At 62.6% G+C, this 230686-nt stretch carries 210 protein-coding genes, 1 tRNA gene and 9 pseudogenes (2 of these 220 running past the window's edge); 100 read left to right on the top strand and 120 right to left on the bottom strand.

The window, feature by feature from the left end; genetic code table 11:
* On the bottom strand, window positions 1-278 hold the start of the coding sequence (locus CL52_RS03070) for a VspR family transcription factor (protein WP_003127304.1). Its footprint begins 301 nt before the window's first position; only the first 278 of its 579 coding nucleotides appear in the window; its start codon is at window positions 276-278; the stop codon falls past the left edge of the window.
* A gap of 104 nt (window positions 279-382) precedes the next feature.
* On the opposite strand from CL52_RS03070, the gene CL52_RS03065 reads away from it, so the two are divergent.
* Window positions 383-604, top strand: a complete 222-nt coding sequence (locus CL52_RS03065; protein ID WP_010562496.1) for a helix-turn-helix domain-containing protein — start codon at window positions 383-385, stop codon at window positions 602-604.
* A 132-nt stretch (window positions 605-736) separates the two neighbouring features.
* Here the strand turns inward: CL52_RS03065 and CL52_RS20515 are convergent, their stop codons facing one another.
* The 5 genes from CL52_RS20515 to hrpB (CL52_RS03045) are packed head-to-tail and all read right to left on the bottom strand — an operon-like array spanning window position 737 to window position 8791.
* Window positions 737-1165: a hypothetical protein gene (locus tag CL52_RS20515; protein ID WP_010562495.1), complete on the bottom strand. Its 429-nt coding sequence runs from the start codon at window positions 1163-1165 to the stop codon at window positions 737-739.
* A gap of 2 nt (window positions 1166-1167) precedes the next feature.
* Window positions 1168-3216: a hypothetical protein gene (locus CL52_RS03060; protein WP_043218438.1), complete on the bottom strand. Its 2049-nt coding sequence runs from the start codon at window positions 3214-3216 to the stop codon at window positions 1168-1170.
* The gene (locus CL52_RS03055) at window positions 3213-5141 is read right to left on the bottom strand and encodes a hypothetical protein (protein ID WP_003132543.1); all 1929 of its coding nucleotides are present in this window, start codon (window positions 5139-5141) and stop codon (window positions 3213-3215) included. The genes CL52_RS03060 and CL52_RS03055 overlap by 4 nt, the downstream gene beginning before the upstream one ends.
* Window positions 5138-6604 (bottom strand): site-specific integrase, encoded by a 1467-nt coding sequence (locus CL52_RS03050; protein WP_003132541.1) that lies wholly within the window; start codon window positions 6602-6604, stop codon window positions 5138-5140. The genes CL52_RS03055 and CL52_RS03050 overlap by 4 nt, the downstream gene beginning before the upstream one ends.
* Before the next feature lie 54 nt (window positions 6605-6658).
* Window positions 6659-8791 (bottom strand): ATP-dependent helicase HrpB, encoded by a 2133-nt coding sequence (gene hrpB, locus CL52_RS03045; protein ID WP_043218436.1) that lies wholly within the window; start codon window positions 8789-8791, stop codon window positions 6659-6661.
* Between the two features lie 84 nt (window positions 8792-8875).
* On the opposite strand from hrpB (CL52_RS03045), the gene CL52_RS21020 reads away from it, so the two are divergent.
* From CL52_RS21020 to CL52_RS20395, 5 genes are all read left to right on the top strand, one after another.
* Window positions 8876-11158, top strand: coding sequence for a hypothetical protein (locus tag CL52_RS21020; RefSeq protein WP_015275584.1), 2283 nt, complete (start codon window positions 8876-8878; stop codon window positions 11156-11158).
* Window positions 11148-12752: an integrase gene (locus CL52_RS21015; RefSeq protein ID WP_139229580.1), complete on the top strand. Its 1605-nt coding sequence runs from the start codon at window positions 11148-11150 to the stop codon at window positions 12750-12752. Before CL52_RS21020 ends, CL52_RS21015 begins: the two co-directional genes overlap by 11 nt.
* A 124-nt stretch (window positions 12753-12876) precedes the next feature.
* Window positions 12877-13245: a hypothetical protein gene (locus CL52_RS20510; RefSeq protein WP_138412367.1), complete on the top strand. Its 369-nt coding sequence runs from the start codon at window positions 12877-12879 to the stop codon at window positions 13243-13245.
* Window positions 13246-13854, top strand: a complete 609-nt coding sequence (locus CL52_RS21010) for a hypothetical protein (protein ID WP_015275582.1) — start codon at window positions 13246-13248, stop codon at window positions 13852-13854.
* On the top strand, window positions 13851-15320 hold the full coding sequence (locus CL52_RS20395; protein WP_063613243.1) for a tyrosine-type recombinase/integrase: 1470 nt from the start codon (window positions 13851-13853) through the stop codon (window positions 15318-15320). The genes CL52_RS21010 and CL52_RS20395 overlap by 4 nt, the downstream gene beginning before the upstream one ends.
* Window positions 15321-15398: 78 nt before the next feature.
* Here CL52_RS20395 and CL52_RS03025 read toward each other — a convergent pair.
* The 6 genes and pseudogenes from CL52_RS03025 to CL52_RS21005 form a co-directional block, all read right to left on the bottom strand.
* A pseudogene (locus CL52_RS03025) lies at window positions 15399-15602 on the bottom strand (PDC sensor domain-containing protein); the annotation flags it as partial.
* A gap of 224 nt (window positions 15603-15826) precedes the next feature.
* Window positions 15827-18352: an ATP-dependent helicase HrpB gene (gene hrpB, locus CL52_RS03020; protein WP_043218435.1), complete on the bottom strand. Its 2526-nt coding sequence runs from the start codon at window positions 18350-18352 to the stop codon at window positions 15827-15829.
* A gap of 212 nt (window positions 18353-18564) precedes the next feature.
* On the bottom strand, window positions 18565-18843 hold the full coding sequence (locus CL52_RS03015) for a BPSL0761 family protein (RefSeq protein WP_015275580.1): 279 nt from the start codon (window positions 18841-18843) through the stop codon (window positions 18565-18567).
* A gap of 73 nt (window positions 18844-18916) precedes the next feature.
* Window positions 18917-20101: a UvrD-helicase domain-containing protein gene (locus CL52_RS03010; protein WP_003292679.1), complete on the bottom strand. Its 1185-nt coding sequence runs from the start codon at window positions 20099-20101 to the stop codon at window positions 18917-18919.
* Window positions 20094-21752 (bottom strand): ATP-dependent nuclease, encoded by a 1659-nt coding sequence (locus tag CL52_RS03005; RefSeq protein ID WP_015275579.1) that lies wholly within the window; start codon window positions 21750-21752, stop codon window positions 20094-20096. Before CL52_RS03005 ends, CL52_RS03010 begins: the two co-directional genes overlap by 8 nt.
* Before the next feature lie 478 nt (window positions 21753-22230).
* Complete coding sequence (locus tag CL52_RS21005) at window positions 22231-22479, bottom strand: hypothetical protein (protein WP_101153433.1); 249 nt, start codon at window positions 22477-22479, stop codon at window positions 22231-22233.
* Between the two features lie 236 nt (window positions 22480-22715).
* On the opposite strand from CL52_RS21005, the gene tnpC reads away from it, so the two are divergent.
* Window positions 22716-23078, top strand: coding sequence for a Tn3 family transposase post-transcriptional regulator TnpC (gene tnpC / locus CL52_RS02995; protein ID WP_003292676.1), 363 nt, complete (start codon window positions 22716-22718; stop codon window positions 23076-23078).
* Between the two features lie 25 nt (window positions 23079-23103).
* Here the strand turns inward: tnpC and CL52_RS02990 are convergent, their stop codons facing one another.
* The gene (locus CL52_RS02990; protein WP_003292675.1) at window positions 23104-24063 is read right to left on the bottom strand and encodes an arsenic resistance protein; all 960 of its coding nucleotides are present in this window, start codon (window positions 24061-24063) and stop codon (window positions 23104-23106) included.
* 209 nt (window positions 24064-24272) lie between these two features.
* Between CL52_RS02990 and CL52_RS02985 the strand changes: the two genes are divergently transcribed.
* The 3 genes from CL52_RS02985 to CL52_RS02975 are packed head-to-tail and all read left to right on the top strand — an operon-like array spanning window position 24273 to window position 25850.
* Window positions 24273-24707: a disulfide bond formation protein B gene (locus CL52_RS02985; RefSeq protein ID WP_003292674.1), complete on the top strand. Its 435-nt coding sequence runs from the start codon at window positions 24273-24275 to the stop codon at window positions 24705-24707.
* On the top strand, window positions 24704-25384 hold the full coding sequence (locus CL52_RS02980; protein WP_008569955.1) for a DsbA family protein: 681 nt from the start codon (window positions 24704-24706) through the stop codon (window positions 25382-25384). Before CL52_RS02985 ends, CL52_RS02980 begins: the two co-directional genes overlap by 4 nt.
* 4 nt (window positions 25385-25388) lie before the next feature.
* Window positions 25389-25850 (top strand): methyltransferase family protein, encoded by a 462-nt coding sequence (locus CL52_RS02975; RefSeq protein WP_003292672.1) that lies wholly within the window; start codon window positions 25389-25391, stop codon window positions 25848-25850.
* A gap of 214 nt (window positions 25851-26064) precedes the next feature.
* On the opposite strand, the gene CL52_RS02970 is transcribed toward CL52_RS02975, so the two are convergent.
* Window positions 26065-26985: a cation diffusion facilitator family transporter gene (locus tag CL52_RS02970; protein WP_003292671.1), complete on the bottom strand. Its 921-nt coding sequence runs from the start codon at window positions 26983-26985 to the stop codon at window positions 26065-26067.
* 395 nt (window positions 26986-27380) lie between these two features.
* On the opposite strand from CL52_RS02970, the gene CL52_RS20505 reads away from it, so the two are divergent.
* The gene (locus tag CL52_RS20505; protein ID WP_021210274.1) at window positions 27381-27710 is read left to right on the top strand and encodes a hypothetical protein; all 330 of its coding nucleotides are present in this window, start codon (window positions 27381-27383) and stop codon (window positions 27708-27710) included.
* A gap of 168 nt (window positions 27711-27878) precedes the next feature.
* Here CL52_RS20505 and CL52_RS21000 read toward each other — a convergent pair.
* The 4 genes and pseudogenes from CL52_RS21000 to CL52_RS02955 all read right to left on the bottom strand — a co-directional run.
* Window positions 27879-28084: pseudogene (locus CL52_RS21000) on the bottom strand (IS3 family transposase); the annotation flags it as partial.
* A gap of 265 nt (window positions 28085-28349) precedes the next feature.
* Window positions 28350-31520, bottom strand: coding sequence for an efflux RND transporter permease subunit (locus CL52_RS02965; protein ID WP_003292670.1), 3171 nt, complete (start codon window positions 31518-31520; stop codon window positions 28350-28352).
* Between the two features lie 16 nt (window positions 31521-31536).
* Entirely contained in the window at window positions 31537-32883 is a 1347-nt protein-coding gene (locus tag CL52_RS02960) for an efflux RND transporter periplasmic adaptor subunit (protein WP_031323264.1), read from the bottom strand.
* Between the two features lie 9 nt (window positions 32884-32892).
* Window positions 32893-34200 (bottom strand): TolC family protein, encoded by a 1308-nt coding sequence (locus CL52_RS02955; protein WP_031323266.1) that lies wholly within the window; start codon window positions 34198-34200, stop codon window positions 32893-32895.
* Window positions 34201-35039: 839 nt separating this feature from the next.
* On the opposite strand from CL52_RS02955, the gene CL52_RS02950 reads away from it, so the two are divergent.
* From CL52_RS02950 to CL52_RS02940, 3 genes are all read left to right on the top strand, one after another.
* Complete coding sequence (locus tag CL52_RS02950; protein ID WP_023444719.1) at window positions 35040-36359, top strand: OprD family porin; 1320 nt, start codon at window positions 35040-35042, stop codon at window positions 36357-36359.
* Between the two features lie 320 nt (window positions 36360-36679).
* On the top strand, window positions 36680-37354 hold the full coding sequence (locus CL52_RS02945; RefSeq protein ID WP_003292664.1) for a heavy metal response regulator transcription factor: 675 nt from the start codon (window positions 36680-36682) through the stop codon (window positions 37352-37354).
* The gene (locus CL52_RS02940) at window positions 37351-38724 is read left to right on the top strand and encodes a heavy metal sensor histidine kinase (RefSeq protein ID WP_003292663.1); all 1374 of its coding nucleotides are present in this window, start codon (window positions 37351-37353) and stop codon (window positions 38722-38724) included. Before CL52_RS02945 ends, CL52_RS02940 begins: the two co-directional genes overlap by 4 nt.
* A gap of 122 nt (window positions 38725-38846) precedes the next feature.
* Here the strand turns inward: CL52_RS02940 and cadR are convergent, their stop codons facing one another.
* Window positions 38847-39251: a Cd(II)/Pb(II)-responsive transcriptional regulator gene (cadR, locus tag CL52_RS20500; RefSeq protein WP_003292662.1), complete on the bottom strand. Its 405-nt coding sequence runs from the start codon at window positions 39249-39251 to the stop codon at window positions 38847-38849.
* A gap of 92 nt (window positions 39252-39343) precedes the next feature.
* Between cadR and CL52_RS20495 the strand changes: the two are divergent.
* Window positions 39344-39634, top strand: a pseudogene (locus tag CL52_RS20495) (heavy-metal-associated domain-containing protein); the annotation flags it as partial.
* A 61-nt stretch (window positions 39635-39695) separates the two neighbouring features.
* A protein-coding gene (locus tag CL52_RS02930; protein WP_139048014.1) for an IS3 family transposase occupies window positions 39696-40849 on the top strand; the annotation gives its coding sequence in 2 pieces (ribosomal slippage) (window positions 39696-39942 and window positions 39942-40849; 1155 coding nt in all).
* A 620-nt stretch (window positions 40850-41469) separates the two neighbouring features.
* Here CL52_RS02930 and CL52_RS02925 read toward each other — a convergent pair.
* From CL52_RS02925 to CL52_RS20480, 6 genes are all read right to left on the bottom strand, one after another.
* Window positions 41470-41799: a four-helix bundle copper-binding protein gene (locus tag CL52_RS02925; protein ID WP_015275568.1), complete on the bottom strand. Its 330-nt coding sequence runs from the start codon at window positions 41797-41799 to the stop codon at window positions 41470-41472.
* A 478-nt stretch (window positions 41800-42277) separates the two neighbouring features.
* Entirely contained in the window at window positions 42278-43087 is an 810-nt protein-coding gene (locus CL52_RS20485) for a c-type cytochrome (protein ID WP_003292639.1), read from the bottom strand.
* Between the two features lie 9 nt (window positions 43088-43096).
* Window positions 43097-44095, bottom strand: coding sequence for a copper resistance protein B (locus CL52_RS02915; RefSeq protein ID WP_015275567.1), 999 nt, complete (start codon window positions 44093-44095; stop codon window positions 43097-43099).
* Window positions 44085-44387 (bottom strand): hypothetical protein, encoded by a 303-nt coding sequence (locus CL52_RS02910; RefSeq protein WP_003292637.1) that lies wholly within the window; start codon window positions 44385-44387, stop codon window positions 44085-44087. Before CL52_RS02910 ends, CL52_RS02915 begins: the two co-directional genes overlap by 11 nt.
* A gap of 12 nt (window positions 44388-44399) precedes the next feature.
* Window positions 44400-46241, bottom strand: a complete 1842-nt coding sequence (locus CL52_RS02905) for a copper resistance system multicopper oxidase (protein ID WP_003292636.1) — start codon at window positions 46239-46241, stop codon at window positions 44400-44402.
* Between the two features lie 317 nt (window positions 46242-46558).
* A complete protein-coding gene (locus tag CL52_RS20480) occupies window positions 46559-46768 on the bottom strand; it encodes a co-regulatory protein PtrA N-terminal domain-containing protein (protein WP_015275566.1) in 210 nt (69 codons plus the stop codon).
* Window positions 46769-47192: 424 nt separating this feature from the next.
* Here CL52_RS20480 and CL52_RS02900 point away from each other — a divergent pair, with 424 nt between their 5' ends.
* Window positions 47193-47873, top strand: coding sequence for a heavy metal response regulator transcription factor (locus tag CL52_RS02900; protein WP_003292635.1), 681 nt, complete (start codon window positions 47193-47195; stop codon window positions 47871-47873).
* A gap of 90 nt (window positions 47874-47963) precedes the next feature.
* Here the strand turns inward: CL52_RS02900 and CL52_RS02895 are convergent.
* Window positions 47964-48302, bottom strand: a pseudogene (locus CL52_RS02895) (three-Cys-motif partner protein TcmP); the annotation flags it as partial.
* Window positions 48303-48521: 219 nt separating this feature from the next.
* Window positions 48522-48968, bottom strand: a complete 447-nt coding sequence (locus tag CL52_RS02890) for a hypothetical protein (RefSeq protein WP_003292632.1) — start codon at window positions 48966-48968, stop codon at window positions 48522-48524.
* 104 nt (window positions 48969-49072) lie between these two features.
* On the opposite strand from CL52_RS02890, the gene CL52_RS02885 reads away from it, so the two are divergent.
* Together CL52_RS02885 and CL52_RS02880 are read left to right on the top strand one after the other, a co-directional pair.
* Window positions 49073-49363, top strand: coding sequence for a helix-turn-helix domain-containing protein (locus CL52_RS02885; protein ID WP_003292631.1), 291 nt, complete (start codon window positions 49073-49075; stop codon window positions 49361-49363).
* A 166-nt stretch (window positions 49364-49529) separates the two neighbouring features.
* Window positions 49530-50129 carry a DUF6088 family protein gene (locus tag CL52_RS02880; RefSeq protein WP_015275564.1) on the top strand — a complete coding sequence of 200 codons (600 nt, stop codon included), beginning with the start codon at window positions 49530-49532 and terminating at the stop codon, window positions 50127-50129.
* A gap of 27 nt (window positions 50130-50156) precedes the next feature.
* Here the strand turns inward: CL52_RS02880 and CL52_RS02875 are convergent, their stop codons facing one another.
* Complete coding sequence (locus CL52_RS02875) at window positions 50157-50621, bottom strand: DEAD/DEAH box helicase (RefSeq protein WP_041110902.1); 465 nt, start codon at window positions 50619-50621, stop codon at window positions 50157-50159.
* A 154-nt stretch (window positions 50622-50775) separates the two neighbouring features.
* Here CL52_RS02875 and pmcY point away from each other — a divergent pair, with 154 nt between their 5' ends.
* On the top strand, window positions 50776-51204 hold the full coding sequence (gene pmcY / locus CL52_RS02870) for a periplasmic Zn2+ metallochaperone PmcY (protein ID WP_041110900.1): 429 nt from the start codon (window positions 50776-50778) through the stop codon (window positions 51202-51204).
* Window positions 51205-51211: 7 nt separating this feature from the next.
* The gene (locus CL52_RS02865) at window positions 51212-52099 is read left to right on the top strand and encodes a cation diffusion facilitator family transporter (protein WP_043218426.1); all 888 of its coding nucleotides are present in this window, start codon (window positions 51212-51214) and stop codon (window positions 52097-52099) included.
* Between the two features lie 13 nt (window positions 52100-52112).
* Here CL52_RS02865 and speD read toward each other — a convergent pair whose 3' ends face one another.
* Both speD and CL52_RS02855 read right to left on the bottom strand, forming a co-directional pair.
* Window positions 52113-52910, bottom strand: a complete 798-nt coding sequence (speD, locus tag CL52_RS02860) for an adenosylmethionine decarboxylase (RefSeq protein ID WP_043218420.1) — start codon at window positions 52908-52910, stop codon at window positions 52113-52115.
* Window positions 52911-53106: 196 nt separating this feature from the next.
* Entirely contained in the window at window positions 53107-53529 is a 423-nt protein-coding gene (locus tag CL52_RS02855; protein WP_043218419.1) for an OsmC family protein, read from the bottom strand.
* 223 nt (window positions 53530-53752) lie between these two features.
* On the opposite strand from CL52_RS02855, the gene crp reads away from it, so the two are divergent.
* Window positions 53753-54397, top strand: a complete 645-nt coding sequence (gene crp, locus CL52_RS02850; protein ID WP_041110893.1) for a cAMP-activated global transcriptional regulator CRP — start codon at window positions 53753-53755, stop codon at window positions 54395-54397.
* 74 nt (window positions 54398-54471) lie between these two features.
* On the opposite strand, the gene trpC is transcribed toward crp, so the two are convergent.
* The 6 genes from trpC to rpe all read right to left on the bottom strand — a co-directional run bounded on the left by trpC (window position 54472) and on the right by rpe (window position 60001).
* Window positions 54472-55305, bottom strand: coding sequence for an indole-3-glycerol phosphate synthase TrpC (trpC, locus tag CL52_RS02845; RefSeq protein ID WP_041110891.1), 834 nt, complete (start codon window positions 55303-55305; stop codon window positions 54472-54474).
* Entirely contained in the window at window positions 55302-56348 is a 1047-nt protein-coding gene (gene trpD, locus CL52_RS02840; protein ID WP_043218416.1) for an anthranilate phosphoribosyltransferase, read from the bottom strand. Before trpD ends, trpC begins: the two co-directional genes overlap by 4 nt.
* A complete protein-coding gene (locus CL52_RS02835; RefSeq protein WP_043218415.1) occupies window positions 56348-56941 on the bottom strand; it encodes an aminodeoxychorismate/anthranilate synthase component II in 594 nt (197 codons plus the stop codon). The genes trpD and CL52_RS02835 overlap by 1 nt, the downstream gene beginning before the upstream one ends.
* Window positions 56942-56952: 11 nt before the next feature.
* Complete coding sequence (gene trpE / locus CL52_RS02830) at window positions 56953-58446, bottom strand: anthranilate synthase component I (protein ID WP_041110880.1); 1494 nt, start codon at window positions 58444-58446, stop codon at window positions 56953-56955.
* A 182-nt stretch (window positions 58447-58628) separates the two neighbouring features.
* Window positions 58629-59330: a phosphoglycolate phosphatase gene (locus tag CL52_RS02825; protein ID WP_043218411.1), complete on the bottom strand. Its 702-nt coding sequence runs from the start codon at window positions 59328-59330 to the stop codon at window positions 58629-58631.
* On the bottom strand, window positions 59327-60001 hold the full coding sequence (rpe, locus tag CL52_RS02820) for a ribulose-phosphate 3-epimerase (protein ID WP_041110876.1): 675 nt from the start codon (window positions 59999-60001) through the stop codon (window positions 59327-59329). The genes CL52_RS02825 and rpe overlap by 4 nt, the downstream gene beginning before the upstream one ends.
* Before the next feature lie 118 nt (window positions 60002-60119).
* On the opposite strand from rpe, the gene CL52_RS02815 reads away from it, so the two are divergent.
* Entirely contained in the window at window positions 60120-61100 is a 981-nt protein-coding gene (locus CL52_RS02815; protein WP_043218407.1) for a DUF3530 family protein, read from the top strand.
* A 6-nt stretch (window positions 61101-61106) separates the two neighbouring features.
* Here the strand turns inward: CL52_RS02815 and CL52_RS02810 are convergent, their stop codons facing one another.
* The 3 genes from CL52_RS02810 to CL52_RS02800 are packed head-to-tail and all read right to left on the bottom strand — an operon-like array spanning window position 61107 to window position 63558.
* Window positions 61107-61877 carry a TerB family tellurite resistance protein gene (locus CL52_RS02810; RefSeq protein ID WP_043218405.1) on the bottom strand — a complete coding sequence of 257 codons (771 nt, stop codon included), beginning with the start codon at window positions 61875-61877 and terminating at the stop codon, window positions 61107-61109.
* The gene (gene murU / locus CL52_RS02805; protein ID WP_043218401.1) at window positions 61874-62542 is read right to left on the bottom strand and encodes an N-acetylmuramate alpha-1-phosphate uridylyltransferase MurU; all 669 of its coding nucleotides are present in this window, start codon (window positions 62540-62542) and stop codon (window positions 61874-61876) included. Before murU ends, CL52_RS02810 begins: the two co-directional genes overlap by 4 nt.
* Window positions 62539-63558, bottom strand: a complete 1020-nt coding sequence (locus tag CL52_RS02800) for an aminoglycoside phosphotransferase family protein (protein ID WP_043218398.1) — start codon at window positions 63556-63558, stop codon at window positions 62539-62541. The genes murU and CL52_RS02800 overlap by 4 nt, the downstream gene beginning before the upstream one ends.
* A 126-nt stretch (window positions 63559-63684) precedes the next feature.
* Here CL52_RS02800 and CL52_RS02795 point away from each other — a divergent pair, with 126 nt between their 5' ends.
* The 11 genes from CL52_RS02795 (at window position 63685) to CL52_RS02745 (ending at window position 77681) form a co-directional block, all read left to right on the top strand.
* Window positions 63685-66462, top strand: coding sequence for an LPS-assembly protein LptD (locus CL52_RS02795; RefSeq protein WP_043218396.1), 2778 nt, complete (start codon window positions 63685-63687; stop codon window positions 66460-66462).
* Window positions 66443-67750 carry a peptidylprolyl isomerase gene (locus CL52_RS02790; RefSeq protein ID WP_043222898.1) on the top strand — a complete coding sequence of 436 codons (1308 nt, stop codon included), beginning with the start codon at window positions 66443-66445 and terminating at the stop codon, window positions 67748-67750. Before CL52_RS02795 ends, CL52_RS02790 begins: the two co-directional genes overlap by 20 nt.
* An 80-nt stretch (window positions 67751-67830) precedes the next feature.
* Window positions 67831-68820, top strand: a complete 990-nt coding sequence (gene pdxA, locus CL52_RS02785) for a 4-hydroxythreonine-4-phosphate dehydrogenase PdxA (RefSeq protein ID WP_043218393.1) — start codon at window positions 67831-67833, stop codon at window positions 68818-68820.
* Window positions 68821-68934: 114 nt separating this feature from the next.
* The gene (rsmA, locus tag CL52_RS02780; protein ID WP_043218389.1) at window positions 68935-69729 is read left to right on the top strand and encodes a 16S rRNA (adenine(1518)-N(6)/adenine(1519)-N(6))-dimethyltransferase RsmA; all 795 of its coding nucleotides are present in this window, start codon (window positions 68935-68937) and stop codon (window positions 69727-69729) included.
* A 25-nt stretch (window positions 69730-69754) separates the two neighbouring features.
* Window positions 69755-70138 (top strand): Co2+/Mg2+ efflux facilitator ApaG/CorD, encoded by a 384-nt coding sequence (apaG, locus tag CL52_RS02775; protein ID WP_043218386.1) that lies wholly within the window; start codon window positions 69755-69757, stop codon window positions 70136-70138.
* Window positions 70135-70962, top strand: a complete 828-nt coding sequence (locus CL52_RS02770) for a symmetrical bis(5'-nucleosyl)-tetraphosphatase (protein WP_043218384.1) — start codon at window positions 70135-70137, stop codon at window positions 70960-70962. Before apaG ends, CL52_RS02770 begins: the two co-directional genes overlap by 4 nt.
* On the top strand, window positions 70959-71288 hold the full coding sequence (gene glpE / locus CL52_RS02765; protein WP_043218382.1) for a thiosulfate sulfurtransferase GlpE: 330 nt from the start codon (window positions 70959-70961) through the stop codon (window positions 71286-71288). The genes CL52_RS02770 and glpE overlap by 4 nt, the downstream gene beginning before the upstream one ends.
* A 271-nt stretch (window positions 71289-71559) precedes the next feature.
* Window positions 71560-73482 (top strand): PrkA family serine protein kinase, encoded by a 1923-nt coding sequence (locus tag CL52_RS02760; RefSeq protein WP_043218379.1) that lies wholly within the window; start codon window positions 71560-71562, stop codon window positions 73480-73482.
* Window positions 73483-73590: 108 nt separating this feature from the next.
* Entirely contained in the window at window positions 73591-74877 is a 1287-nt protein-coding gene (locus tag CL52_RS02755) for a YeaH/YhbH family protein (RefSeq protein WP_043218378.1), read from the top strand.
* Window positions 74874-76418 carry a SpoVR family protein gene (locus CL52_RS02750; RefSeq protein ID WP_043218376.1) on the top strand — a complete coding sequence of 515 codons (1545 nt, stop codon included), beginning with the start codon at window positions 74874-74876 and terminating at the stop codon, window positions 76416-76418. The genes CL52_RS02755 and CL52_RS02750 overlap by 4 nt, the downstream gene beginning before the upstream one ends.
* Before the next feature lie 111 nt (window positions 76419-76529).
* A complete protein-coding gene (locus CL52_RS02745) occupies window positions 76530-77681 on the top strand; it encodes a multifunctional CCA addition/repair protein (RefSeq protein ID WP_043218374.1) in 1152 nt (383 codons plus the stop codon).
* A 7-nt stretch (window positions 77682-77688) separates the two neighbouring features.
* Here CL52_RS02745 and folK read toward each other — a convergent pair whose 3' ends face one another.
* Both folK and folB read right to left on the bottom strand, forming a co-directional pair.
* Window positions 77689-78243, bottom strand: a complete 555-nt coding sequence (gene folK, locus CL52_RS02740) for a 2-amino-4-hydroxy-6-hydroxymethyldihydropteridine diphosphokinase (RefSeq protein ID WP_043218373.1) — start codon at window positions 78241-78243, stop codon at window positions 77689-77691.
* On the bottom strand, window positions 78234-78587 hold the full coding sequence (gene folB, locus CL52_RS02735) for a dihydroneopterin aldolase (protein WP_043218371.1): 354 nt from the start codon (window positions 78585-78587) through the stop codon (window positions 78234-78236). The genes folK and folB overlap by 10 nt, the downstream gene beginning before the upstream one ends.
* Before the next feature lie 74 nt (window positions 78588-78661).
* On the opposite strand from folB, the gene plsY reads away from it, so the two are divergent.
* Window positions 78662-79231, top strand: a complete 570-nt coding sequence (gene plsY, locus CL52_RS02730) for a glycerol-3-phosphate 1-O-acyltransferase PlsY (protein WP_043222896.1) — start codon at window positions 78662-78664, stop codon at window positions 79229-79231.
* A gap of 9 nt (window positions 79232-79240) precedes the next feature.
* Here plsY and tsaD read toward each other — a convergent pair whose 3' ends face one another.
* Entirely contained in the window at window positions 79241-80266 is a 1026-nt protein-coding gene (tsaD, locus tag CL52_RS02725; RefSeq protein ID WP_043218369.1) for a tRNA (adenosine(37)-N6)-threonylcarbamoyltransferase complex transferase subunit TsaD, read from the bottom strand.
* Between the two features lie 199 nt (window positions 80267-80465).
* Between tsaD and rpsU the strand changes: the two genes are divergently transcribed.
* The 4 genes from rpsU to CL52_RS02705 all read left to right on the top strand — a co-directional run bounded on the left by rpsU (window position 80466) and on the right by CL52_RS02705 (window position 84923).
* Window positions 80466-80681, top strand: coding sequence for a 30S ribosomal protein S21 (rpsU, locus tag CL52_RS02720; RefSeq protein WP_003290642.1), 216 nt, complete (start codon window positions 80466-80468; stop codon window positions 80679-80681).
* A gap of 139 nt (window positions 80682-80820) precedes the next feature.
* Entirely contained in the window at window positions 80821-82752 is a 1932-nt protein-coding gene (dnaG, locus tag CL52_RS02715) for a DNA primase (RefSeq protein WP_043218367.1), read from the top strand.
* Between the two features lie 67 nt (window positions 82753-82819).
* Window positions 82820-84679 (top strand): RNA polymerase sigma factor RpoD, encoded by a 1860-nt coding sequence (rpoD, locus tag CL52_RS02710; protein WP_043218366.1) that lies wholly within the window; start codon window positions 82820-82822, stop codon window positions 84677-84679.
* 167 nt (window positions 84680-84846) lie between these two features.
* Window positions 84847-84923, top strand: a tRNA-Ile gene (locus CL52_RS02705).
* Between the two features lie 167 nt (window positions 84924-85090).
* Here CL52_RS02705 and CL52_RS02700 read toward each other — a convergent pair.
* From CL52_RS02700 to CL52_RS02680, 5 genes are all read right to left on the bottom strand, one after another.
* The gene (locus CL52_RS02700) at window positions 85091-86032 is read right to left on the bottom strand and encodes a hypothetical protein (RefSeq protein WP_043218365.1); all 942 of its coding nucleotides are present in this window, start codon (window positions 86030-86032) and stop codon (window positions 85091-85093) included.
* Window positions 86033-86045: 13 nt separating this feature from the next.
* Window positions 86046-86291: a hypothetical protein gene (locus CL52_RS02695; protein ID WP_043218363.1), complete on the bottom strand. Its 246-nt coding sequence runs from the start codon at window positions 86289-86291 to the stop codon at window positions 86046-86048.
* 139 nt (window positions 86292-86430) lie between these two features.
* A complete protein-coding gene (locus CL52_RS02690) occupies window positions 86431-86715 on the bottom strand; it encodes a hypothetical protein (protein WP_043218360.1) in 285 nt (94 codons plus the stop codon).
* Between the two features lie 13 nt (window positions 86716-86728).
* Window positions 86729-88960, bottom strand: coding sequence for a DUF3987 domain-containing protein (locus CL52_RS02685; RefSeq protein ID WP_052264511.1), 2232 nt, complete (start codon window positions 88958-88960; stop codon window positions 86729-86731).
* A gap of 18 nt (window positions 88961-88978) precedes the next feature.
* The gene (locus CL52_RS02680) at window positions 88979-89176 is read right to left on the bottom strand and encodes a helix-turn-helix transcriptional regulator (protein ID WP_043218357.1); all 198 of its coding nucleotides are present in this window, start codon (window positions 89174-89176) and stop codon (window positions 88979-88981) included.
* A 1275-nt stretch (window positions 89177-90451) separates the two neighbouring features.
* Here CL52_RS02680 and CL52_RS20320 point away from each other — a divergent pair.
* The 5 genes from CL52_RS20320 (at window position 90452) to CL52_RS02655 (ending at window position 93154) form a co-directional block, all read left to right on the top strand.
* Window positions 90452-91072 carry a hypothetical protein gene (locus tag CL52_RS20320; RefSeq protein ID WP_052264510.1) on the top strand — a complete coding sequence of 207 codons (621 nt, stop codon included), beginning with the start codon at window positions 90452-90454 and terminating at the stop codon, window positions 91070-91072.
* 3 nt (window positions 91073-91075) lie between these two features.
* The gene (locus tag CL52_RS02670) at window positions 91076-91771 is read left to right on the top strand and encodes a hypothetical protein (protein WP_043218354.1); all 696 of its coding nucleotides are present in this window, start codon (window positions 91076-91078) and stop codon (window positions 91769-91771) included.
* 112 nt (window positions 91772-91883) lie between these two features.
* Window positions 91884-92297, top strand: coding sequence for a hypothetical protein (locus CL52_RS02665; protein WP_043218352.1), 414 nt, complete (start codon window positions 91884-91886; stop codon window positions 92295-92297).
* Between the two features lie 4 nt (window positions 92298-92301).
* Window positions 92302-92772, top strand: a complete 471-nt coding sequence (locus tag CL52_RS02660) for a hypothetical protein (RefSeq protein ID WP_043218350.1) — start codon at window positions 92302-92304, stop codon at window positions 92770-92772.
* A gap of 91 nt (window positions 92773-92863) precedes the next feature.
* Window positions 92864-93154, top strand: coding sequence for a hypothetical protein (locus tag CL52_RS02655; RefSeq protein WP_043218347.1), 291 nt, complete (start codon window positions 92864-92866; stop codon window positions 93152-93154).
* Window positions 93155-93372: 218 nt separating this feature from the next.
* On the opposite strand, the gene CL52_RS02650 is transcribed toward CL52_RS02655, so the two are convergent.
* Together CL52_RS02650 and CL52_RS02645 are read right to left on the bottom strand one after the other, a co-directional pair.
* Window positions 93373-93753 carry a hypothetical protein gene (locus tag CL52_RS02650; protein WP_043218343.1) on the bottom strand — a complete coding sequence of 127 codons (381 nt, stop codon included), beginning with the start codon at window positions 93751-93753 and terminating at the stop codon, window positions 93373-93375.
* Between the two features lie 57 nt (window positions 93754-93810).
* Window positions 93811-95127, bottom strand: a complete 1317-nt coding sequence (locus CL52_RS02645; protein ID WP_082041968.1) for a tyrosine-type recombinase/integrase — start codon at window positions 95125-95127, stop codon at window positions 93811-93813.
* 243 nt (window positions 95128-95370) lie between these two features.
* On the opposite strand from CL52_RS02645, the gene CL52_RS02640 reads away from it, so the two are divergent.
* The 4 genes from CL52_RS02640 (at window position 95371) to CL52_RS02625 (ending at window position 98061) form a co-directional block, all read left to right on the top strand.
* Window positions 95371-96648 carry a bifunctional O-acetylhomoserine aminocarboxypropyltransferase/cysteine synthase gene (locus tag CL52_RS02640; protein WP_043218338.1) on the top strand — a complete coding sequence of 426 codons (1278 nt, stop codon included), beginning with the start codon at window positions 95371-95373 and terminating at the stop codon, window positions 96646-96648.
* A 76-nt stretch (window positions 96649-96724) separates the two neighbouring features.
* Complete coding sequence (gene trxC / locus CL52_RS02635; protein WP_043218336.1) at window positions 96725-97162, top strand: thioredoxin TrxC; 438 nt, start codon at window positions 96725-96727, stop codon at window positions 97160-97162.
* Window positions 97163-97256: 94 nt separating this feature from the next.
* Window positions 97257-97676, top strand: a complete 420-nt coding sequence (locus tag CL52_RS02630; RefSeq protein ID WP_234458620.1) for a hypothetical protein — start codon at window positions 97257-97259, stop codon at window positions 97674-97676.
* 91 nt (window positions 97677-97767) lie between these two features.
* Entirely contained in the window at window positions 97768-98061 is a 294-nt protein-coding gene (locus CL52_RS02625; RefSeq protein WP_043218328.1) for a hypothetical protein, read from the top strand.
* 10 nt (window positions 98062-98071) lie between these two features.
* On the opposite strand, the gene CL52_RS02620 is transcribed toward CL52_RS02625, so the two are convergent.
* The 13 genes from CL52_RS02620 to CL52_RS02560 all read right to left on the bottom strand — a co-directional run bounded on the left by CL52_RS02620 (window position 98072) and on the right by CL52_RS02560 (window position 116104).
* A complete protein-coding gene (locus CL52_RS02620; RefSeq protein WP_043218325.1) occupies window positions 98072-99922 on the bottom strand; it encodes an Lnb N-terminal periplasmic domain-containing protein in 1851 nt (616 codons plus the stop codon).
* Between the two features lie 64 nt (window positions 99923-99986).
* On the bottom strand, window positions 99987-100475 hold the full coding sequence (locus CL52_RS02615; protein ID WP_043218322.1) for a DUF3015 domain-containing protein: 489 nt from the start codon (window positions 100473-100475) through the stop codon (window positions 99987-99989).
* Between the two features lie 187 nt (window positions 100476-100662).
* Window positions 100663-101730: a uroporphyrinogen decarboxylase gene (hemE, locus tag CL52_RS02610; protein WP_043218318.1), complete on the bottom strand. Its 1068-nt coding sequence runs from the start codon at window positions 101728-101730 to the stop codon at window positions 100663-100665.
* 115 nt (window positions 101731-101845) lie between these two features.
* Window positions 101846-103264, bottom strand: coding sequence for an FAD-dependent oxidoreductase (locus tag CL52_RS02605; RefSeq protein ID WP_043218316.1), 1419 nt, complete (start codon window positions 103262-103264; stop codon window positions 101846-101848).
* Window positions 103265-103353: 89 nt separating this feature from the next.
* Window positions 103354-107799 carry a glutamate synthase large subunit gene (gene gltB / locus CL52_RS02600; RefSeq protein WP_043218314.1) on the bottom strand — a complete coding sequence of 1482 codons (4446 nt, stop codon included), beginning with the start codon at window positions 107797-107799 and terminating at the stop codon, window positions 103354-103356.
* Window positions 107800-107973: 174 nt separating this feature from the next.
* Window positions 107974-109506 carry an AAA family ATPase gene (locus CL52_RS02595; RefSeq protein ID WP_043222889.1) on the bottom strand — a complete coding sequence of 511 codons (1533 nt, stop codon included), beginning with the start codon at window positions 109504-109506 and terminating at the stop codon, window positions 107974-107976.
* A gap of 2 nt (window positions 109507-109508) precedes the next feature.
* On the bottom strand, window positions 109509-110612 hold the full coding sequence (gene aroB, locus CL52_RS02590) for a 3-dehydroquinate synthase (RefSeq protein WP_043218310.1): 1104 nt from the start codon (window positions 110610-110612) through the stop codon (window positions 109509-109511).
* A 24-nt stretch (window positions 110613-110636) separates the two neighbouring features.
* Window positions 110637-111182 carry a shikimate kinase AroK gene (gene aroK / locus CL52_RS02585; RefSeq protein ID WP_061339736.1) on the bottom strand — a complete coding sequence of 182 codons (546 nt, stop codon included), beginning with the start codon at window positions 111180-111182 and terminating at the stop codon, window positions 110637-110639.
* 4 nt (window positions 111183-111186) lie between these two features.
* The gene (locus tag CL52_RS02580) at window positions 111187-113268 is read right to left on the bottom strand and encodes a type IV pilus secretin PilQ (protein WP_043218307.1); all 2082 of its coding nucleotides are present in this window, start codon (window positions 113266-113268) and stop codon (window positions 111187-111189) included.
* A 55-nt stretch (window positions 113269-113323) separates the two neighbouring features.
* The gene (pilP, locus tag CL52_RS02575; protein WP_043218306.1) at window positions 113324-113851 is read right to left on the bottom strand and encodes a type 4a pilus biogenesis lipoprotein PilP; all 528 of its coding nucleotides are present in this window, start codon (window positions 113849-113851) and stop codon (window positions 113324-113326) included.
* Entirely contained in the window at window positions 113848-114471 is a 624-nt protein-coding gene (pilO, locus tag CL52_RS02570; RefSeq protein WP_043218303.1) for a type 4a pilus biogenesis protein PilO, read from the bottom strand. The genes pilP and pilO overlap by 4 nt, the downstream gene beginning before the upstream one ends.
* The gene (locus CL52_RS02565; RefSeq protein WP_043218300.1) at window positions 114468-115040 is read right to left on the bottom strand and encodes a PilN domain-containing protein; all 573 of its coding nucleotides are present in this window, start codon (window positions 115038-115040) and stop codon (window positions 114468-114470) included. The genes pilO and CL52_RS02565 overlap by 4 nt, the downstream gene beginning before the upstream one ends.
* Entirely contained in the window at window positions 115040-116104 is a 1065-nt protein-coding gene (locus tag CL52_RS02560) for a pilus assembly protein PilM (RefSeq protein ID WP_043218298.1), read from the bottom strand. Before CL52_RS02560 ends, CL52_RS02565 begins: the two co-directional genes overlap by 1 nt.
* A gap of 181 nt (window positions 116105-116285) precedes the next feature.
* Here CL52_RS02560 and CL52_RS02555 point away from each other — a divergent pair, with 181 nt between their 5' ends.
* Window positions 116286-118697 carry a penicillin-binding protein 1A gene (locus tag CL52_RS02555; protein WP_043218296.1) on the top strand — a complete coding sequence of 804 codons (2412 nt, stop codon included), beginning with the start codon at window positions 116286-116288 and terminating at the stop codon, window positions 118695-118697.
* Window positions 118698-118838: 141 nt separating this feature from the next.
* Here CL52_RS02555 and CL52_RS02550 read toward each other — a convergent pair whose 3' ends face one another.
* A complete protein-coding gene (locus CL52_RS02550; RefSeq protein ID WP_043218294.1) occupies window positions 118839-120104 on the bottom strand; it encodes a malic enzyme-like NAD(P)-binding protein in 1266 nt (421 codons plus the stop codon).
* A 159-nt stretch (window positions 120105-120263) separates the two neighbouring features.
* Entirely contained in the window at window positions 120264-120686 is a 423-nt protein-coding gene (locus tag CL52_RS20990) for a hypothetical protein (protein WP_043218292.1), read from the bottom strand.
* Here CL52_RS20990 and CL52_RS02540 point away from each other — a divergent pair.
* A pseudogene (locus CL52_RS02540) lies at window positions 120645-121022 on the top strand (transglycosylase domain-containing protein); the annotation flags it as partial. The gene CL52_RS20990 and the pseudogene CL52_RS02540 overlap by 42 nt on opposite strands.
* A gap of 91 nt (window positions 121023-121113) precedes the next feature.
* On the opposite strand, the pseudogene CL52_RS20470 reads toward CL52_RS02540, so the two are convergent.
* The 3 genes and pseudogenes from CL52_RS20470 to rpmE form a co-directional block, all read right to left on the bottom strand.
* Window positions 121114-121386 (bottom strand): annotated as a pseudogene (locus CL52_RS20470) (malate dehydrogenase); the annotation flags it as partial.
* A 159-nt stretch (window positions 121387-121545) separates the two neighbouring features.
* Window positions 121546-122337, bottom strand: a complete 792-nt coding sequence (locus CL52_RS02535) for a thermonuclease family protein (RefSeq protein WP_043218289.1) — start codon at window positions 122335-122337, stop codon at window positions 121546-121548.
* A 17-nt stretch (window positions 122338-122354) separates the two neighbouring features.
* A complete protein-coding gene (rpmE, locus tag CL52_RS02530) occupies window positions 122355-122567 on the bottom strand; it encodes a 50S ribosomal protein L31 (RefSeq protein WP_043218287.1) in 213 nt (70 codons plus the stop codon).
* Window positions 122568-122734: 167 nt separating this feature from the next.
* Between rpmE and CL52_RS02525 the strand changes: the two genes are divergently transcribed.
* The 3 genes from CL52_RS02525 to CL52_RS02515 all read left to right on the top strand — a co-directional run bounded on the left by CL52_RS02525 (window position 122735) and on the right by CL52_RS02515 (window position 127455).
* A complete protein-coding gene (locus CL52_RS02525) occupies window positions 122735-124957 on the top strand; it encodes a primosomal protein N' (RefSeq protein WP_043218286.1) in 2223 nt (740 codons plus the stop codon).
* Window positions 124958-125055: 98 nt separating this feature from the next.
* Window positions 125056-126795: an arginine--tRNA ligase gene (gene argS / locus CL52_RS02520; RefSeq protein ID WP_043218285.1), complete on the top strand. Its 1740-nt coding sequence runs from the start codon at window positions 125056-125058 to the stop codon at window positions 126793-126795.
* Window positions 126796-127455 carry an SPOR domain-containing protein gene (locus CL52_RS02515; RefSeq protein ID WP_043218284.1) on the top strand — a complete coding sequence of 220 codons (660 nt, stop codon included), beginning with the start codon at window positions 126796-126798 and terminating at the stop codon, window positions 127453-127455. It abuts the gene before it with no gap.
* 50 nt (window positions 127456-127505) lie between these two features.
* Here CL52_RS02515 and CL52_RS02510 read toward each other — a convergent pair whose 3' ends face one another.
* The 4 genes from CL52_RS02510 to trxA form a co-directional block, all read right to left on the bottom strand.
* Window positions 127506-128477, bottom strand: coding sequence for a CDP-6-deoxy-delta-3,4-glucoseen reductase (locus tag CL52_RS02510; RefSeq protein ID WP_043218281.1), 972 nt, complete (start codon window positions 128475-128477; stop codon window positions 127506-127508).
* Between the two features lie 64 nt (window positions 128478-128541).
* Window positions 128542-130008: a 4-hydroxy-3-polyprenylbenzoate decarboxylase gene (gene ubiD / locus CL52_RS02505; protein WP_043218280.1), complete on the bottom strand. Its 1467-nt coding sequence runs from the start codon at window positions 130006-130008 to the stop codon at window positions 128542-128544.
* A 121-nt stretch (window positions 130009-130129) separates the two neighbouring features.
* A complete protein-coding gene (gene rho / locus CL52_RS02500) occupies window positions 130130-131389 on the bottom strand; it encodes a transcription termination factor Rho (RefSeq protein WP_043218278.1) in 1260 nt (419 codons plus the stop codon).
* A gap of 229 nt (window positions 131390-131618) precedes the next feature.
* The gene (gene trxA, locus CL52_RS02495; RefSeq protein WP_043218273.1) at window positions 131619-131945 is read right to left on the bottom strand and encodes a thioredoxin TrxA; all 327 of its coding nucleotides are present in this window, start codon (window positions 131943-131945) and stop codon (window positions 131619-131621) included.
* A gap of 188 nt (window positions 131946-132133) precedes the next feature.
* Between trxA and ppx the strand changes: the two genes are divergently transcribed.
* Window positions 132134-133636 (top strand): exopolyphosphatase, encoded by a 1503-nt coding sequence (gene ppx / locus CL52_RS02490; RefSeq protein WP_043218272.1) that lies wholly within the window; start codon window positions 132134-132136, stop codon window positions 133634-133636.
* Between the two features lie 67 nt (window positions 133637-133703).
* On the opposite strand, the gene ppk1 is transcribed toward ppx, so the two are convergent.
* Both ppk1 and hemB read right to left on the bottom strand, forming a co-directional pair.
* Window positions 133704-135911 carry a polyphosphate kinase 1 gene (ppk1, locus tag CL52_RS02485; protein ID WP_043218268.1) on the bottom strand — a complete coding sequence of 736 codons (2208 nt, stop codon included), beginning with the start codon at window positions 135909-135911 and terminating at the stop codon, window positions 133704-133706.
* 13 nt (window positions 135912-135924) lie between these two features.
* On the bottom strand, window positions 135925-136938 hold the full coding sequence (gene hemB, locus CL52_RS02480; RefSeq protein WP_043218266.1) for a porphobilinogen synthase: 1014 nt from the start codon (window positions 136936-136938) through the stop codon (window positions 135925-135927).
* A 293-nt stretch (window positions 136939-137231) separates the two neighbouring features.
* Here hemB and elbB point away from each other — a divergent pair, with 293 nt between their 5' ends.
* The 3 genes and pseudogenes from elbB to CL52_RS02465 all read left to right on the top strand — a co-directional run bounded on the left by elbB (window position 137232) and on the right by CL52_RS02465 (window position 140736).
* The gene (elbB, locus tag CL52_RS02475) at window positions 137232-137897 is read left to right on the top strand and encodes an isoprenoid biosynthesis glyoxalase ElbB (RefSeq protein WP_043218265.1); all 666 of its coding nucleotides are present in this window, start codon (window positions 137232-137234) and stop codon (window positions 137895-137897) included.
* A gap of 138 nt (window positions 137898-138035) precedes the next feature.
* Window positions 138036-138503 (top strand): thioesterase family protein, encoded by a 468-nt coding sequence (locus tag CL52_RS02470; RefSeq protein WP_043218262.1) that lies wholly within the window; start codon window positions 138036-138038, stop codon window positions 138501-138503.
* Window positions 138504-138607: 104 nt separating this feature from the next.
* Window positions 138608-140736 (top strand): annotated as a pseudogene (locus tag CL52_RS02465) (putative bifunctional diguanylate cyclase/phosphodiesterase).
* On the opposite strand, the gene CL52_RS02460 reads toward CL52_RS02465, so the two are convergent.
* The 5 genes from CL52_RS02460 to CL52_RS02440 are packed head-to-tail and all read right to left on the bottom strand — an operon-like array spanning window position 140711 to window position 145095.
* Window positions 140711-141166 carry a YaiI/YqxD family protein gene (locus CL52_RS02460; RefSeq protein WP_043222886.1) on the bottom strand — a complete coding sequence of 152 codons (456 nt, stop codon included), beginning with the start codon at window positions 141164-141166 and terminating at the stop codon, window positions 140711-140713. The pseudogene CL52_RS02465 and the gene CL52_RS02460 sit on opposite strands and share 26 nt — an antisense overlap.
* A gap of 14 nt (window positions 141167-141180) precedes the next feature.
* Window positions 141181-141813: a LysE family transporter gene (locus tag CL52_RS02455; protein WP_043218260.1), complete on the bottom strand. Its 633-nt coding sequence runs from the start codon at window positions 141811-141813 to the stop codon at window positions 141181-141183.
* A 31-nt stretch (window positions 141814-141844) separates the two neighbouring features.
* Window positions 141845-142603: a TerC family protein gene (locus CL52_RS02450; RefSeq protein ID WP_043218259.1), complete on the bottom strand. Its 759-nt coding sequence runs from the start codon at window positions 142601-142603 to the stop codon at window positions 141845-141847.
* A 3-nt stretch (window positions 142604-142606) separates the two neighbouring features.
* Entirely contained in the window at window positions 142607-143191 is a 585-nt protein-coding gene (locus tag CL52_RS02445) for a mechanosensitive ion channel family protein (RefSeq protein ID WP_043218257.1), read from the bottom strand.
* Window positions 143188-145095, bottom strand: a complete 1908-nt coding sequence (locus tag CL52_RS02440) for an ATP-binding cassette domain-containing protein (protein ID WP_043218256.1) — start codon at window positions 145093-145095, stop codon at window positions 143188-143190. Before CL52_RS02440 ends, CL52_RS02445 begins: the two co-directional genes overlap by 4 nt.
* A gap of 47 nt (window positions 145096-145142) precedes the next feature.
* Here CL52_RS02440 and CL52_RS02435 point away from each other — a divergent pair, with 47 nt between their 5' ends.
* Entirely contained in the window at window positions 145143-145637 is a 495-nt protein-coding gene (locus CL52_RS02435) for a TIGR02444 family protein (protein ID WP_043218255.1), read from the top strand.
* Here the strand turns inward: CL52_RS02435 and CL52_RS02430 are convergent.
* The 9 genes from CL52_RS02430 to CL52_RS02390 form a co-directional block, all read right to left on the bottom strand.
* A complete protein-coding gene (locus tag CL52_RS02430; protein ID WP_052264509.1) occupies window positions 145613-146425 on the bottom strand; it encodes an AlgP family protein in 813 nt (270 codons plus the stop codon). The genes CL52_RS02435 and CL52_RS02430 overlap by 25 nt on opposite strands.
* A 102-nt stretch (window positions 146426-146527) precedes the next feature.
* On the bottom strand, window positions 146528-146995 hold the full coding sequence (locus tag CL52_RS02425; protein ID WP_043218254.1) for an Rsd/AlgQ family anti-sigma factor: 468 nt from the start codon (window positions 146993-146995) through the stop codon (window positions 146528-146530).
* Between the two features lie 241 nt (window positions 146996-147236).
* Window positions 147237-147728 carry a disulfide bond formation protein B gene (locus tag CL52_RS02420; protein WP_043218253.1) on the bottom strand — a complete coding sequence of 164 codons (492 nt, stop codon included), beginning with the start codon at window positions 147726-147728 and terminating at the stop codon, window positions 147237-147239.
* 122 nt (window positions 147729-147850) lie between these two features.
* Complete coding sequence (locus tag CL52_RS02415) at window positions 147851-149071, bottom strand: heme biosynthesis HemY N-terminal domain-containing protein (protein ID WP_043218251.1); 1221 nt, start codon at window positions 149069-149071, stop codon at window positions 147851-147853.
* Window positions 149068-150261 carry a uroporphyrinogen-III C-methyltransferase gene (locus CL52_RS02410; RefSeq protein ID WP_043218249.1) on the bottom strand — a complete coding sequence of 398 codons (1194 nt, stop codon included), beginning with the start codon at window positions 150259-150261 and terminating at the stop codon, window positions 149068-149070. The genes CL52_RS02415 and CL52_RS02410 overlap by 4 nt, the downstream gene beginning before the upstream one ends.
* Window positions 150262-150276: 15 nt before the next feature.
* Window positions 150277-151047, bottom strand: coding sequence for a uroporphyrinogen-III synthase (locus CL52_RS02405; protein WP_043218246.1), 771 nt, complete (start codon window positions 151045-151047; stop codon window positions 150277-150279).
* Window positions 151044-151982, bottom strand: coding sequence for a hydroxymethylbilane synthase (gene hemC / locus CL52_RS02400; RefSeq protein WP_043218242.1), 939 nt, complete (start codon window positions 151980-151982; stop codon window positions 151044-151046). Before hemC ends, CL52_RS02405 begins: the two co-directional genes overlap by 4 nt.
* A gap of 110 nt (window positions 151983-152092) precedes the next feature.
* Window positions 152093-152839 carry a LytR/AlgR family response regulator transcription factor gene (locus CL52_RS02395; RefSeq protein ID WP_043218239.1) on the bottom strand — a complete coding sequence of 249 codons (747 nt, stop codon included), beginning with the start codon at window positions 152837-152839 and terminating at the stop codon, window positions 152093-152095.
* A complete protein-coding gene (locus CL52_RS02390) occupies window positions 152836-153894 on the bottom strand; it encodes a sensor histidine kinase (protein WP_043218237.1) in 1059 nt (352 codons plus the stop codon). The genes CL52_RS02395 and CL52_RS02390 overlap by 4 nt, the downstream gene beginning before the upstream one ends.
* A 196-nt stretch (window positions 153895-154090) precedes the next feature.
* On the opposite strand from CL52_RS02390, the gene argH reads away from it, so the two are divergent.
* The 10 genes and pseudogenes from argH to CL52_RS02345 all read left to right on the top strand — a co-directional run bounded on the left by argH (window position 154091) and on the right by CL52_RS02345 (window position 165390).
* Window positions 154091-155491: an argininosuccinate lyase gene (argH, locus tag CL52_RS02385; protein ID WP_043218234.1), complete on the top strand. Its 1401-nt coding sequence runs from the start codon at window positions 154091-154093 to the stop codon at window positions 155489-155491.
* Between the two features lie 68 nt (window positions 155492-155559).
* Window positions 155560-156693 carry an NnrS family protein gene (locus CL52_RS02380; RefSeq protein ID WP_043218230.1) on the top strand — a complete coding sequence of 378 codons (1134 nt, stop codon included), beginning with the start codon at window positions 155560-155562 and terminating at the stop codon, window positions 156691-156693.
* Window positions 156694-156899: 206 nt separating this feature from the next.
* Window positions 156900-158144 (top strand): annotated as a pseudogene (locus tag CL52_RS21410) (outer membrane beta-barrel protein); the annotation flags it as partial.
* Window positions 158145-158374: 230 nt separating this feature from the next.
* Window positions 158375-159490 carry an outer membrane protein gene (locus CL52_RS20465; protein WP_074519801.1) on the top strand — a complete coding sequence of 372 codons (1116 nt, stop codon included), beginning with the start codon at window positions 158375-158377 and terminating at the stop codon, window positions 159488-159490.
* Window positions 159491-159600: 110 nt separating this feature from the next.
* Window positions 159601-160806, top strand: coding sequence for a hypothetical protein (locus CL52_RS20315; RefSeq protein WP_052264508.1), 1206 nt, complete (start codon window positions 159601-159603; stop codon window positions 160804-160806).
* A 51-nt stretch (window positions 160807-160857) separates the two neighbouring features.
* A complete protein-coding gene (locus CL52_RS02365) occupies window positions 160858-161217 on the top strand; it encodes a hypothetical protein (protein WP_043218227.1) in 360 nt (119 codons plus the stop codon).
* A 25-nt stretch (window positions 161218-161242) separates the two neighbouring features.
* A complete protein-coding gene (locus CL52_RS02360; RefSeq protein WP_043218225.1) occupies window positions 161243-161608 on the top strand; it encodes a hypothetical protein in 366 nt (121 codons plus the stop codon).
* Window positions 161609-161711: 103 nt separating this feature from the next.
* Window positions 161712-162140 carry a hypothetical protein gene (locus CL52_RS21295; protein ID WP_174606264.1) on the top strand — a complete coding sequence of 143 codons (429 nt, stop codon included), beginning with the start codon at window positions 161712-161714 and terminating at the stop codon, window positions 162138-162140.
* A 77-nt stretch (window positions 162141-162217) separates the two neighbouring features.
* Entirely contained in the window at window positions 162218-162463 is a 246-nt protein-coding gene (locus CL52_RS02350; RefSeq protein ID WP_043218224.1) for a TIGR02647 family protein, read from the top strand.
* Window positions 162464-162553: 90 nt separating this feature from the next.
* Window positions 162554-165390: pseudogene (locus CL52_RS02345) on the top strand (class I adenylate cyclase).
* Window positions 165391-165484: 94 nt separating this feature from the next.
* Here CL52_RS02345 and rnk read toward each other — a convergent pair.
* A complete protein-coding gene (gene rnk / locus CL52_RS02340) occupies window positions 165485-165889 on the bottom strand; it encodes a nucleoside diphosphate kinase regulator (RefSeq protein WP_043218222.1) in 405 nt (134 codons plus the stop codon).
* Between the two features lie 134 nt (window positions 165890-166023).
* Complete coding sequence (gene cyaY, locus CL52_RS02335; protein WP_043218220.1) at window positions 166024-166356, bottom strand: iron donor protein CyaY; 333 nt, start codon at window positions 166354-166356, stop codon at window positions 166024-166026.
* 168 nt (window positions 166357-166524) lie between these two features.
* On the opposite strand from cyaY, the gene lptM reads away from it, so the two are divergent.
* The 6 genes from lptM to CL52_RS02305 all read left to right on the top strand — a co-directional run bounded on the left by lptM (window position 166525) and on the right by CL52_RS02305 (window position 171136).
* Window positions 166525-166665 (top strand): LPS translocon maturation chaperone LptM, encoded by a 141-nt coding sequence (gene lptM / locus CL52_RS02330; RefSeq protein WP_043218217.1) that lies wholly within the window; start codon window positions 166525-166527, stop codon window positions 166663-166665.
* A 12-nt stretch (window positions 166666-166677) separates the two neighbouring features.
* Complete coding sequence (lysA, locus tag CL52_RS02325; protein ID WP_043218213.1) at window positions 166678-167925, top strand: diaminopimelate decarboxylase; 1248 nt, start codon at window positions 166678-166680, stop codon at window positions 167923-167925.
* Window positions 167926-167935: 10 nt separating this feature from the next.
* Window positions 167936-168766, top strand: a complete 831-nt coding sequence (gene dapF / locus CL52_RS02320; protein ID WP_043218211.1) for a diaminopimelate epimerase — start codon at window positions 167936-167938, stop codon at window positions 168764-168766.
* A complete protein-coding gene (locus CL52_RS02315; protein WP_043218209.1) occupies window positions 168763-169461 on the top strand; it encodes a DUF484 family protein in 699 nt (232 codons plus the stop codon). Before dapF ends, CL52_RS02315 begins: the two co-directional genes overlap by 4 nt.
* Window positions 169462-169535: 74 nt before the next feature.
* Window positions 169536-170435, top strand: coding sequence for a tyrosine recombinase XerC (gene xerC, locus CL52_RS02310; RefSeq protein ID WP_043222876.1), 900 nt, complete (start codon window positions 169536-169538; stop codon window positions 170433-170435).
* On the top strand, window positions 170432-171136 hold the full coding sequence (locus CL52_RS02305) for an HAD family hydrolase (RefSeq protein ID WP_043218207.1): 705 nt from the start codon (window positions 170432-170434) through the stop codon (window positions 171134-171136). Before xerC ends, CL52_RS02305 begins: the two co-directional genes overlap by 4 nt.
* A gap of 49 nt (window positions 171137-171185) precedes the next feature.
* On the opposite strand, the gene sutA is transcribed toward CL52_RS02305, so the two are convergent.
* From sutA to glnK, 5 genes are all read right to left on the bottom strand, one after another.
* Window positions 171186-171515 (bottom strand): dormancy-specific transcriptional regulator SutA, encoded by a 330-nt coding sequence (gene sutA / locus CL52_RS02300; RefSeq protein WP_043218205.1) that lies wholly within the window; start codon window positions 171513-171515, stop codon window positions 171186-171188.
* A 75-nt stretch (window positions 171516-171590) separates the two neighbouring features.
* A complete protein-coding gene (locus CL52_RS02295; protein WP_043218204.1) occupies window positions 171591-172016 on the bottom strand; it encodes a secondary thiamine-phosphate synthase enzyme YjbQ in 426 nt (141 codons plus the stop codon).
* A 144-nt stretch (window positions 172017-172160) separates the two neighbouring features.
* Entirely contained in the window at window positions 172161-173411 is a 1251-nt protein-coding gene (locus tag CL52_RS02290; RefSeq protein WP_043218203.1) for an ammonium transporter, read from the bottom strand.
* A gap of 111 nt (window positions 173412-173522) precedes the next feature.
* Window positions 173523-174839 carry an ammonium transporter gene (locus tag CL52_RS02285; RefSeq protein ID WP_043218201.1) on the bottom strand — a complete coding sequence of 439 codons (1317 nt, stop codon included), beginning with the start codon at window positions 174837-174839 and terminating at the stop codon, window positions 173523-173525.
* 37 nt (window positions 174840-174876) lie between these two features.
* Window positions 174877-175215, bottom strand: a complete 339-nt coding sequence (glnK, locus tag CL52_RS02280; RefSeq protein WP_003096476.1) for a P-II family nitrogen regulator — start codon at window positions 175213-175215, stop codon at window positions 174877-174879.
* Window positions 175216-175605: 390 nt separating this feature from the next.
* Here glnK and CL52_RS02275 point away from each other — a divergent pair, with 390 nt between their 5' ends.
* The 3 genes from CL52_RS02275 to CL52_RS02265 all read left to right on the top strand — a co-directional run bounded on the left by CL52_RS02275 (window position 175606) and on the right by CL52_RS02265 (window position 179481).
* Window positions 175606-175869, top strand: coding sequence for an accessory factor UbiK family protein (locus CL52_RS02275; RefSeq protein ID WP_043218200.1), 264 nt, complete (start codon window positions 175606-175608; stop codon window positions 175867-175869).
* A gap of 31 nt (window positions 175870-175900) precedes the next feature.
* Window positions 175901-177397 carry a YifB family Mg chelatase-like AAA ATPase gene (locus tag CL52_RS02270; protein ID WP_043218198.1) on the top strand — a complete coding sequence of 499 codons (1497 nt, stop codon included), beginning with the start codon at window positions 175901-175903 and terminating at the stop codon, window positions 177395-177397.
* A 116-nt stretch (window positions 177398-177513) separates the two neighbouring features.
* Window positions 177514-179481 carry a BCCT family transporter gene (locus CL52_RS02265; protein WP_043218197.1) on the top strand — a complete coding sequence of 656 codons (1968 nt, stop codon included), beginning with the start codon at window positions 177514-177516 and terminating at the stop codon, window positions 179479-179481.
* Window positions 179482-179512: 31 nt separating this feature from the next.
* On the opposite strand, the gene CL52_RS02260 is transcribed toward CL52_RS02265, so the two are convergent.
* A complete protein-coding gene (locus CL52_RS02260; protein ID WP_043218195.1) occupies window positions 179513-181150 on the bottom strand; it encodes a putative bifunctional diguanylate cyclase/phosphodiesterase in 1638 nt (545 codons plus the stop codon).
* Between the two features lie 289 nt (window positions 181151-181439).
* Here CL52_RS02260 and rep point away from each other — a divergent pair, with 289 nt between their 5' ends.
* Window positions 181440-183449, top strand: coding sequence for a DNA helicase Rep (gene rep / locus CL52_RS02255; RefSeq protein ID WP_043218193.1), 2010 nt, complete (start codon window positions 181440-181442; stop codon window positions 183447-183449).
* An 88-nt stretch (window positions 183450-183537) separates the two neighbouring features.
* Window positions 183538-184155 (top strand): PAQR family membrane homeostasis protein TrhA, encoded by a 618-nt coding sequence (trhA, locus tag CL52_RS02250; protein ID WP_043218191.1) that lies wholly within the window; start codon window positions 183538-183540, stop codon window positions 184153-184155.
* Here trhA and CL52_RS02245 read toward each other — a convergent pair.
* The 5 genes from CL52_RS02245 to gap all read right to left on the bottom strand — a co-directional run bounded on the left by CL52_RS02245 (window position 184143) and on the right by gap (window position 189432).
* On the bottom strand, window positions 184143-184937 hold the full coding sequence (locus CL52_RS02245) for an IclR family transcriptional regulator (RefSeq protein ID WP_043218190.1): 795 nt from the start codon (window positions 184935-184937) through the stop codon (window positions 184143-184145). The genes trhA and CL52_RS02245 overlap by 13 nt on opposite strands.
* Before the next feature lie 91 nt (window positions 184938-185028).
* Entirely contained in the window at window positions 185029-186531 is a 1503-nt protein-coding gene (locus CL52_RS02240; RefSeq protein ID WP_043218187.1) for a CoA-acylating methylmalonate-semialdehyde dehydrogenase, read from the bottom strand.
* A 4-nt stretch (window positions 186532-186535) separates the two neighbouring features.
* Window positions 186536-187702 carry an iron-containing alcohol dehydrogenase gene (locus tag CL52_RS02235; RefSeq protein WP_043218184.1) on the bottom strand — a complete coding sequence of 389 codons (1167 nt, stop codon included), beginning with the start codon at window positions 187700-187702 and terminating at the stop codon, window positions 186536-186538.
* A 153-nt stretch (window positions 187703-187855) separates the two neighbouring features.
* Complete coding sequence (locus CL52_RS02230) at window positions 187856-188422, bottom strand: cyclodeaminase/cyclohydrolase family protein (RefSeq protein ID WP_043218181.1); 567 nt, start codon at window positions 188420-188422, stop codon at window positions 187856-187858.
* On the bottom strand, window positions 188419-189432 hold the full coding sequence (gene gap, locus CL52_RS02225) for a type I glyceraldehyde-3-phosphate dehydrogenase (protein ID WP_043218179.1): 1014 nt from the start codon (window positions 189430-189432) through the stop codon (window positions 188419-188421). Before gap ends, CL52_RS02230 begins: the two co-directional genes overlap by 4 nt.
* A 181-nt stretch (window positions 189433-189613) precedes the next feature.
* Between gap and CL52_RS02220 the strand changes: the two genes are divergently transcribed.
* Together CL52_RS02220 and CL52_RS02215 are read left to right on the top strand one after the other, a co-directional pair.
* Window positions 189614-190207, top strand: coding sequence for a 3-keto-disaccharide hydrolase (locus tag CL52_RS02220; protein ID WP_235366393.1), 594 nt, complete (start codon window positions 189614-189616; stop codon window positions 190205-190207).
* 188 nt (window positions 190208-190395) lie between these two features.
* A complete protein-coding gene (locus tag CL52_RS02215) occupies window positions 190396-190968 on the top strand; it encodes a xanthine phosphoribosyltransferase (protein ID WP_043218177.1) in 573 nt (190 codons plus the stop codon).
* A 3-nt stretch (window positions 190969-190971) separates the two neighbouring features.
* Here CL52_RS02215 and CL52_RS02210 read toward each other — a convergent pair whose 3' ends face one another.
* The 5 genes from CL52_RS02210 to dadA form a co-directional block, all read right to left on the bottom strand.
* A complete protein-coding gene (locus CL52_RS02210; RefSeq protein WP_043218173.1) occupies window positions 190972-191490 on the bottom strand; it encodes a cupin domain-containing protein in 519 nt (172 codons plus the stop codon).
* A 147-nt stretch (window positions 191491-191637) separates the two neighbouring features.
* Window positions 191638-192063, bottom strand: coding sequence for a c-type cytochrome (locus CL52_RS02205; protein ID WP_043218171.1), 426 nt, complete (start codon window positions 192061-192063; stop codon window positions 191638-191640).
* A 143-nt stretch (window positions 192064-192206) separates the two neighbouring features.
* Complete coding sequence (locus CL52_RS02200; protein WP_043218169.1) at window positions 192207-192755, bottom strand: cupin domain-containing protein; 549 nt, start codon at window positions 192753-192755, stop codon at window positions 192207-192209.
* Window positions 192756-192871: 116 nt separating this feature from the next.
* Window positions 192872-193246, bottom strand: coding sequence for a RidA family protein (locus tag CL52_RS02195; RefSeq protein WP_043218168.1), 375 nt, complete (start codon window positions 193244-193246; stop codon window positions 192872-192874).
* The gene (gene dadA, locus CL52_RS02190) at window positions 193221-194519 is read right to left on the bottom strand and encodes a D-amino acid dehydrogenase (protein ID WP_043218167.1); all 1299 of its coding nucleotides are present in this window, start codon (window positions 194517-194519) and stop codon (window positions 193221-193223) included. The genes CL52_RS02195 and dadA overlap by 26 nt, the downstream gene beginning before the upstream one ends.
* Window positions 194520-194670: 151 nt before the next feature.
* Here dadA and CL52_RS02185 point away from each other — a divergent pair, with 151 nt between their 5' ends.
* The 4 genes from CL52_RS02185 (at window position 194671) to CL52_RS02170 (ending at window position 199056) form a co-directional block, all read left to right on the top strand.
* On the top strand, window positions 194671-195159 hold the full coding sequence (locus CL52_RS02185) for an Lrp/AsnC ligand binding domain-containing protein (protein WP_043218166.1): 489 nt from the start codon (window positions 194671-194673) through the stop codon (window positions 195157-195159).
* A 99-nt stretch (window positions 195160-195258) separates the two neighbouring features.
* On the top strand, window positions 195259-196581 hold the full coding sequence (locus CL52_RS02180) for an NAD(P)/FAD-dependent oxidoreductase (protein WP_043218165.1): 1323 nt from the start codon (window positions 195259-195261) through the stop codon (window positions 196579-196581).
* Window positions 196582-196637: 56 nt separating this feature from the next.
* Window positions 196638-198185 carry a phospholipase D family protein gene (locus CL52_RS02175; protein ID WP_043218163.1) on the top strand — a complete coding sequence of 516 codons (1548 nt, stop codon included), beginning with the start codon at window positions 196638-196640 and terminating at the stop codon, window positions 198183-198185.
* A gap of 127 nt (window positions 198186-198312) precedes the next feature.
* Window positions 198313-199056 carry a hypothetical protein gene (locus CL52_RS02170; protein WP_043218161.1) on the top strand — a complete coding sequence of 248 codons (744 nt, stop codon included), beginning with the start codon at window positions 198313-198315 and terminating at the stop codon, window positions 199054-199056.
* Window positions 199057-199068: 12 nt separating this feature from the next.
* On the opposite strand, the gene CL52_RS02165 is transcribed toward CL52_RS02170, so the two are convergent.
* The 3 genes from CL52_RS02165 to CL52_RS02155 form a co-directional block, all read right to left on the bottom strand.
* Complete coding sequence (locus CL52_RS02165; RefSeq protein WP_043218160.1) at window positions 199069-199593, bottom strand: Mpo1 family 2-hydroxy fatty acid dioxygenase; 525 nt, start codon at window positions 199591-199593, stop codon at window positions 199069-199071.
* Between the two features lie 103 nt (window positions 199594-199696).
* Window positions 199697-201262 (bottom strand): methyl-accepting chemotaxis protein, encoded by a 1566-nt coding sequence (locus CL52_RS02160; protein WP_043218158.1) that lies wholly within the window; start codon window positions 201260-201262, stop codon window positions 199697-199699.
* A 160-nt stretch (window positions 201263-201422) separates the two neighbouring features.
* On the bottom strand, window positions 201423-202937 hold the full coding sequence (locus tag CL52_RS02155; protein WP_043218156.1) for a 3-hydroxyacyl-CoA dehydrogenase: 1515 nt from the start codon (window positions 202935-202937) through the stop codon (window positions 201423-201425).
* Between the two features lie 247 nt (window positions 202938-203184).
* On the opposite strand from CL52_RS02155, the gene CL52_RS02150 reads away from it, so the two are divergent.
* Window positions 203185-204525, top strand: a complete 1341-nt coding sequence (locus CL52_RS02150) for a hypothetical protein (RefSeq protein WP_043218154.1) — start codon at window positions 203185-203187, stop codon at window positions 204523-204525.
* Window positions 204526-204551: 26 nt separating this feature from the next.
* On the opposite strand, the gene radC is transcribed toward CL52_RS02150, so the two are convergent.
* Window positions 204552-205226 (bottom strand): RadC family protein, encoded by a 675-nt coding sequence (gene radC / locus CL52_RS02145; protein ID WP_043218152.1) that lies wholly within the window; start codon window positions 205224-205226, stop codon window positions 204552-204554.
* A 135-nt stretch (window positions 205227-205361) separates the two neighbouring features.
* Here radC and coaBC point away from each other — a divergent pair, with 135 nt between their 5' ends.
* The 4 genes from coaBC to argB are packed head-to-tail and all read left to right on the top strand — an operon-like array spanning window position 205362 to window position 210571.
* Window positions 205362-206570, top strand: a complete 1209-nt coding sequence (gene coaBC, locus CL52_RS02140) for a bifunctional phosphopantothenoylcysteine decarboxylase/phosphopantothenate--cysteine ligase CoaBC (RefSeq protein ID WP_043218151.1) — start codon at window positions 205362-205364, stop codon at window positions 206568-206570.
* Window position 206571: 1 nt separating this feature from the next.
* The gene (dut, locus tag CL52_RS02135; RefSeq protein WP_043218148.1) at window positions 206572-207027 is read left to right on the top strand and encodes a dUTP diphosphatase; all 456 of its coding nucleotides are present in this window, start codon (window positions 206572-206574) and stop codon (window positions 207025-207027) included.
* A gap of 49 nt (window positions 207028-207076) precedes the next feature.
* Complete coding sequence (locus CL52_RS21720) at window positions 207077-209653, top strand: phosphomannomutase/phosphoglucomutase (RefSeq protein WP_043218145.1); 2577 nt, start codon at window positions 207077-207079, stop codon at window positions 209651-209653.
* A 15-nt stretch (window positions 209654-209668) separates the two neighbouring features.
* Window positions 209669-210571 carry an acetylglutamate kinase gene (argB, locus tag CL52_RS02125; RefSeq protein ID WP_043218143.1) on the top strand — a complete coding sequence of 301 codons (903 nt, stop codon included), beginning with the start codon at window positions 209669-209671 and terminating at the stop codon, window positions 210569-210571.
* A gap of 60 nt (window positions 210572-210631) precedes the next feature.
* On the opposite strand, the gene CL52_RS02120 is transcribed toward argB, so the two are convergent.
* From CL52_RS02120 to pyrE, 3 genes are all read right to left on the bottom strand, one after another.
* Window positions 210632-212107 carry a DUF3360 family protein gene (locus CL52_RS02120; protein ID WP_074519800.1) on the bottom strand — a complete coding sequence of 492 codons (1476 nt, stop codon included), beginning with the start codon at window positions 212105-212107 and terminating at the stop codon, window positions 210632-210634.
* 139 nt (window positions 212108-212246) lie between these two features.
* Complete coding sequence (locus CL52_RS02115) at window positions 212247-212789, bottom strand: DUF4124 domain-containing protein (protein WP_143008615.1); 543 nt, start codon at window positions 212787-212789, stop codon at window positions 212247-212249.
* 69 nt (window positions 212790-212858) lie between these two features.
* Window positions 212859-213500 carry an orotate phosphoribosyltransferase gene (gene pyrE / locus CL52_RS02110; RefSeq protein ID WP_043218138.1) on the bottom strand — a complete coding sequence of 214 codons (642 nt, stop codon included), beginning with the start codon at window positions 213498-213500 and terminating at the stop codon, window positions 212859-212861.
* Between the two features lie 84 nt (window positions 213501-213584).
* Here pyrE and crc point away from each other — a divergent pair, with 84 nt between their 5' ends.
* Complete coding sequence (crc, locus tag CL52_RS02105) at window positions 213585-214364, top strand: catabolite repression control protein Crc (RefSeq protein WP_043218137.1); 780 nt, start codon at window positions 213585-213587, stop codon at window positions 214362-214364.
* A 48-nt stretch (window positions 214365-214412) separates the two neighbouring features.
* Here the strand turns inward: crc and CL52_RS02100 are convergent, their stop codons facing one another.
* A complete protein-coding gene (locus tag CL52_RS02100; protein ID WP_043218136.1) occupies window positions 214413-214781 on the bottom strand; it encodes a DUF4870 domain-containing protein in 369 nt (122 codons plus the stop codon).
* A gap of 10 nt (window positions 214782-214791) precedes the next feature.
* On the bottom strand, window positions 214792-215514 hold the full coding sequence (gene rph / locus CL52_RS02095) for a ribonuclease PH (RefSeq protein ID WP_043218135.1): 723 nt from the start codon (window positions 215512-215514) through the stop codon (window positions 214792-214794).
* 148 nt (window positions 215515-215662) lie between these two features.
* On the opposite strand from rph, the gene CL52_RS02090 reads away from it, so the two are divergent.
* The 8 genes from CL52_RS02090 to ridA all read left to right on the top strand — a co-directional run bounded on the left by CL52_RS02090 (window position 215663) and on the right by ridA (window position 223710).
* Window positions 215663-216526: a YicC/YloC family endoribonuclease gene (locus tag CL52_RS02090; RefSeq protein WP_043218133.1), complete on the top strand. Its 864-nt coding sequence runs from the start codon at window positions 215663-215665 to the stop codon at window positions 216524-216526.
* A gap of 48 nt (window positions 216527-216574) precedes the next feature.
* Complete coding sequence (gmk, locus tag CL52_RS02085) at window positions 216575-217195, top strand: guanylate kinase (RefSeq protein ID WP_043218132.1); 621 nt, start codon at window positions 216575-216577, stop codon at window positions 217193-217195.
* 119 nt (window positions 217196-217314) lie between these two features.
* Complete coding sequence (gene rpoZ / locus CL52_RS02080) at window positions 217315-217578, top strand: DNA-directed RNA polymerase subunit omega (RefSeq protein WP_043218131.1); 264 nt, start codon at window positions 217315-217317, stop codon at window positions 217576-217578.
* 59 nt (window positions 217579-217637) lie between these two features.
* On the top strand, window positions 217638-219746 hold the full coding sequence (gene spoT, locus CL52_RS02075; RefSeq protein ID WP_043218129.1) for a bifunctional GTP diphosphokinase/guanosine-3',5'-bis pyrophosphate 3'-pyrophosphohydrolase: 2109 nt from the start codon (window positions 217638-217640) through the stop codon (window positions 219744-219746).
* Between the two features lie 253 nt (window positions 219747-219999).
* Window positions 220000-221919: a PAAR domain-containing protein gene (locus tag CL52_RS02070; protein ID WP_043218128.1), complete on the top strand. Its 1920-nt coding sequence runs from the start codon at window positions 220000-220002 to the stop codon at window positions 221917-221919.
* Window positions 221916-222554, top strand: coding sequence for a DUF2931 family protein (locus CL52_RS02065; protein ID WP_043218127.1), 639 nt, complete (start codon window positions 221916-221918; stop codon window positions 222552-222554). The genes CL52_RS02070 and CL52_RS02065 overlap by 4 nt, the downstream gene beginning before the upstream one ends.
* Window positions 222555-222568: 14 nt before the next feature.
* Window positions 222569-223204 carry a DUF2931 family protein gene (locus tag CL52_RS02060; RefSeq protein ID WP_043218124.1) on the top strand — a complete coding sequence of 212 codons (636 nt, stop codon included), beginning with the start codon at window positions 222569-222571 and terminating at the stop codon, window positions 223202-223204.
* A gap of 125 nt (window positions 223205-223329) precedes the next feature.
* Window positions 223330-223710, top strand: a complete 381-nt coding sequence (ridA, locus tag CL52_RS02055; protein WP_043218123.1) for a RidA family protein — start codon at window positions 223330-223332, stop codon at window positions 223708-223710.
* A 58-nt stretch (window positions 223711-223768) separates the two neighbouring features.
* On the opposite strand, the gene CL52_RS02050 is transcribed toward ridA, so the two are convergent.
* Window positions 223769-224326: an OmpA family protein gene (locus tag CL52_RS02050; RefSeq protein ID WP_043218122.1), complete on the bottom strand. Its 558-nt coding sequence runs from the start codon at window positions 224324-224326 to the stop codon at window positions 223769-223771.
* Window positions 224323-224781 (bottom strand): FecR domain-containing protein, encoded by a 459-nt coding sequence (locus CL52_RS02045; RefSeq protein ID WP_063613242.1) that lies wholly within the window; start codon window positions 224779-224781, stop codon window positions 224323-224325. Before CL52_RS02045 ends, CL52_RS02050 begins: the two co-directional genes overlap by 4 nt.
* A 396-nt stretch (window positions 224782-225177) precedes the next feature.
* On the opposite strand from CL52_RS02045, the gene CL52_RS02040 reads away from it, so the two are divergent.
* Window positions 225178-227145, top strand: coding sequence for an AAA family ATPase (locus CL52_RS02040; RefSeq protein WP_043218121.1), 1968 nt, complete (start codon window positions 225178-225180; stop codon window positions 227143-227145).
* A 574-nt stretch (window positions 227146-227719) separates the two neighbouring features.
* Here the strand turns inward: CL52_RS02040 and CL52_RS02035 are convergent.
* The 4 genes from CL52_RS02035 to vimR all read right to left on the bottom strand — a co-directional run.
* The gene (locus CL52_RS02035; protein WP_043218120.1) at window positions 227720-228337 is read right to left on the bottom strand and encodes a TPM domain-containing protein; all 618 of its coding nucleotides are present in this window, start codon (window positions 228335-228337) and stop codon (window positions 227720-227722) included.
* Between the two features lie 9 nt (window positions 228338-228346).
* The gene (locus tag CL52_RS02030; RefSeq protein ID WP_043218119.1) at window positions 228347-229123 is read right to left on the bottom strand and encodes a TPM domain-containing protein; all 777 of its coding nucleotides are present in this window, start codon (window positions 229121-229123) and stop codon (window positions 228347-228349) included.
* The gene (locus CL52_RS02025; protein WP_043222867.1) at window positions 229120-229728 is read right to left on the bottom strand and encodes a LemA family protein; all 609 of its coding nucleotides are present in this window, start codon (window positions 229726-229728) and stop codon (window positions 229120-229122) included. Before CL52_RS02025 ends, CL52_RS02030 begins: the two co-directional genes overlap by 4 nt.
* A gap of 99 nt (window positions 229729-229827) precedes the next feature.
* Window positions 229828-230686: the 3' portion of a transcription regulator VimR gene (vimR, locus tag CL52_RS02020; protein ID WP_043218117.1), read on the bottom strand. It continues 65 nt past the right edge of the window; the window shows 859 of its 924 coding nt (coding positions 66-924); its start codon lies beyond the right edge, outside the window — the gene reads right to left on this strand; its stop codon occupies window positions 229828-229830.

Raw genomic sequence — 230686 nt, 5'->3', positions numbered from 1 at the left:
TTGTCGATCAGTTCCAGTTGTAGGTGTGCCGGAATCGGCTGCAGGTGGTAGACCTGTCCTCGGACACGACGGTCCTCGTCCAGTGCAACCCAGCCCGCGCGCACTAGTCGACGGATCTGCTCATACACATAGCGTCGCACATCGGCGATACGGAAATGTGTGCCATTCAGGCGAGCAGCATAGGCATCGCGCAGTTCACGGGTCGTAAAGGTTGTACGCCCTGGCTCCTGAAGCAGCTCATACAGACGCCTGTCGAAGATAAACGAGGCCGATTTCATTGAGGCACCAGAAGAGTTAGCGCGAAAGAAATGCGGATTATAATCCGTGACCTGTGCGTCCGCAAACGCACGATAGTGCCGCCTCAAGTTGAATTGAGACGGTCATGGATAAGTTGGCGAAAGCGTTAGGGGAACGCATCCGAGTGCAGAGGAAGGCCTGCCGGATTTCCCAGGATGCACTGGCGCTGGCGTGCAATATCGACCGCAGCTACGTAGGGCGGATCGAACGTGGCGAGGTCAACATCACCGTCGAGAAGCTGTATCGCATCGCAAGCGTGCTTGCATGCGATCCATGCGGCCTACTGCCTCAGGCGTCAGAGCTTTAGCCCACCTGATCGACGCTGGCGCTCAAGAAGGCTTGAAATTGCATTAATGCTGTCGGCCCTAACCTCATTATCCAGACTACTAGCTAGAACATTCCCCGACGCTTGTGATGCTGTCGAGGAGGCGTAAATCTATCAATGATGTAGCCGAACCCGGCGTGACTTGTTCTGACGCTCAGCTAGTTCCAGTTCTCTCACGCGCGCCCATAGCTGGAGGTTCTGTGTAAGCGCTCGATCACGCTGCGAACTGACCATCGCCAGCTCTTTTTCTAAAAACAAAACTTTATCTGCTAAACGTTTAATGCTTTTACCACTTGATGAGCCGCAGCCCTTGTCAGCCTCAGCACGACAAGCCTCGATCTTTGCGAGTAATGGCAAATGTGTTTTGCGAGACTTTTTCAGATAACCACGGTCAAATCCAGCCTCATGACTGACGATGCTCGCGGTAAGTTTGGATAGGTCTAGCCCTACATGCTCGGGCATAAAAGGCTTCCCATCGAGAAGGCGCTGCAAAGCTTCCTGACAGGCACCAACCCCCTTGCTTATTCCTTCACCAGACTTCATGACTAAAGCTCCACAGTGTCGATCAGGCGAGTCTTGAAAACCATTAGGCGCTCAATATCGCCCTTCACAATTTGATATTCGCCTGAGTCTTCTGCGTAGTTTGACAACTCGTTTTTCGCATCCTCAATGGCCGCACTTAACCTGGAGGGCTTGATAATCGCACCCTCGCAGGACAAACATTCAGTATAGTCACCGAGCATGAAGGAATCGCAGCGGCCCACCTTGGTGCAACCACCGAGTAGCGTTGGCCGATAGCTAATTGCACCGTTCTTCACCCGAAGCTCTGTATCGGCACGAATATCTTCAATCTTTATCTCGCCAGCTTCAACACGTTCTTTCTGCCTCTGCATGTATGAACCGGTGCCACCAAACAGCGGTTCTTCTTTGAACAGCAGATCTGCAATCAACTGATTGGCCACCGACATCGGCATGGCCATCTGGAACTCGAAAGCAAAGTGGTTATATGGTAGCACGAAGTCTTTTTTCTTCTCGTCATAGTAGCCAAAAATGGTGCGCAAGTTATCAAAGCCATTCGCATAATAGCGCGCCATCTGAATGGTCATATGCTTGAACTGCGCTCGCAGAGTCGGTAGCGAGAGAAAGCCGCTACTGCTTCCATAGAAGGCCAACGAACGTCGGAATTGATGGCTAGTCAGCGGCCAGGGCTGGCCTACTGCAAAATCTGGCTCATTGTAAAAGTCACGAGAAGGGTCGCTCTGAGCCAACTCTTGTAAATCCTCTGATTGAATCGATAAGGATTTCAAAGCACTGCCCATCGTTGCTCTCAATGTAAAGTCTGTTACACCAACTTCTGCACAATTCTTCGTTTTACACAGGACGGACGGATTGATGAATAGCGGACAACGATCATCCAGTTCAATCCTATAGAGCCGGGCTAAACCACGACAAATCGCCTGGCCAACCTCGACCGCCTTGACGACTTCGCCTGCCGCGAACCATGCGCTTTCTTTCTTGTAACCGCTAAACTTCGTGGTAGTCGATAATATGTGTACTGATTGCGGTTGATCGCGCATAAAACCTTGATCATCAACCACTGAACATCTCACGACTTGATCAGATAAGCAGTTATAAGACATACGCATCACCTCTTGATCACGCATGCCGGTATATAGGTGTATCACCATTCTCACCACATACTGCATCTTGAGAAGGACTCGCTGCAGCTTTCTCTTTTCGGAACAGGCAAACTCACCGACAAAAACCGCAGCCAGACCATATTCCTCTATTGCTTGCTGAATACCGGGGCGATAGCGCGACTTACCACCAACCCCCAAAGATTTTTGACGGTGCGGAGTAAGACCGAAATACTCATCAGCAAAGCACGATATAAATGAATCAATATTCCCAACACCCAAGTAAAGATGATCGAGCAGGTCGCCACAAATATTTATTAAATTCAAATAAAGGCGTGTCGGAATTACCGGATGCTGTTTAGAATCAGGTCTTCTCAAATCAAAAACTCTTGGATTCAGCACAACATACCCTAGGCGTTCCTCGCCCACACTAATCAATCCGTGCAATATCCCACTAAGAACCGTCTTGTCAAAATTACTTTCACTAACAAAAGCCGCTAGATAAACAGGCACGGTAAAAAGCTGCTGCAAGGACAGCACACCAACCATTGACTTCTTTTTCTGCGCATAGCAGAACTTCATAGCGATGCGCAGCACAACCCAATATGAAATAATCGTAGATGCACTCAGCTTACCAATCCGCCCACCGCCAGCGAAATAAATAAGACAATACAGAAGATATTTGGCTTCTTCGATCAGCGCTTGCTGATCATGACCATAATCACCGAACACCATATCGAAGCGTATTCGGCCAATTTTTTTTGCACTCAGCCTGTACGGGTTAAAGTCCCATACAGACTCGCCGTACACTGCCGTTGCATTGCCATACTCAGTGCGACAGATAACAAAATCCGACGCGGGCTTCCCATACAGCTGAGCCGCACTATCTGGCTGGCTGGTGACTGGAAACTGGCCGCTAGAAAAAAGACTACCTATCGACTGAACAGCAGCACTCAAAATACGATCCCCATTTTTTCATAGCGACCCAACCGGACTTCCCAAAACTTAGTTAACTCGCCGTATTCAAACACCTTAGCTTTAACCTTTTCGACTGTCTGTTTCACCGAGCTAGAGCGCTCACTAAGAGCATCGACTATAAACTCGATCCGGATAGATAACTCTTTGAAAAGTGCCTCAGTATGCGCTGCATCGGGGGCCGATTTACGCACGGCATTGACCACGTATTGCAAACTCAGAATTTTATGCAGATCCTCCTCATCGCCGTGACATAAATAGTTTTCGCAGTACAAACAACCATATTGGGTGCGGCAGTTCGGCTCTATAATCAATCCCACATCAGTGGCAGACGTCGGCTTATTGAAATCCTCGCAGTGACCCGCCGCTATTGCGACACTACTTGCTACAGCCTTGCGGCTTCGCTCACGCACAACATGAGCAGCGTGGCGTATTGCATCCCAAAACAGGCTGAACTCGGATTGCTGCTGTTCAGGTGTTGCCTCTGCATAGGTAGAAAGATTCACCGCTTCGGTGTGATTGAGGGATGCCGCTACCGTGGACGGCGACAAACGTGCAGAGTGCATTTCAGTGCTTTTGTGCTTGCGTATTTTACGAGTTGAAAGTCTTGGTACAGTCGGATCAAGAAAGACCCCGCTAATAAACTCATAAAATTTTTCTAAGGAGCTTGTCACGTTAAGATCACCAAAGCTTTTGCAAGTTCTAAGCTGACCAGACGTAGGCATTGCAAAGAATAGTCGCTCATGTCTCGCACCATCCAAAATCCACGCACGCAGCTTTAAATACTCTTTCAGCAGCGACAAACCCGAGCCCCGCCCAATGTTGTAAAGCGTTGACTTTCCGCCAGCCCGAAATTTCACAGCCGACAACTCTTTCTTGAGAGGGGACTTTTCAACTTTGAGTGCGTCTTCGTAACTAAACTGCTCAAATTCAGCCGGAGTGGCACCTGTAATCATAAAAAAAAGGATAGCATAGGCTTTCGCCGCAAGACTCGCTAGATTAAGACGATGCCAGTTGCGCCCATCTTCATTAGCCGCATCCAAAGATGCCTGGGAGCTTCTTAGTTCGCGCGCGACATTATAATTTCTCGGCTTTTTTCGGCCAAGCCTCTCGAAGGCCGCGAAGTATTCTTCGGCCGTAGCAATTCGCCGCTCAGCTGAGTTATATGAAGGAGCAGCATCCTTAAATGGGCTGCTCGCGCCTCGGTTGGACGGAAATATAACAACTTCATAATCTCTAACTCCAACCACGAGCGGGTAAGGTTTTTTATTCAAGATAAAATCACTGCACTGCTGGGCAATGGCAAAGCAAACATCTCTATACAACTCGACATGAGCAGCGCCTGCTGTTGCAGAACCTCTATCTGGAACAATCCTTACTGCACCAGCAAGAATATGGACACTATTATCTGGATAAAGTAATTTGATCAGGCTGGATGCTCTAGTTTGGTAGCTTGACGCGGTCCGGGGCTTCAGCTTTTTATCGGATATTTTTTGATTTAGATGCGCTGTATAATCTCGATATGCCTTTTGAGCATCCACGCTACTGGAAAATATTTCTCGGTAACCCTCAGCGTTCAACCAATCAATAAAATATTCGGTATGGAAGAAATTTGCCAAGACTGACTTATCACGCAGACCGACAAAAGACTCCAAAACTCTCACAATCAGCTCACGACGACTTTCAACGAACGACTCAATCACCAATGGCGTCCCGCGATCATCATGAACACTTTTATTCTTACCACGAATGAGATATGCAAAACTACCAATATCTAACGGCTTCTTTTTAACCTTAACGGTCAGCTGCAATCGCAAACGCTCAGGTTCGGAAAACTCCTGAACCAACTCATTTAGCGTAATAATTTTTGTATTTTCGCGATGCTCTAACAGCTGCCGACTACTCATTCTTGGACCGTCAATTTCATGACTTCGTAGTTACCGTTAAACAATTTCTTCTCCCACACCTCTTGGGCGATGACTTTTTCGTGAGTCATATTGAATAACTTTAGATAGTTTTCAGTTGTTTCCCTAGACTCGTGATGCATACGTTTTTGAATAAAATCAATATCCTCCCCTAATTTCAAAACGCCTTCTTGAACCAACGGTTGCAGGCGCTGGTAGAGTTGATAGGCAAAAGTCGCTCGCAGCCAGTGATATGTAAAATCTTTTGGAAATTGGCTAGAAGCTGTACTCTGCAATTTTCGCTTTATTGTTTCCGTCACCTGCCCTGTCTGTGGCGACCTAACAATTGCGTAACGCGGATCATTTGAAGCCATGTAATAACAATTGCCTTGATCGGAGAGAAACAAATACATATCGTCCTCTTCTATCAACAGACCGGGATGACTGACTTCTAATTGAGCACGAAATTTTTCCCGCCGTCTCCTCATCATCGGACTACGTGCAAGCGTGACCAATTCTTCAGCAAGTTGCTTTGGAACATACAGAACTTGAGTTTTGTCAAATTTCGTATCAATGCCTGTGCGCGGGCCGGCATGCAATTTATAGGCACATTCCGGCACTAGTTTGTCTTCTGTAAATCCTTTCAAATGCTTCAAGCGTATGGTCAAAACACTTTGCTTACGAGCTCCAGTCATCAGAGACGTGAGAAGAATCAACCGCTCAATCGTTGACCATTTCTTTTCATTAATGGCCTCCAAAAGCGCGCCTAACTCAAGATTGGAGAGAGGTCGAAGATCCTCGCCATCTTCACGCACGAATCCCAAAGGAACGGAGCTACTAGGCGGCGTACGCCGCGTTTGGCTGCGCTTTTCAGCATCGATGATTTTCGCGCCTTTTGGGCTCTGCACGATAAGCCGCACTTGCTTGATCGTATCAACACGCTTTAGATCGAGGTAATGCCAATGCTCGGAAACGTACTTATAAAAGTGATAGACCGCAGCGGTATATTGATTGATGACCTGATTACTGCGACGGCCTTCTTTAATCAGGTGATAGAAGTACTTGTAAGTCGGGCGAAGCGAAGGACGGGCACCGGAAAAGTCGAGCCAATCCAGATTGTTATCCTCACAGAATAGGAGGTAATCCAACAGTTTACTGGCACGACGCCTAACATCATCAGTGCGTCGACTTGCAGGAGCCCTATCACGCATGAGACTCAGCAAGTAGTCGTTCGCTTCGTGCCAAGGGTTGCCATTAGCACTAAACAAAAATGGGAAATTGAACAGGGCACGGTCATTCCCTGAACCGACTTCATCGCATTTATAAAGCAGATTGGATTCAGCCCCCTCAAGCGCTGACTCAATAGAGCCGCGAGGCGCTTCACTGACATGCAGGATAGCGAAGGCATCCTGCAAATTCGGGATGAGAATCAGACGACCTTCGTGACGCGGATTGGTGTAGGACATTCGCCCCCCTGATGAATCAGTCAATCCTATATGTTATGCGTCAGTTTACAATCGCTACCTGTCAATCTTTTTGTTGTTAAGCGATTCAACCCAAGGGTCTAACTTATGGAATAGTTTGGGATAGCGGCCTTTGAGGTCCTTCTTCACCTCGGCATAGGTATTGGCCCAGAAGCTCGCCAGGTCTTGTGTCACCTGCACCGGCCGACGGGCCGGCGATAGCAGATGCAGCTTGACCGGCTGGCTGCCGCCGGCGATGCGCGGGGTTTCGGCAAGCCCGAACAGCTCCTGCAGGCGCACCGCCAGCACCGGCGGGGTTTCGCTGTAGTCCAGGCGAATACGCGAGCCGGACGGTACTTCGATGGCTACCGGTGCCAGCTCGTCGAGTTGGCGCGGCAACGGCCAGGGCAGCAGGGTAGCCAGCATTGGCGCCAGGTCGAGCTGGGCGAAGTGGGAGAGCCGCGAAACCTTGCCCAAATAGGGCAACAACCACTCTTCCAGGCGCTGCAGCAGGGCGGCATCGCTCAGCTCGGGCCAGGCGCTTTCGCCCTGGCGCTCCACCTCCAACCGTCGCAGCAGGGCGATGCGCGCCTGCCACTGGCGCAGCTCGGGCGTCCAGGGCAGCAAGGCCAGGCCACGGCGCCGGACCAGCGCCAGCAGCGCCTGGCCGCGCGCCTGTTCGTCAAGGCTCGGCAGCGGCTCGCGTGCCAGCACCAGTTCACCGACCCGGCGCTGGCGCTCGGCACGTAGGACGCCCTCGCGCTCGTCCCAGTCGAGTTCATCATGCAGGCGCACCTGCTCGCCGAGCACGCCATCGAACAATCCCGCATCGAGCGCCACGGCGCGATAGATGCGTTCTTCGCGCTGGCCCTGCTGACTGCCCAGCTCGGCGATCACCAGCCAGGGCTGCTTCATCAGCCCGTCAGGCTCGACGAACTGCGCCGCTCGACCGTTGGCCAGCCGATAGCTTCCGCCGCCCTCTTGGCGCTGGCGGGCGACGCGATCCGGATAGGCGAAGGCAAGCAGTGCCGCAAGCGCCTGCGCCTCGCTCAACGGCGCCGCTGGCAGGTCGGTATCGGCCGGCAGCAGGCTACGGAACTGCCGGGCGAGCTGGCGCACGCGCTGGACGTCCGCGCCGCGCCCGGCCTCCAGTGCTTGCATGCGCAACGCCAGATCGGCACCGGCGCCTCGCAGGATGTCGCGCTCGACCAGCAGGGCGGCGAGCGACGCGGCCACCCCAGGCCAGCCGAGGGCATGCCCGCGCAGCAGCATATGCGCCAGGCGCGGATGCGCCGGCAGCGTCGCCATGCGCTGGCCGTGCGCCGTGATCTGCCAACCACCGCGCGCGTTGCGCTGCAACGCGCCGAGATCGGCCAGGAGTGTCTGCGCCTGGGCATAGGCGGCTGGCGGCGGCATGTCGAGCCAGCTCAGCTCGGCCGGTTCCGCTCCCCAGCGCGCCAGCTGCAAGGCCAGCGACGCGAGATCGGCCTGCAGCATCTCCGCCTCGCCAAAAGCCGCCAGCTGCGCATGCTGGTCTTCCGACCAGAGCCGATAGCAGCTACCCGGCTCCAGGCGCCCGGCCCGACCGGCTCGCTGGGTTGCCGAGGCACGCGAGATACGCCGGGTTTCCAGGCGCGTCATGCCGCTGGCCGGATCGAAGCGCGGTACCCGCGCAAGCCCCGCATCGACCACCACGCGCACACCTTCGATGGTCAGGCTGGTCTCGGCGATGTTGGTCGCCAGCACGACCTTGCGCCGGCCGGGCGGGGGCGGCTCGATGGCGGCACGCTGATCGTTGAGCTGCAATTCGCCATGCAACGGGCAGAGCAGGATGTCCTGCCGCTCGGCCAGCCGCTCGCGCAGGGCCTCGTGAACGCGCCGGATCTCTCCCTGCCCAGGGAGGAACACCAGCAGGCTGCCGGCCTCCTCGTCGAGCGCCTGCAGCACCGTCTGCACCACCCTGGGCTCGACGCGTTCGCCTGCTCGCCAAGGCGCGCCCCAGCGCACCGCCACCGGGTGCATGCGCCCTTCGCTGCGCACCAGCGGCGCGTCAGCGAGCAGCGCCGAGAGCCGCTCGCCCTCCAGCGTGGCGGACATCAGCAGCACCTTCAGCGGCTCGTCGCGCAGCAAGACGCGGGCATTGAGCGTCAGGGCCAACGCCAGGTCGGCATCGAGGCTGCGCTCACGCATTTTGCCATTCGCATGGATTTATCATTAGATACCTAAACCCAGCAAATACGGGATCTTCCACCCCAAAGCAAGGACAAGAATTCGTTGACAATCATCAGCAGCACCCTGTTCTTACCCAACTATCCATTCCGAAAAATTTCGGAGCCCCTAGCCAAGGCCTTTCAAACCCACGCGTCGTCGGAGTTGATTAACGTTCCGCTGAAGCTGCTCGAGTGCTACCTCCAACTCATCGAGGCAGAACTCTCCTACGTCCATCTGTCGAGTCGAAGCTGCGAGCCGATCATCATCGGTTTTGTCGGTGCATTGCGATCAAGAACTTTGGCCGATAGCAAAGAGCCTGTTCGGATTCGCTGGGCTCGACGTTTCGTAGAAACACTTACAAGTCTGCGCGACGAAATTCCAGGCATGCCCAATTTCGACTATTTGATGGCCGACCTCGAAGAAGGGAAAGAACTCTGGGATTCCCAGCAGAAAAAATTGAACCCATTGGCCTTGCGCTATTGGAACGGATGGCAAGTCGACTCCCTAAAAGGAGTACCAAGTTTTCTCGCGCTGGGAGAACTATGGCACTCCCATGGCCCTGAGTTTACAGAAGAGTACTACCGGACATGGAAGACTTTTTCGGCCAAGCAAGCAAGATGCAACACCACATTGTGCAACAAGCTGGCCAGCTATTTATCGAAGAACTCTTTGGAGTGGCCAACTACAACCTTCCAAAACCCAGAAAATATAAAATCATTCTTTTTGCACTTCATGAAGGAGCACTTCTTAACCGCATATAGAGAAAATCTAAATATACCAACCCAGATAAAAACGTGGAACAGGTTCATATCGAACTGCGAAGAGGCCTTTATACAATCAGGAGTTTGGGCAACCCCTTTTGGGGATGGACTACCACGGCCCATCCGCCCCAAACAACACAGAGCGCAAACAAGAGTGTCCGTGTCTGATGAGGGGGTGGAAATCCATGAAAAACTTATCACTAGAGTCCCTCTCGAAATAACTGATAACGAGGCAATAGAAATATTATTCAAAAGTATCCACAAAGACATCGAAACCGTAAAATCCTGGGCAACAGAACAAGCCAATGAACTTTACTCGAGAGTCCAACTTCGTATACTCGCAACCACACGGATAAACTCCTCGGAAATCAAACCTCGAAAAGGCTGGCAGCGTCGGAGTTACGATCACGAATCAATTTGCGCGATTTTTCAAAGCAACGGCTTTCCATCCTCGCGCATGGACTTCGAACACCAATACGGATACACCATATTATCTGCTGATGTCGCAAATATACTTGGACTTCCGGCTGCTGGCACTCTTTATCCCTACCAATGCTTACTGGTAGCAGAGCACAATGAGATCACAGAATCTTTCCTTAAGAATTTTCGTTTGTATGACGACAAAGGTAGAAGATCCGGCTTTGTGAAAACCGACACCGGGTATCAGTTGGTCGGCTTCAAGGATAGAAGAGGTGGAAAGCTAAGCGAGCAGAAAATACAACTAAACGCGAACTCAACAAAGCGAATCTTCGAAGTAATAAAGATCACAGCACCGTTAAGAAAATATCTCAAGGGAATTGGCGACAGCCGATGGAAGGAGTTATTCCTGACCTGCGGGAAGGGTTTCGGTCACCCGCGGAGCGCTGTAATTCCGACTTGGAACAAAGCGCTATTCGATAAACACACACGGATTTTTGAACGACTTGCACAACAATTTTCAAATCATACTTCCTTGAGGGGTACTGAACTAAAAAATTTCTTATCTCGAGTCACCCTTTCTAGTCTTCGAGCCTCATGTGGGGTAGAGGTATATTTAAAAACCCAAAGCGTCGAAGCCATGTCCAAAGCGCTCGGCCACGCAAACCACGACTGCCTGCAACTTTCTCACTACCTGCCCGAGTCAATACTAGCCTTCTTCCAAGCCCGCTGGATAAGAATTTTTCAGCGCGGCTTAATCTGTGACGCGATGAAAGATAGCAGCTTCCTCATAGAGGCCGCAGACTTCGAGACAATGGAAGAGTTAAATCTATTTCTTAAGAACCATGCACTAAAAGACATCCCTGACCACCTGGTCAACCCGGAGAACACTCAAACAACTGAACCCTATTCAGCGAATCAGTACTCAGAGGTCTACATCTCAGTGGATCCAGGGATAATGACCGCCCTCGTATCATTAGAGAAAGCAGTGGCTACAGCGGAACGACCCGAAGAAGTGACAGGAGTAGCACGATACTGGGCAGATCTAACGAAGGCCGTTGTTGCCGAGATCAGAAGGGATAATGACGCACTACTGAAAGACCACCTTTATGTCGCCGAGCAGAGGTGTAACCCCCGCAGAATGGAGAAGTTGATATATGAATGTTGAATTACCAGCAGAGCTAGACTTCCTAAAAGCGTTCTACACCGACCCTAGGACAGAATACAAAAAATCAAGTTGGTTGCTGAGTGATTTCGACTTGCACATATGGAAATATGATTTCAATTTTGCGACCCCCAACACGATCAACTGGGACATTACATTAGACGACGAAACTTCTCTGCTTGCCCAAAAAAACAAGCCATTACTAGACGGGCTAAAGTATTTTTTAACAACATCTACACGTTCTGTTCGAGGATCGGCGATCGAATTAGGTTCACTAGCCGCACAGATGACGATGTTTAACAGGGCCATTCACGTTGCCGATTACATTCTTCTGAATGCAAAAGAATATCAGCTATCCAGATTCGGATTGGCTGGAATCAACAGCCATCACATGAAGAGAATGCTAGACGTCTTCTCAAGCGTCAACGGTTCGGAAGAGTCGGTTTACGAGTGGACCAAGACTATCAGCAAATTTTGTTTAAGCTTAATAAACACTTCCAGTTCTATCGAACTCGATAGCATTCTAGATCAATATCCACGAATGCGCATTGTGACTGACGAACAACTAGATGAGCATCACCTGGAAATACCTTTTGATTTAATACCTTATGCAAGAGCTGCCTTGCATTTGCATGGATATTATAAAAAAAGATCAACTGCTGGAGTCCGCACCCCTAACACCTTGCAGCTAGCGAAATCGCTTTATGCCAACACACTGAAAGGCGGGCATCTAAAACTAAAAACATTAAGCTCATTAGAATTCTATACTGATAATGAGAGAGAAATAATATCGAGAGAGTATCCCGGTTCATCGGTCAGGACAGGTGACCATGAAGCAATGACATCCGGTCCATTTCGCGCCTACAGATTTTTAACATACAACCTTGGAATTCTTCATGAAATTGGGCTTCCAGCTCCCGAAGTATCAGAGCTGAAGCAGATACTTGATTATGAACCATCACTCTCTGAAGCTGCTCGGTTTCGGACGCTGCCGTACCCAATAGTGAGAGACGCCTTCAGAAAATCAATCGAGTACCATTTCAAGTATGGAGAACTTCTAATAGAAGGTTTCTGCCGCATGGCAGAGCATTGCAACCTCAATGGAATTGCCCCTACGCAACTTACCAATGGAGAGTTACAAGACATTATGCCCCCTGAGCTTATCGACATGGGAATTAGGAAGCTTGGGCTTGTATGTCAAACGGTGTCTATTAGGCACGGCGCACTGAGAAAGCAGTCAAATTACTTCATAGAACTCAGAAATAATGTGGGACTGATTGAGTGCTTACGCATCTATATTGGATGTGTCCAGATGGTAGTTGGAACAATCATGGCTCGCCGAATAGGAGAAATGCTCGATTTGCACTCGACTGACTGCCTAGATAAAAGCGAAAGATGGTTGATCTTCTTAAATAGAAAAAGCACATCCAACCTGTTCGGCATAAGACAACGCCAAGCACGCCCAATCGAACCCATTGCCGTAAAAATGATTAAAAACTTAATTTCCATGCAGCAGAGACTTTTAAAAAGCGGATTCATAACTGAAATGACTAGCCTCTTTGCCCCCCCCCGGACTCCTCGGAAATGCCGGGCTTAGTCAGCAAACAATGTATGCCTACAATAGAAACCTAGACTTGTTGTGCGATTATTTCGAACTACCACTAAATTCAAAAGGAGAAAGGTACTATATCCGACAACATCAACTTCGACGCTTTTTCTCCATGGTATTCTTCCACTCGAGCAGTTTTGGAGGACTGGAGACACTGCAGTGGATGCTCGGGCACACCGACATGCAGCATGTTTGGAATTACATTACTGAGTCCACTGATGGTGCAGTTTTGCGTAGCGCTAAGGCTCAGTTCATAGCAGAAAGCTTGCATAATGGCGATATCACTGCTTACGAAGATCTAGCCGAAATACTAAAAATTCGTTACAACACAGATAATTTTGCTCTAGTAGACACTGCTGAACTTGAAGACGCAATCACCGACATGATAAAGACAGGGAAAGTCCAGATTGAGCCAGAGTTTTTCACAGACGAAACCGGCCAACATATGCGCGTGGTAGTAAAAATTCAGAGCACAGACTAAATGAAAAAAATCTCCGACCTAGAGCCACATGCTAGCGCCACATTAATAACCAGTGAACTTTTAAAGCTAATCTACCGTAATCCTGACTATTTTTCCAAAAACGAGAACATTCTAAAGGCTCTCAGAAGCCAAGGAGCGCTAGCCAAGCTCGAATTCAATTTCGAGGACTCAGGGGCTATAAAGTCAAAATCCCCAATGAGCATCAACACTTTAAAATCTCACGCCAACTTACAGTTCAAGGGAGGATTTAAGGAACTTGATACCCTCCGCCTAGCGGCATTGAGGGCCATTGAGAAGGTCAATGGCAGCAAAGAGGCCACTTCAACAAAACGCACTAAGTCCGGACTTTCGCGACTAGTAACTGAACTAGAGGAGAGACTTGATAAGCAGCGCTGCGCCAACATGGTCCTCCTCCAGGGATTAAGCCTGGCAATTAACGAGTTAAGAAATATACGTAGCAATCTAGATCCCGCTCTACTTGAAAAGCGGGCAAGCGATGCCGTTCAGGCACTTACTGCTCTACTGAGCCTCCCTCCAGAACAGCCACCCCCCCCCTCCCCTTCTTCCGGAGACGGGCGAGTTACGCGACTGGAGGAGTATCGCAAGTGACAAACCACCTTCGCCAACAACTATTTAAACCACTTAAAGAGCTAACACTCTTTAGCTACCATGCGCATGGAAGTACTATAACAAAAGATGGTTCTGGCCTGCCGTTTTGCTGTTGGCCTGATGGCACGCCCAATAACGTCGCAAATCTCTACATGCTCGCACTACGTGACCGCCCTGGCCGAGGTGGAAAAGGCCTATCAAGGCACGGCGGTAAAGGCGGAAGCATTGGGGAGTATGCATCCAAAATAAGCCCACTAGTTCGCTACTGCTTCAGATACCGAACTGACTTTATAGGACTGTCTGACCAACAGTTCTCAGACTTCATTGACGAATTAAGAAAGGAGCGATCTGTCAACGATCCCACTGTAAATAGGCGCACCGAAACTACACTCCTAGCAATTGGTAGGATCTGTCTAGATTTTTTGCAATTCGTAGGACGTCTTTATGGCGACGATGCATTTGTATCAGAGAATGGAACCATCCGCGCCGTAATGAAAACATTTACTATCACAACGCGCTCAGGAAGAACGATAAAGCGGAGTTATCTGCATCACCACTCTCTTCATGTATCTGGAACGCGCTACCACACGCGCGATCCGATCCCGAGCGAACATATAAAGCTTTTGCGAGATTCAGCAAACAAAATCCACCCATCGAGACACCTTCAACTTCGACGGAATCTGGTGATTTCCTTGCTTGAGCATACGGGCGCTCGACGCAGCGAGATAATTGAAATTACCGTTTCGGACATACGTAATGCCATGAACATGTCGTTCCCATTGCTACGTCTGCGAACCTTGAAACGTGGAACCTATTCCGAGCGTTTTATCCCGATTTCAAGAGTGGTACTAAGCGAAGCTAAGAAATATATTCAGTTTGCCCGCAGAATATCTCTTCGCAACTTCAAGGACACGGATCACGACAGACTCTTTGTTCAAGAAAAGACTGGTAAGCCGCTCGGTGCCTGCAGTATTACGAATGAAATGATTCAACTTAGAAGTCACGCCGGCATCGAAGAAAAAGTCTGTGCACACATGTTCCGCCATGCTTTCATCACCAATCTTTTCGTACTCCTAATCAAAAGACACAAGTTCAAGCAAAAGGACGACTTCAGAAGCGCCCTGCTTAATAGCAAAAAGTTTCTTTACGACGTCATGCTGTGGACTGGCCACAAAGATCCCCTCTCGGTAGAACGGTATATTCATCTTGCATTCGCCAAACTTGATGGATACGAAGACATCGTTTCATCTGCCCATATAATCAGGACTAACCGTATATATGACCAGGCCGAGGAGCTACTTCTGAACGCATTAAAAAATGGTATGCCAGTTGACGAGTACGTGCGTGAACTGGAGAAGCTAAAGCAACTTCGGCAAGAAGATCTCAAGAAAGAGACAAAGGAAGAGGAAGAGGAAGAGAATACGGAGTCAGTCAAAAGCTGGGAGCATTGGCATAACCACCTTTGAATGTTGCGATACAACTCGCTTCACTGCCGAAGCGTCCATAAAGCGCGTGTCTAATGACGACGACGTTTACCGGTCGTTCACTGGGGCGAAAGAGACAATCCGCTCCTGCCCGTGCAAGGTGGCATCCTGAATGCCCGACTCAATCCGTAGGGCTCTGTCCGGATAGATGTCCTTGAGGTTCGTCATCACCTGACCCTTGTCAAGGCTGAAGATCACTTGGCCGTTGTGATCAACCAGGAATGCATGGTCGATGCCGCCAAAGTCCACGACATCTATGATCCTCCACTAGGGTGTCAAGGGTGAACCGTCGCTTAAGTTCCGGAGCACACATTTACAAAGGGCCGAAATCTGCAAAAAACGGGCACGTCGACTCTACGAATGGCAATACGGTAAAACTCGCACGGCCCTAGTACGCCGGTTGACTGGCACACTCAACAGAGAGCCAACCTGCGTTGCTCTCGAGGCAACACTGGGTTCCGGTTCACACGCCCGCATTGAGCAACAGCCTACGATTTTCGCGGCTTAGCTCTAGCTGTAGCCTGGGCCACAAGCGGGTCCTCAGGCCAGTAATGCTTAGGGTACCTACCTCGTAAATCTTTCTTCACTTCCGCGTAGGTATTGCGCCAGAAACTCGCCAGGTCCTGGGTGACCTGCACCGGGCGCTGGGCCGGGGACAGCAGGTGCAGCTTGACGCCCTGACGGCCACCGGCGATGCGCGGAGTGTCGGCGAGGCCGAACAGCTCTTGGAGGCGCACCGCGAGAACCGGCATCTCGTCGCTGTAGTCGAGGCGGATGCGCGAGCCGGAGGGCACTTCCAGCGTACGCGGCGCCAGCTCGTCGAGGCGTTGCGGCAGCGGCCAGGGCAGCAGGCCATGGAGGATGCCGGCGAGGTCGAGGTTGGCGAAATGGCTGAGGCGGCTGACCTTGCCCAGCCAGGGCTGCAGCCACTCCTCCAGGCTGGCCAGAAGCGCCGCGTCGGAGAGGTCTGGCCATTCGCTGCTGCCCGTGTCGGCCAGGTCCAGTCGGCGCAGCAGCGCCACCCGCGCCTGCCACTGGCGCAGCTCCGCACTCCACGGCAGCAGCTCCAGCCCCTTGCGTCGCACCAGACCGAGCAGCGCACGCGAGCGGGCCTCGTCATCCAGTTCGGCAAGGGCTTCGCGGGCCAGCACCAACTCACCCACTTTCACCTGACGTTCGGCGCGCAGCACACCTTCGCGCTCTTCCCAGTCGAGCAGGTCCTGGCACCTTACCTGTTCGGCCAGAGGGCCGTCGAACAGTGCGGGATCAAGGTCGGCCGCGAGATAGATGCGCTCTTCACGCTGGCCCTGGCGGCTACCGAGATCGGCGATCACCAACCAGGGCTCCTTCATCAGCGCATCCGGCTCGCCAAAGGTGGCTGCACGGCCATTGGCCAGCCGATAATCGGCCCCTCCGGCACGACGTTGCTGGGCAATGCGGTCCGGGTAGGCGAACGCCAGCAGGCAGCCGAGCCAGCGCGGGTGATCCGGATCGGCCACCGGCTCGCTGGCCGGGCCACGCAGGTAGGAACGGAACTGCCGCGCCAGCTGGCGAGCACGCTGCACGCCGCCACGAGCGCCACGCGCTGCCTTGTCGTTACCGGCCAGCAAGGCGAGGCGGCTGTGCAGGTCGGCACCGCCACCACGCAGGATGTCGCGCTCGCCCAGTAGGGCGGCGAGGTCACAGGCCAGGCCGCCGAGTCCCAGGGCGTGGCCACGTAACAGCAGGTGGGCAATGCGCGGATGGGCGGGCAGTTCGGCCATGGCCTGGCCATGGCGGGTCAAGTTGCCATCGTCGGCCAGTGCGCCGAGGCGTTGCAGCAGGTCACGGCCCTGGGCGTAGGCAGCCGTGGGCGGCGGATCGAGCCAGGCCAGTTCATTGGGATCACCAATCCCCCAGCGCGCCAGTTGCAACGCCAGTCCGGCAAGGTCGGCCTGGAGGATTTCCGCGCTCCCGTGGGCGGCCAGTTGCTCATGCTGGGCCTCAGACCAGAGCCGGTAGCAGGCACCCGGCTGCAGACGGCCGGCACGGCCGGCACGCTGGGTCGCGGAGGAGCGGGAAATACGCTGGGTGTCCAGGCGAGTCATGCCACTGGCCGGGTCGAAGCGCGGTACACGCTCCAGGCCCGCGTCCACCACCACGCGCACGCCATCGATGGTCAGGCTGGTCTCGGCGATGTTGGTGGCCAGCACCACCTTGCGCTTGCCCGCCGGTGCCGGCTCGATGGCCGCGCGCTGGGCAGCGAGGTCCAGTTCACCGTGGAGCGGGCAGAGCAGGATCTCTGACCGGCCAGCGAGGCGCTCGGCCAACTGCTCGGCGACGCGGCGAATCTCCGCCTGGCCGGGGAGGAACACCAGCAGGCTGCCAGGTTCATCGGCCAGGGCCTGGAGCATGGGCTGTACCACCCGGGGTTCGAGCGCCTCGCCGATCTGACTCGGCCGCCCCCAACGCTGCTCCACCGGATACATGCGACCTTCGCTGCGTACCACAGGCGCCTCGTCCAGCAGGCGCGACAGGCGCTCGCCTTCCAGCGTGGCGGACATCAGCAGCACCTTCAGCGGCGGTTCGTCGCGCAACAACTCACGGCCGTTGAGACACAAGGCCAACGCCAGATCGGCATCGAGACTACGCAGATGATACTCATCAAATATGAGCAGCCCAACGCCATCTAGGGCAGGATCGTCTTGAAGCCGACGAGTAAGAATGCCTTCAGTCACTACTTCAATTCGAGTCTGTGGTCCGACCTTACTCTCCAAGCGAATTCGATAGCCGACTGTTTGCCCAACGCTTTCTCCCAGCTCGCTCGCCAGTCGCTCAGCTGCGGCTCTGGCAGCTAGTCGACGTGGTTCGAGCATGACAATAGTCTGGTCGGCCAGCCAAGGCTCTTCCAGCAGCGCTATTGGTACTCGCGTTGTTTTGCCTGCCCCCGGCGCTGCCTCAAGTACAACTTCATTACGTGCAGACAAGGCATCTCTTAAAGCGGGCAAAACAGATTCAATCGGCAACAAACTCATGATGGCTCCTAGCTGAGCCACCAATTATAGATACGAGGGAAGCTGTTACGGCACGGCGGTATGTCAATCACGCCCAGTGCACGGCTCCCTTCGGGCCGCTCAGAGATAAACGGGGCCTATTTAAACGGCATGATGGACATCAAGGCCACAGCCAGCATCTGCCCCTTGAACACCTGACGAGGGGGATCCTCTTGCCAGTGTTGCGCCCCGGCTCAGCTGGCTCCGTGATCCGAAAACATCGGATCATTTAACAGCCAGCTGACTAACACCGGATGTAGAGGTCCATGCTTGTCGGCCAATAGGGAAAGCTCTTGCTTGGATCGCTCTTCCACTCGACCAGCCAACCAGACGGCTTCTGCTGTCGGGTAATGCCGAAGTAGATTATTTGCTTGGTACCGTACGTTTTCAGGAAGGCTCGTGTCCCTAGCCAGCTCCTGTAGGAAGTCCCGTGTTTGAACAACGCTACGGGTGCGCTCATGGGCCATCGTCATGGTATTGCTCCTGAAATGTCCGCGGGGAGAGGCGGCTTCTCGTCACTCAACATGAGTCGTCAGCCTCTCCGCCTCACTTTTCGATCACTGCATTGAGCGCGCCAGAGCCATCCCATATGGGGTAAGGGAGCCCTTTCACCTTCTTATCCTCGACGAGGAAGGCCAGGCTATAGCGCGCGCGGGTAATCGCGACGTATAGCTTGTTTCGCGACTCCTCCGTCTTATCCTTGTCGAACACTTTGGCATTTCCGCCAATGAACTTCAGATGTTTATCTGACGGGATCACAAGCACTCGATCAAAGCCTAAGCCTTTGCAGGAACCGAACGTATAACAGATAAGGTTACCCGGTAGGTATCCAGTGCCGGTGGTGGACGACCAGCGCAGTACTTGAGGCTGAAACGCTGCCAAGTAATCGCTCACCTGAGATTGTTTCACTATGAAGGTGCCATGGTGATGCGATATTTCGTCTGGCACTTTCTCGACACCTGTTACCGTCTTGTCATACAGCCCCAGGTGGATCGTGTCGGAGAGGTCGCAGATTTCTTGTATGCACCTGCGATTCTTCGGCATCGAATGCTTTTCGAACTTCATTTTCCCGACGAAGTAATCGACCTTCTGTTGAGGCGTCTGCGGAGCCTTATGGCCGAACGTCGTTGTGTAGATTGTCTGTCGAAAGTCGCCCACACAACAGATCGAGTCGACCATGACCTTGTTGAGTGATTTGATCACGTCGTAGTCCCAACCGACCAAATCCTGCACTTCATCAAAATAGACCCTTTGATAAATCTCCTTCAACCGCTTGGCAGGGGCATTTTTGGATAGTTTCGCAATGAGGGTCGCAAGCTTTGCCAAAAACCCGGAGTACGCCTTTGTTTTGCAGGGCGTCAGGTAATGCAGTGGATTGATCGTGCCATCTTCCGATTTTTCAGCTCTGCCTTCAATGTAGTAGGTTGTACCCGATATTAAGTGAGGGTTGTTCTCAGTGAACGAGATAGTCGTGATCCGATCTGGAAATACCTCGCTCTGATAGGGACGCACCATATCTTCCAGGTAAAAAGAGAACAGCCCCTTGACGACGAAGTGCTCACTGCTAGCACCGTACAACTCAACAAAACGAGAGCGCAACTCTGCCTGATTATTGGTTGTATAGGTGACTACAAGCACACGTCCACCAGCCTTGATGGTCTCAATGGCTTCAGTAATGATCTTGTGCGTTTTCCCTGATCCGGCGCCTGCGACCCAGAGTTCGTTAGGCAAAATCGAGCACCTCGTCTAGAAAGGCTGGGTACTTGAAGTCCAGTGCGCCATCGAACAGTTTGACCGCAGAGTCGACCTTGCGAGCGCCTTTACCGTTGCCCTTTACGCTCTTGAACCAACGGATCAAATTTTCCCTTCGATCCTCCAGAGAGACCTCTGCGTTGTAGATATTGAAGGTTTCCGTCGACAAGACTTCCTTTGCGAAAGCGTCAAGGGTTTTAATGTCAACTGCGTTGGCATAAATCATCGCTGGCTCAAGCGAAAATTCGGCGTCGTTCATCGACGAGTACAGCTTGATGTTAGGAAACGCAGCGTATTCCAGACGTCCTTGTACAACGTTACCGTTATAGTCGCCGTCATTATCCCTGAGCACATGGATCTTGGTGCCGATCTCTTTACCGACTTCGATGAACGTCTTGAAACCTACACCGCGTACCACGATGATATCTATCCCGTCCTGCTCAGGCAGTCGGTTGTGTTTTCGTTGGTAGATTTTCTTGAGCACCAGTTCGTCCGACGGCCCCTCGACCAGGATGACCTTGCCCGACAGTGCCACCCGCAAGGTGTCGTAGCCAGGAAGACGCTTGAGGGTCTTCACCACTTTAGCGTCTAGCGTGTGCAGCCTTTTGTACCCTGACTGCACAAGGCAAATTTTGTCGATACTCAGCTTGTTCAACACATACGAGCTGTGGGTGGTCAGGAACAGCTGCTTGTCTCCTCGCTGGGTTTCGATGTAGTGCACAAGCTTGTTCAGATTGGTGTGAGATAGATGATTTTCGGGCTCTTCCATCATCACCAGATCGATGTCGTGGGATTTGTTCTGAATGGCCAGTTTAATCTGCACATTGCTCTGTTCACCCTTGCCGATGAGGTGAAAAGGCACATCATCGACCTCAAGCTGTAGGCCGGTCTGGATGGAGCCCGCAGGTAACGTACTTGCTGCAATGGTGAGCTTGCTATCGGTGATAAGGTGACCCGCATCAAGGCTGGCATTGACCGTCCTGACCTCCCCGGAGTTGTTAAACACCTGCAGGTTTTCACGATAATTGAGGGTCAGCTTGACGAGCTCTTCCTTCGCCAATGCGGTGTTGAGAATGCTCGAAATGTACTGGTTCTTCCCCATGGTTGGGTGGATACGTGTGGGGTCGATGTACAGCGCCTTAAACTTCTTAGCGATCGGTTTTATCGGATTCCAACCGAAATCGAGCCATTCCACCTTATAGAATTCGATCGGAATGCTGGTGATGTTCGGCTTGGTCAGCAGGTGGCTCTCGTATACGGCCTCCAGCGACGGGTCGAAACAGGCTTGTACCAAGACGCCCTGGGCGTCAGCCTTGAGGCTGTTGTTCGAGCCTCGGTACTCAGGCACACCGTCAATGTAGGCTTCGATGATAAGGCTGGGCAGGTGCTTGGAGCTCAAGTCAGAGGCGAGAAACCGCGTGACGGCATCCTGATTGAAAAGATCAGGGGAGAACTCGCCGTTGAAGGGCCGTCCACGATGATTGTAATTGAGCACAATTTCTAACGCTTCCAAGATTGTGCTTTTACCAGCATTGTTGTCGCCGACGAAAATATTGACGTCGTCGTTGAATTCTAGAAGTTCGTCGCGAAATTTTTTGAAGTTGATCAGCTTGATGGCTTTAACGTGCACTCTAAATCCCTCTAGGCATCGCTTGATAATGGCGTATTACCATGGCAAATGAACCGTACCTTGGGTGGTGTGTGCTGTCCATATGGCTATCAGCTGAAGACGAACGTCTAGAGCAGTTTTGAATCACCTCGAGTGCCGTGGTCACATCTAATGCCTGCTTTTGGCCCAGAGTGTGTAAAAACGCTTCGTCAAAATTGAAGTGCGCGCGTCTACGTGAAATCTGAAATTTTTCGGCACCTCAGCAGATGTGGATTTCGCCCAGATGCGCGATTTCCAGTCCGGTTTTGAGTACCTGTCGCGCTCGAAAACGTTTTTACACAGCCTCGGCCGATTGCAGCCGGTGACGACAGGCACCTGTCGGCCAAAAGCTGCCTGTCGTTGAGTGCAATTTTTGACTCATGGCTGCCAGCAACGGCAGCAGTTAAAATGCTCAGAGACGATCACTCAACGAGCAATAGACCTAGTTTGTTCGACCGAGCTAGATTAGTAAAAGCTCTTTCACTTTTTGCTTGATTTCAGCAGGGCTTTCTTCAAATCCGTATTTACCGGCATTATCTTTAGAAGAGTTATATCCCAAGAAATAACCATTGTATTGAAAGTAGTTAGTGTCAATTTTTCGCCTGCTTGGCTTGCCTTTTTCCAGCATATCCAGAAGCGTTTTTAAGTGTGAGCGTGTTAGCCAGAATTTTAGAAGTAATCCGCTCCCTAGCACTTCAGTGCCGATCATTGGAGCTGCTTGAAAGCCCAAGGCCTAGCTCAGGGCTAGTCGTCTACACCAGTTCCGCTATGTATGCTGAAGGGGGCCCAACCACTCTACCTGACCAGCAACCTCAAGCGCTTCGGCGAATTCAACCTCAAGCTAAACCGGCCACCGGAGCCCTGGATCAAGGACTCGGTGTTCCAACAAGCTGCCGGCTCGCTGCGGGTGATCAGACCTAGCCAGCTAGATACCGAGAAAACGCCATGATCAACATTCCTCCCGCATCCTTCCGCCTTACACCGTACGGCGAAGTGGACGCCGTGGCGTTGGAAAACCTGCGCGACAGCTTCGACACCTCTCAACTGCTCCGGCTGGTTGATCGCTTGGACGTCTGCTTGGTGGAACTGGGTGGAATCACCTCCATTCGCGACGAGCTACTGAGATTGCATGCGATGGCTCTGACGATAGTTGAGGGCATCGCTCTTACGGTGCCTGCCGAGAGTGCTTGTATCTGGACAGAAGCCCAATCTCTACAGATGGATCTTGAGGCACTGGTTTCTTGGGCGCGCTCCGCTCAGCTCATCATTGCGCCGCTGATCAATCTTGCTCCACAGCACGAGGCATGAGCGCTCTCGCCGATTTCGACGAGGCTCAACTGTTTCTGACCATGGCTGGAATCGCCCGTAAGTAGATCAATTCACCAATCAGTTCTACGAGTGTCTGAGTAATCACAGCCGCCGCGGCCAGCGCGCGAATGGACTCCGGGAGCGCTAGGGCCAGGGGAAGCACTACAAGCGAGTTGCGAGTGCCTGAGCTAAAGGCCACTGCCCGTGCGGCAGAAGCCTCCAAGCCAAATAGCCGGGAGCTGAGTACGCCGAGGGCCGGAGCGAGTAGTAGAAACGCTCCGTATACCGGAAGCAACGGCGCCAGGATGTCGAGTTGGTACACGACAGCCGCGATCTGCGAACCCACCACCACGATTAGAACCAGGGCCATTGCAGGCACTGGCAGCCAGGCCCAACCTGCGCTCCATGCGCGAAGCAGCAGAGATCGGCGTCCGCCAAATTCGGTGAGCACAGCCGCTACCAAGGGTAGGACGATCAGTAACAGGAAGGCTTCTGCGAAGGGCCACAGCTCGATCACTGTGCCGGCTTCGGGGCCAAGGATTAGCCGCAAGTAGAGGGGCAGCAGCAGAAGCTGGAGCAACAGCAGCAATGGCGTCGCCGCGAGCACCAGACGAGAGTCCCCTTTGCCCAGGTGGGTGAAGACCACCACGTAATCGATACAAGGCGTCAGCAGGACAAGCAGCGCGCCGACCAACAAGGCCTTGTTCGATGAGAGCGGCCACGTCACCAGCCACACCATCAATGGCACCAATAGGAAGTTGGCCAGCAACAAGGCACCGACGAAGCGGCGGTTGGCAAAAGCTTCTCGCAGCTCCAAAAAAGGAATCTGCAGAAACATGGCATACATCAGCACGGCAATCGCCGGTGTGATGGCCATGGCCGTCAGTCCGGTGAATTGCGCAGAGCTCAGGCCTGCAATGGCAGCGGCCACCACCGCCGCGAAATAAAATGCTATCTGGTGTTCTTCCAGCCAGTCCCGCGACATCTGATATCTTCCCTTGTTGCGCAAGGGCGACATTCTCCCACTGGCATCGGATTTAACCCAGCGTTGAGGCTGGTTGCTTTTCGCTTTGCCGTTGGGCGAAGTCCGCAACGGTCCTAACAAGTCCTGCCGATAAGAGGATGCATGATGTTTCGAAATAACTGGATGGCGGGTCTGAGGCAAGTGCTCGCCATCGCCAGGAGTTAACCGCAATGAATCCTCAACCTTCAGGCATGCCCTGGAACCTGCTGCTGCTAACCTGGCTGGTCGCACTGGTATCGACCCTGTCCGCGCTGTTCATTGGTGAGGTGATGGGCCAGGCACCCTGCGTGTTGTGCTGGTTCCAGCGTGCCTTCATGTTTCCGCTGGCGGTGATCCTGGCCATCGCCTGCTACCGCTCGGATTTCACCGTCTGGCACTATGCCCTGCCGCTGACCGCTATCGGTGCGGCACTGGCATTTGTTCACACGCTGCTCTATGCAGGGCTGATTCCACAGCCGATCCAGCCCTGCACGGCCACTGGTCCATCCTGCTCAGGCGCCGGAATGACCCTCTTCGGCGTGGTGCCCCTGCCGGCACTCGCCTTGTTCGCTTTTATCCTTATCGCCATCCTGCTCATAATCATCCGTCGGAGAACCACCCCATGAATCGCCGTTCCGTGGTCCTGATCGTCAGTGTCGTGATCCTGGCCGTCTTTGCTGCCGCCGCATTCTTCTATTCCCCCTCGCAATCGCCTCAACAGGCCCAGGCTCCCGGTTCGACAGCCCAAGAGACCGCGACACAACCCAAACAGAACGGCGGCCAGTTGGTTCGCTTCCACTCACCAGTGTTCGGCCCGGCGCAAGCGCCAGTGACCATCGTCGAATTCTTTGACCCTTCCTGCGAGGCATGCCGCGCCTTCCACCCCTATGTGAAGCAGATCCTCGCCGAGAACCCGGAAGACGTGCGTTTGGTGCTGCGCTATGTACTGTTCCATCAAGGCTCCGAAGAGGTGGCGCGAATGCTGGAGGCGGCGCGTAAGCAAAATCTCCATGAACAAGTGTTGGGGGCTGTGCTGGAAGCCCAACCCGGTTGGCACGACGACCCCAAGGTAACGCAGGCATGGGCTGCTGCAGAGCGCGTCGGTTTGAACTTGGAACAGGCCCGCCAGGACATGCATACGCCTGGCGTCAACGCCGTGCTGGAAACGGACATGCAGGACGTTAAAGCCGTTGGGGTTCGTGGCACGCCGACTTTTTTTGTCAATGGTCGTGCGCTCAGCGAGTTTGGCCCGGAGCCGCTGCGCCAGTTGGTGAACAGCGAAGTGGCCAAGGCACGAGAATGACACTATGAGCGCGCTGGAAAACCGCGTGCCACCGCTGCTCGTGGCCGGCCTGATCGCTGTGCTGATGGGTTTGTCGGGAACCAAATTGCCGGGTTTCGAACTGGCATGGACCGCGCGCCTGACCTTCGCTTTGCCAATACTGCTCCTGGGGCTCGGCGTGTGCCTCGCCGGCGTCCTGTCGTTTCGCCGCGCGCGTACTACGGTTAATCCATTGCAGCCGCAGCAGGCTTCTGCATTAGTGGAGGCTGGCATCTACCGGTACAGCCGCAACCCCATGTACTTAGGCTTTGCCATTATCCTGGCGGCTTGGGCGCTGGTCTTGGCCTCGCCTCTAACCCTGCTTGGCGTAGTTGCTTTCGTGCTGTACATGAACCGTTTCCAGATCCCAGCCGAAGAGTGGGCGCTGGAAACATTGTTCGGCGAATCATTTGCCCGCTACCGTGCACGAGTCCGCCGCTGGCTCTGAGCGTCCGCGGCGGTAGCGACTGGCGGGGCTTGCTCGTCGCGGCAGCCTGCCGAAGGTGCCACGACCTAGCCTGATCTCCTCGTGACGAGCTGCTTTGGCCACATGCCGCTAGCATGTCTCTGGTCGAAGACATAGCGCCAACGAGTGATGTCGCAAGTTCACTCCGTTGATATCGAGATAACTGTCTAGCAACAGCGTTGAGCGCAAAGCAGGCTTATGCTTCGCTGCGATGACTGTCGGCCTGCCTGGTGTCGATACAAACACTGCCGTCTAGCTCCATTTCAAGTGTCGAGTGGCTGACTTTGAATTGCTCATGAAGTACTCGTTTTAAATCAGTCTTTACTCGTTCAATATCGGGCAGGCTAGCCTTCTTGATGACAACATGTGCTTCCAGTGCGATTGTATGCTCAGCGATTTCCCATACGTGTACGTGGTGAACACTCACAACGTCGTTTACATGTTCCATGATATTGATTATGTCGGCGATGGAAACTCCTTCTGGCGCGCCCTCCATCAACAAGTGAATGGTTTTAGGTAGCATGCTAAAGCCCTGCCATAGCACGTAACCAGCAATCATCAGCGTCAGGACAGTATCTGTCCAATACCAGCCATACAGGAGGATCAATGTTCCGGCAATAATAACGCCGACGGAGGCCAACGCATCCGACACGTTGTGCAAGAATGCCGCCTTTATATTCATGCTATTCTTAGACATTGTGTAGGTGAGCAAGGCCGTAGCGATATCTACAATCAAGGCTATTCCCGCCACCACGACCACTGTCCATCCTTCAATGGGCTGTGGGGAAAAAAACCGACCTATAGCTTCGTAGATGAGGTAGAGACCAACGATAATCAGCGTGACCAAGTTAATCAAAGCCGCTATGGTTTCACTGCGTCGGTAGCCAAAGGTTTTAAAAGCATCTGGCGGTTTGCGGCCGATCTTACGTGCGATGAGCGCAATAACCAGTGATGCAGCATCGCTCAAGTTGTGTAGTGCATCCGCTATGAGCGATAAGCTCCCAGAAAGTATCCCGCCAACAACTTGTGCCAGAGTTAGTGCAGTATTAACGCCAATAGCTGCGATTAAACGCTTATCACCCATGGCTTCGGTGTTATGGTTATGTTCGTGAGCCATATTTTTACCGCTCCTTAAAAACTAGCGTAAGAAAAATAGGGGAGCCAAACGACCGCCCATAAGAGATAATAAAAATACTAGCGCCTATACCATCTGGCCCTCCAAGCCACACTGACAGAAAATGCGACCACCCTCGAGCGAGTTCGTGCGTTATCGTCTTTAACTCGCCGACAACAGGTCGATCTCTCTCAAACGATAAACGACGTTGCTCGCTAATGATATGGATTATGCGGTGCCATGATCTGAAGATGACAAAAATGTAATCTTCCAATCAATTTTGTCGTAGGCTCAAGCCCCTTGCAGATTGGTGCGCCTTGTTGCTGCAATGACGAAGCAAGGCGCTCATGTCACTCCACAATGGAAGCATTACATTTCAATAATGTAATGCTTGGCTCATGCTGCTGTTAGCTTCAGTCAGGCAAAATTCATTCGAACCTGTAGAGCTCACCGAGAAAGCTCAGCAAGCCACCTTTGAATTTAGCGAGGACTGCCCTATGAATCTGTTGAAAGCTATTGTTGTTGGTTTGGTAATTTTCGGCTCCGCATCGTCTTATGCAGGAGATGGATACGACCGTTCAATGAAATTTAATGAAAAATTCCGAGCAGATCAAAAGCGAATTCACGGAACCGAATCCGCCGAAAAAAAAGCAAACGAGTTGAAGGTTAATGATATTCGCCAAGATCAGAACAACACGGAAATTAAGAAAGAAACCAAAGCTGACTAACCGCTTAATATCTGAACGATATCCGCCGCCGGCAGCTTCCAAGCACCGTTGGAAGCAGTTGTACTCTAAGCGCCCTTCGGGGCGCTTTTTTGTGTCCATCACTTGCCCGCAACATCGCTACCAGCGAATCGCCCCGGCCTTTATAGGCCGTTTCGTTAAGTCAGGCCGCTATCGCCTGATCTGTCTGTTATTAGCGTTCGCAAGAGCATATCCGATTGAGCTGAACAGACGCTGGTGGCGTACAACGCATCCACGTCAGGGTCGCCATCTCAACGGCCTCGCGGTTCGTCCATGATTGAAGGTGTCAGCTCGGCCTTGTAAAGCCCGCTGATCGTTCCAGCCAGGGCGTTTTCGTAGCTATCGCCCGTGCTGCCGCCCGGGGCAGGTCAGCCGCTGCTTGCATAATCTTTCGTCAGCTCACCGTGGGTGAAAGCCATCAGCCGAGGAGGCGTATGTAGCGCGGAGTCATACGCACTAAGCGCTGAGCACCCTTTCTATTCACCGTTTAGATGCATTAGACCTACGCTATAAAGGCTTTGCTGCCCGCTGCGCCGCCGCTGAATCTTAGCACTCCGAAACCAACACGCCCCGTTCTCGCGAGCTAGCAAGAACGGGGCGTTGTGTGCCGCCATCCAATCTCTAGCTTGTTCTGTCAGCGGCCAACGCGATTTCTTGCTCCTCCAATTCGTCTTCGCGCCGATGAGCCAGCTGGTAGAGCAACGGCAGTACCAATAGCGTTAGCACCGTTGAGGAGAGAATCCCCCCGATCACCACCGTCGCAAGGGGGCGCTGTACCTCTGCACCGGTACCCACATTCAAGGCCATCGGAACGAACCCGAGTGAAGCCACCAAGGCTGTCATCAATACCGGCCGTAGCCGGGTCAGAGCGCCCTCGCGGATCGCGGTGCCCAGAGGTAAACCTTGCTCCCGTAGGCTACGGATGAAGGAGATCATTACCAGGCCATTTAGAACGGCGACGCCCGACAGAGCAATAAAGCCAACTCCTGCTGAAATGGACAATGGGATATCTCTCAGCCACAGCGCAACAATGCCTCCGGTGAGCGCAAATGGAATCCCTGTAAACACCAACAAGCCGTCTTTGACATTGTTGAACATCATGAAAAGCAGAATGAACACCAGGAGCAGCGCCACAGGGACGACAATCTGCAGCCGCTTCGTTGCAGATTCAAGCTGCTCAAAGGTACCGCCCCAGTCGATCCAATAACCTGACGGGATATCTACCTGGGCCTGGATTTTCTGTTCTGCCTCAGATACGAATGATCCAATGTCCCGACCACGGACGTTTGCACTAACGACAATTCGCCGTTTCCCTTCCTCTCTACTGATCTGATTCGGACCGGGGGCCAAATCCAGAGTGGCCACCTCGCCGAGGGGGATATAACTTATGGCGCTGTTTAATTCCCTTGGAAGGGCAATTGGGAGCCTCTCAATTGCGGCGAGATCGCTTCGTATCTCGTCCGGTAAACGAACTACGATATCGAAACGCCGGTCTCCTTGAAACAAGGTGCCTACCTCTCGGCCCCCGATGGCTACTGCAACCGCTTGCTGTACAGTATCTAAACTCAGGCCGTATCGTGCGATTTGATCGCGATCGATATCAATCGTGAGCATAGGAAGGCCAGTCGTTTGCTCGACCGTAACCTCGGAGGCGCCTGGTACTTGTCCTAGCACCTCGGACACTTCCGCCGCCGTGCTGTTAAGAACCTCCATGTCATCACCATAGATTTTCACGGCTACAGCGGCACGAACACCGGAAATCAACTCGTTGAAACGCAGCTGAATAGGCTGGGAAAACTCGTAGTTATTGCCCGGTAACTCAGCGGCGGATGCTTGGACCTCGCTTAAGAGTTCGTCGCGCGACTTGCCTGGATCCGGCCACTGCTCTTGTGGCTTCAGCATGACGTACCCGTCAGAGATGTTTGGAGGCATGGCATCGGATGCCACCTCCGCAGTGCCTGTGCGCGCAAAAATCCGCTCGATCTCCGGAAACTCATCCATGAGCTTTCGCTCCAGCTGCTGCTGCATCTCGACAGACTGACTAAGGCTGGTAGCCGGTACACGAAGGGCTTGGATAGCGAAGTCCCCCTCGTTGAGGCTAGGCACGAATTCACTGCCCATACGTGCCCCTACGAGGCCGGAAAGTACAACTGCAACAACGGCAAAGGTGAGCACTACTGGCTTGTTGGACATCACCGCATCGAATGCAGGTGCGTAGGCCCGTTTAGCATTGCGGATTAGAAAGTTTTCCTTCTCTGTAACACGCTTGCCGATAAAGAGCGCAACGGCTGCCGGGACGAACGTCACCGAGAGAATCATCGCCCCGAATAGCGCTGTCACTACGGTAAACGCCATGGGCGTGAACATCTTACCTTCTACCCCTGTAAGGGCGAATATCGGCAGATATACGATCATAATGATCAGCTGCCCATAGAGTAGAGGCCGACGCACTTCCTTTGCCGCAGCGAACACTTCATGAAGCCGTTCGGACAGCGTTAATGCCCGCCCGTGATGGGACTGAGCGTGAGCAAGTCGACGCACGCAGTTCTCAACAATCACCACGGCACCATCGATAATGATGCCGAAATCCAATGCGCCTAAGCTCATCAGGTTGGCGCTGACCTCGTTGGCTACCATGCCGGTGAACGTAAAGAGCATCGCCAGCGGTATAACAAGTGCGGTTAGGATCGCCGCACGGATATTGCCCAAGAAGAGAAAAAGTATAACCACAACAAGAATGGCACCCTCAGTGAGGTTCTTCTTAACGGTGGATATAGCTTTGTCTACGAGTACAGTTCGATCGTAGACAGTAATCGCCTTTACGCCCTCTGGAAGCGAAAGGTTTATCTCTTTCATCTTGTCATCGACAGCCCTAGAAACTACCCGGCTATTTTCACCGATAAGCATGAAAGCCGTACCTAGAACCACTTCGCGGCCATTCTCGGTGGCTGCGCCAGTACGGAGCTCCTTTCCAACCTCTACCGTCGCAACGTCGCGGATACGTACTGGGGTACCGTCAACGTTGCTAATAAGGGTATTGCGGATGTCCTCTACTGATTGCATTTGTCCTGGAGCACGAACAAGATACTGCTCGCCGCGTTTTTCAATATATCCGGCACCTAGATTGTTATTGTTTTGCTCAACCGCCTCGATCAAATCTTGTAGTGTTAGTCCAAACGACCGCAAAGTGTCTGGGTTGGGGGCGATCTGATATTCCTTTGCATATCCTCCGATCGTATTGATCTCAGTTACGCCTGGTACATTGCGGACTTGCGGTTTGATGATCCAATCTTGAATCTCACGCAAGTCAGCAGAGGTATAAGGCGTACCGTCCGATTTGGTGGCACCGTCCTCAGCTTCAACCGTCCAAAAATAGATTTCGCCAAGCCCAGTGGAAATAGGGCCAAGTGTTGGAGTGACGCCTTCCGGAAGCTGATCTTTGGCCCCTCCCAAGCGCTCATTCACAAGTTGGCGGGCAAAATAGATGTCAGTGCCTTCCTCAAAAATAACTGTGATCTGAGAAAGTCCATATCGAGACAAGGAACGGGTCTGCTCGAGCTTGGGCAACCCGGCCATTACCGTCTCGAGCGGGTAGGTAATGCGCTGCTCCACTTCCAGCGGGGAATAACCTGGGGCCGCAGTGTTGATTTGCACCTGTACGTTGGTGATATCAGGGACAGCATCGATAGGCAGCTTTTGGTAGCTGTAAGCTCCTAACGCTGCCATGCCAAGCACGGCTAGCAAAACCAGCCAGCGATGCTCTATAGAAAAGCGAATGATACGTTCGAACACAGTCTATAACTCCGTATCAGTGAGCATGCGAGGCGCTGGCTTTGCCAAGCTCGGACTTAATGATGAAACTGTTGGCCAAGGCATAGCGCACTCCGGCCTGAAGACCTTCCTTGATTTCAACCGCTTCACTATCGCCGCGACCAGTCACGATTGGCTGAGCAGCAAAGCCATGGTCGGTCCGTACAAACACCACCGGATTATCTTCCAACGTGTGGATCGCATCGGGCTTGACTGCAACCGGCACGGACACTCCGCCAGAGCCTACCCGCACTTTGACGAACAGGCCGGGACGCCAAACACCTTCCGGGTTCGGAAGCGTGACCCGGGCGGTAGCGGCGCGGCTTTGCTGACCAACAAGTGAGCCGACATAAGAAACGGTGCCATTGGCACTGGACTCGAATGCTGTGGCTTCGATAACCGCGTTGCTGCCGACTCGTACCGCGCTGAGTGCATTGGCAGGAACGCTGATATCTGCCCAAACGGTAGAGAGATCGGAAATGATGAATATCTGGTCGTCGGTATTGACTGACTCACCGAGCGTGATGTCCTTCTCAACGATCATCCCATCGAACGGCGCCCTGAGTTCGTAGCGGCTCAATGCGTCTGGCTTGCCAGCATCACTACCAAGCGCTTGTAGCTGTGCTTTTGCATTCGCAACCGTCAGCTCTGCTTCCCGTAGAGCCTGTTGTGCCTGTAAATAATCCTGTTCTGCAGAAATACGCTCTTCCCACAGCTCCTTTTCGCGTCGATAGGTTTTCTGAGCCAATGCAAGACGTTTTTGTGCCGCGTAGAACTCGCTTCTACGTTCCGACAGGTCGGTACTCGCGATCACAGCAAGCACTTGCCCCTGTTTCACCTGTTCGCCCAAATCGACTTTGACCGCTTCAACGACACCTGAGAGACGAGGCACAACTTGCGCTGTACGATCCTGGTTAAACGTAATTTCACCTGGCAGCTCGATTGCGCTTTGTATCTTTGCGGGCTCAGCAGTTGCCAGTGAAATGCCGGCGGCTAGGATTTGTGTCTCTGAGAGTTCTACCTCTGCTGTTTCAGTGTGCTCCGCTCCCTCGGGCTCATCTTCATGCTCATCTTTCTCTGCCGCACCGACCTCGTGATCGCTATCGGCGCCTCCTTCATCATGTCCATGATCTCCTTCGGCTTCAGCATCCTCATCCGAATGCCCTTCATCCTCCTGCTCCGATGCGTCACCATGCTCGCTATGTGCGTCGCCCGCTTCGGGCACAGCTGGACTACTGCGAAGAAGCAATCCGCCAAGCACAAGTGCCACGCTTAATATGACGACGATCCAAAAAATCTGCTTCTTGTGACCAGCCAAGGAAGATGTATTCGATTTACTTTTCATATGGATTCCTTATGGCTGAGTGGCCGAGGTGATAACGGCCGACCCATCGCCGACGATTCGGGCGATTTCCGCCGCCGCCTGGTTAGCTTGCGAGAGCGCAGACAGATACTGAGAGCGGGCTTGGAAAAGCGTGCGTTGAGCATCCAGTACGTCAAGGAAGGTGAACTTTCCTAGTTCGAACCCCTTGCTGGCAGCTTCATAAGCGCTTTGGGCACTGGGGAGCATGTCGTTGCGCAACAGTTCGAACTGCTGGCGAGCAGTGCGCAGCCGCATGTGCGCTTGGGAAAGTTCGCTTTTCAGGCGTATATGGACGGCGTTAAGCTCGTCCTGCGCCTGGTAGGCCCGTTCCTGTGCTGCTCCGATGTTGCCTTGGTTTCGATCAAACAACGGCAGGGGCATCGAGATACTCACCAGTCCCAGCGTGCCGTTATATTCATCTGAGCGTTGGGCACCTACGCTAACCGTCACGTTAGAAAAGCGATTCGTCCTTTCCAGCTCCAACGCAGCCCGACGTCTTTCAGCCTCCCGACGCGCGCGGGTTAGTTGGGCGGAATCGTTCAAACGGCTATAAAGCTCAGCTAGCTCGGGAAGAGGAGGCACTGCCTCTACCGGCTCTTTTACTCGCTCAAAGCGTGGCTGTGGATTTCCCCAGTTGGCCGCCAGCCGAGTGCGCGCAGCTTCGAGTTCAGCTGTGGCCTGGGCAAGCTCTACTTGCACTCCAGTAGCCGCAACCCGCGCCCGGGTTTCCTCTACGGGAGAGACCATGCCGGCCCTCACACGTCGATTGGCAACGTTCACAGCTTGCTTCGCAAGCTTTGAAGCAGCCTGAGCGAGGTCCAGCCGTTCTTGAGCAGTAAGCACATCGTAGTATGCACCCATCACTGCCCCCCTCAGTCGAGCTTGGGCGTCCTGTAGGTCGGCGGCCGCTACGTCCATGGCGCGTTGCGCTGCCTCAATACGAGCCGAACGTTTACCACCCAGCTCTATTTCTTGGCTCAGTTCAAGCGTGGTCTCCGGGGCATCGCCCCGGATTCCCTCCTGGCTAGCGGACAATATTGGATTCGGACGTGCTCCTGCTTGGCTAATCAATGCGCGAGAAGCAGCCAGCTCACGTCTTGCAGCAGCCAGTTCAGGGCTTGCAGAGCTAGCGAGTTCCAAGGCGCGTACAAAGCTTATGGAGTCGACAGACTCAACGGGGAAGGTATTTGACACACTGACAGGTAAGGTCTGTGTGAAGGTCGGCAACTCTAAGGGTTGCGCAAAGGCGAGATTGCACGACAACGTCGTCAACCCCAGCGAGAAAAGAGCTTTTCGCACCGAAATCTCCTAAAAAAAGGGAAGGTTCGGTGAGACGTCAGATACAGATAAATGGCGCTTACTGGTTACTTTGGCGTCCCACCGGTTTTGCACCGATGCGCCAATTAGGTTTCTCAGGACGCCCCGCTTCAGCCGATGCGTAGCTAGCAGAAGGAAACGGTTTCAAGCTCATTGATAATACCGAACCAGGACAGATCCCTTTCGTTATAAGCGGCTTGATATGGTCGCCATGAAAGACACAGTCTCCATCCAGACTGATTTTTTTTGCGGCTTTTGACGATCCTTCCTCGTCAGTACCCAGAGACTCGTGCGGATGTTCGTGATGTCCAAGATGATTTGCTGCCGAACCATCCTCATGACTGCAGCTCGTGCTAACAACTGCCCATGATGATTGCAATGGGAACAAGGCTAGCAACATCAGCAAAACTATTTTTCTCATCCAAGGCAAAACGATGACTTCCTGGTTTAGATGTCGAATCCAATCATAAGAACTACCCCCGCCAAGACGCGAAACACATGCGCCTCTACTGCGATAGTGATTCGCCCTGAATTTAGTAGACAAATACACGAAAGCGTTTTTATCAGCCTTGCCAAGCCGGCGAGATAGCTGATGGCTATGGGGTGGTGACTTTAAATAAGTGTGGATAACGACCTGGTGACCGCAACATTACAAATCTGTAATCGAAGGAGTGCGCGATTGGGCTTCCTCAGATTACAAAATAGTCATTTGCCGCTAATCCTGCCGTCATCTCTAGGGGAAGAACATGGCCAAGCGCTAAAAACAAAAAGGCGAAAGGCGTCATTCGAGCACTGACCTGCCGTACATAAGGAGCATCATCATGAGCAAAAAGGCCGTTTTTTCGCTGACAGCCCTTTCACTGGCATTGGGCAGCGCCCCGGTCTTTGCCCAATCGGAAACAGCCGAGGGCTTCATCGAAGGCAGCACGCTATCGCTGATAAATCGCAACTTCTATTTCAATCGGGATTTTCGCGACGGTGAGAGTGCCGCCGGCAATGGCTACTCCGAGGAATGGGCCCACGGATTGATGGCCTTCTTCGAGTCCGGATATACCCAAGGCTCGGTAGAGATTGGCTTCGACGCTTTCGCCATGCTCGGCCTCAAGCTCGACTCCGGTTCGGGGCGCTCCGGTGTGGGCGGCAGCATCGACCTGCTTCCCCACGACAGCGCTGGCGATCCTGAGGATGACTTCACACGGGTGGGGGGCGCGGTGAAAGCACGCTTGCTGGACACCGAGATCAAGGCCGGCGATGTATTTCCCACTACACCTGTCGTGCACTTCGGCGACTCTCGGCTGCTGCCGGAGTCTTTCAAGGGTGTCACCGTTGTGAACAACTCGCTGGACGACCTCACCCTTCAGGGAGGCCGCTTGCACGCGATGAGCCAGCCCAACACCAGTAACATGAACGAAGACTTCGTCACCTTCTACGGCGGGGGCGTAGACGCGCCTTGGCTCGGCTACGCAGGCGGTGACTACAGCGTGAATGAAAATATCAGTCTTAGCCTGTACACCAGCCGCCTCAAAGATGCCTGGAACCAGCATTACTTCGGTGCGTCGGCCACCTATCCGCTCTCCGATATCGTCGCGCTGCTGGCCAGCTTCAACTATTACAAGGCAACCGACGAAGGCCGTGAGTTGCTGGGCGAGTTCAACAACAACATCTGGAGCTCCAGCCTGGGTGTCGCCTTCGGCGCGCACACCGTCACGGCGTCGTATCAGCGAAACAACGGTAACAACGACTTTGACTACTTGCGCCAGGCGGACTCGATCTACCTGAACAACTCCATTCAGTACAGTGATTTCAACTCACCTAAAGAGCAGTCCTGGATGCTGCGCTACGACCTGAACATGGCGGAGTACGGCATACCCGGGCTTACTTTCATGACCCGCTACGCCCGCGGTTGGGGCGCCGATTACAGCAACGCGAACGAGGTGTACATGCGCCAAGACGATAACGGTGCGCCGCTGACGGGACAGAACCGCTGGGAACGCGACGTCGAAGCCCGCTACGTTGTACAGACTGGCTCTCTCAAGGATTTGTCTCTGCGGGTGCGCCAGGCTACCACGCGGGCGACTGCTTTCGAGTCCGACCTCGATGAGGTCCGATTCATCGCCGAGTACCCTCTCTCGATCTTGTGAAACACCATGAGCAACACCACATCTTCTTTAGTTTTGCTCCCTTGGTTTGAAGATGTGTTTCAGGCGCCCATCAGGGCGCCTTTTTTCGTTTGGTGCACCCGCTCGCGCTGCGGGTCAACCAAATGACCGGTAGATTACAAATTCGCAAGATAGCCCTCACAGGGCTTTTACCGCGTTAAAGTGCTTCCCGCTTCCCTGGGCAGATCTTTTCGCCTCTGCCTTTCACGCTAGAGCCAAGCCGCTTTCGTCTTGACCTAGTTACTACATGGATTTTTTTGGTTCCGCTTACCGCGCACCTCCTTGCCGAGTTACCTCAAAACATGCGCATCCTGGTTGTCGAAGACGAGATCAACGCTGCGGAATACTTGCAGCAGGGTCTTATCGAATGTGGTTACTTGGTCGATTGCGTAAGTGATGGCCTCGATGGGTTTCACCTGGCACTGCAGAACGACTATGACATCGTGCTGCTAGATGTGAATCTGCCAACCATGGATGGGTGGGAGGTTCTCGAACTCATCAGGCGGCGTAAGCAGACACGCGTCATCATGCTGACTGCCAATGGCCGCTTAGAGCAAAAAGTCCGCGGCTTGGAATCGGGCGCCGACGACTATCTGGTCAAGCCGTTCCAGTTCCCCGAGCTGCTTGCCCGTATCCGGACACTGTTGCGGCGAGGCGAGGCAGTCACACTTCCGAGCAACCTGCGTGTAGCCGACCTCGAACTGGACCCGGCCCGGCATAGGGCTTACCGGAGCGGTCAGCGTATCGACCTCACCAGCAAAGAATTTGCGTTATTGCATCTGCTCATGCGCCGGACTGGCGAAGTCCTCACGCGTACGGAAATAACTGCCATGGTGTGGGACATCAATTTCGACTGCGATACCAATGTGGTGGATGTTGCGATTCGTCGCCTGCGGATGAAAGTGGACGAACCCTTCGGCGATCGCCTGATACACACCATCCGGGGTGTGGGCTACGTGCTGGAGGCGCGGCCTTGAAGCCACTCAGCCTCGCATCGCGTCTCGCGCTTCAAATCACACTGACCGGCGCCGCTTTGGTCGCGCTGCTGATTGCACTGAGCTACTGGGTACTGGTGCGCCAACTGGAACTGCGCGCCCAGGAGGAAGTGACGGCCAAGCTCTCTCAGATCGATCATGGACTCCTCGAAGACACCAAAGCCCGTATGGGCCGCTCCTGGCAACACGCATTGAGCGATACCGTACTCGGCCATGACAACCTTTCGATTACGGTCATCGGCGATACAGCGAAATCACCCATTTTCAGTATCGGCCGATTCGCCAATGCGCCGCAGCAGCTGGATCTCGTGAGCAGGGACGGCGACTATCTTGGCTGGACAACGAAAGATGGCGTGCAGATGCTAACCGGGCGCAAGCAAATCCAAGTCCCGGGACTGGCTCCAATGACGCTTTTACTTTCGCAAGATCGCAGTGCCGATCAACGGCTGGTGGCTGCATTCCTGCGCTCGGCCTTAGTGACCGTGCCGATGCTACTGATATTGATCGGATTGGCTGGATGGCTAATCGCCCAAAATGGCTTGCGGCCGCTTCGCAAGTTCCGGGCCTTGGCGACTAAGGTATCTACACAGGATCTATCACCTCGAATCCGCACCGATCGGCTTCCGCAAGAGCTCCAGGCATTGGCGCACAGCCTCAACGTAATGCTTCATCGACTCGATGACGGCGTTCAGCAACTGTCACAATTCTCGGACGATGTGGCTCATGAGTTAAAAACTCCGCTGAACAACCTGATAGGCAAGGCGCAGGTGACTTTGGTGCGTGAGCGAAGCAAGGAGCATTATCGGGAGGTGATCGAGTCGTCGGTTGAAGAACTCGAACGCATGGATCGAATCGTGTCAGACATGCTGTTTCTCGCCCAGGCCAGCCACGCCAGCCCAGCACTGAAGCTCGAACAATTATCTTTAGGAAGCGAGGCGAGGCGCGTATGTGAATACTTCGAAGTCCTTGCCGAAGAAGCGGGAGTCGCTACGACAGTAACGGGCGATGCCATGATTTTGGGAAATCGACTTATGGTCCAGCGGGCCATTTCCAACCTGCTATCCAACGCGCTGCGGCATTCAAATACTGGCAGTACGGTCGAACTTAAGATCCTTGAGGAGGACGTAGACATCGTCTCGCTGGCTGTCACCAATCATGGCGCGACTATCGAATCGGATCATCTCCCACATCTGTTCGACCGCTTTTACCGCGTTAACGGCATACAACCTCGCGGGGCAGGATTGGGGCTAGCGATTGTCCGCTCAGTGATGAACCTCCACAAAGGCCACGTGGCCGTCGCCAGCAAAGACGGTCGGACCACGTTTGAACTCACGTTTCCTCGGCAGGCCTGACTCAAAGTGATACCGCACGGAGACAGCCATCACTACGAAGGGGCAAAAACCACAGGGACAAACAACCATTTCGAGGGCATGCGCGTTGGCCGGGTAACCAGGCCCGCAAGCCCCAACGCCGTTCATTTAATGCATGCGTCCTCGCTAATTCCGGCGAGAATGCCGCAAGCCTCAACTTCCCGCCCATCGTTGCAATTAGCCCGCAGTGAAACGAGTTGTCGTTCGAGTGATTGCAGAGCGGTTATCTGGGATCTGACTTGAGAAATGTGATCATCGAGTAAGGCATTGACGGCCGTACAAGGCTGGCGAGGGTCATCCTGGTAGCTTTGGAGTGCGTGAATCTCTGGAAGTGACAGATTCAAGATTCGGCAGCGCCGGATGAAAGCTAGCCGCTCGCCATGCTTCTCGGTGTAGACACGATAGCCGTTCGCCTGGCGATCAGGCGGTGGCAACAAGCCCTGCTGCTCATAGAAGCGGATCGTCTGTGTATCAATCCCTATTAGCCTTGCTAACTGACCAATGCGCATCGTGTGAATCCTCATCGGCTCTGCGTTATTGACCTTATAGTAGCTATAAGGCTTTTAATGATCCCATCTTCGATTTCAAGTGGAGCCGTATCATGAGCAAGTCCGATGGTCCCTGCGGCTGCGATGCGACACCAGCCGCTGATGCCGATATGCAAAACCCTTCCGATACGACGGGGCAATGGGTCAGTGTTTACGCCGTGCCCAAGATGGATTGTCCATCAGAAGAGCGAATGATCCGCTTGGCGCTGAATGGTTTGGACGGAGTTCGGAAGCTGACTTTTGATCTGTCGGACCGTCGGTTAGATGTCATGCATGACAGTGCCGTTGAGCCCATAACCAAAAAGCTGGCGACGTTAGGGCTAGGCGCCACTCTTCAGAAAACGGGTTCTACCCCGTTAGTACGGACACTTTCGAGTAAGCTCATGTCGAGCTGAAGGAGTGTTCATGAAGCGCAAGAAATACAGCCCCGAATTCAAGCGGGAAGCCATCGAGCTGGTTCGTCGTTCAGGGGCGAGCTGCCGGCAGGTAGCCCTGGAGATTGGCGTTGCCCCCAACCTGCTCACACGCTGGGTGCGGGAGGCGCAACCAGGCACTGAGAAAGCCTTCCCTGGAACGGGAAGCCCGCGGGATGAGGAGCTTGCCCGCCTCAAGCGCGAGTTGGCCCGGGTCACCAAGGAACGTGATTTTTTAAGAGACGCGGCAGCGTACTTTGCCAAGGAGTCATCGAGCGGTACACGGTGATCCAGCGCTGCCGCAACGAGTACCCGGTACGACTGATGTGCCGTTGCCTGAAGGTTTCTGCCAGTGGCTACTACGCCTGGCAGGATCGCGATCCAAGCTCACGTGCTCAAGAGAATGCGCGCCTGGTGAGGCGCATTCGGGAGATTCACGAAGACAGCCGTGGTGTGATCGGAGCGCCACGCATGCACGAGGATCTGCGCGACGAGGGCGAAACCGTCAGCCTGAATCGCGTTGCTCGCCTGATGGCGGCTGAGCGGATTCAAGGCTGGCCACGCCGGAAACGACGTGGCTTTGGAAGAGCCGCCAGCGGTCGTCCAGCAGGCGTGAAAAACCTGCTGGAGCGCGACTTCAGCGCGCCGGAACCGGAGCGCAAGTGGGTCACGGACATCACGGAGATAGCCACGCTGGAAGGCAAACTCTTCCTATGCGTGGTGCTCGACTTGTACAGCAAGCTGGTGATCGGTTGGTCGATGCATCACCGACAGGATCGGCAGATGGTGATTCGAGCAGTGGAGATGGCGGTCTGGCAGCGCCAGGGTCACTGGTCAGTGATCCTGCATTCGGATCGCGGCAGCCAATTCACCAGTGCTGACTACCAGCGCTTTCTGAATCGCAACACGCTGGTCTGCAGCATGAGTGCCGTCGGTCATTGCGGCGACAACGCTGCTTGTGAGGGTTTCTTCGGTCAGCTGAAAAGGGAGCGCGTTTCCCATCAGTCGTATCGAACACGTGACGAAGCTCGGGCGGATTTATTCGACTACATCGAGCGGTTTCATAACCCACGAATGCGTCGTAGAGTCGCCCGGCAAGATTTGAAGTTTTCAGCCTTTTCAAAACCGTCCGTGGAAATGGGGTAGAACCCGAGCACGTCGGTCCGGCGGGCCGCTAGCACCACGTCGCCTTGCAGAGCGGCAAGCTTGAGCGCCACGCCGCGGCCGAAGCCACTGGAGGCACCAGTGATGACAAAGGTTTTGCGAGCAACGCTTGGCTGGTCGCTTGGTTTCAGGCGCGGGGAAACGGCGCAGCCACTGAGTTGCAGAACGGCGAGCAGTACTAGCAGCAAAGCCAATCGCTGCGATGGGAATATTCGCAAAACCATTTTCGTTTTCTCCCAGCAAAATAAGGTCGCATGGCCCGCTTGGTTGTTGTTGGACCGCCTTTTTGCCAGGAGCTTTCATGCTAATTCACTCAATTAGTTTTCAGCGCTCAATCGGGAGACAGTGGCAAGAGAATAGACCGTTACGGTGGCGATCATCGGTGGCTAAGTAAGAGTTGCTAGCGCGTAACTATCGTATTTCGCTTTGGAATGAAATGCTGCTGGACAGGGATTGATTCGCTCTTGGCAGTTGCGGGTATCGTACGCACTTTTTCGATATGTCATGGAGGCGCGAACATTAAGCGCACCATGGCTTTTCTTATTCTTCGAGGGGCTCTGACACTCCCAATTTAGTAGTGCCAGAGCAGTGAGTTACGGATGTTATCCTGCCATACGCTCACATTCCTCAGCGCAGTTCATGCACGCCTTCGCACACTCTTGGCAATGATCCATTTCATGCTTCGCGCATTCCTCTCCGCATGCACGGCAGATCTTGGCGCAAAGGGCGCAGAACTTCTTAGCATATTCACTTTCGCGGCTCATCAGTGTGGCAGCCAACCTGCAAATGTCCGCGCAGTCGCGGTCAAGCTCGATGCAGCGAGCCATCATTTTTACATCATCCTCGCGTAGGCAAGCAGAGGCGCACATTTCGCACACTAGGGCACAGTTCGAACAAGCTTGGATACAGGATGCGAACATTGAGTTTGTCATTTACGTTCTCCAGGGTTCGATAGTTGTATTTCGTCGTTTGGTTACTGGCCGATATGGCTCATCAGCCTGTTAGCAGACACTGAATTACGACACGCTCCTACCGAGCCCGTTTCGAAAAACCTCATTACAATGTTGTAAGGTAAGTCCAACCGCACCGGGGATCTGCGGGCGCAGTTGGTGGCGATGTGGCCGTCAGATTGCCTGTACGGCTTCGCTAGTCTGTTCGAGATGATTGAGTTGAAAATGAGGGAGCTCCCTGTCGCCACGACTGGGAGCATTCGTTGGGGAACGGCCGGAGCGCAAGCCGCTTAACTAGGTAAGTTACTGGCCTTGCGGCCTAACTTTTAGGAAGGAAGCAATTGCAAAGCCCTCCGGTACCGTTGCGTCGACTAGGATGGCCTAGGGCCGATCCTCTGCTTGCTGAACCGCCTTTCTTAGAGCCTCGATCAGAACCGCATAGGCACACATATACCGGATGTTAGTGCTCGTGTTGCTTCCCGTCTGCGTGCACATGGTTTTTTGAAGGGGATTTGCCTTCCGCATCGGCACTGTCACTGCCATTGCTGTGCTCAACCGCCTGGGGCTCCTCGGACGCATGATGGTCATCGCTTTCGTTATTACCATGATGACCGGAGCCTGATTGGCCGGATGCTCCACCTGTGCTGCTGGAGCCATGGTGATCCGAGCCGCCACTGTCGCCCTGATGGTGGTCGCCCGAGGCCATCTCGCCGTGTTGCTCACTATGCCCAGCTGGGGTCTCCCCACCACCATGCTGGTGACCACCGCTAGACGCAACGAGTGCTCGATACGCTCCTTCATCTAACTCAGGAAGCTTCTGCAGAAAAGCCACCATTCCCCAGATGTACGGGTCAGCCATGCTTTTACCCCACGCGGGCATCCCAGTGGCCTTAATGCCATGCTTGATGACCCAAAATGTTTTTGCTGGGTCATCGTATGGCCCCGCTTCAGCCAGGCTGGGTGGAGCGGGATAAAGGCCATTGCTTAGCTCGGTCTCAGCCATGCCTGGCGCCAAATGACAACCCACACACATCGAGTCGTAGTTCCCCGCCCCGGCGCGGATTTGGTCTTCATCGTCGAGAGATGGCACGACTATGTCTTCGGAGCGAACCTCAATCGAGCGATTGCGAGCAGTTTCCAGGAATGCGTGCACGACTCCCGTATGAGGATCATCCGCGGCAACGTTTATTAGTCCCGAGAAAACAACACCGGCCACCACCAACAGGCCTAGTGCGCAGAAGGCAGCGAAGCTAATAATTATTCTTTTCATCTAGGGTCCTTAAAACCAAAGCCTGATGCCAGCAACGAACCGCGCCTCATCTACGTCTTCGCCTTCATCTCTCGCCATATCGGCGGTATTACCGTATGCCCGGCTCCACGTGACGCCGATGTACGGTGCGAACTCACGAACGATTTCGTATCGGAGGCGGAGCCCCACCTCTGTGTTTGCGAGACCAGCGCCTACTCCGCGCGCAGGATCGTCCTTGCCATAGAAATTGAGCTCGGCAGTCGGTTGGAGGATCAGCCGGTTAGTGAGGAGAATGTCGTACTCGCCTTCAAAACGTGCTGCTGTCTGCCCACCTTCACCGACGAAGGCGGTGGCTTCCGCCTCAAAGTTATACAGAGCCATCCCCTGGACGCCTAAAGCCGCCCACGTCTGCGGCGACTCGGGCTTAAAGTCCTGGCGAACACCTGCTACCACATCCCACCAGGGGCTGATGGCACGCCCGTAGAGCGCCTGAATTTCCGCATCTTCAGTAACGCCATTCGTTCGCTCACCTTCCGAGCGAAACCAGAACCGATTGATATCGCCACCAACCCAGGCAGTAGCTTCCCAACTGAGGGTGCTACCTTCATTTGCGTTCTGGTACTCAAGTTGATCTAGCAGAAGGAACCAGGCCAGATACTTGTCATGGACTGTATGACCTTGAAGACCAGGGAAAGCCGCTTCTCTATCCGCATCGGTCAATACTGGAATGAACGAGGGATGAACCATGCCGGGCATTTCGAGCGTATCGTCATGCTTCATTTGGCCATGGTTCATCGTGCTATGGTCCATCGCACCATGACCCATCGCAGAATGGTCCGTTTGCCCACCGGAGCCATGATTCTTAGCTGCGGGCTTCGCTGAAGATGCAGGGGCTTGAGCTGCCTCAGCAGGAGGGGTTTGATGCATCGAATGATCCATCATCTCGGCAGCGTTGGCTGTCCCTCCAGCCGCTGCGCTCAACGAAACTCCGAGCGCAATCAGAGCAAAGCGAGAAGGTCTAGTGGTCATGGTGCGAATCCACCTCAGTATCAGTGGCCTTGGGGTCATGATCCATCTTGCCGTGCTCCATTTCTCCATGGTCCATCGAGCCATGATCCATGTCGTCGTGGTTCATTTTTGAGTTAGAGGTGCCTTGTGTCTGAGATGCCGGCTTGTTGCCTGGATTCTGCGATGAAGCCGATGATTGCTTGTGCTGATCATGCTTTTGCTCTGCAAACGCAGCTGACATATTCATTACGCCCAGCAGACTGAACATTAACGCGCTGCCGATAAGAGTTTTACGCTTCGTAAAATTTCCCATATAAAGTTCCTCTTACTCGTCCACTCGGACTTCACGAAACATGCCCATTTCCATGTGAAGCAGTAGGTGACAGTGATAAGCCCAACGCCCGAGCGCATCGGCTGTCACGCGGTAGCTGCGCTTCGAACCTGGAGGCATGTCGATCGTGTGCTTGCGAACCATGAACTTTCCATTCTCATCTTCAAGATCGCTCCACATACCATGCAGATGAATCGGATGGGTCATCATGGTGTCGTTGACCAAAGTGATGCGTACCCGCTCGCCATATTTGAGCCGCAGGGGCTCCGAATCAGAGAACTCTATACCGTCAAATGACCAGGAGAACTTCTCCATGTGGCCGGTGAGATGGAGTTCGATCGTCCGACTGGGCTCACGGCCGTCCGGATCGGGGAAAGTGCTTCTCAAGTCGCTATAGGTCAGGACTCGGCGGCCGTTGTCTCGTAAGCCAATACCGGGATCGTTCAGCCTATGAGTTGGGCTCATGGTCTGCATGTCCACCAGTGGGTTATTGGACTCTGAGGGCGGGTGCGATTGCATACCTGCGCTCATCCCAGCCATTCCAGAGTGGTCCATCCCGGACATCCCACCCATTTTGCTGTGATCCATGCCGGCCATTGCGCCCATGTCGCCCATCCCTTGCATGTCACCGTGGTTCATGCCGGACATGTTGCTATGGTCCATCGCGCCCATGTCGCCGCCATGGTCCATGCCCGCCATACCGCCCATGCTGCCGTGATCCATCCCCATGTCGTCCATGGTGATTAGTGGTCGAGGATCGGTTTCTGGAACAGGAGCGCTCAGCCCTTCGGCAACCGCTAGCGTGCCACGGGCGTATCCTGTGCGATCCATCGATTGGGCGAAGATCGTGTAAGCCTCCTCGGTCGCAGGCTCGACAATCACATCGTAGGTTTCTGCCACGGCAATGCGGAATTCGTCGACGCTAACTGGGTTGACGTATTGGCCATCGGCTGCGACTACAGTCATCTTCAGCCCTGGAATGCGGACATCGAAATAGCTCATGGCCGAGCCGTTGATGAACCGCAGACGAAGCTTCTCGCCGGGCTTAAAGATGCCGGTCCAGTTCCCGTCGGGTGCTTGGCCGTTCATTAGATAGGTATAGGTGTAGCCGCTTACGTCGGCGAGGTCGGTGGGACTCATTTTCATCTGAGCCCACATTTTCCGATTCGCAATCGTAGCGGCCCAGCCGTCTTCGCTCACATCGTTAATGAAGTCTCCGACAGTGCGCTTGTGGAAGTTGTAATAATCGGACTGCTTCTTGAGCTTAGAAAGGATTCGAGCGGGATCCTCATCGGACCAATCAGTCAACATCACCACATAGTCGCGGTCATAGCTGAACGGTTCGGGATCCTTCGCATCGATGACCAAGGGACCATAGACACCAAGCTGCTCTTGTAGGCCTGAATGACTGTGGTACCAATAGGTACCGTTCTGTTTAACCTGAAACTTGTAGACATACATGCCATCGGGAGCGATGCCGTGGAAGCTCAATCCAGGCACGCCATCCATGTTGGCCGGCAGGATCATGCCGTGCCAGTGAATCGATGTATCTTCGCTCAACTTATTTCTGACTCGCAGCGTGACGGTATCCCCTTCACGCCAACGTAGAAGCGGCCCTGGGATGGTCCCATTGATAGTCATCGCTGTCCGGGCCGCGCCGGTGATATTGACCGGCGTCTCCCCAATCAGCAGATCGAACTCCGTGCCACTTAGTACGCTGGGCTGGCCTGGGCTAGTCACTGCCCAGACCGGAGCTCGCCACAAGCCAAGACCGCCAAGGATGCCTGCGGCAGTCAAGCCTTTAACAAAGGTTCGCCTAGAGGTTTTACGTTGCATGTGTAGGTTCCAATCAAACTAAGGAGCCAAGCCGAAACCAGCCGTAAGGTTGGTGTTGCCAGCGTTAATTGATCTTAGAAACTCGCGCACGGTCTGTCTTATCAAGCGACTCGCCTTTAATCGTAAATATGGCATGCCTAAGAAAGACGCGGGATTACATTTTTGTAAGCTTAAAGCGCTTCAGAAATCGCCCAAAAAATCGCCTGTGAGCATGTCAATCTCCAGGTGGAAGCTGCGCAATGGCTTTTGATTTCCGTGCAAGGATCCGGTTGCAACGATACTCAAGGTGCATGGTCACAGTTGCGTAAGGTTTCGCTTCAGCAATTAGCGTGGGCGTGCTTCGCTGAAGTTGCTTTTGAGGCTACCTCCTGGGCTTGGTCCTTCTGGTCAGCCTGATAACTAGCGATCGCTATTTGGCGAGCCTGCTCCATACGAGCAAAGGTACGATCACCACCACCTTCTGCCATTGCATAGGAAGAGCTTGCTGCGATGGCGAGCAGTACAGAAACGGATCTGAAGAATTTCATTACTTGTTACCTCGTTCGAAGACATGGGAGACCCAGCGCAGCTCCATAAATAGGGGCTTTGGCTTGGTCCTGTGTCTAAGCTAACCGAGCGTTCCTGTCAGAAGCCTGATTTAGACATTACGGTTTCGTCAGTAATGCATAAAAGCAGTGAGCCCAAGCGAAAGCGCAGGTAGCGTGCATGGTGCCTTTTCGTTCAGGCAAATAGGTCTTGTTTCCAGCGGGCAAAAAAAGGGCGCCATCTAGGCGCCGATAGGCCAAAGGAGCATGGAAAAGGCCAAAAAGCAGAGTGTGGGAGCAACTGCTGATGTAGACGTTAACGCTACAAGCTGTCAGACAGATGATGCGAGCATTACGTTTCTGTAAGGTACTGGCTGCACGCCCTGACAATCGGCACACTGCTCCAAATGCCGGAGGGAATACTTTCATGAAGCTTCTTGTTGCTGAAGACGAGCCGAAAACAGGCACCTACCTACAGCAGGGGCTTTCAGAGGCAGGCTTCACAGTCGATAGAGTTGAAAACGGGACCGATGCTGCTCAGCACGCGCTTCATACCACATACGACTTGCTCATCTTAGACGTGATGATGCCTGGCCTGGATGGGTGGCAGGTTTTACAGAAAGTCCGCGCTGCTGGTAATGAGGTTCCCGTGCTCTTTCTCACCGCCCGAGACGGGGTTCAGGATCGAGTAAAGGGATTGGAGTTGGGCGCTGATGATTATCTCATCAAGCCGTTCGCCTTCTCCGAATTGCTAGCCAGGATCCGTACGTTGCTTCGCCGCGGCAATAATGTCCCCAACCAAACAATACTCAAACTCCTCGACCTTGAGGTCGATCTGCTCAGGCGTCGAGTTACGCGATCGGGGAAACGAATAGACCTAACTGCAAAGGAATTCGCACTTCTTGAGCTATTACTTCGGCGTCGCGGGGAAGTGCTCTCAAAGTCCCTTATCGCCTCCCAAGTATGGGACATGAATTTCGACAGCGATACCAATGTGATTGAGGTGGCGGTACGACGGCTGAGAGCAAAAATCGATGATGAGTTCGAACCTAAGCTCATACAAACCGCGCGTGGGATGGGCTATTTGATCGACGCGCCAGACCCCTAGAGCGAAATGCTCGGCATTTCACGCGATGGGCCAAGCTACCGGTACCGATGCGGTTAAGGCGAGCCACCGAGCAAGGAGCGGTGCCGAACCTCAGTTCTCCGAGCTGGATTTCTTCAGCTGTGGCACGAAGAAGATGGGTCTCTGCGGGGGAGCTATCAGAATATCACTGGATTTGATGCTAGTGCCCTTGCGACGCCTGGTCTTGCCATCCTTACCGACCGCCAGCAAATCACCGGTCGCAACAGCGATATCGAGCGCCTGCTTTACGCGAAACTCGTCAGCCATGGTGTAGTTGGTCAATCCGCTCATCAGGCCCAAAAAAGGTTGCCGTTCTACCTCGTAGACCTGGTTGGGCAAGAGCTCTGAAAGTTCTCCTCGGACGCGGTCATCGGTGGCATCGTCGAAGTGATGCTCATCCAACAGCAAATCGTGTTTGCATGATGGCGAGCGTTATGAGGTGCATCTCTGTGAGGCCTGCTTTTTCCGAGCGCTGAGTGGTCTCCGCCGCGAGCGTATGGTCAACACCATGTTCGACGAGAATCCCGATAGGACTGGCGATGAGTTCGGCCTTGTGCAGCGGAGCGAATTCTGGAAAGACAACTGAGCTCGGTTCAGATGGGACTATGGATACGGGTAGGAAGTGGGGCGTTAGCCTCGCAGATGTAATGCAGCAGAGAAGATCACGTGTTTACTAATTCGACTGCCGAGAGACTGACACGCTGAGGTTGAGTACGTGCGATCTCCCTCCACTCGGTACTGGTGCCCAAGCTCGCTACCTTGTGCATCACGAATTGAAAGGATCTCCAGTAACGGCTCCATCAACCAGCGACCCACCTCGTTCATATGCCCGGGACTCACAAGATACGCCTGCTCCAGCCAGGCGTGCTCGGTCTGCGCAGCTATGACCTGTTCCAGCAATGGAACCGACGGAACCATTAGCATGCTTCGAAAGGCCGCGTTTCCATCGTCCTCAACGATCTGCAGGTAGAACCAGGGCCAGGTCATCTCTAGCTCGACATATGACCAGAACTGCACGCCATCTGGCGCTGTTGAGAGCCCAGGAAGCAGTTCCGCATTCCGACTGGTTTTGAACACGCGCCAATCTCCTAATGATAATTGTACTTGATTGATGAACAATATATTTTGTAGTCATATATTGTTCAATCGCGCTTCATCGTTCCATTTTGCGGAGCAGCAAAATGGAAGTCCGGGATTCGTTCGGGAAAGCGTTGAGGCTCGTGCGGCAGCGTAGGGGGCTGGCACAGGAAGATTTCTCGCTCGTTAGCAGTCGTACCTTCGTCAGCATGCTGGAGCGCGGGGCAACGAGCCCGACTCTCGAAAAGCTCGATAGCCTCTGCACGGTGCTCGACACTCACCCTGTCACCCTCTTGGCCCTGACCTACTTGCTTGGATCCGAAGCTCCTGAAAGTTTTGAGCAGCTCCTGGAGAAGGTTGGTGAGGAGTTGAGAGCTCTAGTCGAACCTGACTGATTACTCAGCGAGGCTGTGTGAGGGGCCGGTTCCGTGGCCGCACAGTGAGTGTTGATCTTGCTGTCCCTCTGTCCCCAGTGGCTGGCCTGGAGGTCCTGTTTTTGGCAGGGCTTATAGTTTTTGTGGGCGTCAGAAAATATGTGGATTCTGACTTTTTGGGGCTCATATGTCCGTCGCGCAAGCTATTTTAAATCGAGTCAAGCACATGCCAAAGGGGAGGCCATTTGCCGGCGCGGTGTTCGCGCAGGTCGGTTCCCGTGCGTCGATTAATAAAGCGCTTTCTAGGCTGGTGCAATCAGGCACGCTGGAGCGAGTCGCTCGCGGTGTCTACATGCGCCCCAAAATGAGCAAGTACACCGGCAGGGTGGTGCGCCCGAGTCCGCTGGCTGTCGTGGAGGTCATCACGAAGGCGAACGGCGAGACGATCCAGATACACGGCGCGGAGGCTGTTCGGAGGTTGGGCCTCAGCACACAGATGCAGGTGTTGCCGACCTTTTACACCAGCGGATCTACTCGCGAGATCAAGGTTGGCAATGCGGTGGTTCGCCTCCGCCACGTATCCAAGGACCGCTTGCAGCACGCCGGCACGACGGTAGGTGTGGCGCTTACTGCTCTCTACTACATCGGGAAAGAAGGGCTGTCCGCTAATGTGGTTTCCAAGATTGTTAGTGCGCTGAGCGGCGAAGAGCTGATGAAGCTCCGGGCCTGCAAGATGCCGGAGTGGATGCGGTCGGCATTGCGCTTTGCTGCCAAGGAGATTGAGTAGTGCGCAATAGCACCTACCCGACTCCACCTACTGGCAGCTACCAAAGCCTGAGGCGAGACGTGGCTGGCTTTTCTGACAAGACAATGCGACTTCCTGCGCATTTAGCAAAACATGGAATTCGTCGAATATCACCAGGCCGACGCCCTCGAGCGCCGGATCGTCCTGCAGACGGCGGGCGAGGATCCCCTCGGTCACCACCTCGATGCGCGTCTGCGGTCCGACACGACTGTCCAGGCGGATGCGATAGCCCACCGTCTGCCCGACTCTCTCGCCCAGCTCATCGGCCATCCGCTCGGCAGCGGCGCGAGCGGCCAGACGCCTGGGTTCGAGCACGATGATGCGCTGCCCCGCCAGCCAGGATTCGTCGAGCAATGCGAGCGGTACGCGGGTGGTCTTGCCGGCGCCGGGCGGCGCTTCGAGAACCGCCTCGTCACGCGCATGCAACGCGCGGCGCAGGGCCGGCAGGGCTTCGTCGATGGGCAGTGAGATCATGGGCTACTCCGCTTCAGGCCGCGATTATAGGCAGCCCGGCGGCGGCAGTGGGCGTCGAGCGCGGCAACGAACAGGTCGCCACGGATCGCGGTCTGATGTCGAGAAAACATCATCGCTCCCTTGTATAGTTGCGCCACTATTTCCGGAGGTACGCATGGTTACCCGATCGCTTCCCCGCTCCCGTCTGCTTGGCGGCCTGCTCACCCTCACGCTGGTCACCCAGCTGTCGGCCTGCGGCACGCTGTTCTACCCGGACCGCCGTGGCCAGATCGAAGGCCGTATCGACCCGGCCATCGCCGTGCTCGACGCGGTCGGCCTGCTGTTCTACGTGATTCCCGGGCTGATCGCCTTTGGCATCGACTTCGCCACGGGCGCCATCTACCTGCCGGGCGACGAGTACTCGGTGGCTCCGCAAAAGCTGCAGGAAGCCATCGGCGCCGACGGCCAGATCGACCAGGCTCGCCTGAAGGCCATCATCGAGGCCGAAACCGGCCGCAGCCTGCCGCTGGACGACCCGCGCCTGATTCGCCACCAGGGCAGCCTGGACCAGCTCGCGGCGTTCGGCCTGCGGCCGGCGGCGTGAGCGGCCGATGAGCGTCAGCGCAGAGCACGCCCGCCTGCTGCGTCGCGCGTCCGGCGCAGCGCTGGCCGTCGCGCTGTTCCTGGCCCTTAGCAAGGCGGTCGCCTGGTGGCTGAGCGGCTCGGTCAGCCTGCTCGCCGGGCTCACCGACTCGCTGCTCGATGGCGCCGCCTCGCTGATCAACCTGCTCGCCGTGCATTACTCGCTGCGCCCGGCTGACGACGATCATCGCTATGGCCACGGCAAGGCCGAAGCGCTGGCGGGCCTCGGCCAGGCCGCGTTCATCGGCGTCAGCGCCCTGCTCGTGGGGGCGCAAGGGGTCGATCGGCTGCTGCATCCGCAGCCGCTGGGCGCGCCCCTGGTGGGCATCGTGGTGATCATCGTCTCCCTGCTGCTGACCGCGGCGCTGCTGGCCTACCAACGACACGTGGTCAGGCTCACCGGCTCGACCGCGATTCGCGCCGACTCGCTGCACTATCGCTCCGACCTGCTGCTCAACCTCAGCATCCTGCTGGCGCTGGTGTTGGCCAGCTACGGCTGGGCGCGGCTGGATGCAGTCTTCGGCATCGCCATCGCCTTCTACATTCTCTGGAGCGCGGCGAGCATCCTGCGCGAGGCGGCAGCGGTGCTGATGGATACCGAGCTCTCGCCGGAAATCGGCGAAGACATGCAGCGCCTGGCCCGCACCGTGCCCGGCGTGCTCGGCTGCCACGACCTGCGCACGCGGATATCGGGCACACGCTGGTTCGTCCAGTTGCACCTGGAGCTGCCCGGCGAACTGTCGCTGTCGCGCGCGCATGCGCTGTGTGACGAGGTGGAGGCGGCGATCAAGGCGCACTACCCACGCGCCGAGGTGCTGGTACACGCCGACCCGCAGGAAGTGGTGAAGAAAGCCTGAGCGAAGGGCCGCGTCAGCTCGACATGTTGCGTGCGTAGAAGATCTCCAGCATCTCGTGGCGCAGTCGCGCTTCGACCTGCTGGCGCTGCGGCGGCGAGAGGTTGCGCGTGGCATCGCCGAACAGGTAGTTCTCCGGCGCGAAGTCCTTGAGCAGCATCTTGGTGTGGAACAGGTTCTCCTGATACACGTTGACGTCAGTCATCTGGTACGCCGCGCGAGTGTCGTCGGAGAGGTAGTTCTGGATCGAATTGATCTCGTGGTCGATGAAGTGCTTCCTGCCTTCGACATCGCGGGTGAACCCGCGTATCCGGTAGTCGACGGTGACGATGTCCGAATCGAACTGATGAATCAGGTAGTTCAGCGCCTTGAGCGGTGAGATCACCCCACAGGTCGAGACGTCGATGTCGACCCTGAAGGTGGCGATACCGTCGTCCGGATGGATTTCCGGGTAGGTATGCACGGTGATGTGGCTCTTGTCGAGGTGCGCAACGACGGTATCCGGCAGCGGCCCGGGCGACTCCTCGATCTGGCTGTCGGTCGGCGTCACCGGCTGCTCGGAGATCAGCATGGTCACGCTGGCGCCTTGTGGGTCGTAGTCCTGGCGGGCGATGTTGAGGATGTTCGCGCCGATGATGTCGACGACATCGCCGAGAATCTGCGTCAGGCGTTCGGCATCGTACTCTTCGTTGATGTACTGGACGTACGCCTGCTGGTCTTCCGGCGTCTGCGCATAGCAGATGTCGTAGATGTTGAAGCTCAAGGTCTTGGTCAGGTTGTTGAACCCGTGGAGCTTGAGTTTGCTTGTCGCCATTGAAGATCTCTCGCGTGCGGCCCTGCCCAGGTGCTGAGCATACCGGCAGACGAAACCCCGCCGCCCGGACGCCGGGCCTCTCTACGCGCGGAGGTTAGGCAATTGCGTGATCGACGTGATCGCCCGGGGCAACCGAGCGCACGCCATGCTGGGCGGCCGATGCGCTCACCAGCGGCTGTCGCCGACCGCCAAGCGCTTACTGCAGCTCGACGATCTCGTAGGAGTGGGTGATCTCGACGCCGGCGCGGCCCAGCATGATCGAGGCCGAGCAGTACTTCTCCGCCGACAGTTCCACGGCACGCTTGACCTGCGGCTCCTTCAGGGCGTGCCCCTTGACCACGAAGCGTAGGTGGATCTTGGTGAAGACCTTGGGGTCCTCGCTGGCACGCTCGGCCTCGACGAAGGCTTCGCAACTATCGACCGCCTGTCGGGACTTTTTCAGGATGCTCACCACATCGAAGTTGCTGCACCCGCCGAGGCCAAGCAACAGCATTTCCATGGGTCGTACCCCGAGATTACGCCCTCCGGCTTCGGGCGGCCCATCCATCACCACGACGTGCCCACTGCCCGATTCACCTAAAAACATGGCGCCATCGACCCATTGAATGCGCGCTTTCATCAACTGGCTCCACAATTTGAAAGGAGCAATAGCTTAACATGTGGACTTCTGCCGCTGCGGACAGCGGACCCGACCAAAGGTGCGTTGACCCACCGCAAAAATGTATCGCAGGTTATGTCTGACCGCTTACCCTCCGGGTTGGCTGGCCAAAAGAGCTGCGGACATGATGAATTCAAACAATAAGAACCAACATTTATCCAAGCATTATCCCGGGACTCAGAGCATGGTAGCTATCACACTCACACCCAAGGTAAAGAACATCGACAAGTTGCTGGCGCACTGCCACCGACGCCGTTACACGGCCAAGAGCACAATCATCTACCAAGGGGATCGTTGCGAGTCGCTGTTCTATATCGTCAAGGGTTCGGTCACCATCCTCATCGAAGACGATGACGGCCGCGAAATGATCATCGCCTATCTCAACGCCGGCGACTTCTTCGGCGAGATGGGCCTGTTCGAAAAGGAGGGCAGCGAGAAGGAACGCAGTGCCTGGGTTCGCGCCAAGACCGAATGCGAGGTGGCGGAACTCAGCTACACGAAGTTCCGCGAACTGACCCAGCAGGACCCGGAAATTCTCTATGCGCTGGGCAGCCAGATGGCCGATCGCCTGCGCGCCACCACGCGCAAGGTCGGCGACCTGGCGTTTCTCGACGTCACCGGCCGCGTCGCGCGCACCCTGCTCGACCTGTGCAAGCAACCTGACGCCATGACCCACCCCGACGGCATGCAGATCAAGATCACCCGCCAGGAGATCGGCCGTATCGTCGGTTGTTCGCGGGAGATGGTAGGCCGGGTACTCAAGAGCCTCGAGGCTCAGGGGCTGGTCTACGTGAAGGGCAAGACGATGGTGGTGTTCGGTACGCGCTGAGCGCGCCCGAGCAGGAAAAGGCCGGAGCCGCGGCGACGCGACTCCGGCCTTTTCGTTTCAGACGAAGGCCGACCCTACTGTGGATCGGCGGCTACCGTGCGCTGACGGCGCTCGGGAAAGAACAGGCGCTGCAACTCGGCGCCCGGCTGTTCCGCGCGCATGAAGGCCTCGCCGACGAGGAAGGCGTAGACCTGGTTGATTTCCATCAGCTCGACGTCGGCCCGATTGAGAATGCCGCTCTCGGTGACCACGATGCGGTCCTGCGGAATGCGCGGCAACAGGTCGAGCGTCGTTTCCAGGCTCACCTCGAAGGTGTGCAGGTTGCGGTTGTTGATCCCCAACAGCGGCGTCTCCAGCTTCAGCGCCCGCTCAAGCTCGCTGGCATCGTGCACTTCCACCAGCACGTCCATGCCCAGCGAACGCGCTTCGGCGGACAACTCGGCCAGCTGGCCGTCATCGAGCACCGCGGCAATCAGCAGAATGCAATCGGCACCCAGGGCCCGGGCCTCGACCACCTGGTAGGGGTCGATCATGAAATCCTTGCGAATCACCGGCAGGCTGCAGGCCGAACGCGCCTGCTGCAGGTAGGCATCGGCGCCCTGGAAGAAATCGATGTCGGTGAGCACCGACAGGCAGGCCGCGCCACCGGCTTCGTAGCTACGGGCGATCTGCACCGGATCGAAGTTCTCACGCAGCACGCCCTTGCTCGGCGAGGCCTTCTTCACCTCGGCGATCACTGCCGCCTCCTTGGCGCGCACGCGGCGGATCAGCGCGTCGGCGAAGCCGCGCACCGGATCGGCAGCCGCGGCCTGCCGCGCCAACTCGTCGAGCGCCACTCGGGCGCGGCGCTCGGCCACTTCCTCGGCCTTGCGGGCAACGATCTTCTCCAGCACGGTTGGCACGCTCATCGGGCATTCTCCTGCTTGAACACGGCGGTAAAGGACACCAGCTCCTCGAGCTTGTCGCGCGCCAGGCCGGTACTGAGCGCATCGTGGGCCAGTTCCACGCCCTGCTTGAACGAAGACGCCTGGTCCGCGGCATAGAGCGCAGCGCCAGCGTTGAGCACGATCATGTCGGCAGCCTTCTGACCGTTCTCGGTTTGCCGGCGCCCGAGCGCATCCTTGATCAGTGCCAGCGAACCCTGTGCGTCTTCGACGTTAAGCCCGATCAGGCTCTGGCTACGAATGCCGAAGTCCTCCGGCTGCACGCTGTACTCGCGGATCGCGCCATCCTTCAGCTCGGCCACATGGGTCGGCGCGGCGAGGCTGACCTCGTCCAGGCCATCCTGCGCATGCACCACCAGCACGTGCTTGCTGCCCAGGCGCTGCAGCACCTCGGCCATCGGTCGGCACAACGCCTTGCTGAACACGCCGAGCACCTGATGCTTCACACCCGCCGGGTTGGACATCGGCCCGAGGATATTGAACAGCGTACGCAGCCCCAGTTCGCGCCGCGGGCCCGCGGCGAAACGCATGGCGCCGTGATGTGCCGGGGCAAACATGAAGCCCACGCCCACCGCGTCGACGCTGCGCGCCACCTGCTCAGGGGCGAGGTCGAGGTAGACCCCCGCCGCCTCCAGCAGGTCGGCACTGCCGCTCTTGCCGGACACTGCACGGTTGCCGTGCTTCGCTACCTTGCCTCCTGCTGCGGCGACGACGAACGCCGCCGCGGTGGAGACATTGAAGATGTTCATGCCGTCGCCGCCGGTGCCGCAGGTATCGACCAGCCGCTCGCTGTCAAAGGCGACCGGCGCGGCCAGCTCACGCATGACCTGCACCGCGCCGACGATTTCATCGATGGTCTCGCTCTTCATGCGCATGCCCATGAGGAAGGCACCGACCTGCGCATCGGTACATTGCCCGGTCATGATCTGGCGCATCACGTCCTTCATTTCGTCGGTGGTCAGGTCCAGCTGAGCGACGATCCGGTTGAGCGCTTCCTTGATCTCCATCAGCGCGCGCCTCCGGTCTGCTTGAGGAAGTTGGCGAACAGTTCGTGGCCCTGTTCGGTGAGGATGGATTCGGGATGGAACTGCACGCCCTCGACGCTCAGCGTCTTGTGCCGCAGGCCCATGATCTCGTCGACCGAGCCGTCCTCCAGCTGCGTCCAGGCGGTGATCTCCAAGCAATCGGGCAGCGTCTCGCGCTTGACCACCAGCGAGTGGTAGCGGGTGACGGTCAGCGGATTGTTGAGGCCGGCGAACACGCCCTGGTTGCGGTGGAACACCGGGCTGGTCTTGCCGTGCATGGCCTGGCGTGCGCGGACCACTTCGCCGCCGAAGGCCTGGCCGATGCTCTGATGGCCAAGGCAGACCCCGAGAATCGGCAGCTTGCCGGCGAAATGGCGGATCACTTCGAGCGATACGCCGGCCTCGTTCGGCGTGCAGGGGCCGGGAGAGACGACGATGCGTTCGGGGGCGAGTGCCTCGATCGCCGCGACGTCGAGTTCGTCGTTGCGTACCACGTGCACGTCGGCACCCAGCTCGCCGAGGTACTGCACCACGTTGTAGGTAAAGGAGTCGTAGTTGTCGATCATCAGCAGCATGGCTCGGCTCCTCAGCGCTCGGACTGTTCGGGGGCGGTCTGTTCGGCCAGGGCGACGGCACGGAACATCGCGCGGCGCTTGTTCAGGGTTTCTTCCCACTCGAGTGCCGGCTGCGAGTCGGCGACGATGCCGGCGCCGGCCTGCACGTGCAGCTCGCCGTCCTTGATCACCGCGGTACGGATGGCGATGGCGGTGTCCATGTTGCCGTTCCACGCGAGGTAGCCGACCGCACCGCCGTAGACGCCGCGCTTGACCGGCTCCAGTTCATCGATGATCTCCATGGCACGGATCTTCGGCGCACCGGACAAGGTGCCCGCCGGCAGGATGGCGCGCAGCGCATCCATTGCCGAGAGCCCCTGCTTGAGCTGCCCGGTGACGTTGGAAACGATGTGCATCACGTTGGAATAGCGCTCGATGACCATCTTCTCGGTGAGCTTCACCGAGCCGGTCTCGGCGACCCGGCCGACGTCGTTGCGGCCCAGGTCGATCAGCATCAGGTGCTCGGCCAGCTCCTTGGTATCGGACAACAGGTCGGCCTCGAGGGCACGGTCGGCCTCGTCGGTGGCGCCGCGCGGACGGGTCCCGGCGATCGGCCGCACGGTAACCAGGCCGTCCTCGACGCGCACCAGCACCTCCGGGGAGGAGCCGACCACGTGGAAGTCGCCGAAATTGAAGAAGTACATGTAGGGCGTCGGGTTGAAACAGCGCAGCGCCCGATAGAGGTCGATCGGCGCGGCGGCGAAGGGGATCGACATGCGCTGGGAGATCACCACCTGCATGCAGTCGCCGGCGAGGATGTAGTCCTTGATGCGCGAAACTGCCGCCTCGAAGTCCTCGCGCGAGAAACTCGAGCGGAACACCGGCTCGCCCCTGGCCCCGGTCTCGAAGTCCAGCCCCAGGCGCGGCACGACCGGCTGGCGCAGGCGCTCACGCAGGGCACGCAACTGGGCCAGGCCCTGCTCGTAGGCATCCGCCGCGGCCGGGTCGACCAGCACGATGCAATGCAGCTTGCCAGCCAGGTTGTCGAACACCACCACGGCGTCGGAGACCATCAGCAGGATGTCCGGCGTGCCCAGCGGGTCGGGTGCCTCGCAGCGGCCCAGGCGCTGCTCGACGTAGCGCACGCTGTCGTAGCCGAAGTAGCCGACCAGCCCGCCGTTGAAGCGCGGCAGGCCCTCGACCGGCGCCACGCGATAGCGCTGCTGGAATGCCTCGACAAAGGCCAGCGGATCCTCGACCTCGGCGCGTTCCTGCTCGACGCCGTCGGTGGTCACGCTGATCCGCTGTCCATGGACACGCAGCACGGTGCGACAGGGCAAGCCGATGATCGAGTAACGGCCCCACTTCTCGCCGCCCTGCACCGACTCGAGCAGGTAGGAATTGGGTGCATCGGCCAGCTTGAGATAGAGCGACAGCGGGGTGTCGAAATCGGCCAGGGTTTCGAAGGACAGCGGAATGCGATTGTGGCCTTCGGCGGCCAGACGCAGAAATTCGTCGCGGGTCATGTCAGCCTCGTGGTCTGAGGGGGCTTGGAACGGTTCGCAAACAGGGGCCGGCCAGATGCCGGCACAGGGAGCTCAGGCGCGCCAGCGCCAGCGCGCCAGGGCCTTGATGACCTTCATCCACTGTTTGCGAGTCACCACCACGATCTGATCTCTTCGGCGGGCAGGAGGAAAACCTCGCCACACTAGCGCAGCCCCTCAGGCGAAGCAACCAGCTGGCGCAGGTCGTCGAGCACCAGCTCCGGCTCCTCCTCGTCGATCGGTCGACCGTGGTTGTAGCCATAGCTGACCGCGACGCAGGGCACGCCGGCCGCGCGAGCAGCCAGCACGTCGTTACGCGAGTCGCCGACAAACAGCGCTTCGGCCGCGGTTACGCCGGCCTGCTGCATGACCCAGTGCAACGCGGCAGGATCGGGCTTCTGCTGAGGCAGGGTATCGCCACCGACCAGCCAGCGGAAATAGCCGCCCAGCCCCTTTTCCTCCAGTAACGGCGCGACGAACTGCGACGGCTTGTTGGTGATCACCGCCAGTGCGACACCGCGCTCGCGCAGCCAGTCCAGGCAATCGACGACACCGGGGTACACGCTGGTCAGTTCATGCGCACCGGCATAGGCCTGCATGAACAGCGCCAGCGCCGCGTCGGTCTCGTCCTCGCCGACGCCGGCGTGCTCGTAGTGTCCGGCCAGGGCGCGGCGAACCAGCACCCGTGAGCCGTTGCCGACCCAGTCACGCACCCGCTCGATGCCGGCAGGTTGCCGGCCGAGCAGCATCAGCATCCTGTCGACCGCCGCCGCCAGGTCAGGTACCGAATCCATCAGCGTGCCGTCCAGGTCGAACATCGCCAGGCGCGGCAGCTCGCCGTCGAACAGGCGCTGCAGCCGGTTCATCGGCGGACCTGCGCCAGCTCGCCGCGCATGGTGTCGATCACGGCCTTGTAGTCCGGCTGGTTGAAGATCGCCGAGCCGGCGACAAAGGTGTCGGCGCCGGCCTCGGCAATCTCGCGAATGTTCTTCACGTTCACCCCGCCGTCGATTTCCAGGCGAATCTCGCGGCCGCTGGCGTCGATCAGCGCGCGTGCTTCGCGCAGCTTGTCGAGCGTACCGGGAATGAACTTCTGGCCGCCGAATCCGGGGTTGACGCTCATCAACAGGATCATGTCGACCTTGTCCATGACGTACTTCAGGCAGTCCAGCGGCGTGGCCGGGTTGAACACCAGCCCGGCCTTGGCGCCGCCGTCGCGGATCAGCTGCAGCGAGCGATCGATGTGCTCGGACGCTTCCGGGTGAAAGGTGATGTAGCTGGCGCCGGCCTCGAGGAAGTCGCCGATGATGCGATCGACCGGCTTGACCATCAGGTGCACATCGATCGGCGCGGTGATGCCGTACTTGCGCAAGGCGCTGCAGACCATCGGGCCGATGGTCAGGTTGGGCACGTAATGGTTGTCCATGACATCGAAGTGAACGATGTCGGCACCCGCAGCGAGCACACTGTCCACCTCCTGTCCGAGGCGGGCGAAATCGGCAGAGAGAATCGACGGAGCGATGGCGAAAGGCTGCATGGCGCACCTCTTGAGCAGCGAAAAGGCGGCAGTTTACCCGAGCCCGGTCCCGGCGTGGCCACCGCTGGCCATGCGCGAGCAGCGCCGCTACCCTGAGGGTCGCGCCTGGAGAGACGGAATGCTGCCGAGCCTGCTACTAGCCACCCTGTTGCTGCTGCCAACGATCGCGAGAAGCGAGGAGCCGCCCCCGGCGCCTCCCGAAGCGCCGCCTGCGGAGCCGGTGCGGGTCGCTGCCGGTGAACGAAGCGAACAGCTCGGCCGGGCCCTTGCCCAGCGCTTTCCGCGTCAGGCCCTCGAACTGCAGGCGGGCGAAGAAACCTTTGTCGGCCTGCAGCTGCCCTCGAACCTGGGGCAGAGCCGTGGCGTCATCGTGCTGCTACCCGGTGATGGCGAAAGCGCCGACTGGCCCAGAGTCATCGGGCCGCTGCGCCGTCAGTTGCCGGATGCCGGCTGGCAGACGCTCAGCCTGACGCTGCCGGATGCGGCACCGGCGCCGCCCGCCGCCGAGCCGGCCGCGCCCGCGCCCGACGCAGGCACCGCGCCCGAGGCGGATGCCGCGCCTGCAGACGGCGCCCCCAGCGAGGCCGGCTATCTGCCGGAGAAGACCGCACCGCCGCTCGACGACGCACAACCGCCGCAAGCACCGGCCGCCGAGCCCAAAGCCGAGCCGGTGAATCAGGCACAGCGAATCGAGGCCCGCCTTGAGGCCGCCCTGACACAAGCGCGCAGCAGTGGCGCGGCGACGGTCGTGCTCGTCGGGCACGGCACCGGCGCCTACTGGGCCGCCCGCTATCTGCAAAACAGCGGTGCGAAAGACGTCGGCGGCCTGGTGCTCATCGAGCCCAGGCGTCCGGCAGAACAGGACAAGCCGCTCGCCGATCTGCTGAGCGAACTGGCGCTGCCCACTGCGGACTTCATCTACGGCCAAACCGGGACCCGCTCGCCGCAAGCGCGCGAGCGCCTCGACGCCAGCCAGCGGGCGCGCCATCCGAACTATCGCCAGATCATCCTGCAGCGGCTACCCGCCGACGCGGCGGCCGAGCAGGAGCAACTCTACCGGCGCGTCCGCGCCTGGCTGGACAAGCAGACAACGCCTTGACCGCGCTCAGCGGAAGCCCCGCCGCTCGCGCACCAGGGCGTAGGCGCTGTGCAGCTCACGGGTACGTTCGGTAGCCTCGCGCACGGCAGCCGGTCTGGCCCCGGCACCGGCCAGCTTGTCCGGGTGGTGGCGACTGAGCAGGCGACGGTAGGCGCGCTTGATGGCCTCCGGCTCGGTATCGGCGCGCACGCCCAGCAGATCCAGCGCTTTCTGATAGGCGCCGCCACGGCTTGCCGGAGCTGCGCCGCGCGGTCGTGGTGCGGTGTCCAGCGCGGCCACATCGGCCGCCGTCCAGCCCATCCACTTGCCCCAGAGCAGAATCAGCTCGTGCTCGCGCGGCCCGATCTCGGCGTCGGCCCGCGCCATGCGCCAGCAGGCCTCGAGCAGGGCCCGTGCCTGCTCACGCCGCCCGCGCAGCCGGCGCAGCGGCGTACGCAGGCCGAGATCGTCTCGCTTGCCGCGCGAAAAGGCTTCGATCGCGGCGCGCTGAGCGGTACCGTCGAGGCCGAGCCGCTGCATCTCGGCACGCGCAATCCGGATATGCGCCTCGGTGACCCGGCCGGCGCTCTTGGCCAGCCGGCCCAACAGGACGAACTGCAGCTCGTTGCCTCGCAGCGGTGGCTGCCCACGCAACAGCGCGAGCAGACTCGCCCAGCCCTCCAGCCCCAGGCGCCGGTCCAGCACCTGCCCCAACACGCCGCCAAGCAGCGCGCCAGGGATGCTCGCCAGCAGCCAACCCGCCAGGGTGCCGGCCAGGGTCAGCGGCCAGTACCTCAAGGCTGTTTCTCCAGCAGCCGCTCGACCTGCGCCAGCCGCTCGTGCGTGCCGACATCGATCCAGTCACCAGCAAAGTGCTCGCCGGTCACCTGCCCCTGGGCCATTGCTCCGCGCAGCAGCGGCGCCAGCTTGAACGCGCCGGGCTGCAGACCGCTGAACAGGGCCGGATGCAGCAGCGCCATGCCGCTGTAGGTCAGCGCGACGCCCGCACCCGCCTCGTGCACCTGGCCGTCACGGAGCACGAAATCCCCCTGCGGGTTGTGTGCCGGGTTGTCGACCAGCACCAGGTGCGCCAGCGCCTCGAGCGGCCGCCGCAGGCGCGCGAAATCGTAGCGGGTCCAGATGTCGCCATTGACCACCAGGAACGGCTCCTCCCCGAGCAATGGCAGCGCACGCAGGATGCCACCGCCGGTTTCCAGTGGCTCCCCCTCCGGCGAGTAGCGAATGCAGGCGCCAAAGCGGGCGCCGTCCCCCAGGTACGCCTCGAGCTGCTCGCCGAGCCAGGCATGGTTGACCACCAGCTCGTCGAAGCCGGCGGCGACCAGCGCCCTGACGTGGTACTCGATCAACGGCATCCCCCCGGCACGAGCCAGCGGTTTGGGTGTATGCAGGGTCAACGGGCGCAGGCGCTCACCCTTGCCGGCGGCCAGGATCATCGCCTTCATGGGCGCGCCTGCCCGGGCAGGCTGTCGAGCAGCCGTTCAAGCTCGGCCAGCTCAGGCCGTCGCGCCAGCACCTCGCGCAGATAGGCGAAGAAACGCGGTACGTCGGCGAGATAGCGCGGTTTGCCGTCGCGGTGACAGATGCGCGCGAAGATGCCGATCACCTTCAGGTGGCGCTGCACCCCCATGAGGTCGCTGTCACGCTGGAAGTCGCCGAAGGCTTCGGGCAGCGGCACGCCGGCTTCCCGCGCCTGCTGCCAGTAGCGCTGCAGCCAGGCGTCGACGCGCGCCTGCGGCCAGCTCAGGAAGGCATCCTTGAACAGCGAGGTGATGTCGTAGCTGACCGGCCCCAGCACGGCATCCTGGAAATCCAGCACACCCGGATTGGGCTCGCTCAGCATCAGGTTGCGCGGCATGTAGTCGCGGTGCACCAGCACTCGCGGCTGCGCCAACGCCGAGTCGATCAGCAGGTTGCAGATCCGCGACCAGCAGGCCTGCTGCGCGGCATCGAAGCGATGACCGAGATGCCGGCTCACGTACCATTCGGGGAACAGCTCCAGCTCGCGCCGCAGCAGCGTCTCATCGTAACTGGGCAGCGGCTGCGCGACCGGGCGGCGCTGAAATGCGATCAGCGTGTCGATGGCATCGGCGAACAGTCGGTCGGCATTGGCCTCGTCGATCACGTCAAGATAGGTATGCCGCCCGAGATCATCGAGCAGCAGGAAGCCGTTCTCCAGATCGCTCGCCAGCACCGCCGGCACGTGGACGCCTGCGTCCGCGAGCAGCCCGGCGACCTTCACGAAGGGCCGGCAGTCTTCCTGCGGTGGCGGTGCATCCATCACGATCAGGCTGTGCACGCCGTCCGCCCAACGGAAATAGCGACGAAAACTGGCGTCGCTGCTGGCCGCGCTCAGCTCGCCGACCGGGACCTCGCCCCAGTCACGCTCTCGGAAAATGGCAGGTAGCTGATGCGCCAGCCAGGCTTGCAAAGCTGACAGGCGTTGGTCTTCGTGAGGCATTGGGCGTCTCCGCGGCGCTAGCCGATGGGCAGGTCATGCTTTATTATCCAGCATCTTTTTCAGCCCATCGAGAGGCCTGCAGTAAGCCGGCCGATGGCTCGCCGCAAGCACGGACCAAAGAACAAGATGGCAGTCAGATATCCCGCGTTTCGTAGAAAGTTCCCCCTCCTTGTCACTGGTAGCCTGCTTGCTCTGCAACCCGTTGCCGCTCCCTTCGCCAGCGCTGCCGAGCAGTTCGACTGCCAGCCTGGCCCAGGTGGTGGCTGGAATTGCGCGACTACCACGCCCAGCCACGCCTTGCCGCCGCGCCCGGTCGAATCCGCCGGCGTCGCCAGCTCCGCGAGCCGCACGCCGGAGGGCGACCGCCCCGACACCAGCGCCAAGCTGGTGATCGAGAGCAAAGGACGCGCATTGGCCTCACGCAGCCAGGACTACAGCCATCTGGACTGGGTGCCGCGCGAAAAGCTCACCGCCGCGCAACTGGCCGAAACCGGCCCCTACTGCACCGGTACCTACGTCGAGCCCAACCGCCCGGGCAAGTTCGACGACACGCCGATGAGCGAGGCGCCGACCTACGTTTCGGCCAAGGCCACGCGCTACGAACAGGAACAGGAAATCGCCACCCTGGCCGGTGACGTGGTGCTGCGCCAGGGCAGCATGCAGGCCGAGGCCGACGAGGCCCGCCTGCACCAGCTGGAAAACCGCGGCGAGCTGGTCGGCAACGTCCGTCTGCGTGACCGCAATGCGCTGATGGTGGGGGATCGCGCGGAAATCTTCCTCGACAACGGCGAAGCCAAGGTCGAGAACGCTGAGTATGTGGTGCACTCGGGCAAGGTGCGCGGCAGCGCGCTCTATGCCAAGCGCGAGGAAACCGCGATCATCCGGCTCAAGGACGGTACCTACACCCGCTGCGAGCCGGGCGAGAACACCTGGCATCTGCAAGGCAACAACGTGACGCTGAACCCGGCGACCGGTTTCGGCTCGGCGACCAACGTGACGCTGCGGGTGAAGGACGTACCGGTGTTCTACACACCGTACATCTACTTCCCGATCGATGATCGTCGCCAGTCCGGCTTTCTCGCCCCGAGCATCGGCTCGTCGAGCGACACCGGGTTCTCGCTGCAGACGCCTTACTACTTCAACCTGGCACCGAACTTCGACGCCACGCTGTATCCGCACCTGATGACCGACCGCGGCCTGCTGATGGAAGGTGAGTTCCGCTACCTGAGCCGCAGCAGCGAGGGGCAGTTCGGCGCGGCCTATCTGGACGACAGCAACGACGATCGCAAGCTGCAGTCCGAATATGAAGACCAGCGCTGGATGTACAGCTGGCAGCACCGCACCGGCCTGGACTCGCGCTGGCTCGCCGAGGTCGACTACACCGACATCAGCGACCCGTACTACTTTCAGGACCTGGACACCAACCTGAATATTTCCACCAAGGAGCACTTGGACCAGCGTGGCACGCTCACCTACCGCGGCGATAACTACACCGCGCGACTGAATGCCCATGCCTACGAGCGCGCCACGGTGGCCGACATCACGCCGTACGAGCGCCTGCCGCAGGTCACCCTCGATGGCCGTCTGCCCTTCCAGCCCGGTGGGCTGAACTTCGCCTACAAGACCGAGTTCGTCAGCTTCCAGCGCAGCCTGCGCGATGGATTCTTCTTCAACGAAGACGGCAACCCGGAGCGCTGGTATGACGACCGGCTGACAGGGCTGACCCGCGCCGAAGGCGAGCGCCTGCACCTGGAGCCGGGCGTCAGCCTGCCGCTGCAGTGGACCTGGGGCTTCGTCAAGCCGTCGCTCAAGTACGCCTACACCCAGTACAGCCTGGATCTCGACTCGAAAGGGCGAGACCCTGCATTCGGGGGAATTACCAATTTCGAGGATTCGCCCGATCGCAGCGTTCCGATCTTCAGCGTCGACAGCGGCCTGTATTTCGACCGCGATACCCAGTGGTTCGGCAAGGATTACCGGCAGACGCTCGAGCCGCGCCTGTTCTACCTCTATGTACCGAAAGAGGACCAGGACGACATCCCGGTGTTCGACACTGGCGAAAGCAGCTTCAGCTATTCCTCGCTGTGGCGCGAGAACCGCTTCAGTGGTCGCGACCGGATCGGGGACGCCAACCAGCTCTCGCTGGGCGTGACCAGCCGCTGGATCGAGCCCAATGGCTTCGAACGCCAGCGCTTGAGCATCGGCCAGATCTACTACTTCCGCGATCGTGAAGTGCAACTGCCCGGCATGTCCGTCGAAGAGCGTCCGGACGCGCAGAGCTCGGTATCGCCCTACGCGCTCGAATACCAGTACCGCTACAACCGCGACTGGAGCTTCACCTCGACCTTCAACTGGGATCCGGACCAGGGCCGTACCCGCTCCGGCAGTGCAATGTGGCACTACCAGCCGGAAGCCAACCCGAACAAGATCGTCAACCTCGGTTATCGCTACCGCAACGACACCATCCGTTTCGACCAGGCCACCGGCGAATGGAGGTACGGGGGCGACTACGGCAACGAGCTGCTTGCAGACGGCACTCCAAATCCGGACTTCATCAAGGACTACTACAAGATCAACCAGCATGACTTCTCGTTCATCTGGCCGATCGTCCCGCAGTGGAGCGTCATCGGACGCTGGCAGCACGACTACAGCCGCAGCCGCACGCTGGAGGCCTTCGGCGGCTTCGAGTACGACAGTTGCTGCTGGAAGCTGCGCCTGATCAACCGCTACTGGGTGGATTACGACGAGACCAGCCTCAACCCCGATCGCAACGACGAGCCGGACAGCGGCATCTTCCTGCAGATCGTCCTCAAGGGACTCGGCGGCGTCGTTGGCAGCGCGACCGAGACCTTCCTCGAACAAGGCATTCAAGGCTACCGTGAACGTGAAGACCAAGCTCTCTGATTTCCTGCGCCCGCTGCTGCTGGGCACCCTGCTACTGGGCAGCGCCACGCTGACCACGACTGCGCTGGCCCAGGTACAACCGCTGGATCGCGTGGTCGCGATCGTCGACAACGACGTGATCATGCAGAGCCAGCTTGATCAGCGCATCCAAGAGGTCCGTCAGACCATCGAGAAGCGCGGCGCGGAAGTGCCGCCCAACGAGGTGCTGCAGCAACAGGTTCTGGAACGCCTGATCAGCGAAAACCTGCAATTGCAGATCGGCGAACGCTCCGGCGTTCGCATCTCCGATGAAGAGCTGAACCAGGCGATGGCCACCATTGCCCAGCGCAACAACATGACCCCCGAGCAGTTCCGCGAGGCCTTGGCACGCGACGGCCTGAGCCCGGAGACCGCGCGCGAGCAGATCCGGCGCGAGATGATCATCAGCCGCGTACGTCAGCGCCGGGTCGCCGAGCGCATCCAGGTTTCCGAGCAGGAAGTGCAGAACTTCCTCGCCTCCGACCTCGGCAAGCTGCAGCTGTCGGAGGAGTACCACCTGGCCAACATCCTCATCCCGGTACCCGAGGCGGCCGATTCGGCCACCATCCAGGCCGCCGAGCGCATGGCACGCGACACTCACGAGCAACTACAGAAAGGCGCGGACTTCGCACGCCTGGCGGTGGCCCGCTCCGCCAGCGAGAACGCCCTCGAAGGTGGAGACATGGGCTGGCGCAAGGCCGCTCAGCTACCGCCGCCGTTCGACAGCCTGGTCCGCGAGCTGGCCGTTGGTGAGTTCACCGAGCCGGTACGCACGCCGCCCGGTTTCATCATCGTCAAGGTGCTGGAAAAGCGCGGCGGCGAAACGCAGGTACGCGACGAGGTGCACGTTCGCCATATTCTCATCAAGCCCAGCGCGATTCGCAGCGAAGACGAGGCTCGCCTGCTGGTCAAGCGCCTGCGTGAGCGCATCCTGGCGGGCGAAGACTTCGCCGAGCTGGCGCGCAATTTTTCGGAAGACCCGGGTTCGGCACTCAACGGTGGCGACCTGAACTGGATCGACCCGAATTCACTAGTTCCGGAGTTCCGTCAGGTGATGGCCAACACCGCCAGCGGCGAACTCTCGCAGCCGTTCCAGTCGCCCTATGGCTGGCACATTCTCGAGGTGCTCGGCCGTCGCGCCACGGACACCAGCGAGGAGTTCCGCGAGCAGCAGGCTCGCAATCTGCTGCGCAACCGCCGCTACGATGAAGAACTGCAGGCCTGGCTACGACAGATCCGCGATGAGGCCTACGTCGAAATCAAGCTCTGATCCGACAGGCCTGAAACAGACGGGGTGATGGCACCAGGTGCCTCACCCCGTTTTTGCTTGCCGAACGCACCGAGGTATCCATGACGCGCTCCCGCCCCTTCGTTCTCACCCCCGGCGAACCAGCCGGTATCGGCCCGGACCTCTGCCTGCTGCTGGCCCGCGACGCGCAGGCCAGAACGCTCGTTGCCATCGCCAGCGTGGAACTGCTGCAAGCGCGGAGCGCAGCACTCGGTCTGTCGATCGAATTGATAGAGGTGCATCCCGGCGCCTGGCCGGAGCATCCGGCGCCAGCCGGTAGCCTCTACGTCTGGGACACGCCATTGCGGGCGCCGGCGCAGGCCGGCCAGCTCGACCCCGCCAACGGTCCCTACGTACTGGAGACGCTGACTCGCGCTGCCCGCGGCTGCCTCGCGGGCGACTTCGCCGGCATGATCACCGCCCCCGTGCACAAAGGCGTGATCAACGAAGCCGGTGTCGCCTTCTCCGGGCATACGGAATTTCTCGCGGAGCTGACCCGGACGCCGCAGGTCGTCATGATGCTGGCCACCCACGGATTGCGCGTGGCGCTGGTCACCACCCATCTGCCACTGCGCGAGGTGGCCGACGCGATTACAGCCGAACGTCTGGAGCGTGTGACGCGAATCCTGCACGCCGATCTGGTCGACAAGTTCGGCATCGCACGGCCACGCATCCTCGTTTGCGGGCTCAACCCGCACGCCGGAGAAGGCGGCCACCTGGGCCGCGAAGAGATCGAGATCATCGAGCCGACGCTGGCGCGGCTGCGTGACGAAGGGCTCGACCTGGTCGGCCCGCTGCCGGCCGACACGCTGTTCACCCCCAAGCACCTGGAACACTGCGACGCGGTGCTGGCCATGTTCCACGACCAGGGCCTGCCAGTGCTCAAGTACAAGGGTTTCGGCGCCGCGGTGAACGTCACCCTGGGCCTGCCGATCGTACGCACCTCCGTCGACCACGGCACCGCGCTGGACCTGGCCGGCAGCGGGCGCATCGACACCGGCAGCCTCAAGGTCGCGCTCGAAACCGCCTACCAGATGGCGGCAGGCAGCTGACGGCGCGGTCGGTGCGTGTCGCGCACGGGCGCAACTGTTAAGCTTCGCGCCTTTGCATCGTTCGCTTTACGCTCTTGCTTGTCGCTTGCAGCTTGAAGCCTGGAGCTGCCTTCTATGTCCGAGTACCAACACCGCGCGCGCAAGCGCTTCGGCCAGAATTTCCTGCATGACGCCGGCGTCATTCACCGCATCCTGCGCGCCATCCATCCGCGAGCGGGCGAGCGGCTGGTCGAGATCGGCCCCGGCCAGGGTGCCCTCACCGAGGGGTTGCTCGACAGCGGCGCCCATCTGGATGTGGTCGAGCTCGATCTCGACCTGATCCCGATTCTCCAGAGCCGCTTCGCCGAGCGAAGCAATTTCGCCCTGCACCAGGGCGATGCGCTGAAATTCGACTTCGCCCAGCTCAGCCGCGAGCCAGCCAGCCTGCGTATCGTCGGCAACCTGCCCTACAACATTTCCACGCCGTTGATCTTCCACCTGCTCGAGCACGCCGGCCTGATCCGCGACATGCACTTCATGCTGCAAAAGGAAGTGGTGGAGCGCCTGGCTGCCGAACCCGGTGGCGGCGACTGGGGCCGGCTCTCGATCATGGTGCAGTACCACTGCCGGGTCGAACACCTGTTCAACGTCGGCCCGGGCGCTTTCAGCCCGGCGCCAAAGGTGGACTCGGCGATCGTTCGCCTGGTGCCGCATGCCGAACTGCCGCACCCGGCCAAGGACCCACGCCTGCTCGAACGCGTCGTGCGCGAGGCGTTCAACCAGCGCCGCAAGACCCTGCGCAACACGCTCAAGGGCCTGCTCGATGCCGAAGCCATCGAGGCAGCCGGCGTCGACGGCAGCCTGCGCCCCGAGCAGCTGGACCTGGCCGCGTTTGTCCGCCTGTCCGACCAACTCGCCCTGCGCCAGTAACGGCGCCTCATCGACGAGTCTTTTTATGTCCGACGATCAGCGCTACCGGATCGACGTCAGCGTCGTTCCGCATTACCTCAAGGAACACTCCGAGCCGGAACAAAACCGCTATGCCTTTGCCTACAGGGTAACCATAGAGAACAAGGGCCAGGTGGCGGCACAGCTGCTTTCCCGGCACTGGCTCATCACCGACGGCGACGGCCAGGTGCAGGAAGTGCGCGGGGCCGGCGTCGTCGGTGAACAGCCGACGATCGCCCCCGGCGAACGGCATGTCTATACCAGCGGCACCCTGCTGACCACACGTGTCGGCATCATGCAGGGCAGCTACCAGATGCTCGCCGAGGACGGACACCACTTCGACGCGATCATCGCGCCGTTCCGCCTTGCCGTACCCGGAGCACTGCATTGACCACCTATGCCGTCGGCGACCTGCAGGGTTGCCTCGAACCCCTCAAGTGCCTGCTCGAGCAGGTCGACTTCAGCCCCTCGCGAGATTGCCTGTGGCTGGCCGGTGACTTGGTCAACCGTGGCCCGCAATCACTCGAGGCGCTGCGCTACGTGCGGGACCTCGACGGCTCGGCCGTCTGTGTGCTCGGCAACCATGACCTGCATCTGCTGGCGGTCGCCCACAACATCGAACGCATGCGCAAGTCCGATACGCTGCAGGCCATTCTCGACGCGCCGGACCGCAATGACCTGATCGACTGGCTGCGCCGGCAAAAGCTGCTGCACTACGATGAGCACCGGCATACCGCGCTGGTGCACGCCGGCATACCGCCGCAGTGGACGCTGGAAAAAGCACTCAGGCGCGCGGCCGAAGTCGAGGCAGCCTTGCAGGACGACGCCCTGCTGATGCCATTCCTCGACGGGATGTACGGCAATGAGCCGGCCAAGTGGAGCAAGGATCTGCACGGTGTGCCACGCCTGCGCTTGATCACCAACTACTTCACGCGCATGCGCTTCTGCAAGGCCGACGGCACGCTGGAACTTGAAGCCAAGGAGGGGCTGAACAAGGCGCCCTCCGGCTATGCGCCCTGGTTCAGCCATCCGCAGCGCAAGACCCGCAATGTGAAGATCGTCTTCGGCCACTGGGCCGCGCTCGAGGGTCGCTGTGACGAGCCGGACGTCTTCGCCCTGGACACCGGCTGCGTCTGGGGGAACGCCATGACCCTGATGAACCTCGACAGCGGCGAGCTGTTGCGCTGCGCCTGCGATCACGGGAGACCGAACTGATGGAATTCAAGCGCATTGCCCCCGAGCAAGCCCAGCAGATGCGTCGCGAAGGCGCGGTGGTGGTGGACATCCGCGACCCGCACAGCTTCGCCAGCGGCCACATCGCCGGCTCGACCCGGCTGGACAACTACTCGCTGCCGGACTTCATCGCCGCCGCCGACCTCGACCATCCACTGATCGTGACCTGCTACCACGGCCATTCGAGCCAGGGCGCCGCGGCCTATCTGGTGGGCCAGGGTTTTTCCGACGTCTATAGTCTCGATGGAGGCTTCGAACTGTGGCGCGTCACCTACCCGCAGGAAGTGGAGCGCGACGAGCAGTCGTAAGTTTTTGTGTCCCCGTGCAGGCCCCGCGCCGCGCGGGCTGCACCCTGTTTGCCGGCTTCCGCTCCCGGTAAAAAGTCGCCCCGCCCCTTTACGCCGCCGAATCCGAACTATCCTTTAGCTCAGGCCATCCAAACGATGAAAGCCGGGTAAAACGGCTTCGGATTATGGTTTCGACCATTGGGTGTTCGGGGGAACTCCGCTGGCCGCCGTTGCGGCCGGGCTCCGGGATGCCTGATGACAACGCCTACCTGTGCAGCGACGAGGTGAAGTCATGAGCATTTTCAGCCACTTCCAACAACGATTCGAAGCGACCCGGCAGGAGGAATATTCCCTGCAGGAATACCTCGATCTGTGCAAACAGGACCCGAGTACCTACGCCACCGCGGCCGAGCGCATGCTGATGGCGATCGGCGAGCCGGAGCTGGTCGACACCTCGACCGACCCGCGGCTATCGCGAATTTTTTCCAACAAGGTGATCCGCCGTTATCCCGCGTTCGAAGACTTCCACGGCATGGAGGACTGCATCGACCAGATCGTCTCCTACTTCCGCCACGCGGCGCAGGGCCTGGAGGAGAAGAAGCAGATCCTCTATCTCCTCGGCCCGGTAGGCGGTGGCAAGTCGTCGCTGGCCGAAAAGCTCAAGCAGCTGATCGAGCGGGTGCCCTTCTATGCGATCAAGGGCTCGCCGGTATTCGAGTCGCCGCTGGGCCTGTTCAATCCCGCCGAAGACGCCCAGATCCTCGAGGAGGATTACGGCATCCCGCGGCGCTACCTCAGCTCCATCATGTCGCCCTGGGCAACCAAGCGACTGCAGGAATTCGGTGGCGATATCAGCCAGTTCCGCGTGGTCAAGCTCTACCCGTCGATCCTCAATCAGATTGCCGTGGCCAAGACCGAGCCGGGCGACGACAACAACCAGGACATCTCGGCGCTGGTCGGCAAGGTGGATATCCGCAAGCTGGAGGAATTCCCGCAGAACGATGCCGACGCCTACGCCTATTCGGGCGCGCTGTGCCGGGCGAACCAGGGCCTGATGGAATTCGTCGAGATGTTCAAGGCGCCGATCAAGGTGCTGCACCCGCTGCTGACCGCGACCCAGGAAGGCAACTACAACTCCACCGAGGGCCTGGGTGCGATTCCCTACAGCGGCATCATCCTGGCGCACTCCAACGAATCGGAGTGGCACAGCTTCCGCAACAACAAGAACAACGAAGCCTTCATCGACCGTATCTACATCGTCAAGGTGCCCTACTGCCTGCGGGTGTCAGACGAGGTGAAGATCTACGACAAGCTGCTGACCAACAGCTCGCTGTCGCAGGCTCACTGCGCCCCGGACACCCTGAAGATGCTCGCGCAGTTCAGTGTGCTCTCGCGTCTGAAGGAGCCGGAGAACTCCAACATCTACTCGAAGATGCGGGTCTACGACGGCGAGAACCTAAAGGACACCGACCCCAAGGCGAAGTCGATCCAGGAATACCGCGACGCTGCTGGCGTGGACGAAGGCATGAACGGCCTCTCCACCCGCTTCGCCTTCAAGATCCTGTCGAAGGTCTTCAACTTCGACCCGCACGAGGTCGCCGCCAACCCGGTACACCTGCTCTACGTGCTCGAGCAGCAGATCGAGCAGGAGCAGTTCCCGGCCGAGGTGCGCGAGCGCTACCTGCGCTTCATCAAGGAATACCTGGCGCCGCGCTACGTCGAGTTCATCGGCAAGGAGATCCAGACCGCCTACCTCGAGTCCTACAGCGAATACGGGCAGAACATCTTCGATCGCTATGTGCTGTACGCCGACTTCTGGATCCAGGACCAGGAATACCGCGACCCGGAAACCGGCGAGATCCTCAACCGCGCCGCCCTCAACGAAGAGCTGGAGAAGATCGAGAAGCCTGCCGGCATCAGCAATCCCAAGGACTTCCGCAACGAGATCGTCAACTTCGTACTGCGCGCGCGGGCCAACAACAACGGCAAGAACCCGAGCTGGCTGTCCTACGAGAAGCTGCGCGTGGTGATCGAGAAGAAGATGTTCTCCAACACCGAGGATCTGCTGCCGGTCATCAGCTTCAATGCCAAGGCCAGCAAGGAAGACCAGAAGAAGCACAACGACTTCGTGTCGCGCATGGTCGAGCGCGGTTACACCGAGAAGCAGGTCCGCCTGCTATCCGAATGGTATTTGCGGGTGCGCAAGTCGCAGTAACGCAGCCTCACGCCAAAAGCTGTAGGCTGCAGACGAGAGCTTGGAGGGTCGGTTGCCGAGGCAGGCGGCTGATCCCTCAAGGCCTGCAGCGTCCCTCGGAGGGCTCGTATGAGCTACGTGATCGATCGGCGCCTCAACGGCAAGAACAAGAGCATGGTCAACCGTCAGCGCTTCCTGCAGCGCTACCGGGGCCACATCAAGAAGGCGGTGGAAGAGGCCGTCAGCCGGCGTTCCATCACCGACATGGAGCATGGCGAACAAATCAGCATTCCCGGTCGCGACATCGACGAACCGGTGCTGCACCACGGCCGCGGTGGGCGGCAGACGATCGTCCATCCGGGCAACAAGGAGTTCGTCGCCGGCGAACGCATCCCACGCCCGCAGGGCGGTGGTGGCGGCCAGGGTGCCGGGCAGGCGAGCAACAGCGGCGAAGGGATGGATGACTTCGTCTTCCAGATCACCCAGGAAGAATTTCTCGACTTCATGTTCGAGGACCTCGAGCTGCCCAACCTGGTCAAGCGTCACCTGACCGGCACCGACACCTTCAAGACGGTGCGCGCCGGCATCAGCAACGAGGGCAACCCCTCCCGGATCAACATCGTGCGCACCTTGCGCTCGGCGCATGCGCGGCGCATTGCGCTGTCGGGCTCCAGCCGCGCCAAGCTACGCCAGGCGCGCGCCGAACTCGAGCGCCTCAAGCTCGAAGAGCCGGACAACCTCGGCGACATCAAGGCCTGTGAGGAAGAAATCCTGCGGCTACGTGCGCGCATCGAACGGGTGCCATTCCTCGACACCTTCGACCTCAAGTACAACCTGCTGGTCAAGCATCCCAACCCCAGCTCCAAGGCGGTGATGTTCTGCCTGATGGACGTGTCGGGCTCGATGACCCAGGCGACGAAAGACGTCGCCAAGCGCTTCTTCATCCTCCTCTACCTGTTCCTCAAGCGGAACTACGACAAGATCGATGTGGTGTTCATCCGCCACCACACCAGCGCCAAGGAAGTGGATGAAGAGGAGTTCTTCTACTCGCGCGAGACCGGCGGGACCATCGTCTCCAGCGCGCTGAAAATGATGCAGGAAATCATGGCCGAGCGTTATCCGGCTGCGGAGTGGAACATCTACGGCGCGCAGGCTTCGGACGGCGACAACTGGAACGACGACTCGCCGCTGTGCCGGGACATCCTGATCAACCAGATCATGCCCTTCGTGCAGTATTTCACCTATGTCGAGATCACCCCGCGCGAGCATCAGGCGCTCTGGTACGAATACAACCAGGTGTGCGAAGCCTTCCCCGAGGCTTTCGCCCAGCAGCAACTGGTCAGTGCCGCGGACATCTACCCGGTGTTCCGCGAGCTGTTCCAACGGCGCGGCGGCGCCGGAAGAGGTGCAGCATGAAGAGACAACCCATCTCCACCGGCTCGGAATGGACCTTCGACCTGATCAGAACCTACGACCGTGAGATCGGCCGCCTCGCCGAGCGCTACGCCCTGGACACCTACCCGAACCAGATCGAGGTCATCACGGCCGAGCAGATGATGGATGCCTATGCCTCGGTCGGCATGCCCATCGGCTACCACCACTGGTCGTACGGCAAGCACTTTCTCTCCACCGAGAAAGGCTATCGTCGCGGACAGATGGGCCTGGCCTATGAAATCGTGATCAATTCCGATCCCTGCATCGCTTACCTGATGGAGGAAAACACCATCTGCATGCAGGCGCTGGTGATCGCCCACGCCTGCTATGGCCACAACAGTTTCTTCAAGGGCAACTACCTGTTCCGCACCTGGACCGACGCCAGCTCGATCATCGACTACCTGGTGTTCGCCAAGCAGTACATCACCCAGTGCGAAGAGCGTCATGGCATCAATGCCGTCGAGGATCTGCTCGATTCCTGCCATGCGCTGATGAACTACGGCGTCGACCGCTACAAGCGCCCCTACCCGATTTCAGCCGAAGAAGAGCGCCGCCGCCAGGCCGAACGCGAAGAGCATCTGCAACGGCAGATCAACGACCTGTGGCGCACCATTCCACGCCTCGGCGACAAGGACGAGGAACAGGAAGCCGGCCAGCGCTTCCCGGCCGAACCGCAGGAGAACATCCTTTATTTCATCGAGAAACACGCGCCGCTGCTCGAACCCTGGCAACGCGAGATCGTGCGCATCGTGCGCAAGATCGCCCAGTACTTCTATCCGCAGCGCCAGACCCAGGTGATGAACGAAGGCTGGGCCACGTTCTGGCACTACACGCTGATGAACGACCTGTACGACGAAGGCCTGGTGACCGACGGCTTCATGATGGAGTTCCTGCAGTCACACACCAGCGTCATCTACCAGCCCGGCTTCGACAGCCCCTATTACAGCGGCATCAACCCCTACACCCTGGGCTTCGCGATGTATCAGGACATCCGCCGCATCTGCGAGAACCCCACCGAGGAGGACCGCCGCTGGTTCCCCGACATCGCCGGCAGCGACTGGCTGACCACCGTCAAGTTCGCCATGCAGAACTTCAAGGACGAGAGCTTCATCCTGCAGTTCCTCTCGCCAAAGGTGATCCGCGATCTGAAGCTGTTCAGCGTGCTCGACGATGACCGCAAGGACGAACTGCTGATTCCGGCGATTCACGACGAAAGCGGCTATCACACGATTCGCGAGCTGCTCGCGGCACAGTACAACCTTGGCAACCGCGAGCCGAACGTGCAGGTCTGGAACGTCAATAGAAGAGGTGATCGCTCGCTGACGCTGCGTCACCAGCAACACGACCGCAAGCCGCTCGGCGATTCGACCAGCGACGTGCTCAAGCATCTGCATCGGCTTTGGGGCTTCGACGTTCACCTGCAATCGATGCAGGGCGAGCAGGTGGTCAACACCCAACACATGCCCCCGCGCAACAGCGAGGCGGAAGCCGAGCCACGCTTTCCCGGAATGAACTTCGCCTGAGCCGTGTCGCTCGGCACGGCGCGCCCTTCCGGGGGCGCCGCGCTCCGGTCGGGTACGCCGCCTGCCGTATGGCGGCGCTATGCCTTATCCTCCGTGCCAACGGAGGTGTTCATGCAGATTTACAAAGTCGGTGGTGCGGTACGCGACCGCCTGCTCGGAAGGCCCGTCAGCGAGATCGACTGGGTGGTCGTCGGCGCGACGGCCGAACAAATGGAAGCCTTGGGGTTTCGCCCGGTCGGCGCAGATTTCCCGGTGTTCCTGCACCCGCAAACCGGCGACGAATACGCGCTGGCCCGCACCGAGCGCAAGAGCGGCCGCGGTTACGGGGGCTTCACCTTCTTCACCAGCCCGGATGTCACGCTGGAACAGGACCTGCTGCGCCGCGACCTGACAATCAATGCCATGGCCGAGGACGAACACGGCCAGCTCCATGACCCCTATGGCGGGCAACGGGACCTGGCCGATCGCTTGCTGCGCCATGTCTCGCCGGCCTTCGCCGAAGATCCGCTACGGGTCCTGCGTGTTGCACGTTTCGCCGCGCGCTACGCCGACCTCGGCTTTCATATCGCCAGCGAAACGCTGGAACTGATGCGCCAGCTGTCCCGCTCCGGCGAATTGCAGGCGCTGACGCCCGAGCGCAGCTGGAAGGAAATCTCCCGCGCCCTGATGGAGCCGCGACCGGACGTGTTCGTACAGGTGTTGCGCGACTGCGGCGCACTGGCCGAGCTCTATCCGGAACTGGACGCGCACCTGGCCCCTACGCCAGACGCCCTGCTGGCCGCGCTGCGCGAATGCGCCCGGCGCCAGCAGCCGCTGCCGGTGCGCTGGGCGGTGCTGCTTTCGCCACTGAGCATCGAGGACGGTCAGGGCGTCGAGCCGGTCCGGGCGATCAGCCAGCGCAGCAAGGTGCCCCGGGATTGCCAAGAGCTCGCCGAGCTGGTCGCCGGCTACCGCCACGCCGCTGCACGGGCGCTTGAGCTGTCGGCAAACCAGCTGCTCGACCTGCTGCAGCACTTCGACATCTACCGCCGCCCGGAGCGCTTCGAGCGCTTCCTCATCGCCAGCGAAATAGCCGGCGCCGCTGCACCCAGCAGCGGCGCACCTTTCCGCACGCAAGCCGAGTATCTGAGGGGAGCGGCCGACGCGGCACGCCAGGTGACGGCAGCCCCTCTGGTCGAGCAAGGCTACCGGGGAGCCGAACTGGGCGAAGCGCTCAAACACGAACGCCTGGCCGCTGTCGCACGATACGCCGCGTGCCGCTAGCGCTGTCTCAGCCGACGGCGGGGGGCTCGGGAAACGGTGAAGGTTGCAGCAGATACTCGGGGGTCAGCGCCATACCGTTCCAGCCGAAGGGCACCGGCCAGAGGCGCTGATCGATGGAGGCGCGGCGCCAGAGCTCGGCAAAGCTCAGCCCCGCTTCGGGGTGGATTCGCTCGGGCACCAGCAACGACAGCGGCCAGAGCACGAAGGCGTTGCGCAGCACTTCCGGCCTCGGCAGTCTCAGCCCATCGAACTCACCGACCAGATCGGCATAGAGCAACACGTCGATATCCAGCGGCAAACCCTTGCGATCCGGCGCATAGCGACCATTGTCCGCCTCGATGAACTTCAGTCTTCGATCCAGTTCGATCAGCGGCAGGTCCGTGCACCCGGCCACCACCAGATTGTAGAAATTGTCACCGCGGTAGCCTACCGCAAGGCTTTCGAAGACCGGCGAGCAATGCATGTCGCTCAGCAGTGCCGCCAGCGCGTCGAGTCCGGCATGCAGATGCCTTTCGCGCTCGCTGTTGCTGCCGAGGCCGAGCAGAACGGGAGTCAACGGCATCCGCGTTCGATCTCCACGCCCAACGCGCGTGCGCGCGCATTGGCTCCCGGCTTGGTCACGCGCAGGCGCAGCCAGGGAATGCCGAACTCGGTCATCAGCTGCGCCGCCAGTCGCTCGGCGAAGGTTTCCACCAATTCGAAACGCACGGCACCGGCGAAACGATCGATGGCCTGGCCGACCTTGGCATAGTCCAGCGCCTTGTCCAGCTCGTCCTTCTCCGCAGCGGGACGAATGTCCCAGCCCAGGGTCAGATCCAGACGCAGGCTCTGGCGGATGCCGCGCTCCCAGTCATAGGCACCGATCACGGTGTCCACTTCCAGGCCTTCGATAAACACTGTATCCAAACCGTCTCTCCCGCGGCACGACAAGCCGAGGCCGCACCGTTAGACTCAGGAGCTCCCTGCCCCGGATGATTTCCATGTTCTGGCTGCTGACACTGTTCGCTTACCTGCTCGGTTCGCTGTCATTCGCCATTGTGCTCAGCCAGCTATCGGGCATGCCAGACCCGCGGGCCGGTGGATCGGGTAACCCGGGCGCCACCAACATGCTGCGCCTGGCGGGACGCCGCCTGGCCATCGGCACCCTGCTCGGCGACCTGCTCAAAGGCTTGCTGCCCGTCACGCTCGCCGCCTGGCTTGGCTATGACGTTCAGCAGCAGGCCTGGATCGGTCTGGCAGCCGTGCTTGGCCATCTCTATCCAATTTACTTTCGTTTCCAGGGCGGCAAGGGCGTTGCCACTGCGGCCGGTGTACTGCTCGGCCTCTACGCCCCAGCCGCGGCGCTCGCGGCGGCCGCCTGGCTCACCGTGTTTCGCCTGACGCGCACCAGCTCCCTCGCCGCGCTGATTGCCTTGCCGCTTTGCCTGCCTCTGCTGGCCTGGCGACAACCTGGATCGCTGTTGCCGATGAGCGTGCTCGCACTGCTGATCGTCTGGCGACATCGCAGCAACCTGCAGGCTCTGCTGGCGGGACGGGAACGGCATTTCTGATGGCGCCGCTCAAATAGCCGGCAGCGCCTCCATCGGCCAGCGTGCCTGCACGCCGATCTGCGGCCCGTCGTGCTGCCCGGCCAGCAAGCGCTGGCAGCCTGCGTAGGCAATCATGGCGCCATTGTCCGTGCAGAACCGTGGCCGCGCATAAAAGACCTGCCCTTTCATCTCGGCCAGCATGGCTTGCAGCGCCTCGCGCAGCGCGCGGTTGGCACTGACCCCGCCGGCGATCACCAGCGACTTCAGGCCGGTCTGCTTCAACGCACGGCGGCACTTGATCGTGAGCGTTTCGACCACCGCCTGCTGGAATGCAAGGGCGATGTCGCAGCGCGTCTGCTCGCTGTCGTCACCGGCCGCCCGACGCTGTTGGAATGTATTGAGGGTAAAGGTCTTCAAGCCGCTGAAGCTGAAATCGAGCCCTGGCCGATCGGTCATCGGCCGCGGAAACACGAAACGCCCCGGCACGCCGTGCTCGGCCAGCCGGGCGATTTCCGGCCCGCCGGGATACGGCAGGCCCATCAGCTTGGCGGTCTTGTCGAAGGCCTCGCCGGCGGCATCATCCACCGACTCACCGAGCAGCTCGTAGCGACCGATGCCATCGACGCGCACCAGCTGGGTATGCCCGCCGGAAACCAGCAATGCGACGAACGGAAACGCCGGCGGCTGCTCCTCGAGCATCGGTGCCAGCAGATGCCCTTCCATATGATGCACACCAACCGCCGGTATGCCCCAGGCGAACGCCAACGCCTGCGCGCAGGAGGCCCCGACCAGCAGCGCGCCGACCAGTCCTGGGCCGGCGGTATAGGCGATCGCATCGATCTGCGCAGCATCACGCTCGGCATCGGCAAGCACCTGGCGAATCAGCGGCAGCATGCGCTTGACGTGATCGCGCGAGGCGAGCTCGGGCACCACGCCGCCATAGACGCGATGCAGGTCGATCTGGCTGAATAGCGCGTCGGCCAACAGGCCCTGCTCGCTGTCGTAGAGCGCGACGCCAGTCTCGTCGCAGGAAGTTTCCAGCCCCAGCACCAGCATGGGTTCGAACCGTCCGAGGGAAGCGAATGAAGCCGTGCATATTAATCGCCGGGGTCGGCCACCGGCCAGCGCTTTTCGATCAGGGGCTTTGCATTCCTCCAGCCGAGGCGTTAACATCCGCAACCCTTAAAACCAGCGTGCTTGCGAGTCATTTGCCGAAGCGCGTTGCCACCGGTAATCAAGTGAAGGTAAGTCCTGGATGCCCGCTGTCAAAGTTAAAGAGAATGAACCCTTCGACGTAGCACTGCGTCGCTTCAAGCGCTCCTGCGAAAAGGCCGGCGTTCTGGCCGAAGTCCGTTCCCGCGAGTTCTACGAGAAGCCGACTGCCGAGCGCAAGCGCAAGGCTGCTGCCGCAGTCAAGCGTCACGCCAAGAAAGTGCAGCGCGAGCAGCGCCGTAGCGTCCGCCTGTACTGATCCGGTACCGCTGACGTCGCCTAAAGCCCGGCCCTGGCCGGGCTTTGCGTTTGCATGCAGACTCCGCTTCGCCAATCGGCGAAAGGCCGGAGTTTTTTCGTTTCCGGCCCCATGCACTGCGAACTAACCTGATACCCCTATGGCCGGACTGATCCCGCAATCCTTCATCGATGACCTGCTCAACCGCTCCGATATCGTCGAAGTGGTGGGCTCGCGCATCCAGCTGAAGAAGGCCGGCAAAAACTACACCGCACGCTGCCCCTTCCATAACGAGAAGACCCCCTCCTTCAGCGTCAGCCCGGACAAGCAGTTCTATTACTGCTTCGGCTGTGGCGCCGGCGGCAATGCCCTCGGCTTCATCATGGACCACGATCATCTGGACTTCCCCCAGGCGGTCGAGGAGCTCGCCCGGCGCGCCGGACTCGAAGTTCCACGCGAGGACAGTGGACGCGGGCACAAACCGCGGCAGCCGGTCGACTCCCCCCTCTATCCGCTGCTCGCCGCCGCTGCCGACTTCTACCGCCAGGCGCTGAAGAGCCATCCGGCCCGCAAGGCCGCGGTCGACTACCTTAAGGGGCGCGGACTTTCCGGCATCATCGCCCGCGACTTCGGCCTGGGCTTCGCGCCGCCCGGCTGGGACAACCTACTGAAACACCTGGGCGGCGATGCGCTGCAGCAAAAGGCACTGATCGACGCCGGACTGCTGATCGAAAACGCCGAGTCCGGCAAGCGCTATGACCGTTTCCGTGACCGCGTGATGTTCCCGATCCGAGACAGCCGTGGCCGGGTGATCGCCTTCGGCGGCCGCGTGCTAGGCGATGACAAACCCAAGTACCTGAATTCGCCGGAAACCCCGATCTTTCACAAAGGCCAGGAACTCTATGGCCTGTACGAAGCCCGCCAGGCCAACCGCGATCTCGACGAAATCATCGTCGTCGAAGGCTATATGGACGTCATCGCCCTGGCCCAGCAAGGCTTGCGCAATGCCGTCGCGACGCTGGGTACGGCCACCAGCGAGGAGCACCTCAAGCGCCTGTTCCGACTGGTGCCGAGCGTACTGTTCTGCTTCGATGGCGATAGCGCCGGACGCAAGGCGGCGTGGCGCGCCCTCGAGGCGACCCTGCCGAACCTGCAGGATGGGCGGCGCGCGCGCTTTCTGTTTCTCCCCGAAGGCGAAGACCCTGACAGCCTGGTTCGCGCCGAAGGCACCGACGCCTTCCAGGCACGGATCAACCAGCAGGCCCAGCCGCTGGCAGACTATTTCTTCCAGCAACTGAGCGAGGAGGCCGACCCGCGCTCACTGGAAGGCAAGGCGCACCTGGCTACGCTGGCCGCACCGCTGATCGAAAAAGTCCCAGGGGCGAACCTGCGGGCCCTGATGCGCCAGCGCCTGGCCGAACTCACCGGGCTCAACGGCGAAGCGCTGCACCAGCTTGCAGCCACCCCCGCACCCGCCAGCACCCCGCCTGGCGACGACTACGGGTATTACGACGCAATATCCGTCGATTACGAGCCCCCCAGCTACGAGCCGGCCCCCCCACCCGCAGGCAAGGGCAACAAACGCCCCTGGAAGAACGATTGGAAGAAAAGCGGCCAGCGCCAGGATTTCAAGCCGCGAGCACCGCGCACGCCAGCAACCGTCGAGCCGCCAGCCCTGACCACGCTTCGCACCCTGCTACACCATCCGGAGCTCGCACAGAAGGTCGAAGATGCCAGTCATTTCGCCGCCGAAGACGACACTTATACCCAGCTACTCATCGCCTTGATCGGTACGCTGCAGAAAAATCCCCGCCTGCGCAGCCTGCAGCTGATCGCGCGCTGGCACGGAACCGACCAAGGGCGTCTTTTACGCGCATTGGCGGAGAAAGAATGGCTGATATCGGCCGACAACCTTGAACAACAGTTTTTCGACACCATCTCAAGCCTTGCCGCCAGACAACGCGAGCGCAGCCTCGAGCAGTTGCTGCGCAAGGCTCGCCAGGGTGCCCTGAGCGCAGAGGAAAAAGATCACCTGCGCGCACTGTTGAATCGCAACGCAGCACCTGCAGCACCGACCTCAACTGGCGCGTGAGGTCCTAGCTCGGCTATAATGCTCAGCTTGTTTTCAGCCCGCCAGAACCTTCAGTGGATAGGGTTATATGTCCGGAAAAGCGCAACAGCAGTCCCGCCTCAAAGAGTTGATCCAGCGTGGCCGTGAGCAGGGTTACCTGACTTACGCCGAGGTCAACGACCACCTGCCGGAGGATATTTCCGATCCGGAACAGGTGGAAGACATCATTCGCATGATCAACGACATGGGCATCAACGTATTCGAGACCGCTCCGGATGCCGATGCCCTGTTGTTGGCCGAAGCCGATACCGATGAAGCGGCCGCCGAAGAGGCTGCCGCAGCGCTCGCTGCGGTCGAGACCGACATCGGCCGCACCACCGACCCGGTGCGCATGTACATGCGCGAAATGGGTACCGTCGAGCTGCTGACCCGCGAAGGCGAAATCGAGATCGCCAAACGCATCGAGGAAGGCATCCGCGAGGTGATGAGCGCGATCGCTCACTTCCCCGGCACCGTGGACGGAATCCTGGCCGATTACGACCGCGTCGTCAGCGAGGGCGGCCGTCTATCCGACATCCTCAGTGGCTACATCGATCCTGATGACGACGGCGCCGCCGCCCCTCAGGAAGTCGAGCCGGTCGCGCCCCAGGTTGCCTCCAAGGCCGCCGCGGACGACAAGGACGACGACGAGGAGGACGAAGAGTCGAGCGACAGCGACGAGGAAGAAGGCGACGGCGGTCCGGACCCCGAAGTTGCCCGCATCCGCTTCGGCGCAGTGGCCGAACAGCTGGCCAAAGCCCAGAAGGCCCTGAAGAAGTTTGGCCGCGGCAGCCAGCAGGCCACCGATGAACTGGAGGCACTGGCCATCCTGTTCATGCCGATCAAGCTCGTGCCCAAGCAGTACGACGCACTGGTCGAGCGTGTGCGCGACGCGCTGGCGCGCATCCGCGCCCAGGAGCGCGCCATCATGCAGCTCTGCGTGCGGGATGCCCGCATGCCGCGCGCCGACTTCCTCCGCGAGTTCCCCAACAACGAGACCAACCTCGGCTGGGCCGAGGCCATCGCCAGCGGCAAGAGCAAGTACGCCGAAGCGATTGCCGCGCGCAAGGACGACATTCGCGCCTGCCAGCAGAAGCTGGTGGACCTGGAGCAGGAAACCGGCCTCAGCGTTGCCGACGTCAAGGACATCAACCGCCGCATGTCCATCGGTGAGGCCAAGGCCCGCCGAGCCAAGAAAGAGATGGTCGAGGCCAACCTGCGCCTGGTGATCTCGATCGCCAAGAAGTACACCAACCGTGGCCTGCAGTTCCTCGACCTGATCCAGGAAGGCAACATCGGCCTGATGAAGGCGGTGGACAAGTTCGAATACCGCCGCGGCTACAAGTTCTCGACCTACGCCACCTGGTGGATCCGCCAGGCCATCACCCGCTCGATCGCCGACCAGGCGCGCACTATCCGCATCCCGGTGCATATGATCGAGACGATCAACAAGCTCAACCGCATCTCCCGCCAGATGCTGCAGGAGATGGGCCGCGAGCCGACGCCGGAAGAGCTGGGCGAGCGCATGGAGATGCCCGAGGACAAGATCCGCAAGGTGCTGAAGATCGCCAAGGAACCGATCTCCATGGAGACGCCGATCGGCGACGACGAAGACTCGCATCTCGGCGACTTCATCGAGGACAGCACCATGCAGTCTCCGATCGACGTAGCCACCGTGGAAAGCCTCAAGGAAGCCACCCGCGAGGTGCTCGCCGGGCTGACCGCACGCGAAGCCAAGGTGCTGCGCATGCGCTTCAGCATCGACATGAATACCGACCACACCCTCGAGGAAGTCGGCAAGCAGTTCGATGTGACGCGCGAGCGGATTCGCCAGATCGAAGCCAAGGCGCTGCGCAAGCTGCGTCACCCGACGCGAAGCGAGCACTTGCGCTCGTTCCTCGACGAGTGACTGCCAAACCCCGGTTCGCCGGGGTTTTTTTATGCCCGCAATCGAGCTTGGTTGGCGCTGAACTATCACCCCGGTATAATCCGCCCTCCTTCTGAGGGCCTATAGCTCAGTTGGTTAGAGCAGAGGACTCATAATCAGGTTGCCAGTGTAGGAAGATACAAGTTTTCGGGCCTTTAGCTCAGTTGGTTAGAGCGCGCGACTCATAATCGCTCGGTCCCCGGTTCGAGCCCGGGAAGGCCCACCAAACCCTTGGTTTCCAAGGCTTTTTCTGGAAACCAGCCTTTACCCGACCGCCCCGCCATCCAGCCCCACCAAGGGGGCTAGGATTGGCGGTGGTGCAATCGGGGCCAGCTCTCCCCAAAAGTCGGTGGTGCAGATGGAGGTGCAAACACCCTCCCAGCCCAGCCGGGGTTACACCCCAGCCACCCCCAGCCCAGCGCGGGCCAGCCGGACGCCTTCGCTTGCAAGGTCGCTGGCAAGCCGGAACAACTCGGCGGTGATGACCGGGCGTAGCGGGTCCAGCCCTACCGCGACGATAGCCGCCACTTGCAACGACTGCCGCGCCCATTCTCCCTCCATCCCGACCGGCCCATGCTCGCTGTAGGTGTCCATGTCCAAGCTCAGGAACAGGCGATACCAAGCAGCGGCGTCTTCGGTGACTTCGACCAGAACCTTTTGTCCGGCTTGGGCCAGGTCCGCCAGCTCGGCCAGACGGCCCAGCAGGGAGGCGGACGGCCCCCCATGTGGTTGTCGGTTCTTCTCGCCCCTTGGGCCATGGTGCCGGATCATCAGGCACTGGCCGTAGAACGGGCTGCCCTCGTACCAATGCGGCAGCAGGTAATCAAAGTCATCCGGCGTCGATTCGGCCAGCAGGAACAGGGAGCCGTCTAGCAGCCGGTCGAAGGTCGCAGGCTTGACGATGCCGCGCACCCTATCCACATCCTCGGGTTCCGGCTCCATCCCGGCGAGCGCCAGATGGTTGAAGTGCTGGATGGTCAGCAGCCGCTGGGCAATGGCCGAGGTGTCCGGGCGCTGCCGTAGCAGCCCGCCCAGCAGTTGCTCAACCCCTTCGATGATTCCGCCCTTGCCGTGCGCCGGGTCGGCTACCAGCATGACGCTTTGCCCGATGGGCTGGGTCGTCGGGAAGTCCTCCGGCTCAAGGTGCGGCAGGACGCGGCGCACGGCTGATTCTGGGTAAAGGCCGATATGCGGCAACTCCCAGCCAGCGCCGACGATGGCCCCCAGCAGGGCAATGGCCCCGCCCATTGCCATCCGGGGAGTGGCGACAGGGGCCTGTTCGTTGAGGTGCTGGGCAATCTCTCCGGCCAGCCCGGGAAAGTGAATCGCGTTCATGGTTGCTTCTCCTTTACCAGCTATGGCCGACGCAATAGGCCTTGGTATCTAGTTTGAATTTCTCCCGCACTTGCTGCGGCGGTAGCTGTTGCAGCGCCCCGGCTTCGAGCAACGCCTTCAAGGTTTCATCCAGAAGGCGGCGCTCATCCTTGAACGGCTGCACCCGCTTCAATTTCGCGTACAGGTACGAATGCGGGATGACGCTGCCCGTTTGGAATGCCTTGGGCGTCTTGTAGGTCTCGCGCTTCTCGGGAGGCATGGCGAGGAAGTCAGCTACCGCTGTACGAATTGCTGCTTCGGCCTTGGCACCATCGCCGCCGCCGACCTCGCCTTTATCGAAGCGGGACTGGACGGCATGAACGCTGCGCCGGACAAACTCGACCGCCCAGCGGGCATGTTCAAATGATTCCGCCCTTGCCGTGCGCCGGGTCGGCTACCAGCATGACGCTTTGCCCGATGGGCTGGGTCGTCGGGAAGTCCTCCGGCTCAAGGTGCGGCAGGACGCGGCGCACGGCTGATTCTGGGTAAAGGCCGATATGCGGCAACTCCCAGCCAGCGCCGACGATGGCCCCCAGCAGGGCAATGGCCCCGCCCATTGCCATCCGGGGAGTGGCGACAGGGGCCTGTTCGTTGAGGTGCTGGGCAATCTCTCCGGCCAGCCCGGGAAAGTGAATCGCGTTCATGGTTGCTTCTCCTTTACCAGCTATGGCCGACGCAATAGGCCTTGGTATCTAGTTTGAATTTCTCCCGCACTTGCTGCGGCGGTAGCTGTTGCAGCGCCCCGGCTTCGAGCAACGCCTTCAAGGTTTCATCCAGAAGGCGGCGCTCATCCTTGAACGGCTGCACCCGCTTCAATTTCGCGTACAGGTACGAATGCGGGATGACGCTGCCCGTTTGGAATGCCTTGGGCGTCTTGTAGGTCTCGCGCTTCTCGGGAGGCATGGCGAGGAAGTCAGCTACCGCTGTACGAATTGCTGCTTCGGCCTTGGCACCATCGCCGCCGCCGACCTCGCCTTTATCGAAGCGGGACTGGACGGCATGAACGCTGCGCCGGACAAACTCGACCGCCCAGCGGGCATGTTCAACGGTGACCAGCGGCTGGTAGGGGTTGCAGCCCACACCGATGACAGAGGCGACCTTCAAGGCGTTGAGGTGCGCCCGGTTCCATAGCTGGACCTCGGCAGCGTTCCCGCCGTTGATGTGGTCATCGCATTCCCTGTCAAAAGCATCCAGCAGGGCTTCCGCGTCAGCGGCGAGATGGACCTTTGCAAAGCTGCCGTTCTGCTCGCCATGCACAGCGACCGTAACCAGATCAGCAAACCGCCTAACCAGCGCCGCGTCCGGTTTGCCGCCTGCATAGCGATTGCGCGGCGGGCGACCTCCGGTGTATTCGATCACCAGCAGGCGAGGCACCAAGCCGTCTTGGACCAAGGCGCTATCGAGGCAGCCGAAGAAGACCTCCGGGGTCGATTCCCCGATGATGGTCAGGCTGGGGGCACGAACTACGGCGGTGTTCTTCTCCTTGTCGCTGTATGCCTGCACCCCGACGAAGCCATCCGGCCCACTGCGCGAATACAGCGCCAGCAGTTCGCTATGCAGGGCTTGTTCTGCACCGGATGCCTTGGGCGTCGTGATGCGCTTGAGCGTATGGCCGAACTCGTCCAGCACCGAGTAGAAACAGGGCCGTTCTTCGAAGTGCTTGACCAACGCTTGCCCAGATGCAAACGAAGTCGGGCCGATGAAGCGGCTGACGGTCGGAATGCTGGGGCTGATCTCTGACAGCAGGCGATTGATGCCCTGCTTGCCCCCTTCCTTCCCGATGCCGGTCTTCGCCAGCAGGATCAAGTAGAGGTTCAAGCCAGTAGGCAGGCCGCTTGTGTAGTAGGTGCGACCAGCGACCCCGGCAACCAGCCCCAGCGCAGCAGCAAGAGCGACCTCCGGCACTGGGCGGATAGCCGAACTGTAGATGTACTGGGCCAGCTCGCCGACCAAGCCCGGAGGGGGCGGTAACTCGCCGGTAACGGGGCCTTCCAGCCGAGGGGCGAGGCTATGGGAGGGAGCCGGGATGGGTGCTTGTGGCGCGGTTGCCACTTGGGCGGCCAGTTCCTCCATTGCCTCCAGATCGACCGGCACCGGCTCATTCGCCCTGATCTTGCGAAGCGCCAGATCAATCCGGTAATCGGTGCCCCGGTGCTTGTCGCGCTTGCCGAGGGCAGACATTCGGAACAGGCGCTTTACCTGCTCGTTGCTGGGCGAGTAGAAGGCTAGGATCGCCAGCAACGCATGATCCGCTTCGGAGGCGCTCTCATAGCCCAGCGCCGCCCATTCTCCAGCACATAGCAGGTTGAACTTGTCCCCGTTGATGGCGCGCATCGCCATTTCCACAAGGCCGGCGTCGTCTTGCAGTTCCTCGCGCTCCTCCAGATCAACTTGCGGAGCGGGCTTCATCTCGCCATACAGCACGTCCAGCAGGTCTTGCCGGGCTGCAATCTCCAGCGGGCGCATTACATCGCCGGTGCAGATCATGTAGCGGGCGCTGGAATAGACCTCGACGCCATCCCGATGGACGCCAGCAGGCATCTTGCCGCGCACGACGATATGAACGCCGCGCCCGGATTGCGATCGCTCGGTGTAGCTGTCGAACTTCTCGATGATCTTGGCAAAGCGGGCCTTCTGCTCGTCGGTCGCCGGGCGCTCGGCTTTGTCGTCCAGGTCGATGATGGTGTAAGGGTCGGATTCAGCCAGCACGAAGCCGACGCGCAAGCCGTACTGGTCGGCATAGGCGCAGGCAACATCGAAGGCCGCCCATGTGGTCGAATCAGTGACAGAGGCTGCGCCCCCGGTCTTCGGGTCTAGCGGCTTCTTATCGGCGGCCGCGACTACCCATTGCGGAAGCTGTTGCAGCTCCAGCGGAATGTTGTTTCTCATTTGAGCCGTCCCCGCTGGTTACTGTTGTGCGGAGCGGGCTGCGCGTTTATCCGCCAGCCATTGTTCGACGACCTCACGAGGCCAGCCGACGCAACGAGGACCGTACTTGATAGGCTTCGGAAAGATGCCCGTCCGCTGCCAGCGGTAAAGCGACTCTTGGGAAATGTTGAGCAGGGTAGCTACTTCGGGGTAGCGGAGGATCGCGCTCTCGGTCATGGTTTGTTCTCCGTCCAAGTAATTGAAGCCATTACTTGCGCTACGGAGAGCACCGCTCTCTAAGGTACGGGCCTTGGCGAAGGCCTCGGATGCAGGCACAGCCTGCGCGCGATGGGGTCATTATAAAAGTGACCCTTTATGAACTTCAAGTGAACAAGAGATGCTATTCGCTTTTATATCAATCACTTAGAGTAGTATCCGGGTCTCCATATAAGGGCGCCCGTATCCGGTCCAGTCATGGCCACAGGTGGGCCGGAGTCGCCGCCAAAGCGCCGGGGACCCCGCCATTACCCCGGATGTGCCCAGCCAAAAACCCAATGCCACCAAGGCGTTACCGCTGGTCTGGGGTACGGGGTACAAGGGGTACAGAAATACAGAGAGAGATACCCAGATTAGATGAATCTTCATAACCCCTTACCCTAAGTACCCCATGTACCCCTGTACCCCATATATTTAGTAACCCCTTATATTTATTGAAGAAATCAACTTTTTGATTAGGGGTCCATCTGGGGTAAAACGCGCATTCTTCTGTGCCCCCGCAAGTTCCAAACGATGACGCGACCGTTAGAACGGCATCTTTACCGGGAGCATGTCATTGGAGGCCAACCAGCAGCCGACGAGGGAGGCCCGCGACGGCGGCACCAACGCCGACCTTTTGCCTTGGCCCAGCGGGGCGCTTGAGTCGATTACTGATGCTTGATGCCAGCCGTCCAGCACCGGCACCCAGCGCGGCAGGCGCGACCCGGACGGCCCCATGTGGTCATGCAGGAAAACAGGCGAGCGGATACATAGTCACCGGGTCCAGCAGGCGACCCGCGACTAGAAACAACGACTTAGACGAACGCCCCGGCTGGCGGGGGTGCCTTACGGGGTAGGCTGGCACCAGAAAACCCCCTCGCCACGGCCTTTTTGCCCCGGCCCCTCCCTACCCCATGCCCCAGCCCGCGAAATGGCCCCCACGCGCGGTTACGGCCTGTTACCGGCAGGGATGGGGGCCTTGGCCGGGGCTATGGGTAGGACTGGCTGGAAGGGATCGAAAAAGCTAGTGCCGACCGCCCAAGGCCCACCGAGAATGGAACTGTCCCCCTGCCCCGGAGCCGTCCGTAAGCAAGAGTGACCAGAGCATCGTTCAAAGCCCGATGCACTGCCCCGAGGCCCCCTAGATTCGTCTGGCGGGGCCTCTTTTTTTGCCTCAACGGCATCACCTTTCCAAGTGCCCCACCATTTTTACGGCGGGACCATAGCGGCAGCCCTGAGTTTTATTGGTTGCCGCGAATGAAAACACCACCATGGAAGCTGACGCCGGAGGCCCTGGCCCAGCAACAGGCCGAAGCCGCTGTCGCAGCAGACGCCCCCACCGAACACGCCAACGGCATCGCCAAGGACGCCAAGACAGGCCGCTTCATCAGAGGCGGCGCGGGCCGTCCGAAAGGCTCCCGCAACAAAGTCACCCTTGCCATCGAAAACATGATGGAAGGCGAAGCCGAGGCCATCACCCGTCATTGCATCGACCTCGCCAAGCGCGGCGACCCCACCGCCATGCGTATCGTCATGGATCGCATCGCGCCCGTTCGCAAGGGCCGCCCGATTCCCAAGCTGGAGAAGCGCGACGGCGAAACGAGCATCGAAGCCCTGCTTCGGGCCGTCCTCGAAGGGGAGATTGCCCCCGAGGAGGGCAAGGAGGTTGTCGGCCTCATCGAAAGCGCCGCCCGTGTGGCTGCCACCCAGATTCTGGCCGACATGCGCCAGCGCCAGATGGAAGCCTTCCAGAAGGCAGCCGACTCCGGCGGGGTTCCCGGCGGCGTCATGTTGGTTCCCATGCTGGGCGGACTGGACGACTGGGAGAGCGCCGTTCTCAAGCAGCAGCAGCACCTCAAGCTCACCGTTAAGGAGTAACCCATGAACATCGAATCGCAGTACCTCGTCAAAGACCCCGCCGCTACCGGCTTCCTCGACAACGCCCAGCTCGACACCGGGCTCGCTGCCATGCTGGGCGATCCCAAGGGCATCGACGCCCATGTCGCGCCGGACGTGCAGAGCGCCCATATCACCCTCAAAGATGCGGCCAAGAAGATTGCGGCGCTGGTCGGCGACCCGACCCGGACGGAGGTTCAGAAACACGCCGCCGCGAAGCAGCTTGCGGAGAAGGTGACGAACCATCTGGAGAAGTCCAAGGCCGCGCTGGAGGCGCACGCCGAGAAGCTGAAAGCGTCCGCGCTGGCGCAGGCTGATTTGCATCTCGGCCCCAGCTCGGACCGCAGCGCCCTGCATAGCGAGATTCGTAGCTGGGTGCGCGAGCAGGCCAAGACGCCGGAAGGGTTGCTGCAAGTGAAGCAGGCGATGGCGGACAACGACGACGTTGCAGCCATCCTCTGGCACTCGCCCTCGTTCCTCGTCGGGCTGGCTCCCAGCGTCCATGAAGGGCTGCGCCTCGAAGCCCTGCAATCCCGCAAGCCCGAGCTATACGCGAACCTGAGCAATAGCGTCGGCCTCGCCAAGCTGGCGGGCAAGTATGAAGCCGCCATCCGCAAGGTAGCGCCCAGCTTCTACACGCCCAGCCTCGCGGAACAGGCCAGCAAGCGCGTCGAGATTTGACGGGCTGGACACCCCCTCCGGCACCACCTCGCCGGAGGGGCGAACGCCAAGCCTTTGAGTAACCAAGGCGACCCGTCGCGGAACCGCCTGATTAAAGATTAGGAGACCCAAAATGACCGCAGCCCAACAGGCCCTTTCCGCGCTGGCCGACTGGATTAAAGCCAGCAGCCAGAACTACCAGACCCGCCTTGCCACCGTTGAGCGCGGCCCGTTCGCCGTCCTCGTCCCGCTGGCCCTCGACCAAGCGCCCGCGCCGACCTTCGACCCCGAAGCCCTGCCCCTGTGGATACCCGAGGCACAGGCCCCCGCCGATCTCCCGGCTATCGACACTAGCGCCCCGGCTAGCCAAGACCGCAAGGCGCAGCGCCTCGGGCATGTCGTCTGGATGGTGCAGGAGGGACGCTTTCCGGGCATCCAGCTCATTGACCTGACCGACCCCAGCGAAACGCTACAGGCGGCGCTTGACCGGCAAGCCCCCGGCCTCGACCTCGACCAGACCGCCGCCGTCTTCCTGCCCCGCTGGTGATTGCATGGCCCGCATCATCGCCAAGGAAGGGCCAGACTTGCCGCCGCTGTCGCCAGACCTGCGGCATACGCCCGCCGAGGCCATCCACAATCTGTTCGGCGCGGTCTTCATGCAGGCGCTACAGGAACAGGATCGGGAATGGGTGGAGTCGCCCGACTATCTGCTGATTGCCGACTTCGCCGGGATCGACCTGGACCTAGCGGAGCGAGTGCGCTGCATGTTCCTTGCTGGGGAGATCAGGCCCGGAGCCTTCGCGGGTCTTGCTCCCGCCATGCCACCCGAACACATCCGTTCTGCGGTGCGGCCTTCGACCACTATCCGCCCCGTCGAGATGGTCCGGGCCATCGCCGCGACCATGCCCGATGCCAAGCCCAGCGAGGTAATCCGCGCCTGCATTGCCGCTGGGGTCAATCCGGCGACCGCCGCCACCCAAGTCCGCAGGTATCGAAAGGCGCTTGCTGAGTCGAACAATTGATCGTCGTTCGGAGTGCCACCCCTGCGGCTCAGCTTGATTATTCACCTCATGGGCAGGGGAACAGGCCCCGCCGCCTAACAGGAGAATCATCATGGCAACTCGCAACCGCCGCGCCCCCAAGAACGACCAGCCCGAAGAAATCCAAGAAGCAGCCCCGGAAGTGCAGGCCGAGGAAGTCCAGCAGGAAGAAGCCCCCGCCCCTGTGGTTAAGGCCCGCAATGCCTCCACCGTCGAAAGTCCCGTCAAGCGCGTCTGGGCCATCGCCGACTCGATGCCCGAGGCCAAGCGGAAGGATGTCATCGCCGCCTGCGTTGCAGAGGGCATCGCCTTCTTCACGGCGCGGACGCAGTACCAGAAATGGAAGCAAAATCAGGCGACCTGATTTCACATTAGATTATCTCAAGCGAAAAGGCCCGGTCCCTCAGGGACTTGGGCCTTTGCTGTTTTCTGGGCGGTGCGATTGGAGGTAACCCCGGCCTTGTTACCTGCGATTTAAGGGGGGTTCGGGCCGGGGCTATAGGGTAGCGAGGGGAAGGCCCCGTTCGCGGGGTATAGCGCGGTTACGGGGGCCAGGGGCGGGGTGCTGGCCCCGCATGGGCTTTACTGACCAGCCGCCATAGCAAGGGCTTCTTGCTCTTCGATTTCTTCCTCTGCAGTAGGGGCTGGAGCTGCCGGGCGATTAGCAATCAGAGCCGTCACATCGCTCCACTCTTCCATGCGGAAGACATGAACCCGATTCACATAAGCGCAGAAACTCGGGGCGTGCTGGCGCAACGATCCCTGCAATTTCATGATTGCAGTGATTGGGTCATGTTCGCCTTCGGTATGGTAAAGCGACCCCTGCGGGTGCGCGGTAAATCCACAAGCATCTAGTGCCTGAGGAATTTCGGTTTGATAAACGCGCGTAATGTCAGCCTGACTGAAGCCAGCAGCCTTCATCCCTTTGGTATTCAAGTCAAAAGCAATCGCGTACTGGGCCATGGCGTCCCTCCTAGCTCGATTTGTGAATCACAAACTTCCATCATAACTTTGAATATGTTAAGTAGCCAGTTCTTCGGTCAGGCTGGCCACATGCTCGGCCCATGCCTCGATGGCCTGCCGCGCCTCGGCGTCATACATGTGCTGGTTATAGACTGATGCCGTCACGTCAGCGGCTGGCGGGGTGTGCGCCAAGATGCGCTTGATGACCTCGGCCCGGACGCCCAGCTTTGCCAGCCCAGAAGCGCAGGTGCGCCGTAAGTCATGCAGCCGCCAGTCGGCGACCGGCTCCCCTAGTTCCTCGCTCATGTACTGGTCCAGCGTCTGCTTGGCCTTGCCCCAGCCGTTGATGGCTACCTTGCCGTTGGTCGTGAAGACAAAGGCGCACTTGTCGAAGCGCGGACGGCCCTCGATGATGGCTTGCGCCTTCTTCGACAGCGGGGCGCGGTAGTCGCGGCCTGCCTTCATGCGTGAGGCCGGGAGGCTGGCCCATTCCCCGTTCACCTCATCCCAGCGCAACAGCCCCGCCTCGTCGCGGCGCATACCGGACAGCAGCAGGAGACGGGTGCAGTCGCCGAAGGCCCCGCCCATGCGCTCGGTTGCCTTCCAGAGCGCCTTAACCTCGTCGTCGGTCAGGATGCGGGTCCGGGCTTGTGGCTTGTACCGCTGCGCAATCCCGACGACCGGATTGACCTCGACTATCTCCCGCTCCAGCAGCCAGTTGAACATCTTGGAGAGGTACGCCCGCAGATGGTTGGACTGGCCCGGCGTCTTGGCGGCCACCTTCTCCAGCAGATCAACAATGTCGCGGCGGCGAATGTCCTTGACCGGGCGATCCTTGAACTCGGGGATAGCCAGCCGGACAAAGGCGCTTTCGATTTGCTCCCAAGACTTCAGCTTCGGCTTGCAGTACTTCTTGACGAAATCCTTGGCGCAAGCCTCGAAGCCGCTATACAGCCGTTCCCGTTCCTCGGCCTTCTTGTCTTCTACCGGGTCTTCGCCTCGCTGGACGGCTGCGCGGGCTTCTCGGGCGCGCTCCCTCGCCAGCTTCAATGTCACGCCCGGATAAACGCCCAGCGACAGGCGGCGCGGCATACCCTTGACCCGGTAAGTGAAGCTCCATGACTTGGTGCCGGATGGCAGCAGCCGGAGGACCAGCCCCGGCACTTCACCGTCATAAACGTCTTTGCGTGTTGCAGGCGTCGGCATCTTCTCGATAGCCGTCGCGGTAAGTTTTATGCTCCCCATAATCGTCCCCTCATGGTGGTTGGGTGGGTGGTGCGACTGGGGGCGATCTTTAATAAACCCCCATGAAGGGAAATTTTCAGGACGATTGGGGTAAAAGGCACCGTAAAACAAGGGGTTGGACATCACCATTGAAGGTTTATGAAGTCCTTTGAAATCCTATGGCTCCGGTCTCATAATCCTTTGGTCCACGGTTCGAGTCCGTGTGGGCCCACCAACTCCAAGGCCGCGCAATGCGCGGCTTTTTCTTGCGCATTCGCCGGCAATTTCCGCGCGCGTCAGGTGCGCCGTGCTTCGTTGCGCTGGGTCATTGACCCAGGCAAGGCTTCGCCGCATCCTCCGGAACTTTCCGGCCAACAACAAGGACATGCCGCAATGAAACTGGAGACCCTGGCGATTCATGCGGGCTACAGCCCGGACCCGACAACCAAGGCCGTGGCTGTGCCGATCTACCAGACCACATCCTATGCGTTCGACGATACCCAGCATGGCGCCGACCTCTTCGATCTGAAGGTGCCTGGCAACATCTATACGCGCATCATGAATCCCACCACCGACGTGCTCGAACAGCGTGTCGCCGCCCTGGAAGGCGGTATCGCCGCGCTGGCGGTGGCTTCGGGCATGGCGGCGATCACCTATGCGATCCAGACCATCGCTGAAGCCGGCGATAACATCGTTTCGGTGGCCAAGCTCTATGGCGGCACCTATAACCTTTTCGCCCACACCCTGCCGCGTCAGGGCATCGAGGTGCGCTTCGCTGCCCACGACGACATCGCCGCGCTGGAAGCGCTGATCGACGCCAAGACCAAGGCGGTCTTCTGCGAGTCCATCGGCAACCCGGCCGGCAATATCATCGATCTCAAGGCGCTGGCCGACGCCGCGCACCGTCACGGCGTCCCACTGATCGTCGACAACACGGTGGCGACGCCCATCCTCTGCCGACCGTTCGAACACGGCGCCGACATCGTCGTCCATTCGCTGACCAAGTACATGGGCGGCCACGGCACCAGCATTGGCGGCATCGTCGTCGACTCCGGCAAATTCCCTTGGGCGCAGCACAAGGAGCGCTTCGCGCTGCTCAACACGCCGGACGTGTCCTATCACGGTGTGACCTATACCGAAGCCTTCGGTCCGGCCGCTTTCATCGGCCGCTGCCGCGTGGTACCGCTACGCAACATGGGCGCAGCGATCTCGCCGTTCAACTCGTTCCTGATCCTGCAGGGCCTGGAGACCCTCGCCCTGCGCATGGAGCGCCACTGCGAGAATGCACGCAAGGTGGCCGAGTTCCTTCAGGCCCACCCCCAGGTCGCCTGGGTGAAGTACGCCGGCCTCAGCGATCATCCCGAGCATGCGCTGGCGCAGCGCTACATGGGCGGCAAGCCGGCGTCGATCCTCTGCTTTGGCATCGCCGGCGGCCTGGAGGCCGGCGCGCGCTTCATCGACGCCCTCAAGTTGATCGTTCGCCTGGTCAATATCGGCGACGCCAAGTCGCTGGCCTGCCACCCGGCGAGCACCACCCATCGTCAGCTCAATGCTCAGGAGCTTGCCCGCGCGGGCGTGTCCCAGGACCTGATCCGCCTTTCCATCGGCATCGAACACATCGATGACATCCTTGCGGACCTGGCACAGGCACTGGACGCCGCCAAGGGCTGACCTCCTCTAGCCCACCCGGCTTGATATTCGCAGGCGAGGCTCCACATTAATCGGCATACCGCCATGGAGCCTCGCCATGACCGACTCACTGATCGTCCCCTGTGCGCATTGCGCCAGTCTCAACCGTATCCCCGCTGCTCGGCTCAGCGACGCGCCACATTGCGGACGCTGCAAAGCTGATCTGCTCTCTGCGCAACCCTTCGAATTGCAGGCGGGCCAGTTCGCCAACCAGATCAAGGGCGACCTGCCGTTGCTGGTGGACGTCTGGGCCAGTTGGTGCGGGCCTTGCCGCAGCTTCGCTCCGGTATTCGCCCAGGCCGCGTCCCAACTTCAAGGCCGCTGCCGGCTGGCGAAGCTGGACAGCGAAGCCAACCGACAACTGTCGACTCAGCTGGGCATCCGCTCCATTCCAAGCCTGATTCTGTTCCGGGACGGTCGCGAGGTAGCCCGGCAAAGCGGTGCCATGCCGCTGCCCCAACTGCTCAGCTGGTTGAAGCAGCAAGGCGTTGGATAGCACCGATCGATGTCATTTAGCCATCACAACATGCTAGGCTGCGCCCGCGCCGAAGAGCGCTTGGATCTGTCAGCGAGAAGGAGCTGTTGTGAAGCTGTCCCATCTGTTTGTCATCGGAGCGATCGTGGCTTCGACCGGTTGCGCGAGCGGCCTTAATTCCTACCAGAAATCCGAACTGCGCCATTTCGAGGCTGCCGGGCTTGCCGTCGAGGAAAAGAACCCGGCCGTGGGGACCGCGCTCGGCCTGCTGCCCGGTGGCGGCTCCTTCTATGGCCGCGAGTATGGCCTGGGCGTCGTCAATCTGCTGTTCTGGCCGCTCTCGATTCTGTGGGATCCGGTCAGCGGCCACAGCGCTGCCGAGACCATCAACTATCACGCGACCAAACAGCACGTGAGTACGCTGGAAAATCGCGAGCTCGATGCACTCGAGGATCGGTTGACGCGCAACGAGATCGACATGACGCAGTACAGCATCCAGAAGCGCCGGGTCGAAACGAAGTATCGCTACAACTAGGCCCTCTCCCGCAGCCGGGCTCTTCGGCTGCGGAACAACCCTCTCGGGACGCCTGTCCACTGAACACGTCGCAGCTACCAGGAGCCCGCACATGTTCGGCAAGAGCACGCACAAATTCGAAGTGAACTACATCTACCAGAACGATCCGCGCGCCGAGATCATCGAGTCCGACGAGCAGAGCCTGTCCAGCGCACATGCGGCTGAACACCTGATCCGCCTGCACAATGCCGATGCCGAGAACCGCCTGGTGATGCCCGATGCCGACGCGGGGGAGCAGGAGCTGTTGCGGCAGGCTGAAGTGCTCGGTATCACCGACATCCGAGTGACAAAGGTTGTTCATGAGCATGAGCCCGGAACCACACCGGGCCACTATCAGCAGCCCTGAGCCTCGATCCTCAATAGAAGTACCAGCGTAGCTGCAGCTGCACCTCGGTCGCTGCGGCCTCGGCAAAAACCCGCTCGAGACCAAGGCGCAACCCCACATCGCTACTCAGCTCGAACTGCTGAGCCAGCCCGAGCCGGCGGCGCACCTCGCCATGATGGAAATAGTCGCCTCGCGCCTCCAACAGCAGGTTGCCCATCCGATTGCGCCACAGCAGCCCGCTGTCGAATCCGACAGCGGGGCTGAGCCATGCCGCTGCGTCGGGATTGTGTTCGATCCGCACCGTCGCCAGGGCAAAACCGAGCAGCGCTTCATTCAACTCCCAAGTGAAGCCACCGCCACCATTGATATGCCCTACCAGACGCTCGTCCGCCTGCTCCGTAGCTACCCGCTCGAGGCCGGCGGCCACCTGCCACGACCATGGTTTGAGCAGCGGTGACATCGGCGTCAGCGAGCGGATGCCGGCCAGATCCAGGCGCTGCAGCTGCAAACGACCGCCTTCGTACTGACGAAGCTGTAGCTGTGCAATCTCGATCTGCGCACCGAGCGGAAAGCCCTCGAGGTTGTCCAGCAGATCGTGATAAGCCATCCGAAGGCCGTAATCGGCGAAGGCACGGCCGTCCCGATTGCCGATGCCAGCCAGCAGCGTTCTCGATTCATGCCCCTGCTCGGGCAGTGCCGGCTGCTTGATCTGCAATCGAGGAGGCGGGTTGCGATTGATCGCCTGGAGTAATCGATAGCTGTGAGCGGCATTGCGCGGGTCTCGCTCCTGCCCTGCCGCGTGATAGCGCAGCAGGCGATAGGCCGCATCCTGAATCAGCGCGCGCCGCTCAGCGGCCAGTATCAGATAGTCCGGCTCGTCGACGACGCTCGGGCTGTCGGCAAGACGGGAAACCCATGCGAGCTCCTGCGCTTGCAGCGGTGCACTGCGCGTCAGGAGTTCGCGCTCACGCGATGGCCGGTAATCGATGCGCTCCACCAGGCCGGCATCCTTGACCGCACGTACGGTGTCGGCGGGAATCGCGGTCAGGGGAAACTGCTCGGTAAGCTCCAGACCTGGCCGGGCGATCTCCAGCAGCTCCAGCAGCCGATAGGAGCAATTTTCATCAAAGAAGAAGTAGTCGAACTGGATCTGCTTGAGTTCCCAGACGTGCTCGAGCATCCGCCCGGTTTCTTCGGGCGTGAGATTCAGCCGGTACTCCCAGAGGTCGCGGTTTTCCAAACGACTGTATTCGCCGATCTTTTCGCGATAGGGCAGCAGTGAGAACAGCCCGGGGTAGCCGCCCATCAGGCCTTTCCAGGCGTAGAGAATGCTGTTGTCCATGCCCTCGATGAAGGCACCGAAATTCAACGCATAACTGAGCAGCGGGCTGCCTTGCGTATCGATGTCGACCTGATCGATGCGCAGCAGCGTATGGCCGAACATCGACGAAGGGCTGTTGAGATAGGCCGCCGGAAACACCAGCACACTGCTGTGAGGGGCAATGTCGGCATACCACTCATTGAACTCGGCACAGGAGACGGCAGGAAGATCATCCAGTGCCAGCTGCTCGCGCAGCCAGCGGGTACGCGCCGGATAGACGCACTGCGGATGCCGGTCGCCCAGGCTGGACGGAGCATAGAGGCCGGCCAGGGTAGCCGTCAGCTCTGCGGCTGGGTCCCATGCGCCGTCCTCGGCCAGAAAGAAGGCGTCATCGTCGACGTAGCTGCGCCAGCCAGCCAGCTTGCCGCGTTCGTAGTGGCCAAGCGAGAGCCAGTAGGGATCGCTTGCCAGCCGCTGCAACCGATCAGCCGGAGCGGGGGCAGCCGCCTGCACGAGGGCGCTCGCGCAGCAGCACGTCAGCAGGAACAGTGTTCGGAACATGCCTGGCCAAGAGATAGCCTGAGAGAAACGTGCCCGCTGAGCGGGCACGATGAGGAGACCCGCGTCAGACCTGCTCGGCGTAGCGAGCCAGGCGGGCGTCCTGCTTCAGTACGGCCAGGGTCGCCGCGTGGACCTGCTCGGCGGTCACATCGGCAGAGCTGAAGATCTGCTCGAAATGAGCATGGGTGACGGCAGCGAAGTGCGCACGATCCTCGGGTTTGACACCGAGCACCACCGCATAGGTGGTCAGGGCTTCGCCCTCGCCCTTGGCCATATCCTCCGACAGCTCGGTCATGATGCTGCTCAGCACCAGCATTGGCTTGCCGTTGTAGGTCAGCGTGCCATCGGTAGAGCAACCGTTGGTGCCCGACGTCATGCCGAAGGTGGCATTGCCGGAAGTGCCGTTGGTGATCGACGCCACCAGGTGGGAAGGCAGGCCGCGCTGGCCTTCGAACAGCATGTTGCCCCAACCGCAGCCGGGGCCGCCGGGCGCTTCGGCGAAGGCGCCGGCCGATACAGTGCAGAGCAGGGACGCTAGCAGAATCCGTTTCATGTTCGTTCTCTTATCCAGTGAAATGGCCGACGCCCTTGCCGGCCGCGCCGTAGCTTTCGGCATATCCCGCGGGGCTGTCAAGGCGAACCCGTGCGCCGCGGTCATTGCGTCAACAAAAGCCCGGCCGGCAACCACTGAAAACGCAAACGCCCCGCTCGAGCGGGGCGTTGACGTTACGGCGACCGGATCAGACCTGGTGGTACGGCAGTGACAGCTCGTGCACAGCCTCGATGAACGCGCCGGCATGCGCCGGATCGACCTCTGGCGTGATGCCGTGACCAAGATTGAAGACGTGGCCGTTGCCGTGGCCGAAGCTGGCGAGAATTCGGCCGACCTCGGCGCGAATCGCTTCCGGCTTGGCGTAGAGAACGCTCGGGTCCATGTTGCCCTGCAGAGCGACCTTGTCACCTACACGAGCACGGGCACTGCCAATGTCGCAGGTCCAGTCCAGACCCAGCGCCTCGGCACCGCTGTCGGCCATGGATTCGAGCCACAGCCCGCCGCCCTTGGTGAACAGGATCACCGGTACCCGGCGTCCATCATGCTCACGGATCAGCCCGTCGACGATCTTGCGCATGTAGGCCAGCGAAAATTCCTGGTATGCCGCTGCCGACAGGCTGCCACCCCAGGAATCGAAGATCTGTACCGCCTGGGCGCCGGCGCGGATCTGGCCGTTGAGGTAGCTGGTGACGGACTGCGCCAGCTTGTCGAGCAGCGCATGCATCGCTGCCGGATCGCTATAGAGCATCGCCTTGGACTTGCGGAAGTCCTTGGAGGAGCCGCCCTCGACCATGTAGGTCGCCAGCGTCCAGGGGCTGCCGGAGAACCCGATCAGCGGCACACGGCCATTCAGTTCACGGCGAATGGTGCGCACCGCCTGCATGACGTAGCCCAGATCCTGCTCGGGGTCGGGGATCGGTAGCGCTTCGATGTCGGCTGCAGTGCTGACCACCTTCTTGAAACGCGGGCCTTCGCCTGTCTCGAAGTAGAGCCCCAGGCCCATGGCGTCAGGAACCGTGAGGATGTCCGAGAAGAGGATCGCCGCATCGAGCGGATAGCGATCCAGCGGCTGCAGCGTCACTTCACAGGCCAGCTCCGGATTCATGCACAAGCTCATGAAGTCGCCTGCCTTGGCGCGGCTAGCACGATATTCCGGCAGGTAGCGGCCAGCCTGGCGCATCATCCATACCGGGGTGACGTCGACGGGCTGCTTGAGCAGGGCACGAAGGAAACGGTCGTTCTTCAAGGCAGTCATGTAGGGGTTCCCGCGAAAAATTGCCGTGCATTGTCGCAAAGCGGATAGCAAAAGGCACGGCGAACGCCGTGCCCTTTCAATCGGCTTGATTCAGGTCAGGCCGATGCGCTGAGGTTCAGACGCCGAGGTAGTCAAGAATCCCTTCGGCAGCCTGACGCCCCTCGAAGATCGCGGTGACGACCAGGTCGGAACCGCGCACCATGTCGCCGCCGGCGAAGATCTTCGGATTGCTGGTCTGGTGCTTGAACTCACCGAGCTCCGGCGCGATCACGCGACCCTGATTGTCCAGCTGGATACCGATATCCTCGAACCACGGGGCCGGGCTGGGACGGAAACCAAAGGCGATCACCACGGCATCGGCCGGTAGCACTTCCTCGGAACCCGGGATCGGCTCGGGGCTGCGACGGCCACGGGCATCAGGCTCACCGAGGCGCGTCTCGACGACCTTGACGCCTTCGACCTTGTCCTCGCCGATGATGGCGATCGGCTGACGATTGAAGAGGAACTTGACGCCCTCTTCCTTCGCATTCTTCACCTCACGGCGCGAGCCGGGCATGTTCTTGGCGTCACGGCGGTAGGCGCAGGTAACGCTCTTGGCGCCCTGGCGGATCGAGGTGCGGTTACAGTCCATCGCCGTGTCACCGCCACCCAGCACCACGACCTTCTTGCCCTTCATGTCGATGAAGTCTTCGGCCGATTTCTCGAAACCAAGGTTGCGGTTGACGTTGGAGATGAGGAAGTCCAGCGCGTCGTACACACCGGGCAGGTCCTCGCCCGGGAAGCCGCCTTTCATGTAGGTGTAGGTGCCCATGCCCATGAACACCGCGTCGTATTCGGCGAGCAGCTGGTCCATGGAGATATCTTTACCCACCTCGGTATTGAGGCGGAATTCGATGCCCATGCCAGTGAAGATCTCGCGACGACGGCTGAGAACGGTCTTCTCAAGCTTGAACTCCGGAATACCGAAGGTCAGCAGGCCGCCGATTTCCGGGTTTCGATCGAACACCACGGGGGTGACACCGTTACGCGCCAGCACATCGGCGCAACCGAGACCGGCAGGACCGGCGCCGATGACCGCCACACGCTTGCCGGTCGGCTTGACCTTGGACATGTCCGGTCGCCAGCCCATGGCGAACGCCGTGTCGGTGATGTACTTCTCGACAGAGCCGATGGTCACCGCGCCGAAACCGTCGTTCAGCGTGCAGGCGCCCTCGCACAGGCGATCCTGCGGGCAGACCCGGCCGCAGACTTCCGGCAGCGTGTTGGTCTGGTGACACAGCTCGGCAGCCGCGAGGATGTTGCCCTCGGAAACCAGCTTCAGCCAGTTCGGGATGTAGTTGTGAACCGGGCACTTCCACTCGCAGTACGGGTTGCCGCAACCGAGGCAGCGGTGCGCCTGTTCGCAAGCCTGCTCCGGCTTGAAGGGTTCGTAGATCTCGACGAATTCCTTCTTGCGCTGGCGCAGCAGCTTCTTCTTCGGATCCTTGCGCCCGACCTCGATGAACTGGAAGTCGTTGTTTAGACGTTCAGTCATTTGAAACCTCATCAGCTAGCTTGAGCCGGCGCGCCTGGCCCGCAGAGGCGGGCCAGGCGTCACTGGCATGCAGCACTACGCTCAAATTCTTATTGCGGGTTGGCTCGGGTGCTGGAAAGCAGCGACGCCAGATTCGCGGCCTTTGGCTTGACCAGCCAGAAGCGGCGCAGGTAATCGTCGAGATTCTCCAGGATCTGAGCGCCCCAGGCGCTGCCCGTCTCGTTGACATACTCACGCAGTACCGACTGCAGATGGCTGCGGTGCGCTTCCATCGTCTCGCCGGTAATGCGGTGCAGGTTCACCAGCTCGTTGTTCACCCGATCGATGAAGCTGTTGTCCATGTCCAGCACATAGGCGAAGCCGCCTGTCATGCCGGAGCCGAAGTTGGAGCCCGTCTTGCCCAGGACACAGACGAAGCCGCCCGTCATGTACTCGCAGCAATGATCGCCAGTGCCCTCGACGACGGCATGCGCCCCCGAGTTGCGCACCGCGAAGCGCTCACCGGCGGTGCCCGCCGCGAACAGCTTGCCCCCGGTTGCGCCATACAGACAGGTGTTGCCGATGATGGCCGACTCCTGAGAGGCGTAACCGGCTTCGCGCGGCGGAGTGACCACCAGCTTGCCTCCGGTCATGCCCTTGCCCACGTAGTCGTTGGCATCGCCCTCGAGGTACAGATGCAGACCGCCGGCGTTCCATACACCGAAGCTCTGTCCGGCGGTACCTTTGAAGCGGAAGGTCAGTGGCGCATCCTTCATGCCCTGGTTGCCGTGCAGGCGTGCGATTTCGCCGGACACGCGGGCGCCGATCGAGCGATCACAGTTGCAAATCGACAGCTCGTACTCGCCGCCCGCCTTCTGTTCGATGGCCGACTTGGCCAGACGCACCATTTCCTCGGCCAGCAGGCCCTGGTCGAATGGCGGGTTGCGGTCGACTTCGCAGGTCTGTGGCTTGTCGGCCAGCTCGCTGCCGCCGAGCAGCGGCGAGAGGTCGAGTGCCTTCTGCTTGTCGGTCTCGCCAGGCAACACATCGAGCAGATCGGTACGACCGATCAGCTCACCGAGACTGCGCACACCGAGACGAGCCAGCCACTCGCGGGTTTCCTCGGCAACAAAGGTGAAGAAGTTCACCACCATGTCGACGGTCCCGATGAAGTGGTCCTTGCGCAGTTGTTCGTTCTGCGTCGCGATGCCGGTCGCACAGTTGTTCAGGTGGCAGATGCGCAGGTACTTGCAGCCCAGTGCGATCATTGGTGCCGTACCGAAGCCAAAGCTCTCGGCGCCGAGGATCGCCGCCTTGATCACGTCCAGGCCGGTTTTCAGACCGCCATCGGTCTGCACCCGGACCTTGCCGCGCAGATCGTTGCCACGCAGGGTCTGATGGGTCTCTGCGAGCCCCAGCTCCCATGGCGAGCCGGCGTAACGAATCGATGTCAGCGGCGAGGCGCCGGTGCCGCCGTCGTAACCGGAAATGGTGATCAGATCGGCATAGGCCTTGGCCACGCCGGCCGCGATGGTGCCCACGCCCGGCTCGGCAACCAGCTTGACCGAGACAAGCGCCTGCGGGTTGACCTGCTTGAGGTCATAGATCAGCTGCGCAAGGTCTTCGATCGAATAGATATCGTGATGCGGCGGCGGCGAGATCAGCGTGACGCCCGGCACCGCATAACGCAGGCGTGCGATCAGGCCATTGACCTTGCCGCCCGGCAACTGGCCGCCTTCGCCGGGCTTGGCGCCCTGGGCAACCTTGATCTGCAGCACTTCGGCATTGACCAGATACTCCGGCGTGACGCCGAAGCGACCGGTAGCGACCTGCTTGATCTTGGAGCTGCGCTCGGTACGGTAGCGGGCCGGGTCTTCCCCACCCTCACCGGAGTTGGAATGCGCGCCGATCCGGTTCATCGCCGCAGCGATCGCCTCATGCGCCTCTGGCGAAAGGGCTCCGAGGGAGATGCCGGCAGAGTCGAAGCGCTTGAGGATCTGCTCCAGCGGCTCGACTTCCTCGAGCGCCAGCGGCTGGGCCGCCTCCTTGACCTTCAGCAGGTCGCGGATCATCGATACCGGCCGCTGGTCGACCAGTGCGGTGTATTCCTTGAAGCGCGAATAGTCGCCGCTCTGCACCGCCGCCTGTAGCGCACCGACCACATCGGGGTTGTAGGCGTGATATTCGCCGCCATAGACGAACTTGAGCAGACCACCCTGCTGGATCGGCCGACGAGCGTTCCAGGCCTCGGTCGCCAGCGCCTTCTGCTCGGCTTCGAGATCGACGAAACGCGCGCCCTTGATCCGGCTGGCCACGCCGCGGAAGCTCAGATCGACCACCTCTTCGGCCAGGCCGACTGCCTCGAACAGCTGCGCACCACGATAGGATGCGATCGTGGAGATGCCCATCTTCGAGATGATTTTCAGCAGCCCCTTGGAGATACCTTTGCGGTAATGCTTGAACACCTCGTAGAGATCGCCCAGCACCTCACCGGTACGGATCAGGTCGCCAAGCACCTCGTAGGCAAGGAACGGGTAGACCGCGGTCGCGCCGAAACCGATGAGCACGGCAAAGTGATGCGGATCGCGCGCCGTCGCGGTTTCCACCAGAATGTTGCAGTCACAGCGCAGGCCGGTCTCGACCAGCCGGTGGTGCACGGCACCCACGGCTAGCGAGGCGTGCACCGGCAGCTTTCCGGGCACGATGTGCCGGTCGCTGAGCACCAGCAGCACCTTGCCGGCACGCACCGCCTCTTCGGCCTGGTCGGCGATATTGCGCACCGCGGTCTCGAGGCCGACGCTCTCGTCGTAGTTGAGATCGATCAGGTGGCGCTCGAAACCCGGCCGACCCAGCTCCATGATGCTCCGCCACTTGGCAGGCGAAATCACCGGAGTCGTCAGGATGGCGCGATTGGCGTGGTCAGCGGTTTCCTCGAAGACGTTGCGCTCGGCTCCCAGACAGGTTTCGAGCGACATCACGATGGCTTCGCGCAGCGGATCGATCGGAGGATTGGTGACCTGCGCGAACTGCTGACGGAAGTAGTCGTAAGGCGAGCGAACCCGGCGCGAAAGCACAGCCATGGGCGTATCGTCGCCCATCGAACCGACCGCTTCCTGGCCCTGCTCGGCCAACGGGCGAAGCACCTGGTCACGCTCCTCGAAGGTGACCTGGAACATTTTCATGTACTGCTTGAGCTGGTCGGCGTCGTAGAACGCCGAGCCATGATCGTTATCGTCGAGCGTCGACTGGATGCGCAGCGCATTTTCACGCAGCCACTTCTTGTAAGGGTGGCGCGATTTCAGTCGATTATCGATGTCGGCAGTGTGCAGCACTTCGCCGGTCTCGGTATCCACGGCGAGAATCTGCCCAGGGCCTACCCGACCCTTGGCGATGACATCTTCGGGCTTGTAGTCCCACACGCCCACTTCCGATGCGAGCGTAATGTAGCCGTTCTTCGTGGTGACCCAGCGAGCCGGACGAAGACCGTTACGATCGAGCAGACACACCGCATAGCGGCCGTCGGTCAACACCACGCCCGCCGGGCCATCCCACGGCTCCATATGCATGGAGTTGTACTCGTAGAAGGCGCGCAGATCGGCGTCCATGGTTTCGACGTTCTGCCACGCCGGCGGAATAATCATGCGCACGCCGCGGAACAGATCCATTCCGCCGGTGACCAACAGCTCAAGCATGTTATCCATGCTCGAGGAGTCGGAACCGGTGCGATTGACCAGCGGTGACAGGCTCTCGAGGTCGGGCAACTGCTCGTTGGCGAACTTCAGGCGACGAGCCTGAGCCCAGTTGCGGTTGCCGGTGATGGTGTTGATCTCGCCGTTGTGCGCGAGGAAGCGGAACGGTTGAGCAAGCGGCCACTGCGGCATGGTATTGGTGGAGAAGCGCTGGTGGAACACGCAGATGGCAGTAGCCAGGCGCTCATCGCCAAGGTCGGGATAGAAGCTAGCCAGATCGGCTGGCATCATCAGGCCTTTGTAGATGATGTCCTTGGCCGAAAGGCTGCAGACGTAGAATTCTTTGTCGGCGACCAAGGCCACTTCGGCGCGGCGGCGCGCGAAGAACAGCTTGATGGCGAACTCGCGATCGGAGAGCTCCGGCGCTGCGACGAATACCTGCTCGATACGCGGCAGGCGCTCGAGGGCCAGCCGACCAAGCACGCTGGTGTCGACCGGAACTTCGCGCCAGCCGACAACGTCGAGCCCTTGAGCGACCAGCTCCTCACTCAGTCGCCCGCGTGCGCTGTCAGCTTTCGCTGCGTCCTGACTGAGAAAGACCATGCCGACAGCGTACTGCTCGGGCATTTCGACATCGAAGCGCTCCCTGGCGATCGCGCGCAGGAAGGCATCGGGCTTCTGCATCAACAGACCGCAGCCGTCGCCGGTCTTGCCGTCGGCATTGATCCCGCCCCGATGGGTCATGCAGGTCAACGATTCGATGGCGGTTTTTAGCAGGTGATGGCTTGCCTCGCCCTGCATGTGGGCAATCAGGCCGAAGCCGCAGTTATCCTTGAATTCTTCAGGACGAAACAGACCTGCTCTCATAGGCGCTCCACCAGCTAATACGTTGTAAATCAACCCCTTACTGACGGAGCGCTGAAAAGCCCCGTCATACACGCGGGCAAAAGGGGGAGCAGTTTACAAAGGCTGCTAGAGCGACACAAACAAAAATTTGCAAGCCCCAAAACGGTGCATCGCGCACTTTTTTGGGGCAATTTTTTACTGCGCAGAGCGAATTTCGCCCTGCACACTCGAAAAACTACGCACCCAGGGCTTGCCCGCCTGAAGCTTGGCCGGCAATTTCTTCACGGCATCAACGGCCTGCGCACGCGAAGCAAAACTGCCGTAGGTAACCACGTAGAACGGCTTGCCTTGGTGATTCTTGACGAAGTATCGGAACTCGCCTCCGTATTCCTGCACCAGTGCTTTCGCATTCTTCTCGGCACGAGTCCCAACGACCTGAACTAGATAGCGACTCCCCGGCTGCTGCGAATACCACGACTGTGCGGCAGACGAAACGGTCGAATCGCGTGACGGTGCGGCAACCGGTCGCGGCGCTACAGCCACTGTTGGCGCGGGAGAGGCTTGCGGCGCTGGCGTTGGCGTTGGCGTTGGCGTTGGCGTTGGCGTTGGCGTTGAGCTTGCCGGCGAAGAGCCCGAAGCAGCAACATCTGCCGGCAGCGCCCCCGGCGCAGCGATCGCATTGTCGCCGTCGTCCTCCGGCGCACCGGCCGCAGCGGCGAGCGGCTCGCGAATGACCGGCTGCGCCTCGCTGCCAAGCGGTAACGGCAGCGGCTTCTCGGCACCGTTGAACTCTATGGCAGCCCCGGAGGAGCCGGTTTCGCCCTGAGCATCGAGACCTGCATTACCTGCGAGTTCGACTGGCCCCTCCTCACCCCCCCTGAGCACCAGCGCCACCACGACCACCAGCACGACACCAAGGGCGGCAAACAGGTGCTTACCAGGCAACGGCAAGCCCCAGTTTCGCTTTCGTCCACGGGAAGCCGCCGATTGCTGCATGCTTTCGACCAACTCCTCTCGCGCAACTTCGTTTATCGCGCCAGGCCAGCCACCCGACTCCTCATGGATCCGCACGACCTGCTCGCGGGTGAAGCAGTCCAGATCGCTACCGGCGCCTTCCAATCGAGTTGCCAGGTACTCTCGGGTCTCGTCCTCTTCATAGGGCTGCAATGCAATGACGTGGTACGACTCCTGTGCCGTTCCCCCGCTCAGCGCCTCAAGACGGGAGACCAAAGCATCTAGCCCGAAGAGAAACACGTGCGGCCTTGCTTCGGCGTTGCCGTTGGCGAGCCGCATGAGGGTCTCGATCGCCGCCCCTGTGAGACGGTCTGCATCATCGACCAGCAGATAAACTTCTTGCCCGGTAATGGCGAGCTGGACAATTTGCGCCATGATCGCCTCGAAGTCGGCAACCGGGGCGCTCACGGCCTGAGCAATCTGCTGAAGCAGCGCACTGGCATCCAGCGACCCAGAAGGAGTGATCACCACGCTTTGTACCGACTGCTTGTTGCTGCTGGCGACGAGCGCCTGGCGAAGCAGCGTCTTGCCGCTCCCCTCAGGCCCGGTCACAACAAGCACTAGCTGGCTATAGCGAGCCAGGTGATGCAACTGCCCAAGCACCGGCTTGCGCTGCGCCGGAAAAAACTTGAATCCAGGCACCCGCGCAGCGAAAGGATCGTGGGAAAACCCGTAATGGGCGAGAAAGGCGTCGTCAGCAGCCAGACCAGTCATGTTCATGCTCCAAGCTCTTGCGCAATCGAACGGTAGTCGGCAACAAGGGTTTCGTTCAGTACATCGCGAGAGAAATCAGCGGTCACCACGGCCTGCCCCAACGACTTGAGCAGAACCAGACGAAGCTGGCCGTTCTGGACTTTCTTGTCGACCGCCATATGCGTCAGGAAGTCTTCCGCCCGCATGTCGGCGGGTGGCTCCACCGGAAGCCCCGCTGCCTGAAGCAGGCGCATCGCACGATCACGCGCCCCGCCATCAATCCAGCCCAGGCGTCGGGACATCTCCAACGCCATGGCCGTTCCAGCGCCCACCGCCTCGCCGTGCAACCAGGTCCCGTAGCCCTGATGCGTTTCGATTGCATGGCCGAAGGTATGCCCAAGATTGAGGATCGCTCGAATACCTTCTTCGCGCTCGTCTGCACCGACGACCCGCGCCTTGGCAGCGCACGAGCGGTGAATCGCCTCGTTCAAAGACGCCATGTCGAGCGCCAGCAGCTTATCGATGTTGCTTTCCAGCCACTCGAGAAACGGTGCATCGCAGATCAGGCCGTACTTGATGACCTCGGCCAAGCCCGCCGACAGCTCGCGGGCCGGCAGAGTGGTCAAGGTCGAGGAATCGATGATCACGCCGAGCGGCTGGTAGAAGGCACCGATCATGTTCTTGCCAAGCGGGTGATTGATGCCCGTCTTGCCACCAACCGACGAATCGACCTGTGAGAGCAAGGTGGTAGGCACCTGTATGAAGTCGACACCGCGCTGATAACACGCCGCTGCGAAGCCAGCCATGTCGCCGACCACGCCACCGCCCAGGGCGATGATGGTGGTACGCCGGTCGTGCCGGGCCTGGAGTAGGCCGTCGAAAATCAGCTGTAGCGTCTGCCAATTCTTGAACGCCTCGCCGTCTGGAAGAACGATCGGCGTGACGGTGTAACCCCCAAGGCTGGCCAACAGGCGCTCAAGATACAGTGGCGCGACCGTCTCGTTGGTCACCACAGCGACCTGACGACCTCGAATAAGCCCTGCGAAAAGCTCGCTGCGCGACAGCAGCCCTTCGCCGATATAAATGGGATAGCTACGCTCGCCGAGATCGACCTTCAGAGTCTGCATGACGCCCCCGCTGGATAAAGGGCGCTAGGATAGCGCAGATTGCTCCCGCCCATCACGAGACGGCAGCCCCTCAAGCCGGCGCAGAATCTCACCGACCACCGCGCGCGGCGGACGGTCATCCGTCTCGATGATGATGTCGGCCACGGAGCGATATAAGGGATCGCGCAAAGACATCAGCTCGGTCAGCGTCTTGCGCGGATCCAAGGTCTGCAACAAGGGGCGATTGCGGTCCCGGGCAGTCCGCTCGAGCTGTTGGTCCACTGATGTACACAGATAGACCACCCTTCCGCCCGCACGCAGCGCCTGCCGATTCTGTTCTCGCATGACGGCACCACCGCCAGTCGCCAACACCATTCCGCCAAGCTGGCATAGCTCGGCGATGACGGCCTGCTCGCGATCACGGAAGCCTTGCTCGCCCTCCACATCGAAAATCAGTGGAATACTAGCCCCCGTGCGCTGCTCGATCTCCTTGTCCGAATCCTTGAAGGGTACGTGCAGCTCTTTTGCCAACAGGCGCCCGATGGTGCTTTTGCCTGCCCCCATCGGGCCTACGAGAATGGTATTGGTCACCGCATCAATGACTCACAGCTATCGCTTGGTTACTCATGATACGCGGAGTCAGGAAGATCAGCAGTTCCGATTTTTCGTTGGTTACAGTGTCACGACGGAACAGGCGACCGAGGTAAGGCAAGTCCCCCAGGAACGGTACCTTGTCGACCGACTTGCTCTGCGTATTCGAGAAGACACCACCGATCACAATCGTCTCGCCGTCGTTGACCAGCACTTTGGCGTTGACCTCGTTCTTATTGATTGGCGGCACGCCGTTGAGCACGTTCTGGAAGTCTGGCGCGTCTTTCGTGACCTTGACCTCCATAATGATGCGGTTGTCAGGCGTGATCTGAGGGGTCACCTCCAACGACAGCGCCGCTTCCTTGAAAGAGGTGCTGGTCGCACCGCTGGAGCTGGCTTCTTGGTAGGGAATTTCGGAGCCCTTCAGGATCTTGGCTGTTTCCTTGTCCGACGTAACGACCTTCGGCTGCGAAACAACCTCGCCATTTCCGGTTTTCTCCATCGCCGACAGTTCCAGATCGAGAATCAGATTGTCAGTGACGTAGCCAATACCAATTCCTGCTGTTCGATTCGCCACACCAAGATCGACAAAGGGGAAGTTGCCATTGGAATCCTCACCGGAATCTCCACCTTCATCTCCCAAATCGTCATTGCCGTAGACCGCGCCGCGACCGTTGGCAAATATTTGCGTTCCGCCCCAGCGCACCCCAAGACTCTTGTCGTAATCGACGTTCGCCTCGACGATGCGCGCCTCGATCATCACCTGGCGAACCGGGATATCCAGCTGCATGACGATGCGGCGCAGTTCGTCCAGCCGCTCCTGGGTCTGGTAGGCGATGATGCTGTTGGTGCGGTCATCGACGGCGATGGAGCCGCGCTCCTCGGTTGCCCCGCTGCCATTCTCGGTGACCGACTGGAACAGACGCGCAATGTCGGCAGCCTTGGCATAGTTGACCTGAATCAGCTCGCGCCGCAGCGGCGCCAGCTCGGCGATTTGCCGCTGCGACTCGAGCTCCTGCCGCTCACGGGCCGCGATCTCGTCCGCAGGCGCCACAAGCAGCACATTACCTACCTGGCGCTTATCCAATCCCTTCGTCTTGAGCACCAGGTCAAGCGCCTGATCCCACGGCACATTCTGCAGACGCAGGGTAATGTTGCCCTGCACGGTGTCACTGGCCACCAGGTTCAGATCGGTGAAGTCGGCAATCAGCTGCAGCACCGAGCGCACATCGATATCCTGGAAGTTCAGCGACAGCTTTTCCCCGCTGTACGCAAAGCGCTCAGACTTGCGCTTCTCGGCCTCGTCTTCACTCAGCGGCTTTACGCTAATGGTCAGCTGGTTGTCCGTCTGGTATGCGAGATAGTCATATCGGCCGCTCGGCTCGATCGCCACACTGGCGCCGCCGGATGAGCTGGTGGCATCCACGAAGCGCACCGGCGTGGCAAAGTCCTGCACATCCAGGCGGACACGTAGCGCTTCCGGCAGCTGTGCCTTGTCGAACTTCACATTGATCTTTCCGCCCTGCTCCTCGATGGTCGAGCCGACCGATGCGTCGGACAGGGTGATCACGACATTGCCTGCTCCGTCTTCGCCTCGTCGGAAATCGATATTACTGATGGCTTTGCCGACCATCTTGGCGGCGACCGGCGCAGGCCGGCTCGCTACCGGGGACGCAGCCGCGGACGCAATTGGGGCAGCCGCCCCCTCGTTCTCGCCGAGAACAATGAACAGCTCGTTACCTTCGACTCGAGTGGCGTAGGGCACGAGCGACGCAAGATTAACAATCAGGCGGGTACGCCCCTGCGCTTCGACCACCGTTACGCTACGCGCGTTGCCAAGGCCCAGCTCCCGATTCTTCACACCAAGCTTGTTCGAAACGCCTGGCAGGTCCAGCGCAATGCGGGCCGGCTGCTCTAGCGTATAGCCGCGCGGCTTGCTGACCGGCTCATCGAAGGCCAGCTTGAGCTCGACCCGATCTCCCGGCAGCGATGCCACATCAAGCTTGTTCAAATTCGCTGCCAACAGCGCAGGCGAGGCAAGCAGCGCCAGCATGGCGACGCCCACACGAGAGAGGGTGCTATTCATAAATTGCTTCCGTTGTGCAGACCAATCTAGGTTTTCCATTGTCTGGTGCCCTCGCTCAGGTGCGCTCTTTCAGGTTCAAGCTGCGCGGGCGTTCCAGCCACCCACCATCGCCGTCTGGCACGATTTCCACCACGTCGACACTCGCCTCGCTGATCTCGACGATGCGTCCGTGGTTGCGTCCGAGGTAGTCACCAACCTTTACCCGATGCACACCACCGCCACCGAGAACCAGCGCGTAGCGCCCGTCGCGATTGCTCAGCGTGCCGACCATGACGAAGTTTTCGATATTGAAACCTTCGAGGAACTGACGCACCCGGGTCTCGTCCGGATGAATGTTCTTCGTACCCTTCTGCCGCTGCGCCAAGTCGACCTTGATCGGCGGCTGAAATGGGTGTCGCATGGCCGAAGCGCTGTAGGTAAAGGCCTCATAAGGAACGAATGGCGGCAGTGGCTCGATGGAGCCCTTGGGCCTGGCCCTGACCTCATCGAGGTACTGCTGGAGGTCGGTGAAATCGTTGCCACCGCTGCAGCCAGTCAACGCCAGCACGAGCAGAGCAGAAAACCAAACTCGGGACTTTCTCATTTCTGCAGCCCCTTCTCGTTATAGCGATAAGTCTTGGCGAGAATCTTCATGCGCAGTTTCGATGAACCGGCGTCCTTCACCGGACTGATATCGAAGTCATGGAGGGTGACGATACGGGGCAGACTGGCAACGCCGCTGACGAATGTTGCGAGATCGTGATAGCCGCCCACTACGGATATTTGGATGGGAAGCTCGATGTAGAACTGCTGCGCCACTTCCGGCTGCAGCTTGATCTCTTCGAACTCGAGGCCGCTGCCCAAACCGGTGCGAGTGATGTCCTCCAGCAGCCCGGGCACTTCGGTATCGCTCGGCAGTTGACGCAACAAGGCGCCGAACGACGTCTCCATTTCCGCCATTTGCGCTTTATAGGCTTCGAGGTTGGCCGCCTGGAATGCCTTGGTGGAAAACTGCTGCTTGAGGCTTTCCTCTTGAGCTCGCTGCTGCTCGAGCTCGACGTTGAGATCGCTCAGATGGAAGTAGTAGCCGCCGACCAGCAGACCAACCAGCAGCAAGACCGCCGCAATGACCTTGATCGGCCCCGGCCAGGAACCCAGGTTGTTCACGTCCAGCTCGGACAGATCCACCTTCTTCAGGCTTTCGATGGTTTCAGCCAGACTCATGGCTTGGCTCCTTCCTTTGCAGCAACCGGTTGCGTTTGCTGCACGGTCAGCTGAAATACGTTTTCCTGATCGATCGCCCCCGCCGTCACCGCTTTAACCTCGATGAGATTCGGCGCATCGAGCCACTCAGACCCATCCAGGTTGCGCATCAGGTTCGAAACGCGATTGTTCGACTCGGCCGCGCCCGCAATGGAGATGGTCTTTCCGGCCATCTTGAGATTGGTGAAGTAGACTCCGTCCGGTAGCGTACGCACCAACTGGTCGAAGACTCGCGCGATGATCGGACGATTGCCCTGCAAGTCCTGAATGATCTTCATCCGCTCGAGCAACTGCTGGCGTCGCTCCTTCAGCTCCTTGATTTCCTTGATGCGCGCATCGAGCAGGGCAATTTCCTGACGGACAAAATCGTTGCGTGCGACCTGGTTCTCGATGGCGCCCTGCAGCAAACGGTCACCCAGGAATAACAGGCCAGCGGCGAGCAGAACCACACCGACCAGACTGACCAGGAAGCGCTGCTTGCGCTCTTCGCGCAGCTGTTCGCGCCAGGGAAGTAGGTTGATCCTTGCCATCAGTCGAAGCTCCTCAGGGCCAGGCCACAGGCAATCATCAGCGCGGGCGCATCGCTCGCCAGCGCCCCGGCGTTGACCTTGCTGCTCAGCGCCATGTCGGCGAACGGATTGGCAACCATGGTCTGCGTGCCCACCTTCTGCTGGATGAGCCGGTCGAGATCCGGTATCGAAGCCGTGCCACCTGCCAGCAGAATGCAATCCACGTCATGGAACTGACCGGCTGCGAAAAAGAACTGCAGTGAGCGCGACACCTGCTGAACGACCGCCTCCTTGAACGGCTGCAACACTTCGGTTTCGTAGTCGTCCGGCAAGCCACCCTGTTTCTTCGCCAGCCCTGCCTCCTCCACCGAAAGCCCGTAGCGACGCTGAATTTCCTCGGTGAGCTGGCGACCGCCAAACAGCTGCTCCCGGGTATAAATGGTACGGCCGTTGTGCAGCACACTGAGCGTGGTCATGGTGGCGCCAATATCGACGATGGCGACGGTGAGATCGGCGTGCCCCTGTGCAAGCATGGGCGCGAGCAGATCGTAGGACCGCTCTAGCGCATACGCCTCTACATCGACCACCTTTGCGCTCAGACCGGCGAGCGCTAGAGCGGCCTCGCGGATCTCCACGTTCTCCTTGCGACAGGCCGCAAGCAGCACGTCCACGCGCCCAGGCGCGCGCGCCGCAGGACCCTGAACCTCGAAATCGATGGCAACTTCTTCGAGCGGGTAAGGAATGTACTGGTCCGCCTCGATCTTGAGCTGATTCTCCAGCTCGTCATCGCTCAGGCCGCCGTCCATTTCGATGGTCTTGGTAATGACCGCCGAGCCGGAGACAGCGACAGCGGCTTGCTTGCAACCGGTCTTGGCGCGCGCCACAACACGCTGCAGGGCCTGCCCGACCCCCTCCAGCTCGGCAATGTTCTTCTCGACCACTGCGTTGGGCGGCAAAGGCTCAACGGCGTACGCCTCGACCCGATAGCGATTGCCTGAGCGGCTTAATTCCAGGAGCTTGACCGAGGTCGAACTAATGTCGATCCCAAGTAGCGTATTCGCTTTCTTAGTGAAGAGCCCTAGCACAACCGATTTCCTATCGATATCCGCAAGTTACGGATTAATTATGTTTTGCCGCATTAGATTACAGGCTTGACAGAACCGCAAATGGCTAGAAGGCAAAAAAAACGCATATACTGTGATCCGTTTTTCTCTTTCGGCATCGTCTGCTGCCGCACCCACTGCTTTCCGGATTTCTAGAGCCCTGATGCGTCTTCTGAAGTTTCTCTTGTGGTCCAGCCTTGGCTTGCTGTGCGCCGTGCTGCTCAGTATCAGCGGGGCGTTCCTCTACCTGAACCCCAATCTCCCCTCGGTCGAATCGCTGCGCAACGTCCAGCTGCAGATCCCCTTGCGCGTGTTCAGCGCCGACGAAAAGCTCATCGCCGAATTTGGCGAAATGCGCCGCTCGCCAATCCGCTTCGAGGAAATCCCCGACGACTTCATTCACGCGCTGCTGGCCGCCGAAGACGACAATTTCGCTAACCATTATGGCGTCGACGTAACCGGCCTGATGCGCGCTGCCGCGCAATTATTGAAGAGCGGGCACATCCAGACCGGCGGCAGCACCATCACGATGCAGGTGGCCAAGAACTACTTCCTGACCAGCGAACGCAGCTTTTCACGCAAGATCAGCGAGATCCTCCTGGCGCTGCAGATTGAGCGCGAGCTGAGCAAGAACGAAATCCTCGAGCTGTACGTCAACAAGATCTATCTCGGCCACCGCGCGTACGGCATCGAAGCGGCCTCTCAGGTCTATTACGGCCAGTCGATCAAGGACTTGAGCCTGGCGCAGCTGGCGATGATCGCCGGTCTGCCGAAAGCCCCCTCAGCGTTCAATCCTCTGGTCAACCCGACACGCAGCAAAGAGCGACGCGACTGGATCCTCGGCCGAATGCAAAAGCTCGGCTACATCGACCAGCAGCGCTACGAGCAGGCCATTGCCGAGAGCGAGACGGCGCGCTATCACGGCGCCTCGCCCGAACTCGAGGCGCCTTACATCGCCGAGATGGCGCGGGCCGAAATGGTCGGCCGCTATGGCAGCGCCGCCTATACCGACGGCTTTCGGGTCGTCACCAGCGTGCGCAGCGACCGCCAGGAAGCCGCCAACCAGGCCCTGATCGACGGCCTCATCAGCTACGACCAGCGCCATGGCTACCGCGGCGCCGAAGCGCAACTGGGCACAGAGCGCAGCAAATGGCTGGACGAGTTGAGCAGCCGCCGGGCGCTCTCGGGGCTCCAGCCAGCCGTCGTGAGCCAGGTCGGAAACGACGGCATTCAGGTACTGACTCGTGACGGCCAGGAACACGCGGTGAGCTGGGACAGCATGAAATGGGCTCGCCCCCATCTGGCCACCAACAGCCTCGGGCCACGACCGACCAAGCCATCCGACGTCGTCAAACTTGGCGACTTGGTACGCATTCGCTGGACGGACAAGCACGCCCTGTTCAGCCAGATCCCCCAGGCTCAGGCGGCCCTGGTTTCGCTCGACCCGCAGGACGGCTCTATCGAGGCGCTTGCCGGCGGCTTCTCCTTCGGCCAGAGCAAGTACAACCGTGCCATCCAGGCCAAGCGCCAACCCGGGTCCAGCTTCAAGCCGTTCGTCTACAGCGCAGCCCTCGACGCCGGCTACACCGCAGCGACTCTGGTCAACGACTCGCCGATCGTTTTCGTCGAGGAAGGCATGGACCGAGTCTGGCGACCGAAGAACGACAACAATACCTTCCTCGGCCCGATCCGCATGCGCGAGGCGCTATATAAGTCCCGTAACCTCGTATCCATTCGCCTGCTCCAGGCCATTGGCATCGACTACGCCCTTGATTACATCACCCGCTTCGGCTTCAAGCGCGAGGACTTGCCGCGCAACCTCTCCCTGGCACTGGGCACCGCCACGCTGACCCCAATGGAAATCGCCACAGGCTGGACCGTTTTCGCCAATGGTGGCTACCGCATCGAGCCTTATCTGATCGAGCGCATCGAGGACAGGCAGGGCGAGGTACTGTTTACCGCGAACCCGCCGCGCGTCCCGCACGAGCAAATCGCTGCGCAGGAGGACAGCCCGGCAGTCAGCTCCGCCGAAGCTGTCGCAGGGGAAGACGAAAGCGCACCGCAGGTTGCCGAGCGCATCATCGATGAGCGCACCGCCTACATCATGACCAGCATGCTTCAGGATGTGATCAAGCGCGGCACCGGGCGACGCGCACTGGCCCTGGGGCGCAACGACCTGGCCGGCAAGACCGGCACGACCAACGATTCGTTCGACAGCTGGTTCTCCGGCTATAACGCCGATATCGTCACCACCGTCTGGAGCGGCTTCGACCAGCCGCGAAGCCTTGGACGCAACGAGTACGGCGGCACCGTGGCTCTGCCGATCTGGATGAGCTACATGGGGACCGTGCTCAAGGACCAACCCGAGCACCTGCCGCCGGAACCTGAAGGCATCCTTACCCTGCGCGTGGACCCGGTCAGCGGTCGCGCCGCCTCGCCGGGAACGCCGGACGCCTACTTCGAAGTGTTCAAGAGCGAAGACTCACCACCGCCGATGAACGAACTCGCGCCCGACCTGCAGATCCCGGGCAGCCCGTTACCGGCGAACGAAGCCGCGCCGCTCGACCTGTTCTGAGGTCCACAGGTCGCGCGAGCCGACCAGAAGTGCCCGCGCGATCTCATCGGTCACATCGAGCGCTCGCCAGCCGACCGATCTACGACACCAAAGAAAACGCCCTGACTAAGCAGGGCGTTTTTTTAGCGCTCGTATCGATTGTCAGACAAAGACGTCATCCACCGACTTCAGCGGATAGTTGGCCGGATAGGGCAGCGTCGCAACACCACTTTCGATGGCCGCCTTGGCCACCGCATCGGACACCAGGGTGATCAGCCGCGGATCCATCGGCTTGGGAATGATGTATTCGCGGCCGAACTCCAGGCTCTGCCCGCCATAGGCCTCACATACCTCGGCAGGAACCGGCAGCTTGGCCAGATCACGCAGCGCCAGCGCAGCAGCAATCTTCATCTCTTCGTTGATGCGCTTGGCGCGGACATCCAGTGCGCCCCGGAAGATGAACGGGAAGCCGAGTACGTTGTTGACCTGATTCGGATAGTCGGAACGACCGGTCGCCATGATCACGTCGGAACGTGTGGCATGCGCCAGTTCCGGGCTGATTTCGGGATCGGGGTTCGAGCAGGCGAACACGATCGGATTGGCTGCCATGCGCTTGAGACCTTCGGGGCTCAGCAGGTTGGCACCGGAAAGGCCGACGAACACATCAGCGCCGTCCAGCGCGTCGTCGAGGGTTCGCTTGTCGGTTTCGTGAGCGAAAATCGCCTTGTACTGGTTGAGATCGTCGCGCCCGGCATGAATCACACCCTTGCGGTCGATCATGAAGATGTTCTCGATCTTCGCCCCGATGCTCACCAGCAGCTTCATGCAGGAGGTAGCCGCCGCACCAGCACCCAGGCAGACGATCTTCGCGTCTTCGATGCTCTTGCCCGCGATCTCCAACGCATTGAGCATGCCGGCCGCGGTAACGATCGCAGTGCCATGCTGGTCGTCATGGAAGACCGGGATATCGCACTGCTCGATGAGCGCGCGCTCGATTTCGAAGCACTCGGGCGCCTTGATGTCCTCGAGGTTAATGCCGCCGAAGGTAATGGAGATGCGCTTGACGGTATCGATGAAAGCCTGCGGGCTTTCGGCATCGACTTCGATATCGAACACGTCCACGCCAGCGAAGCGCTTGAACAGAACGCCCTTGCCTTCCATTACCGGCTTGGACGCCAGCGGCCCCAGGTTACCCAGCCCCAGAATTGCGGTGCCGTCGGAGATGACCGCCACCAGGTTGCCCTTACCGGTGTAGCGGTAGGCCAGCTCGGCATCACGAGCGATCTCACGAACGGGTGCGGCAACGCCTGGACTGTAGGCCAACGACAGATCACGAGCGGTGGCAGTAGGCTTGGTCAACTCTACGCTCAGCTTTCCCGGACGCGGCTGGGAATGGTAGTCAAGAGCGGCAGTTTTCAGGTCAGTCATTTGGCATTTCCGCTTATTTTATTGGGACAGACAGCCGGCCGAGCATACGCCAAGACCGAGCGGCGCCTCAAGCTAGACCACCCCAGGGCTGTCAAGCCTCGCCCCTTACGACTTTCAGGGCATACTCGCCAAAGCACGCACAGATATGCGACGTCTTCGTCAGCGCACTTCCAGCATCGCTGGATGGGTCAGTCGCAGCAGCCAACGCGCCTGCCGCTTGGCCTTGCGCCCCTGGCGATCGACGACCCAGCCACGTACCTCGACGTCACGCCCCTCCAGCCTCCGCAGCGCCGCGACATCGAACCCAGCCAGCTGCCGCGGCGACACCTGCAGCACCATCGGCCCGTCAAGCTCGAGCCATACACCGCCGCGATTACGCTCGACGCGCATGACCCGGCCGCGAATCAACGCAAACCCACCCTGCCTGATGGCCTCGGGCCGCTGAGCCTTGGCCTGCCGCCAGAGCCCCAGATGCGCCTCGCGAGCCTGGCGTTCGGCGGCCCGATGGCAGGCGACCAGCGCCGCGTTCGGATAAGCCGCCACGAGATGCTGGCCGCCGAAGACGACAATTTCGCTAACCATTATGGCGTCGACGTAACCGGCCTGATGCGCGCTGCCGCGCAATTATTGAAGAGCGGGCACATCCAGACCGGCGGCAGCACCATCACGATGCAGGTGGCCAAGAACTACTTCCTGACCAGCGAACGCAGCTTTTCACGCAAGATCAGCGAGATCCTCCTGGCGCTGCAGATTGAGCGCGAGCTGAGCAAGAACGAAATCCTCGAGCTGTACGTCAACAAGATCTATCTCGGCCACCGCGCGTACGGCATCGAAGCGGCCTCTCAGGTCTATTACGGCCAGTCGATCAAGGACTTGAGCCTGGCGCAGCTGGCGATGATCGCCGGTCTGCCGAAAGCCCGCGGCAGCTGTTCGGCCAGCCAGGCATGCAGGCCGCCGTTCAGATGCGGCAGCTGTTCGGCCAGCCAGGCATGCAGGCCGCCGTTCAGATTTCCATTACCGGCTTGGACGCCAGCGGCCCCAGGTTACCCAGCCCCAGAATTGCGGTGCCGTCGGAGATGACCGCCACCAGGTTGCCCTTACCGGTGTAGCGGTAGGCCAGCTCGGCATCACGAGCGATCTCACGAACGGGTGCGGCAACGCCTGGACTGTAGGCCAACGACAGATCACGAGCGGTGGCAGTAGGCTTGGTCAACTCTACGCTCAGCTTTCCCGGACGCGGCTGGGAATGGTAGTCAAGAGCGGCAGTTTTCAGGTCAGTCATTTGGCATTTCCGCTTATTTTATTGGGACAGACAGCCGGCCGAGCATACGCCAAGACCGAGCGGCGCCTCAAGCTAGACCACCCCAGGGCTGTCAAGCCTCGCCCCTTACGACTTTCAGGGCATACTCGCCAAAGCACGCACAGATATGCGACGTCTTCGTCAGCGCACTTCCAGCATCGCTGGATGGGTCAGTCGCAGCAGCCAACGCGCCTGCCGCTTGGCCTTGCGCCCCTGGCGATCGACGACCCAGCCACGTACCTCGACGTCACGCCCCTCCAGCCTCCGCAGCGCCGCGACATCGAACCCAGCCAGCTGCCGCGGCGACACCTGCAGCACCATCGGCCCGTCAAGCTCGAGCCATACACCGCCGCGATTACGCTCGACGCGCATGACCCGGCCGCGAATCAACGCAAACCCACCCTGCCTGATGGCCTCGGGCCGCTGAGCCTTGGCCTGCCGCCAGAGCCCCAGATGCGCCTCGCGAGCCTGGCGTTCGGCGGCCCGATGGCAGGCGACCAGCGCCGCGTTCGGATAAGCCGCCACGAAATAGCCCAGCCCGGCCAGCAGTTGCTCAGCCTCGAGATTTCCGCCCCGACTGTCATACACGTGCGCGAGCAGGCGCCCATAGCGGTCATGCGACTCGGCCCCAGGCTGCACGAACACCCGACCCTCGCTGGCCTCGACCAGCGCCCGCAGTTTGCGCGTCGCCTGCTCGGCAAACGGCTCGGCCGAGCGCCCCTTGCGGCCCCGCTCCGGCGTGTTGAGGCCGATCATGCGCACACTGCGCCCGTCATCCAGCCGCAGCGTATCCCCGTCGATGACCTGCGCGACCCGCTGGAGCTCCAGCCCCTGCGGCGCCGGGCAGAGGGCGTGCACGGGAAGCGCCAGGGCTGCAGAAACGAAAAAGGCGCCCACCAGGGACGCCTTTCTCAAACGCTCGGAAAACCCCATGGGTTTTTCGGTTCGGCTTACTTGGCGCCGAACACACCGAAGCGCTGCTTGAAGCGGTCGATGCGACCACCGGTATCCAGCACTTTCTGCTTGCCGGTGTAGAACGGGTGGCACTCGGAGCACACGTCGAGGCTGAGGTCCTTGCCCAGAGTCGAACGAGTCTGGATGACGTTGCCACAGCTGCAGGTCGCCTTGACCTCAACGTAGTTCGGATGGATATCGGCTTTCATGATGAATCCTCTTGGATTGCGTGCCGCCACCCGACCCTATGCCGAGCACCGCACGAATTAGGGCGCGAATGATACCAGAGGCTTGCGCTGTTGCAAGCGCAGGACCGCGCCGCTGCTCGGCGGTCAGCGATCGGCTACCATCGCCGTCCACCCCTCAGGAATGCTCCGTGGCCCAGACCATCCTTCGCCTCGCACTACCCTCGCCGTTGCGGCGGTTGTTCGACTATCTGCCGCCCGCCGGCAGCCGCACCGCCCAGCTGCAGCCCGGCGTACGGGTACGCGTGCCTTTCGGCCGGCGCGAGGTGATCGGCGTGCTGGTCGAACTCGCCGACCGAAGCGAGGTTCCCGCGGACAAGCTGCGTCCGGCGCGCGAGATACTGGATGCTACGCCGCCTCTGCCGCCGGCCATGGTTCGCCTGTGTCTTTGGGCTGCCCAGTACTACCAGCACAGCCTGGGCGACACCTTCAGCTGGGCGTTGCCAACCCTGCTGCGCCAGGGTGAGCCTGCCGAAGTTCGCCTGGAGCGTTTCTGGCTGGCGTGCGAGGGCGCCAGCCTCGATGACCCGCGCCTGGGCAGGGCGCCTCGTCAGCGCGAGGCACTCAAGACCATCGCCCAGCACCCGCATGGCGTCGCCCACAGCCTGCTCGGCAAGTTGCAGATCAACCGTGACAGCCTGGAGCTCCTACGCGAGAAAGGCCTGGTACGGCTGGAGGCACGGCGCAGCAGCCCGCCCGCGCCCCACCACGGCAGTTGGCTGCTGCAGCCGGAGCTCCCGCTCAACGCCCAGCAGCGCGCTGCCTTTACCGCCGTGCAGGCAGGCTTTGGTGGCTTCCAGGCCTTTCTCCTCGCGGGCGTGACCGGTAGCGGCAAGACCGAGGTGTACCTGCAACTGATCCACCGCATGCTCGAAGCCGGCCGACAGACCCTGGTACTGATCCCGGAAATCAACCTGGGGCCGCAGACGCTCGCGCGATTCGAGCAGCGCTTCAATGCCCGTATCGCCCTGCTGCATTCCAATGTCAACGATCGGGAGCGGCTGGACGCCTGGCTGGCAGCGCGCGATGGCGAAGCCGACATCATCATCGGCACCCGCTCGGCGCTGTTCACGCCGATGAAGCGGCCGGGGCTGATCATCATCGACGAGGAGCACGACGCCTCCTACAAGCAGCAGGAAGGCCTGCGCTATCACGCACGCGACCTGGCGCTGGTCCGCGCCCGCCAGGAGGACATCCCGATCCTGCTTGGCTCGGCGACACCTTCGCTCGAGAGCCTGCACAACGCGCACAGCGGCCGCTACGCCTTGCTGCGCCTGAGCGAGCGAGCCGGCGGCGCGAAGAGCCCGCGCTTCCTGCGCCTGGATGTAAAGAGTCGACCACTGGAAGCGGGCATTTCGGCACCGCTCGAACAGGCGATCGGCCAGACGCTGAAAGCCGGCCAACAGGTACTGGTCTTCCTCAACCGCCGCGGCTTCGCGCCGGCACTGCTCTGCCACGATTGCGGCTGGATCAGCCAGTGCCCCCGCTGCGACGCCCGCATGACGCTGCACCAGCGCCACCACGAGCTGCGCTGCCATCATTGCGGCCACGTTCAGCGACCGCCAAGCAACTGCCCCAGTTGCGCCCATGTCGACCTGCGCCCGGTCGGCGCCGGCACCGAGCGCGCCGAGGAACGGCTGGCGACGCTGTTCCCGGACGTCCCGGTGCTGCGCATCGACCGCGACAGCACCTCGCGCAAGGGCGCCATGGAGCAGCTCTACACCACTATCAACCGCGGCGCGCCGTGCCTGCTGGTGGGCACGCAGATGCTTGCCAAGGGCCACCATTTCCCGCGCGTGACGCTGGTCGCCATTCTCGATGCCGATGGCGGACTGTTCTCGGCCGACTTTCGTGCCGCCGAGCGCATGGCACAACTGATCGTCCAGGTCGCCGGCCGGGCCGGCAGGGCAGACGAGCCCGGCCGGGTCATCATCCAAACGCACCTGGCCGACCATCCGCTGTTGGTTCAGCTGACCGAGCAGGGCTATTTCGCCTTTGCCGAGCAGGCGCTGAGCGAACGTCGTGCTGCCGGCCTGCCGCCGTTCAGCCATCTCGCCCTGCTGCGCGCCGAAGCCCACAAGCCCCGTCAGGCGGAAGACTTTCTCGACCAGGCCTGCAGCGAGGCCGAACAGTTGCTCGACGAGCTGCAACTGCAGGGCATCGAACTGCTTGGCCCGATCCCGGCGCCCATGGAGCGCCGTGCCGGGCGCTATCGCGCGCAGTTGCTGCTGCAAGGTAGTGCGCGAATCGCGTTGCACCGCCTGATGGGTACGCTGCTTCCGCGGCTGGAGGCACTGCCCAGTGGGCGGGCGGTACGCTGGTCGGTGGACGTCGACCCGATCGATCTGTTCTGAGGCCGCTGCAGCCATGAACGGCCCGCGCCGCTTGAAGCGCCGACTCAAGGCCGTCGATAATGCCAAGTTTTCGCGCACTTCCGCCGACAGAGCCGACCATGAAAGACAGCATTCGCCACCTGATCCAGCAAGCCCTCGCCCGCCTGACCGAAGATGGCGTGCTGCCCGCAGGGCTGGCCCCGGCCATCCAAGTGGAGAACACCCGCGACAAGAGCCATGGCGACTTCGCCAGCAACATCGCGATGATGCTGGCGAAGCCCGCCGGCATGAAGCCGCGCGACCTGGCGCAAAAGCTCATCGAGGCACTGCCGGCCGACGCCGGCATCAGCAAGGTGGAGATCGCCGGGCCGGGCTTTCTCAACTTTTTCCAGAACACCGACGCACTTGCCCAGCGGCTGGATGCGGCACTGCGCGACGAGCATCTCGATGTGCGCAAAGCCGGCCCGGCGCAGCGCGTCGTCATCGACATGTCCTCGCCGAACCTGGCCAAGGAGATGCACGTCGGCCACCTGCGCTCGACGATCATCGGTGACGCCGTCGGTCGCGTGCTGGAGTTTCTCGGCGACGAGGTGATCCGCCAGAACCATGTGGGCGACTGGGGCACCCAGTTCGGCATGCTGCTGGCCTATCTGGAGGAGAAACCTGCCGCGGCGGAAAGCGAGCTGGCCGACCTCGAGCAGTTCTATCGGGCCGCCAAGCAGCGCTTCGACGAAAGCCCCGCCTTTGCCGACCGGGCACGTGAGCTGGTGGTCCGGCTGCAGGCCGGGGATGCCGAGTGCCTGCGCCTGTGGACCCGCTTCAACGAAATCTCCCTGTCGCATTGCCAGAAGATCTACGACCGCCTGAACGTCAAGCTGAGCCCTGCCGACGTCAAAGGCGAGAGTGCATACAACGACGCCCTGCCGGGCATCGTCGAGACGCTGCGCGCCAAGGGCCTGCTCACCGAGGACGAAGGCGCCCAGTGCGTGTTCCTCGAGGAATTCCAGAACGCCGAAGGCAAGCCGCTGCCGGTCATCGTGCAGAAGGCCGGAGGCGGGTACCTCTACGCCACCACCGACCTGGCCTCGCTGAATTACCGCAGCCAGACGCTGAACGCCGATCGCGTGCTGTACTTCGTCGACCAGCGCCAGGCCCTGCACTTCCAGATGGTGTTTGCCGTCGCGCGTCGCGCTGGGCTCGTGCGCGAGCAACTGCAGCTCGAGCACATGGGCTTCGGCACCATGAACGGTGCGGACGGCCGGCCATTCAAGACGCGCGACGGCGGCACGGTTAAGCTGATCGACCTGCTCGACGAAGCCGAGCAGCGCGCCTATGCCCTGGTCAGCGAGAAGAACCCCGACCTCGACGAGGCGGAACTGCGCAACATCGCCCGCGCCGTAGGCGTCGGCGCGGTGAAATACGCAGACCTGTCCAAGCATCGCACCAGCGATTACCGCTTCAACTTCGACCTGATGCTCAGCTTCGAAGGCAATACCGCACCCTACCTGCTTTATGCCTACACCCGCGTGGCCAGCCTGTTCCGCAAGCTGGGCAAGGGCATGCAAGAGGTCGACGGGCACATTCAGCTCGACGCCGAGCAGGAGCAGGCACTGGCCGCGAAACTGGCGCAGTTCGGCGAAACGCTCAACAGCGTTGGCGAGAAAGGTGAGCCCCACCTGCTGTGCAGCTACCTGTACGACCTTGCCGGCCTGTTCTCGAGTTTCTACGAGAACTGCCCGGTCCTGGCCGCCGAGGACGAAGCCGTGCGCACCAGCCGCCTACGCCTGGCCGCACTGACCGGCCGCACGCTGAAACAGGGCCTGGAGCTGCTTGGCCTGGAACCACTGGAGCGGATGTAAGTGGCAGCACGGAAGAAAGCCGCACCCAAACGCGGCGCCAGCCGCTATCAGGCACCGGCGAAAAAGAATGTGCCGGGCTGGGTCTGGCTGGTCTGCGGCCTGGCGATCGGCGGGTTTCTCGTATTCCTCGCCACGCTCGAACCCGGCGGCGACGAGATCAAGCGCACCAAGGAGCCGCCGCAAGCCAAGCAGCAAGCCAAGCCCAAGCCACAGGGCGAGCAGCCGCCGAAGCCGAAGTACGACTTCTACACCCTGCTGCCCGAGTCCGAAGTGATCCTGCCGCCGGAGACGAAGGAGCCGGAGGCGCCAGCCAAAGCGGTGACGCCCGAGCAGGCTGCGAAGCTAGATGAGGAGCGCGCGCTCGCCGCACTCAGCGGGCAGGTGCCGCCGCCTCCGCCCACGGTAGCGAAGGCGCCGGTCACCCAGTTCTTCCTGCAGGCCGGCTCGTTCCGCAAGCAGGTCGAAGCCGACAAGGTGCGCGCACAGATCATCCTGCTTGGCCAGGACGTTCGCGTCGAGCAGGTCACGGTACGCGAAGAGCCCTGGTTCCGCGTGCTGGTCGGCCCCTTCACCACCCGCGAGCAACTCAACCTCGCGCAGAAGACGCTGGCCGGCAGCGGCTACAAGAACCTGCTTCTGCAGCAACGCCAGGTGCGCTGAGAGCAAAATGCAAAACGCCGGGCGGACCCGGCGTTTTGCTTTGGCGGCAATCAGCCCTCACGCGGTGCGTAGGCAAAGACGTCGGCCCGCATCTGATGCGGGTCCATGCCGGCCTCGACCAGTGCATCCAGCGTGCCGTACACCATCGCCGGCGAACCGCTGGCATAGACATGCAGTGACTTGAGGTCGCTGAAGTCCTGGCGAATCGCCTCGTGCAGCAGCCCGCAACGACCGCCCCAATCGCAGACGTCGCTGACCACGCGGTGCAGGTGAAGATTGGGCATGCGCCGCCACTCGTCCCAATGCCGCAGCTGATAGAAATCTTCGGGCCGGCGCACGCCCCAGTACAGATGCACGGGATGGGCGAACCCGGCGGCACGGCAGTATTCGATCAGGCTGTGCATCTGCGCCATGCCGGTTCCGGCCGCCACCAGCACCAGCGGCCCATCCGGCAGCTCAGCCAGATGCGTATCACCGAAGGGCATCTGCACTCGGGCGAACCCCTGACGTCTGATGAAAGCCAGCAGCTCAATGGCTGACGCATCGCGCGCCAGTACGTGCAGCTCCAGTTCGCGACCACTGCCTGGCGCCGACGCCAGCGAGAACGCCGACCATTCGCCGTCCTCGCGCTGCAGCAGCACATATTGGCCGGCGTAATAGCGCGGCTGCCGCCCGGCCGGCAACCGTAGCAACAGACGCACCACGTCTCCGCCGACCGCTTCATACGCGGCCAGCTGGCAGCTCAGCTCGCGCACCGGCAACTCGCCGGGCGCCAGTACGCCATCCCAGTGCAGCACGCAATCTTCCAGCGGCTCGGCCAGGCAGGCGAGCAGTTCGCCGTGGTCGCGCACTTCGCCATCCTGCCGCACGCGCCCTTCGACCAGCAGCGAGGCACAGATATGACAGTTGCCGTTGCGACAGCTCTGCGGGCACTCGAAGCCCTGGCGCCTGGCCGCATCGAGAATACGTTCGCCGGGCTCTACCTCGAGCACGGCACCGGATGGTTGCAAGGTTACTTTCATGTGCACGTCGAATTGTCGAGCGGTGTGTCCGCCAAGGCTGCAGGGCGTCTGCGCGCCCCTGTGTTCAGTCGATGCCCAGCTGGCCCCAGAGTTCATCGACACGGCGCTTGACCGCCTCGTCTTGAACGATGGCCCTGCCCCATTCGCGGCTGGTCTCGCCCGGCCATTTGTGCGTCGCATCCAGGCCCATCTTCGAGCCGAGCCCAGAGACCGGCGAGGCGAAATCCAGGTAGTCGATCGGCGTGTTGTCGATCAGCACCGTATCGCGCTTGGGATCCATGCGTGTGGTGATGGCCCAGATCACGTCGTTCCAGTCACGCGCATTGATGTCGTCGTCGGTGACGATGACGAACTTGGTGTACATGAACTGGCGCAGAAAGGACCAGACGCCGAGCATCACCCGCTTGGCGTGGCCCGGGTACTGCTTCTTCATCGTCACCACCGCCATGCGGTAGGAACAGCCCTCCGGCGGCAGGTAGAAGTCGACGATCTCCGGGAACTGCTTCTGCAGGATCGGTACGAACACCTCGTTCAGCGCCACGCCGAGAATCGCCGGCTCGTCCGGCGGACGCCCGGTATAGGTGCTGTGGTAGATCGGCTGGCGGCGATGGGTGATGCGCTCGACGGTGAACACCGGAAAGGTGTCGACCTCGTTGTAGTAACCGGTGTGGTCGCCGTAGGGGCCTTCCGGTGCGGTCTCGCCCGGGTGGATGTGCCCCTCGAGAACGATCTCGGCATAGGCCGGCACCTGCAGGTCCGAGCCGATCGCCTTGACCAGCTCGGTGCGCGAGCCGCGCAGCAGGCCGGCGAAGGCATACTCGGAAAGGGTGTCGGGCACCGGTGTGACCGCGCCGAGAATGGTCGCCGGATCTGCGCCCAGAGCCACGGCCACGGGATAGGGCCGATCCGGATACTTCTGGCACCACTCGCGGTAGTCCAGCGCGCCGCCGCGGTGGCTGAGCCAGCGCATGATCACCTTGTTGCGGCCGATCACCTGCTGGCGGTAGATGCCGAGGTTCTGCCGCTCCTTGTTCGGCCCGCGGGTGATGGTCAGGCCCCAGGTGATCAGCGGCGCGGCATCCCCCGGCCAGCAGTGCTGCACCGGAATTCGCCCGAGGTCGACGTCATCGCCCTCGAGCACGACCTCCTGACAGGGCGCATCCTTGAGCACCTTGGGCGCCATGCTGATGACCTTCTTGTAGATCGGCAGCTTGCTCCAGGCATCCTTCAGGCCCTTGGGCGGCTCCGGCTCCTTGAGGAAAGCCAGCAGCTTGCCGATCTCGCGCAGCTCGGAGACATCCTCGGCACCCATGCCCAGCGCCACGCGCCCAGGCGTGCCGAACAGGTTACCGAGCACCGGCATGTCGAAGCCGGTCGGCTGCTCGAACAGCAGCGCCGGCCCCTGCTTGCGCAGGGTGCGGTCGCAGATCTCGGTCATCTCCAGCACAGGCGACACGGGCGTGGCGATGCGCTTGAGCTGGCCGCGCTGTTCCAGGCCACTGATGAATTCGCGCAGATCACGGTACTGCATGCATGAGCCTCGCAGGGTCCGGCAGGGTTCGGCCGCAGAGTGTAGCCGCGGGGCGGGCAAATCCAAACCGGCAGACAGACGAAGGCCGGGTTTCCCCGGCCTCGGTGAAACGACCCGACGCTTACTTGCGCTTCATCGACATGAAGAATTCGTCGTTGGTCTTGGTGTCCTTGAGCTTGTCGAGCAGGAACTCGATGGCTGCGATCTCATCCATCGGATGCAGCAGCTTGCGCAGGATCCACATGCGCTGCAGCTCGTCCTCGGCAGTCAGCAACTCCTCGCGGCGGGTGCCGGAGCGGTTGATGTTGATCGCCGGGAACACGCGCTTCTCGGCGATGCGGCGGTCCAGCTGCAGCTCCAGGTTGCCGGTGCCCTTGAATTCCTCGTAGATCACCTCGTCCATCTTCGAGCCGGTTTCCACCAGCGCGGTGGCGAGGATGGTCAGGCTGCCGCCTTCCTCGATGTTGCGCGCCGCGCCAAAGAAGCGCTTGGGCTTTTCCAGCGCATGCGCGTCGACACCACCGGTCAGCACCTTGCCGGAGCTCGGGATCACGGTGTTGTAGGCGCGCGCCAGACGGGTGATGGAGTCGAGCAGAATGACCACGTCCTTCTTGTGCTCGACCAGGCGCTTGGCCTTCTCGATCACCATTTCGGCGACCTGCACGTGGCGGGTCGGCGGCTCGTCGAAGGTGGAGGCGACCACTTCGCCGCGCACGGTGCGCTGCATCTCGGTGACTTCTTCCGGACGCTCGTCGATCAGGAGGACGATCAGGTGGCATTCGGGATTGTTGCGGGTGATGTTGGCCGCGATGTTCTGCAGCATGATCGTCTTGCCCGCTTTCGGCGGGGCGACGATCAGGCCGCGCTGGCCCTTGCCGATCGGCGCGGTCAGGTCGATCACGCGGCCGGTGAGATCCTCGGTGGAGCCGTTGCCGGCCTCCATTTTCAGCCGTTCATTGGGGAACAGCGGAGTAAGGTTCTCGAACAGGATCTTGCTCTTGGCATTCTCGGGACGATCGTAATTGATCGAGTCCACCTTCAGCAGGGCGAAATAGCGTTCGCCTTCCTTCGGCGGGCGAATCTTGCCGACGATGGTGTCACCCGTGCGCAGGTTGAAGCGGCGGATCTGGCTCGGCGAGACGTAGATGTCATCGGGGCCGGCCAGGTAGGAGGAATCCGCGCTGCGCAGGAAGCCGAAACCGTCCTGCAGGATCTCCAGCACACCGTCACCGGAAATCTCTTCGCCGCTCTTCGCATGCTTCTTGAGCAGGGAAAAGATCACGTCCTGCTTGCGCGAACGGGCCATGTTTTCGATGCCCATCTGTTCGGCCATTTCCAGCAGTTCGGTGATGGGCTTTTGCTTGAGTTCGGTCAGATTCATAGAAAGATCAGGAAGGGGTATGGAAGCGTTGGCTTGGGCGGCCGAGCTGCAGGAGACGAACGAGAGTTCGTTATGCTTCAAGAGGCTGAAGTGCGTCGGCGACGACATGCAAGAGGGCGACGGAAGAATGCGTCGCGGGGCCGAATTTATCACCGCATGGAGCAAGCGTCCACCCTGCTTCCATAAAAAAGCCCCCGCGGCGGCGGGGGCTTTGGTCGAACCAGAAGGCTCAGATGTTGCTATCGAGGAACGCCGCCAGCTGCGACTTGGACAGCGCGCCAACCTTGGTCGCCTCGACGTTGCCGTTCTTGAACAGCATCAGCGTCGGGATGCCGCGCACGCCGTACTTGGGCGGGGTTTCCTGATTCTCGTCGATGTTCAGCTTGCACACCTTTAGCTTGCCCTCGTAGTCCTTGGCAATCTCGTCGAGCACCGGAGCGATCATCTTGCAGGGACCGCACCATTCGGCCCAGTAGTCGACCAGCACCGGACCGTCCGCCTGGAGCACGTCCTGCTCGAAGCTGGTGTCGGTAACATTGTGGATGTACTCGCTCATGGATGATCTCCAGGTTCCGAACTGAAAGTGGGCGTCATCATAGCCCCGTTGCCGACGGACCGAAAGCCACAGCCCATCGCCCGGACATTCCACACGAGGTGCCCGCTACAGCGGCACGACGTCGCCCTGCGTTGGCGATGGGCTGTCGATCATGTCACGATGTTGCGGTTCCGCACCGAGATCCATTCATGCGCACGACCTCCTCTGACGCCTTTCCTTTGATCGCCGCCCTCGACCTGGGCTCGAACAGCTTCCACATGGTTCTGGCCCGTACCAGTAACGGAGAACTGCGCATCCTCGAGCGGCTCGGCGAAAAGGTGCAGCTGGCCGCCGGCATCACCGAACAGCGGGTGCTTGATGAGGCCGCCATGCAGCGCGGCCTGGACTGCCTGCGGCGTTTCGCCCAGTTGGTCAACCATCTGCCCGAAGGCGCGGTGCGCGTGGTCGGCACCAACGCCCTGCGCGAGGCGCGCAACCGTGCCGAGTTCATTCGCCGCGCCGAATCGATCATCAACCATCAGGTCGAGGTGATCTCCGGTCGCGAGGAGGCCCGCCTGATCTACCTCGGCGTCGCCCACACCTACCCCGGCGCGCCCGGCAAGCGCCTGGTGGCGGACATCGGCGGCGGCAGCACGGAATTCATCATCGGCGAGCACTTCGATTCACAGCTGCGCGAGAGCCTGCAGATGGGCTGCGTCAGCTACACCCAGCGCTTCTTTCGCGATGGCAAGATCACCCCGGCCCGCTACGCGCAGGCCTACACAGCGGCGCGCCTGGAACTCATGGGCATCGAGCAGGGCCTGCGCCGGCTGGGCTGGGAGCAGAGCATCGGTGCCTCCGGCACGATCCGCGCCGTGGCGCAGGCTATCCAGGCCGGCGGCCAGGGCAACGGCGAGGTCAACCCGGGCGGGATCGCCTGGCTCAAGGGTCGCCTGTTCAAGCTCGGCGATGTCGAGCGCATCGAACTGGACGGCATCAAGCCGGACCGCCGCGGCGTGTTCCCGGCCGGCCTGGCCATCCTCGAGGCCATTTTCGACGCGCTCGAGCTGCAGAGCATGAGTCATTCCGAAGGCGCGCTGCGCGAGGGTGTGCTCTACGACCTGCTCGGCCGACATCACCGCGAGGATGTGCGCGATCGCACGCTGAGCTTTCTCATGGAGCGCTATCACGTCGACACCGAACAGGCCGCGCGCGTCGAAGCCAAGGCACTGGAAGCCTTCGACCAGGTGGCGGCCGACTGGGGCCTGGACGACGAGCGCCTGCGTGAACTGCTCGGCTGGGCGGCCCGCATCCACGAGGTGGGCCTCGACATTGCCCACTACCACTACCACAAGCACGGCGCCTACCTGATCGAGCATTCCGACCTGCCCGGCTTCTCGCGCCAGGACCAGCAGATGCTGGCACTGCTGGTCCGCGGCCACCGCCGCAACATTCCCAAGGCCAAGTTCGAAGAGCTCAGCGAGGACGGCGTCAAGCTGACCCGCCTCTGCGTACTGCTGCGCTTCGCCATCCTCTTCCATCACATCCGCGGCCCGCAGCAGGCGCCGGCCTACCAGCTCAGGGCCGACGGCGACTGCCTGCACGTGCTGTTTCCCGAGGGCTGGCTGGGTAGCAACCCGCTGACCGCCGCCGATTTCGCCCAGGAAGCCGAGTGGCTCAAGCGCATCGATTTCACGCTGGATGTGCGCTGATCGAGACCTGCGCTAACGAGAACGCCCGGCCGAAGCCGGGCGTTTCGTTTGCGCGCAGCCGTCGCCGTTAACGCCCCGTGGTGTTGCTGAGCCGCTCGAGCAGCGTGTTCTGGGCGTTGCGCGCGAGCTGATTGCCGCTCGGGCTGTTGCGCACGTAGCTGCCGTCGGGCTGCAGGATCCAGCTCTGCGTGTTGTCGGTCAGCAAGGCCTCGAGTTCCTTCTTCACCCGCGTCACCAGCTTCTTGCCTTCGACCGGGAAGCAGGTTTCCACCCGTCGGTCGAGGTTGCGCTCCATCCAGTCGGCACTCGACAGGTAGAGCTTTTCGTCGCCGTCGTTGTGGAAATAGAACACCCGGCTGTGCTCGAGGAAGCGTCCGATGATCGAGCGCACCTGGATGTTGTGCGATACCCCGGCGATGCCCGGGCGCAGGCAGCACATGCCACGCACGATGAGGTCGATACGCACGCCTGTCTGGCTGGCCTTGTACAGCGCCTTGATCATCTTCGCGTCGGTCAGCGCGTTGACCTTGAGGATGATGTGCGCCGGCTTGCCCTCGGCGGCATGCTGCGTCTCCAGCGCGATGAGGTCGAGCAGCGTCTTCTTCAGGGTGAACGGCGAATGCAGCAGCTTCTTCATGCGCATCACCTTGCCCATGCCGATCAGCTGGCTGAACAGCTTGGAGACGTCCTCGCACAGCGCGTCATCGGAGGTCAGCAGGCTGTAGTCGGTGTACAGGCGCGCGTTGCCGGCGTGGTAGTTGCCGGTACCCAGGTGCGCGTAGCGGCAGAGTTCGCCGTTTTCGCGACGCAGGATCAGCATCATCTTGGCGTGGGTCTTGTAGCCGACCACACCGTAGATCACCACGGCGCCGGCCTGCTGCAGCCGACTGGCCAGTTGCAGGTTCGACTCCTCATCGAAACGCGCGCGCAGCTCGATCACCGCGGTGACCTCCTTGCCGTTGCGCGCCGCCTCGACGAGGGCGTCGACGATCTCCGAGTTGGCGCCCGAGCGGTACAGGGTCTGCTTGACGGCCAGCACGTGCGGGTCCTTGGCCGCTTCACGCAGCAGGTCGACCACCGGCGTGAAGGATTCGAACGGGTGCATCAGCAGGATGTCCTGCTTGCTGATGACGTTGAAGATGTTCTCGCTGTTCTGCAGCAGCTTGGGGATCGCTGGGGTGAACGGCGCGTATTGCAGCTCCGGATGGCTGTCCAGGCCGGTGACGCTGAACAGCCGGGTCAGGTTGACCGGGCCATTGACCCGATACATCTCGCTTTCGGCCAGGCCGAACTGCTTGAGCAGGAAGTCCGCCAGGTGTTTCGGGCAGGTATCGACTACCTCCAGGCGCACCGCATCGCCGTAGCGCCGCGAGATCAGCTCGCCGCGCAGCGCACGTGCGAGGTCCTCGACGTCCTCGGTATCGACCGAGAGGTCGGCATTACGCGTCAGGCGGAACTGGTAGCAGCCCTTGACCCGCATGCCGTGGAACAGGTCGTCGGCGTGTGCATGGATCATCGACGACAGAAACACGAAGTGATCGCCCGCTCCGCTGACCTCCTCCGGCACGCGAATGACCCGCGGCAGCGAGCGCGGCGCCGGAATGATCGCCAGCCCGGAGTCACGACCGAACGCATCGATGCCTTCCAGCTCGACGATGAAGTTCAGGCTCTTGTTCACCAGCAGCGGAAAGGGGTGCGTCGGATCGAGCCCGATGGGCGTGATGATCGGCGCGATCTCGTCGCGGAAATAGCGCCGCACCCAGGCCTTGAGCTTGGCCGTCCAGTGGCGTCGACGAATGAAGCGGATCTGATGCTTGGCCAGCTCCGGCAGCAGTACCTCGTTGAGAATCGCGTACTGCCGGTCGACCTGCTCATGCACCAGCTCGCAGATTCGCGCCAACGCCTGATGGGGCTGCAAGCCGTCGGCGCCGGCCTGCTCGCGGGCAAAGGTGACGCGTTTTTTCAGGCCGGCAACGCGGATCTCGAAGAACTCGTCGAGGTTGCTGGAAAAGATCAGCAGGAACTTCAGCCGCTCGAGCAGCGGGTAGGACTCGTCCAGCGCCTGCTCCAGCACGCGGATATTGAATTGCAGCTGCGACAGCTCGCGATGGATGTACAGGCTGGTGTCGTCCAGGCTCGGAACCGGCGCGACCGGAGCCGCTTCCGGCTCGACTGCCGGCGTCTCGGGCACGGGCACCTCGACGCCGGCCTGGGCCGGCAGCGCCTCCTGCGTTTCATCGATCTGCAACTGCGTTTCGCTGAGTCCCTGATTCATGAGTGCCTCGGGCTCACTGGCCCCGTTTCAATTGTTGTGCGGCGTGCTTGGCGAAGTAGGTGAGGATGCCATCGGCTCCGGCGCGCTTGAAGCCGACCAAAGACTCGAGGATGACCGCCTCCGAAAGCCAGCCGTTCTGAATGGCCGCCATGTGCATGGCGTACTCGCCGCTCACCTGATAGACAAAGGTCGGCGCCTTGAACGCCTCTTTCACGCGCCAGACGATGTCCAGGTACGGCTGCCCCGGCTTGACCATGACCATGTCGGCGCCTTCGGCCAGGTCCGCGGCGACTTCGTGCAGCGCCTCGTCGCCGTTGGCCGGATCCATCTGGTAGGTATTCTTGTTGCTCTTGCCGAGGTTGCCGGCCGAACCGACGGCATCGCGGAACGGGCCGTAGTAGGCGCTGGCGTACTTGGCCGAGTAGGCCATGATGCGCACGTTGTGATGGCCGGCCACCTCCAGCGCTTCGCGGATGGCCTGGATGCGCCCATCCATCATGTCCGAAGGCGCGACCACCTGGGCGCCGGCCTCGGCATGCGACAGCGCCTGGCGCACCAACGCATCGACGGTGATGTCGTTCTGCACGTAGCCGTGCTCATCGAGGATGCCGTCCTGCCCGTGAGTGGTGAAGGGGTCGAGCGCCACATCGGTGATGATGCCGAGCTCCGGAAAGCGTTCACGCAGGGCACGCGTGGCACGCTGGGCGATGCCCTCCGGGTTCCAGGCCTCGGCGGCGTCCAGCGACTTCTTCTCCAGCGGCGTGACCGGGAACAGCGCCAGCGCCGGAATACCCAGCGCGACCAGTTCCTCGGCCTCCTCGAGCAGCAGATCGATCGACAGCCGCTCGACGCCCGGCATCGACGGCACGCTCTCACGGCGGTTCTCGCCGTCGAGCACGAACACCGGCAGGATCAGATCGTCGACGGTCAGCGCGTTCTCGCGCACCAGGCGACGCGAGAAATCGTCGCGACGATTGCGACGCAGGCGAGTGGCAGGAAAAAGTCGATCGGCAGGAACGAAGCTCACAACGGACTCCTGGCCCGCAGAGCGGGCGCGAATGTGACATATATAGGCCGGCGGCATGACAGAACTGTTACAACAGGCGACGCCACCGAGAATCCGACATTGTGGCCAGCCCGTGGCGCCTGTGCCAGTGCTTTGTCCGCGCACCTCGGCGAACGCCGCGCACTCGAAGGAACGGCCGTGCCCGCCTGCCATCCAACGCCTAGGCAGGGCTTACCTCCATGCTCTGCAGGCTTTAGCATCGCCTTTACGCCAGCCCCGGCCCCGGGGCGTCGAACCACTCCAGGAGTATCGCCATGAACAAGAAAGTCGCCGTGATCCTGTCCGGCTGCGGTGTCTACGACGGCTCGGAAATCTACGAAAGCGTCGCTACCCTGCTGCGCCTGGACCAGCGTGGCGCCGCCGTGCAGTGTTTCGCACCCGACATAGCGCAGGCGCATGTGGTCAATCACATGACCGGCGAGGAGATGAACGAGAGCCGTAACGTGCTGGTCGAGTCCGCACGCCTGGCACGCGGCAATATCAAGGACCTGCGCGAGGCGCGCGCCGAGGACTTCGACGCGCTGATCCTGCCGGGTGGCTTCGGTGCGGCGAAGAATCTTTCCGATTTCGCCAGCGCCGGGGCGAACTGCACGGTGCTTCCGGAGGTGCTGCGCGTGGCCCAGGCATTCGCCCAGGCCGGCAAGCCGATCGGCATGATGTGCATCGCGCCGACGATGGCGGCGCAGATCTTCGGCCAGGGCGTGGTCTGCACGCTCGGCAGCGACGAGGCAGATGCAGCCAAGGCAGCCGTGCAGATGGGCGTCGAGCATCAGGCCTGCGAAGTCAGCGACATCGTCGAGGACACCAAGCACAAGCTGGTCACCACGCCTGCCTACATGCTCGCCGAATCGATCAGCGAGGCCGCCGGCGGCATCTACAAGCTGGTCGACCGCGTACTCGAGCTGACCCACGAAGCCTGACGCCGACCGGGCGGGCCGCGCCAGCGGGCCGCCCGAGCAAGGGTGATCCGGCCAATCGCCCCGCCGCAGCTGCCCCGCCTCTGGCGCCGAACGCCTACTCTGATGCAGCGTGACGTTTCCTTTTTGTGGAGCGCGGCCATGAGCGAGCACAGTGAACTGAGCCTGTCCGAACACGAAGCCGTACGCCAGCTGTTCGAGCGCATTCCGTTCAACCGGGAGCTGGGCATCGAGCTCGACGAAGTCTCCGCCGAGCGCGTGGTGATGCATCTGCCGATGCAGCCGCAACTGGTCGGCAACTTCGTCCACGGCATCCTGCATGGCGGCGTGATCGCCTCGCTGCTCGACGTGGTCGGCGGGGCCATGGCAATGGTCGGCGCGTTCGATCGTCACCGCCATCTGGACGAATCCGAACGCGCCATCCGGCTCGCGCGGCTGGGCACCATCGACCTGCGCATCGACTACCTGCGCCCCGGGCGAGGCCAGCGCTTCAGCGCCACGGCCACCCTGCTGCGCTCGGGCAACAAGGTCGCCGTGGTGCGCTCGGAACTGCACAACGAAGCGGGCGTGTTGATCGCCGTCGGCACCGGCACTTATCTCTGCGGCTGAGCGGCCGATACAGGCGAAGCGGCGGCCCTTTCCACTTGCCGCGCAAAGCAATAGCCTATTGCCACTATTCGTGAGGCAGGACGCCCAGACCTTGAGTGCTGCCCATGAGCCGACTGCTGCTGTCCTCCCTGCCGCCAGACCAGATCGCCCTGCCCGGCGCCTCGCACGATCCCGGCCTGGTGCTGTTGTCGTACCTGGTCGCCAGCGCCGCGGCCTACACCGCGCTGGCTCTGGCGCATCGCGTCAGCCAGAGCGTTGAGGCGCGCTATCGCGAATATTGGCGCTGGGTCGGCGCCCTAGCCCTGGGCGGCGGCATCTGGTCGATGCACTTCATCGCGATGCTGGCGTTTCAGGCGCCACTGGATATTGCCTACGATCACCGGGTTACCCTGCTCTCGCTGGTGATCGCCGTGGCCACCTCCTACCTGGTCATGCGCCTGCTCGGCCGCGAGCGCCTGCGCAGCTGGCAGTACGGCCTGGCGGCTACCGCTGCCGGCACCAGCATTGCCGCGATGCACTACACCGGGATGGCGGCCATTCGCTCGGCGGCCACGCTGCACTACGAGCCCTGGGCCTTCGGCCTGTCGATCCTGATTGCCATCGCCGCCGTGCTGGTGGCGCTGGTCCTGGGCTTCCACTTCCGCGACCACCATGGCCGCAGCCACCACTGGCAACGGGCGCCTGTGGTCTGGTCATGGGCCTGGCCATCGTGTCCATGCATTACACCGGCATGCACGCACTGGTGCTGGCGGTGCCGCGCAGCCTGCTGCTGCAGATCGCCACGCACGCCGGCAGCGGACACCAGCAAGCCCTGGCGCTGGCCATCGGCGTGGTGGCACTGCTGGTGATCGTCGCCGGCATCGCCGCAAGCTGGGCCGAGCAACGCTTCAGCGAACAGCGCGAGGCGCTGCACCGGGCCGAGCACCAGCTCAACGCGATGACCCACTACGATCCGCTGACCAACCTGCTCAACGGCCGGGCGTTCACCGAAATGGTCAGCCAGCTGCTAGTCGCACGGGAGCAGGCCGAGGCCCTGGCCGTACTGGTGGTGGACCTGGACAACTTCAAGCGCATCAACGACAGCCTCGGTCATCGCAGCGGTGACCTGGCGCTGCAACTGGTCGCCCAGCGCATCCGCGCGGTGCTCGGCACGCATGACCGCCTGGCGCGCTTTTCCGGCGACGAATTTTGCGTGCTCACCCTTGGCGACCTGCAGGCCGCCCAGGTACTGGCAGGGCGCATCCTCGAACAGTTGCGGCCACCGCTGCCGATCGAGGATGTCCAGCTGTGCCTGACCGCGAGCATCGGCATCAGCCAGTATCCGGAGGACGGCGGCAGCTTCGACACGCTGTTTCGTCACGCGGGGCTCGCGGTCGGCCAGTGCAAAGCCAGCGGGCGCAACCGCGCGCTGCGCTTCGACCCCGCTCTCGAGCAACAGGCGCGTGAAAATCTCGCCCTCGAACAGGACCTGCGCCAGGCGATCCGCGGCAACCAGCTGGCGGTGCATTACCAGCCGATCGTCGATTGCCGTAGCGGCCAGCCGATCGGCCTCGAGGCGCTGGTGCGCTGGCAGCACCCGCAGCTGGGCTTCATCAGCCCGGAGCGCTTCGTCGGCCTGGCCGAGCGCAACGGTTTCGTCGGCGAGCTGGACAGCTGGGTTGCCCGGCGCGCCTGCCAGGATCTCGTCGAGCTGCTCGCCGCCGGGCACGACCTGCGCGTGGCGATCAACTGCTCGGCCCTGAACCTGGGCAGTCCCTTCCTGCCGAAGGTGGTCGCGCGGATCCTGGCCGATACCGGGCTGGCGCCGAGCCGGGTTTCACTCGAAGTCACCGAAAACGCCCTGATGAACGACTTTGTCGCCGCGGTGCGCAACCTCGAGCAGGTGCGCCAGCTGGGCCTGAAGATATCCATCGACGATTTCGGCAGCGGCTACTCATCACTGGCCTATCTCAGCAAGCTGCCACTGGATACGCTGAAGATCGACCGCGCCTTCGTTCGGGAGATCGCCGAACAAGCCAACGACCGCGCCATCACCGCTGCGATCGTGGCGATGGCGCACAAGCTGCAGCTCAAGGTAGTGGCCGAAGGGGTGGAAGACCGGACGCAGCTGGCCCATCTGCAGGACAATCGCTGCGACTACATCCAGGGCTATCTGTTCAGCCGCCCGCTGCCCCTGCCGGCGTTGCGCGACTGGCTGACGGCGCGCCTCAGCGTGACCGCGACAAGCGCGTAAGCAGGCGGTCCAGCGCATTGGCAAAGGCCTGGCGGTCGCGCTCGCCGTAGCTGGCCTGCCCACCGCCCATCTGGCCCTGATCGCGCAAGTCGCTGAACAGGTTGCGCACCGCCAGGCGCTCGCCCATGTTGCGCTCGTCGAATTCGCGCCCGCGCGGGTCGAGCGCGGCGACGCCCTTCTTCACCAGCCGATCGGCCAGCGGCACGTCGCTGCAGATCACCAGCTCGCCCGGCATGGCGTGCTCGACCAGGTAATCGTCTGCCGCATCCGGGCCGCTGGGAACCACGATCAACCGGACACAGGCGAATGGCGGCTTGACCTGACTCTGCCCGGCGACCAGCAGCACCTCGAAACCGCGCTTGAGTGCGAACTTGACCACCTGATCCTTCGCTGCCCGCGGGCAGGCGTCGGCGTCGATCCAGATCCGCAGCGGTGCCGGCAGCGTCATGCGGCCGCCCGGCGTACGGTGGCCAGCAGCGCGGCAGCCCCGGCAAACATGGCGGCGAAGGTACGATTGACCAGGCGCTGCTGACGCGGCGTGCGCAGCAGGCGCAGGACACGTGCAGCAAGCCCCGTGTAGGCAGCCATGACGATCAAATCGACGACCACCATGGTCGCGGCCATCGCGACGTACTGCATCAGCAGCGGCGCCTTCGGGTCGAGAAACTGCGGCAGCACCGCGAGGATGAACACGATCGCCTTGGGGTTGCTGGCATTGACCAGAAAGCCGCGCAACACAAGGCTCAGCGGGCGGCCGATGGGACGCCCGAGCGAAGGATCCTGCAGCGCCTCGGGCATTGCCCGCCATTGCTTGACCGCCAGCCACAGCAGGTAGGCGACGCCGAACCACTTGATCAGGCTGAAGGCCAGCGCCGAGGTCGCCAGCACGGCACCGACGCCCGCGGCGACGATGGCGATCTGCAGCACCAGCGCCAGTTGCAGCCCGATGGCATTCCAGTAACCCCGCCAGAAGCCGTACTGCAGGCCGCAGGACATCGAGGCGATGGCGCCGGCACCTGGCGAGAGGCTGATGATCCAGCAGGCGACGAAAAAGGCGAGCCAGGTTTCCAGTGTCATGCGAGGTCTCCTCTGCAGCGCGGCCGAACGGTCAGTCCGGCAGGTCCTTGCCGAGCTTCATCGGCTCCTTGAGCTTGCGCCGCATGGCCTTGCGCATGCGGATGTTCAGCGCCTCGACGCCCAGCGAGAAAGCCATGGCGAAATAGACGTAGCCCTTGGGCACGTGCACGCCGAAGGCCTCGGCGATAAGCAGCGTACCGACAACGATGAGGAACGATAGCGCAAGAATCTTCAGCGTCGGATGGTGCTCGATGAAGTCGCTGATGGTGCCGGCCGCCGCCATCATCACCAGCACGGCAATGACGATCGCCGCGATCATCACCGGCACGTGATCGACCAGACCGACCGCAGTGATCACCGAGTCGAGCGAGAAGACGATATCGATCACCGCGATCTGCAGGATGATGCCGATGAAGCTGGCCCTGGCCGCACCGCCGGCCGACTGCTCCTCTTCCTCGCCCTCGACGCTGTGCCAGATTTCCATGGTGCTCTTGAACAACAGGAACAGGCCGCCGAAGAACAGGATCAGATCTCGCCCCGAGACGCCCTGCCCGAGCACGCTGAACAGGTCGTTGGTCAGACGCATGACCCAGGCGATCGACAGCAGCAGGAGAATGCGCGTGCCCATTGCCAGCGCCAGGCCGAAGAAGCGCGCGCGGGGCTGCTCGGCCTTGGGCAGCCGGCTGACCAGAATGGAGATGAAGATGATGTTGTCGATGCCGAGGACGATCTCCAGGGCAGTCAACGTCAGGAAAGCGACCCAGATCTCCGGGTTGCTGAGCCATTCCATAAGTTATTCCTCGTGTGGAAGTTGAGTGTGGAGCGGGATTTCGCCGCCGCGCCAACGGCGCACGGCCTTCTGGAAGAACAGACTGTTGGGCACCTGCACGAGGGCGCCGGTTCCAGCCTCGGCGACCTCCTCGAGCGTGGTGTAGAGCAGGTTGATATCGATCACCCGGCCCTTGACGATCGGTTTGTCGGACGACTCCACGAGTTCGACCACGTCGCCCAGACGGAACGGGCCGAGCATCAGGATCAGCACTGCGCAAAGCAGGTTGGACAGCACGCTCCAGATGGCGAAGAAGGCCACCGCGGCCACCGCGACAAAGCCGGAAATGGCCGTCCAGAGCACGGCCGCCGATACGCCGAAGCGCTCGAGCACCATGATCAGCGCGCCGCCCATGATCAGCCAGCGGATGCCGCCGCGCACCGGTAACAACAGCTCGGGCGGCAGCGGGTAGCGGTTCGACAAGCGTGTCAGCGCACGGGCCACCAGGCGCTGCAGCAGATAGGCACCGAGCAGGATCGCCAGCACCTGCGCGGCCAACAGCAGCGGGCCGCGCCACTCCTGGGCGATGTTCAGTAGCTGCTCGTTCATGCACCGGGCTCCAGCTGGCTCTGCAGGCTTTCGAGCAGCTCCAGTGCTTCCAGCCAGGCGTCCTCCAGCTCGGCTTCACGGCTCTTCAGCTCGGCCTGCCGGGCCAACAGATCGCGCAGCTCATCCTTGCGTGCCGCCTCGTACAGCTGGCTGTCGGCCAGCTGCGCTTCCAGCTCGGCCAGCCGCTGCTGCACGTTGCCCAGCTCGGCTTCCAGCTTGTCCGCCTTCTTCCTGTGCGGCGCCAGCTGCTGGCGCAGCGCAGCCGCCGCCTGGCGCTGAGCCTTGCGATCGGTCCGTTCGCCGGCCGGCTCGCTCGTCAGCGGCGCCTGCCGCGCACGGAACTCGACGAGCCAACGCGCATAGTCCTCCAGATCACCGTCGAAGGCCTGTACCCGACCATCGGCGACGAGCAGGAATTCATCGGTGGTGCTCTTGAGCAGATGCCGATCGTGCGAAACCACCAGCACAGCGCCTTCGAAGTCCTGCAGCGCCAGGGTCAGCGCCAGGCGCATCTCCAGATCCAGGTGGTTGGTCGGTTCGTCGAGCAGCAGCAGGTTGGGCTTGCCCCAGGCGATCAGCGCCAGCGCCAGGCGCGCCTTCTCGCCACCGGAGAAATTCAACACCGGCTCGTCACAGCGGTCGCCACGGAAATCGAAGCCGCCCAGGAAGTCGCGCAGCGTTTGCTCGCGCTCGCCCGGTGCGATGCGCTGCAGGTGCAGCAGCGGGCTAGCCGAGGGGTCGAGCGCATCGAGCTGATGCTGGGCGAAATAGCCGATCACCAGGTTCTCGCCGCGCTGCAGCCTGCCGCCCAGCGGGGTCAGCTCACCGGCGAGGGTCTTGATCAGGGTCGACTTGCCGGCGCCGTTGGGGCCGAGCAGGCCGATGCGCACGCCCGGGGCGAGCTGCAGTTTGACCTTGTCCAGCACCCGCTTGTCGCCATAGCCCAGCTGGGCTTCCTGCATATCCAGCAGCGGACTGGAAATCCGCTCGGCCTCACGGAAACGGAAGTCGAATGGCGAATCGACGTGCGCCGGGGCCAGCTCTTCCAGACGCTCCAGGGCCTTGATCCGGCTCTGCGCCTGGCGTGCCTTGGTCGCCTTGGCCTTGAACCGGCGGATGAAATCCTCCATGTGCGCGCGCTGGGCCTGCTGCTTCTCGTAGGCCTGCTGCTGCTGCGCCAGGCGCTCGGCACGGGTCCGCTCGAACGCCGAATAACCACCCCGGTAAAGCGTGAGCTTGCGCTGCTCGAGATGCACCACGTGGTCGACCACCGCGTCGAGAAAATCGCGGTCGTGGGAAATCAGCAGCAAGGTGCCGGGGTAGCTCTTGAGCCAGTCCTCCAGCCAGAGGATCGCATCCAGGTCCAGGTGGTTGGTCGGTTCGTCGAGCAGCAAGAGGTCGGAGGGGCACATCAGCGCCTGCGCCAGGTTCAGGCGCATCCGCCAGCCGCCAGAAAAGCTGCCCACCCCCTGCTCCATCTGCGCACTGTCGAAGCCCAGCCCGGCCAGCAGTTTGCGTGCCCGGGCATCCGCGCTGTAGCCGCCGGCATTGTCCAGCTCGCCGTGCAGGCGCGCCAGCGCATGGCCGTCATGCGCAGCCTCGGCCGCGACCAGCTCGGCCTGGATGCGGCGCAACTCGACGTCGCCATCGAGCACGTAGTCGACCGCCAGGCGATCGAGCGTATCGACCTCCTGGCGCATATGCGCAATGCGCCAGTTCGGCGGTATCTGGCAATCCCCGCCGTCGGCACCGAGCTGGCCACGCAGAAGCGCGAACAGGCTCGACTTGCCGGCACCGTTGGCGCCGACGAGGCCGGCTTTCTGCCCGGGATGCAGGGTGAGGTCGGCGCCGTCCAGCAGACGCTGGGGGCCTCGCTGTAGTGAGAGGTTCTGGAGTCGGATCATAATGGCGGCGGAGTTTATCAGTTCACCCGGAGGGCCAAGCTGGCGCCATGAAAAAAATCCCTGCTTCGCCGCCGGCCGATCTCTGGTCGTTCGCCCTCGCCTGCTACGCGCGCCCGGGCGTCGAGCAGGCCTGTCTGGATCTGCAGGCGAAGGGCGCTGACGTCTGCCTGCTGCTCTGCGCCGCCTGGCTCGAGAGCCGAGCCATCGAGTGCCGGGCACCGCGGGTGGCGCAACTCAAGACGGCCGCCGAAAACTGGCAGAGCTCGGTGGTCGAGCCGCTGCGCCAACTGCGCCACGCCTGGAAGACGAGCAGCGAGCAGGACCCAGCGCTGGCTCGGTTGCGTGAGCGAATCAAGGAACTGGAACTGGACGCCGAGCGCGTTCAGCTTGCCCGGCTGGAGGAAAGCTGCCGAGGCTGGGAAGAGCGTTCAATGGAATCAGGCTGGCTGGCACGCCTGGCACCGGATACAGCGGACCGCGCCGCGCTGCAACAGCTACGCGACGCGGCGCACGAGACTCAGCTGGCGCTGGCGTCCGGCTGAGCTCCCTCGGTGGCGGCGGCCTCAGGGGCCTTGCTGGCCGGACGTGCGGGCTTTCGCGCGCTGGGCTTTTTCGCCGTAGCCGCCTTCGTGCTGCCGCCCGCTTTGCTCGCGGCGACCTTGCTGCCGGCCGGCGCTTTCGTACCCGCCGGCTTCGCACTGGCCGGCTTCGCGGGGGTGGGTTTCGGCTTGGCCGTGCTCGCCGGCGCCGCCTTGCTATTGGCAGCGCTGCTGGCGGCGGCTTTGCCTGGCGCACGCTTGGCGGCCACCGGTTTGGCTGGCGCGCGTGCGCTGCTGGTGGGCTTGCTGGCCGCCGCCTTGGCCGAGGCTGCAGGGCGCTTCGCCGCAGTTGTGGTGGCCTTGGGGCTGGCTGCCTTGTCTGCCTTGGCCGCTGCCGGCTGCATGGCCCGACCGACCGCCGTCTCGACCTCCTGAATGCCGCGCGTCAACCCCGTGGCGGTGGCCACGTCACGCTTGAGCTCGGCGAGGTAGGTCAGCATTTCGCCCTGACGCTCCTGCAGCAGCGCCATGGACGACTCGAGTTCTTCGATGCGGTTACGCGCCTTGGCTTGGGCCTTGGGTTTGCCGGCGCTGCCGGCTTCGTCGAGCCGGGCGCGTGCTTTCAACAGCTTGTCCTGGGCCTTGCCGCGCTGCTTTTCCAGCTTCGCCAGGGCGCTTTCAGCCTCGGCGACCGCCTGCCGGCAAGCCTTGTCGAAATGAACGAGCAGACTGTTGGAGAGTTCTTGCAGCAACTGCAGCGGCGTATTGAGCGCTTTCTTCTTCGCGGGCATCACGATGCCTCCTTGCCGAACGATGCGCCCATACTAGACGGCCCGCAGCGGGCCTGCCAGCGGCTCGACCTCGAGGTCGCCAGCCGCTGACGTCGTCGCGCCTCAGGCGGTGGCGACGGGCTGCTGCTGATGCGCGTTATGCAACACTTCGATGAGGCAATCCTCCAGCTCGAAGCGCTCTTGCAGCAGCTGGCCGAGCCGTTGCAGCTCGCCTTCGAGCCCGGGGCTGTTCAGACAATCGCCCTGGTCACAGCGATCGTTGAAGGCCAGCGCCACTTCGGTGATCACCTGGATACGCGGATAGATCTGCCGCGCCAATTCGATGCCGCGCTCATCCCCGAAAGCCTCGGCCTCTCCGATGAGCTGCTCGTAGATTTCAAAGTGCCCGGCCGAGACGTAATCGAGCAGCAACTCGCAGAACCGGACCAATGCCTTTCGTGCGTCGTCACTGTTCTCCACTCGGAGCTGGTCGAAGGCGTTGATCAGCTCATGCCGCTCCTGCAGCCAACGGTCGATCAGCAGGTGCACACCACCCCAGCGTTCCTGGGCATTCCGACAGCTCTCGAGCATGTTGACCTCACTTCCCTTATCGATTGGCTATGGCCCTCGTGGGCGCCGTGTCCACGCATGCACATTGGGCGACTGGCGGGTGCGATTTCCGTCACCACAGGGGCAGCCTATGCCCCCGCGCGGGAACCTTCAAGCAAGGTCGGTCGGATGGCCGTAGCGACTCGCAAGGGTGCGCACCTCGTACAGTGACCACCGAGGCACGCCAAGAGTTCGATCGAGAGCGGAGCGAGAAAGGGCGGGGTCAACCGCGGCGCAGCAGTTGCCAGCCGGCGAACGCCAGCATCGCGATGAAGCCCAGCAGGCTCCACTCGGGAATGCTCAGGCCGAGCATCGTCCAGTTGACTTCGGCGCACTCGGCCGTGCCATGCAGCACCAGCCGGGCGATCTCCTGGAACGGCAGCGCCTCCATCATGTATTCCAGGCTCGGCAGGCAGGCCGGCAGCTCATCGGCCGGGATGCTCTGCAGCCAGATCTGGCGGATCGCCGTCGCCCCGCCGAACAGCGCGAACAGCGCTGCGAAGCCGGCATACAGGCGCCGCCCCGTGGCAGCCGGACCATGAATCGCCGCGAGCAGGCAGACAACGCCAAAACCGATCACGCAGATGCGCTGCACGATGCATAGCGGGCAGGGCGCCAAGCCCATGACGTGTTCCAGATAGAGCGCCGCCGCGATCATCAGCACGCAAGCGAGGAAGGCAAGGACAAAGGGCGAACGTGGGCTGGCCAAGTTCATGGCGACTCCGCAGCGGGGAAAGCCCGCTACGGTAGAGGAAAGCGGGAGCGCCTTACAAGTCGTCTCGCACAAAGCCGTGACACCGTCATATTCGGCGGCGCCAGGGCCTTGCGCCGGGGACTTCAGCGGACCGCCGGGAGGCGCTGATCGATCAGCCCCAGGCCCTGCTGAAAGAACCGGTTGCCACCCTCGACGTCGCCCAGCTGCGTCAGCAGACGTGCGAGTTCGGCGCAGGTTTCGGCACGGTGCTCCATGCGCAGGCTGGCCTCGAAGTAGTCGCGGGCCTTGCCCCACAGTTCGTTGCGCAGGCTGATGCGCCCCAGCGCGAGAAGCAGTTCGGCGTTCTGCGAGTGACTTTTGAGCCAGCCTTCGGCATTACTCAATTGGCGCGCCGGCTCGCGGCCACGAACCAGGCCGTAGCGCTCGACCAGACGGTTGTCGAACTGGCGCTTGAGCGCTGCAAGCAGGACTTCCTCGGCCTTGCCCTCGTCCCCCAGCCGCGCAAGGCCGTCGGCATAGGCACGCACCACCAGTGGCTCGCTGCGCAGCCCGCCAGGCATAGCCTGCCAGCGCTTCTCCAGTGCTTCGCGCGCCTGCTCGGGCGCTGCCCCTTCTTCCACACCAGCCTGCTCGACCGCCGCAGTCCAGGCCAGGCGCTCCAGCTCGTCCAGTCGCGCCGGCGGCAATACGCGCTGCTTACGCAGCTCCGGCAGCAGGCGGCACAGCGCCGGCCAGTCCTGCAGTTGCACATAGAGTTGCTGCAACAGGGTGAGCAGCTGCGGGTGATGCGGATGATCGGCCTGCAATTCGCTGAGCGAGGCTCGCGCCTCGGCATATTGATGACGAGCGATCTGCAACTGCGCCTGCGTCAGACCGATTGCCAGCGCGGCATCCGGCTGGCAATCGCGGGCCTTGCCCAGCAACTGGTCGCTCTGCTCGTGTTCACCCAACTCATTGGCTGCGCGCGCGGCGCCGAGATAGTGCACCAGCGGCTGCCGGTCATGCTCGGCGGCCAGCTTCAGGTGGCCCAGCGCTTTGGCCCACTGCCCTTCGGCCAGCTCGCGCTGCCCGAGGCGGGACGCCTTGTTCACCCGCCGTTCACGATGCCGACGCGACCAGGGGTTGACCCACGCGCCGGAGGCCTGCAGCACGCCGAGCAGCCAACGCACCAGCAGCGCCAGCAGCCAGATCGCCGCGACCAAGGCGACGAAGACCCAGAAGGTCGACTCGTAACGGAAACGGTCATAAGTAATCAGCACATAGCCGGGGCTCTGGGCGATCGCCCAGGCGAGAAAGCCGCCCACCGCAAGCAACAGTACGACGTACAGGACCAGGCGCTTCATGCAGGCTGCTCCTCCGGCTCGCTCGATTCCTGCGGCGCCTCGGGCGCCGGCTCGACCGGCTGCTGGCCAGGCTGCGCCTCATCCGCTCGCTGACGCTTTTCCACGTAGCGCTGAAGGGCCTCGAGCGCCGGCGCAAGATCGGGCAACGACACCTCGACCGGCTGGCCGGCGAGCTCGCCAAGGCGTCGCCGCAAACCGCTGGCCTGGCCGTTGTCCTCGCTGAAATAGCCGGCAAGCATCTCCTGCGCCTGTGCCAGCGATTGCCGGTAGACCTCGCTGTTGCCGTTGAGTACCGCCCACTGCGCCTGCTCGATCGCCAGCGACAGGGCGAGGCGCACCTGCGCCAGGCTTTGCCCGGCCAGCAGCGGACGCACCTCGGTTTCGGAGTCGAGATCGACCCGGATATAGCGGCTCAGCTCATCGGTCCAGCGCTGCCACTGGCTACGCGAGCTGTCGGCGGTGGCCGCCTCGCCCACCGCGAATTCGGGGGCCAGGGCATCCAGTCGAGCCGTTTGCCCGCGCAGGGCGCCAAGCTGCAGGAACAGCCCGGTGCGATCCAGCTGCGGCAGGCTACGCAAGGCTTCCAACCCCTCGAGCAGCTTCTGCCGGGTCGCGTAGGCGCGTGGGTCGTCCTGCTTCTGCAGGATCAGGTCCGCCTCATGCACCAGCATTTCGGCGCTCTTGACGTCCTGCATCGCCGACAGCTGCAGCATCGCCATGCGCAGCAGGTGCTCGGCCTCGGCCAGGCGCCACTCCTCGCGGCTGGCGCCGAGCACCTGCTCGACACGATCGGAGAGCCGCTGCTGATCGCTCTGCAGCGCAGCCAGCAGCCGGCGGCGTTCGTCGAATTCCTCGGCGCTCGGCAGCTGCTCCAACCGCCCGAGCCGCTCGGCCAGCTGGCGATTCTGCTCCGCGAATCGCTCGACCTGATCGACCGCGGACTGGGCCGCCTGCGCCTGTCGGCTTTCCCGCTCGGCGACCTGCTGCAGCTGCCAGTAGGCGTATCCACCCAGCAACAGCCCACCCAAGCCGACCGCCAGCGCCAGGGCTGCAAGCCCTTTGCCCGGCTTTGTCGCAGGCTTTGCTGCGGCGGGCTTTGCCGTGCCAGCCGGTGCGCTATCGGTGGCTGGCTGCGCCTTGCCGACCGGCGTCTGCGGCGCTTCTTTCTTGTTGGAATCTGCTTCGCTCACAATTCGATCCTTGTTTCAGGAGACGGGTATAGGAGTTTCGCGCAGCGCTGCCAGCAGCGCCGTGGTGCCGGCGCCACGGCAGTCCACCACCCGCTCGGCCCCGAGCTGACGCGCCATCTGCGCGACTCGCGGGCTGGGTACGAACAAGGGTAGTTCACGCAGCTGCGCCCAGGCTTCGGCGGCAAGCGCGCGCAATGCTTCGAGCCCCTGGCCACTGCTGATGACCAGGCCATTGAGGTGCTGCAAACGAACAACCTGCAGCAGCGTACCGGGCGGATAATCGGGACGCTGGCGACGATAGAGTTCGAGAATATCGACCTGCACGCCGCGGCTGCGCAGGGTTTCGGCGAAGAACTCGCGGCCGCCCTCGCCACGCAGGATCAGTACTTTGGGGTCCGGCTTGCTCAGCGCCTCGGCAAGGCGCGGCACGGCGAGCAGCGCCTCGCTATCATCGCCCTGCTCGGGCCAGGTCACCTCGAGCCCATAGTCCTGCAGGATCGCTCCGGTCGCGGCACCGACGCTGAACCACGGCTGACCGAAAGGTGGCTGCGGCCAGTAGCGGTCGACCAGTCGCAGCCCCAGGCGTGCCGCCGGCTTGCTGACAACGACCACCGCGCTGTAGCGATCGAGTTCAAGGATGGTGGCGCGCTGCTCGGCGGTCTCGGCCAGCGGCTCGATCGCCAGCAATGGCAGACTGGCGCTCTGCACCTCCTGCTCGGCCAGCGCGGCGGCCAGCGCCTCGCACTCCTCTGCAGGCCGAGTCAGCAGCAGGCGCCAGCCGTTCACGCGTGCCCTGCCTCGCCGTATACCGCCTTGAGAATCTGCTCGGCACCTTGCGCCAGCAGCGCTTCGGCGACCTGCACGCCCAGTGTTTCAGCCTCTGTGGCCGGTGCGCGGCCTTCGGCGCGCAGCAGTTGGGTACCATCGGGCTGGCCGACCAGGCCGCGCAGCCAGAGCTGCTCACCTTCGAGCACCGCGTAGCAGGCGATCGGCACCTGGCAGCCGCCATTCAGGCGATGGTTGAGCGCCCGTTCGGCCTTGACGCGCACGGCGGTGGCGTCGTGATTGAGACAAGCAAGCAGTGCGTGCAGCTCGCTGTCGGCGGTCCGGCATTCGATACCGACGGCCCCCTGCCCGCCGGCCGGCAGGCTTTCATCGACCCCGATCGAGGCGCGAATGCGCTCGCCGAAGCCGAGGCGGATCAGCCCGGCGGCGGCAAGAATGATGGCGTCGTACTCGCCAGCGTCGAGCTTGGCCAGGCGCGTGTTCACGTTGCCGCGCAGGAACTGGATCTTCAGATCGGGGCGCCGCGCCAGCAGCTGCGCCTGGCGCCGCAGGCTGGAGGTGCCGACCACGCTGCCGGCCGGCAGTGTATCGAGGCTGTCATGGTGGTTGGAAACGAAGGCATCGCGCGGGTCTTCGCGCTCGCAGATGCAATAAAGCCCGAGCCCTTCGGGAAACTCCATCGGCACGTCTTTCATCGAGTGCACGGCGATGTCTGCCTCGTTTTCCAGGAGCGCGGTCTCCAGTTCCTTGACGAACAGACCCTTGCCGCCAATCTTCGCCAGAGGCGCGTCGAGCAGCTTGTCGCCGCGACTGACCATGGGCACCAAACTGACCTTCAGGCCCGGGTGGGCACTTTCCAGGCGCGCCTTGACATATTCGGCCTGCCACAGGGCCAGGGCACTCTTGCGGGTAGCAATGCGGATTTCGCGAGACATGAGCAATTCCGGAAGCGATGAACTGGCGCGATGATAACAGGCCAGGCCTCAGGCTTCAGGCCTGCGCGCGGGCCGCGTCGCCGCAGGCGCGGCGACCGCCCGGCCGGCGCTTACAGCACCTGCATCAGCTTCCGAACGCCCGCGACGTGCCGGCGGCTGACCGTCAGCGCCTCGTTGTCCAGCCCCTTGAGGAACAGCTGGAAGTGCCCCAGCGGCGTCCTCTGCAGGCGCTCGATTCGGTCGCGATAGACCAGCGCGTTGCGGTGGATGCGCACGAAGCGCTCACCGAACTCGTCTTCCAGCGACTTGAGCGGCTCGTCGAGCAGCACCTCGCCGCCCTCGTGGCGCAGCGTCACGTATTTGTGGTCGGCGATGAAGTAGATCACCTTGTCCAGCGGCACCAGCTCGATCCCCTTGCGGGTCCGCGCGCTGATATGCGAACGCGGCCCGGTGCCGGACACCGCCGCCGGGCGTGTCAGCGCCGCCAGCTGCACACGGTTGGGCCGCTCGGCCTTCTTCAGGGCTTCGGCCAGGTGTTCCGGCCGTACCGGTTTGACCAGGTAGCCGACGGCACTGACCTGGAAGGCATCCAGCGCGAATTCGTCGTGCGCGGTGCAAAAGATCACGGCCGGAGGCGCATCCATCTCGCAGAGCCTGGCAGCGACCTGCAGACCGTCCAGGCCGGGCATGCGGATATCCAGCAGCACCACGTCCGGACGCAGTTCTTCGATCATCGCAAGGGCTTCTTCACCATTGCTGGCGGCAGGTTCGAGGACACGATAGCCCTCGACGTCAGCCACCAGACGGCTGAGGCGCTCGCGAGCCAGGGGTTCGTCATCGACAATCAGCACATTCATAGAGTTCTGGCTTCCTGCTTTTGTCTCGCACATGGATAGCGTAGACAGGTGTAGTGGCGGCCATCACGGCGCTCCACGCTGAGACTCGCTGCCGGTCCGAAAAGTGCCGCTAATCGTGCCTCGATGTTGTGCAATCCCTGCTGCGTCCCGCGGGTTGCCTGCGCCAGAGCGCCGCCTTCGAACGGGTTGCTCACCTCGAGCTGGAACACGCCATCGGCATAACGGGCGACCACACTCACCCATCCCCCCTCGATCCGCGGCTGGATACCGTACACGACGGCATTTTCCAGCAGCGGCTGCAGCGTCAGCTGCGGAATCGGCAGATCGTCCGGGACATCGCTGACCTGCCAGTCGACCTGCAGGCGCTCACCGAAACGATACTGCTCTATGGAGAGATAGCGCCTGGACAGCTCAAGTTCCTCGCGCCAGGGCACCAGCGTGCCCGGCCGCGCCAGGCTGGCGCGAAACAGGTCGGAAAGGTCCAGCACGGCTTGCTCGGCCCTGGCCGGATCGACCACGACCAGGCTGGCGATGCTGTTGAGGCTGTTGAACAGGAAATGCGGACGGATCCGCGCCTGCAGCGACTCGATGCGCGAGCGCAGCTCGGCCTGCTCCTGACGGCGCCACTGGCTGTGCAGGTAGAAATAGCGCAGCAGCAGGCCGGACATGATCAGGCCGATCAGCGCGTGACGCAGGTAGAGGTTGACCTCGCCACTGCGCGCGAGCGGGCCGGCCAGCTGGTAGATGTCGGCCACCGCCGTGCAGGCCAGGGTCAGGCCGACCACCACCGCACAGCACACACCTCCGGCCAGCGCTGGACGCAGGCGCGCCAGCATCGGTCGCAGCAGGCAGACGGTGCCGGCCGAAAGCAGCACGATCCACTGCACGAACAGCGAGGTCAGCGCCAGGCGCATCCAGTCGAAGCCCGCCATCATCGGCTCGGCCAGAACCAGCACCAGAACCAGCAGTTCGGCCAGCAGTATCAGGCTCAGCAGCGCCTCGGCCTGGCACAGTTCGGGAACGAAGAATTCATCTGAGACGGCTTGCTTGCTCACGGACACGCCCCTGGCTGACTTGGCCTGTGAGTTTCCGCAGCGCCTGCCCCGGCGGCAAGGCATGGCGCATGCCGGACGGTCGTTTTGCCAGCCAGCTCACCCTCGTGCAGCCGGGCAGCGCACAACCGTCGGCGGCGGCAACCCTGCTATCATCGCCGGCCTCTCCTTCTGCTTCGGATTTTCAGCGAGCGCATTCATGAGCACCGACAAGACCAACCAGTCCTGGGGCGGCCGTTTCAGCGAGCCCGTCGACGCCTTCGTCGCCCGTTTCACCGCCTCCGTCGAGTTCGACAAGCGCCTCTACCGCCACGACATCATGGGCTCCATCGCCCACGCCACGATGCTGGAAAAGGCCGGCGTGCTGAGCGCGGATGAGCGCGACCAGATCATCGCCAACCTGAAGGACATCCAGGCCGAGATCGAGGCCGGAACCTTTGACTGGCGCGTCGACCTGGAAGACGTGCACATGAACATCGAGGCGCGCCTGACCGACCGCATCGGCGTGACCGGCAAGAAGCTGCACACCGGACGCAGCCGCAACGACCAGGTAGCCACCGACATTCGCCTGTGGCTGCGCGACGAAATCGACACCATCCTCGCCGAAATCACCCGCCTGCAGCAGGGCCTGCTGGGTCTTGCCGAAGCCGAAGCCGACACCATCATGCCCGGCTTCACCCACCTGCAGACCGCCCAGCCGGTGACCTTCGGCCATCACCTGCTGGCCTGGTTCGAGATGCTCAGCCGCGACTACGAGCGCCTGGTCGACTGCCGCAAGCGCACCAACCGCATGCCGCTGGGCTCGGCCGCACTGGCCGGCACCACCTACCCGATCCAGCGGGAAATCACCTGCGAGCTGCTGGGTTTCGAAGCGATTTCCGGCAACTCGCTGGACGGCGTCTCCGATCGCGACTTCGCCATCGAATTCTGCGCCGCCGCCTCGCTGGCGATGACGCACCTGTCGCGCTTCTCCGAAGAGCTGGTGCTCTGGACCAGCGCGCAGTTCCAGTTCATCGACCTGCCGGACCGCTTCTGCACCGGCTCTTCCATCATGCCGCAGAAGAAGAACCCCGACGTGCCCGAGTTGGTCCGCGGCAAGACCGGCCGCGTATTCGGCGCCCTGAGCGGCCTGCTGGTGCTGATGAAGGGCCAGCCGCTGGCCTACAACAAGGACAACCAGGAAGACAAGGAGCCGCTGTTCGACGCTGCCGACACCCTGCGTGACTCGCTGCGCGCCTTTGCCGACATGGTTCCGGCGATCAAGCCCAAGCGCGAGATCATGCGTGAGGCGGCGCTGCGCGGTTTCTCCACCGCCACCGACCTGGCCGACTACCTGGTACGCAAGGGCCTGCCCTTCCGCGACTGCCACGAGATCGTCGGCCATGCGGTGAAGTACGGCGTAGAGACCGGCAAGGACCTGGCCGAGATGAGCCTCGACGAGCTGCGCCAGTTCAGCGACCAGATCGGTGACGACGTGTTTGCCGTACTGACCCTGGAAGGCTCGGTGAACGCCCGCGATCACATCGGCGGCACCGCCCCGGCGCAGGTGCGCGCCGCCGTGGCGCGCGGTCGCGAGCTGCTGGCCAGCCGTACCGTCTGAACCGTGACTGCTGCGCGCTCCGGGGCGCAGCAGCCAGATCGAGCGCATCGCTGCGCGGAGGGCTCAGCGTGTCACCCCCACGACCACGCCAACCCTTCGCCAGCGACTGGTTCTTTCCCGCAGCCGCGCTGCACGCGGCGCTGATCCTGCCGCTGTCGGTGCTGAGCCTGCTCGGCCTGCTGCCAGCGCTGCCAGGCCTGCTCACTCCCGCCGCCCACGCCCGCGAGATGCTGTTCGGCTATGGCCTGGCGGTGGTCGCCGGCTATCTGCTCGGCCCGCAACCCCGCCCACTGATCGCCGCGCTGCTTGCCGGCTGGCTGCTTGCCAGGCTCGGCCACCTGTTTTGGCCGGATGGCCCGCTCGGGCCGCTCGCTTCGGCGTTGTTCGCCGCCGGGCTGGCCTGGCGCGTAGTGCCACGCTTTCTCGGCGCCGCGAAGAAGTGGCGCAACCAGATGGTCGCGCCGACCGTCGCCGGGCTCGCGCTGCTCAGTGCCGTCATGGCCTGGTTCCACCTTGTACAGCTACCGGCGAACCTGCGTCTCGCCGCGCTGCTGCTGTTTGCCGGGCTGTTGTTCTTCATGGGTGGGCGCATCATCGCACCGGCGCTCGCCGGGCACGCGCAGAGCCAGGGTCGGCGCCTGGAGGCGCGCGTGCAGCCGCAGCTGGAGGGTGCCGTTCTGCTGCTGCTTGCCGGCGCGCTGCTGCTTGCCTTCAGCCCCTGGCCACTGCCGCAGCGGGTGGCCGGCGGTCTGCTCTGCGCCAGCGCCCTGCTGAGCGCGATTCGCCTAGTGCGCTGGCAGCCCTGGCACTGCCGCACGCGCAATGACCTGCTGGCACCGCTGCTCGGCTATGCCTGGCTGGCACTTGGCCTGCTGCTGCTCGGTGCGCCTTTGAGCGCCGGCCACGAGCCGCCGACGCCGCTGCTCCACGCGCTCACCGTCGGGGCGCTCGGCACACTGAGCTTCAGCGTGATGGCGCGCACCTGGCTGACCCAGCGCTTCCGCGACGCCAACGCCCGCCCGTGGATCTACCCGTTCGCGCTGTGCATCAGCCTGGCGGCGCTGATCCGTCTGCTGGCTCCGGCCTCGCCTGCTGCCTTGGCCTTCGCCGCCGGCAGCTGGAGCCTGGCCTTCCTCGCCCTGGCGGCGCTGTTCTGGCGCACCCGTGGCCAGCGACGCGCACGTCGAAGAGAGGCGGAATGAGCTGCGCTCACGCCAGCGCCGCGTGCAAATTTTTCCCTAAGCCGGACTTGGCTTGCTTCGAATCGCGATAAGTAAAGCCAGAGTGCGTTGACATTTATCAGCCTCGCGCCACCCGCTCCGACCTAACGTGATCCCAGACGCACCGCGCAGCGCGCGGGCCGCGCCGCGCCGCGCCGCGCCGTCAGGCAGCTATCGGAGTGGATCTCATGGGTCGAATTCTCGTCGCTACGCTGGTGGCATTCGCATCGGCAAGCGTTTTGGCGCAGACCGATACGACAGCCCCCGCCAGCGGTTCACCGAAACCGCGCCCGTCACGTGCCGAGCAGCGCGAGTTTCCGGGGCTGCCGTGGGGCTCGTTCCGCGCCTTTCCGGAGTTGACCTTCTGGACCATGCGCGACGACAACATCTATGCCCAGCGCAGCGGCGAGATCGAAGACACCGTCTACACCTTTTCGCCGACCCTGCTGTTGCAGTCGGACTGGCAGCGTCACGCCCTGAACCTCAACATGGGCGCCGACTTCGATCGCTACCAGGACCACGGCGAGGAAAACGTGGACGACTACTGGCTGGGCTTCGACGGCCAGTACGAGTTCACCGAGCAGACCCGGCTGTTCGGCGGCATGCGCCACACCCGCGACCATGAGGACCGCTATGTAGCCGGCACCCCGGGGCCCGATCAGCAGCGCGAGCCGACCCGCTACGACCATGAGGAAGCGCACCTGGGGCTGGCCAGCGACCTGGGCAAGTGGCGCCTGCGCGGCGGCACCACCTTCGATCGCTACGACTACGAGGACGCCACCGCCACCTCGGGCGCACGCATCGACAACCGCGACCGCCGCTATGACCTGGTCTCCATCGGCTTGCGCGCCGGCTACGCGCTGAGCGCCGAGTACGAGCCCTTCGTGCAGTACGCCACCGATCAGCGGCGCTACGACCAGCCGATCAACGGCACCGGCTTCAACCGCGACTCCGATGGCTATCGGGCCGCCGCCGGGCTGCGCTTCGTCCGACCGCGCCAGCGCCTGGCTGGCGAGGTCTTCCTCGGCAGCCTGCGCCAGCGCTACGACCACCCGGGCTTCTCCGATGTGCGCAAACCCTATTTCGGTGCGCAGTTGGCCTGGCGTCCCGATGTCGTCACCCGGGTCGATCTCTACATCGACCGCTCGATCGAGGAAACCACCGTCGCCCTCGACGACCGTTACGCCGCTGGCACCCTGGATACCGTCTACGGCTTCGAAGTGGAGCGCAAGCTGACCAGCCGGCTGTCGGTGGTCGGCCACGCCGCCTATATCGACAGCGAACTCCTCAGCTACCCGCGTCAGGACAAGATCACCGATGCCGGCGCCGGGCTGCGCTACTACCTCACCCCGACCCTGTTCGTCGGCAGCAACCTGCGGGTGATCGATCGCGACTCCGACGAACTCGATGGCGAGTACCGTCGCAGCCAGATCAGCCTCAGCCTCGGTTACACGCCTGGTCGCTCGAGCAGCTACCGGCTGCCGGCCGCCGCGCTGGCGCAAGGTTCGGCCTATCCGCTGACGCCGCTACCGCTGAGCGAACTCTTCGATGGCCTGTACGGCGGTGCCGCGCTCGGAATGGCACGCTCTACAGCGAAACCTCCGGCAGCCGCGGCGACGGCGGCAGCGATGTCAGCCCGCACGGGGCCGACGGCTTCGGCGAGTTGCTCTTCGTCGGCTATGGCCGGCAGTTCGGGCGCTGGTACCTGGGCGCCGAGGCCGAAGGCGAAACCAGCCAGGCCGACTGGTCCTTTGCCAAGAGCAAGGCCGACGCGCGCAGCAGCTCGCTGGACAAGGACGACAGCTATGGACTGAGCCTGCGCGGCGGCTACGTGGTCGACAACGGCAGCCTGCTTTACCTGCGCGCCGGCCGAGTGGAAACCCGCTTCGACAGCTTCTACACGGTGAACGACCAGCTTGTTGCCGCCGGCAGCCGCGACGATCGGCAGTCCGGCAGCCGCTTCGGCGTGGGCGCCGACCTGCCGGCGGGCGAGCGGCTGTTCCTGCGCATGGAATACGTCTACACCGACTACGACGCCTATCCGGTCGCCTACGGCGACGACGAGGGCACCACCAGCGAGCGCTTCGCGCCGGAAGAGGGCCAGTTTCGCCTCGGGCTGGGCTGGCGTCTGACCGCCAATCCGTCACCGCTGCCACGCCTGCCGGCCGTGCGGGGCTTCTATGTCGGCGCGCATGCCGGCCATGGCGGCGTCGACTCCCGCCTCGAAGGACGCCATTCGGAGAGCGGCGAGCCGGCGTTCTCGCAGCCCTACGCAGGCGATTTCGCCGGGCTCGGCGGCGTCTACGGGGTGTTTGCCGGCTACGGCCGTGATTTCGGCCGCTGGTACGCCGGGCTGGAAGCGGAAATCGACACCGCCGACATCGACTGGATGCACCGGCGCGATACCAATGGCAGCGGCGGCCGCGATTTCTCGGTGCAGAAGAAGAGCGACTACGGCATCGCGCTGCGCCTGGGCTACAGCCTGCCCAACGGCACCCTGCTGTATGGCCGCGCCGGACCGGTACGCGGTCGCTTCAACACGACCTGGGCCAAGGGCAACAACGCCGACGCCAACATCGATCGCAGCTACAAGGTCGACGGCATGCGCTACGGCCTGGGCGCGGAGATACCGCTGGGGGCCATGGCGTTCGCTCGCCTGGATTACACCCGCACCTATTACGACAGCTACCGCTTCACGACCGCGCACGGAAGCCCGGATGACATGCAGTTCGAAAACCGCGAAAGCCTGTTCCGCATGGGCCTGGGCTTGCGCTTCTGATCATCGGCGGCGGCGGGCCAAGGGCCTGCCGTCAGGTGCAACCGCAATACCGGTGTCTTCCACGCGCCAACGGCCCGGAGCACCGGCCCCGCAAGCAAAGGAGCAAGGTCATGAAACACAGTCAGTTCAAACGCAACACCTTCGGGCTTGCCGGCGGGGCGCTCATCGTCGCACTCGCCGCGCCGCTGGTGATCACCGGTGCGCTGTCACTGGGCGTCGCCACCTCGAGTGTGGCCGCCGAGCATAGCGGCGCCGGCAAGGGTGGCAGCGACAGCCATGGCGGCCGCGGCGGCCAGGGCAGTGGCGGCAGTGGCGGAGAGCGGGGCCAGGGCGGCTCGCGCATGGGCGGCGGGCATGGCGCAGTGGACAAGATCTTCCGCGTCGACCCTGCAGCCGAAGAAGACAGCGACCGCCCCGAGTGGGCCGGCGTGAAGGGCGGCAAGGCGGGTGGCGGTGGCAAGCCGTTCGGCGCCGGCACCAAGAAGGGCGACCTGTTCGGCGACATGTACATCCTGCTGCGCGACCCCAACGGCGTTCCGCTGACCGATGCCAATGGCGAGGAGCTGGTGGTGGCGTTCTACTACGACACGACCGGCGTGCTGGTCCCGGTGACCGACGCCGACGGCCAGCTGGTGGCCATCCCGCGCAACGAAGAAGGTGATCTGCTGACCTCGGTGACAGTCGGCGAAACCACCTACGACGTCGTGCCCGGTGAGGTGGAACTGGGTCGCCTGAGCGTCGGCCGCTCGCCGAGCAAGGTCCTCAACCACTCGCTGGACGAGGCGCTGGCCAAGCTGACCGCCGAAGGCGCGGTGATCGCCATCGATTCCACCGGCCGGCTGACGGTCGACGGCACCACCATCGACTCACCGCTGGAAAACCTGGCGCTGTACGAGACCTACATGACCACCGGGACGATTCCTGGCGTCACCTTGCCGGACGGTTTCAACCCGGCCGCCCTGCTCGCGGCGGCTGGTGACAAGACCGGCACCATCAGCGTCGACACACTGGTCTACATGAACTCGATCCTGGGCATCAATTCCGGAACGACGTACTACGACTTCTCCGACTACCAGTACGACCGCACCGCGACTTGGTCCGCCGCCACCGCCACCGTGCTGGTGCTGGACGAGGGCGATCCGGCGGACCCGGCGGACGATGTCTACCGGCCGACCCTGGTGAACCTGTACGACGCCGTGTTCGGCAGCACCGCCTGGAGCGATCCGACCAGTGAAGGCGGCGCCGATGACTTTGCCGCGGCGGCCAACGACTACCTGCAGGTCATCGAATTCGTCCACGACAACGCAGTCAGGTAACGGCCGGGGCGGCTGGCCGCGACGTCAGCCGCCCCGTTCGGGGAGAGCACTATGCGCGTTCGCTACAGATCCCCGCTGCTGGCGGCCACTCTCGCCCTGTTGCTGGCCGGCGGCAGCGGCCCGCTGCACGCCGCCGACGACCACTCCAGCCATGACGGCGGCCACACTAGTCACGACTCCAGCGGCAAGGGCAAGGGGCCGAAATACGGCGGTGGCCGCGATCACGGCAGCAGCCACAGCGATCAGACCCACGAGGAAGGCAGCCACTCCGGGCATACCGGCGGCCCCGGTGGCAGCAAATCGATGGAAAACAAGGTATTCGACGAGGGCCGCGGCAAAGGCCCCAAGTACATGGGCGGCAAGCCCGGAGACGAGTCATCGCATCACGATGACGAGGAGCACACCTACTAACCCGGCAAAACGGCAGGAGAAGCACATGAAACGACTGACCACCGCGCTCGCGCTCGGCACGCTGCTGCTTTCAGGCGCAGCCTTCGCCCAGCAGGCTGGCGGCAACGACGAGCAGGTCTATGGCTCGCAGATCATGACCCAGCAGGAGCGCATGGAGTACCGCAACCGCATGCGCCAGGCGCAGACGCAGGAAGAACGCGAGCGCATTCGCAACGAGCACCATCAGCAGATGCGTGAACGCGCCCGCGAACGCGGCGTGACACTGCCGGAAGAACCACCGGCGGGCCGCGGCATGGGCCAGGGCGGCGGCATGGGCCAAGGGATGGGCATGGGCCAGGGCGCCGGCATGGGCTCGGGTGATCGCAAGGGCGGCGGAGGCGGCGGCCGCTGAGCAGCCCCGGAGCGGAGCAAACCGTCGCTGCAGCGGCGGCTTGCTTGCCTTCCACTCCGCCGCGCGCTATCACAACGGTCACGTAACAGCCGGAAGCAGACGCATGACCGAATCAGACCGCCCACGCTTTCGCATCGATGCCGATCGCCAGGCGCCGAGCCGCCGGGTACGCTACGTCGAAACCAACCGTCCGGATGACGGCAGCTGCACCCTCTGTCAGCTGGACGACGAGAATCCGGCCCCGCTCGAGACACCCATGACCCAAGACGCCCACGACAACGAAGAAGACGAGGTCTTCGCCCAAGCCACCCTGCTCGAGGCCATCGAGAACCAGCTCGAATCCGGCGAGCCGCCGGCAGCCCAGGCCACCCTGAACAAACTCACGCTGGTGGGCTACGAACGCGAGGAAAGCCTGGAAATGATGGCGCTGGTGCTGGCCAACGAGATCCAGAGCATGCTCGCCGAGGATCGGCCGTTCGATGCCGCGCGCTACGAAAGCCTGCTGCGCGCGCTGCCCGAGCTGCCCGAATAGACGCAGGTCAACCTCGGCCGGGGATCTGCATCTACACTCAGCGGACCGGGCCGAGGCCCATCTTCCCAGGAGTGGACATGTCCTATACCCCAGAGTTGGTCGCCGAGCTCGAGATTCTCTGCCTGTTCAACCTCGACAACCATCAGGAAGGTCTGAAGGTTCACCATGACGCCGCCGCCGAGGCGATCGCCGCGGCCGCACGCCTGCACCGCAAGGGGCTGACCACCCAGGCCGACGGCGGTTATCTCACCAGCCTGGGGCGCGACGCCGCCGAACACGCCCAGGCACTGCTGACCATTCTGCGCGGTCCGCAAGCCGCCTGAGCCCCACGCTTCGCCCAGGCCGCGCCCAGCTCAAGTCGGGGCGCGCGCGGCCGATGACAGTCCGACTCCCGTTATTGACTGCGAACGGCAATGACCGGCTGCCCAAAGATCCAACCGATCCTGGAAGAAGGCATCGACCGCAAGGTGCTGGCGACGCTGCATGCGCGCTTCCTGCAAATCAACGCGGCGCGCATCGAGCGTGCCCTGCTCGGCCTGTCCAGCCGCCAGCAGCAGGTGTTCCGCCTGTTGCCCCTGCTGTTTCATGTCAATCACCCACTGCTGCCCGGTTACGTTTCGGCCGCTACGCCGGCCGGGCTCAGCGGCTTCGAACCGGACAGCGAGCTGCTCGGCGAGGCCCAGCGCCTGGCGCGCTCGTTCGCCTACAAGCCGCTGCGCCACCGCCCGCCCCAGCCGATCCTGGCGCTGTTCGCGATGGGCAGCCTGGGCACGGTCGCGCAGGATGAGAGCAGCGATCTGGACGTCTGGGTCTGCCATGAGCCGACGCTGGACGCTTCGCAGCTCGCCGAATTGCGCCGCAAGTGCGACCTGCTGCAAGGCTGGGCGGCCAGCCAGGGCTGCGAGGCGCACTTCTTTCTCGTCGATCCGGTGCGCTTTGCCAGCGGCGAGCGTCAGGCGCAGCTGAGTTCGGACGACTGTGGCAGCACCCAGCACTACCTGCTGCTCGACGAGTTCTATCGCACCGCGCTGTGGCTCGGAGGCCGCGTGCCGCTGTGGTGGCTGGTGCCAGCCTACGAGGAGCACCGCTATCCGGACTATGTCGCGGCGCTGCTCGAACGGCGCTTCATTCGCGCCGAAGAGGTGCTGGACCTCGGGCATCTCGCGCAGATTCCGGCGGGGGAATTTGCCGGTGCCGCCCTCTGGCAGCTGTACAAGGCGCTGGAGTCATCCTACAAGTCCTTGTTCAAACTGCTGCTGGTCGAGGTCTACGCCAGCCAGCATCCGCAGGTGCAACCGCTGGCCGTGGCGTACAAGCAGGCGGTCTACGACGGCCGGCTCGACCTCGATGAACTGGACCCGTATATCGCTGCCTATCGCGCCATCGAGGGCTACCTTGCCGAGCACGCCGACCGCGAGCGCCTGCAGCTGGCGCGCCGCGCGCTGTACCTGAAGATCAACCGCGCCCTGAGCCGACCGCCGCGCAATCGCACCAAGAGCTGGCAGCGCCTGCTGGCCGAGCGCCTGACACGGGACTGGGGCTGGGACGAACGCTGCTTCGCCGGCCTCGACGGGCGCAAGCAATGGAAGGTACGCCAGGTCCTGCAGGAACGCCGCGCGCTGGTCAACGAGCTGACCTACGGCTACCGCTTTCTCAGCGACCTGAGCCAGCGGCTGGAGGCTGCCAGCCCGATCAGCGGGCGCGACCTCAGCGTGCTCGAACGCCGCCTGCAGGCGGCCATCGGGCGCAAGGCGGGCAAGGTCGAGGCCGTCAACCTTGGCATTTCCCCGGACATGTCCGAAGGCAGCCTGACCCTGCTACAGGGCACCGACGCCAGCGGCGACCGAGCTGGTCACTCTACGAGGGCAGCCTGACGAGCGCCGATTGCGCGCACTACGCACCGCTGCGCCGCATGCCGGAACTGGTGCCCCTGCTGGCCTGGGGCCATCGCAACGGAGTCATCGACGGCGGCACCCACATTTCGCTGCATCCCGGTGACAGCGGCCTCGGCGAGACCGAGCTGTTCGGCCTGCTCGGCGAGCTGCGCCAGGTCTTCCCGCTACCGCTTGGCGCAGTGGCCGAACAGGCATTGCTCGACCCGGCCACACCACGCCAGGTACTCCTGCTGATCAACGTCGGCCTGGACCCGTTCAGCGTGCTGGCGCCGCAGCAAATGCCCAACTGCGCCGAGCAGAGCGACCCGCTCGGCTATGCCAGCGCGCGGGAAAACCTGGTGCTGAGCATCGATCAACTGGTGCTCAACAGCTGGAACGAACTGAGCGTCAGCCGCTACGAAGGGCCACAGGCGCTCGCCGACTGCCTGCGTGATCACCTCACCGGCCTGGCTGGCGCTGGCGATTGCGGCCTGCAGGTGCGCTGCTTCTCGCGCAACCGCGGCCAGGCCATCGCCCGGCGCGTGATGGAACTGCTGCTCGATGCGCAGAGCAACCTCGACGCGACGCACCGCCGCTATCTGCTGCAGATCCGCCAGCGGTTCCACCTGTTCGAACGCCGCGCGGAGGACGTCGCGCACAGCTGCCTCAGCGATCGCACGGCGCTGCTTGAGCACTTGGGCGAGGCGCACCATGACAGCGACCCGATCCGCCTGGACCGCTATGCACTGAGGGACGACGATCTCGGGCTGATCCTGCCGCTGGGGCGGCCCGACTGCCTGCAGGTGTTCTACCGCGTGCGCGGCGACAGCGCCGAGCTCGCCGTGCTCGACGAGCGCAATGCGCTGTGGACCCAGCAATGGCCGTTTCGCGACGAGCAGCGCCTGCTGATGCCGCTGCTGCGCTTTCTCCGCTCGATTATCCACCGACGCAACGCGCAGCGCTCGCTCAGCAGCCTGCGCCCGTCCTCAGGCCTGGAAATCCTGCTCTACCGGATTCGCACACCAGCCGGGCAGCCGCCCGTGGTCGAGCGCCGCCCGGTGCCGCAGGACGAACCGGACGACCCGCTCTACGAGGTGCAAGCCATCGTCGAATCCCGCGAGAACGGCCGCAGCACGGTCACGCTGTACTGCAACCACCAGGAATTCTCGGGGCTCGAATACGGCGCGCGGCTGTTCACTGCAGTCGCCGAATACATTCTCTCGCAGCGGCGCAACCGCGAGCGCTATCCCTGCTACATCACTGACCTCGACCTGTCCGGCCTGCGTGGCAGAGGACAGGGCCAGACCGTGCATTACCTGCGCTACAAGGCGCGCCTGGAGGCGGCACTGAACCAGGCGCTGCAGATGGACAGGTGAAAGGGTGCGCCGAGCGCAAAAGAAACCCGCTCATCGAGCGGGTACAGGCACCGCGCCCGCCCGGCCGCAGGCCGGGGCAGCTACGCTGGCGCGGTCAGAACGGATCGCCCGCCGCCTCGGGCTGGTATTCGACTTCCAGCAGGGTGAGTTGCAGCACCTTGCCACCCGGCGTCGGCCAATCGATGTGCTGGCCGACGCTCATGCCGAGCAATGCCGTGCCGACCGGCGCGAGTACCGAGACGGTGCCCTCCTTGCCGGCATCGTGCGGGTAGACCAGCGTCAGGTGGTAATCCTTGCCGCTGCCCTCTTCGCGGCAATGCACGCGCGAATTCATGGTCACCACGCCGGCAGGCATCTCGCTGCGTTCCACGACCTGCGCCCGCGACAGCTCCTGCTCCAGGGCCTCGGCTGCCGGACCGTAGTCGTCCAGGCTATCGAGCAATTTCTCGAGCCGCTGCAGATCGAGTTTGGTGAGGATGATGGACGTTGCGTTGGTCATGGTCGTGGGCCTGCTCCTGTTTAGTTCGAAAGGCAAAAAAAGCAAAACCCCGCCCGAAGGCGGGGTTTTGTGACCTGCACTCGACCCTATCACAGCCGACCGAATTCGCAAGCCCGGCAATGCAACAGGGCGATTCAGAGCTCGTCGAACTCCACTGCCTCGCCGCCCTGTTCCTGAGCCGCACGGCCCAGCAGCTCGCCGAGTCGCTCGGCACTGGTATCGCAGACCCAGGCCTCGATCGCCTCGTCGTAGTCGAAGTGAAAACCGCCGGAACGCGCGGCGACCCATAGCTGGCGCATCGCCGGCTGACGGCTGACGATCAGTTGGCTGCCGTTGGCGAAGCGTACCGTCAGCACCCCACCGGCGTTTTCCAGATCGACGTCCAGCCCACTGTCATCGAAGGCATCCTCGATCAGCTGCTGCGCAGCATCGACCAGATCGTGATAACGGGCTTCGCTCAGGCTCATGTGCAATTCCTCGGTAGAGCGGCCCCTGGCCGCGGACAATGCCGGCGAGCTTATCAGGCACGCGGCGCCGCTAGCGAGGCGCAGCCAGCCCGCCGAGCTGCTCGCATAGGCAATGGCACAGGCGCTGGGTATACTCCGGCGATTAGATTTTCCAAGGATTCCAGTCCCATGAAGCGTCTGCTGCTTCCGTTCCTCGCCCTGGCCGTGCTTGCTTCGGCCCTCAGCGCCTGCGGCCAGAAAGGCCCCCTGTATCTGCCAGATGATCAGGCGACCGTGAAAGAACGCTCCAAAGACCGTTTCGAACTTTAAGGGGACTCATTCATGGAAGCCTTTTCGTACCGCGACGGTCAGCTGTTCGCGGAAGGCGTGGCACTGTCCGCGCTCGCTCAACGCTTCGGCACGCCCACCTACGTGTACTCGCGTGCGCACATCGAGGCGCAGTTCCGCGCCTATGCCGACGCCCTCGGCGACCTGCCGCACCTGGTCTGTTTTGCCGTCAAGGCGAATTCCAACCTCGGCGTGCTGAACCTGCTGGCACGCCTGGGCGCCGGCTTCGACATCGTCTCGCGCGGCGAACTGGAGCGGGTGCTGGCCGCGGGCGGCGAGCCGAGCAAAATCGTCTACTCCGGCGTCGGCAAGAGCCGTGACGACATGCGTCGCGCCCTGGAAGTGGGCGTCCACTGCTTCAACGTCGAATCCACCGAGGAGCTCGAGCGCCTGCAGCAGGTCGCTGCAGAAATGGGCGTGACCGCCGCCATCTCGCTGCGGGTCAACCCGGACGTCGATGCCCAGACCCACCCCTACATCTCCACCGGCCTGAAGGAAAACAAGTTCGGCATCGACATCGAGCAGGCCCCGGCGGTATACGCCCGCGCCGCCGACCTGCCGAACCTCGAGGTGGTCGGCGTGGACTGCCATATCGGCTCGCAACTGACCAGCCTGCCCCCGTTCCTCGACGCACTGGACCGCCTGCTCGCCCTCGTCGACCGGCTGGCCGAACAGGGCATCGCCATTCGCCACCTGGACCTGGGTGGCGGCCTCGGCGTGCGCTATCGCGACGAGCAGCCGCCGCTGGCCGGCGACTACATCGCCGCGGTGCGCCAGCGCATGCAGGGTCGCGCATTGACGCTGGTGTTCGAACCGGGCCGTTCGATCGTCGCCAACGCCGGTGTACTGCTGACCCGGGTCGAGTACCTCAAGCACACCGCGCACAAGGATTTCGCCATCGTCGACGCCGCGATGAACGACCTGATTCGCCCGGCGCTTTACCAGGCCTGGATGAACGTCATCGCCGTGCAGCCCCACGAGGGCGATACGCGGCGCTACGACATCGTCGGACCGATCTGCGAGACCGGCGATTTCCTCGCCAAGGACCGCGAGCTGGCGCTGGCCGAGGGTGACCTGCTGGCGGTGTGCTCGGCCGGCGCCTACGGTTTCGTCATGAGCTCGAACTACAACACCCGTGGCCGTGCCGCCGAGGTACTGGTCGATGGCGACCAGGCCTACGAGGTACGCCGCCGCGAGAGCGTGCAGGATCTCTACGCCGGCGAAAGCCTGCTGCCTGCCTGAGGCCCGACACATGCTTCTGCGCTTCACCAAGATGCACGGGCTGGGCAATGACTTCATGGTCATCGACCTGGTCAGCCAGCACGCGCACATCCAGCCCAAGCACGCCAAGCAGTGGGGTGACCGCCACACCGGCATCGGTTTCGACCAGCTGCTGATCGTCGAACCGCCGAGCGATCCGGAGGTGGACTTCCGTTACCGCATCTTCAATTCCGACGGCTCGGAAGTGGAGCAATGCGGCAACGGCGCCCGCTGTTTCGCCCGCTTCGTGCTGGACAAACGACTGACGCTCAAGCGGCGCATCCGTGTGGAAACCAAGAGCGGCATCATCGAGCTGCATGTGCGTCCCGATGGCCAGGTGCGGGTCGACATGGGCCCGCCACGCCTGGTGCCAGCCGAGATTCCGTTCCAGGCCGAGGCCGAGTCGCTCAGCTATGCACTGGACGTCAACGGACAGGCCATCGATATCGCGGCCGTGTCGATGGGCAACCCGCACGCCGTGCTGCGCGTCGACCGGGTGGATACGGCGCCGGTCCACGAGCTCGGCCCGCTGGTCGAGCACCATCCGCGCTTCCCGCAGCGTGTCAACGTCGGCTTCCTGCAGGTGATCGACCGCCAGCACGCGCGTCTGCGCGTGTGGGAGCGCGGCGCCGGCGAGACCCAGGCCTGCGGCACGGGTGCCTGCGCGGCCGCGGTCGCAGCGATTCGCCAGGGCTGGATGGATTCGCCGGTGCAGATCGACCTGCCCGGTGGCCGTCTGTCCATTGAATGGGCCGGCCCCGGCCAGCCGGTTATGATGACCGGCCCCGCCGTGCGCGTTTACGAAGGACAGGTCCGCCTATGACCGAACACACGCCGACGCCCGCTGCGCCACTGCCCGATGCCGAGGCGGTGGCCGCCTATCTTCGCGCCCATCCCGAATTCTTTGTCGACCACGACGAGCTGCTTGCCGAGCTGCGCCTGCCGCACCAGCCCGGCGCCGCCGTCTCGCTGGTGGAACGGCAGGTCAAGCTGCTGCGCGAACGCAACATCGAGATGCGCCATCGCCTGTCGCAGCTGATGGATGTCGCCCGCGACAACGACCGGCTGTTCGACAAGACCCGCCGCCTGGTCCTCGACCTGCTCGATGCCGACAGCCTCGAAGCCGTGGTCAGCGCCGTGGAGGACAGCCTGCGCCATGAGTTCCAGGTTCCGCACGTCGCGCTGATCCTGTTCAGCGACAACGCGCTGCCGGTCGGCCGCTGCGTCACCAGCGCCGAAGCCCACCAGGCCATCGGCGGCCTGCTCGGCGGGGGCAAGACCATCTGCGGCGTGCTGCGACCGCACGAACTGGCCTTTCTGTTTGGCGAGCAAGAGGCGGCCAGCGTCGGCTCGGCAGCCATGGTGTCGCTCAACCATCAGCTCGGCGTACTGGCGATCGGCAGCCCCGACCCGCAGCACTACAAGAGCTCGCTGGGCACGCTGTTTCTCGGCTACGTGGCCGAAGTGCTGGCGCGCGTGCTGCCGCGCTTCGCCATGCCGTTGCGCTCGGTACGCTGACCGTTCGCCGGGGCCGCTGGCCCCAGCGACTCCGGCTCATCTGGCACCACCCAGGAGGCGAAGCGAAGCCGATGCTGCAGCCCCATCTCGACGCCTATCTGGAACATCTGCGCAGCGTTCGCCAGCTGTCGCCGAATTCGGTCGACGGCTATCGGCGCGACCTGGCCAAGGTGCTGGCCCATTGCGAACGCCTCGGTATCGCCAGCTGGGCCGAGCTGAAGCCGGCGCAACTGCGCCAACTGATCGCCGAGCAGCATCGCCATGGCCAGAGTGGCCGCAGCCTGGCGCGGCTGCTTTCGTCGGTGCGCGGGCTGTATCGCTACCTGAATCAGGAGCGCCTTTGCGAACATGACCCGGCCAACGGCCTGTCGCCCCCCAAGGGCGAACGACGCCTGCCACGCCTGCTCGATACCGATCGCGCCATGCAGCTGCTCGATGGTGGCGTCGAGGACGATTTCATCGCGCGCCGTGACCAGGCGCTGCTCGAGCTGTTCTATTCCTCCGGCCTGCGCCTGTCCGAGCTGGTCGGACTGGACCTGGACCAGCTGGACCTGGCGGCGGGCCTCGTGCGCGTGACCGGCAAGGGCAGGAAAGTGCGCGAGCTGCCGGTCGGCAGCAAGGCACGCGAAGCGCTGCAGGCCTGGTTGCCGCTGCGCCAGCTCGCCGCTCCGCAGGACCACGCGGTGTTCATTGGCCGTCAGGGGCGGCGGCTCAGCCAGCGTGCCGTGCAGCTGCGCGTGCGCGAGGCGGGCGTGCGCGAGCTCGGGCAGCACCTGCATCCGCATATGCTGCGGCACAGTTTCGCCAGCCATTTGCTCGAATCCTCGCAGGATCTGCGCGCCGTCCAGGAGCTGCTCGGCCACGCCGACATCGGCACCACGCAGATCTATACGCATCTGGATTTCCAGCATCTGGCCAAGGTTTACGACCAGGCTCACCCACGCGCCAAGCGCAAGCAGGACGGCGAACCATGAGTATCCGGCTGATCACCTTCGACCTCGACGACACGCTCTGGCACACGGCACCGATCATCCAGGGCGCCGAGACGGCACTGCGCGACTGGCTGGCGGTCAATGCCCCGCGCCTGGGCGGCTTTCCGATCGAGGCGCTGGGCGCCATCCGCCGCATGCTGGTCGAACGGGAGCCGTCGCTGCGCCATCGCATCAGCGAGCTGCGTCGGCGCATCCTGTTCCACGCACTGAGCGACGCGGGCTATCCGGACGCCGAGGCACGGACACTGGCCGAGGAAGGTTTCCGTGTTTTTCTCGACGCGCGCCATCAGATCGAGCTGGCCCCGGAGGTTTTGCCGACCCTGGAGTGGCTCGCCAACCACTTTACGCTTGGCGTGATCACCAACGGCAACGCCGACGTTCGCCGGCTGGGGCTCGCCGACTACTTCCGCTTCGCGCTCTGCGCCGAAGAGCTGGGCATCGGCAAGCCCGATCCGCGACCGTTCCGCGAAGCCCTGCGGCTGGCGGAGGTAACGGCCGACGAGGCGGTGCACATCGGCGATCACCACGAGGACGACATCTTTGGCGCACAGCAGGCCGGGCTTCGCGCCATCTGGTACAACCCCGAGCGTCGCCCCTGGCTGCAGGCTGGCCAACCGGATGCCGAGGTGCACAGCCTCGTCGACCTGCCCCGACTGCTGCTGAGCTGGCAGCGCGGCGAATGACTGAAACGAAAGAGCCCGCGCGATGCGGGCTCTTTCGTTTCTGTGCGGCTCAGATAGGCCGGCTGCCGTACTTGCTGTCCGGCTTTTTCGGCGGGTCGGCGACCACGTTGGGTTCGACCTCCTGGACCCGGCCACCGCGAGCCAGAAACTCTTCCATCGCCCGCGCCAGCGCCTCGCGCTCACGCTGCTTGGCTTCCAGGCTCGGCAGTTCTTCGGGCTCGGCCGCCTTGGCCTTGGCCTTCTTCGAGGGCGTGGCACGCTCGCTGTCGGTGCCTTCCTCGTCCAGGCTGTTCTCCCCCTCGTCCGCGGCTTCCAGCTCCTCGCCTTCGTCCTCTTCCCCTACTTCCAGGTCGTCTTGTTCGAGTTCTTCGTCGCTCATGTTCAACCTCATGGCATGCCAAAGCGGTAGATATATAGCTCAGCGGTGCAATTTGTCCGCTGCTTCAACAAAAATTCAACTATCGGATGCGTGAAGCGTCGCCAGCAGCCGCCGCGATCCGCCCTGGTCGCGATGCTCCCCCAGATAGATACCCTGCCAGGTGCCCAGCGCCAATCGCCCCTGGCTGACCGGCAGGCTGAGCTGGCAACCGAGCAGGCTGGTCTTGAAGTGCGCCGGCAGGTCGTCCGGCCCCTCGTAGTCGTGCTCGTACCCCGCCTCGCCTTCTGGCGCCAACCGATTGAAGAAGCGCTCGAAATCACGCCGGACCGACGGGTCCGCGTTCTCGTTCACGGTCAACGAAGCGGAGGTGTGCTGCAGCCACAGGTGTAACAGACCGACCCGGCAACTTTGCAGTTCCGGCAGGGCCGCCAGCACTTCATCGGTGACGAGATGAAAGCCACGCGGGCGCGGGCGCAGCGTGATCAGCGTCTGGTGCCACATATATCGGCTCTGCCCTTGTTCGTTCCAGGCGGTCGCGCCGGGCGGGCGACAATCGCCGCGCCTGCATTCGATCGGGCGCATTCTAGCGTGGCCGCAGAAAAAACAAAGGGCGCCCGAAGGCGCCCCGTTTAGAGCCTTTCCGAATCAGTGCTTGGTGAACTCCGGGTAGGCTTCCAGGCCGCATTCGACCACGTCCACCCCTTCGTACTCCTCTTCCTCGCTGACACGCAGGCCGATCACCGCCTTGAGAATGCCCCAGACCACCAGGCTGGCGACGAAGACCCAGGCAAAGATCGAGGCCACGCCCAGCAGCTGCGCGGCGAAGCTGCCGTCGGCATTGGTCAGCGGCACTGCCAGCAGGCCCCAGATGCCGGCCACGCCGTGCACCGAGATGGCGCCGACCGGATCGTCGATGCGCAGCTTGTCCAGGGTGAGAATGCTGAACACCACCAGCACGCCACCCACGGCGCCGATCATGGTCGCCTGCAAAGCGCTGGGCGTCAGCGGCTCTGCGGTGATCGCCACCAGACCGGCCAGCGCACCGTTGAGGACCATGGTCAGATCGGACTTGCCGAACAGCAGCCGCGCGGTGATCAGCGCTGCGATCAGGCCACCGGCTGCGGCCATGTTGGTGTTGGTGAACACCTGAGCCACCGCATTGGCATCCTCGATGGTGCTCATCTTCAGCTGCGAGCCGCCGTTGAAGCCGAACCAGCCCATCCAGAGAATGAAGGCACCGAGGGTCGCCAGCGGCAGGTTGGCACCGGGGATGGCATTGATCTGGCCATTGGGGCCGTACTTGCCCTTGCGCGGGCCAAGCAGCAGAACCCCGGTCAGCGCCGCGGTGGCGCCGGCCATGTGCACCAGGCCCGAGCCGGCGAAGTCGAGGAAGCCGGCCGCATCGAGGAAGCCACCGCCCCACTTCCAGAAGCCCTGGATCGGGTAGATGAAGCCGGTCATCACCACTGCGAAGGCGATGAAGGCCCACAGCTTCATGCGCTCGGCAACCGCACCGGAAACAACCGACATGCAGGTCGCGGCGAACACCACCTGGAAGAAGAAGTCCGCCCGAGCCGAATAGTAGGGTGCGTCCTCGCCACCGGCGGCAACCAGGTCGACCGCATGCTCGTCGCCGATCAGCAGCCCCAGGCTCGGCAGGATGCCGCCCTCGGGGCTGGAATACATGATGTAGTAGCCGATCAGCAGGTACATGATCGAGGCCACCGCGTAGAGCACGATGTTCTTGGTCAGTATCTCGGCGGTGTTCTTCGCTCGCACCAGGCCGGATTCCAGCATGGCGAAGCCGGCCGCCATCCACATGACCAGCGCGCCGCAGATGACGAAGTAGAAGGTATCGAGTCCGTACTGGACGGGTATCAGTGCCGTGCTATCCATGTTCACCTCTCAGTCGCGTGTGTCCGATGTCTTGCTGTCGGCTCGCCATTCTTGCGGCAAGCCGACCCCGTGCCCCGGAGTTCGCTCCGGGGCCGGCTGTTTGGCTCGGGGTTACAGGTTGTAGCCGCGCTCGTTGTGCAGGCTGAGATCCAGGCCGACCGACTCCTGCTCTTCGTTGACGCGCAGGCCCATGACCACGTCGATGACCTTGAGGATCACGAAGGTGACGATGGCGGTGTAGACCACGGTGAAGAGCACGCCCTTGAACTGGATCCACAACTGCAGGCCGATGTTCTCGACCTCGCCGAAGCCACCGAGCGCCGGCGCGGCGAAGGCCCCGGTCAGGATCGCGCCGACGATGCCACCCACGCCATGCACGCCGAAGGCGTCCAGCGAGTCGTCGTAGCCGAGCTTGCGCTTGAGGCTGGTGGCACAGAAGAAGCAGATCACCCCGGATGCCAGGCCGATCACCAGCGCGCCCATCGGGCCGGCAGTACCGGCAGCCGGCGTGATCGCCACCAGACCGGCAACCACGCCGGAAGCGATGCCCAGTGCGCTGGGTTTGCCGTGCGTCATCCACTCGGCGAACATCCAGGCCAGCGCGGCGGCGGCAGTGGCGATCTGGGTCACCAGCATGGCCATCCCGGCAGTGCCGTTGGCGGCGACTGCGGAACCGGCGTTGAAGCCGAACCAGCCGATCCACAGCATGGCGGCGCCGGTCAGCGTGTAGCCCAGGTTGTGCGGTGCCATCGGCGTGGTCGGGTAACCCTTGCGCTTGCCCAGCACCAGGCAGGCCACCAGGCCGGCGATGCCCGCATTGATGTGCACCACGGTGCCGCCGGCGAAGTCCAGCACGCCCCAGTCCCACATCAGGCCGCCGTCACCGGCCCAGACCATGTGCGCGATCGGCGCATAGACGAGGGTGAACCATACGGTCATGAACACCAGCATCGCGGAGAATTTCATGCGTTCGGCGAAGGCGCCGACGATGAGTGCCGGGGTGATGATGGCGAAGGTCATCTGGAAGGTGATGAACACGCTTTCCGGGAAGGCGCCGACCAGGCTGTCGACGGTCAGGCCGCTGAGAAAGGCGCGCTCCAGCCCACCGACAAAGGAGCTGAAGTTGGTCACGCCCGCTTCCATGCCGGTGGTGTCGAAGGCCAGGCTGTAGCCGTAGACCATCCAGAGGATGCTCATCAGGCCGGTGATGGCGAAGCACTGCATCATCACCGACAGCACGTTCTTCGAACGGACCATGCCGCTATAGAACAACGCCAGGCCGGGAATGGTCATGAACAGCACCAGCGCGGTGGCGGTGAGCATCCAGGCCGTGTCGCCTGAATCGAGCGTCGCCTCCTGCGCCAGGGCCAGGCTCGGGCTTAACAGAGACAAAAGGGCGCCTAGCCCTGCGAATTTACGCAGAGTCATGGTGTTTTACTCCTGGGGCGGGGGGTTCGGAGGGCGCTTAGATCGCGTCGGTATCGGTTTCGCCGGTACGGATGCGGATCGCCTGCTCCAGGTTGACGACGAAGATCTTGCCGTCGCCGATCTTGCCGGTGTTGGCAGCCTTGGTGATGGCCTCGATGACGCGATCGAGCTGATCGTCAGCGATGGCAACGTCGATCTTCACCTTTGGCAGGAAGTCGACCACGTACTCGGCGCCGCGGTAGAGCTCGGTATGCCCCTTCTGACGGCCGAAGCCCTTGACCTCGGTTACGGTGATGCCCTGAACGCCGATTTCCGACAGTGATTCGCGCACGTCGTCCAGCTTGAACGGCTTGATGATGGCAGTGACTAGTTTCATGAAACTTCTCCCGTTTAGGTGGACTTGCCCCAGAAGTACGAACCCGGGTTCAAGTCTAAGCGCAGTGTCTGGCTGTTGTAACGCTTCGGCTGGCGCCGCGGCGCATCCCGACATCACCCACCAGCTCAATGACCTTTGCGGCGGCGTGCACCTGCAACGCTCCGGCAGTTGGAGCAAAGCAGAATCGGTGCCACTTTTGCCCAGCCCCCGTCGTAAAAGCGCTGCAGCCATTTCGAGGTGAGCCGCAGGGCAAAATGTCATCAGCCCACGCACCAACTCAGTGCATCGCCAGCGCAGCGGTTGCCCGGATTCTGTGCAGCGACCGGCGGGCGGCAGGTGCAAGGGCGCGTGCTACACTGCCGGGCCGGTTCACCAACAGGTACGTCCCTCATGTTGCCGCCCAAAGCCTTTCTCGATGCCATCGGTTCCCAGGCCTCGCGCCTGTTCAATGGCGAAAACCCGCTGCCACGCGCCGAGTTCGAGGCTCAGCTCAAGGGCATCCTGCAAGGCGCGCTGAGCAAGCTGGATGTCGTCAGCCGCGAGGAGTTCGACAGCCAGATGGTAGTACTCGCGCGCACTCGTGCCCGCCTCGAAGCCCTGGAGGCGAAGGTCGCCGCATTGGAAGAAAAACTCGCGCCGCCACCGGCCGAATGAGCCGGGCGCGACACGATCAAGGAGTGATCGAATGTCCCTCGCCCTCGTCCACAGCCGTGCCCAGATAGGCGTCGAAGCGCCGGCGGTCACGGTCGAAGCCCATCTGGCCAACGGCCTGCCATCACTGGCGCTGGTCGGACTGCCGGAGACGGCTGTCAAGGAAAGCAAGGACCGCGTGCGCAGCGCGATCCTCACCTCGGGATTCGATTTTCCCGCCCGCCGCATCACACTGAACCTGGCTCCGGCCGACCTGCCGAAGGATGGCGGCCGTTTCGACCTGGCCATTGCGCTCGGCATCCTCGCCGCCAGCGGCCAGCTGCCGGGCGAACCGCTGGCGCAACTGGAATGCCTTGGCGAGCTCGCCCTGTCCGGCGCCTTGCGCCCGGTCCAGGGCGTACTGCCCGCAGCGCTCGCCGCACGCGCCGCCGGCCGAGCCCTGCTGGTGCCGCGAGCCAACGCCGAGGAGGCCAGCCTGGCCTCAGGCCTGACCGTCTACGCCGCCGATCATCTACTGGAGGTGGCTGCGCATTTCTCCGGCCAGACACCGCTGGCGCCCTACCAGGCCGAAGGCCTCCTGCGCCAGGAGCTGCCCTACCCCGACCTGGCTGACGTGCAAGGCCAGCTGGCGGCCAAGCGCGGCCTGCTGATTGCCGCCGCCGGTGCCCACAACCTGCTGTTCTCCGGCCCGCCCGGAACCGGCAAGACGCTGCTGGCCAGCCGTCTGCCGGGCCTCCTGCCGCCGCTCGGCGAGCAGGAGGCGCTGGAGGTGGCCGCCATTCGATCGGTGGCCGGCCATGGTCCGCTCGAACACTGGCCACAACGACCGTTCCGACAGCCGCATCACAGCGCCTCGGGACCGGCGCTGGTCGGCGGTGGCAGCCGTCCGCAGCCCGGGGAAATCACCCTGGCGCACCAGGGTGTGCTGTTTCTCGACGAGCTCCCCGAGTTCGACCGCAAGGTGCTCGAGGTCCTGCGCGAACCGCTGGAGTCCGGGCACATCGTCATCGCCCGGGCTCGCGACAAGGTGCGCTTTCCCGCGCGCTTCCAGCTGGTCGCCGCCATGAATCCCTGCCCCTGCGGCTATCTCGGCGACCCCAGCGGCCGCTGCCGCTGCACGCCGGACCAGATCCAGCGCTATCGCGGCAAACTCTCCGGCCCGCTGCTCGACCGCATCGACCTGCACCTGACGGTCGCGCGCGAAGCCACCTCGCTGAACGCGCCGCGCCTCGAGGGTCAGAGCAGCGCCACGGTGGCCGGCCAGGTCGCCGCGGCACGTGCCGTCCAGCAGGCGCGTCAGGGTTGTGCCAATGCCTTTCTCGATCTCGCCGGCCTGCGCCAGCACTGCCGGCTGAGCGCCGAGGACCAGCAGTGGCTGGAGAAGGCCTGCGAGCGGCTGGCGCTCTCGCTGCGCGCGGCGCATCGCCTGCTCAAGGTGGCTCGTACCCTGGCCGACCTCGAACAGGCGCCGGGCATCACCCGCGCGCACCTCGCCGAAGCCCTGCAGTACCGCCCCGCGGCGACCGGCTGAGTCGCCGGCCGCTCCACGACAGGCGCAGCATCCGGGCCGAGTCTATGGTCTGTGGTAAGGTTCACCGTTTCGCCACAGGCGGCCACTCCCAAGAACGCTAATCAAAGGAGAGCAGCATGGAGGCCCAGACGTCCTCGCCCTCGACCATCAACCGGCCGGTTTTCTTTGGCTCGGCCATCATCCTTCTGGCCTTGCTGATCTACAGCATCGGCTTTCAGGAAAACGCACAAACCGTATTCAGCGATGCCCAGGCCTGGATCATCGCCAACGTCAGTTGGCTCTACATCCTTGCCGTCGCGGTGATCCTGCTGATGGTCACGCTGGTAGCACTGAGTCGCTATGGCGACATCAAGCTCGGTCCCGACCATAGCGTGCCCGACTACAGCTACCTGACCTGGTTCGCCATGCTCTTCTCGGCCGGGATGGGCATCGGCCTGATGTTCTTCGGTGTCGCCGAGCCGGTGATGCACTTCCTCTCGCCACCGATCGGTGATGGCAGCACGGCCCTCGCCGCGCGCGAAGCGATGAAGATCACCTTCTTCCACTGGGGGCTGCATGCCTGGGCGATCTACGCGATCGTGGCGATGATCCTGGCCTACTTCGCCTATCGCCATGGCCTGCCCCTGACGCTGCGCTCGGCGCTCTACCCGCTGATCGGCGAACGCATCTATGGCCCGATCGGCCATGCCGTGGACATCTTCGCCATCATCGGCACGGTGCTCGGGGTCGCCACCTCGCTCGGGCTGGGCGTCACGCAGATCAATACCGGGCTCAATCACCTGTACGGCGTACCGGTGTCGATACCGGTGCAGATCGGCCTGATCGTCGCAACCACCCTGCTGGCGACGATTTCCGTCGTCACCGGCCTGGACAAGGGCGTGCGCCGTCTGTCGGAGCTGAACCTGTCGCTGGCCCTGCTGCTGCTGCTCATGGTGCTGATCGCCGGACCGACGGTGTTCATCCTGCAGACCTTCGTGCAGAACACCGGCAGCTACTTCTCGGAAATCATCAACAAGACCTTCAACCTCTACGCCTACGAGCCGAATGACTGGATCGGCGGCTGGACGCTGTTCTACTGGGGCTGGTGGCTGGCCTGGTCGCCCTTCGTCGGGCTGTTCATCGCGCGCATCTCGCGCGGGCGGACCATCCGCGAGTTCGTCGCCGGCGTGCTGCTCGTACCGACCGGTTTCACCCTGCTGTGGATGACCGTGTTCGGCGACACCGCCATCCACATGATCCTCTGGGAACACCTCGATAGCCTCGGCAAGGCCATCGAGCAGGACAGCGCGCTGGCCCTGTTCGTGTTTCTCGAGCAGTTCCCGTTCTCGTCGCTGGTCTCGCTGGTGGCGATCGTCATGGTCGTGGTGTTCTTCGTCACTTCGGCCGACTCCGGGGCGTTGGTCGTCGACATGCTCGCCTCGGGCGGCCACCAGGGCACGCCGACCTGGCAACGGGTGTTCTGGGCCGGCTCCATGGGCGCGGTGGCGATCGCGCTGCTGCTCGCCGACGGCCTGACCGCGCTGCAGACGGCGACTATCGCCAGCGCCCTGCCGTTCACCATCGCCCTGCTTTGCTCGATGTGGGGCCTGCTCAAGGCCCTGCGCCTGGATGCCACCAAGCAAGGCCTGCGCTATCAGTCGCTGACCACCTCACCGAGTGCGCCACGCACGCCCGGCGGCTGGCAGCAGCGCCTGCACAACCTCATGCAATTCCCGCGACGCCCCGATGTGGTGCGTTTCATCACCGGGGTGGTTCGCCCGGCCTGCGAGGCTGTGGCCGACGAGATGCGCAGCGAGGGCTACATCGCCGAGGTCAGCGAAGGCGAGGATCGGCGCGTACGCATCGAGATCCGGCATGAGGGCGAGCCGGACTTCATCTACGAGGTGCGCCCGCGTGCCTATGAGATGCCCAATTTCGTGCCCAGCCTGGGCGAAGAGGACGAGCGCCAGTACTTCCGTGCCGAGGTGCATCTGAAGGAGGGGGGCCAGGACTACGATCTGATGGGCTGGAGCCGCGACGACGTGATCGGCGACATCATCGACCAGTACGAGAAGCACCTGCACTTCCTGCACATCGTCCGCTGAGCAGGCCGGGGCCCGGCCGCGCAGCCGGGCCTCACTGCCCCGACTGGGCAGGCGCGCGGGCCTTTTCCGCGAGAAAGGCCGCCAGCTCCTCGAGCGGCAGCGGCTGACTGATCAGGAAGCCCTGCACCTGGTGCGCGCCGAACTGCTTCAGCCCGCGCAGCTGCTCCTCGGTCTCGACGCCCTCGGCGACGATCTCCAGCCCGAGGTTGTGCGCCAGACTGATCATCGCCTGAACCAGCTGGCGGTAGCCGTGCATGGCGGCGACAAAGCTCTTGTCGATCTTGAGCAGGGCGATCGGCAGGCTGGAGAGGTGCACGAAGGACGAGAAACCGGTACCGAAGTCGTCCAGCGAGAAGCGCACGCCCAGCCGCGCGAGGCTGTCCATGGTCCTGCGCACCTGCTCGCTGCGGCGCATCACCGCGGTTTCGGTCAGCTCGAACTCCAGCCAGCGCGGATCGACGCCGCATTCGCCGATCAGCCGGTTCAGCGTTGGCAGCAGCTGGCTGTCCTGGAACTGCCGGAACGACAGGTTGACCGCCATGTGCAAGCCGTCCACGCCAAGGTCGCGCAGCTGTTGCAGATCATGCAGGGCGCGCGCGATCACCCAGTAGCCCAACGGCACGATCAAGCCGCTCTCTTCGGCCAGCGGAATGAACGCCCCTGGCGGCAGCAGCCCGCGCTCCGGGTGGGCCCAGCGCACCAGCGCCTCGACGCCAAGGATGAGCCCGCTGTGCAGGCACAGGCGCGGCTGGTAGTGCAGCTCCAGCTCGCCGCGGCGCAGCGCCCGGCGCAGCTCGCCCTCGAGGTCCACGAGCGTGCGCGCGGCGCGACTGCTGTACTCGTCATAGGCATGCCAGGTACAGCCCTGGCTGGCCTTGGCCTGGCGCATCGCCAGCTGTGCGTGGCGCAGCAGCGGATCGGCACCGATCCCGGCGTGGGCATGGGCCAGGCCCAGGCTGCAGCCAAGCATCAGGCTTTCGCCGTCGATCCAGTAGGGCTCGCCCAGTGCCTCGACGAGCTGGTCGGCAAGCTGCTCGGCACGCTGGGGGTCGCGGCGGGTATCGATCAGCAGGGCGAACTCGTCGCTGCCCAGGCGTGCGAGCGAATCACCGGCCTCCAGCGCGGTTTCCAGCCGGGCCACAACCTGCAGCATCAGACGGTCGCCCGCCGCGTGGCCGAGCGCATCGTTGGCCCGCCGGAAGTTGTCCAGGTCCAGGTAGCCCAAGGCCAGCCCGCGCCCGTGGTGCTCGGCCAGCGCAGCCATCAGCTGGGCCTGAAAACCCTGGCGGTTGACGATGCCGGTCAGCGGATCATGCTCGGCCAGGCGCTGCAGCGTGCCCTGCAGATTGCAGCGCTCGCGCACGTATCGCAGGCAGCGGCGCAGCACCTCCGGGCTCAGCTGGCTGCGCACCAGCCAGTCCACCACGCCCTCGGGCGTCTCGGACGGCTCCTGCTCGAGCAGCAGGATCACCGGCCAGCGGCACTGTGACAGCAACGGCCGCTGCGAGGGTGTGGCCAGCACCACGCAGGGCTGGTCACCGTCGAGGCGCTCGCGCACGTCGTCCCAGTCCTCCGCCACCAGCAGCGGCTGGCGGCTGTCGGCCGCCGCCAGGCAGGCGCGCAGACGCCGGGCCCAGGCGGGCTGATCGGCGAGCAGGACCAGAGCCATGCTTTGAGTGGACGCGGACAAGCGACCTCCGTTGAGCAAAGAAGAGGCGCTTGACCGCCTCGCTGACGCCACCGTCCGTGTTGAGCGCGGGTGCATCCAGGCCTGGCCTGCTTCCGGCACCGCGCGACAAGACTAAAGGAATCTGTGCATTAGCCAAGGCCCCAGGCCGACCAAGCCGCTGCCGGAGGCCAGCGCAGACGACGACCGGCAGGTCGATACCGGCTTCGCCAGAGGTTTGCGCGCGGCACCCTGTTAAACTCTCGCCCCCGCTCGAAACGACCTGAACGACATGTCCCGACTCAACCCTCGGCAGCAGGAAGCCGTGAACTACGTCGGCGGCCCACTGCTGGTGCTCGCCGGCGCCGGCTCCGGCAAGACCAGCGTGATCACCCGCAAGATCGCCTATCTGGTGCAACAGTGCGGCATCCAGGCCCGCCACATCGTCGCCATGACCTTCACCAACAAGGCCGCGCGCGAGATGAAGGAGCGCGTCGGCACCCTGCTCAAGGGGGCCGAGGCGCGCGGCCTGACCGTGTCCACCTTCCACAATCTGGGCATGAACATCATCCGCAAGGAATACGCGCGCCTGGGCTACAAGCCCGGCTTCTCGATCTTCGATGACGGCGACATCAAGGCGCTGCTCACCGACATCATGCAGAAGGAGTATTCCGGCGACGACGGTGCCGATGAGATCAAGAACCTCATCGACAGCTGGAAGAACGACCTGATCCTGCCCGACGAGGCCCTCGCCAACGCCCGCGGGCCGAAGGAGCAGACCGCCGCCATCGTCTACCTGCACTACCAGCGCACGCTCAAGGCGTACAACGCGGTGGACTTCAACGACCTGATCCTGCTGCCGGTGAAGCTGTTCCAGGAACACAAGGACATCCTGGAGAAGTGGCAGAACCGCATCCGCTACCTGCTGGTCGACGAATACCAGGACACCAACGCCAGCCAGTACCTGCTGGTCAAGCTGCTGGTGGGCATGCGCAACCAGTTCACCGTGGTCGGTGACGACGACCAGTCGATCTACGCCTGGCGCGGCGCGCGCCCGGAGAACCTGATGCTGCTCAAAGAGGATTACCCGTCGCTCAAGGTGGTGATGCTGGAGCAGAACTACCGCTCCACCAGCCGCATCCTCAAATGCGCCAACATCCTCATCGCCAACAACCCCCACGTGTTCGAAAAGCAGCTGTGGTCGGAGATGGGCCACGGGGACGAGATCCGCGTGATCCGCACGCGCAACGAGGAGGCCGAGTGCGAGCGGGTGGCGCTGGAGATCCTCACCGAACACCTGCGTACCGGGCGCCCCTACAGCGACTTCGCCATCCTCTACCGCGGCAACTACCAGGCCAAGCTGATGGAGCTGAAGCTGCAGCACCATCAGATTCCCTATCGCCTGTCCGGCGGCACCAGCTTCTTCGCCCGCCAGGAGGTGAAGGACCTGATGAGTTACTTCCGCCTCTTGGTCAACCCGGACGACGACAATGCCTTCCTGCGGGTGATCAACGTGCCGCGCCGCGAAATCGGCTCGACCACCCTGGAAAAGCTCGGCAACTACGCCAGCGAGCGCGGCATCAGCATGTACGCCGCCGCCGACGAGATCGGCCTCGGCGCGCATCTGGACAGCCGCTACACCGAGCGCCTGGCGCGCTTCAAGCACTGGATGGACAACGTGCGCCAGCAGTGCGCGCAGAACGACCCGATCGCCGCCATCCGCAGCATGGTGATGGACATCGACTACGAGAACTGGCTCAGGCAGAACGCCTCCAGCGACAAGGTGGCCGACGCGCGCATGGGCAACGTCTGGTTTCTCGTCGACGCGCTGAAGAACACCCTGGAGAAAGACGAAGACGGCGACATGACCATCGAGGACGCCATCGGCAAGCTGGTGCTGCGCGACATGCTCGAGCGCCAGCAGGAAGAGGAAGAAGGTGCCGAAGGCGTGCAGATGATGACCATACACGCCTCCAAGGGCCTGGAATTCCCCTCGGTGTACATCATCGGCTTCGAGGAGGAGATCCTGCCGCACCGCTCCAGCATCGAGGCCGACACCATCGAGGAAGAGCGGCGCCTGGCCTATGTCGGCATCACCCGCGCCAAGCGCAACCTGGCGCTGACCTTTGCTGCCAAGCGCAAGCAGTACGGTGAGATCATCGACTGCACGCCGAGCCGCTTCCTCGACGAGCTGCCGCCCGAAGACCTGGTCTGGGAAGGCGGGGAAGAGGCGCCGGTCGAGGTGAAAGCGGCGCGCGGCAACGACGCGCTGGCGGCGATGCGGGCGATGCTCAAGCGCTGACGGCCGGGCTCGCTTTTTCTCGCGGTCGATTTGAATCCTGTAACCCGGCCGCGGCATGCTGGTGGCGTCGCGGTTACGGGAGGTCGGGATGTATCACGGCGAACGCTTCAATGCCTGGACGCACCTGGTCGGTGCTGCCCTGGCCAGCGTCGGGGCGATCTGGCTGCTGGTGCTTGCCGCGCTCGACGGCTCGCCGGCAAAGATCGTCAGCGTGGCGATCTACGGTCTGAGCCTGATCCTGCTCTACAGCATCTCGACGCTCTACCACAGCCTGCGCGGGCGGGCGAAGGTGGTCATGCGCAAGCTCGATCACCTGTCGATCTATCTCTTGATCGCCGGCAGCTACACGCCGTTCTGTCTGGTCACCCTCGCTGGCGCCTGGGGCTGGACGCTGTTCGGCATCGTCTGGGGCCTCGCCGTGATCGGCATGCTGCAGGAGATCAAGCCGCGCTCCGAAGCACGGGTGCTGTCACTGGTGATCTACGCGGTGATGGGCTGGGTCGTGCTGGTGGCGGTCAAGCCGCTGTTCGCCGCCCTGGGCGGCGCCGGTTTCAGCTGGTTGCTGGCCGGCGGCATCTGCTACACGGTGGGCATCGTCTTTTTCGTTTTCGACGACCGCTTCCGGCACTGGCACGGCATCTGGCACATCTTCGTGATGGTCGGCAGCCTGCTGCACTTCATCGCCATTCTGTTTTACGTGCTCTGATCGGCCTCCAGCGCCGCCGCGCTGCCCAGCACCGCTTCCAGTTCGCGTGCAGCGGCACGCATCCGTGGCACGAATGCCAGCAGCTGCGCCATCGAACAGCGGATCACCGGCGCGTGGCTGAACAGGCAGGCCAGCAGCTCGCCGTCGGATGCACGTACCGGCACCGCACAGGCGACCATGCCGTCGATGAACTCCTCGCAGTCAGTGCCCAGCTGTTCTTCGCGCACCCGCGCCAGGTCATCGCGCAGCGCGCTGAGGTCGGTGAGGGTGTTGCGCGCCATCCGCTGCAGCGGCAGGCGTGGCAGCACCCGTTCCAGTTGCTCCGGCGGCAGCGAGGCCAGATAGAGCTTGCCGCTGGCGGTGCACCAGAGCGGCGTGTGGCTGCCGATCGGCAGGTTGATCTGCAGCGGCCAGTTGGTCTGCACCCGATCGAAATAGAGCATCTCCAGCCCGTCCGGGATCGCCAGCCCGCATGTCTCGCCGATGGCTTCGGAGAGCTGGCGCAGGATTGCCTGGCGCAGCGCCTTGTGCCGGCTGCTGCGCAGGGTGTTCAACGCCGCGACATGCAGGCGCTCGCCCGGCAGCAGCCCGCCACGCAGACCGAACTGCAGGAAGCCTTCCTTTTCCAGCGTCTGCACCAGGCGGTGCGCGCTGGCCTTGGGGATGTCCAGGCGCTCGGCCAGCGCGGTCGGGCTGAGCGGCTCCTTCGCCGCCGCCACCGCTTCGATGATTTCCAGCACGCGGGTGATGGAAGAGCCTTTCTCGCGGGGAGTGCTGCGCATCGTCTGCCTTGTCGTTCGATGAAGATGGACGCCCCACAGGGCGCCCGGGAGTGTAGCGACCGGCACCGCCAGTGCAACGGTACCGCGCGGGTCACTTCATGGTCGGCATGGCGAACTCGGCGCCGGCGCGGATGCCGGTGGGCCAGCGGCGGGTCACGGTCTTCATCCGGGTGAAGAAACGCACCCCATCCGGGCCGTGCATGTTCAGCGGGCCGAACACCGAGCGCTTCCAGCCGCCGAAGCAGTGGAAGGCCATCGGCACCGGAATCGGCACGTTGACGCCAACCATGCCGACCTTGACGTTCTCCTCGAACTGCCGCGCGGTATCGCCATCACGGGTGAAGATCGAAGTGCCGTTGCCGAACTCATGGTCGTTGATCAGTTGCAGCGCCTCGTCGAACGACGCAACCCGCACCACGGCCAGCACCGGGCCGAAGATTTCCTCGCGGTAGATGCGCATGTCTGGCGTGACCCGGTCAAACAGCGTCGGGCCGACATAGAAGCCGTTCTCGTGGCCCTCGACCTTGATGCCGCGGCCGTCGCAGACCAGCGTTGCACCTTCCTCCACGCCCAGATCGATGTAGCCGCTGACCTTCTGCTGGTGCTCGCGGGTCACCAGCGGCCCCATGTGCGGCTCGGGCTCGACGCCCAGGCCCGGGCCGGTGCGCATCTGGCTGATTTCGCCTTTGAGCATCTCGACCAGCTTGTCAGCCACCTCGTCGCCGACGCACACCGCGACGGAAATCGCCATGCAGCGCTCGCCGGCCGAGCCGTAGGCTGCGCCCATCAGCGAGCTGACCACCTGCTGCGGATCGGCGTCGGGCATCACCACCATATGGTTCTTCGCTCCGCCCAGGGCCTGGCAGCGCTTGCCGTGGGCCGAGGCGGTGGCATAGATGTATTCGGCGATCGGTGTCGAGCCGACGAAGCTGACCGATTGCACCCGCTCATCGGTGAGCAGCACGTCAACCGCTTCCTTGTCGCCGTTGACGATGCTCAACACACCGGCCGGCAGCCCCGCCTCGGCCAGCAGTTCGCCGATCAGCATCGTCGCGCTGGGGTCCTTTTCCGAGGGCTTCAAGACGAAGGTGTTACCGCAGGCGATGGCCACCGGCAGCATCCACAGCGGCACCATGGCCGGGAAGTTGAACGGGGTGATCCCGGCGCAGACACCCAGCGGCTGCATCAGCGAGTTCGAATCGATGTCGCGGCCGACGTTGGAAGAAAACTCGCCCTTGAGCAGATGCGGGATGCCGCAGGCGAACTCCACCACTTCCAGCCCGCGGGTCACTTCGCCCTGGGCGTCGGAAAACACCTTGCCGTGCTCGCTGGTGATCAAGCGGGCGACGTCGTCGCGGCGGCGCTCGAGCAGTTCCTTGAAGCGGAACATGACCCGCGCGCGCACCAGCGGCGGCGTCTTCGACCAGCCATCGAAGGCGGCCTGGGCAGCGGCAATGGCCTCACGGGTCTCGTCCGCCGAGGACAGCGAGACATACAGGCGCGGCTCGCCGGTGGCCGGGTTGTAGACGGTGGCGTGGCGCTCGGAGCGGCCGGCGACGGCCTCGTTGTTGATCAGGTTGCCGAGGGTCTGCATGGCTTCACTCCTGGTTCCAGACGGTTTCGTAGAGGTCGATGATTTCCGCTTCCGTGGGCACGCGTGGGTTGTTGCCCGGCGAGCCGGAGGCCAGCGCCTGCTTGGCCATGGTCGCGCGCAGCTCGAAGAAGCGTTCGCGGGCGATGCCGAACTGCTCGGGGCTGGGGACCTGCAATTCCTGGTTGATCGCGCGCAGCTCGGTCAGCAGTTTTTCATTGGCCGCTTCGACGCTGTCGGTCTGTGCGGCGACGCCCATGGCCCGCGCGCAGTCGGCGTAGCGCTCCGGCGCCGCGGGAATCGAGAAGGCTGTGATCGCCGGCAGCAGCATGGCGTTGGACAACCCATGCGGCACATGGAAGAAGGCGCCGATCGGCCGGCTCATGCCATGCACCAGCGCCACCGAGGCGTTGGAGAAGGCGATTCCGGCCAGGGTCGCGCCGAGCATCATGGCCTCACGCGCGGCGCGGTTGCCCGGCTCGTGGAAGGCCGTGCGCAGGTTCGGCGCCAAGAGGCGCATGGCTTCCAGCGCCTGCGAATCGCTGTAGAGGCTGGCCTTGCGGCTGACATAGGCCTCGATGGCGTGGGTCAGCGCGTCGATGCCGGTGTCGGCGGTGACCCGAGGCGGCAGCGAGAGAGTCAGCTCGTAATCGATCAGCGCAGCGATGGGCATGAAGCCGAGGCCCGCGCAGAGCATTTTCTCGTCGCTGGTCTCGTCGGTGATGATGGTGAAACGCGTCGCCTCCGAGCCGGTGCCGGCGGTGGTGGGGATCGCGATCAGCGGCAGGCCGGCCTCGCTGACATCGCGCGGGAAGCGGTAGTCGCGCATCTCGCCGCCGAACTTGCCGAGGATGCCGATGGCCTTGGCCGAATCGATCGGGCTGCCGCCGCCGAGGGCGACGATGGAATCGAAGTCCCCCTGGCGGACCATTTCGACGCCGGCGCGAATGGAGGCAGCGGTCGGTTCGGGCAGGGTATCGGCGAAGCACTGGCTGGCGATGCCGGCCTCTTCCAGCTGACCGGCGATGCGCGCGACATAGCCGAGCTCGACCATCATGCGGTCGGTGACGATCAGCGGGCGACTGCAGCCCAGCTCCTGCAACACGCGGGCGAGTTGCCCGCTGGCGCCAGCGCCGACTTCCATCAGGCGCGGCAGAACGATGCGATGACTCATAGGGCCCTCCACGGTCGCGAGGGCGAACCCTCCGCACTTATTCTGAGACTCAAAGTATCGATATGACGGGCAGAGCCTAGAAAGCAGCCGGGAGGGCGTCAAGTGCAAACTGAGACAATTCGTCTCGTTTTAGTCAGCGACGAGGTTAGACTGCTACCGAAGAGCGGCGAGACAGCGATCGGCGTCCTGCTGCAGACGCGTTCGCGCCGCGCGCAGCCGGTGCGCTTGTGCGGCGGACAGTTGCGCGAGATCGGCATCCACATTGAGCAAGGCCGCCGACAGCGCGGCGTGCAGCAGCAGCCCCCCGGCGTGCACATCGCTGGACAGCGCGCCACGCACGAGCGGCCGGGCGACGACAGCGATCTCCAGCCCCTGCAGGCAACCGTGCGCACTGGCCAGGGGTACGGCGCAGGCCTGGCGGGCCGCCAGGTCGCGCGCCTCATCGCCTCGCTGCGCGGCCTGCAGGTAGTCGCTGAAGGCCTGCATGTCTTCGTCGGCGAAACGGCCGAGGCGGCCCAGCAACGACTCGGCCTGCGCGAGCTGCTCGGCCAGCGCGATGCTGTCGGCGTGCCGACGGCTGATACGCAGCGCCTTGACCACCAGTGCCAGCCCCAGGTCGGCGGTCACCGCGGCGGCCGCGCCGCAGCCAGGCGTTGGCGCGTCGGCGGCCAGCGCGGCGCGGAAGGCCGCCAGGGACTCGCGCCAGAGCTCATCGCTCACGGCTGGTCGAGCACCTTTGGCCAGGCCAGCAGCACATCCAGCATGCGATTGGAGAAGCCCCATTCGTTGTCGTACCAGGCCAGCACCTTGACCAGGTCGCCCTGCACCCGCGTGTGGCTGAGGTCGGCGACGCACGACAGCGGATAACCATTGAAGTCGCTCGACACCAGCGGCAGGTCATTGCATTCCATCACCCCTTGCGGCATCTGCCGTGCGCCTTCGACTAGCGCCCGGTTGATCGCCTCGACACCGCCCGGCGACCGCTCGGCGACAAAGGTGAGGTCGACCAGCGAGACATTCGGCGTCGGCACCCGTACCGCCAGGCCGTCGAGGCGGCCGGCCAGCTCCGGCAGCACCAGGCCGATGGCCTTGGCTGCGCCGGTGGTCGAGGGAATCATCGACAGCGCCGCAGCACGGGCGCGGTAGAGATCACGGTGCGGTTTGTCGAGCAGGTTCTGGTCGTTGGTGTAGGAGTGCACGGTATTGAGCAGCCCTTGGCGGATGCCCACCGCTTCGTGCAGCACCTTGGCCAGCGGCGCCAGGCAGTTGGTGGTGCAGGAGGCGTTGGAAACCACCCGTTGGCTGCCGAGCAACTGATGGTTGACGCCGTAGACCACCGTCAGGTCCGCGTTGTCGAGCGGGTGCGACACCAGCACACGCCGCGCACCGGCCTGCAGGTGCTGGTCGACCTGCTCGCGCTTCTTGAATACCCCCGAGCATTCCAGCACCACATCGACATCGAGTTCCTTCCAGGGCAGTTGCGCCGGATCGCGCTCGCGCAGCAGCCGGATCGACTGGCCGCGGATCTGCATCACGTCGTCGCGCACATCGACCTGGCCGTGAAAGCGGCCGAAGGTCGAATCGAAACGGGTCAGATGCGCCAGGGTGGCGATGTCGCTGAGATCATTGATGACCTCGACGTGGATGCGGTTTTCCAGTCCGCGCTCGAACAGCGCACGCAGGACGCAGCGACCGATACGACCGTAACCGTTGATGGCAATACGCAGCATGACAGTCTCCAGTGAGAGGGGCTGACACAAGCTTAGGCGCCCGTGCCAGAGCTGCGTTCCCATTGCCGAACCCATCGTCGGTAGACGGGTCGGATCGCTCAGATGGCGGCTGATGTCAGCCCTTGAGTCCTCGTCCCGCAAGCCGCCCGCGCCGACCATCCGCACCGGAGGAGCCCTGACCGTGAAGCCCTACCCACTGAACGCCGATCAATGGCGCGGCTGGCATTGCGACGCCTTCCCGCAGGGCAGCTGGCAGGTGGCCGGCGACGAGCTGCAGGCGATTGCCGGCGCGCCGCGCATCGACCTGATCTCGCGTCAGCGCTACCGTGATTTCGTCTTCCGCTTCGAGTTCAGCCTGCCGCAGCGCGGCAACTCCGGCGTGTTCTACCGCGTCGACGAGGCCGCCGAGCTGGCCTGGCACAGCGGCCCGGAGATGCAGCTGCTCGACGACGCCCACCACCCCGACGGCCGCCAGCCGACCACCCGCAACGGTGCGCTCTATGCGTTGCGCGCCGCCGAGCCGGCTACGCAGATCGAATACGGTAGATTCATCAGCGGCGCGGTCAGCCTGCGAGGCCAGCACGTCGAGCATTGGCTGGCCGGGCGCCGAGTATTGGCCTGCGCACTGGACGACCCCGGGCTGCGCGAAGCGATGCGCGGCGGCAAGTTCGCCGGCTTTGCCGGCTTCGCCCAGGCCAGCGAGGGCCATCTGGTGCTGCAGCACCATGGCGAGGCCGTTCGCTTTCGCCGCTTGTCGATCGAACCGGTGGATTGAAATACCCGCTTTGAACTGGCGGGTCGATTTAGGCGAGAATGCGCGGCTTTCCAGGCTGCGGAAAGTCGCAGTGTTGGCGCCATTCGACGAGGCGACGCGAAAAACGCGTCGCCTCGTGCCGTTTCATGGCGCTGCACCGAGGTCTTGTCCGGCCTGTTTCCAAGGGGTTCGCTTGAGGTTGCGCGTTCGTGGAACAGCTGAAACAGAAAATCCGCAGTGAAGGCATCGTACTGTCCGACCGAGTCCTGAAGGTCGACGCTTTCCTCAATCATCAGATCGATCCGAAGCTCATGCAGGCGATCGGCCAGGAATTCGCCCGGCGCTTTCGCGATGCCGGCGTGACCAAGATCGTCACCATCGAGGCCTCGGGCATTGCCCCGGCGGTAATGACGGGGCTGGAGCTTGGCGTCCCGGTGATCTTCGCCCGCAAGCACCAGTCGTTGACGCTCACCGACAACCTGCTGACCGCTTCGGTGTATTCGTTCACCAAGCAGCTGGAAACCACCATCGCCATCGCCTCGAATCACCTGTCGCCCAGCGACCGGATCCTGATCATCGATGACTTCCTGGCCAACGGCAAAGCGGCCAAGGGGCTGATTTCGATCATCGAGCAGGCTGGCGCGAGCATCGCCGGGCTCGGCATTGTCATCGAGAAGTCTTTCCAGGCCGGGCGCAAGGAGCTGGAAGAAGCCGGGCTGCGCGTCGAGTCGCTGGCCCGTGTGAAGTCACTCGAGAACGGCCAGGTCCAGTTCGTCGAATAAGCTTCAGCCACGCCGCCAGAGCGCGACCAGAGCACCCTGCGTACCACCGACCGGATCGCTTACCGGCACGGGAACCTGTGCTGCCCTCGCGGCGGCCAGGTCGTGGCTGTCAGCGTCCGGCCGCAAGGCATCGTAGCGCTGCTCGAGCGGATAGCCGCCGACCACCTCGAAATCGTCACTCGCCTCGAGCTGGCAATGCCCGGTGCCGGCCGGTAGCACCAGCGCATCGCCGGCCTGCACCTCCACCTCCTGACCGGATTCGCCGCCGAGCTTCAGCCGAGCACGGCCGCGCGCGACGCCCAGCACTTCGTGCGCCGTCGAATGGAAGTGCTGATAGTCATACACGCCGGCGCGCCACTGCGCGGGCCAGAGATGACTGGCGAACAGCCGCTCGAAGGCGCTGGCGTAATCGCCGCCGGCCAGGGGCAAACCGCGGTAGAGCAATACGGGGTGCGGGCTGTTCGGCGTTCGGCCGTCGCTGGCAAAGAAGAGCTGTTCCGGCTGCGGAGCGGTGCTGGGCATATCGACCTCTGGAAGCTGGCGGCGCCACGCGGGATGCGCAGCCCGTACATGTCCAATGGACCGACGCCAGCCCGGCTTTTCTCCGCCAGAAACGACGAAGCCGCCCAATCGGGCGGCTTCGTTGCGGGTGCGATCAGCGCGTGGCGATCACAGGCCGGACATGTGCTCGATGGCGGCCTTCAGTTCGTCATCCGAGCAATCGGCGCAGGTGCCTTTCGGCGGCATGGCGCGGATACCATTGATGGCGTGCTGGAGCAGCGTGTCCAGACCGCCAGCCGCATCGGCGCGGGCCTTCCAGGCGGCGGTGTCGCCAACCTTCGGCGAGTTGAGCAGGCCGGAGCCATGGCAGGCGTTACAGAACTTGCCGACCACATCGGCACCGCTGCGCGCTGCACCACCCGCTGCAGCAGCCGCACCGGCGCCAGCAGCTGCACACTCTTCGCCCTGCACGCAGACTTCGCCAACCGGCTTCAGACGTGCCGCGATATCATCATTGGTCGCAGCCTGAGCGCTCACTGCCCACAGGGCCACTACGGCAGCCTGCGCTACCAGGATCTTCTTAATCAGGTTCACCTTATACCCTCATGTGGCTGGTTACGCTCGCGGCCACGGTATCGCGAGCGGCCGGTAGTATACCGACAAGCCTGCCCGCCTGAAACAATCCGCCGCCATAGCGACCCTGTGTCGCATTGCACCGCCAGCGGTCGCCGCTTTTTTCAGAAGTTGGCCGGGGTGGTCGCACTGATCAACCGCGCCGGCTGGTCGAAGGGATTGCGAAAGCGATGCGGCTTGCTGCTCTCGAAGTAGTAACTGTCGCCGCGTTCGAGGATGTAGGTCTGACCGTTGACGGTAAGTTCGAGCCGCCCCTCGATCAGCATGCCGGCCTCCTCGCCCTGGTGGTTGAGCATTTCCTCGCCGGTATCCGTACCCGGCGGATAGGTCTCGTCGAGGAAAGCGATGGCGCGCCCCGGATGGGCCTTGCCAACGAGTTTCATGCTCACCGCGCCGTCCGAGATATCGATCAGCTCGCCGGCCTTGTAGACCACCTGGGTATCGCCGTCCTGATCGAAATCGGGCGAGAAGAACTCCACCAGCGACATGGGGATCCCGCCCAGCACCTTTTTCAGCGAGCTGATCGACGGGCTGACGCTGTTTTTCTCGATCATCGAGATGGTGCTGTTGGTCACCCCGGCGCGCTTGGCCAGTTCGCGCTGTGAGAGCCCCTTGAGCTTGCGGATGGTCTGCAAACGAACGCCAACGTCCAATACGGGAGCCCCCTTTAAGAGCGATGCGGATTGGCGCCAATGATGGCAATCGCGTTCAGTATTTACAACACGACGAAGCGACCAGGCGCTCTTGCGCACTGGCCGCCTGGGCGGTGTTAGAGATCGGGCCCGGAGAGGTCCGGCAGCGCGGCGACGACCGTGATCTCGACGCGCACCTGCGGCGCGTACATCTCGGCCCTGACGGTGGTTCTCGCTGGCGCGGAACCCGCCGGGACCCAGGCGTCCCACACCTCGTTCATGCCGGCGTAGTCACCGTCGATGTCACGCAGGTGTATCAGCGCCGACAACAGGCGTGTCTTGTCGGTGCCCACCTCGGCCAGCAGGCGATCGATGCTGGCGAGCGTTTCGCGGGTCTGCTGGCGGATGTCCCCGGACAGATCGTCAGCCAGCTGTCCCGAGAGATAGACCGTGCCGCTATGGATGACCGCCTCGCTGTAGCGGGTTTCAGTGTGCAGACGCCGGATGGGCATGCTTGCGTTGCTCCTTGCGGTAGCCGTATCGAGAAATGTCCAGCCCATCGGTGCTGATCTGCGGCCGCTTCGAGGCCAGCAGATCGGCCAGCACCCGACCGGAGCCACAGGCCATGGTCCAGCCGAGCGTGCCATGCCCGGTGTTGAGGAACAGGTTGCGATAGGGCGTCGCGCCAATGATCGGGGTACCGTCCGGCGTGGCCGGGCGAAGTCCGGTCCAGAATACCGCTTCGTGCGTGTCGCCGCCCAGCGGATAGAGGTCGTTGACGACCATCTCCAGCGTCTCGCGCCGGCGCGGGTTGAGCGACAGGTCGTAGCCGGCGATCTCGGCCATGCCGCCGACGCGGATGCGCTGATCGAAACGGGTGATCGCCACCTTGTAGGTCTCGTCGAGCACGGTGGACATCGGGGCCATGCCCGGATCGGTGATCGGCACGGTCAGCGAATAGCCCTTGAGCGGGTAGACCGGCGCGCGAATGCCCAGCGGCTTGAGCATCTGCGGGCTGTAGCTGCCCAATGCGAGGACGTAGCGATCGGCGGTCTCCAGCTGGCCATCGATCCAGACGCCGGCGAGGCGGTCGCCCTGGTGTTCGAGGCGCTGGATATCCCGCCCGAAGCGGAACTCGACACCAAGTTCACGGGCCATTTCCGCCAGGCGAGTGGTGAACATCTGGCAATCGCCGGTCTGGTCATTGGGCAGGCGCAGCGCGCCGGCCAGTTTGTGAGCCACCTTCGCCAACGCCGGCTCGGCGCGCGCGATGCCGTTGCGGTCGAGCAATTCGTAAGGCACGCCGGAGCGCTCGAGCACCGCGATGTCCTTCGCTGCGGCGTCAAGTTGCGCCTGGGTGCGGAACAACTGGGTGGTGCCCAACTGGCGCCCTTCGTAGCCAATGCCGGTTTCAGCACGCAGCTCGTCAAGGCAGTCGCGACTGTATTCGGACAGACGCACCATGCGCTCCTTGTTCACCGCATAGCGCGCCGCCGTGCAGTTGCGCAGCATCTGCGCCATCCACAGGTATTGAGCGACGTCACCGGTGAGCTTGATCGCCAACGGCGCGTGGCGCTGCAACAGCCACTTGATCGCCTTGAGCGGTACGCCCGGCGCGGCCCAGGGTGAGGCATAGCCCGGCGATACCTGTCCGGCATTGGCGAAGCTGGTTTCCATGGCCACCGCCGGCTGGCGATCGACCACCACCACCTCGAAGCCGGCCCTGGCCAGATAGTAAGCGCTGGCCGTGCCAACCACGCCACCGCCCAATACCAGAACACGCATTGCAAGCCTCCTCGCCCGTTCGCCGCGGACTTATCCGAGAGTCGTTCTTGAGGCGAGTATAGAAAGGCCTATCTAGTGTTATTCCCTATATAAACGGCTAAATTCGGCGTTTATTAACGGCACCAAGCCTTTCTGTGGAGGTTATTTACCCATGCGAACCCGCCATCAGGCTCGCCGCGAACTGGACAAGATCGACCGCCATATCCTGCGCATCCTCCAGGCCGAAGGTCGCCTCCCCTTCACCGAGCTGGGTGAGCGGGTCGGGCTGTCGACCACCCCCTGCACGGAGCGCGTCCGCCGCCTGGAGCGCGAAGGCATCATCCTCGGCTATTCGGCGCGCCTGAACCCGCAGCACCTCAAGGCCGGCCTGCTGGTGTTCGTCGAGATCAGCCTGGCCTACAAGTCCGGCGACATCTTCGAGGAGTTTCGTCGTGCCGTGCTGAAGCTGCCGCATGTGCTCGAATGCCATCTGGTGTCCGGCGACTTCGACTACCTGATCAAGGCGCGCATCTCGGAGATGGCGTCGTACCGCAAGCTGCTCGGCGACATCCTCCTCAAGCTGCCGCATGTCCGCGAATCGAAGAGCTACATCGTCATGGAAGAGGTCAAGGAATCGCTGGAGCTGCCGGTACCTGACTGAGCGACCGGCCGCCTGCGGCGCCATGCGCCAGCCGTTTCGGCCGATCTGCCCTGTCCGAGGTTTTGCCCTGCGCGCCGCTGCCGGTCTACCCTAGGGCGCATGCGAACCGAACAGAACTCCTGCGCCACGCCGACGGCCGAGGCCGACCACGCCCCTTCCTACTATGCTGCGAGCCGCAACCGCGAACTCGACCTGCCCCGCCTGGAAGGCGAGCAGCGCGCCGACGTCTGCGTGATCGGCGGCGGCTTCAGCGGGCTGAATACCGCCATCGAACTGGCCGAGCGCGGACTCTCGGTCATCCTTCTCGAAGCACGTCAAATCGGCTGGGGCGCCAGCGGCCGCAACGGCGGCCAGTTGATCCGCGGAGTTGGCCACGACGTCGAGCAGTTCAGCTCCGTGCTCGGCGAGGAAGGCGTCACCGAGCTCAAGCGCATGGGCATCGAGGCCGTGCAGATCGTGCGCGAGCGCATCGAGCGATACGGCATCGACTGCGATCTGACCTGGGGCTACTGCGACCTGGCGACCAAGCCCAGGCATCTGCAGAACTTCGACGAGGAATACGCCGATCTGCAGCGCCTGGGCTATCCGCATGCGCTGCAGCGCGTTTCACGGGTCAACATGCCGACTGTCATCGGCTCGCAGCGCTACCTCGGCGGACTGGTCGACATGGGCTCGGGTCATCTGCACCCGCTGAACCTCGCCCTGGGCGAGGCGCACGCCGCCCGCTCTTTGGGCGTGCAGCTATACGAACACTCACCGGTCACGCGCATTCACCCCGGTACGCCTCTGCGCATCGAAACCGCCAGCGGTAGCGTGCAAGCCGATTCGCTGGTGCTGGCCTGCAATGCCTACCTCAACGGCCTCGAGCCCAGGCTCGCCGCCAGGGTGCTGCCAGCCGGCAGCTACATCATCGCCACCGAGCGTTTGCCCGAACCCCTGGCGCGCGAACTGTTGCCGCAGAACATGGCGGTGTGCGACCAGCGCGTGGCACTCGACTATTTTCGCCTCTCGGCCGACCACCGCCTGCTGTTCGGCGGCGCCTGCCACTACTCCGGCAGGGACCCAAAGGACATCCGCGCGTACATGCAGCCGAAGATGCTCGAGGTGTTTCCACAGCTGCGCGGCATCGGCCTCGACTTCGCCTGGGGCGGCATGATCGGCATCGGCGCCAACCGCCTGCCGCAGATCGGCCGACTCGACGATCAGCCCAACATCTATTACGCCCAGGCCTACTCCGGCCATGGACTCAACGCCACCCACCTGGCCGGCCGCCTGCTCGGTCAGGCCATCGCCGAGCGCCAGAGCCGGGGCTTCGACCTGTTCGCCCGCGTGCCGCACCGTGCTTTTCCCGGTGGTCGCGCGCTGCGCTCGCCACTGCTCGCGCTGGGCATGCTCTGGTATCGGTTCAAGGACCGCTTCTGAATTTCGCTCGCGGGCCGGCGTCCAAGCGAAACGAGCCTCCCGGACAGGACACCACCGTGCGCGCGTCCCTGCTGCTACTGATCGTGCTGGCGCTGGTCGGCTGCGCCAGCCATCCTCGCCCCGAGCCGAGCCAGGCGTTGCCCGCCGAGAGTTCGCCGCTGGTACAGCGCATCGAGCAACTGGCTGCCGGGCACGCCGCCGGCCAGTCGGGCTATCGGCTGCTGCCGCAGAGCAACGAAGCCTTCGCGGCGCGCGCCGAGATGATTCGTGCCGCCAGCCGGAGCCTGGACATCCAGTACTACATCCTCCACGACGGCCTGTCGACGCGCGCCCTGGTCGTCGAGTTGCTCGCCGCCGCCGACCGTGGCGTGCGCATCCGCCTGCTGCTCGATGACACCGCCAGTGACGGGGGCGATTACCGCATCGCGACCCTGGCCGCCCATCCGAACATCCAGATCCGCGTGTTCAATCCGCTGCACCTCGGCCGCAGCACCGGTATAACGCGCGCCCTCGGGCGCCTGCTGCATCTGTCGCAGCAACATCGGCGCATGCACAACAAACTGATGCTCGCCGACAGTCACCTGGCCATCGTCGGCGGGCGCAACCTCGGCGACGAATACTACGATGCCGACCAGCGGCTGAACTTCACCGACATCGACCTGCTCGCCGCCGGCCCGGTGGCGCGGCAGTTGGCCGACAGCTTCGATCAGTACTGGAACCACAGCCTGAGCGTGCCGATCGAGCAGTTTCTCTGGCGGCCTCCGCGCCAGGCGAGCCTGGACAAGGCCCGCCGCCAGCTACACCGGTCGCTCGACAAGGCACGCCGCGAGGCCGACGCGCTTTACCACCGGCTGCTGCGCTATCGGCAACAACCGCAGCTGCGGCAATGGCTGGACGAGATGATCTGGGCGCCCGGCCAGGCCATGTGGGACGCTCCGGACAAGGTCACCGCCCCCGGGCTGCCCGGCCCGGAACTGCTTTTGACCACTCAACTCGCACCTGCCCTGGGCTCGGTAAAGCGTGAGCTGACCCTGGTCTCGGCCTATTTCGTGCCGACCGACGAAGGCGTCGACTATCTGGCCGGGCTCGCCGAGGCGGGCGCCACCGTCCGCGTATTGACCAACTCCCTGGAGGCTACCGACGTACCCGCGGTGCACGGCGGCTACGCCCCGTATCGACGGGAGCTGCTCGAACGCGGCGTGCGGCTGTTCGAAATGCGGCGTCAGCCGGATGAAAAAACCTCGTACAACCTGTTCGGCGAGTCCGAGTCGAGCCTGCACAGCAAGGCGGCCGTGTTCGATCGACAACGGGTCTTTATCGGCTCGCTGAATTTCGACCCGCGCTCGGTGCTGTGGAACACCGAGGTGGGGATTCTGGTGGAAAGCCCCGAGTTGGCGGCCGAAGTGCAGCGCCTGACGCTGGAAGGTATGGCTCCGGCGATCAGCTACGAAGTGCGGCTGATCGAGCGTGACGGTGAGCAGGTACTCGCCTGGCTGGCCGAGGACAATGGCCGGCGCCACCTGCTGCTCAAGGAGCCGGGCGGTCTGTGGCGTCGCCTCAATGCCTGGCTGACTGACGTCATCGGCTTCGAACGCATGCTCTAACGGCCACACCCGCGGCGAGAAAATCGTTCTTTGGGGTGATACCACTTCGCCAGTGGTGGTCTAGTCTCTGCGATTGCCAACTGCGCACGCGATACCGCTTCGATAAAAACAAAAAAGGAGCACAACAATGCGCCATCGCATAGGGATATGGCTCTTGGTGCTGTTACTCGGCTGGCTACCCGCCTTGGCCGAGAGCGCCACCGAGCAGGAACTCTCTACCCTGCAGACCCTGCAGATCCACGCCAGTCGCGCCACCAGCAGCCTGCTGCTGTACCGCGGCGAAGGCTTTCAGAAGGCCCACCTGGCCCGCATGGAGCGCGACATCCAGGCGCTGGATACAGCGCTGCAGGCCCTGCCCTCGGTCAGCTCGCCGCTGCGTGAGAGCCACCGAGCGCTCGAAGCCAAGCTACGCGAGGGGGCGGCCTTTGGTTTCAAGGAAGACGACATGCCCTGGGGCTGGCCGCTGGAGCTGAGCAAGGCCTTGCGCGACTTCCTCACCGCCGCGCGCGCCCAGCAGGGGCCGGGCGTACATGCCGAACTGCCGGCCAAGGTCGAATACCTTGCGGTGCAGTATCTGAGCCGCGCCTACATCGGTTCATTCGAGACCGCCCGCGAACAACCCGACACTTATCTCGGCCAGGACGAACGGCAGCTGGTGCCGGCAATCGACGCCGAGTTCGCCACCCTTCAGGGGCAGGAATCGAAACTGGCCTCGCTGAAGACCCGCTGGGATTTTCTCAAGGTCGCTCTCGAGGACATGAACAGCGCCAGCAACAACTTCTCGACGGCTTCGGGCCGGCCGTTTGCTCCGATCACCGTGGATCGGCACACGCGCAGCCTGAGCGACCAGTGGATGGCGCTCGGCCAGTAAAGCCGAACGGCGTCAGGCCTCGGCGCGGCGGTCACGCTGGCGGACCGGCCCGACCCGCGCCTCGATGGCTAGACGCAGCGGCTCACGCAGCCCGCAGAGGAAGCCGAGCTCGGCGGCGACGAACAGTGGCCCGACGATCAGCCCGCTGAGGTCGTCGACGAATGCCGGCTTGCGCCCCTCGAAGTAGTGGCCGACGAACTGGATGATCCAACCGACGACGAACAAGCCGAGGCCGGCGCTCAGCCAGAGCGGGAGCGGCGCTCGGGCCAAGACGGCGCCCAGCCAGACGCAAACGGCGAGAAAGGCCGCCATCAGGATGCCGTAGCGAAGATCCAGACGCAGATAGAAGACCGCTGCGGCCAGCGCGACCGGCAACAGCGGGCTCAGCCAAAGGCCGGCGTATTCGGCTCCGGGGCGCGACAGCAGGATCGCCACCGCCACCACGATCATCGGGATGCCGATGAAGTGCGTGAGCAGGTTGCGCGGGTCGCGGTGATAGGCCGCGTATTGGGCGAGGTGATCGGTCAGGGTCTTCATGGCCAGCGCTCCGGATCGGCTGCGGAGCACCTGGCGGCGCTCCTTGACGAGTCCGTACATCCTAGCCCGGCCGCGACCTTTCGCCGCAGATCAGCCGCTGAAATCACTCTTCCGGGCGATAACCCAGCCGCAACCCACCCCAATGACGCCCCTTGACCATGATCGGCACCGACAGGTCGTGCATCAGCTCGCCGGTGTCGCGGCTGTAAGTCTGCAGCAGCACCGGCCGCTGGTGGCTGCCGCAGCGAGCTCCGGTGCGATCGTTGAACAGGCGCTTGCCACGGCTCCTGGCGCGATCGACATCTGGATCGCCGACCGGCGGGTGGTTGAACGCGCGGTTGTGCGTCGGCACGTAGCCTTCGGGCGTCGTGGCGATGGCGTAGACGACCGCCTCGCTGCCGGCCAGCAGCGGCTCCTGGATCGGCGGCAGTACCTCGTCGGCATAGCGGTCGAACCGGGTGTGGTACTTCTGCGGATCGGTTCCGGCCTGGGCCTGATACTTGCGGTCGAACAGGTCGTCGAGGCGGATGCGCCCGGCGTCGATGTCCGCCTCGAAGCGCGCCGCGATTGCCGTGGCGCCGCGGCGCGCCAGGTCGAACATGTGCTGGTGATAGTCGTCCAGCTGGACCTCGGCCAGCTGCTCGCTCGCGCTCTCGGCCTGACCGACGAGTTTTTCGGCCGCCTGCTCGAGCTGACGGGTCTGCTCGCCGCTGTCCAACGCATCGCTGCGCAGTTGATCGAGCGCGACGAACAGCGCGGTGAGGCGCTCGTGATTGCTCGCGGTGCCTGCGGTGATCTGCGCCACCTGTGCCTCGACACCGCTGGCCAGCTCGGCAATGCCGGTCAGCTGCTCGCCGGCGCCGGCCACTTGCACGGCGGCCTGGTCCAGTTCATGCGCCTGCTGCTGGATGAAGCTCACCACCGCCTCGCTCTGCTGGCGGATGTCGGCGACCATGCGGCCCACTTCCTCGGTCGCGGTGCTGGTGCGCGCCGCCAGGTTGCGCACCTCGTCGGCGACCACCGCGAAGCCGCGCCCGGCCTCGCCGGCACGCGCCGCCTCGATGGCCGCGTTAAGCGCCAGCAGGTTGGTCTGGCTGGCGATCGATTGAATCACGTCGGTAATCTGACGGATGTCATCGGTGCGCGCGGATAGGCCGTCGATCAGTTCGCGGCTGGTGCGCGTCTGATCGCTGAGTTGCTGCATGCGAGTGATCGCCTGGGCCAGGCCGGCCTGGCCCGTGTCGCTGCTCGCTCGCACGCTTTCGGCGGCCTGCAGCGCCTGACGCGCCTGCTCGGCGCTGTGCTGTTCGGTCTGGGTGACCGCTTGCGCTCCGTTAGCGATTTCACTAATGGCCTGCAGCTGTGATTGCAGGCGACTGGCCAGCTGCTCTGCACTGAAGGCCACCTGCGCCGAGGCCAGGGCATTGTGGCAGGTAGTACGCGAAAGGTTTTTGCTCAGCTCGGTGAAGTCCGGCCGAGCCGCTTCCTCTGCTGCCGGCACCTGCGCCGCGCGCCAGGGGCCAAACCAGGGCCACAGCGCGGCAGCGAGAAACAGGGCCAGGCTGAAGGCCAGCGGCGGCTCCTGCCAGGCCTGCAGCAGAGCGACGGCACAGATACCCAGCCCATGAAGCAGGCCGACCAGTGGAAAACGGCGATTAGCGGAACGCATCGGAGGCCTCTTGTTCTCTCGTCGCAAGAACAGTTTTACCTGGACGCACCGGGAGACGACAGTGGCCCTTGGTAGCAAGTGGCCTGCATTGGAGGCCAATCAGGCTAGCGGCCGGGCACGACGAAACTGAAGGCGTCACTGGTCGGCCGGGCTGCGCCGATCAGCTGGCGTCCGGAGTGGCCAGCGGCAGACCGAGCTGGACGCGCCTGCGTAGCCACGGGCTGGGACGATAGCGCGCCTCCCCGCCGTAGCACCGCTGCAGCCCCTCGAGCACGGCAAGCACCTGCGCAGCGCCATAGTGTTCACCCAGCGCTAGCGGTCCGCGCGGATAGCCCAGCGCCAGTTCGACCGCTCGGTCCAGCGTTGCTGCGTCGGCGATGCCCTTCTGCAGAATCTCGCAGCCCAGGTTGACGATGCTGGCGATGACGCGCTGACTGACGAATCCGGGCGAGTCGTTGATCACGTCAACGGCCACGCCGTCAGCCGTCAGCGCCTGGCGCGCCTGCGCCTCCACGCCGGGCTCGAGTGCCGGCTGGCGCATCAGCACGCGCCGGCGCTCGAAGTTGGAGAAGGCATCATAGGCGAGCGTGCGCGGTGCCGGCAGCGCGAGCCGGGCGATGGCCGCACTGGCATCTTCACCCAGCGGTGCGATCAGGCAGATCGCCTGCGCACCCGGGTGCTCGCCCGCCTCGACCTCTCCGCCAGCCATGCGAATCAGCGCGCTGAGCGCCGCATGCAACTGCGGATCCTCAACCCCGAGCCAGAAAGGCTGACGCAACTCCACCGGCGCATACTGCGGCTCGGCCGAGCGCAGCTGGCGCCCTTGCTCGTAACGATAGAAGCCAAGACCGCTCTTGCGCCCGAGCAGGCCGGCCGCCAGCCGCTGCGCAGCCAGCGGCGATGGGCTATAGCGCGGATCCTGATAGTACTGGTGGTAGATCGACTCCATTACCGCATGGGAGATATCCAGCCCCGTCAGATCGAACAGCTCGAACGGCCCCATGCGGAACCCGGGACCGTCTCGCAGGATGCGATCGATCTGTTCGGCGCTGGCGATGCCCTCGCCGAGTATGCGCAGCGCTTCGCTGCCGAATGCCCGCCCGGCATGGTTGACCAGAAAACCCGGCGAATCGGGTGTGATCGCCGGGAAATGGCCGGCCTGCTCGACCAGCGCGACCAACCGCTCGACGACGGTTGTCTCGGTACGCTCACCCCGCACCACTTCCACCAGTCGCATCAGCGGCACTGGGTTGAAGAAATGCAGGCCCGCAACGCGCTGCGGGCAGCGGCACCCGGCTGCAATGCGTGTGATCGACAGCGACGAGGTGTTGCTGGCAAGCACGGCGTCCTCGGCCACCAGCGCCTCCAGTTCGCGAAACAGCGCCTGCTTGGCACTCAGCTCCTCGACGATCGCTTCGATCAGAAGATCGCAGTCGGCCAGCTCCGCCAGCGTCTTTGCCGGCTGCATGCGCTGCAAGGTGGCGGCAAGTGCCTCCGGTGTGAGGCGCCCTTTGGCCACACCGCGCGCCAGCAGCTCCCGGTTTGCCTGCAGGGCCTGCTCCACGGCCTGCTCGCGCGCATCGAACAACCTGATTTCGATGCCGGCCGACGCGAAGAGCTGGGCAATTCCACGCCCCATCACGCCCGCGCCGATGACGCCGATCCGCTTGAACATGCCACCTCCTCAGCTCGATCAAGTTCCGCTATGCGAAACAGCATTTCGTGAAGTTGACCACGAGCCTAAAGACTGCCAGTCTGCCGCGCAAGCCAGCCGCCCGCCCCTTCCCATGCTCGAGTTCCCGTCACTGCCTGTCTCACGGCGACCGCCCCCACGACGCCCCCAACGCAAAGCCCGATGCAGGCAGGAGTGCGTCCTTCCTGGCGCCACGGACGCCTGCGTACTACGGGAGCGGCGCTGAGCCATGCTCGCCCTGCTGCCTCTGGCGCTGCTGTGCGAGTTATTCGCCCTGGTGATGCGGCAGCCAGCACTGAGCGTGACCAGCGGCATCCTGCTGACGGCGTTCTTCGTCTGGCACTGGCGTTCACTAATGCCCTATCCCAGCCGCCTTGGGCTGGTCACGCTGGTATTGCTGGCCTACTGGCTGCTGAGCGGCGAGGCCAGCTGGCCCCAGGTGCAGCACATGCTTGCCTCGGCGGCCTATTACGGCGCCTTCGTCGGTGCGCTGGGGCTGATGCACTGCCTGGTTCGGCGCCTGCAGCAGTTCGACGCCCTTCACCGGCTGCTGCTTGCCGGCCCGTCGGCGGGGCTGTATCCCAGCTACCTGCTGAGCAGTTTTGCCATCAGTTCGATCCTCAGCTTCGGCATGCTCAACCTCGTCTGCGGCTCGCTGGACCGGCATCTGCAGCGCCACGGGCATGCCGAGGAGGCGCGACGCGAGGGCAGCCGAGGGGTAATGGTCGCCGCCCTGCGAGGCTTCGCGCTGGTTCCTCTGCTGGCCCCGACCAGCGTGGCGATCGCCATCCTGACGCGCGAATTGCCCGGGCTGAGCTGGGTTCACCTGCTGCCCTTCGGCCTGCTGGCGGCAACGGTTCTGCTGCTGATCGGCTGGCGGCTGGACAACCACCGCCTGCAGCGCCTGCGCGAAGCCGGCGCAGCGCAGCCATCGGCAGCCTCGACTGGACAGCCGGGGATGCGCCGCCTGGTGCTGGCGAGCCTGCTGGGCATCCTCGCCATCGCTCTGTTGGCGACGTTCAGCTGGCTGTCGGCCACGCAGGCGGCCATGCTGCTGGTGCCGCTTGCGGTGATCGTCACCCTGCTCGGCTGGGGCGAGCGCCCGGCTGCGGTCTATGGCGAAGTGCGCGACACCCTGGCGGGCATGCGCAACGAGACATTCATCTTCGCCAACTCGGCCGTGCTCGCCGGCCTGGTTGCCGCGCTGGTTCCGGTGCAGGCGATCGCCGGGCACCTTGGCGTGACGCCGCTGCTGAGCTTCTTCCTGGGCCTGCTTGGCATGCTCGCGATCATCGGCCTGGCGCTGCTTGGTGTCGCCCCCATCGTTTCGCTGAGCCTGTGTACGGCTCTGCTCGCCCAACTCGGCGGGCATGGCATACCAACCATGCAACCAGCCGTCGCCCTGCTCACCGGGTTTTCACTCGCCATGCTGCTCTCGCCCTACGGGCCCTCGGCGCTGATGCTGGCGCGCCACGCCGGCCTTTCGCCGTGGCGTATCGCCTTCGGCTGGAATGGCCGCTTCGTGCTACTGGCGCTCGGGCCGCTGATGCTGGTGCCGCTGCTGGCCTGACGGCCGGGGCCGCTCGGCATCCGAAGCTACATCCAGCCCAGCTCGGCCATGGATAGAGGCTCGCCATCACCGACGATGAAGTGGTCGAGCACGCGCACGTCGATCAGCGCCAGCGCGTCCTTCAGACGCTGCGTCAGCTGGCGGTCGGCCTGGCTCGGCTCGGCAACGCCCGAGGGGTGGTTGTGCGTGAGGATCACCGCGGCCGCATTCTGTGCCAGCGCGCGCTTGACCACCTGCCGCGGGTAGACGCTGGCACCGTCGATGGTTCCCTGAAATAGCACCTCGAACGCCAGCACGCGGTGCTTGGAATCCAGAAAAAGGCAGCCGAACAGCTCATGTGGCTCGTGACGCAAGCGCGCCTTGAGGTAATCGCGCACCGCCTGTGGGCTTTCCAGGGCCGACTCGCGACGCATGCGCTCGGCCAGGTGGCGACGCGCCATTTCCAGCACCGCCTGCAGCTGCGCGAACTTTGCCGGGCCGAGACCGAGATGCGCGCTGAACCGTTCGAGGTCGGCTTCGAGCAGCGCTCGCAGGCTGCCGAACTCGTTGAGCAGATGGCGCGAGAGGTCGACCGCACTCCTGCCGGCCACGCCCGTACGCAGAAAAATCGCCAGCAGTTCGGCGTCGGAAAGCGCCGCCGCGCCTTGCTGCAACAGCTTTTCCCGCGGGCGCTCGGCCGCGGGCCAATCTCGGATGCTCATGTGTTCTCCCTGTCGAGCCGCCCGCTGTTCCGTCACAGGCGCTGTGCTATCTTAGCCGTCATTTTTTCGGCGGCCGCTGTGCCGCTTTCGACGCAGTTCACATCTGCACGACTCCACCCGCAACAAGGCAGGCCTATGCAGCGGCTGTATCGTAAACGCATCGTCCTGGGCGTCGGCGGCGGCATCGCCGCCTACAAGAGTGCCGAGCTGGTCCGTCGGCTGCGTGATCACGGCGCCGAGGTGCGCGTGGTCATGACCCAGGGCGGCCGCGAGTTCATCACCCCCCTCACCCTGCAGGCGCTTTCCGGCCACCCGGTACATCTGGACCTGCTCGACCCTGCCGCCGAAGCCGCCATGGGCCATATCGAGCTGGCACGCTGGGCCGACCTGGTGCTCATCGCGCCGGCCACGGCCGATCTGATGGCCCGTCTGGTCCAGGGAGTCGCCAACGACCTGCTGACGACCCTGGTGCTGGCCACCAAGGCGCCGGTTGCGCTGGCGCCGGCAATGAACCAGGCGATGTGGGCCGACCCGGCAACCCAGGCCAATCGCGAGCGGCTGCTCGAACGCGGCATCCGCCTGTTCGGCCCGGCGTCGGGTAGCCAGGCCTGCGGCGACGTCGGGCTAGGGCGCATGCTCGAAGCCGAGCAGCTGGCGCAGGCTGCGGCCGACTGCTTCGAGACGGGCCTGTTGACCGGCCGGCACCTGCTGATCACCGCCGGGCCGACGCAGGAAAACATCGACCCAGTGCGTTACATCACCAATCACAGCTCCGGCAAGATGGGCTTCGCCCTTGCCGAAGCAGCTGCCGAGGCGGGCGCGCGCGTCACGCTGGTCACCGGCCCGGTGTTCCTGCCGACGCCCGACCGCGTGCAGCGTATCGACGTGGTCAGTGCGCGCGACATGCTCGCCGCCTGCGAGGCCGCGATGCCTTGCGACCTGCTGATCGCCGCCGCGGCGGTGGCCGACTATCGTCCGGAGGTGGTGGCGCCGCAGAAGCTCAAGAAAGACCCGAACTCCGGTGATGGCCTGCTGCTGCAGATGGTGCGCAACCCCGACATTCTCGCCACGCTCGCCGCGCGTGCCGATCGGCCGTTCTGCGTCGGCTTCGCGGCCGAAACCGAGAACCTGCTCGAGTACGCCAGCCGCAAGCTGCGTGACAAGAACCTCGATCTCATCGTCGCCAACGACGTGGCCAACCCCAGCATCGGCTTCAACAGCGAAGAGAACGCCGTCAGCGTGATCGACCGCCAGCAGCAGGTGACCCGCTTCGGCCAGGCCAGCAAGGGGCATATCGCCCGGGCGCTGGTGGCCTTCATTGCCGACCGCTATACAAAGGCCTGACATGCACAAGCTCCAAGCCAAGATCCTCGACTCCCGCCTGGGCCGCGACTTCCCGCTGCCCGAGTACGCAACCCCCGGCTCTGCCGGCCTCGACCTGCGCGCCATGCTGCAGGAAGACGCCACCCTGGAGCCTGGCCAGACCCTGCTGATTCCCACGGGTCTGTCGATCCACATCGGTGACCCTTCGCTGGCCGCGCTGGTCCTTCCGCGCTCGGGCCTCGGTCACAAGCACGGCATAGTGCTCGGCAATCTGGTCGGGCTGATCGACTCGGATTACCAGGGCGAGCTGATGGTCTCGTGCTGGAACCGTGGCCAGAGCACCTTTCGCATCGCCGTGGGTGAGCGTATCGCTCAGCTGATGCTGGTACCGGTGATCCAGGCTCAGTTCGAGCTGGTCGAGCAGTTCGACGACAGCGCGCGCGGCAGCGGCGGATTCGGCCACTCCGGCACCCGCTGAACAAGATACCCACCGCCGGCAGACTTTCAGGACGAAAACGAGGAGCCCCATGCCGTTCTTCAAGCGCAATGCCAAGGACTCAGGCGCACTGAATCCGGCCCGCCCCGAACCCGCCGCACGTGGCGCCTCGCCGCTCGCACCACTGCTGCCTGGCCTGGCGGCTGCGCTAGCCGGCCTGCTCGCCGCCGCCGCGGTGCTCTGGTTCGGCCTGCAAAGCCAGCAGCGCGAGCAACAACAGCAGGTTGCCATGGCCTGGGGGCAGAGCCAGGCCAGTGCGCTCGATCAGGCCCTGCGTCAGCTGGCGGCCGACACCCAGACGGCAGCCGCCAGCCCGGTGGTGCTCGAAGCGCTGGCCAGCGCCGATGGCGAGCAGATCGCCGCGGCGGAACGCAGCCTGCGCTACCCGTCAGGGGTGGTCGACGTTCATCTCAATCCACGCGCCAAGGCCAGGCCGGACAGCACGCGGCCCGGCCCGATGAACTTCGCCGCGCTCGACCTGCTGCAGCGTGCCGAAGCGGGCAAGCATCCGGCCCCCGAAGCCTACAAGGTCGGTGATCGCTGGCTGGTCTACAGCGTCGCGGCAGTGCAGCCCGATCCGCTGCAGCCGCCACAGGGCACCCTGCTGCGCGTGATCGAGCTGAATCGTCTGCTCGGCACGCTACCCAGGCTGCCGGCCGCCGCCGGGCAGCTGCAGATCACCCAGCAATTCAGTGGTTCGTCGACACAGGTGCTGACGCGACAAGGCACTGGCAACGGGGCTGCGCCGTCTCTGAACCTGCCCAGCAGCAACCCCAACTGGCACCTGCAGTTCCAGCCAGCATCGAGCCGCGAAGGCATTGCGCCACTGACCCTTGCCGCCGCCGTGCTGCTGGCGTTGGCCGGGGTACTGATCGGACTGCAACTGGTGCTGGGGGCCCAGCAACGTCGCCTGCGTCAGGACGTGCTGCAAATCGGCCGGCTGCTGCAGGAACTCTCCAATGGCAAGGTCATCCAACTACCGACCTTGAGCCTGCCAGCGCTCGACGCACTGGCCAGGAACATGGCGCGCCTGCCGTTCCGCCAAACCGCCTCGGCAGTCAGCAGCAAACCGGCTGTTGCGGCGTCCTCCGCACAGCGAGCCCCATCCAGCGAGCACGTCGATCCGCGCCTGCCGCCAACCGACGTGCTCGACATCGATATTCTCGACGAGGACCAGGATCCCTTCGGCCTCGACATCAAGGAGCGAGAGAACGCAATGAGTAGCGCCAAAGCCCCGAACTTGCCCGCCAGCATCTTCCGCGCGTACGACATTCGTGGCGTCGTCGGCGACAGCCTGACCAGCGAGACCGCTTACTGGATCGGCCGGGCCATCGGCTCCGAAAGCCTGGCCAAAGGCGAACCCAACGTTTCCGTCGGCCGCGACGGACGCCTTTCCGGCCCCGAGCTGGTGCAACACCTGATACAGGGCCTGGTGGACAGCGGCTGCCATGTCAGCGACATCGGCATGGTGCCGACGCCGGTGCTCTATTACGCCGCCAATATCCTCGCCGGACGCTCTGGCGTGATGCTTACCGGCAGCCACAACCCGCCGGACTACAACGGCTTCAAGATTGTCATCGCTGGCGACACCCTGGCCAATGAGCAGATTCAGGTGCTGCGCCAGCGCATCGAGAACAATGACCTCAGCGAAGGCGTCGGCTCGGTCGAGCAGGTCGACGTGCTCGACCGCTATTTCGATCAGATTCGTGGCGACATCGCCATGGCCAAGCCGCTTCGCGTGGTGGTCGACTGCGGCAACGGCGTCGCCGGCGTCATCGCGCCCAGGCTGATCGAGGCACTGGGCTGCAAGGTCATCCCGCTGTATTGCGAGGTCGACGGCAACTTCCCCAACCATCACCCGGATCCGGGCAAGCCGGAAAACCTGGTCGACCTGATCGCCCGGGTGAAGGCCGAGAAAGCCGACCTGGGCCTGGCCTTCGACGGCGACGGCGATCGCGTCGGCGTGGTGACCAACGCTGGCACGCTGATCTATCCCGACCGTCTGCTGATGCTGTTCGCCAAGGACGTCGTGTCGCGCAACCCCGGGGCCGACATCATCTTCGACGTCAAGTGCACCCGCCGCCTGACCCCGCTGATCAGCGGCTACGGCGGCCGCCCGGTGATGTACAAGACCGGCCATTCGCTGATCAAGAAGAAGATGAAGGAATCCGGCGCCTTGCTCGCCGGCGAGATGAGCGGACACATCTTCTTCAAGGAGCGCTGGTTCGGTTTCGACGACGGCATTTACAGCGCCGCCCGCCTGCTGGAAATCCTCAGCCTGGACAAGCGTGACGCTGAGCAGGTGTTCGCGGCGTTCCCGTGCGACGTCTCCACCCCGGAGATCAACATCACAGTGACAGAAGAAAGCAAATTCACCATCATTGACGCCCTGCAACGCGATGCCCAGTGGGGCGAGGCCAACCTGACCACCCTCGACGGTGTGCGGGTCGACTATCCCAAGGGCTGGGGCCTGGTTCGCGCCTCCAACACCACACCCGTCCTGGTGCTGCGCTTCGAGGCCGATACCGAAGAAGAGCTCAGCCGCATCCAGACCGTGTTCCGAGCTCAGCTGCTCAACGTTGCACCCGACCTGAAACTGCCGTTCTGATCTGCGGAGCCCTGCATGACCCTCAGCCGTGAAGCTGCCACCCAATTCGCCAAGGTACTCTCCGAGGCGCTGCCCTACATTCGCCGCTTCGTCGGCAAGACCCTGGTGATCAAGTACGGCGGCAACGCGATGGAAAGCGAGGAGCTCAAGACCGGCTTCGCGCGTGACGTGGTGCTGATGAAGGCCGTGGGGATCAATCCGGTGGTGGTGCACGGCGGCGGGCCGCAGATCGGCGACCTGCTCAAGCGCCTGAACATCGAAAGTCACTTCATCGACGGCATGCGGGTAACCGACAGCCAGACGATGGATGTGGTCGAAATGGTGCTCGGTGGCCAGGTCAACAAGAGCATCGTCAGCCTGATCAACCAGCACGGTGGCAGCGCTATCGGCCTGACCGGCAAGGACGCCGGGCTGATCCGGGCGAAGAAGCTCAAGGCCACGCGCCAGACGCCAGAGATGACCAAGCCGGAAATCATCGACATCGGTCATGTCGGCGAGGTGACCGGGGTGAACACCGAGCTGCTGGAGATGCTGGTCAAGGGCAACTTCATCCCGGTGATCGCGCCGATCGGCGTTGGTGAGCACGGCGAGTCCTACAACATCAATGCCGACCTTGTCGCCGGCAAGGTCGCCGAGGCACTCAAGGCCGAGAAACTGATGCTGCTGACCAATATCGCCGGACTGATGGACAAGCAGGGCCAGGTGCTCACCGGCCTGTCAACCGAGCAGGTCGATGCCTTGATCGCCGATGGCACCATCTATGGCGGCATGCTGCCAAAGATCCGCTGCGCCCTCGATGCAGTGCAGGGAGGCGTGACCAGCGCGCATATCATCGACGGCCGCGTTCCCAATGCGGTACTGCTGGAGATCTTCACCGACGTGGGTGTCGGCACGCTGATCACCAACAAGGCCGGCTGAGCGACCGGCGCCGAGACGAAAAAAGGGGAGCCACAGGCTCCCCTTTTTCATGCCGGCCGCTCAGTGCTGGACGCGGAACGACTCGAACAGTGCCGGTATTCCCGGGAACATGCCGATACCCAGCATCACGGCGCACAGCAGGACGAACACGATCGACGGAATCACCCAGCGATGCATGTGGCTCAGGCTCCGCCCGCGCTCCTTGTCGCCGATCAGCCCGAGGTTGTCGAGCAGCACCGTCAGCGACCAGCCGAACACCGGGTTGACCAGGGCCGAGGAGAACACCACGATCGCTGCCGACTGCGAGGTCTTGCCCTCACGGGTCATCTGCATGCCGGCCTCCAGCAGCGGCAGGTACACACCGACCAGCAGCGCCACGGAAAGCACCGGCGGCCAGATGGCGAGGTCCATCGGATAGCCGAGAATCGCCGCCACGATGCAGAGCAGACCGGTGAGTACCGCGCCTGCCGGAATCGGCCGCTTGGCGATCGCCGCCGGCACCATGTAGGTGCCCCAGGACGACGCCAGGTTGCCGCCACCGAGCGCCGTGCCCACCGCCTGGCGTGCCGCGGCGACGCACATGGTGTCGTCGATGTTCATCAGCACCTTGTCCGTGCGCGGCGGATAGTTGAGCTGCTGGAACACGCGATGACCGAGGAAGTCCGGTGACCACATCGCCACGGCGAGCACGGCGAAGGGCGCCACCGCAACGAAGTGGTGCAATTCCGGAAGGCCGAGCTGCCAGCCGCTGTTCTCGCCCCACCAATAGGCCGGGTTGAGGTTGGGAATTCCTGGCTCGGTAGAGAACTCGAACGGCGCGCCCAGCGCGAAGGCGATGACCGCCGCCAGCACGGCGCCCAGCGGGATCGCCAGCCAGCGCATGCGGATGTGCTCAAGGTAGGCATACATGACGATCGTCGAAAGCACCACGACAAAGGCGATGTAACCCAGGTCGAAACCGTTGGCCCAGGCGAACAGCTTCTGGATCTGCGAGGTCACCCCTATGAAGCCGAGATAGAGCAACAGGCCTCCGCACACACCGTCACTGGTCAGGCGCGCCAGCAGGCTTCCGCCCTTCGCCACGCCAAGCGCAAAGCCGAGCACACCGACCATCAGCCCCAACGCCATGGGATGACCGCCGGAGGCGACGATCAGCGGAATCAAGGGAATCAGCGGGCCGTGCGTCCCAGCCAGGTTGGCGGTCGGATTGAGAAAGCCGGAGAACAGCACCACGAACAGCACCGCCGCGATCAGCATCTCGAAGCGGACGTTCTCGATGACGAACGCGTTCGACAAGCCGAGCGGACCGGCAAACGCCGCGACCACCGCTGCCACCATGACGATCTTGCCGATCGTCGCCGCCATGGCAGGCACCCAGTCCTCGACCTCGAAGCGGTAATCGCGCCAGGGCAGGTTCGGCTTCCAGCGCCGCGGGGCCATGATCTGCAGCTCGTGTTCCAGATAATCGCTGCGCGACGCGAACTCGGAGTACGGCTTATGCCGCTCCGGATAACTGCTTAGGTCGCTATCTTTCATGCGAAAACTCACCGTCGAAAAATTCGCGGCGAAAGGTACAGACCTAACGGGGAATACTCATCAATACCTTAAAAGCATTGATCCAGAGCGGCTTGTTTGTTAGCGGCCAACCGTTCTTGCGTGCGGTCAAGAATCGCGTTCAGCGATCGCCGAGCAGCTCGGCCACGCGCTGGCGTTCCTGACTGAAGGCACTTTCCGCCTCGGCCCGGGCGGCCTCGTAGCGCTGCAGGTCGCGCTGCAGGCCGGCCTGCTCCTGCTCGAGGTTGGCGATCTGCGCCAGCAGGTTCTCCGGCACGCGGCGCCCCGAGCGCTCATGATTGGCAGCCTGCTGGCGAAGGCTGGCGTGCTGCGAACGCAGCGACTGCAGGTTGCCGCGCGCGATGCCGATGACGCTCTCGAGCTCGGCCAGCTTGCGCGCCTTGGCCCGCTCTACATCCTCGACGCTGGCATACAGCCGCAACAGCCGGGCATCGGCCTCGGCGCGCTGTCGCTCTTCGAGCAAGCGCTGGCGTTGCGCCGCGGTCGGTGCCGGTGGCACGACCTGGATCACCCGCCCTTGCTCATTCAGCACCTCATAGCCGCGCGCGACATGCTGCGGCGGCACACCCTGACGATCGAGCACCACCACTCCGCGCTCGTTCGTATAGCGGTACAGCTCGGCGCAGGCATGGTTCGCCGCCATCAAGATAACCGCTGAAAGCAGAGCAAGCAGGGCGCGCGATGTCGGCATGGGAAGTGGAGTCCTGCAGAGTCAGATTCCGTATTGCTCGCGATAGGCCTCGACCGCGGGCAGGTGCTGTTTGAGCTGATTATCGCCGGCGAGATATTCCAGGACTTGCGACAGCGACACAATACTGATCACCGGCATCGCGTAGTCGCGCTCGACTTCCTGGATCGCCGACAGTTCGCCCTGTCCACGCTCCTGACGGTTCAGCGCGATCACCACCCCCGCAGCCTGCGCCCGCTGACCATGAATGATCTGCATCACCTCACGGATCGCGGTGCCGGCGGTGATCACGTCGTCAATGATCAGCACGCGCCCGTTGAGTGGCGCGCCGACCAGCGTACCGCCCTCGCCATGATCCTTGGCTTCCTTGCGATTGAAGCACCACGGCAGATCAAGCTGATGGTGCTCGGCCAGGGCAATCGCTGTCGCCGCCGCCAGCGGAATGCCTTTGTAGGCAGGCCCGAAGATGACGTCGAAATCGATGCCACTGTCGGCAACCGCCGCAGCGTAGAACTTTCCAAGCTGAGCCAGGGCCTTACCGCTATTGAACAGACCGGCATTGAAGAAGTAGGGGCTGGTTCGCCCGGACTTGAGCGTGAACTGACCGAAGCGCAGTACCCCACGCTCGATGGCAAAACTGATGAACTCGCGCTGGTACGCCTGCATGTAGGAAAAGCCCCGAAAACAGCGGTTTAGCTAATTGCGAAAAGGTTGGGTTATCATACACGCACGTGTTTTTAGGGGCCATTTATGCGGATCATCAGCGTCAATGTGAATGGCATTCAAGCCGCAGCTCAGCGAGGCTTGCTCAGCTGGCTGCAGGCGCAGAATGCCGATGTCATCTGTCTGCAGGATACCCGCGCCTCCGTTGTGGAACTCGACGACCCGGCCTACCAGCTCGACGGTTACTTCCTCTACTCATGCGATGCCGAAATCCCCGAACAGGGAGGCGTCGCGCTGTATTCGCGACTGCAGCCGAAGGCCGTCATCACTGGGCTCGGCTTCGAAATGGCCGACCGCTACGGCCGTTACCTGCAGGCCGATTTCGACAAGGTCAGCATCGCCAGCCTGCTGCTGCCTTCGGGCCAGAGTGGCGACGCCAGCCTGAACCAGAAATTCAAGTTCATGGATGACTTCGCCCATTACCTGGACAAGCAGCGCCGCAAGCGCCGTGAATACCTGTACTGCGGCTCGCTCTACGTCGCGCACCAGAAGCTCGATGTGAAGAACTGGCGTGATTGCCAGCAGAGCCCCGGTTTCCTCGCGCCGGAACGCGCCTGGCTGGACGAAGTGTTTGGCACCATGGGCTATGTCGATGCACTGCGTGAAGTGAATCGCGAGGGCGATCTTTTCAGCTGGTGGCCCGATACCGAGCAGGCCGAGATGCTCAACCTCGGCTGGCGCTTCGACTATCAGATCCTCACGCCCGGGCTGCGCCGTTTCGTCCGTAGCGCCCGCCTTCCGCGCCAACCGCGCTTTTCTCAGCATGCTCCGGTGATCGTCGATTACGACTGGACGCTGAGCCTCTGATGCAGACCGCGCGCATGGCGCGCGGTCTCTACCACGCGCGGCAACCGGCTATTTCACCAGCCGCCAGCAGAACGGATAGCGATAGGGCTTGCCTTCGTTGGCGCGAATGCCGGCGATGATCACCAGCACCAGCGCCACCACACTGACCAGCACCATCAGCGGAAAGCCGATGATGATCCATGCGAGCACGCCGCAAATCATCATCAGGATGCTGAAGGTGATCTGGAAATTCAGCGCCTCCTTGCCCTGCTGATCGACGAAGGGATCGAGATCCTTCTTCAGTTGCCAGACCAGCAGCGGCCCGACGACGTTGCCGATCATCGGCGCCAGAAACCAGAAGAACGCTGCGTAGTGACAGAGCATCGCCCACTGCCGCGCCTCACGACTGGGCACTGGGACCGGTGGCTGGTCGCTCATGGCAATGACCTCAGACGCTCAGCGCCAGGCGCTGCACTTCGAACAACTCGCGCATGCCGCTCTGGGCCAGCTCCAGCATGGCGTTGAGCTCGTGCGGCTGGAACGCGGCACCTTCGGCAGTGCCCTGAACCTCGATGAAACCACCGGCATCGGTCATCACCACGTTCAGGTCGGTCTCGGCAGCCGAGTCTTCGAGATAGTCCAGATCGAGCACCGGCTGCCCCTGGTAGATACCGACCGAGACGGCCGCCACCATCTGCTTGACCGGATCGCCTCCCTTGAGCGCACCGCGCTTCTTCATCAATGCCAGGGCATCGACCAGCGCCACCATCGCGCCGGTGATCGATGCCGTGCGAGTGCCACCGTCGGCCTGGATCACGTCGCAATCGATGAACAAGGTGTTCTCACCGAGCTTGCTCATGTCCAGCGCCGCCCGCAGCGAGCGCCCGATCAGGCGCTGGATTTCCAGGGTGCGGCCGCCCTGTTTGCCTCGACTGGCCTCGCGCTGATTGCGCTCGCCGGTAGCCCGCGGCAGCATGCCGTATTCCGCGGTCAGCCAACCCTGCCCCTGACCCTTGAGAAAGCGCGGCACGCCCGACTCGACGCTGCAGGTACAGATGACCCGGGTGTCACCGAATTCAACCAGGACAGAGCCTTCGGCATGCTTGGTGTAGTTGCGGGTGATGCTGATCGAGCGCAGCTGATCTGCAGCACGGCCACTGGGACGCTTCATGGAATAATCCTGTCTGGTCTGGGGTATTGGCCGCCATTATAGAAGCCTGGCCCGGAAAAACGACTGCCCGCCCGGCGCGACGACCACGCAGCGCGCCATTTTCCTTTACAATCGCCTGCTTTTCGCAACCGGCTACGAGAGGCAACCGATGGTCCACAGCATGACGGCATTCGCCCGCAGCGAGCAGGCCGGCCCCCACGGCACCCTCAGCTGGGAAATCCGCTCGGTCAACCATCGCTACCTGGAGCCACACCTGCGTCTGCCCGAGGCGTTTCGTGATCTCGAAGGCCCCGTGCGCGACGCTCTGCGCAAAGGGCTGTCGCGCGGCAAGGTCGAATGCACCCTGCGCTTTGCCGAGGAGAAAGCCGGCAGCGGGCTGCAGGTCGATACCGAGCGCGCCCGCCAACTGATCGAGGCCGCCCAGTCGGTGGCCGAGCTGATCGACCAGTCCGCACCGATCTCACCGCTCGACGTGCTCGCCTGGCCGGGCGTGCTCGTCGCCGAATCCGCGGATCCCCAGGCGCTCAACCAGAGCGCACTGAAGCTCTTCCACATGGCGCTCGGGCAACTTCGCCAGGGCCGCCAGCGCGAAGGCGAGGAACTCGCCCGACTGATCGACGAGCGCCTCGAAGGCATCCTCGAACAGGTCGCCACCTTGCGCGAGCAAGTGCCGCAGATGTTGGCTGCGCAACGGCAGAAGATTCTTGATCGCTGCAGCGAAATGCAGCTGGAGATCGACCCCCAGCGCCTGGAGCAAGAGATGGTCCTGCTCGCGCAGAAGAGCGATGTTGCCGAGGAACTCGACCGTCTCAGCACTCATGTCGGCGAGGTCAAGCGGGTGCTCGGTGCCGGTGGCGCGGCCGGGCGGCGACTGGATTTCCTGATGCAGGAGCTCAACCGCGAGGCCAACACGCTCGGCTCGAAAGCCTTCGACCCACGCAGTACCCAGGCGGCGGTCAACCTGAAGGTCCTCATCGAGCAGATGCGCGAGCAAGTCCAGAACATCGAATAGCCCGACAACCCTGATCCGATTCAACCGCCGCTTTCGCAGGAACCCGTCATGCCCGCCACCACCGGTACGCTCTACATCATTTCCGCACCTTCCGGCGCCGGCAAGACCAGCCTGGTCAAGGCGCTGATCGACGCCCAGCCGCAGGTCCGCGTCTCGGTCTCGCACACCACGCGCGCAATGCGCCCGGGCGAAGTGGACGGGGTGAACTACCACTTCGTCAGTCGCGAGGAGTTCCTCGAGCGCCTGGCGCAGGATGAGTTTCTCGAGCATGCCGAAGTCTTCGGCAACCTGTACGGCACCTCGCAGCGCTGTCTGGAGCAGACCCTGGCCGAGGGTTTCGACCTGATTCTCGAAATCGACTGGCAAGGCGCCCAGCAGGTGCGCAAGCTGATGCCGCAGGCCAAATCGATCTTCATTCTCCCGCCGACCCAGGAAGCATTGCGTCAGCGCCTGAACAACCGCGGCCAGGACAGCGAGGAGATCATCGAGCGGCGCATGCGCGAGGCGGTCAGCGAAATGAGTCACTACGTCGAATACGACTACCTGGTGATCAACGACGACTTCAGCCACGCGCTGAGCGACCTGCAGTCGATCTTTCGCGCCAACCGCCTGCACCAGCAAAGCCAGCAGCAGCGCTATCGCCAGTTGCTCGAGCAGCTGTTAGCCTGACCGGGCACGGCAGCCTCGGCCCGCTTTTGCCGCTTCCCTAAAAGCTGGTGATTTTTTAGACTATTCCGTCCGCTCGCCCGCACGGGCATGCCTTATCGCTATTGATCACGAGGAACACCATGGCACGCGTTACCGTTGAAGATTGCCTGGACAACGTCGAGAACCGCTTCGAGCTGGTCATGCTGGCCACCAAGCGCGCGCGCCAGCTGGCCACCGGCGGCAAGGAGCCGAAGGTAGGCTGGGAAAATGACAAGCCGACCGTCGTCGCCCTGCGCGAAATCGCCTCGGGCCTGGTCGATTACGACGTGATCGCCCAGGACGAGATCGTTGATGAAGAACCGCTCTTCGTCCAATACGAGGAAGAGCCGAACGAGACCATCTGATCAATGCCCGGTCGACGTCGAGCTGCATCACTCGAAGCCTGCCGGCAAGGAGCAACGCCTTGCCAGCCATAGACGCCCTGGCTGATCGCCTGTCGACCTACCTCGGCCCGGACCAGGTCAACCTGGTCCGCCGCGCCTATTTCTATGCCGAGCAGGCCCATGACGGCCAGCGTCGGCGCAGTGGCGAAGCCTACGTCACGCACCCGCTGGCAGTCGCCAACATCCTCGCCGACATGCACATGGATCATCAGAGCCTGATGGCCGCGATGCTGCATGACGTGATCGAGGATACCGGCATTCCCAAGGAAGCCCTGGTTGCGCAGTTCGGCGAAACCGTCGCCGAACTGGTCGACGGCGTCAGCAAGCTGACCCAGATGGACTTCCAGTCCAAGGCCGAAGCGCAGGCGGAAAACTTCCAGAAGATGGCCATGGCCATGGCCCGCGACATTCGCGTCATCCTGGTCAAGCTCGCCGACCGTCTGCATAACATGCGCACCCTCGAGGTACTGGCCGGGGAGAAGCGTCGCCGCATCGCCAAGGAAACGCTGGAAATCTACGCCCCGATCGCCAACCGCCTGGGCATGCATACCATGCGCGTGGAGTTCGAAGACCTGGGCTTCAAGGCGATGCACCCGATGCGCTCCGAGCGCATCCGCGCTGCCGTGCGCCGGGCGCGCGGCAATCGCAACGAAATCGTCGAGAAGATCGAGGAATCGCTGATCCACTGCCTCGAGCGCGAAGGGCTCGAAGGCGAGGTGATGGGCCGCGAAAAGCACCTCTACAGCATCTACAAGAAAATGCGCGGCAAGCGCCGGGCGTTCAACGAGATCATGGACGTCTATGCCTTCCGCATCGTCGTCGACAAGGTGGACACCTGCTACCGCGTGCTCGGCGCCGTGCACAACCTGTACAAGCCATTGCCCGGCCGTTTCAAGGATTACATCGCGATCCCCAAGGCCAACGGCTACCAGTCCCTGCACACGACCCTGTTCGGTATGCATGGCGTGCCCATCGAGATCCAGATCCGCACCCGCGAAATGGAAGAGATGGCCAACAACGGGATCGCTGCGCACTGGCTGTACAAATCCAACGGCGAGGAAACGCCCAAGGGCACCCACGCACGGGCACGGCAGTGGGTCAAGGGCGTGCTGGAACTGCAGCAGCGCGCCGGCAATTCGCTGGAATTCATCGAGAGCGTGAAGATCGACCTGTTTCCGGACGAGGTCTATGTCTTCACTCCCAAGGGCCGCATCATGGAGATGCCCAAGGGCTCGACCGCCGTCGACTTCGCCTATGCGGTACACACCGACGTTGGCAACACCTGTATCGCCTGCCGCGTCAACCGTCGCCTGGCGCCGCTCTCGCAACCCCTGGAAAGCGGCTCGACGGTGGAAATCGTCACCGCTCCGGGCGCACGGCCGAACCCGGCCTGGCTGAACTTCGTCGTCACCGGCAAGGCTCGCACCCACATCCGCCATGCGCTCAAGCTGCAGCGTCGCTCCGAGTCGGTGAACCTCGGCGAACGCCTGCTGAACAAGGTTCTCGCCGGCTTCGAGACCAGCCTGGAGAAGATCGGCCCCGAGCGCATCCGCCAGACCGTCGCCGAATACCAGGTCGACTCGATGGACGACCTGCTCGAGGACATCGGCCTGGGCAATCGCATGGCCTACGTCATCGCTCGCAGACTGATTGCCAGCGAGGGCGAACAGGCTCCGGCCGACGAGAGCCCGCTGGCAATCCGTGGCACCGAGGGCCTGGTCCTCAGTTATGCCAAGTGCTGCACTCCGATTCCGGGCGACCCGATCGTCGGTCACCTGTCGGCCGGCAAGGGCATGGTGGTGCATCAGGAGAGCTGCCGGAACATCAGCGAGGTTCGCCACAACCCGGACAAGTGCATCCAGCTGTCCTGGTCGAAGGACGTCACCGGCGAATTCAACGTCGAATTGCGCATCGAGCTCGAACACCAGCGCGGCCTCATCGCCCTGCTCGCCGGCAGCGTCAATGCCGCCGACGGCAATATCGAGAAGATCGGCATGGACGAACGCGATGGCCGCATCAGCGTCGTGCAGCTGGTGGTCAGCGTGCACGACCGCGTGCATCTGGCACGCGTGATCAAGAAGCTGCGCACCATCAAGGGCGTCACGCGGATCACCCGCGTCAAGGCTTAACCGTATCGGCCGACGAACCTAGGGTGGATGTCGCTTTCACATCCACCCTGACTCCGCTTTGCCTTGTCGCTTGAGGCGCACCACAGTTTCCGCCTGCGCAAACCGGGCGAGGCCTTGTCGCGCCACGACGGTTCATCCGCCACCCATGAACACGGGCGATTGCGAACCAGCTCTTGAAAACCGGCAGCCCGCTTGCGAACCACTCGCCTGTTTAGGCAAGGTGCCGCCTCGCATACCGATAAGGAAATTGGTCATGTCCGGCAAACCCGCCGCCCGCCTGGGCGATTCCAGCAGCTGCCCGAAGACCGGGCATGGGAACAACCCCATCGCGAGCGGCTCGCCCGATGTTTTCTTCGACGGCCTACCCGCCGCCCGCGCTGGCGACAGCACCGGCTGCGGCAGCACCCTGTCGAGCAATCTCGTTCCCAATGTGCTGATCAATGGCAAACCAGCCGCCACCCTGGGCAGCCTCGGCGACCACGGCAGCGTGGTGATCGGCGGCTCGGGCACCGTGATCATCGGCACCTCACACACGCCGAGCCCCTTCGTGCCGCCCGAACCGCTGAATATCGCCACCTCCGCGCATGCCATGCTGGCCAGCCCCGCCTTGCCCCAACGGTCGGCCATCCCCATGGCCCGTGCCTGGCAGGAAGAGCCCGGCGGCCTCGCCCCACTGGGGCTGGAAGAAGAGGACGAAGAGGAAGAGCTGGGCGACCAGCCGCAGCAGCTGGAGCGTCAGGCCATCACCCTGCGCATCGGCGTGTTCTTCGACGGCACCGGCAACAATGCCGCCAACAGCGCCATCGGCGCCCAGTGTCGCGCACCGGCGCTCGGCCTCGACGAGCAGGAAGCGCTGGCCATGGTCCAGCGCTGCGAAGCGCATCATCTCGACCCGGACAGCAGCTACGCCAACGATGTGAGCAATATCTGGCGGCTGTATGATCTCTACCCGAATGACTCGGGCCAGGCATTGCCCGCTAGGACGAACAATGCCAGCTTGCGGGTCTACGTCACCGGTATCGGTACAACCACTGGCGAACCAGACACCCTGTTTCCCGGCCAGGTCTTCGGCCAGGGTGCGACGGGGGTACTGGCCAAGGTTGCGGAAGGCATAACGCTTCTCGCAGAAGCATTGGTAGATTTCAAGGACGAAAACCCCGAACACTTACTGGCCCGGCTGGAACTGGATATCTTCGGTTTCAGCCGCGGTGCTGCGGCAGCCCGGCATTTCGCCAACCAGGTGCTACTGCGCGAGCGGGGTCCATTGGGCGAAATGCGCCAAGCGGGCAAGCTCGGCGTTACGCGCAGCTTCGATTGGCGAAACGACGTCGCCGTCAACTTCATCGGTCTGTTCGATACCGTGGCCGCTATCGGCGGCTGGGACGACTGGGGCGATCCCAGCGATGACGTCAACGGCGGAATCGATCTCCATCTGGCGCCCGATGCGGCCCGCCAGGTGGTGCATCTAGTCGCCCGTGACGAATACCGGCGCAACTTCGCCCTCAACCAGGTCTCCCCGCCGCACCGAGAGATCGTGCTGCCCGGCGCCCATTCGGACCTGGGCGGTGGCTACCAGCCACTGTGCCGCGAGCGGCTCTACCCCATACGCCCACGCAGCAACTGGGTCAGCCGAACGACCACCCCATCCAACACCCTGGCCTACCAACAGGCGCAGCAGGACACCGAACTCGCCCGTCAGGCCGACCTTCTCCACCCACATGACCGCACCGCGCAGCTAGGAACGGACGTCTGGGAGCACTTCATGCCCTCCAGCGGCGGACGCGGCGACCAGATGAAATACGTGCTGGAGGCGCCCTATCTGGAGCGCAGGGTCTACGGGCACCTTTCGCGGGTGTATCTGCGGGTCATGCATACGCTTGCTGTGGAAGCAGGCGTTCCGCTCGATTTCATCGACGAACAAGACAGCAAACTCTCTCTACCCGCAGAGCTTGTACCTATCAGCGGCAAGCTGCTGGCCTGGGCCAGAAGCGGCAACGGCGCGCTGGATATGGAAGAGGAGCGCCTGCTGCGCCAGCGCTATATTCACCTGTCGGCCAATTGGAACGCCGCTGCAGGACGTGGCGGTAGCCTGCTCGATGTGGTCTTCGTCAATGCCCCGGCCGAACGCGGACGGGCACGCCATGCCGACCGGCCCCAGGAGAAAAAGCGATGAGAGCACCACTGCTTGGCCTGTTTCTTATGCTGCTCGGCGGCTGTGCCAGCGCCGAGAGAGGCCCCGGAAGCCTGCCGTACAAATACTGGTACCTGGGTTTTCTGGCGCCGGACTATATGGAGGTTTGGGTGGAGACAGCCGGCGTGAAAGATATTCGTGGACGTAATTTTTTTCACGTAGGTAGCGGCATAGTGGCCGTTCGCACCCCGCCAGAAGGCCAAGGGAACGCTGCCGGTTGGGGTGAACGCTTCGGCAGGGGTGCGGGGCGCCACGTCAATGGCGCCGATCTGCCCGAGCGCATCTACGTGCGGTGGCAGTCCCTAGCGGAACCCCAGACCTATCGGGTGATCTTGGACATTCCCGAACGCGCCCGGCAATTGATGAGCGAACGGCTTGATCCACCCTGCCCAGCCAGTGATTACCGTTATGCCCTCACTTTGGGACTCGCACCGGGCGGCGTGGTCAGGGGCTGGGTCATGAGCACCTGCGGCGAGCCCATCGAAGTCCTGCGCGCCCAGGCGGAAATCGAGCCAAAGGGCCCCTATGAAGGAACCTCCCAGGGGGCCCATCGGCCGCTTTCGGAAACCTCCAGAGCCTATATCGAAAAACACGGTATCCCCTACGGCTCTTGGTGAGCAGGCAAGCGATCATGACCGCCTCCAAGTTGCCGCTCATCTTGGCCTTACTGTTTCTCGGCGGCTGCGCCGAGAGAGGCCCCGGAAGCCTGCCCTATAAGTACTGGCGTCTGGGCTTCCTGGCTCCAGACCATATGGAGGTCTGGGTAGAAACCGCCGATGTGGAAGATATTCGCGGATATAGGTTTTTCCATGTAGGCAGCGGCACCGCATCCGTGCACTTGCCTACCGATGGAACAGGCAATGCCGTCGGCTGGAGAAAGACCTGGGGGGCAGGTCGCTACGTCAACGGCGCCGATCTACCCCGGCGCATCTACGTGCGCTGGCAATCCCTGGCCGAGCCCCAGACCTACCGGGTCATTCTCGAGATCCCCGAACGCGCGCGACAGCTGATGAGCGAGCGGCTCGACCCGCCCTGTCCCGCCAGTGAATACCGTGAAGCCCTCGCCTTGGGCCTGGCCCCTGGCGGCGTGGTCAGGGGCTGGGTCATGAGCACCTGCGGCGGGCCCGTCGAAGTCCCGCGCGCCCAGGCGGAAATCGAGCCCAAGGGGCCATCCCAAGGCACGACCGGCGGCCAGTACGCACTGCCATTAGAGCCCGAATCCAGAGCCTATATCGAAAAACACGGCATTCCCTACGGATCCTGGTGAGCAGTCAGGCGCGAGCCGCCGGCCACTGTTTCCACACAATACCGGGTTAGAATCCTTGTCCCCGGCTTTCGCTCTTCACTTGAGGCTCGCCACTCAAGGCTTGCCGCACCCCCGAAGGAGATCCCATGTCCCGCACCGTCATTTCCACCGACAAGGCGCCTGCCGCCATCGGCACCTATTCCCAGGCCATCAAGACCGGCAACACCGTCTACCTGTCCGGGCAAATTCCGCTGAATCCTCAGACCATGGAGCTGGTCGAGGGCTTCGAAGCCCAGGCCGTGCAGGTGTTCGAGAACCTCAAGGCGGTGGCTGAAGCGGCTGGCGGCTCGCTCAAGGACGTCGCCAAGCTGAACATCTTCCTCACCGACCTTGGCAACTTCGCCACGGTCAACGAAGTGATGAGCCGCTACTTCGAACAGCCCTACCCGGCCCGCGCGGCCATCGGCGTCGCCGCCCTGCCGAAGGCGGCGCAGGTCGAAATGGATGCGATCATGGTGCTCGACTGAGCCAGCCGCCTGCGCGTCCTGTCGTAGCCGACGCGGCGCGCAGGCGACCATTCGAAAGCTACTGCACCCAGACCTCCACGCGCCGATTGAGCGGCTCGTAGGTCTCATCCGGGGTCGCCCGCAGTGGGTCCGCTTCGCCATGGGAAGCGACCCGTAGCTGCAACAACTCGATGCCACTGGCCTGCAGCTTGCGGGCCAGCTGCCCGGCGCGCTTGAGCCCGACCCGCTCGTTATAGCCAGCCTCACCAAGCGTATCGGTATGGCCGATCACGCTGACCATCGCCGGCGCGCGCTGTCGCAGACTCGTCAGAAGCTGCGCGTAAACCCGCTGCGACTCATCGGTCAGCTCGTTCCAGTCACGAAAGTACAGGCGAAATCGCAGCGGCGCCGGCGCCAACGATGCGCTCACCCAGTCCGGTTCGTCGCGACTGCCAGTGCCGCGTAGCCAGCCGCCGTTGGAATACCAGGCAGCCTCGCCCGGCTGTTTCAGGCTCAAGCGCTGCTCGCCCTCCGCCACCGTCACGCTGCCCGGCCCTTCGAGCAGGGTGACACGGCTGGTTCCACAGCCAGCCAGCGCCGACAGCAGCCATAAGACCGACCAATGCCACGGCTTCATCGGCCGGCCCTCACCAGCACGCCGGCCGCTCCGTCGAGCGTGACCTGGCCATCGGCGGTATCGATGCGCAGTGCCGCCTCCGCCAGGCGCGTGAGTTCACCCCCCTTCAGATAGAGGCTGCCGCGCTCCAGCCGAGCGCGAAAACCGAGCGCTCGTCGCGCCGGGGCGAACTCGAAGGCCGCCAGGCGCAGTCGGCTATCCGGCCCCAGCACCAGGCGCGTGCCGTCATTCAGGGCCAGGCCAAGGCGGCCCTGGTCGGTTTCCAGCACGGCACCGACCACCAGAGCTTGCCCGAGCCGAACCGGGGCGACCTGGCCCCGATTGATGAACCGCGACGCACCATCGACCGAGCGCACCAGCCCGATCACTTCGGGCAATGCAGACGCCTCGGCCGCGCCGGGCAACGCCACGGCGACCAATATGCCAAAAGCCACCCCGTGCAAAACGCGATACATGGTTAGCCAAACCTCCCCTGTTGCGGCTGCCTCTCTCTGGCAGCAACAGGTGGCCCAAGATTCCCCCTCGATGGGTAAAAAGGTGAACAGCGCACCCTTCGACAACGAATCGGACGCCCACGCCGAATGATCAGGAGTTCAGTCCGTCACCGGTCATTCGTCGCAAAGGCGTCGTCCATTCGTCGCACCGCCCCAAGCTGACCGGTGCTTGCCGTATCCTCGCCAGCAGTCGGGAAGGGGAAACCGACCAGCGGTCGAGCACATAACTCACATCCATAAGCCTGCGGCCGTAAAGCACAGTACCGATGTGCTTGCGGGTCGACCCGCGTAAAAAAACTGTGGTCCGCCACCGGCGGTTGTTTATCGATGCATCGGGCTGGCCCGATTGGATGTGACATGAAGAAACCACGACTGCTCCAAGGCCCACGCGGCCTTGCGCTTGTTGCCCTGTTGCTGGTCGGCGCCGCTGCGCTGGCTTTCTGGGCGCTCCGCTCCACCCCACCGGCGACTCCCGCCGAGCCCGGTACCGCAGCTGCCATGCTGGCCGAGCTGCAGGCATCGCGCGAGCCCTGGCAGGCCAACCGCGGCGACCTTTCGCGCCTGATCGGTGACCTGCGCGAGCAGCGCATCGCGAGTGCCGCCCTGGCCCCGGATGCGGTCTACGTGACCGCCGTTGACGGCGCCCGCTACTGGGTGCCGGACATCTCCGGGCGCGCCGCCGGCCTGCTGCTCGGCCAGTACGCCGATGCCGCCACCCGGCTGTTCCCGCTGGCCCTCTATGAAACCGACGCCGAAGCCCGCTGGTACAAGCCGCTGGTACCCTACCTACCGTTCGCCCTGGTGCTGGTTCTGGCGCTGGTCTACCTGGCGGTGCGCAGCAGCGGTTTCCAGATCCAGCGCAAGCGCAGCGAGGTCGGCTTCGATGACGTGATCGGCGCCAGCGAGGCCAAGCAGGCGCTGCGCGACGTCACCGCCTACCTGCGCGACCCGCAGGCCTATGCGCGGCTTGGCGCGCGCCCACCCAAGGGCGTGCTGCTGACCGGCGAACCCGGCACCGGCAAGACCCAGCTGGCCAAGGCGCTGGCCGGGGAAGCGAATGCCAGCTTCATCCAGGTGACCGGCAGCGACTTCTCTTCGATGTACTTCGGCGTCGGCATCCAGAAGGTGAAGTCGCTGTTCCGCACCGCGCGCAAGCAGGCACCGTGCATCATCTTCATCGACGAGATCGACGGCATCGGCAAGCGCGCCGAACAACAGCGCTCCAGCGATGCCGAGAGCAACCGCATCATCAACCAGTTCCTCGCCGAGCTGGACGGTTTCGACGGCAGCAGCGGCGTGTTGGTGCTCGGCGCGACCAACTTTCCGAACTCGCTGGACCCGGCGCTGGTGCGCGAAGGCCGCTTCGACCGCAGCATCGCCGTCGGCCTGCCCGGCCTCGATGACCGCGAGGCGCTGTTCCGCCTGTATGCCGGCCGCGTGCGCGCCGAGCAGGACCTGGACTTCGCCCAGCTGGCGCGCAATACCGTCGGCCTGACGCCCGCGGCCATTGCCCAGATCGTCAACCATGCCGCCCTGCTGGCCGCCCGCGCCGGCGCCGGTACGGTCGCCATGGGGCATTTCGTCGACGCCATCGAGACCTGCCGCATCGGCGAAAAGCCCGCCGGCGTCAGCCCGATGTCGGAAACCGAGCGCAAGCGCATCGCCGTCCACGAGGCCGGCCACGCGCTGGTCGCCGCGGCGCTGAAGGTCGGCCGGGTGGAAAAGGTCACCATCCTGCCGCGCGGCCAGGCGCTCGGCGTCACCCTGGTCACGCCGGTCGAGGACAAGCGCCTGCACCTGCATTCGGAACTGCGCGCGCGCATCCAGATGCTGCTCGCCGGCCGCGGTGCCGAGCAGCTGTACTTCCACGAGGTGTCGTCCGGCGCCGGGCAGGACCTGCAGGAAGCCTCGAAGATCGCCCTGTCGATGGTCGGTGCGCTGGGCATGAGCCCGAGCGGTTCGCTGCTCAGCCTGCAGGCGGTGCGCGATGCGCACATCGAGTTCGATTCCGGCGAAGCCATCCGCGCCGCCGACGACCTGCTGCGCCAGCTCGAACGCGACTGCCTGGCGCTGCTGCAGCGCATCCGTCCGGCACTGGATGCGATCACCACGCGCCTGCTCGATGAGGAAACGGTACCGGGCGAGGCCGTCTATGCCGCCATCGCCACCCTGCCGGAAGTACCGCAGGAGGCAAGCGTCAGCCATATCGTCGGCCATGCGCTGCATGCCATCGATCGCGTCGCCGCCAGCGCACTGGAGCATGCCGAGCATTTCGAGCTGTCGCCGCAGGACAACCCGCGCGACGACGGGCCGGGGATGGCCTGAGGTCGGCGCGCCCCGGTAACGGCTTCGGTGGAAAAGCGCTGCGCGCGTTTTCCACTCTACGCTCCTGCGGGCACTGCGTAGGGTGGATGGCCGAAGCCATCCACCGGAAGCCCCGCCCGCAGCCCTCGCCACCCGCCACCCGAACCTGCGCGCCCCTCGCCCACTGCGTGGAAAAGCGCTCGCGCGTTTTCCACCCTGCGCTCCAGCAAGCCACGTAGGGTGGCTGGCCGAAGCCAGCCACCGAAAGCCCCGGCCGCCAGCTTCGCCACCTGCCACTCGAGCCCGCGCACCCTCGCCCATTACGTGGAAAAGCGCCGTGCGCATTTTCCACCTACGCTCCAGCAAGCCACGTAGGGTGGATGGCCGAAGCCAACCACCGAACGCCCTGGCCGCCAGCTTTGCCACCTGCCACTCGAGCCCGCGCGCCCTCGCCCATTACGTGGAAAAGCGCTGCGCGCGTTTTTCCACCTTACGCTCCAGCGAGCCGCGTGGGGTGGATGGCCGAAGCCAGCCACCGAAAGCCCCGGCCGCGGCCTTGCCCGTCGCAGGCAGGCACGGCGCCACCCGGCCGGTGCTAGTCCAGCACCACCAGCCGGTTGGGCAATTCGTTGCGCGGATGGGTCTTGGGCACTTGCTCGCGCAGCAGCTCGCCGCAGGATTCGATGCAGGTGAGGAAGCCTTCGAGGACCTGCCCGTCGCGCACGCGCCCGGTGAACTCGGCGACGACCGCCTGCCAGGCGCTGTTGTCGATACGGCGGGAAATACCGCGGTCGACGAGGATTTCCACGTAGCGCTCAGCTTCGGAGACGAAGATCAGCATGCCGGTCTCGCCCTCGGTGTGGTGCAGGTTGAGTTCGAGGAACTGCCGGCGCGCCAGGTTGCAGGCCCGCCAGCGGCGCACCGCCGGCGGGATCAGCCGGGTGGTCAGGCCCGGCAGGCGAAATAGCAGCGCCAGCCCCACGAAGGTTGCCCATTGCACCAGCACCAGCTGCCAGGCGCTCAACCAGCCGCTAAAGAATAGCAGCGCGCCGGGCAGCAAGAGGGCGATCAGGCTGGCCCAGAGCAGCGGGATATAGCGGTAGTCGTCGGCGCGGGCGGCAAGCACCGTCACCAGCTCGGCGTCGGTGTGTGCCTCGACCCGCTCGATCGCCGCGGCGACCTGTTGCAGCTCGCTTTCGCTCAGTAGCGTCATGTCCTCTCCTTACCAGCCGCCGGAAGCGCCGCCGCCACCGAAACCACCGCCGCCTCCACCGAAGCCGCCGCCGCCTCCACCGAAGCCGCCGCCGCCAAATCCGCCGCCGCCACCGAAGCCACCGCCGCGGCCCATGCTGCCGAGCAGTGCCCCGAGCAGAAAGGCGCGCCCGCCACCGCCGCGGCCTCCGCGACCGCCGCCAAGCAGGAAGATCACCACCAGCATGCCGAAGAACAACAGCAATCCGAGCCCGCCGGGCCGCTCCCCCTGCAGCGGCATCACCGGACGCAGCTCGGCCGGCAGGGGTTCGCCGCCGAGCACCTGGATGATCGCCGTCGCGCCATCGAGGATGCCGCGGGCAAAGTCGCCTTCGCGAAACGCCGGGACCATGATGCGATTGATGATCACCGAGGACTGCGCATCGGTGAGCTCACCTTCCAGGCCGTAGCCGACCTCGATGCGAATCTGGCGCTCGTCACGCGCGACGATCAGCAGCGCGCCGTTGTCCTTGCCCTTCTGCCCGATCCCCCAGGCGCGCCCGAGCTCGACACCAAAGGCCTCGATGCTGCGCCCGCCGAGGTTCGGCACGGTGACCACCACCAGCTGCTCGCCGCCGCTGCGCTGCTCATGACCGGCCAGCAGGCTCGTCAGGCGTGCCTCGGTCTGAGCATCGAGCAGCTCGGCGCGATCGACCACCCGCCCGGTCAGTGCCGGCAGCTCGTGCTCCTGGGCGGCCAGCGGGCCAGCCAGCAGGAACAGACCGAGCAGGCACAGCGCGCGGATCATTCGAACTTCACTTGCGGCGCCTGATCGGCATTGGTCGCCGTGGCCTCGAAGGTCTCGCGAATCGGCATGTCGCTGTACATCAGCGTGTGCCAGATGCGCCCGGGAAAGGTGCGGATCTCGGTGTTGTAGCGCTCCACCGCGGCGATGAAGTCACGCCGGGCCACCGCGATGCGGTTCTCGGTGCCTTCGAGTTGTGACTGCAGGGCGAGGAAGTTCTGGTTGGACTTGAGTTCCGGATAGCGCTCGGAGACCACCATCAACCGGCTCAGCGCACCGGACAGCTGATTCTGCGCCTGCTGGAAGCGCTGCAGTTGCTCGGGGTTGTCCAGCGTGTTGGCATCGACCTGGATCGACGTCGCTTTGGCGCGCGCCTCGATCACCGCAGTGAGGGTCTCCTGCTCCTGGCGGGCGAAGCCCTTGACCGTTTCCACCAGGTTGGGGACCAGATCGGCGCGCCGCTGGTACTGGTTTTCCACCTGGGCCCAGGCAGATTTCACCTGCTCGTCGTACTGCGGAATGTTGTTGATGCCGCAGCCGGCCAGCAGCGACGACATGAAAAGCACGACTGCCAGCTGCCAGGCGTGGGTGAAGCGCAGGGTTCGCATGATCCGTTCGTCCATCGATCCGAAGTGTTCCTCTAAGGATAGCCAGCCGGCGCAAGAGTTCAGGCCGAACAACCGGAGCGAAGCGTCGCAGCGTCCTGCTCAGCGAGCGGCCAGCCAGGGCGCGGGCGCCAACAGCTCGGCGCAGCGCTGCTGCAGATGCTCGCGCAGCAGCCGCACCGGCTGGCTCAACTGCGCACGATGGGCACAGAGCAGATTCAAGGGCGCGGGTTCGCCGCCCAGTTCCGGCAGCAGGACCTGCAGACGCCCGGCGGCGACGTCATCGGCGATGTCCAGCCACGACTTGTAGGCCAGCCCACCGCCGGCCAGGGCCCAGCGTCGCACCACGTCGGCATCGTCGCTGACCCGATCACCGCTGACCTGAACCGTGAGCGCCCGGCGGCCCTCCTGAAAGCACCAGCGGTCGTGCACGCGCCCGGCGAGCATGAAGCGCAGGCAGTTGTGCCCGGCCAACTCATCCAGCCGCTGCGGCGCGCCGTGGCGCTGCAGGTAGGCCGGCGAAGCGCAGAGCACCCGGCGATTGCCGGCCGCCACCGGCAGCGCCACCAGGCTCGAATCCTGCGGCTCGCCGTAACGCAGGACCAGGTCCACCGGCTGGCGGAACAGGTCGGTCAGGCCGTCGCCCAGCAGCAGGCGCAGCTGCAACTGCGGATGGCTCGCCTGGAATTCGTCGAGCCAGGGCAGCAGGACGTTGCGACCGAAATCCGATGGCGCCGACAGCTGCAGCACGCCACTGATCGCCTCACGCCCGCCAGCGAGCGCCTGGGCACCCTCGTGCAGGCTGGCCAGCGCTGCCCGGGCATGCAGCAGATACGCCTCGCCCTCGGCAGTCAGGCGCAGGCTGCGGGTGGAGCGCACGAACAGTCGCGCGCCCAGGCTCGCCTCCAGGCGCTTCAAGGCCGCACTGGCCACCGCCGGCGACACGTCGAGCCCGCGCGCG

It is taken from the genome of Stutzerimonas balearica DSM 6083 (assembly GCF_000818015.1).
Taxonomy (GTDB): Bacteria; Pseudomonadota; Gammaproteobacteria; order Pseudomonadales; family Pseudomonadaceae; genus Stutzerimonas; species Stutzerimonas balearica.
The sequence above is the reverse complement of the archived record's forward strand: the minus strand, read 5'-3'. Positions and strand labels throughout refer to the sequence as shown.

Coding starts and splice junctions, on each gene's coding strand:
- CL52_RS03065 (WP_010562496.1), top strand. CDS start 383: ATGGATAAGTTGGCGAAAGCGTTAGGGGAACGCATCCGAGTGCAGAGG.
- CL52_RS20515 (WP_010562495.1), bottom strand. CDS start 1,165: ATGAAGTCTGGTGAAGGAATAAGCAAGGGGGTTGGTGCCTGTCAGGAA.
- CL52_RS03055 (WP_003132543.1), bottom strand. CDS start 5,141: ATGAGTAGTCGGCAGCTGTTAGAGCATCGCGAAAATACAAAAATTATT.
- CL52_RS03050 (WP_003132541.1), bottom strand. CDS start 6,604: ATGTCCTACACCAATCCGCGTCACGAAGGTCGTCTGATTCTCATCCCG.
- hrpB (WP_043218436.1), bottom strand. CDS start 8,791: ATGCGTGAGCGCAGCCTCGATGCCGACCTGGCGTTGGCCCTGACGCTC.
- CL52_RS21015 (WP_139229580.1), top strand. CDS start 11,148: ATGAATGTTGAATTACCAGCAGAGCTAGACTTCCTAAAAGCGTTCTAC.
- CL52_RS20510 (WP_138412367.1), top strand. CDS start 12,877: ATGGTATTCTTCCACTCGAGCAGTTTTGGAGGACTGGAGACACTGCAG.
- CL52_RS21010 (WP_015275582.1), top strand. CDS start 13,246: ATGAAAAAAATCTCCGACCTAGAGCCACATGCTAGCGCCACATTAATA.
- hrpB (WP_043218435.1), bottom strand. CDS start 18,352: ATGAGTTTGTTGCCGATTGAATCTGTTTTGCCCGCTTTAAGAGATGCC.
- CL52_RS03015 (WP_015275580.1), bottom strand. CDS start 18,843: ATGACGATGGCCCATGAGCGCACCCGTAGCGTTGTTCAAACACGGGAC.
- CL52_RS21005 (WP_101153433.1), bottom strand. CDS start 22,479: ATGATCGGCACTGAAGTGCTAGGGAGCGGATTACTTCTAAAATTCTGG.
- tnpC (WP_003292676.1), top strand. CDS start 22,716: ATGATCAACATTCCTCCCGCATCCTTCCGCCTTACACCGTACGGCGAA.
- CL52_RS02990 (WP_003292675.1), bottom strand. CDS start 24,063: ATGTCGCGGGACTGGCTGGAAGAACACCAGATAGCATTTTATTTCGCG.
- CL52_RS02985 (WP_003292674.1), top strand. CDS start 24,273: ATGAATCCTCAACCTTCAGGCATGCCCTGGAACCTGCTGCTGCTAACC.
- CL52_RS02980 (WP_008569955.1), top strand. CDS start 24,704: ATGAATCGCCGTTCCGTGGTCCTGATCGTCAGTGTCGTGATCCTGGCC.
- CL52_RS02975 (WP_003292672.1), top strand. CDS start 25,389: ATGAGCGCGCTGGAAAACCGCGTGCCACCGCTGCTCGTGGCCGGCCTG.
- CL52_RS02970 (WP_003292671.1), bottom strand. CDS start 26,985: ATGGCTCACGAACATAACCATAACACCGAAGCCATGGGTGATAAGCGT.
- CL52_RS20505 (WP_021210274.1), top strand. CDS start 27,381: ATGCTGCTGTTAGCTTCAGTCAGGCAAAATTCATTCGAACCTGTAGAG.
- CL52_RS02960 (WP_031323264.1), bottom strand. CDS start 32,883: ATGAAAAGTAAATCGAATACATCTTCCTTGGCTGGTCACAAGAAGCAG.
- CL52_RS02950 (WP_023444719.1), top strand. CDS start 35,040: ATGAGCAAAAAGGCCGTTTTTTCGCTGACAGCCCTTTCACTGGCATTG.
- CL52_RS02945 (WP_003292664.1), top strand. CDS start 36,680: ATGCGCATCCTGGTTGTCGAAGACGAGATCAACGCTGCGGAATACTTG.
- cadR (WP_003292662.1), bottom strand. CDS start 39,251: ATGCGCATTGGTCAGTTAGCAAGGCTAATAGGGATTGATACACAGACG.
- CL52_RS02925 (WP_015275568.1), bottom strand. CDS start 41,799: ATGACAAACTCAATGTTCGCATCCTGTATCCAAGCTTGTTCGAACTGT.
- CL52_RS20485 (WP_003292639.1), bottom strand. CDS start 43,087: ATGAAAAGAATAATTATTAGCTTCGCTGCCTTCTGCGCACTAGGCCTG.
- CL52_RS02915 (WP_015275567.1), bottom strand. CDS start 44,095: ATGACCACTAGACCTTCTCGCTTTGCTCTGATTGCGCTCGGAGTTTCG.
- CL52_RS02910 (WP_003292637.1), bottom strand. CDS start 44,387: ATGGGAAATTTTACGAAGCGTAAAACTCTTATCGGCAGCGCGTTAATG.
- CL52_RS02905 (WP_003292636.1), bottom strand. CDS start 46,241: ATGCAACGTAAAACCTCTAGGCGAACCTTTGTTAAAGGCTTGACTGCC.
- CL52_RS20480 (WP_015275566.1), bottom strand. CDS start 46,768: ATGAAATTCTTCAGATCCGTTTCTGTACTGCTCGCCATCGCAGCAAGC.
- CL52_RS02900 (WP_003292635.1), top strand. CDS start 47,193: ATGAAGCTTCTTGTTGCTGAAGACGAGCCGAAAACAGGCACCTACCTA.
- CL52_RS02885 (WP_003292631.1), top strand. CDS start 49,073: ATGGAAGTCCGGGATTCGTTCGGGAAAGCGTTGAGGCTCGTGCGGCAG.
- CL52_RS02880 (WP_015275564.1), top strand. CDS start 49,530: ATGTCCGTCGCGCAAGCTATTTTAAATCGAGTCAAGCACATGCCAAAG.
- CL52_RS02875 (WP_041110902.1), bottom strand. CDS start 50,621: ATGATCTCACTGCCCATCGACGAAGCCCTGCCGGCCCTGCGCCGCGCG.
- pmcY (WP_041110900.1), top strand. CDS start 50,776: ATGGTTACCCGATCGCTTCCCCGCTCCCGTCTGCTTGGCGGCCTGCTC.
- CL52_RS02865 (WP_043218426.1), top strand. CDS start 51,212: ATGAGCGTCAGCGCAGAGCACGCCCGCCTGCTGCGTCGCGCGTCCGGC.
- speD (WP_043218420.1), bottom strand. CDS start 52,910: ATGGCGACAAGCAAACTCAAGCTCCACGGGTTCAACAACCTGACCAAG.
- CL52_RS02855 (WP_043218419.1), bottom strand. CDS start 53,529: ATGAAAGCGCGCATTCAATGGGTCGATGGCGCCATGTTTTTAGGTGAA.
- crp (WP_041110893.1), top strand. CDS start 53,753: ATGGTAGCTATCACACTCACACCCAAGGTAAAGAACATCGACAAGTTG.
- trpC (WP_041110891.1), bottom strand. CDS start 55,305: ATGAGCGTGCCAACCGTGCTGGAGAAGATCGTTGCCCGCAAGGCCGAG.
- trpD (WP_043218416.1), bottom strand. CDS start 56,348: ATGGAGATCAAGGAAGCGCTCAACCGGATCGTCGCTCAGCTGGACCTG.
- CL52_RS02835 (WP_043218415.1), bottom strand. CDS start 56,941: ATGCTGCTGATGATCGACAACTACGACTCCTTTACCTACAACGTGGTG.
- trpE (WP_041110880.1), bottom strand. CDS start 58,446: ATGACCCGCGACGAATTTCTGCGTCTGGCCGCCGAAGGCCACAATCGC.
- CL52_RS02825 (WP_043218411.1), bottom strand. CDS start 59,330: ATGAACCGGCTGCAGCGCCTGTTCGACGGCGAGCTGCCGCGCCTGGCG.
- rpe (WP_041110876.1), bottom strand. CDS start 60,001: ATGCAGCCTTTCGCCATCGCTCCGTCGATTCTCTCTGCCGATTTCGCC.
- CL52_RS02815 (WP_043218407.1), top strand. CDS start 60,120: ATGCTGCCGAGCCTGCTACTAGCCACCCTGTTGCTGCTGCCAACGATC.
- murU (WP_043218401.1), bottom strand. CDS start 62,542: ATGAAGGCGATGATCCTGGCCGCCGGCAAGGGTGAGCGCCTGCGCCCG.
- CL52_RS02800 (WP_043218398.1), bottom strand. CDS start 63,558: ATGCCTCACGAAGACCAACGCCTGTCAGCTTTGCAAGCCTGGCTGGCG.
- CL52_RS02795 (WP_043218396.1), top strand. CDS start 63,685: ATGGCAGTCAGATATCCCGCGTTTCGTAGAAAGTTCCCCCTCCTTGTC.
- pdxA (WP_043218393.1), top strand. CDS start 67,831: ATGACGCGCTCCCGCCCCTTCGTTCTCACCCCCGGCGAACCAGCCGGT.
- rsmA (WP_043218389.1), top strand. CDS start 68,935: ATGTCCGAGTACCAACACCGCGCGCGCAAGCGCTTCGGCCAGAATTTC.
- apaG (WP_043218386.1), top strand. CDS start 69,755: ATGTCCGACGATCAGCGCTACCGGATCGACGTCAGCGTCGTTCCGCAT.
- CL52_RS02760 (WP_043218379.1), top strand. CDS start 71,560: ATGAGCATTTTCAGCCACTTCCAACAACGATTCGAAGCGACCCGGCAG.
- CL52_RS02755 (WP_043218378.1), top strand. CDS start 73,591: ATGAGCTACGTGATCGATCGGCGCCTCAACGGCAAGAACAAGAGCATG.
- CL52_RS02750 (WP_043218376.1), top strand. CDS start 74,874: ATGAAGAGACAACCCATCTCCACCGGCTCGGAATGGACCTTCGACCTG.
- CL52_RS02745 (WP_043218374.1), top strand. CDS start 76,530: ATGCAGATTTACAAAGTCGGTGGTGCGGTACGCGACCGCCTGCTCGGA.
- folK (WP_043218373.1), bottom strand. CDS start 78,243: ATGCCGTTGACTCCCGTTCTGCTCGGCCTCGGCAGCAACAGCGAGCGC.
- plsY (WP_043222896.1), top strand. CDS start 78,662: ATGTTCTGGCTGCTGACACTGTTCGCTTACCTGCTCGGTTCGCTGTCA.
- tsaD (WP_043218369.1), bottom strand. CDS start 80,266: ATGCTGGTGCTGGGGCTGGAAACTTCCTGCGACGAGACTGGCGTCGCG.
- rpsU (WP_003290642.1), top strand. CDS start 80,466: ATGCCCGCTGTCAAAGTTAAAGAGAATGAACCCTTCGACGTAGCACTG.
- dnaG (WP_043218367.1), top strand. CDS start 80,821: ATGGCCGGACTGATCCCGCAATCCTTCATCGATGACCTGCTCAACCGC.
- rpoD (WP_043218366.1), top strand. CDS start 82,820: ATGTCCGGAAAAGCGCAACAGCAGTCCCGCCTCAAAGAGTTGATCCAG.
- CL52_RS02700 (WP_043218365.1), bottom strand. CDS start 86,032: ATGAACGCGATTCACTTTCCCGGGCTGGCCGGAGAGATTGCCCAGCAC.
- CL52_RS02695 (WP_043218363.1), bottom strand. CDS start 86,291: ATGCCTCCCGAGAAGCGCGAGACCTACAAGACGCCCAAGGCATTCCAA.
- CL52_RS02690 (WP_043218360.1), bottom strand. CDS start 86,715: ATGAACGCGATTCACTTTCCCGGGCTGGCCGGAGAGATTGCCCAGCAC.
- CL52_RS02685 (WP_052264511.1), bottom strand. CDS start 88,960: ATGAGAAACAACATTCCGCTGGAGCTGCAACAGCTTCCGCAATGGGTA.
- CL52_RS02680 (WP_043218357.1), bottom strand. CDS start 89,176: ATGACCGAGAGCGCGATCCTCCGCTACCCCGAAGTAGCTACCCTGCTC.
- CL52_RS20320 (WP_052264510.1), top strand. CDS start 90,452: ATGAAAACACCACCATGGAAGCTGACGCCGGAGGCCCTGGCCCAGCAA.
- CL52_RS02670 (WP_043218354.1), top strand. CDS start 91,076: ATGAACATCGAATCGCAGTACCTCGTCAAAGACCCCGCCGCTACCGGC.
- CL52_RS02665 (WP_043218352.1), top strand. CDS start 91,884: ATGACCGCAGCCCAACAGGCCCTTTCCGCGCTGGCCGACTGGATTAAA.
- CL52_RS02660 (WP_043218350.1), top strand. CDS start 92,302: ATGGCCCGCATCATCGCCAAGGAAGGGCCAGACTTGCCGCCGCTGTCG.
- CL52_RS02655 (WP_043218347.1), top strand. CDS start 92,864: ATGGCAACTCGCAACCGCCGCGCCCCCAAGAACGACCAGCCCGAAGAA.
- CL52_RS02650 (WP_043218343.1), bottom strand. CDS start 93,753: ATGGCCCAGTACGCGATTGCTTTTGACTTGAATACCAAAGGGATGAAG.
- CL52_RS02645 (WP_082041968.1), bottom strand. CDS start 95,127: ATGGTGATGTCCAACCCCTTGTTTTACGGTGCCTTTTACCCCAATCGT.
- CL52_RS02640 (WP_043218338.1), top strand. CDS start 95,371: ATGAAACTGGAGACCCTGGCGATTCATGCGGGCTACAGCCCGGACCCG.
- trxC (WP_043218336.1), top strand. CDS start 96,725: ATGACCGACTCACTGATCGTCCCCTGTGCGCATTGCGCCAGTCTCAAC.
- CL52_RS02625 (WP_043218328.1), top strand. CDS start 97,768: ATGTTCGGCAAGAGCACGCACAAATTCGAAGTGAACTACATCTACCAG.
- CL52_RS02620 (WP_043218325.1), bottom strand. CDS start 99,922: ATGTTCCGAACACTGTTCCTGCTGACGTGCTGCTGCGCGAGCGCCCTC.
- CL52_RS02615 (WP_043218322.1), bottom strand. CDS start 100,475: ATGAAACGGATTCTGCTAGCGTCCCTGCTCTGCACTGTATCGGCCGGC.
- hemE (WP_043218318.1), bottom strand. CDS start 101,730: ATGACTGCCTTGAAGAACGACCGTTTCCTTCGTGCCCTGCTCAAGCAG.
- CL52_RS02605 (WP_043218316.1), bottom strand. CDS start 103,264: ATGACTGAACGTCTAAACAACGACTTCCAGTTCATCGAGGTCGGGCGC.
- gltB (WP_043218314.1), bottom strand. CDS start 107,799: ATGAGAGCAGGTCTGTTTCGTCCTGAAGAATTCAAGGATAACTGCGGC.
- CL52_RS02595 (WP_043222889.1), bottom strand. CDS start 109,506: ATGACTGGTCTGGCTGCTGACGACGCCTTTCTCGCCCATTACGGGTTT.
- aroB (WP_043218310.1), bottom strand. CDS start 110,612: ATGCAGACTCTGAAGGTCGATCTCGGCGAGCGTAGCTATCCCATTTAT.
- CL52_RS02580 (WP_043218307.1), bottom strand. CDS start 113,268: ATGAATAGCACCCTCTCTCGTGTGGGCGTCGCCATGCTGGCGCTGCTT.
- pilP (WP_043218306.1), bottom strand. CDS start 113,851: ATGAGAAAGTCCCGAGTTTGGTTTTCTGCTCTGCTCGTGCTGGCGTTG.
- pilO (WP_043218303.1), bottom strand. CDS start 114,471: ATGAGTCTGGCTGAAACCATCGAAAGCCTGAAGAAGGTGGATCTGTCC.
- CL52_RS02565 (WP_043218300.1), bottom strand. CDS start 115,040: ATGGCAAGGATCAACCTACTTCCCTGGCGCGAACAGCTGCGCGAAGAG.
- CL52_RS02555 (WP_043218296.1), top strand. CDS start 116,286: ATGCGTCTTCTGAAGTTTCTCTTGTGGTCCAGCCTTGGCTTGCTGTGC.
- CL52_RS02550 (WP_043218294.1), bottom strand. CDS start 120,104: ATGACTGACCTGAAAACTGCCGCTCTTGACTACCATTCCCAGCCGCGT.
- CL52_RS20990 (WP_043218292.1), bottom strand. CDS start 120,686: ATGGTTAGCGAAATTGTCGTCTTCGGCGGCCAGCATCTCGTGGCGGCT.
- CL52_RS02535 (WP_043218289.1), bottom strand. CDS start 122,337: ATGGGGTTTTCCGAGCGTTTGAGAAAGGCGTCCCTGGTGGGCGCCTTT.
- rpmE (WP_043218287.1), bottom strand. CDS start 122,567: ATGAAAGCCGATATCCATCCGAACTACGTTGAGGTCAAGGCGACCTGC.
- argS (WP_043218285.1), top strand. CDS start 125,056: ATGAAAGACAGCATTCGCCACCTGATCCAGCAAGCCCTCGCCCGCCTG.
- CL52_RS02510 (WP_043218281.1), bottom strand. CDS start 128,477: ATGAAAGTAACCTTGCAACCATCCGGTGCCGTGCTCGAGGTAGAGCCC.
- ubiD (WP_043218280.1), bottom strand. CDS start 130,008: ATGCAGTACCGTGATCTGCGCGAATTCATCAGTGGCCTGGAACAGCGC.
- rho (WP_043218278.1), bottom strand. CDS start 131,389: ATGAATCTGACCGAACTCAAGCAAAAGCCCATCACCGAACTGCTGGAA.
- trxA (WP_043218273.1), bottom strand. CDS start 131,945: ATGAGCGAGTACATCCACAATGTTACCGACACCAGCTTCGAGCAGGAC.
- ppx (WP_043218272.1), top strand. CDS start 132,134: ATGCGCACGACCTCCTCTGACGCCTTTCCTTTGATCGCCGCCCTCGAC.
- ppk1 (WP_043218268.1), bottom strand. CDS start 135,911: ATGAATCAGGGACTCAGCGAAACGCAGTTGCAGATCGATGAAACGCAG.
- elbB (WP_043218265.1), top strand. CDS start 137,232: ATGAACAAGAAAGTCGCCGTGATCCTGTCCGGCTGCGGTGTCTACGAC.
- CL52_RS02470 (WP_043218262.1), top strand. CDS start 138,036: ATGAGCGAGCACAGTGAACTGAGCCTGTCCGAACACGAAGCCGTACGC.
- CL52_RS02455 (WP_043218260.1), bottom strand. CDS start 141,813: ATGACACTGGAAACCTGGCTCGCCTTTTTCGTCGCCTGCTGGATCATC.
- CL52_RS02450 (WP_043218259.1), bottom strand. CDS start 142,603: ATGGAATGGCTCAGCAACCCGGAGATCTGGGTCGCTTTCCTGACGTTG.
- CL52_RS02445 (WP_043218257.1), bottom strand. CDS start 143,191: ATGAACGAGCAGCTACTGAACATCGCCCAGGAGTGGCGCGGCCCGCTG.
- CL52_RS02440 (WP_043218256.1), bottom strand. CDS start 145,095: ATGATCCGACTCCAGAACCTCTCACTACAGCGAGGCCCCCAGCGTCTG.
- CL52_RS02435 (WP_043218255.1), top strand. CDS start 145,143: ATGAAAAAAATCCCTGCTTCGCCGCCGGCCGATCTCTGGTCGTTCGCC.
- CL52_RS02430 (WP_052264509.1), bottom strand. CDS start 146,425: ATGCCCGCGAAGAAGAAAGCGCTCAATACGCCGCTGCAGTTGCTGCAA.
- CL52_RS02425 (WP_043218254.1), bottom strand. CDS start 146,995: ATGCTCGAGAGCTGTCGGAATGCCCAGGAACGCTGGGGTGGTGTGCAC.
- CL52_RS02420 (WP_043218253.1), bottom strand. CDS start 147,728: ATGAACTTGGCCAGCCCACGTTCGCCCTTTGTCCTTGCCTTCCTCGCT.
- CL52_RS02415 (WP_043218251.1), bottom strand. CDS start 149,071: ATGAAGCGCCTGGTCCTGTACGTCGTACTGTTGCTTGCGGTGGGCGGC.
- hemC (WP_043218242.1), bottom strand. CDS start 151,982: ATGTCTCGCGAAATCCGCATTGCTACCCGCAAGAGTGCCCTGGCCCTG.
- CL52_RS02395 (WP_043218239.1), bottom strand. CDS start 152,839: ATGAATGTGCTGATTGTCGATGACGAACCCCTGGCTCGCGAGCGCCTC.
- argH (WP_043218234.1), top strand. CDS start 154,091: ATGAGCACCGACAAGACCAACCAGTCCTGGGGCGGCCGTTTCAGCGAG.
- CL52_RS20315 (WP_052264508.1), top strand. CDS start 159,601: ATGAAACACAGTCAGTTCAAACGCAACACCTTCGGGCTTGCCGGCGGG.
- CL52_RS02365 (WP_043218227.1), top strand. CDS start 160,858: ATGCGCGTTCGCTACAGATCCCCGCTGCTGGCGGCCACTCTCGCCCTG.
- CL52_RS02360 (WP_043218225.1), top strand. CDS start 161,243: ATGAAACGACTGACCACCGCGCTCGCGCTCGGCACGCTGCTGCTTTCA.
- CL52_RS21295 (WP_174606264.1), top strand. CDS start 161,712: ATGACCGAATCAGACCGCCCACGCTTTCGCATCGATGCCGATCGCCAG.
- CL52_RS02350 (WP_043218224.1), top strand. CDS start 162,218: ATGTCCTATACCCCAGAGTTGGTCGCCGAGCTCGAGATTCTCTGCCTG.
- rnk (WP_043218222.1), bottom strand. CDS start 165,889: ATGACCAACGCAACGTCCATCATCCTCACCAAACTCGATCTGCAGCGG.
- cyaY (WP_043218220.1), bottom strand. CDS start 166,356: ATGAGCCTGAGCGAAGCCCGTTATCACGATCTGGTCGATGCTGCGCAG.
- lptM (WP_043218217.1), top strand. CDS start 166,525: ATGAAGCGTCTGCTGCTTCCGTTCCTCGCCCTGGCCGTGCTTGCTTCG.
- lysA (WP_043218213.1), top strand. CDS start 166,678: ATGGAAGCCTTTTCGTACCGCGACGGTCAGCTGTTCGCGGAAGGCGTG.
- dapF (WP_043218211.1), top strand. CDS start 167,936: ATGCTTCTGCGCTTCACCAAGATGCACGGGCTGGGCAATGACTTCATG.
- CL52_RS02315 (WP_043218209.1), top strand. CDS start 168,763: ATGACCGAACACACGCCGACGCCCGCTGCGCCACTGCCCGATGCCGAG.
- CL52_RS02305 (WP_043218207.1), top strand. CDS start 170,432: ATGAGTATCCGGCTGATCACCTTCGACCTCGACGACACGCTCTGGCAC.
- sutA (WP_043218205.1), bottom strand. CDS start 171,515: ATGAGCGACGAAGAACTCGAACAAGACGACCTGGAAGTAGGGGAAGAG.
- CL52_RS02295 (WP_043218204.1), bottom strand. CDS start 172,016: ATGTGGCACCAGACGCTGATCACGCTGCGCCCGCGCCCGCGTGGCTTT.
- CL52_RS02290 (WP_043218203.1), bottom strand. CDS start 173,411: ATGGATAGCACGGCACTGATACCCGTCCAGTACGGACTCGATACCTTC.
- CL52_RS02285 (WP_043218201.1), bottom strand. CDS start 174,839: ATGACTCTGCGTAAATTCGCAGGGCTAGGCGCCCTTTTGTCTCTGTTA.
- glnK (WP_003096476.1), bottom strand. CDS start 175,215: ATGAAACTAGTCACTGCCATCATCAAGCCGTTCAAGCTGGACGACGTG.
- CL52_RS02275 (WP_043218200.1), top strand. CDS start 175,606: ATGTTGCCGCCCAAAGCCTTTCTCGATGCCATCGGTTCCCAGGCCTCG.
- CL52_RS02270 (WP_043218198.1), top strand. CDS start 175,901: ATGTCCCTCGCCCTCGTCCACAGCCGTGCCCAGATAGGCGTCGAAGCG.
- CL52_RS02265 (WP_043218197.1), top strand. CDS start 177,514: ATGGAGGCCCAGACGTCCTCGCCCTCGACCATCAACCGGCCGGTTTTC.
- CL52_RS02260 (WP_043218195.1), bottom strand. CDS start 181,150: ATGGCTCTGGTCCTGCTCGCCGATCAGCCCGCCTGGGCCCGGCGTCTG.
- rep (WP_043218193.1), top strand. CDS start 181,440: ATGTCCCGACTCAACCCTCGGCAGCAGGAAGCCGTGAACTACGTCGGC.
- trhA (WP_043218191.1), top strand. CDS start 183,538: ATGTATCACGGCGAACGCTTCAATGCCTGGACGCACCTGGTCGGTGCT.
- CL52_RS02245 (WP_043218190.1), bottom strand. CDS start 184,937: ATGCGCAGCACTCCCCGCGAGAAAGGCTCTTCCATCACCCGCGTGCTG.
- CL52_RS02240 (WP_043218187.1), bottom strand. CDS start 186,531: ATGCAGACCCTCGGCAACCTGATCAACAACGAGGCCGTCGCCGGCCGC.
- CL52_RS02235 (WP_043218184.1), bottom strand. CDS start 187,702: ATGAGTCATCGCATCGTTCTGCCGCGCCTGATGGAAGTCGGCGCTGGC.
- gap (WP_043218179.1), bottom strand. CDS start 189,432: ATGCTGCGTATTGCCATCAACGGTTACGGTCGTATCGGTCGCTGCGTC.
- CL52_RS02210 (WP_043218173.1), bottom strand. CDS start 191,490: ATGCCCAGCACCGCTCCGCAGCCGGAACAGCTCTTCTTTGCCAGCGAC.
- CL52_RS02195 (WP_043218168.1), bottom strand. CDS start 193,246: ATGCCCATCCGGCGTCTGCACACTGAAACCCGCTACAGCGAGGCGGTC.
- dadA (WP_043218167.1), bottom strand. CDS start 194,519: ATGCGTGTTCTGGTATTGGGCGGTGGCGTGGTTGGCACGGCCAGCGCT.
- CL52_RS02185 (WP_043218166.1), top strand. CDS start 194,671: ATGCGAACCCGCCATCAGGCTCGCCGCGAACTGGACAAGATCGACCGC.
- CL52_RS02180 (WP_043218165.1), top strand. CDS start 195,259: ATGCGAACCGAACAGAACTCCTGCGCCACGCCGACGGCCGAGGCCGAC.
- CL52_RS02170 (WP_043218161.1), top strand. CDS start 198,313: ATGCGCCATCGCATAGGGATATGGCTCTTGGTGCTGTTACTCGGCTGG.
- CL52_RS02165 (WP_043218160.1), bottom strand. CDS start 199,593: ATGAAGACCCTGACCGATCACCTCGCCCAATACGCGGCCTATCACCGC.
- CL52_RS02160 (WP_043218158.1), bottom strand. CDS start 201,262: ATGCGTTCCGCTAATCGCCGTTTTCCACTGGTCGGCCTGCTTCATGGG.
- CL52_RS02155 (WP_043218156.1), bottom strand. CDS start 202,937: ATGTTCAAGCGGATCGGCGTCATCGGCGCGGGCGTGATGGGGCGTGGA.
- CL52_RS02150 (WP_043218154.1), top strand. CDS start 203,185: ATGCTCGCCCTGCTGCCTCTGGCGCTGCTGTGCGAGTTATTCGCCCTG.
- radC (WP_043218152.1), bottom strand. CDS start 205,226: ATGAGCATCCGAGATTGGCCCGCGGCCGAGCGCCCGCGGGAAAAGCTG.
- coaBC (WP_043218151.1), top strand. CDS start 205,362: ATGCAGCGGCTGTATCGTAAACGCATCGTCCTGGGCGTCGGCGGCGGC.
- dut (WP_043218148.1), top strand. CDS start 206,572: ATGCACAAGCTCCAAGCCAAGATCCTCGACTCCCGCCTGGGCCGCGAC.
- CL52_RS21720 (WP_043218145.1), top strand. CDS start 207,077: ATGCCGTTCTTCAAGCGCAATGCCAAGGACTCAGGCGCACTGAATCCG.
- argB (WP_043218143.1), top strand. CDS start 209,669: ATGACCCTCAGCCGTGAAGCTGCCACCCAATTCGCCAAGGTACTCTCC.
- CL52_RS02120 (WP_074519800.1), bottom strand. CDS start 212,107: ATGAAAGATAGCGACCTAAGCAGTTATCCGGAGCGGCATAAGCCGTAC.
- CL52_RS02115 (WP_143008615.1), bottom strand. CDS start 212,789: ATGGCGGCGAACCATGCCTGCGCCGAGCTGTACCGCTATACGAACGAG.
- pyrE (WP_043218138.1), bottom strand. CDS start 213,500: ATGCAGGCGTACCAGCGCGAGTTCATCAGTTTTGCCATCGAGCGTGGG.
- crc (WP_043218137.1), top strand. CDS start 213,585: ATGCGGATCATCAGCGTCAATGTGAATGGCATTCAAGCCGCAGCTCAG.
- CL52_RS02100 (WP_043218136.1), bottom strand. CDS start 214,781: ATGAGCGACCAGCCACCGGTCCCAGTGCCCAGTCGTGAGGCGCGGCAG.
- rph (WP_043218135.1), bottom strand. CDS start 215,514: ATGAAGCGTCCCAGTGGCCGTGCTGCAGATCAGCTGCGCTCGATCAGC.
- CL52_RS02090 (WP_043218133.1), top strand. CDS start 215,663: ATGGTCCACAGCATGACGGCATTCGCCCGCAGCGAGCAGGCCGGCCCC.
- gmk (WP_043218132.1), top strand. CDS start 216,575: ATGCCCGCCACCACCGGTACGCTCTACATCATTTCCGCACCTTCCGGC.
- rpoZ (WP_043218131.1), top strand. CDS start 217,315: ATGGCACGCGTTACCGTTGAAGATTGCCTGGACAACGTCGAGAACCGC.
- CL52_RS02070 (WP_043218128.1), top strand. CDS start 220,000: ATGTCCGGCAAACCCGCCGCCCGCCTGGGCGATTCCAGCAGCTGCCCG.
- CL52_RS02065 (WP_043218127.1), top strand. CDS start 221,916: ATGAGAGCACCACTGCTTGGCCTGTTTCTTATGCTGCTCGGCGGCTGT.
- CL52_RS02060 (WP_043218124.1), top strand. CDS start 222,569: ATGACCGCCTCCAAGTTGCCGCTCATCTTGGCCTTACTGTTTCTCGGC.
- ridA (WP_043218123.1), top strand. CDS start 223,330: ATGTCCCGCACCGTCATTTCCACCGACAAGGCGCCTGCCGCCATCGGC.
- CL52_RS02050 (WP_043218122.1), bottom strand. CDS start 224,326: ATGAAGCCGTGGCATTGGTCGGTCTTATGGCTGCTGTCGGCGCTGGCT.
- CL52_RS02045 (WP_063613242.1), bottom strand. CDS start 224,781: ATGTATCGCGTTTTGCACGGGGTGGCTTTTGGCATATTGGTCGCCGTG.
- CL52_RS02040 (WP_043218121.1), top strand. CDS start 225,178: ATGAAGAAACCACGACTGCTCCAAGGCCCACGCGGCCTTGCGCTTGTT.
- CL52_RS02035 (WP_043218120.1), bottom strand. CDS start 228,337: ATGACGCTACTGAGCGAAAGCGAGCTGCAACAGGTCGCCGCGGCGATC.
- CL52_RS02030 (WP_043218119.1), bottom strand. CDS start 229,123: ATGATCCGCGCGCTGTGCCTGCTCGGTCTGTTCCTGCTGGCTGGCCCG.
- CL52_RS02025 (WP_043222867.1), bottom strand. CDS start 229,728: ATGCGAACCCTGCGCTTCACCCACGCCTGGCAGCTGGCAGTCGTGCTT.